The organism is Salinicoccus sp. ID82-1, from assembly GCF_021991715.1.
Classification (GTDB): domain Bacteria; phylum Bacillota; class Bacilli; order Staphylococcales; family Salinicoccaceae; genus Salinicoccus; species Salinicoccus cyprini.
Window position 1 is genome coordinate 1 of the sequence record NZ_JAGFLY010000001.1, and the last position, 230,686, is coordinate 230,686.

Here is a 230,686-nt window from a genome sequence, read left to right on the forward strand (position 1 = left end):
ATACATGATCCGTTTGATGGTCTTCAGCCGATTGACGTTCCCCTCGACGAAACCATTGCTTTCATTATACATCAGGGCATGCACCGTGGGCTTGAAATCAGTGAGCAGCCGCCGTATGAAGTGTTTCGTCAGAGGGTCACGGCGTTGTTGTTCAAATAGGATGAGTTCAGTAAATCCGACATGATCCTTCTCGGCAATGCATTCGCGAAAACCAGCCACAAACGCATAGACGGGCTGGAGTTTCGGGTACTGTTGGAGGATACGGTTGATGATGTCGCGCTCGGCGTCCCCTTCAAGGTGGTTCTGCCACAGTATGCGTCGAATGTCACGACGGCTGTGATACTCAATGTCCAATGGGGCCGCCACCCGTTTCCGTTTTCGAAGATCGGCGACAAAATTTTTCACTGAACCGTAGGACCCTTTATATCCAATCTTCAGTAGTTTTTCATAGATTGCCCGGACGGAATCGCCGTCCGCCTCCCAGTGGATGACCGATTTGTGAAAGGCATCCAGCAGTTTGGGCCGTTTCTGACGGGTCGTGTCCGGCACCCCTGTCATCCCAAGATATCGCTCGACCGTCTTCCAGTGCAGATTGAATTGCCGGGAAAGCCGGGAGATTGAATACCCTTGTGCGTGGTACTTCTGGAGTGTCCGGGCTTGTGCCCATTTCCTCTGAGCATTTTCCAAGCGGCGATGCTCAGCTTTGGTCTGAGGCGGAGGATCTGGCGGCGGTGATCGCATGCCGAGGTCAATGCGTACCGGCAACACTTTCCTTATAATCCGATCATGTAGGGTCCAGAGGTTCTGAATCAGATGGAACCGGTCATGGATCTGAATGACTGCCGGGGCATGGGTCGTGATGATGTCCTGAAAACGCACATATCTATCCCGGGTGATGTGGGTCAGCTCCGGATGCCCCTGAATCCATTGGGCCAGTGTGGCCGTTTCCCGGTCGGGCAGGAGATCAATCGGATGATGCGTGACGGCATCGCAGATCAGAATGCCATACCGATACCCTTTTCGCCAGGCGAAATCATCGATGCCCACAAAAGGGGCTTTGCGGAACAGGCATCTCTGTTTTATGAATCAGGCGCAGCAGTGTGTCATGGCTGACCGGCATCCCAAGCTGCCGGGTGACAGTTTCTCCTTGGACACAGCTGCTGGAGAAGGCAATGGTCCGCAGTGCTTCATCCAGACGAATCGTCCGCTGGCCATAAGGGACCAGCCAGTCAAAGCGTTCCGTAAATACCTTTGTGGCGCATAATGCATTCGAACAGAACCATTTCCGGGCTTTCAGATACAGTTGAACGCGTCGCCCCTGGATGGGCAGGTCATCTATGACCCGCATGTAGGCACTGTGTCGCTGAGAGGTGGTGGAATGGCAGTGGGGACAACGGCCTGTGTGTGTATCCAATGTAATGACATATGACCCAACATCCTCTGTTTTCACATAGGAGAGTATAGTCAGGTGAGGATCCAAATCAGTGAAATGATCATACATGGTCACCATTCCTTTTTACTGATACATACCCGGTTTCTCCCCAACTTAGCGTAAGAGCCATTTTAATACTGCCATTTACAATGTTTAATGATATAATTATAAGTGATTATAAGGGGGAGTTTTGGTGAAGTATTTTGCAGTATTTCTATCGATGTTGGATGAGGAGAAAAGCATCCAGTTCAGACCGGACCATCTCGAGTTTCTGGAAGATCTAAGAAACAAAGGAACCGTTTTGATGAACGGGAAGTTTTCCGATGGCAGCGGTGGGCTTGTGATCTATAAAGGTGATAGTATCGAATCAGTCAAAGAAATTGTAGAAAGAGACCCGTATATCAAAACAGGTGCCAGAAGCTACACACTGAGGGAATGGGAAATGGTGTCTAATTACGATTTCTAAAAGATGTAATATCAGTTGATGTTAAGAGCAGATGATTCTGCTCTTTTTTAGTTTAGCCTCCATTTGGTATTTCAAAAACATGAGATACTCTATCATAGTGAAACAATCAAACTGCATAAAAAGCTCGCTCTTTCGGGTACTTCGTCCACTACAATATGTTCATTCTCAGCATGGATGCCTGCACCGACTGCCCCAAGACCGTCCAGTGTGGGGACGCCCAGGTTTGCAGTGAAGTTGGCGTCACTGCCGCCGCCGACAAACGCGTCTTTTATTTCGCCCATCCCAATATTGTCAGCGGCTTCCTGTGCAACTTCGAGCAATTCGACAGTGTCCTGGTTTTTAGTCATGGGTGGTCTGTTTATGCCGCCAAATACTTCCAACGCGATGCCTTCCGTGTAGGCGGACAGGCTGTTCATATAGTCATCTATCCTCGTTTGCTCTTCCTCCATCTCCACGCGTACGTTGACACCGAATCTGGCATGGTCCGGGATGACGTTCAGCTTCCCACCACCTTCGATGCTGCCGACGTTGATCGTCGTTCCCTTGTCATAGTCGGTCAATGACTCGAGTTTCACGATATGCTGTGCCGCTTCCTTGATGGCATTAATGCCATCTTCATGGTTGTTGCCCGAGTGGGCTGCTTTGCCGTAGATGTCGACATAGTATCTGGAAGAACCTTTCCTGCCGGACTTCAGTGCTTTGCTCCCGGCTACAGGGGGTTCCGTAACAAGCGTGGCAGTACTGTTCAATGCTTCATCAGTAATCAGTTCTTCAGAAGAAGGACTACCCACCTCCTCATCGCTTGTACAAAGAAAGACAATCTTTTTGTTTAAGGACAGTTCCAGATTTTTAATGGCTTTCAGCGCCCATATTGTCTGCACCAGTCCGCCTTTCATATCCAGTATGCCTGGACCGTATATCTTGTTTTGTTTTTCCACCAGTTCCAGATCGTCTTTATCCCATACAGTGTCATAGTGGGAGAGGATCAGAATCGTCTCATCTCCTGTACCATACTCGAATCTGAGATGGTCGCCGTACTCCTCCTGTATTATTTCCTCCGCCTCGTATCCGAAATAGTCCTTCAGCAACGACTGGATTCTCTTTTTGCATTCATCCGCAAGTATCTTGTTGTCGGTGGGCGAGTCTGCTTCCACCAGGTATTTGATATCTTTTATGATCTGTTCCTTATTCTCTTCCATGAACGTTTTTATTTCATCCATATGTACTGCTCCTTTGTTTTGGCATGCGCCATTCATACGCTTTGAATATGCTCGTGTGCAACATCTATAAAAGCATTCAGTGCGGGCGATATCCATTTATTCTTATGCCAGAACATCTGGATTACTATGTCCAGGTCGTTTCCTTCCCAATCCAGCTTCTTTATACGTCCGTCCTCGATTTCCTTCCTTACCGCAACCTCCGGAATCAGTGCCACACCAAGATCCGCCATGACACATTGCTTGATGGCTTCTATATCTCCGAGTTCAAGCCTGCGCTTCGTTTCTACCCCATTCTTTTGCAGCATTTCTTCGAATGCAGTGCGGTAGTCGCACGCTTCTGTCAGCAGCAGTTGCTGGCCGAACAGGTCATCACTGCTGATGCTTTTCTGATTGCCTAGCCGATTGGCTGTGCTGCAGACGAGTGCCATCTTTTCCTCTGTCAGTTCTTTCACAATGAGGGAATCGCTTTCGAGCGTCTTCATCGACAGGAGAGCGACGTCGATCTGTCCTTCAGAGATGAGGGAGAGGATTTCCTTTTCATAAACAGCAGGCCTGAATATCAGTTCCACTTTTGGATATTTTTCCTGGAAATCTTTGAGAATTGCAGGCAGACGGTATGTACAGTGGGTCTCCGAAGCACATATTGTCAGAATACCGCTCGGCTCGCTATTATTGCCGATGATGTCGGAAGCTTCCATGGTCAGATCGAGAATCCTGTCTGCGTAGTTCTGCAGATTTCTACCTGCTTCCGTCAGAATCACTCTTTTTCCGAGCCTTTCAAATAGCTGTACCCCAAGGTCTGTTTCGAGTGCTGTAATGTTTGCCGTGACGCTTGACTGTGCATAGCCGAGTATCTGGGCTGTCCGGGTGAAGTTCAGTTCCTTGGCGGCAGTCTGGAATATGAGAAGCTGTTTGATTTCCATAGTATGATCTCCTTTCATAATCGGTGTAGCCGATTGATTTGATCGAAAAGTTTCTATATATCTATTTAAATTATTTGAATATAATGACTATATCACTTTTACGCATCCATTACATTGAAAGTTTTGAGGACTAAAGGCAAACCCCCAAATGGATAATCTGTTTAAGAAGGAGGAATGCAGTTTGCATTTCGAGTATTTCTGCAACACAAGAATCAGGATGGGGTCAGGAGAATCGGGAAACCTGGCATCCATCATGGATAGTCTTGCCTCACAGAATACGACGGTGATGATTGTCAGTGACCCGGGTGTCAGAAAGATAGGACTGGTGGGTCCGATAGAGGCGCATCTTGAAGAAGCGGGCTACAGAGTGGTTCATTTTGATGAGGTATCACCGAATCCGAGAGATTACGAATGTCTGCTTGGGGCGGATATGTTCAGGCAGGAAGGGGTGACTGCACTTGTTGCCATCGGTGGAGGCAGCCCGATGGATGTCGCAAAGGCCATTTCGCTCCTGGGTCCGAATGGCGGCACCTTTGAAGACTATATTGAAGGCAAGGCCGCATATGAGAATGTCGCACCGCTCGTATGCATTCCAACAACGGCGGGTACGGGCTCTGAAGTGACCCGGTCTTCTGTCATCACTTTAGCTGAAACGCATACGAAAATCACATTGAAGCATGAACTGCTGAGACCAGACGTGGCTATACTCGATCCTGAACTGACGATGTCGGTGCCGGCTTCCATCACCGCAGCAACCGGTCTCGATGCACTGGTCCATGCGATTGAAGGCTATACGTGCAGACTGACCAACCCGGTATCGAAAGCCATGGGCGCAGCGGCAATGAAGGAAATTGTGGAATATCTGCCGAAAGCCTACAGGAATGGTGCAGATTTTGAAGCCAGATCGAAGATGCAGGAAGGCAGCCTGCTCGCTGGACTTTGCTTCGGTTCTGCCGATGTCGCTGCGGTCCACTGCCTGGCCGAGGCACTGGGAAGCCTCTATGATACGCCGCATGGTATTGCCAATGCCATATTCCTGCCATACGTCGTCCAGTACAATGCCGAAGAAGACAGGGCGCTGCACGCTGAACTTTCAAGAATCATGCGCTTTGCAGATGAATTGGATTCCGAGACGGTGGCGATCGATAAGATGGTACGGGGACTCTATGTATTCACAGAACAACTCGATATACCAACGCTTGGAGAATTATCGTATGTCAAAGCGTCGGATCTTGAACACATGGCGGAAATTGCAGAACGGAATGGATCGACACCAAGCAATGTACGTCCCATAGCGAAAGCGGACTATCTGAACATACTGGAACAAACATTTCTCTAGGGTATCAGGTGATTGATAGAACTTTTTTCATTCTAAAATATCAGAAAATATTTACTAATCAATTTTTTTGTGGTATGCTACCTAACAAATATTAGGTAGGTGATAAAGTGTGACCAAGGACAGGATTCTCGCTTCTGCGCTCAAGCACCTTTCAATCCATGGATATGAAGGGACAACAATGAAAAATATCGCCAAAGACTGCGATATCAAGGCCGCTTCCATCTATTACTTCTTCAAGAACAAGGATGAGCTTGTCAATGATGTACTGCTGAAAGTGCTATCCAACCACTTCAAGGCGATGACGGACGAATATTTCAAGCACGAGGAGGCGAGCCTCGAACTCCGTCTGGAAGCCATGCTTGCAAAGATAGCAGCTCACCATCGTGAAAACCGCGCGGAGACATCGGTCTATCTCAGACTGATGGAGAGTACAAACGACGATTTCAAGATGGAAGTGGAGCAGTACCTGGAACAATATAACCACTGGCTTTACGACAAACTGTATGCCGATATCAAAGCCGAGTACAGGGGGATGGATGATACATCTGCTGGTGACCTGCTTGAAACGTTCCTGCTGATCGGGAATGGCATCTTCTGGGGTAGCATCATCTATTCCGATGCACGGATGGAAAAGGAAATCGCTCATGCAAAAAAACTGATGAATCTGGCTCTTCGAGCCATGCTGAAGGAGGCATAATATGAAAACACAAGCAGTTGATAGCACCATTAAAAATAGTGTAGGAAGTAGAGAAGGCGATCGCCTGATCGAGGATTATGAAGTACGCCCGGTACCGGAATCGGAAAGGCAGGGCTGGTTAAAGCTGACACTGGTGTGGATTGCAGGCATCATCGCTCTGTCGGCCACTGCACTTGGCGGCGCACTTGGCAGTGGCATGAGCCTGTCGCAGGCGATTGTCGTATCGCTTGTCGGAACATTTCTGCTCGCCATTCTGAACATTCTATGCGGCATTCCGGGAAACAAGACCGGCTTATCGACATCGATGATCTCGTCATTCGCAATGGGACGTTACGGCGCCTATCTCGTGTCCGTCGTCATCGCCATCTCCTTGTTCGGATGGTTCGGCGTTCAGCTTGATCTTTTCGGGTCCAGTCTGCTGAACGTCATCGAGTCGGTATTCGGGGTTGAAGTGAACCGTACGTTACTCATGATCATCGGCGGCATACTGATGACGGTGACCTCGATGATCGGATACAAGGCGATTGAGAAACTGAGTCTCGTGGCAGTGCCGCTTCTCGGCATCCTACTTGTCGGTTCCACCATCATCGTGTTGAACAACTACTCATTGTCTGAACTGAACAGCGCGGCGTTGGCTGCAGAACCGATCACACTCGGTGCAGGCATTTCGCTCGTCATCGGTTCACTGGCTGTCGGTGCCATCATCGCACCGGACTTTTCCAGGTATGCAAGAGGGACGAAGGACACAGTCATCTCTTCACTGCTCGGCTATTTCATCGGCTATTCGATTGTCCTGCTGATTGCGATCCTCCTGGCCAAAGCAACAACAGAAGTCGACGTAGTGGCCATCATGATCGGCATCGGCTGGGGTACAGGCGGCATGCTTGTACTGATACTGGCCCAGTGGACGACAAATAATACGAACCTCTATTCATCAGCACTCGGCTTCTCGGTTGTATTCAGATCGGTACCGAAATACATCATCACCATCTTTGCCGGCATTGTCGGTACGGTCTTTGCCATCACCGGCATCTATACGAACTTCATCACATTTCTGAATGTACTGAGCATCATGATTCCGCCGGTCGGCGGCATCTATGCAGCGGACTTCATCATGCGCAGACATGCCTATGACTTTGCCAAGATCGACCTGATCAAGAAGGTGAACTATTATAGTATCGGCATATGGGCAATCGCCATATTCGTCGCTTTCGCAACTTCTGCGCCACCACTTGGCTTTGCATGGTTCACATTGACCAATGCACCGGCAATCGATGCCTTCATCGTCGCCTTCATTCTTCAGATTGGTGCGAGCAAATGGCTGATGGATGACGAGAAAGAGGTCGGCAATGAAGTATCTTGATAAGCAGGATATGGATAAGCTTGCCATTGGTGCAGCGCTTCTTGGCACCGGCGGGGGCGGTGATCCGTACGTCGGTAAACTGATGGCGCAGCAGTCCATCGATAAATACGGACCGGTACAGATGATCACAATCGATGAACTGGCAGCAGATGCCACTGTTGCGACATTTGCGATGGTAGGTGCACCGACTGTGCTCGTTGAAAAGATACCGAACTTCGAGTCATTTGATATCCTCTATGAAGAATTCGTCAAATACAATGGTGACAAGATTGATGCTGTCATGCCGATCGAAGCGGGCGGGGTCAACTCCATGATTCCGATCATATTCGCAGCCATCAAAGAGGTGCCGATTGTCGATGCCGATGGCATGGGACGTGCATTCCCGGAAATGCAGATGGATACATTCAACGTCAATGGCATCCACAATACACCGGCTGTCTTCGCTGATGAAAAAGGAAATACGGCCATTCTGAACACGAGTGACGGACTATGGACGGAGAAGATTGCACGCAGTCTGACGACTGTCATGGGCGGGTCCATACTGAATGGTGTCTACCTGCTCAGCAGGCAGGAACTCCACGACCATGCCATCCATCATACTGTATCAACGTCCATTGCGATTGGTGAGACGCTGACGACTTCCAAGCAGCCGATTGAAGATCTGCAAGTATTGCTTGACGGCACGATTCTATTCCGAGGCAAGATACAGGACGTGGTGCGCAGGACGGATGGCGGATTTGTAAAAGGTACTGCCACGCTGACGGGTCTCGATGCAGATAAGGATGCGACATGCAAAATTGAATTCCAGAACGAAAATCTGGTATGTCTGGTGGATGATGTGCCGCGCTGTACAACACCGGATCTGATTACAGTGCTTGATCTCGAAACGGGCATGCCGATCACGACCGAAGGCTTGAAATTCGGCGCACGCTGCGTTGTGTTTGCACAGCCGGCAGACGACAAATGGAAGACGGAAGCGGGCATCCGGACAGTGGGTCCCGGATACTTCGGCTATGATTATGACTATATCCCACTGGAAAAAAACAGTTAAAGGGTGACATGATGCGTTATATCGGTAAAGAAGAAATAGAAAAGATGGCAATTGGCGCCGCACTTCTTGGGACTGGGGGTGGCGGTGACCCGTTCATCGGCAAGCTGATGGCACTGCAGGCCATTGAAAAGTATGGCCCTGTCAAACTGCTCAGTGCAGATGAACTGGATGATGAAGCACTCGTAGTTCCATCAGCAATGATGGGTGCACCGACGGTCATGGTGGAAAAGGTGCCAAGCGGCAATGAATCGATTGCTGCGTTCAATGCACTTGAAGAATACCTTGGCAGGAAAATTACAGCAACCATGCCGATTGAAGCAGGTGGCGTCAACTCCCTGCTGCCTTTTGCACTGGCAGCGAGAGTCGGTCTGCCGGTAGTGGATGCAGACGGCATGGGCCGTGCATTCCCTGAACTGCAGATGGTGACATACTATCTCGATGGCATCAATGCCTCACCAATGGTGCTGGCGGATGAGAAGGACAACTCGATTGTGCTGAACGCTGTTGACGGTGTATGGACGGAAAAGATTGCACGTGCCGCGACAATGACAATGGGCGGTTCCCTGATGAATGCCATCTATCCGATGAGTGGAAAGCAGGCAAGGGAATCATCCATCATCGGTTCACTATCGTTTGAAGAGAAACTGGGTGACATCATCATGACCTCCAAGCAGCCGATCGATGACCTGGTCGAGGCAACGAATGGCTACATCCTGTTCGAAGGGAAAATCCGTGATGTGGAACGCGCCACGGATGGCGGCTTTGTCCGAGGGAAGGCGGTGTTTGAAGGGCTGAATCAGAACAAGTCATCCGAGTGTACACTTGAGTTCCAGAATGAAAACCTGATCTGTCTTGTGGACGGACAGCCGAAATGCCTCACACCGGACCTCATCACTGTACTCGATGCGGAAACCGGGATGCCTATTACAACGGAAGGTCTTAAATTCGGCATGCGTGTTGTCATACTCGGCATGCCCTGCGATCCGAAATGGCGTACGGACAAAGGCATAGAAACGGTGGGTCCCGGCTACTTCGGCTATGACATCGAATATCAGACGATTGAAGCATTAAATCAGTGAAAAGGAGAATTTTAAATGAGATATAAACTGGGCATCGATGTGGGCGGTACAAATACGGATGGTGTGATTCTTGATTCCGATATGAACGTGCTGACTGCATTCAAGCATCCAACAACAGATGATATTGAAACAGGTATTGCAGGCGCAGTGGAAGCACTGCTCAAAAACTCGAGGCTCGACAAATCACTGATCGACCATGGCATGCTCGGTACAACGCAGTGTACCAATGCGATTGTCACAAGAAAGAGTCTGAACGACGTCGGTGTCATACGCATCGGGGCACCTGCCGGTACAGCTATCGAACCGATCTACAGCATGCCGGATGACCTGAAGGCCATCATAGGACAGCATGTATACCAGGTCAGGGGCGGACATGAATTCAACGGTGAACTTATTGCCGAGCTTGATGAGGCACATCTTGAAGACATCGCCAGAGAACTGAAAGGGAAAGTCAACTCCATTGCCATCTCCTCCATTTTCTCCCCGGTCAACAAGGCGCATGAAACACGTGCCAAGGAGATCATTGAAGCAGTTGTCGGGGAAGATGTCGCTTTCTCACTCTCTTCCGAAATCGGCAGCATCAGCCTGCTCGAACGTGAAAATGCAACTGTCCTGAATGCAGCCATCATCAATGTGGCTAAAAAGACGACGGAAGGCTTTGAAAAGGCGCTCAAACAGCATGGCGTCGACTGTGAAGTATACTTCTGTCAGAACGATGGCACACTGATGTCGAAGGAATACACACTGAAATATCCGATCCTCACTGTGGCGTGTGGACCGACCAACAGTCTGAGAGGGGCAAGCTTCCTTTCAAATCATGACAATGCCATCATTGCAGATATCGGTGGCACCACGACGGATATCGGTGTACTGAACAACGGCTTCCCGAGAGAGTCCTCACTCTCTGTCGAGCTCGGTGGTGTACAGACGAACTTCAGAATGCCGGATATCTACTCACTGGCACTCGGAGGCGGCACAATCATTACATTGGATGGTGAAGACTTCAAGATTGGGCCGGACAGCGTCGGCTACAGACTGCCGGAAAAGGCAAAAGTTTTCGGTGGAGACACATTGACCGTGACGGATATCGCAGTCGCAAAAGGCATCCTATCACTTGGAGATGCGGAAAAAGTCAAAGACTTGGATACAGCACTTGTTGACCGCATCTATGACGAAATCATCAATATGATCGAAGTGGCAATAGAACGTATGAAAACCAGTGATAAGGAAGTGCCGGTTGTACTGGTTGGTGGCGGCAGTACCCTAATAGAAGGAGACATCGAGGGTGCAAGTGAAGTCATCAACCCGGAAAACAGCGGCGTCGCCAATGCCATTGGATCTGCCATTTCCGATATCAGTGGTGAAGTGGAGAAGATCTACAAAATCGATCCTTCGAGAAGAAATGAGATCCTTGATGAAATTAAGCAGTTCGCAATTGACGAAGCGGTCAATGCAGGTGCTGACAAGGACAGGACAGAAATCATCAGCTTCGAGGATATCCCGCTTGCATACCTGCCTGGAAATGCAACAAGGATTAAGGTGAAGGCAGCAGGTCCTCTGAAGGAAGACTAACAGGAAAAATTACCAGAACGTATAGATCCCCTCTGCACTATGTCGTGCAGAGGGGATTGGTCTATTTTTCCGAAACAAATTTAAATGTATACCTTTTAGGGTGGAAGTAGACTTTAGAGTATTCAAAAATCGTTCCGTCATCGAATGTCGAGTATGCTTCAAGTAGCAGCATCGGGTCCTTATTTTCCAAGTGAAGGTGTTCGACCAGCTCATCTGTAGGTAGGATTGGGACGAGCTCTGCATGTCTCTTGTTTATGCTGAATCCCTTGCCGGCAATATATTTATATTTTGATACTTTCATCACGTCCACTGAAAGATCTGGGAACAGTTCATAAGGCATATAGGATTCCTCAAGCACAAGCGGTTTTTCATCTGCGAGTCTCAACCGCTTTATATAATATACCTTCTGGTTATTTGTCAGTTTAAGATAGTTTTTCACTTCCTCGGAAGGCAGCATCAGTTGGAATTCCAATATTTCATTCGATGGATTGTTATGAAGGCTGATCATTTCCTCAGTAAATCCTTGCAGCTTATGAATATCATGCTCGATCTTCTTCTCACTGATGTACGTACCGCTTCCCTGAACACTATATACCAGTCCTTCTTCCACCAGCAGTTTGACTGCCTGTCTGATGGTTACCCGGCTTACACCATACATTTCTGCGAGTTTGGTTTCAGTCGGTATGGCTTCTCCTCGATTGATATCATTCGAAACAATATCGTCTTTTATCTTCTTTGCTACTTGCTTATACAAAGGTAGCGTCGATTTCCACATTCATAATCAGCCTCTCTATTTCAGTACTACTATTCTACCACTTGTATCCCTTTTCTAATACATATTATTTAATTTGTATTATATTTGTATTGTTATAATCTATTATTTGTGTTAGATTGGTTTTAATAAATATGAAAGGGGTTTCACTATGAATAAGAAAAACCTGGTCATCGTCGGAGGTGGCAGTACTTATACGCTTGGCATTGTCATGAGTCTGATTGCTGAGAAAGAAGCCTTACCTTTGAATAAGCTTGTATTCTACGATACAGACGACGAACGTCAGGAGAAGATTGCCAAGGCGACGGAAGTGATATTGAAAGAACGCTATCCGGAACTCGGTACTTTCGAATATACGACGGACAAGTCAAAAGCATTTACGGATATGGACGTCGCATTTCTTCAGATTAGAACCGGTGGTCTCAAGATGCGTGAGAAAGACGAACAGATTCCTTTGAAGTATGGCGTGGTCGGTCAGGAAACATGTGGGCCCGGAGGAATGGCATACGGCATGCGATCCATCCGGGATATGATAGAACTGATCCATGATATCAGGTCCTACACGGATGACGCATGGATAATGAATTACACAAATCCTGCGGCCATTGTAGCAGAAGCGTTGCAGAGGGAGTTTCCCGATGATGATAGACTGTTGAATATTTGCGATATGCCAATTGCAATCATGAAAAGTTACGCGGATATGCTCGGTAAGGATGTATGGGATCTTGTACCTGGCTATTTCGGACTGAACCACTTTGGATGGTTTACAAAAATTGAAGATAAAGAAGGCACAGACTATACAGAAGTGATCAAAGAGAAGATCATCAATGAAGGTTTCGTTCCTACAGACGAGGAAATAGCGAATGATGAATCCTGGAAGAAAACATTTGCCCAAGCCCGGAAGATGCTGATGGACTTCCCGGAATTTCTGCCGAACACCTATCTTCAGTACTATCTGTATCCGGAAACACTCGCTGCAAAAGAAGTACCGGACAACACACGCGCAAGGCAAGTCATCAATGGTAGACAGAAGCGTGTGCATGATCAGTGCCGCCATATCATCTCGACGCAGTCGACTGAAGGTGTCGAACTGACGGATGATGTTCATGGTGTCTATATGGTCAAGGCGGCAGCTTCGCTGATGTATCAAATGAACGAAATCTATATTGTCATGGTGAGGAACAACGGCATCATCTCGAACATTCCTCATGATGCAATGGTGGAAGTCCCCGCAATGCTGACAAGAAGTGGCCCCCGACCATTTTCGGTTGGTGACGTACCTACTTTCTATAAAGGCATGATGGAAAATCAGCTGGCATACGAAAAACTGGTCGTGGATGCCTATTTCGAAGAGAGCTACAGCAAGGCGCTTCAGGCACTCACACTGAACAGGACGGTCACAGATGTGGAGAAGGCGAAGCAAATACTGGATGATCTGATTGAAGAGAACAAGGGGTACTGGCCAGAGTTACACTAGAAACCAACTGGGGTGGGATATATATGACAAAAATAGTTATCAATGCAGATGATTTTGGATATTCTCGTGCTGTAAACTATGGCATCATCGACGCACATACAGAAGGTATACTGACATCCACGACATTAATGACAAATATGCCAGGCGCGAAACATGCATTCGAACTTGCGAAATCACATCAGTCACTGGGGGTCGGTGTCCATCTGACACTGACATGTGGAAGACCACTACTGGATACCCATCATACGCTGGTGGATTCAAATGGTGACTTCAAGAAGCTCCACCACTACCAGGCGAAGTTCCATGTGGATTCGGATGAGCTGTATGACGAATGGAAGGCACAGATAGAAAAGTTTTTGGATGCCGGTCTCAAACCGACACATCTGGATAGTCATCATCATATCAATAACCTCGAAGCCATGCAGCCTGTATTCATCAGACTGGCACAGGAGTATCAACTGCCAGTCAGAAACAACTTTGAGGGAATCAGGGAACACGGACTGATGACTACGGATTATTTCGAATATCATCCTGACGTCGTGTTGCTTGAAAGGCAGCGGATCATTGAAAAGTATAGTAACTATGACACTGTTGAAATCATGTGCCATCCGGCATATATTGACAAGTTCCTGATGAACAGTTCAAGCTATGCAACACCAAGACTTGAAGAACTGGATGCGTTGACGGCGACTGAAGTAGTAAAGAAATTCAATGATCGCAGTCAGTTTGAACTGATTACTTTCAGTGGAATTGAAGGGGAGGCTGCTGCCAGATGAAAAAGTTCATGCAGAATCTTGGCAAGTCCATGCTCATTCCCATCGTTGCCATGCCGATTGCCGGCATACTGTTCCGTCTAAGTGCTGAAGATCTGCTCAATATCACATTATTCCAGGCAGCTGGTGTCATCTTCGAAAATATGGATGCACTGATTGCAATTGGTATTGCCATGGGATTGGCGAAGACGAAAGATAGAGGCATTCCGGCACTTACCGGATATCTCGCCATTACCATTCTGAACAAAGGATTGGAAACCATGAACCCTGAACTCGATATGAGTGTATTCGGGGGTGTACTTTCCGGCTTGATTGCAGCGGCAGTCTATAATCGTTTTAAAAATACACAACTGCCCGCAATGTTCTCATTCTTTGGAGGTGAGAAATGGCCGATTACATTGATTATACTCATCATGATTCCTGTTGCGGGCCTTTCGGCACTCGTGTGGCCATACGCACAGGCAGGGATCGACGCGTTTGCCCAGTCATTAGTCGGTATGGGCGCATTCGGAATATTCCTTTTCGGGTTCCTCAATAGGTTCCTGCTGCCATTCGGTCTGCACCATGTGTTGAACACCTATATCTACTTCGGACTTGGAAGCTATGAGACGGCGGATGGCGAAGTGGTTACAGGCGAAATTACAAGATTTCTTAACGGCGATCCAACAGCCGGTTATTTCCTCGGTGGCTTCTTCATCGTCATGATTTTCGGTGTGCCTGCCATTGCGCTTGCAATTACACGGGCAGCATATAAGAAGAAAAAGGAAAAGACCAAGGCGCTGATGAGTTCTGGTGGTATGACTTCTGTTATTGCCGGTCTTACTGAACCAATAGAGTTTACATTCATCTTCACTTCACCGCTGCTCTATTTCATCCATGCTGTGTATACCGGTCTGGCTGGTGCAACACTCTATCTGCTCAGCATACGGCATGGGTTCTCATGGGGGGGCAGTGCAATCGATTATGCTCTGAACCTCGGTATTGCCGAGAATGGTATATTCATTATCCCGATTGGACTTGTGTTTGGTGTACTCTACTACTTCACTTTCTATACATTGATTGTGAGGAGAGACATTAAAGTGATCGGCAGGGAAGAAGATATGGAGTTCAACCAGGAATCAGATGAATCCGAGCAGGAACTGGAACTGAGCCACTCGAAATTCGAGTATATGGCGAAGAAAATTCTCGAAAACGTTGGTGGCAGGGAAAATATCACAGACTATGAAAATTGCATGACACGCCTGCGACTCGTTGTGAAGGATGCTGATATTGTGGATGAAGACAAGATAAAACAGACCGGCGCCCACGGTGTAGTCAGAGTCGATGATCAGCATGTACAGGTCATCATAGGACCACAGGCAAATGTTGTTACAGAAGAGTTTGGAAAACAAGTTGGAAAGTAAAAGCAACGGTTAAACCTTATTTACATTGATTAGGGGATTTGTATCTCGCTTTTCGATGCTGGTCCCTTCAAAACATTTTTGGAGGGGCTTTTAATTTGCATATTTTAAATTGAATATTCCAAAAATATTATCCACATGCTATATTTGTAAAAAGAAGTAGAATTACAACTATGGTAACGTGTCGCCAATCGGATTGACGAACGGATTTAAATTAAAGACACATGAGGCATCACTAAAGGGGGTGGTGGAATAGAGAGATACTGTTCAAGCATTAATGCTTTATAAGGGTGCAATTCAGAAAGCGGTCGGGTAGGAAAGCATGAATTTATTAGAACGGAACATGATTTCACTCCGAGGGGTCAGAGTGGAATCACACTGGAAGTTGAGTACAATTCAATACGACACAATAGGGGTGTTCAATGAAGAATGGTACGTTTATTATCTCAGTGGATTTTGAACTGTATTGGGGCTATTTGGGTTTCACGGATTACGACAAATGTGTCGATAGATTCTATCTGACGCGGGATGTTGCGTCGAAGATGATCGAAACGTTCGAGAAGAACGAGATGAAAGTGACGTGGGCGACGGTCGGGCTGCTGATGCTTGAAGGGGATAAGGAACTGAGCAGGATGAAACCGCGTATATTAAAGCCCAGTTACAAAAGGCGGGAAATAGACAACTACTATAACTATGAAAATCTTCTTAAAGAAAAGAACTTCTGTGAAGGTGTCTTTTTTGCGAGTGACATTGTTGATGAATTGAAGAACAGTGACTACCAGACGATTGGTACACATACTTTTTCCCACTATCTCTGTCTGGAGGAGGGACAGACGGAAAAGGAATTTTTCAATGATCTTCAAATGGCCAAGGAAGTTTCGGATGATAGGAATATAGAGATGAAGAGCATTGTGTTCCCAAGAAACCAGTTCAACTCAGAGCATCTTGAGATCATCAAGGCATACGATATAAGTATTTTCAGGGGCACACCTGAGCATTTCATCTACAAACCCAGAAGCACTCACAACTACTTCATCAGAGGGCTTCGGCTGGTGGATCTGTACTTCAATATTACGGGCAATCATACACATCCGCATCCGGATTCCTCCGAAGAGCTATTCGACATCAAGGCGAGCCGCTTCCTCAGGCCTTTGAAGCGGACCAATGGCATCGTCAGGAATCTGCAGCTGAGAAGAATCAAGAATGAAATGACGGCAGCTGCCAAGAAGAACCACTACTATCATCTATGGTGGCATCCGCATAATTTTTCGGTCTCCCCGGAGGAGAACTTCAAGTTCCTCGAGGAAATCATCACTCATTACAAAGTATTGGAGGAAAAGTATGGATTCAGTTCTGAAAGTATGGAGTCCTATGTAGAGAAGGTGAAAGCTTGATGGAGAGAATAATGATGATCTGCACTTTGGGTCCAAGCACCAGCTATGTCTACAATCATGTCAGCAGAGACTTCAATATCGAAGATGTGATTGTCGTCCGAAAAGAAAGCAGAAAGGTATTCTTGAAGAAGAGGATAAAACGGCTCGGCCTGTGGAAGGTGATTGGGCAGATCATGTTTGTTCTCTATTCGAAAATCTTTCTGTCAAAAAATGTGCATTCAAGAATACAGATGATACAGAGGCAGTTCAATCTGAATTCTGATGATATTCCCGAAGAAAAAATTACACATATCGACTCGATCAATTCGGAGGAGATGAAGCGCAGGATCAAAGAAGTGGATCCCGACTTGATCATCATCAACGGGACACCAATCATAAAGGAGGATATTCTGAGTGCGACCGAAGCAAGGTTCATCAATATCCACGTCGGCATCACGCCGAAATACAGAGGGGTGCATGGCGCATACTGGGCGCTCTATAATAATGACGATGACCTGGTCGGCGTTACGACGCATTTTGTGGATAAAGGGATAGACTCCGGAGAGGTGCTTGACCAGAAAGTGGTCAGAGTGGGACAGAATGATAACTTTCTGACCTACTCGCACCTCCAGCTCGGGCATGCGCTGCGGGACTACAATAAAATCATCCAATCCGTATTGAGCAATCGATACACGATAAAAGAACCACTTACAGTGGAAAGTGCCATATGGTCCCATCCGACTCTCTTGAGCTACTTGTATGGCAGGGTTGTCAAGAAGGTCAGATGAGGGAATGGAGATCATGACGAAAGAGGGGGGTAAATTTGTCAAGTATCAAAAGGTTTGTGGATATCATCATCAGTTCATTTTCCCTGATTATACTCTCGCCGCTTCTGCTTATTACGGGCATCATCATCAAAGTGACCATGCCGGGGCCACTTTTCTTCAGGCAGCAGCGGGTCGGTATGCACCAGAAGCTGTTTGACATCTTGAAGTTCAGAAGCATGAAGGTCGACCGGTCGGCAGAGGAAAGTTTTGATTTTGATAAGGATGAACAGCGGATTACGACTTTTGGCAGGCTCATCAGGCGTCTCAAAATAGATGAGCTGCCCCAGCTGCTGAATGTGCTCAAAGGGGATATGAGTGTAGTGGGGCCGCGTCCGACCATCGAGCAGCAGGTAGCTGAATATGATGATCATCAGCGGAGGAGACTGGATGTAAAGCCCGGCATGACGGGCCTTGCTCAAGTGAATGGCAATGCCCATCTGACATGGGAGGAGCGGATTGAATATGACATCGAGTATGTGGACAACCATTCCCTGAAACTCGATGTGCTGATCCTATTGAAGACGGTTCTGATCGTCTTGTTTGGAGAGGGCAATTTCAAAAAGACAGAGAGAAAGGTCTCTAAGGGGTGAGGGTATGGGTAAAGTAAAAACAATTCTGATCGGATCTGTGGAATCGAGCAAGATTGTGCTGGATGCGATGATCAGTAATGAGTATCCGCCTGAAATGGTATTCGGGCTCGACAAGCAGTATTCGACCAATGTATCAGGATATGTGGATCTATCCGTCATAGCGGAGAAGCATGATATTCCGTATATGACGTTCAAGAACATCAACGATGAAGCGTGCGTGGAACAGATCAGGGCAATTTCACCGGATTATATATTTGTTGTGGGCATTTCCCAGCTGATCAGGGAGGATATCATCGGTTCCGCGACACGCGGTGTCATCGGCTACCATCCGACGGCATTGCCGAAGTATCGGGGCAGGGCGGCTCTGCCATGGCTTGTCATACTGGGTGAGCAGGAATCGAAGTCATCCCTCTTCTTCATCGATGAAGGCATGGATTCCGGAGACATCATCGATCAGGAGACGTATCTGATTGGAGAGCATGACTATGCATATGATGTGTATAATGCCTCGAATGAAGCGCTCGAGCGGATGCTCCGACGGGTGCTTGAAAAATTGGACGATGATGCGGTGGAAGCCATGCCGCAGAATCATGATGAAGCCACATATCTGCTGAAGCGGACACCGGAGGATGGCAGGATCGATTGGAGTGCATCGGCTCGTGATATATATCGGCTGGTGCGTGCCACTTCAAGGCCGTACCCGGGTGCGTTCTCATTCTACAAGGATCATAAGGTCATCATCTGGGAAGCAAGTGTGCATGAAAATACAAAATATATCGGCATTCCCGGTCAGATCATCTGTTCGGATTCCGGTGTGGTCGATGTTCTGTGCACCGATGGCATACTGCGTATAGAAGACTACGAAACGGTAGCGGATTTCAGATTCATAGACGGAAACAAATTCAAATAGATGGAGATGGGGATATGAACATTCTTGTTTTTGCACCACACGATGATGATGAGGTACTGGGGGCAGGCGGTGCCATCGCCAAGTATGCAGACGAAGGGCATGATGTGTACATATGCGGCGTCACCAGCGGACCGGATCCCGAGGAGATTGAGACGATCCGGAGCGAGGCGAAGACAGCCCATGAAGTGCTCGGTGTGAAGGAAGCGTTCTTTCTCCACCTGCCCATGATCGGACTGCGCCATATGGAAACAAGCGAGATCAATGCGAAAATCCATGACGTTGTCATGCGGATCAATCCTGAAGTCGTCTTCCTGCCGCATAAAGGGGACATGAACTTTGACCACGCGGAGACGACATATGCAGCCATGGTAGCACTGCGGCCGTTCAACGTCCCTGCTCTGCGGGAAATACTGGTGTATGAAACACTGTCGGAAACGGAATGGAATACGCCGACAGTGGACAACCTGTTCATTCCGAACGTCTATATCGACATCTCCAGTACGATAGACAAGAAACTCGAAGCGATGGAATGCTATCAGTCCCAGCTCAGAATCTATCCGCATCCGAGATCTCTGGAAGCGATGCGCGCACTGTCCATGGTCCGGGGATCGACGATCTGCGTGGAGCATGCAGAGAGTTTCATGCTGATCCGATCAATCAGGAAATAGGCGAATCGGTATGTGGAAGATGCAGCTGCTCGTATCATAGAAAATTTAAATGCAAACTCTATATATTTTTTTCAAGCGCTTCGTCTTCGGTTTTTATTCCGAAAACGAGGCGTTTTTGCCTTTATTATCAAGGTGTTTGGTTATTTTAAACAATTCAGAATATTTGACTATACAGGTGAAAAAATACATAAAATTTGTAAAAATTGAAAATTGAATATTCCAAAAATTAAGGAAGCATGGTATATTGGGTGAAACTTATAGAGATAGATAAAGTTTATTTTATTTTGGGAGGGAAAATATGGAAGACTCTGTAAATGTTGAAAGGGTGCTGGACATTATCAAGAGGAATGTATGGTCGATTATTTCTTCGATGATTCTGGTGGGCGTTCTCGCTGCACTCATCACCTACTTTGTAATGACGCCGAAATACGAAGCAGAGACACAGATGCTTGTCAGTTCGCCGGGAGACAGTGTAATCGTCGACTTTGAGAATATCGAAACCAATCTTCAGCTGATTCACACCTACAGGGATATCATGCTGAGCAAGACGATCCTTGAAGATGTAATCACCAATCTGGAGCTCAGCCAGACTGTGGAGGAGCTTTCAAAACAGATTACAGTCACCAACCAGGATCAATCGCAAGTGCTGTCCATTGTTGCCACTGATCCATCCGCACAGGAAGCTGAACGGATCTCAAACGAAGTTGCGGTCGTCTTCAAAGAACGCATTGTTGAAATCATGTACGTTGACAACCTTTCCATCTACGCACCAGCAGATGTTCCAGCGGATGCTGAACCAGTCACACCCAAGCCTCTGATCAATATCGCAATTGGTCTGGTGGCCGGATTGATACTCGGGTTGATATGGGCCTTCTCGAAAGCCTACTTCGACAAGTCGGTCAAGAATGAAGTCGACGTGTACAATGTTCTCGGTTTACCAGTGGTCGGGTCAATCGCGAAATTTGAGGATTAAGGGGAGATATTCATGTTCAAGAGGAAAAAGAAGAAGATTGAAGTTGAACAGCCAAGGAATGTAATCGTTGCCAACAAGCCGCACGCCACTGCAAGCGAACAGTTCCGGACCATCCGGACGAACATCATGTACTCGGGTGTCGATAACCCGATCCGGTCGGTACTATTCACTTCCGCAATATCAGGAGCAGGCAAGTCGACCATTGCAGCGAACATGGCCATCGCCTATGCACAGGCCGGCATCAAGACACTACTGCTCGATGGAGATCTCAGACGGCCGACGAGCCATTACACGTTCGAAGTATCAAACAGAGTCGGGCTCTCCTCAGCGATGGTGAACGACATACCACTTGAAAACCTGATCAGAAAAACGGAGTTCGATACACTCGATCTGATCACTTCAGGACCGATTCCACCGAATCCGTCGGAACTCCTGTCCTCGAAGAAGATGGCACAGTTCATGAATTCACTGAACGAAAGCTACGAAATGGTCATCATGGACTCGCCACCGATACTGTCCGTAACGGATCCTCAGCTTCTATGCAAGCAGGCGGACGGTGTAGTGCTTGTGACGGATGTCGAGAACAACAACCGTGATCAGCTGGTGGAAGCGAAGGATCTGCTGGATAAGGCGGGGGCCAACATCATCGGGGTCGTGCTGAACCATCGTGAACTGAAGCACGGCGCAGAGGAGCAGTACTACTATACGGAAGCAGTTGCTGAAAGCTGATTCATACAGAAGGTGCCGGAATCATCCTTACCAGATGAGACGGGTACAGACAAGAATGCACGACCTTTACAACAATACTTTCGATTGGCAACAGGGGTGCTGCCAGCGGAATATTAAAGGGGGTGGTCGAAAACGTGGAAGCACTGTTTCAGACATGACCATCGTTAAATTAAGGCGTAATTGGGTAGGAAAGCATGAATTTATTAGGTTGAGGGAACGCATCTCCCTAATAAGCACTACTGGACATTGATTCAGACAGTCGATACCGGATCATCCTTACCAGGTGATACGGGATATCGGCAGCAGACGATCATGCCATTGCGATACATCCGGTTGGCAACAGGGGTGCTGCCGACGGGATGGCAGATGGATGATCGGAAGCAGATCAGTATTAAAGCATATTGAAAATGAACCGGAGTGGGAAAATTTTCAGATGGACTGATGATTTCACCTTGGGAGGTCATGGTGGAGTCGGAGTTTGAAGTCCAGACAGTACAAGGGGTGCAGTACAAGGACAATTTAATAAAGGGTAATCCAAAAAGGAAAGAAGAGGATACTATGGATGCTAGAAGGCGTTACTTTCTCTTTCTGCTTATCGACTCGCTGATCGTCACTTTCTCAGTGTTCATCGGCTACTATATTCTCATACCATTTTTCCCGGACAATTCACTGACAATGCTCGGCATCACATCCGTCATACTGCTCGTGAACCATCACCTTTTTGCCTACATTTTCAACCTATACCACAGGGCATGGGTATACGCGAGTGTCAGAGAACTGATTTCGGTGACGCAGGCCGTCAGCGGATCTCTTATGGCTACAATCATTCTGACGTACCTACTGTTCGATACAGTATTCATGCGACTGATGCTTGTGACATGGATGATGCACCTGATATTCATCGGTGGATCCAGGTTGTTCTGGAAGATCATTACTTACGAGATGAATGGCCGCAGATCACATGGTATCAAGATGACACGAACACTTGTGTTCGGCAGTGGCAAAGGGGGATCCATCCTTATCAAGCAGATGCTGGATAATCCGGAGATGGGAATGAACCCGGTCGTTGTTGCAGATGACGATCCTGCCAAAAGGAACATGGAACTTGCCGGCGGTGTCAAAGTGGAGGGCGATCGCCATGATATTGGACGGCTGATCAAGACATACGATATCAAGAAAGTGGTCATTGCCATTCCTTCCCTCAGCAAGGCTGAGCTGAAAGAGATTCATGAACTCGCCAAAACGGAAGATGTCGATGTGCTGACAATGCCGAATATTGAAGACGTGCTTTCAGGAAAACTCGAAGTCAATGCGCTGAGGCAAGTCCAGGTCGAGGACCTGCTCGGACGTGAACCGGTGGAACTTGACATCAAAGGCATTGAAGACCAGGTGACGGACAAGACGATTCTTGTGACAGGGGCCGGCGGCAGTATCGGTTCCGAGATCGTCAGGCAGATCGGCAAGTTCAAACCGAAGCAGATACTGCTGCTCGGTCACGGCGAAAACAGTATCTATACGATACTCGAAGAAGTGCTGCAGAATAAGAACGATGACATCAGCTACGTGCCGATCATTGCAGATGTCCAGAACCGTCAGCGGATGTTCGAAGTGTTCGAGAAATATAAGCCGGACATCGTCTATCATGCAGCCGCGCACAAGCACGTACCGATGATGGAGTACAATTCGCGCGAAGCGGTGAAGAATAACGTCATCGGAACGAAGAACACAGCGGAAGCGGCCTGCCATTTCAAGGCGAAGAAGTTCGTCATGATTTCGACCGATAAGGCGGTCAACCCACCGAACGTCATGGGAGCGACGAAGCGGATGGCTGAAATGATTGTGCAGGCCCTGGACCGCGGATGCAAGGATACGACACTTGTTGCGGTACGATTCGGCAATGTGCTCGGCAGCCGTGGATCGGTAGTTCCGAAGTTCAGGAAGCAGATCCAGGCGGGTGGTCCGGTTACAGTGACGGATCCGAGAATGACACGATACTTCATGACCATTCCGGAAGCGTCGAGGCTCGTCATCCAGGCGGGAACCATCGCAGAAGGCGGCGAAGTATTCGTACTCGATATGGGAGAGCCGGTCAAGATTGTCGACCTGGCCAAAAATATGATTCGACTGTGCGGGTTTGCAGAAGATGACATCGGTGTTGAATTCGTCGGTATTCGTCCAGGAGAGAAGTTGTATGAAGAGCTGCTGAAGGAAGAGGAGATCCATCCGGAACAGGTCTATGAAAAGATCTACCGTGGCAGGGTTTCCGAATCATCGCTCAGTCTGATTGAAACACAGATCAAAGCATTCCTCTCCATCGACGAGCAGGAAATGAAGGAGCGTATCATCCAGTTCGTCAAACAGGAGAATATGAATCCGGAAGAAATCGGTCAGGAACATGCAAGCTAAAATCATGAACATCGTAGGGACCTTGCTGTTTGCCATCAACCAGTGGGTACAGGTCATTTTGATTACGCGTCTGCTCGGTCTCTACGAAGTGGGCCTGTTCTCATATTTTCTGGCTCTGACAGGCCCGCTTGTATTGTTCAGCCGCTTCATGCTGTCGGTACTGGTACCGACGCAGAGGAAGCTGTCCTATGACTACGTGATATTTCACGAGTTCAGGAAAATCACCAACTATGCTTTTATTCTAGGTTCAGTCGTCGTCATGCTGTTTGTCGACCTGAACATATATGAAAGTCTATGTCTCATGATCTTTGTGCTCTTCAAGTTTTATGAGAACAAGGAAGAGTTCATCTATACGGAGAATATTGCAGAGGCGAGAATCGGCTTCATGGCAAAATCGAAGATCTATAAAAGCATCGTCACCATCGTTCTGTTTACAGCAGCCTCATTCATGTTCAGATCGCTTCTGCTGACGGTATTGAGCCTGCTTGTGTCGCAGATGCTCATCTACTACTTCTATGATCGCAGATTTTCATTTTCGGCGACCCGGGTCAAAATCGGCATCAGATGGATGGAGTTCAGGAACATTTTCATACTTGGTATCGGCCTATCCACGGTCGAACTGCTCAACTCGCTTGTTTCCAACATACCAAGGTATATTCTTGAACACTACCATACTGTTGAAACACTCGGTATTTTCGCGACAATCATGTACTTCGTGATCATCACGAACAATGTCGTCGTCGCCATCAACCAGAGTGTGGTGGCAGGACTTGCGAAGGAAGCACAGAATAGTGCTGGAAATTTCTACCATTCATTCTTCAGGCTATGCGGCATGTTTCTCCTCATCATCATCGCAGGGGAAGTGATACTTCTCCTTTTCGGCAACGATATACTCGTGCTCGTCTATGGGGAACAGTTCATGGGATTCGAGAAGGAGATGCTGCTCCTTGGCGTCCTGCTGATCTTCACCGTCTATACGAAACTGTTCGAGATGGCCTTGAGCATATTCAATATTTATAATCTTCAGCTGCTGCTGCAAGGAACCACCTTCATCGCAGCAATCATATTTTCATTCATCATCATTATTCCATACGGCTTATCCGGCGCATTTATCGTGGTGATCATCAACTATTTGATTCTGGCTTTAGGCCAGGTCGGCGTGCTGGTCTACCATTGGAAATACAAAGTAAGTTCCTAGGAGGTGGAGCATATGCTGATCATCTGGTTGATCGCACTGGTATACGTGGTAATGGGCTATCTGTTCAGATTCTATATCGCAGATACAAATCTACTGACTGTTTCATTCATCGTCATCACAGCACTGATGCTGTTCTTCATACTGTATCTGAAATATACGAAGTTTCTCATGATCATTTATGCGGGATTCCTTGTAAGGCTCGGGACGGTACTCTACGACCTGCAGCCGAAGGTGCCGAAACTGCCGCATAGTGGCATCGATTCTGAAAACTACTATAAGACAGCGCAGTATATCAGCGAGAAGATGGACTTGATGAATGCGGAAATGTATGGCGGCATATATACGAAATTTCTGGCAGTCATCTTCAATATGTATGGCGACGACCGGCTGTTCGCACAGTTTCTGAACGTACTGATGACACTGTCCGCCATACTGCTCGTCATACACATATTCAGAATGCTGGATGTTCCGCCAAAAGTGCAGATCATACTGGTCGGGGTCATGTCGTTCTTCCCGCATTCGATACTATTCTCGAGCATACTGGTCAGGGAAGCCGTCATTACGCTGATGATGGCCCTGTCACTCTACTTTTTTGTCAGATGGTATAAGAAACGGGAGTGGAGCAGTGCGATTTTCAGTGTAATCATCGTTCTGATCGGCGCATCATTCCATACGGCAGTCATCGGCGTCATCGTCGGCTATATGTTCGGTTTCATATTCTACCAGCATAAGCAGAATGCGTTCAGGTTTACACTGAAATCGACGATTCCTTTCAGCCTTTTTGCACTGGCCACGACATATGTTCTGGTCTTTCCGGAAAGTATAGAAGCACTACCGATCTATGACAAGATCGACCAGGTCCAAAGGGGCAATGACAGCCTTTTCGATGCATTTACGGATGATATCGGCGGCAGTGCCTATCTGAGCAGTCTTGTGGTCAGCAACATCTACCAGGCGATTGCCTTTTCACCGATCAAGATGCTCTATTTCATCGGTTCACCGATGCCGTGGACGATCAGGAATATGAATGATGTGATCGCTTTCCTGCTCGATGGTACTTTTTATCTTTTGGCACTTGCTGTATTCATCAAAAATTTCGGGCTCATCAAAAGACGTCCGATACTTGGTGTTATCCTGCTGAGTATTGTTGTGACCTGGATCATTTTTGGCATCGGTATTTCAAACGCCGGGACGGCACTCAGACACCGCTTCAAAATATTCTATATCATCATCGTAGCACTCGGTGTCATATGGTCGAAAAAAGAAAAAGAGAAGAAAAGTCCGGGGTTGCCGATAAAGGGGAAGCAAGTATAAGCATCAGCATTAATTGACGTCTTGCCAGTAGCCACAGGGGTGCGGCTGCAAAAAACAAGGGTTTGGGAGATGTAGCTTATGCAGAAAAAAATTATTCATGGGGTGACCTCTTCCATGAGTGCACTGTTCATCCATGAGCAGATACACTTCATTGAGAAGAATGGCTACCAGGTGGAAGTGGTATGCAACAATATACCAAAAAGACATTATGAAGGTCTAAAGCTCGCGCATATTCCTTTCGAGCGCGAAATCAGCATCCATAAGGATGTGACCACACTTTATGCGCTGTATCGATATCTGAAACGAAAAAAACCGGATATCATTGTTTTCAGCACACCAAAAGCAGGACTGCTCGGCATGATCGCCGGCTACCTGAATGGTACTGAAACACGGATCTTCGCCCAGTGGGGGCTGCGTCTGGAGACAGTGACAGGGGTAAAAAAACTGATCCTGCAGACGACAGAGAAGCTGACGTGCCTGCTGAGTACGCATGTCATCATACTGTCCGACAGTCTGGAAGCGGAGATGGTCGGCAGAAAGCTCGTAGACCCGAAAAAAGTGGTCCGAATCGGCAAGGGGAGTGTCAATGGTCTGGATATGGAGCGGTTCAGCCCGCATGTGATAGACCAGGAGCGGCTGACACGGATGAAGGAAGATCTGGATATCAAGCCGACGGACTTCGTCATCGGTTATATGGGAAGAATCACAAGAGACAAGGGGACCAATGAACTTGTGGAAGCTTTCATGAGACTCAGCACGAGACATGACAATGTCAAACTGCTCCTCGTGGGAGATATCGAATCGGGTGATCCGATCAGACCGGAAAACAAGAAGATCATAGAGACACATGAGCGGATTCTTCTTTGTGCATATACAAAAGAACCGGAATACTACTACAGCATGATGGACGTATTTGCATTTCCTACGTATCGCGAGGGGTTCGGTACTGTAAGTATCGAGGCGCAGGCGATGCATGTACCGGTCATCGGCTTTGATTCCACAGGTGTCAAAGACACGATTGTAGATAACGAAACAGGCCTGATCGTAAGAACAAACGATGCCAAAGGCCTGGAAGAAGCCATCGAAGACATGGTCATCCACCCTGAAAAAAGAGAGCAGATGGGACGGAATGCCCGCATATTCGTCAAAGAGAACTTTGACAGGGAACTCATCCAGCAGAAGGTACTCGACTTCTATAATACACTGGGTAGAGCAGACGACAAAGAAGTGGCGTATCTCAAAGCATAGGGCATGGGGCTCTGATCGGTGGAAGGCGTGCTTGAATAGAGAGATGAAACCAGGTCACGCGGACGCCCCATATATTTATAAGGTGCGTATCATCGGCTTTGTCGGGAAGCTGATGGCATGCGGAATTGAACGGGTAAGACAATTCAATTAAGGGAGAGGTGACCAGATTATGTCGAAGCGCAGAATCCTCTTGTCATCACCTCATATGGGTGGCACTGAAACGAAATATGTCCAGGAAGCGTTCAGTACAAACTGGATTGCACCATTGGGAGAAAATGTTGATATATTCGAGGAACAGATCAAGGAATATACAGGAGCAAATGCAGCATGTGCGCTGAGCAGTGGGACGGGGGGCATCCACATCGCCCTTGATCTGCTGAAGGTTGAACAGGATGATATCGTACTCTGTTCATCCCTGACGTTTGTCGCCAGCGCGAATCCGATTCTCTATCATGGCGGGAAGCCGGTGTTCATCGATTCGGAGCTGGACAGCTGGAACATGTGTCCGAAGTCTCTGGAGAAGGCGCTCAAGTACTATAAGATGCTCGGCAAAAAGCCTAAAGCGGTCATTGTCGTCAATCTATACGGCCAGTCGGCCCGCATGGATGAAATCGGTGAAATATGCAGCAGGTATGGCGTCCCCATCATCGAGGACGCAGCGGAATCACTGGGTGCAGTATACAAGGGAAGGATGAGCGGAACCTTCGGAAGGTTCGGCATCTTCTCTTTCAACGGCAACAAGATCATCACGACATCAGGGGGCGGGATGATCATCTCGAATGATGAGATGCTCATAGAAAGAGCGTTGAAAAAGGCGACCCAGTGCAAGGAGAATGCGACCTACTACCAGCATGAATCGGTAGGATACAACTATCGCCTGAGCAATGTCTGTGCAGGTATCGGACGCGGTCAGATGGAAGTATTGGAGGAGCGCATCCAGCAGAAACGTAATATTTTTGATAAGTATGTGGAAGGGCTCGGGGATGTCGATGGCATCGAATTCATGCCGGAGATTGAAGGGTCATACCATACAAGATGGCTGTCCACAATGCTCATCGACCCGAAGAAATTGGGCGTCCGCACAAGCGAACTGATCGAACATCTTGAAGAGAGCAACATCGAAGCAAGGCGGGTCTGGAAGCCGCTTCATATGCAGCCGCTGTTTGATGGCTCCGAGTATTTCCATGGTGAAGCGGACAATGCGAAATACTTGTTCGATCATGGCGTGTGCCTGCCATCGGATACGAAGATGACCGAGGCGGAGATCAATGAAGTCATCAGCCTATGCAGGGAACGCATCCTTGCCCAGGAACTTTTCGCCTGAGGACGGAACTTATGGAAATGATAAACGGCAAATCTACTTATTTGGAGGGCGGACAGTGAATAGAGATATCTATTTTACAAAAGAATATGCACAGGTCAATGAACTGATAGAGCATGGAGAAGCAATTTCCATTGACATCGAGTGCCAGTATGGACATATCACCCATACGGCCATCAAAAGAGAAATCGATACTGAAATAGATGGGGAAAAGTGCTATGATCTGGTCACTCCATATGGGTATGGAGGACCAGTCGTGCATGAATATGTGAATCTGGAAAAACTGATTGAAGTTTTCGAAGAAACACTTATGGACTACTGCAGCACACACAATATCGTATCCGAGTTTGTGAGGTTCCATCCTGTATTCAAGAACCAGGAGCCATTCAGAAGTGTCTATGATGTGAAGTATATGAGAAAGACGGTCGGTACAGACCTGCTCAGCTCGGAGGACATATTCCAGACGGAGTTCTGTGCAACGGCACGCAGACGTGTAAGGAAACTGGTTAAAGATGAGAAATTCTCCTGCATAGTCGCCCGGGGCTTCAATGATATCGAAGATTTCATCGCAATCTATAACGATACGATGAATCGCCTTGATGCGACCGATTTCTACTATTTCGACCGTGCCTATTTCGAAGGTCTGAAAAGGAAATTCGGAAACAAGCTGGTGACAACGAGCGTCTATTATGAAGGTCAGATCATTGCGATGGGACTGTACTTTATTTCAGAAGATATCATCCACGATCATCTGAATGGTACGCTGGCCACGCATCTGCATCATTCTCCCGCCTACCTTCTGAAATATACAATGATGAACTGGGCGAAAGTGAATGGTTATTCCCTCATCCACTATGGTGGGGGTGTCACGAATGCGGAAGACGATTCCGTACTGAAGTTCAAGAAGCGCTTCTCCAACCATACCGCTTTCGATTTCCATATCGGCAGGAAAATATGGAATCCGGCAGTATACGAGGCATTGTGCCGGAAGAAGGGGATTGATAGTGAGATAGACTACTTCCCTGCCTATCGTGCACCGCGAATCGCCGTAAAAAAGAATTGATATTAAAGACTGCATTCCAGAACGTTTTTTGGAATGCAGTTCTGATTGTCATTAAAGTGATTGGGCTGATAGTGGCACAGGATGCATCTGCACCATTCTGCTCGACCTGGGAGGACTTATGAAAATAAGAATCATCATTATTGTGGTCTGCATTGTACTGATGCTGTTTGTCATATCATTGATTGAAAGTTTCAATCACAACTATTCAGATGATCCTGTAGAGAGTGATCTGATCGTCATGCTGGGCGGGGGCGATGAAGCACGGATGCAGAAAGCTGCCGAACTGTATCAGGAAGGCTATGCAGACCATGTCCTGATCACTCCGGTCGTCGAGTCCGATCTGCTCTCTCAGAGTTCCGAACTCGCCATGGAATATGGTATCCCGGAAGAAGCACTGATACTGGAGGATGAGGCCGTTAGCACGTACACCAATGCCACCATTACAATCGATATCATGGAAGACCGGGATATGACATCTGCACTCATCGTCACAAGCGACTACCATGTCAAACGGTCGAAATACATCTACGATAAGCTGAATGATGGCAGCTTCGACTTCCGGTATATCTCTTCACTATCGGAGCAGGATAGGAGATGGCATGAGGATGACAGTGCATTCTATATCTGGGCCAACGAGTATATCAAGCTATGGGTCTACCGGATGAGCATATACTGGTTCAGTGAGTAGTACATTTGAATACGGGACATCCTGAAGTTGGCATACAATTTCAGGATGTCTTTTATTGTGCATGTAAATATTTTACTGGAATCATGTTTTCCAAAATATTTCTCTGAGCGTATCCGTTGACATTGCTGGGTTTATGAATTTTATGACTAGATCAGAGGGTGAAATAAAAATGCCGATGTGTTAGGTTGTTATAGGGAGCATCAAAACAAAGGGGGAACTATAAATGGAATTTACGAATCAACCTGTACTCATCTGGTTTGTCGTTGGTTACGGTGTGTTCATGCTGCTGCTCGGCATGTACTACTCGAAGAAGATCAGTTCAAGCGAGGACTTCATACTCGCCGGAAAGTCGCTCGGCCCTGTCGTTCTGATGGGAACGCTGCTTGCCACATGGGTGGGAAGCGGATCTGTCACGGGTGGACAGAACTCACTGGCCTATTCATACGGCATATGGCCGGCGCTCATGTCGACGCTGCCTTCACTCATCGGTATCGGGACCATTTTCCTGATTTCATCGAAGATCAAAAACTACGGTAAATACACTGTCGCAGAAATACTCGAAGTCAAATACGGCAAGGCGGCAAGCCTGCTCGCTGCCTTCATCATCATCCTGGCCTTTGTCGGCATCGTTTCATACCAGTACCAGGGGCTGGCATACATCCTGAATATATCAATCGGCATCCCTGTCGGCACAGCAACAATCATTGCTGCAGTCATCATCATATTTCTGGCCGGCATCGGCGGTCTGATGTCGGTTGCGCCGACGGATGCATTCAGTGCATTCCTCGTCATCTTCGGGCTCATCATTGCACTGCCGATCGCACTATCCGTCGGTGGTGGATGGGGAGAGATTACATCCAATGTACCGGAAAGCCATCTGAGCGCAACCGGATCATTGAGCTTCATCCAGCTGCTCGGCTACTATATCCCGACGCTGTTCCTGCTGCTCGGTGACCAGAACATCTATCAGCGGATGTCCTCTTCAATGAATGACAAATCGACCAAGCTCGGTACCGCCGGCTGGATCATCGGTCTGATCATCGTGACACCGCTGATCTCCATTCTGGCATTCATTTCGCGCTCCATGTTTCCCGATATTGAACCGGGCATGGCACTGATCGCCATCACGAGCGTCCTGCCGGTCGTCATCGGCGGCATACTGATTGCGGCACTGACTGCATTCATCGTCACAACAGGAAACTCCTATCTATTGTCCGCCGCAACAAGTGTCGTCTATGACCTTGTCGGAAAGTACATGAAGAAGGACATCGATGATCATCAGAAGCTCATCTATACGAGAATTCTGATTCCGGTTCTCGGCATCATCTCATTCCTGCTGACGATGTATTTCCCGACGGTACTGTCCGTGCAGATGTATGCGTATACCGTATATGGAGCCGGCATTACGCCAGCACTGCTCGCAGTCTTCCTGTTCCCTAAAGTCACCAAGGCTGCAGGACTTGCGTCCATGGCATCGGGTCTCGTCTCCACACTGTTCTGGGAATTCTTCTACGTCCAGTCGACAGGCATCAACTCCGCAATCATTTCCGTACCGGTCGCCTTCATCGTACTGTTCGTCGTCGCAATGTTTACGAAAGGCCAGCATAACGAAATGAAGGAGGTACCTGAAAATGGATAGGGCGAAGAGAATTGAGCATTTGAGAGCCATCATGCAAGAGAAGCAGCTCGATGCTGCAGTCATCTTCAACTTCGAGAACCAGTTCTATTTCAGTGGCCTCCGGGCGATCACCTACTCGAGGCCCATCATCATGGTCGTCGAGGCGGATCAGCACAGCCTGATCATTCCGAAGCTTGAAGAAAAGCATGCGAGAGAGAAGACGACAGCGGACCATATCCATGTCTATCATGAAGTCGAAGGCAATGACGGTGGCAGCACGGATTATCACGAACTGTTCGACGAAGTGCTTTCAGGGTTAAAGACAGGCAGCAGGATCGGTGTCGAATCCGGTTCACTGCCACTCGAACTCGGAACCAGCATGGAAAGACGAGAACTTGAATGTGTCGATATCCAGAAGGATCTCGCCCGGATGCGTGCTATCAAGAGTGACGCGGAGGTCGAACTGATCAGAAAGTCCGGGGAACTGGTAAGTGGCGCACTCAAGCATACGATTGAAAACTCCAGCGCCGGCAAGTCGGAACTTGAAATCGACTATCACGGCAACCAGTACCTTTTCGATACGGTATCGGAACACTACACTGATTCCACACTGGACTTTTTCGTCATGTCCCCTTCAGGGGTGGAGCGGACCAATATGCCGCATATCTTCTCCAACACACGGAAGCTGGAAACGGGGGATGTCATCATTCACAGCCGGCAGGTCGGTCTTAATGGCTACCGGGCAGAATGCGAACGGACATACTTCGTCGGCCAGCCGACAGCAGAACAGGAAAAAGCCTTCAAAGTCATGCTGGATGCCCATCTTGCCGCACTCGATTTCATCAAGCCCGGCGTGACGGCACAAGAAGTGAATGAAGCGGCCCTCGCCGTCATCCGTTCAGCAGGGTATGAATCATCCGTCTCCCACAGGACCGGTCACGGCATCGGTATCGGCCAGCATGAAGAACCATCACTCAGATTCGATAACGATCTTGTGCTCGAACCGGGCATGGTATTCTGTGTCGAACCCGGCATCTATATCCCGGACATCGGCGGATTCAGACACTCCGATACCGTCGTACTGACAGAAGACGGCGCAGATATCATTACGGAATATCCGAGAGATTTGGAGAGTTTGATTATTGGAGAGTAAAACCATAGTACCAGTCGGATTAAAATATTCGGCTGGTTTTATTATGTTTTTATATAATTCTAACCTGATTGTAAAAGTGCTTGTTCAAGCACAGAATATGTATAATATACATATATTTATCTTCGTGATATTATTATATCTATAGACATATGTAGAGTGAAGGGGACATCATGGAAGTAGATATCACTTTAATAGAAAAAGAATTGAACAAGTTAAAGAAGAAAAAGCCGGAAGTAGCCAAAGTGATCATTAACTATCTGGTTTTTTGAGGCAGCAAGGTCATGATGTATCAAGACCGAAAGCCGACCAGGTAGAAAAGGGTATATATGAATTAAGGCCTTTGTATTATAGGGTGCTATACACATATGTAGAAGACATGGTGGTTGTGCTTGTACTATGTGAAAAGAAGCAATCCGAAATCCCACGCAGATGCATAGACTTGGCAATTGAGCGTTCGAAAAAGATTTCAAACAAATAAGCTTTAACTATACAGGGGAGATTGAAACTCCACAATATATTTCCCCCTGTAGGGTTATACAAATAAAATAACTTAAAGAGGAGGATGAACATGGAGCTAGGAAAAGTATTCAATCCTGAAGAATGGGGTGTAAGCGATGAAGATCAGAAAATCATCGAACTCATTACTCAGCTTGAAAGTGAACGCAAACGTTTGAAAATGACTCAAAAAGAAGTCGCGGATCTCTCGGGTATTACTCAAGGTCAATTATCAAGAATTGAAAACCTGGAAAGCCTCCCTTCATTTGGAACGATAAATAAAATAGCTAGAGCATTAAATAAAGAACTTATACTTTCATAAACGAATTTAAAACAAAAGCTAGACGAAAAATAGTATGTATAAATTAAAACAACTGATATCTATACACCATCTGGACAAGAAAGCACAGTATCTGCTGAATCACGCGGATACTGTGCTATTTTTTAAGAGCAGATATCCTGGTGATACATGGTATATCTCGAGTAAATAAATTCGTAATTGGATTCTTCAAGGTTCTCTTCAATGAGACTATGGTAAAATTCTTATTGTCGAAGTTTTACATAATAAAGAGGGGAGGGTATGAACAAATTGTGTTTTGTTCATACATAATAATATGTTTAAAAAAGAAGAGACGATTTCATTTCTGACAGAACTACTGTCGATCAACAGCCCGTCAGGATATACGAAAAACGCGGTGGACTTCGTGCGTGAGACGCTTGAAGCGGTGGGCTATGAGACCGAAACAACACCGAAGGGCAACCTGGTTGTCAGTGTTGAAGGGCAGGATACGACACGTACCCGCGGGCTCAGTGGTCATATCGATACACTCGGTCTGATGGTGCGTTCCATCAATGACGATGGCACGCTATCACTGACCAAGCTCGGTGGACCGCTTACACCGACGCTTGATGGAGAGTACTGCGATATCATTACACGTGATGATAAAGTATTCACCGGAACGATTCTGTCGAAGTCACCATCCATCCACGTCTATAAGGATGCAGCGACGAAGGAGCGGGACATCGATAATCTGGTTGTAAGGTTGGATGAGCGTGTCACGAGCAAAGAGGATGTGAAAGAGCTGGGCATCCAGAACGGGGATATCATCGCCTATGATCCGAAAGTTGTCGTTACGGAATCAGGATTTGTGAAATCCAGGTTCCTGGATGATAAAGCATCCGTTGCCATCCTGGTCAGTGTGCTGAAGACACTGAAGACGGAGAACATTGTGCCTGCGACCAACCTGAAGTTCATTTTCTCCACTTATGAGGAAGTCGGTCATGGCGCAGCCTGGATTCCGGAAGACATTACTGAACTGCTCGCAGTCGATATGGGATGCATCGGGCTCGACCTGGAGTGTACAGAGTTCGACGTCTCCATCTGTGCCAAAGATTCGTCCGGACCTTATGACTACGGTATGACAACTAATCTCATCAATCATGCGAAGAATAAGAAACTCAATTACGCCGTCGATATCTATCCGATGTACGGTAGTGACGCTTCCGCAGCACTCGGTGCCGGCGCCAACATCAAAGCCGCACTGATCGGCCCGGGTGTCGCAAGCAGCCATGGTATGGAACGGACACATACGGATGCGATAAGAAATACGTTTGAGCTGATTATGGCGTATATAGAAGATTAGTAAATTAAAGAGACCTCCAGAAATCCGAAGGTGAATCCGGGTTGCTGGAGGTCTTGTTTTTTATGTGTAAAATAAAAGTTGTATTATTAAAACTAACTGAATATCTTTTCCAGTATCAGCAGTGCCGCGCCTTGAGAGGATGCGGATTTTTTTATTTCTCCGATTTTTATCTTGGCCTGGCCGAAATTGGCGGAGGTATTGCCGTTCTCAAGCACCTGATTCAGGCTGTCTTTGAAGTAGGGATAGAGGTTGCTGACGCCGCCGCCGAGTATGATGAGGTCCGGATCGATGACATTGATGTGGTTGATGAGTGCTGTACCAAGGTACGTACCGACGTTGGCGATCTCTTCCCTGGCTGATTCGTTGCCCTGATCGGCAAGCTGCAGCAGGTCTTTTGCTGTCTGGCCGTTATTGATGGTGTGCTTCTCCTGTGCCTTGTTGGCAATGCTGAGTCCTGAAACGTAGGCCTGCAGGCAACCTCTTCTGCCGCATTCACACTGCTTGCCATCGACCTGGATGATGGAGTGGCCGATCTCGCCGGCAAGGTTGTGGCTGCCGTTATAGAGCTGGTTGTCGATCATGATTGCGCCACCGACGCCGTGGCCGAGGTTGACATACAGTATGTTGCGATGATCGGAATGCACTTTCGACACTTCCGCCCATAGTTTGCAGCGCACATCATTCTCGACATGGATCGGCAGACCGAATTCTTCCGTGATGAATTCGAAATTGAAATTCTTGATCTGAAGCAGAAGCGGGGCATAGAGTGATGTATTGGTATCAACATCAACAAAACCGTGCATGGCGACACCGACACCCAGATAGTTGTTGGAAGGTTTCATGACCGCTTCTATGCTCTTGATAACAAGTGATTCCAAGTCATCCATCGAGATCGAACTGTCGATGTCGTGGATCTTCGTACTTTCGATTTCGCCCCGGATGTTCGCCACAACTGTTTCCACGGACTTCGGTCCGATATAGACGCCGATGACCTTGTTGTCATCATCGTTCAGCTTCAGCAGTCTCGGCTTCCTTCCGCCTTTCGACTCTCCGATGCTCGATTCGAAAATGATATTGTCGTCGAGCAGGGACTTCACAAGTGAACTTACGGTCGGAGGAGTCAAACCGGACTGCTGGGCGATGGCTGCCCTGCTGATACCATCATTGCTGCGTATATAGCTCAGCACCAGGTTCTTATTTTTATTTTTCATGCTTTCAAATGTCGCTCTTTCCAATTTGACTCCATCCTCACTATTGAATGTTGAATTGATATACGGTTCGTTTCGTGAATGTTCCGCCAGCTGGCAGTATTGTCTCGGATTTTCTGTCCGTGTTAATATCATCCGGTGGCATCTGTGCTTCCAGTGTCAGTCCGCAGTACGGATAGAAGTGTTTGCCCGAGACATCGCAGAAACTAAAGTCGTTTGATGTGAATACTACAACAACCGGGTCGTCCGATTCCAGTGTGACGCTTCTGCCATTCGGCGCGCGCAAAACAAGTGGCCCGTCCGGCATATTGAACGGATGATCCAGTCCATTGAACTGGGAGAACTGCGGATCCTCGGATTCGATCAGTTCACGAAATGTGATATTTTTTTCATTACTTTCGATTATACCACTTTCTCCGAGCGGGAGGACCAGTCCGTCCACTTTTCCATATTCAGCATTGCCGAGATTGACTGTATGATTTTTAATATCATCCTTCAGATTGCCATTCAGGTTGAAATACATATGGTTCGTCGGGTTGATCAGCGTCTCCTTGTCTGTTGTGATCCGGTAGTCGATGGTCAGCCGGTCATCTTTGGAGTAGGTATAGCGGATGTCGATATCGAGATTGCCGGGATAACCATCGGCCATGTCCTTGAGTGTGCTGGTAAATATGATGGTGATTTCATTTTCGTGTGCTTCAATCTCATGGTCAAAATAGAGCGTATCGAACCCATGACTGCCGCCATGAAGGTGATGCGGACCATCATTTATTGTCAGCTTGACGGGAGTGTCGCCGATGACCGCTTCCCCATTCCGTATTCTGCCGGCAGTTCTTCCGATGGATGCGCCGAAGTAGTAGGGGTGGACGAGGTAGTCGGCTGGATCTTCATGGCCCAGAAGGATGTCTTCATATACTCCATTTTTGTCCGGCACGATCCACTCGCACACTCTGGCCCCATAATTGAGGAAGCTGATCCGCGTGTCGCCATTGGTGATGCTGATCTTTGTGAAATCCGCAGCACCGTCTCCATCGTATCTTCTCTCCACTACCTTCATAGTGCTTCCTCGGTATCGATATCAAAGAAGGACATCTTGTTCTGATCCACGGCAAGTTCGATGACATCGCCTGATTCGTATTCGAATCTCGAGTCGAGCTTCACTTTGATTTCCTGGCCATCGATATCGCCGAAGATGATGGTCTCTGAACCGAGCAGCTCGACAGCGTCGACCTTCAGCTTGATCTTGTTGTTGGTGGTATTTTCGCTGAACACCGGTTCATCATGCATATCCTCGGGACGGATGCCGAGAAGAATTTCATCCTTATTGTAGTCTTCGATCCTGCCGAGTCTGCCTGCCGGAATCTCGATGCGGAAGTCTCCCCAGACGATGAACTTGCCATCAAGTCTGGCTCTGGCAATGTTCATGGCTGGACTGCCGATGAATTCAGCGACGAATCTGTTCTTCGGGTTTTCATAGATGTCCCGTGGTGTGCCAACCTGCTGGATTTCGCCTGCATTCAGCACGACGATGCGACTCGCCATGGTCATCGCCTCTGTCTGGTCATGGGTGACGTAGACAACGGTGGCATTCAGGTTCTTGTGCAGTTTGGTCAGTTCGGAACGCATCTGTACGCGCAGTTTGGCATCGAGATTCGATAGCGGTTCATCCATCAGGAAGACCGCCGGATCCCGGACAATGCTGCGGCCGAGCGCAATCCGCTGCCGCTGGCCACCGGACATGGCTTTCGGCTTCTTTTTCAGAAGATCGGTAATGCCGAGAATATTGGCAGCCTTCATTACTTTCTCATCGATTTCCTTCTTGTTCGTCTTTCTGAGCTTGAGAGAGAAGGCCATATTGTCGTAGGCATTCATATGCGGGTAGAGCGCATAGTTCTGGAATACCATCGAGATATCCCTGTTCTTCGGTTCGACGTTATTGACTTTGCGATCCTCAATCCATATTTCCCCTTCGGTCACTTCCTCAAGACCGGCAAGCATTCTGAGTGTCGTCGACTTGCCGCAGCCGGAAGGTCCGACAAATACGACAAACTCCCCATCTGCAACTTCCAGGTTGAAATCCTTTACTGCGTGAAACTTGTCTTCGTATTTCTTATTGACTGATTTAAAGCTGATTGATCCCATCATGCATCCCTCGCTTGAATAGTAGTTGTAATTATTATATACTTAATTAAATTAATTTATTAAGTTTATAGTACCACTTTAAAATAGAATAATAAAGAGAGGAGTCACGATATGGAGCATAAAATGCTTTTTGAAGTACATAATGAGATCCATCAGCGCATGCCGAACGAAAATCTCTACTTTTCACCCGGCCGGATCAATCTCATTGGTGAACATCTCGACTACAATGGCGGCACCGTGTTTCCGGGTGCCATCAATCTTGGCACCTATGCAGTCATCAGCGAAAGGGAGGATCGCATGGTCCGGGTCTATTCCCATAACTTCCCGGATGAAGGGACAGTATCGATCGACCTTGACCACATTGGCGCAAGTGAGGAATACGGCTGGGCAAGCTATGTTGCCGGCGCATTCAAAGTAGTCGGGGAGCGGGCACATCTTACCTACGGTCTCGATATCACAATCTACGGCACATTGCCGAACCGCAGCGGGCTCTCCTCGTCCGCTTCGATTGAACTGCTCATGCTCTACATCATCAGTGATGTGTATGGTGTGCCGCTCGATCGGATGGAGATGGCGGCGCTCGGTCGGACGATTGAAAATGACTATCTTGGCCTGCCGAGCGGCATCATGGATCAGTTTGCGATTGCGTTCGGGGAATCTCAGTCCGCCATTGCACTCGACTGCCGCACGATGGAGTATGACATGTGCCGCTATCAGGATACATCATGCGAATTCGTCGTCATCAATACGAACAAGCCACGCGAGCTGATCAGTTCCGAATACAAGCACCGCAAGACCGAATGCGAGCAGGCACTGGCAGAACTGAATGTATTCAATGGAAGAAACGAGACATATCTGTGCGACTACGATCTTGAGACGCTCGAAGCGTCGAAAGGTGGTTTCAGCAGCAGTGTACTCTATAGGCGGGCCCATCACGTCATCGACGAGAATGCGCGCACACTGAGTGCCATCAGTGCATTCAGTAAAAATGCACTGCGGACTTTCGGGGCCTACATGTTCGATTCCCACGACTCCTTGAAGAAGATGTACGAGGTGACCGGGGCAGAGCTTGACCGGATTGTCGATACTGCCAGGACACTCGACTATGTCCTTGGGGCAAGGATGACCGGTGCAGGGTTCGGGGGCAGCGCGATTGCACTGATCGAAAAGGGACACTTCGAGCAGTTCAAGACGGTCATGGAGCGTGAGTATGAAGCGGCTATCGGCTACAAGCCGAGTTTGTACCAGGTGGGGCTTTCGACGGGACCGACAATCATTTCAAAAGGGGATGCATAAGGATGGCAATTCTTGTACTTGGCGGGGCCGGATACATCGGATCCCATGCAGTGAAAAAGCTGTTGGATCAAGGGGACGCAGTCGTCGTAGTGGATAATCTTTCGACGGGGTTCAGACAGGCTGTCGATTCAAGGGCAGCGTTCTATGAATGCGATATTGCGGATGGTGCATGTATGGATCGTGTCTTCGATGAGAATGATATTGAAGCGGTACTTCATTTTGCCGCCTTCTCACTGGTCGGAGAGTCGATGGAAGCACCACTGAAATATTTCCAGAACAACACGGGGACAATGATGACGCTGCTTGAAAAGCTGAAAAAGTATAACGTCAGGAGCCTGGTCTTCAGTTCGACAGCTGCCGTCTATGGTGAACCGGAAACAGTACCGATCCATGAAGAGACAAAGAAGCAGCCTTCAAGTCCGTATGGCGAATCGAAGCTGATGATGGAACGCATCATCCGGTGGGTGGGTGAGACGACCGATCTGAACTTTGTCTCTCTTAGATATTTCAATGTCGCCGGCGCAAGCAAGGATGCAAGCATCGGGGAGTCGCATCAGCCTGAGACCCATTTGATTCCGATTGTCCTCGAGTATGCATCCGGAAAAAGGGATGCACTCTACGTCTTCGGCAATGATTATGATACAGCCGATGGCACGTGCATCCGGGACTACATCCATGTGGAGGACCTGATTGATGCCCATATTCTTGCGCTCAAGTATTTGATGGATGGCGGCGAGTCGGATATTTTCAATCTTGGCTACAACCGCGGCTATTCCATCCTCGATATCATCAGGACGGCGGAAGCGGTGACGGGCAGGACGCTTGATTTCGAATATCGGGAGAGACGGCCGGGTGATCCGTCCGTACTGGTTGCCAATGCGGATAAGGCGATGGAGATGCTCGGCTGGCAGCCGCAGCATGATGATATCGAAGAGATCATTACGGACGCATGGCAGTGGCATCAGAAAAATCCGGATGGGTGGGTGACGCATGAAGACACTGATTGACCATATCGTTGATGATGCGATAGCACTGGCGCTGGTGGAAGAGCGGGACCGCATATACATCCACAATCAGATGATGGCCTATATCCCTGAAGAGATGTTCTTTAAAGAGGCGGATGATATCGGCAAGGCCGACTCCAATACGCTGATCGAGTACATTGCAGAACAGCTGGCTCATTCCGGTGTCATAGAAGATCAGGTGTATGCCAAAGACCTTGCAGCTGCCAATATGATGAATATCCTCATGCCGAAACCGTCGGATATCGAAGAACGGTTCTATGCAAATCGGGTATCGGGCATCCGTAAGGCGACGGATGACTTTTATAATATATCTGTATTCTCGAACTACATCCAGAAAAACAGGATCAGCCAGAACATTTCATTTTCCTCGGAATCCAAGTATGGTGAGCTGGAACTGACCATCAACCTGTCAAAACCTGAAAAGTCGACGGAAGAGATCAGAGCGGCACAGAGTGCTGCGACGGACAGTGATTATCCGCAGTGCCTGCTGTGCAAGGAGAATGAGGGCTACATCGGCCATATCAATCACCCGCCCCGCGCCAACCACCGGATCATCCGGCTCGAGCTCGGCGGCGGAGAATGGTACTTCCAGTTCTCGCCGTACTCGTACTACAGTGAGCACAGCATCGTCCTGTCGAAGGACCATGTACCGATGCAGATCAGCACACAGACTTTCCATAATCTGATCGATTTTGTCGACCAGTTCCCACACTACTTCATCGGTTCCAACGCCGATCTGCCGATTGTCGGCGGAAGCATGCTGGCGCATGAGCACTATCAGGCGGGGCGTCATGTATTTCCAGTGGAGAGGGCGGAATCGTTCCATGTGACAGTAAAGGGGGATGTAAAGCTTGAACTGCTCAAGTGGCCGTTGTCGACCATCAGGGTAACTGGAGAAGATCGTGAGGCGGTCATCCGCCAGGCGACCGTCATCATGGATGCATGGAATACTTATGACAACCCGGAACTCGACATCCTGTCCCATACAGATGCACAGCACAGCACAGTGACACCGATTGCCAGAAAAACGGAGGCAGGCTATGTTCTCTATCTGATCCTGCGGAACAACCGTACAACAGAGGAACGACCGAATGGCATTTTCCATGTCGATCCGGAGGACTTCCATGTGAAAAGAGAAAATATCGGGCTGATCGAAGCCATGGGTCTGGCTGTACTGCCGGCCCGGCTGAAGCAGGATGCAGAGCATCTGCAGGGCTTCTTTACGACCGGCGAAATGGGTGAGAGTGCGCATGCTGGATGGATCGAATCGTGGCGCAGCAAGTATGGTGACGACCATATCGGGGAACACTTCGAAGCGGTCTTCCACAAGGAACTTGGCTTGAAGTTTGAAAGCATTCTCGAAGCGTGCAGCGTGTTTAAAAATGAAGCGGACTTTGTCCAATTCTTCGAAGGCATTGATCATGATCAGGAGGGAATATCATGAAAAGAAGGCTGATTGTGATCATTGCTGGGATCATTGTCATCGCCGGCATTGGGGTAGCGGCGCTGCTGATGAACCGGGATGAAGTGTATACTAATCCTGTTTTCGAACCGACACTGGCCGACCCGTCGGTCATCGAGGCGGATGACGGCTACTTCTATGCCTATGGAACGGAAGACTATCTGGATGAGGAGAAGGGGCAGCCGCATATACCAATCATCCGGTCGAAGGATCTGATCGAATGGGAATATGTCGGGCAGGCACTGGAGGAGAAGCCGGACTGGAAGTCGGATGGTTTCCTCTGGGCACCGGAGATTGTGAAGTTCGGTGATATGTATCATCTCTACTATTCCTACTCCATCTGGGGAGACCCGAATCCTGGCATCGGGCTTGCCGTTTCGGAAAATCCCGAAGGGCCGTTTGAGGATCGAGGCGCAATTTTCCAGAGTGAGGAGATCGGTGTTGAAAATTCCATCGATCCTTTCATCGTCAAAGGGGAGCCGAACTATCTGTTCTGGGGCAGCTTCCATGGGATATATGGTATTGAACTTGAGGATGACGGCTTTACAACGAAAGATGAAAAGTTCCAGATTGCCGGGGAGGCATTCGAGGCGACATACATCTTTGAGAAAGAGAATGAATTCTATTTCATCGGTTCCACCGGCAGCTGCTGTGACGGCATTGCGAGCCAGTACCAGCTTGAGATGGCAAAGGCTGATGATATTAAAGGTCCTTATCTGAATCAGGATGGCGAAGACATCATGAACGCCCGCGGCACGGTACTGCTTTCCCGTAATGAAGAAGGGGAAGACAAGACATTCGTCGGTCCGGGCCACTCGACGATGATTGTCGATGATAGTGAAGAATACTGGCTGCTGTATCATGCCATCGACACGGCAACGCCTTACTTGCCTATGGGCGCAACAAGACGGCCGCTGATGATGAGTCCGATGACATTCGAGGACGGCTGGCCGCAAGTGGAGACGGGACAGCCACAGGTCGAAATCGACCACAGTCCAGACGTCAATTGACATAAAAATAGCCCTTCGACTTCGGTCGAAGGGTTATTTGCTGTCTAGAATGAGCGGACGCTGTCATTGATCGCTTTGATTGCCGACAGGTCGCATTTCGGTTTTCTGTCGTAAGTCAAAAGACCATTGATCTCCTGTTCGACATCCGTCAGTTGGGTGTAGCAGTAGCCATGAAGCGCAGGACTGTCGCCGATTGCCGTGGTCAGATCCCTGTACCCTTCAATCAGTGCATCCGGGGAATCCACGCTCGAATAGCCCCAGCCCGTATCATCGACCACATAGGCGATGCCGCCATACTCTGTAATCATGATCGGTACATTGTTGTATTCATACCCGCGGGCATAGATCAGGCGGTTGGCCGGTGTATGAGAGATGGCACTTTCCGCATCCTGGTAGTTCTGCCTGATATCTAAGGCACTGTGATAGTTGTGTATGCCGCATATATCGGAAACCGTATGTTCCCAGCCTTCGTTCGACAGGACAGGGCGCGTCTGGTCGATGGATTTTGTAAGGTGGTACATCGACAGTGAATGGTGCTGCTGCCTGCTGTCGTGTGCGACTCTTGAGATGCCCCAGCTTTCATTCAGCGGTATCCATGTCACGATGGCGGGATGGTTGTAGTCACGGTCGATGACTTCGATCCATTCCTTATTGATCTTCTCCACATAGCGTGCATCATATTCCGCCGCATTGGCCATCTCTCCCCAGACGAGGAAGCCGAGCCGGTCAGCCCAGTACAGGAAAATAGGATCCTCGACCTTCTGGTGCTTGCGTGCGCCGTTGAAGCCCATCTCCTTGGCGAGTTCGATGTCTCGCTTCAGATCGTCATCATCAGGCGCTGTCATCAGACCTTTCGGGAAGTAGCCCTGATCGAGGACGAGCTTCTGGTAGTATGCTTTATTGTTCAGCATGAACTTGCCGTCCCTCACTTCGACCTTCCGCATGCCGAAGTAGGTTTCGACCGTATCGAGCACATTGTAGTCCGCATCCAGCAGCTCGCACTTCACATCGAACAGGTTCGGACTCTCAGGGGACCAGTACCAGCCATCGCCATGAATATTGCTTCTTTCCGTATGGAGGTTTCTGATGTTGATATCCCTTGATAGATAACGGTTCGTAATCGTATAGATATCGTCGCTTATGACCTGGTCATTGAAGGTGATGGTCATCTTCAGTCTTCTCGTTGTGGCGAGTTCGACATGATCGAAATAGGTCTCGATATTGACCGATCCTCTGTCGATGTCCGGCGTGAATTTGAACGCATCAAGATGTTCCTTGTTCAGAATATCAATCCATACCGACTGCCAGATGCCCGTTGTTCTTGTGTAGAAGATGGATTCGGGCTGATGTTTCCAGTACTGCTTGCCGCGTGGCAGTGTCTCGTCCTGCATCGGATCATATACACGCAGGATGAGCTTATTTTCTCCTTCCATTATAAAAGGCGTGATATCGTACTTGAATGATATATGGCCGCCCGTATGTGTGCCGACATGTGCGCCATTAACGTATACCGACGCTTCATAGTCCACTGCACCGAAATTCAGGATGTGGGATCTACCGGTTTCATTGACTGTAAATGAAGTCTGGTACCAGAGGATGTCGTGATTGTCCTTATCTTCCACAGTGCTGAGTTCGGCCTGATAGGCAAACGGGACCGTGATGTCATGTGCTTTCGTAAACCCTCTGAACCATTTCTCTCTGAGGCCCTGATCTTCGTCATCGAATTTCAGATCCCATGAACCATTGAGACTCAGCCAATCTTCTCTTTTGAAGTCGGGTCTTGGATACATTTCTCTCATTTGATGATTCTCCTTCATATTATTTGATGCCGGACTGCGTGATGCCTCGGATGAAGTGCTTCTGTCCGATGATGAATACGATGATGATCGGTACTGTGGCGATCGTGGTCAGTGCCATCAGCTTGCCGTAGGAGGAAACAAAGCTGCCCTGGGACATGATGGCGATACCGGTCGTGATGGTTCTCATTTCCGGTGTGTTCGTTGCGACAAGCGGCCATAGGAAGTCATTATAGATGGTCATGAACGAGAATATGGCCAGTGTTGCCATCAGCGGACGTGCAGAAGGCAGGACCACCCGGATGAATATCTGCCATTTGTTTGCCCCATCGATTCTTGCCGCCTCCTCGAGCTCTTTCGGGAAGGTGGAGAAGAACTGGTAGAGCAGGAATACACCGAATGCATTGGCTGAATACGGCAGGATGAGTGCACCATACGTATTCAGCATGTTGAACTGGCTGAACTGCATGTACATCGGCAGGAATGTGATGACCCATGGCACCATCAATGTACTGATGATGATGGCGAAAAGGGCCTTCTTCATCGGTATGTTCAGGCGTGCCAATGCATAGGCGGCCATTGCGTCGATGGCGACAATGATCAGTGTGCCCATCGTGGCGGAGAAGAGCGAGTTGAACATCCACCGGAAGACCGGAGAGTCGCTGTTTGCCCCTTCAAAGAAGTACCTGAAGTTCTCCAGAGTGAACGTTTCCGGTATGATATTGACGCCACCGAGCATCGCTTCCATATCGGTCTTGAATGCGGTGGAGATCATCCATATGAGCGGCACGGCAAAGAAGATCGCAAAGAAGACCGCCAGAATGATCAGTCCGATATTCCTGAGCAAGTTGACTCTTTTCATCTAGACGCCCTCCCTGTTTCTAAGAAATCTGAACTGCAGTGCAGAAATGCATATGATGATCAGTGTCATGATGACGGCCATGGCTGAAGCCACACCGACATCCCGAAGTTCGAATGCCTGTCTGACGATGCCCATCAGAAGCACCTCAGTCGATGTGCCGGGTCCTCCGCGTGTCATCAGATACGGCTGGCCGTAGACGTTGAATGATGCGATTGTGGTCGTGACCACGACAAAAAGCATGATTGGACGGATGCTCGGCATCGTAATATGGACGAACTTCTGCCAGGGTGAGGCACCGTCGATGCTGCCTGCTTCATACAGTTCTTCCGACACTTCGTTCAGTGCGTTGATCAAAATGATCATATTGAAGCCGACCGTCCACCACAGGGTGGCAAGGACGAGCGAGAACCATGCATAGTTTGTATCCGTCAGCCAGGGAATCGGGCCGATGCCGAAGTTCCCGAGAAACTGGTTGACGAGGCCCGAGTTCGTATCGAGCATCCATAGCCAGATGACGGCGATGATGGAGACCGAAATGGAGTAGGGGATGAAATAGACTGTTCTGAAGAATGGCTGGATCCGCTTCGGCAGCGAGTTGAGCAGCAGTGCAAGTATCAGTGCCAGTATGACAAGCGCCGGTACACTGAGGACAACAAATATCAATGTATTGATCAGCCCATTCATGAAGATGTTGCTTGATGTCCCATCCGAGAAGAGTATTTCCATGTAGTTTGCGAGTCCGACAAACTCCCCTTTGCCGCCGATCAGGCTCCATTCATGCAGACTGATGTAGGCACCATAGGCCAGCGGGAAGATGAGGAAAACGACAAACATGATCAGATAGGGGATGATGAATAAACTTGATGTCACTTTGTTTTCGTCTTTTTTCATATTATCACCTTAAATTTAAGGGAGCTTATCATGTGATAAACTCCCTTGATTTCATTCTATTCGAGGCTGCTCTGTGAAGCTTCCTGGGCTTCTTCCATGGCCGGTTCGACTTCCTGCTCATCGAGCAGTATTTCATTCAGGTTCTGGAAGAGCGGATCGGAGACTGGTCCCCAGTCGGCCACTTCAGGTGCGAACTGGACGTAGTCGAACTGTTCAGCTACATTGGACTGGAACTCCATGCTCTGGAATTCTTCACTTTCATAGACTGCCTTGGCTGCCGGTGCCTGACCAGATTCAGCCCATTCCATGGAGTTTTCTGCTACATATCCAAGGAAATCCTTGATGGCTGTCATCTTCGCTTCATCCTCAACTGTTGCCGGAAGTACGAAGTTGTGAGAGTTTGCGAATACCGCTTCCTGTTCCGTACCGAGCATCGGTACCGGTGCCACGCCATAGTTCAGGCCGGACTCTTCAAGCTGGTTCATCATCCAAGGCCCATTCAGCATGACCGCGTTGTTGCCTTGTAGGAACAATGTCAGTTCCCCATCCTGCTGGACGTTTGTCGGAGACACCTGGTGCTCATAGATCAAATCGTGCAGGAACTGTGCTGCCTCCGTCACTTCAGGTGACGTATACATGACTTCCCCATCCGCTATCAGCTGGCCACCGTTCTGGTAGACGATGGTCGGGAAAATGAACTGCTGAGGCCAGAGTGTCGGTACGACGAAACCATGTTTGTCGTCCCCAAGTGCTGATACTGCTGTTGTCATTTCAATGAACTCATCTCTGTCTGCCGGTACAAAATCCGGTTCATATCCAGCCTGTTCAACGAGATCCTTGTTCCAGAAGTACATGAGCGGGTGGATGTCGAAAGGAATGCCGTAAAGCGTGCCTTCATGTTCAGCACCTGTAAGCGCCTTTTCATGATAGTCATCTTCGTTCAAGTCTCCATCGAGAAGGGGTGCCACTTCCTGAAGGCTGCCATTTTCAACATATGTCTGGATCTGGTCGCCGTGCATGACCATGAGATCCGGCTGATCCCCTTCACCGCCACCACTCAGTGTAAGGTCGAGTGTCGTGTAGTAGTCCGTCTGTGGTACAATCTGCAGGTCCACCTGTGTTTCTTCCTGGGAACCGTTGTAGTCTTCAACAATCTGCTTCATATTCTCTCCATCAGGACCGGAGAATGGAGCGTAGAGCTTGATCGTACTGGCATCGCCACCTGTAGAGGCGCTGCCTTCACTGCCGTCAGCCCCTTCCTCCGGTGTACCAGAGTTGCCGCAAGCACTTAGAACGAGCGCGAGAACGAGTGTAAACAACAAGTATAGTTTCTTCATACCTAACCTCCTAAGTTTATTAATTAATTTAATTAAGTATACTATTAATCTATACTTGTCAGAGAGTTTTGTCAATAATAATTGTAAGCGTTTTTATATTTTTTGTCATAAGCCTAATATTTGCTGAGAAACTTTTTATTCTGCTGTTCTGAGGAAAACATCCATTTAAAAGATACAGAAAGATGAATTTAGTGATGAGGTCAATACAATGATTACAAGAAGGGTAGGAACTCTTGACTGAAAATCAAATAAGAGATCCTTCCACTATAATGGGAGGATCTCTTAAACTATAATGTATTATCATGATTTAAAATGGACCTAAGTTAATATAGACAGCGATGGTTAAGAATAATATGCCTACTACGATCCAAACACCGAGCAAGGGAAGCATGAACTTCAGCCATTTGACCCATGAGACACCAGCTACAGCTATGCTTGCCATGAGGATACCTGATGTTGGGGCAATGGTATTTGTAAACCCATCACCCATATTGTAAGCCAATACAGCAGTTTGTCTTGTTATTCCAATGATGTCAGCAAGAGGCGCCATTATAGGCATTACAATAGCGGCCTGTCCGCTGCCCGATGTAATAATCAAATTGAACAGCAGATTGAAGAGATACATACATAATGCACCCACCACAGTAGGAAGGGGCTGTATGATTGCAGAAAGTGCATTGACGATCGTATCCAATATGGTCCCATTTTCCAGGATGACCACGATTGATCGGGCAAGGCCGACAATCAACGCAGCATACACCATGCCTTGCGCACCTTTGACAAATTCCTGTACGAACTTATTACCGGACATGCGGGATATCAGCGCAGCACCTATTCCTATAATAAGAAAAAGGGCAGTCATTTCATTGAGTCCCCAACCCGCTCGAAAGACACCTATAGTATAAATGATCATACAAATTACAAAGAATATTAAGATGATTTTTCTCAGAGAATTGAACTCCAAACTTTCTTTCTCTTCACTTTTATCTCTATGAACATCATCATTGAACTTTTCATCACCCATGATACTTTTAGAAGGATCTTTCTCTATCTTCTTGATGTAATAGATGATGTATAAAATACTTGATGTCAGTATTACGAGATAGATGATGAACCGGTACCATAAGGCACTGAACACTGGAAGACCGGCGATTTCCTGACCGAACCCGGTTGTGATTGGATCAAGTCCAGCTACCGTATATCCTGAGTACGCACCCAAATAGACGATTGCAACGCCGACAATTGCATCAAGTTTGAATGCTCTTGCTACAACAACACCAACGGGGATGAAAGCAATGACCGCAGTGTGTAGAATACCTAGAAACCCAGCGATGGAAAATACAGTGGCCATTGATATAACGAGTATTATTTTTCTGTTTCTTGTTTTGTTAATGAGGCTCATGATACCTGCGTCAATCGCTCCAGTAGAGTTTATAACTGCAAAAGCCCCTCCTATGATCAGTACTAGGAATATGATGCTGGCTGCTGCCATCATACCTTCTTGTATTGATAGGAAAAAACCCACGAATCCAACCGGGTCTGATTCAATAGCACTATAACTGCCAGGGATGACGGTAGGTACCAATCCACCTTCTTCTCTTTCAAATGTACCTGCCGGTATAATATATGTTGCAAGAGCTGCCAGTATGAGCATGATAAACAAAATAATGTAGGAATCGGGCATTTTAAACTTTGATTGACTATGTGTCCCCTTTGATATTTTTGTCATTTTCATTCCCCTTTGTTATGACTTTATATGATTAGTGAATCAAAATCCCTTGGGTAGTACGTGATCATTTCCATTCCTGATTCAGTTACAGCAATTGTATCTGAGTGTCTGAACGCACCTAGCCCATCCACATAAATTCCTGGTTCGACAGAGAATACCATTCCTGGTTCAAGAATCGTATGATCTCCCAGATCGAAGAAAGGTGCCTCATGATTGAGTAATCCCATATTATGTCCCGTATGATGTCTGACGAGATGTTGCAGACCATTATCTTTGAAGTACTTCTGTACTTCTTTTTCTACTTCAGAAGCACTTATTCCAGGCTTTATTGTTCTGAATGCTACTTCCTGGGCTTCATACATATGGTTGAAGTACATTTCCTGCTCATTACTTGCTTCTTCGATGAACATCGTTCTTTCAAGCTCGCTTTTGTATCCCCATACATCACAGGCGGCTTGTGAAACGACATTGAATCCTCTTTCGAGTTGTGCATTCTGATTTTGAGAATGGGGAAAAGTAGAATGGGGCCCAATTTGACCTCTATAGAATGCGTGTGCTGGATTTCCATATGGCTTATATCCATGTCCTAATGTTTTGAACATGATTCGGGTAGCTTCGTGGGTTGCTCTTCCTTCAATTTCCATCTCTCTGGAACCCGCTTTCGAGTATTCTACTAATAGATTATGAGCAAGGTTTCCCCATCTTGCAGATTCTTTGATCAATTGAATTTCATTATCAGATTTGATATACCTTTGTTTTTCAACCCATCCTTTTATACTGAGTGTTTTTTTAAAAGATAATAGATCTGAAATGAGTGGCCCGCTATAACCTTTAGGGGAGCTATAGCCATCTGCATCGAAACCGACTGCTGCATTATTCAGCTTATTCGCTTTAAGCAGTTCTTTAAGGATATTCATAGGATGTACTTCCCCGGGATATTCTGGATAGCTATGCACATAATCTATGACAGCATAGTTTTCGGCGTGTAGATGTTCCAATGAAGGGACAAAGAGATGAGATTCATTATTAGTATCTATGAAAAAGGCAATGGGACGTTCTGAAGGTCTGAACATGAAATTCGTTAAATAGAAAATGTCGGTCGTGCTGAATAGAATACAGGCATCAAGACCGTTTTCATCCAGCGTATTCATAAACTTCTTTTGTCTTTCTTTGATTTCTGATTTGGGTATCTCAAGTATCATAAAATCCACCTTTCAAAATATTCTATAAATAATCTTAACGTGAGTTCATTATTCTGTATAATATATTATTGAAAGGTATTGGTACTTAAAAAATATTAAAGGAGATATTATGGAGCTGAGACATATAAGGTATTTTCAAGCTGTTGCTAAACATTTGCATTTCAGTAAAGCGGCCAAGGAACTTAATATTTCCCAGCCCCCTTTAAGTAAACAGATCAGGCTGTTGGAAGAGGAACTGGGCGTCAAACTGTTTAAAAGGAATAATCGCAATGTTGAGTTGACAGAAGCTGGGATCTATTTTGCAAATAGCTGCAAGTTTATATTGAACCTGCTTGATAAGGAGATCGAAACGACGAGGGAAATGCATAAGGGCGAACTCGGGACAATCACGTTAGGTTTCAGTGGATCAGTGGTGTATAACATTCTGCCTACTGTCATAAAAGAATTGAAGAGAAGATATCCGAACTTAAACCTGATAGTAGAACAGCACACCAGCAGTGAGCAGGAAAAACATATACTGAATGGAAATATTAATTTGGGAATGCTGGTACCTCCTACAAGGAGTGAAAAGATAGAAACCTTGCTAATTAAAAAAGAAGGTTTTTTAGTTGTTCTCCCAAAGACTCATGAGATAGCTCAGAATCAGGAGCCTATAGATTTATCACTTTTAAAAGAAGAAAAATTCATCATGACCCGAGAAACATCAGGAAAGGGATATTATGATTCCATTATTGCGTTATGCAAAAGCGCAGGTTTTTACCCGAACATCGTCCAGAATGCTCAAGAACAGCAAACTATCATATCTCTTGTAGCCTCAGAACTGGGCATTGCTGTAGTTCCTGAATCATCAGCTAGTATCCTGAATGAAGAAGTAGTCTTTAAAAAGATCAATCAAAGCCATAAGAAATCTACGGCTTTGGCTTGGCATAAAGATAGTCAGTCGCCAGCCGTCAAAATTTTCAAGGAACTGGTTGAAGATCTGATTAATAGCGGGAGATTAAAATGATTTTTTACTCGAATAAATAAAGGGTGCATAGATTTTTATGTAGTATAGATTGAAGTGCAAGTACGAGGTAAGAATTATTTGGATTCTTCCGCAGGTACTCCAGATTATAAATTAAATAGGTAACGTTATAAGATTTGATATTGGAAAGGTATAGACCGACACTGACGCATATGCTATAATCAATGAGTAGATTTTCCTAATACATATCTTTGAACCGTGCCGACATAGTTTAATGGTAGAACACAGCCATGGTAAGGCTGCAATACGAGTTCGATTCTCGTTGTCGGCTTAGGTAGTTATACGATGGTCATCGTTTAAACCACTGCATCAGCAGGGGTCGAAACGGTGGCTTTTTTATTGGATGAATGTATGTATTAGAGTGTGTGAATGCTACAATAGTGGAATACGAATTTATTCTGGAGGTTCAGAAATGTCAAACGTAGCAGGATTTTGGGTCAGACTTGGGGCGAGAGTGCTTGATGCGCTCTTAATCGGCATGGTCATCGGAACGCTTGTTTTCGTGTTTCAGATGGATACAGAGAGTCGGTTGACACAGGCAATCGAGAGCGTGGTCAGCATACTTTATTTCGTACTGTTTCCAACATTTGTGTACGGCTATACAGTTGCCAAGCGTCTGCTCAATATCAGAATCGTAAAAAAGGACGGAACGGATGTAAATCTCAGTACGATGGTTTTGCGTGAAGTTCTCGGCGGTATCATATACGCGGTGACTTTCGGTCTTGCGCTGATCGTCTCAGCATTCATGGTGGGGTTGAGAAAGGACAAGCGCGCCATTCATGATCTTATTGCCGGCACATATGTCACGCATGACAGGGCAGACCACTGGGAGTAGAATAGCAAGATGGAAATCTTTATGAACAATATATGATTAATTAATTTAGAGAAAGATGCGGCAAAGGTCTATGACAGGACCTTCGCCGCATTTTTATATTCCTGAAGCTATTTTATCCACTCTTCGAAAGCCGCAAGTGCCTGCCCATCGTAATCACCAGCTTTTATTAAATTAAATACTGTGTTAAAAAAGTCTACAGCTCGAGGAGCCGATGAGTTTGGGACAGACAGTATTTTTGAGAGCTCAGCAACAGTGTTTGGAATATTCAGTTTATAATTACCCGATTGGTGTAATAGTATCTGTAGAGGATGTTTACAGCAGAACGGTAAAACACTACAAGGGGGACGGGAACATGCCATTGAATGTGACTCAGAAATTGATCCAGGAACATCTGGTTTCGGGAGAGATGACGCCCGGGGAAGAGATTGGTCTGAAGATCGACCAGACGTTGACGCAGGATGCTACAGGGACGATGGTGATGCTGGAACTGGAAGCGATGGAGATAGACAAGGTGAAGACGGAAGTTTCTGCGCAGTATGTCGACCATAACCTGATACAGAATGATCATCGTAATCCGGATGATCATCTATTCCTAAGGAGTGCAGCACAGAAATTCGGCGTCCACTACAGCAGACCGGGGAACGGGGTCAGCCACCCTGTGCATATGCAGGAGCTGGCGATACCCGGCAAGACGCTGCTCGGCTCGGATAGCCATACATGTGCGAATGGATGCATGGGCATGCTTGCGATGGGGGCCGGCGGCATCGATGTGACGATGGCCATGGCGGGAGAGCCGTACTACGTGGAGATGCCCCGCATCATGGGAGTGAAATTGACTGGTAGACTGCCGAACTGGTGCCGCTGATTGCGAAGCCGACCAGTCCGGATAACGTCGTGCCGGTCGAGGAGATCGCCGGGGAGGAGATCTACCAGTCATACATCGGCTCTTCTGCAAACCCGGGATACCGGGACTTCGCGATTGCTGCAGAGATCGTCAAAGGCAGGCAGATTGCGAACGGCATTTCTTTCGACATCAATCCGACATCACGCCTGCTGCTCCAGCAGCTGGTGGAGAACGGACATATCGGCAGCCTGCTGACATCGGGTGCCAGACTGCACCAGGCAGGCTGCAACGGCTGTATCGGCATGGGCCAGGCACCGGCGACAGGGCGGAACAGTCTCAGGACGACGCCGCGGAACTTCCCGGGACGCTCCGGCACGAGGGAGGACAGTGTCTTCCTGTGCAGTCCCGAAACCGCAGCCGCCTCTGCACTGAGCGGTGTCATTACAGATCCGCGCACACTTGATATGGAGCATCCCGAAATAGCGGAGGCGGCAGCCATCAAAATGGAAGAAATGCTCGAAGCTCCTCCGGAAGATACGAACAGTGTAGAAATCACGAAGGGGCCGAACGTCACATCCATTCCTGATTTCGATCCGATCGAGGACAACTTCGATATGCCGGTGCTGCTCAAGATGGCGGACAATATCTCGACGGATGAAATACTCGCCGGTGGATCGAGGGTACTGCCATTCCGCAGCAACATTCCAAAAATCAGCACGTTCGTATTTGAAGGCATCGATGAGACATATACGGAAAGGGCGGAGGAGAAGCTCGAAGAAGGCGGGCACATGATTGTAGCCGGCAACAACTATGGGCAGGGATCCAGTCGTGAGCATGCGGCACTCGCCCCCCGGTATCTCGGATTGAAAGTGGTGCTGGTCAAGAATTTTGCCAGAATCCATCTGCAGAACCTCATCAACTTCGGTATTCTGCCGCTGACTTTTGTGGACGCAGAAGACCATGGGAGGATTGAACAGGAAGATGTCATCGAGTTCAGAAATGTCCATCAGGCCATCCGGGATGGAAACACATTCACCATCCGGCTGAAGAACTCCGGCGAAGAGATCACCGTCAGGCACAGCATGACCAGCCGCCATCTCGATATACTGCTGGCCGGAGGCATCATCAACTGGGCGAAACAGCGCCAGTAGCACCAAATGAAAAGCGTTCATGCACTATGAGGGATATCTCACCTTGCATGAACGCTATTTTTTTACTAAAGGATGCTTCAAATATCCTTCCCGCCTGTCCTTGTACATGGTGAGCAGTACACTTTGACTTGGCTTCTCGATGTACTGGTGGATGCCGTAGGCGATCAGGACACTCGCCAGGAATGGGACAAGGATATAAGAGATGTTCAGGAATCCGGCGGATTCCATCCTGTAGATGATGACATAGCCGATGTTCTGGTGGACCAGATACAAGGGATAGGATATGGCACCGAAGAATAGCAGTATCCGGGAGTTCAGCCACTGCATCCTGTTCATCAGTATCAGCTGGAAGAGGATGACGAACAGTATGGAGAACAGCCCATTTGTGACCCCTTCAAAGATGAAGTCGTATCCGATGGCCAGGCCGATCATGTAAAAATACTTTTTGTGATTTCCATTTTGCCATATGCCGTAGAACATCATGCCGATGATGAACATCTGACTGTAGTTGGACATTGAATATTTTTCAATGAAAGCCGTCATATCCGTTGCAAGAACGGTGTTTGCCAGTTGGATCACAGCAGATGCAGCAAGCCAAATAATCGCAATCGGCATCGTTTTCCTTGCCAGTCCCATGGGCAGGAGAATGGCCATGATGACATAGAAGGTCATCTCGACTCTGAGTGTCCAGTAGACACCGTCGACATTTTTCACAGCCGGTATGAAGTCCTGCAGCATCGTCAGGTTGACCATTGCTTCCGGGAATGTCGTTCGAAGGGATTCCGCTGCAGCCAGCGAAACGACGAGAAATGTCAACGCAACAGAAAACATGTATGCCGGGTACAGTCTGATTGACCGTTTTATGGCAAAATCGGACACGGATTTCACTTTCATCAAAGACATATATATGACGAAACCGCTAATGATGAAAAAGAGCTGGACGCCATAATGGCCGAAAGTGAACAAGTCGATCCGGCCCCATTGCGCGTGACCGAATTTTTCATCGTAGTAGACGGTATAATGATAGAAAACAACAATCAGAGCAGCTAGACCGCGCATTGAATCCAGCTCAGTAAATCTTTTACGCTGTGACATGGAATGACCTCTCATCATTTCGTGATTTAGAGTTTATACCCGCAAACAAGATAACTATACATTTCATTATTATTACAATCTGATGGCAGGTCCTTCGATTTAAATGTATGCCTTCATCCAGTTTGGGTAGAGTAGAAATGGATACTCAAATGACGAAAGGATGATTGCCATGAATATAGGAATCATTGGGGCAGGTGCGATAGCGAACGTAATGCTTGAACGGGTCAATCATGACGCGCATGAAAATCTGAAGATTACGAATGTGCTTGTCAGAGATAGGGAGAAGTACCAGCATCTTGAGAAGGACTTTGATGTACAGATCCATACCGATCTGGATGCATTTCTGGCCTCGGACATGGATATTGTTGTTGAAGCGGCGAATGTTGAAGTGGCAAAATCGGTGCTGCCGCAAGTGCTGGGCGAGAAAGATGCGATGCTGATCAGCGTCGGTGCACTGGCCGAAGGGGAATTTGTCGCTCAGCTGATGCAGATTGCGAAGAAACATGATACGACACTGCATCTGCCGTCGGGTGCCATCGGAGGTCTCGATCTCCTGCAGAATGCCCAGGCTTACGGAGAACTGGAGAGTGTCAAACTGACCTCTCGGAAACCGGCAGCTTCGCTGACCTATGAGACGACGGAGGCGGAAAAAGCGGTCTTTGAAGGGAAGGCGATCGATGCCATCAAGCATTTCCCGAAGAACATGAACGTTGCAGTCATCCTGGCCATGGCCGGCATCGGTATGGAGCGGACCCAGGTGCTGCTGATTGCCGATCCGCGTACCGATAGAAATACTCACCATATCGAGGTGAAAGGCGCATTCGGCAAGGCTTCATTTACAATAGAAAACAATCCGCTTCCTGAAAACCCGAAAACGAGTTATCTTGCTGCCATCAGTATACTTGGCACACTGGAAAGAATAAACCGCAATTTTGTTATCGGTGGATAGCACAGTTGTTCAGACAAGCTCCAGCAGGGGCTGGTCTCTTTTAGAATGAAACTGGATGGAGGTTCATATATGGAAAATGAAAAGCGTCGGGTCGTGCTTGATCTGGCTGTAACGCTCGATGGGTTTATTGAAGGGGAGAATGGAGAGATCGACTGGTGCATCATGGATCCGGATATGGATTTCACACATTTTCTGGACTCGATCGATACAATCCTTTATGGCAGAAAGAGCTATGAACTGGCTGAAGCACTCAGGCCTGGAGCGGATGCTGAGGAAGAGGAAGTCGAAATGTGGCGGATGATGGACAGCATGGAGAAGTACGTGTTTTCGAGAACACAGGACCATTCACACGATAATGTAGAATACATTAATGACAGCATTCCTGAAATGATCGATGAATTGAAGCAGCAGTCTGGAAAAGACCTCTGGCTGTATGGGGGTGCTGAACTGATTACAGCATTCATCAATCAAGGCCTTGTCGACGAGTACCGGCTGTCCGTCCATCCGGTGGTGCTCGGTACAGGCAAGCCGCTATTCAGTAATCTTGATGGGCGTCTGAACCTGGAACTGAAGGATACACGTGTATTCAAATCCGGTGTGGTCCAGCTGATCTATGGCAGGGGGTAGCGCACGCTCGATGGGGAAAAGTTTGAACGCCGTCCCATCAGGTTAGAAGAAAATATACTATATTGATGAAGCGGAGGCAGTGTTATGAAATGTACAGTCGTCGGCATGTGGGGCGGTTTCCCTAAAAAGAACGAACCGACTTCAGGCTATCTGGTCGAGAAGGACGGATTTTCGATACTGCTTGATGCAGGGAGCGGGGTGGCAGCACATGTACAGAATTATATCGACCTGAATGATCTGCACCATATATTCCTTACCCACTACCATTACGACCATTCTGTCGACATCGGATCATTCCTGTTCGGACGCATGATCAGTACGCAGCTCGGCAAAGTGGATAAGACGCTCAACTTTTATGGTCCCGATGACAAAGATGTGAAGGATCAGGTGAACAAAGTGAAGAACAGTACGTTTCATCCATACGGTAGGGACAGCACCTTCAAAATCGGCCCGTTCTCTATCACGTTCCATAAGAATGCCCATTCGGTCGAAACCTACGCCATGCGGGTTACGGATGATGAAGGGCATGTATTGGTCTACACCGCAGATACGAGCTACCGGAAGAGTCTTGTCCGTTTTGCTGAAGATGCGGATGTGCTCATATCCGAATGCAGTCTGTACGCCGGTGAAGACGGGGAGAAGATGGGGCATATGAATGCCGAGGAAGTCGGCGGACTGGCGGCCAAAGCAGGCGTGAAAAGACTGATTCTATCCCATCTGCCGCACTACGGCAACCTCGGTGACCTTGTCGCATCAGCAAAAGCAGCCGGCGGGGAGAACGTTTCTCTTGCGAAAGCGGGCATGGGAATAGAGGTGTGAAGCGAAACAATATTATGATAACCATGGATAATAGAGATAGCCGACCGGTTGAGAATTCAACCGATCGGCTGTTCTTATTTTCGAGAGCAGTATGATTATGATGACTGACTGTCCACTGAAGCGGATTGACGACGGTTTTCCACGTACCTGAGAGCCATTTCGACGGCGCTTTCTGCATTGATATATCCCCATTGATTGCCGAATACCGGCTCGCCGGTCATCTGCAGTATGCTCTTTACATCATTCGGGCTGAGACTGGGATTGGCTTCAAGCATCAGGGCGATGACACCGGCGCATACGGGTGTTGCCATTGAGGTGCCGGACATCTGGATATAATTTTCCTCAATGACCTGGTCGGCGTATTGTGTTTCGGCAGCAGATCCTGGTGCAAGCAGGGAGATGATATTCGTGCCGGGTGCATAAATATCAGGCTTGATCAGCTGATCGATGGTCGGTCCACGGCTGGAAAAATCGGCGATTGTATCATCAGCGCGTTCAACCGTATCCCGGTCGTCTGCTGCACCGACTGTAATGATGAATGGATTGATGGCCGGTGTGCCGATGGTCGATGGTGCCGGTCCATCATTTCCGGCAGCAGCACAGACGATCATGCCGGCATGCCATGCCTCCTGGGCTGCAAGTGAAAGCGGATCATTCCGGTAGGACTCAAGTGCCTTGGAACCAAGGGAAAGGGAGAGGATCCGGATATCATAGGTAGATTTATTATGCATGCACCATTCTATGCCAGCAATGATGTGGGACAGGTTGCCATTGCCGGAACCATCCAGCACTTTCACACCAACGATGGCAGATTCAGGTGCCGGTCCTTTGTATTCCCCGTCAGACAGGGCACCGTTGCCGGCGGCATCGCCGGCACAATGGGTTCCATGTCCATTGTCGTCATAAGGTTCAGCCTGTCCGTTGATTACATCATGGAACGCAATAATGCGGTTTTCAGGAGTCGTCAGGTCGGCATGGGGATGGATGCCTGTGTCAAGCACCGCAATGGTGACACCTTTCCCGCTGAGATTGTGTTCTTCCCTGACTTTACCGCTTCCGATCTGGGAATCCGTAATATCAAGATACGCCGAAACAGGCCGGTCATAATAGATTCTTTCGATGGCCTGATGGTCCTTGATCTCTTTGATCTTCTCGGGCGTCAGCCGGCCTTTTGTGCTGTTGATGATGCGGATCTCCTGCTCCAGATGATTATGGGAATCGATATTGCACTGCTTGAGCAGATCATCTTTTTCATCTTCGCCGCAGCGACTTCTGTACCTTATGATGACGGGTATTTCGTTGCTGCTTGCTGTCTGGATGGTGCTTCTTCGGCTGATGCGCAATTGTTCGATCAGACCGGGATCCAGTCTGCTGCCACTCTCTTCGAACCAGATTCTTTGTCTTCTGTTCATTCCCTATTCCTCCCTGCCTCTGATGAATCCGTTAACATACCATCGAATCTGTAGTGTAGATATCTGTTACTCATTCATTTCCATAATACTGTTATTCAAACATTCTGAAAACTGATGAAACTTAAATAGATGATTAAGTGCCCCAAAAATGTGGTAGATATACAATATGCAAGATGAATGCAGATCAGAAGAAGGCATTATTGATGAAAGTCAGTGAGATTATGACGACTGAAGTCGAAACATGCGGACCTGAAACGACAATCCAGGAAGTCGCGTCCAAAATGATGGAACTGGATGTAGGCTCCATCCCTGTTACAGAAGGTGGCAACCTGAGAGGCATCATCACAGACCGGGATCTGGTCATACGCGGTATTGCCGCCCAGTTTTCACTCGACACACCGGTAAACCGCATCATATCATCCGACAATATAACCGGCACGCCCGATATGGACGTGGAAGAAGCGGCAAACCTCATGGCACAGCAGCGGATTCGCCGTCTACCGATCATTGAAGATAACAAAGTCGTAGGCATCGTGTCCCTTGGTGACGTAGCAGTGGACGAAGAAGACCCTGAGGACTCTGAAATCGCCCTCGAGGAAATTTCCAAACCGGCAGAACCAGATAAATAGAATCGTATGTATGAGTGTTCCGGGGTAAGCACCCCGGAATTTTTTGTGATTGCGTATCTTTAAAATAATATGATGTGCCTACACTGATAATGTTTTAAAATGAAGAAATACCGCTTGGTAGACCAGTCTTTTATACTATATGGAAAGGGGCCTCGACATGGACATCAAACATATGAAGTATTTTTCCGCCATTGTAAAGTATGGCAGCATGACGGAAGCCTCGAACCGGCTGTATATTTCACAGCCCACCATCAGCAAGGCGATCAATGATGTGGAGGTGGAGCTTGGCATGCAGCTGTTCGACCGCAACCGCAGACGGTTTGTACTGACGGATGCGGGCAGGGTGTTCCACGGACAGTGTGAGGAAATACTGCGCCGCCATGCCGAACTGCACAGTGATCTTAAAAACATGGTCGGCATGCGCCAAGGCCAGATCAAGATGGGCCTGCCACCCATTATGGATGTGAGCCGGCTGATGAAGATCATCAAGGACTTTCATACGCTCTATCCGGAAATCACGTTCCAGCTGATCGAGAGTGGCAGCGGCACGATCGAAACGCGGCTCAGGCAGGATGATATCAATATCGGCATTGCTGTCCTGCCGACGGAAGGGGATGATTTCGATTCATTCAATTTTCTGACCGAATCACTCAGCCTCATCGTACATAAGCATCACAAGTTTGCCGGTGAACAGTCGGTTGAACTGGCTGCACTTGAAAATGAACATTTCATCATGTTCAACGAAGATTTCTATCTGAATGAAATCATAACTTCGGCATGCAAGAACGCAGGATTCACACCGAAAGTGATATCCGAGACCGCGCAGTGGCACTTCATCGAGGAGATGGTCAGTGCAGAACTTGGCATATGCATCCTGCCGAAGAGTGTCGCCTCCCTGCTCAATGGGGATTCGGTCACACTGGAGATTACGGACCCTGTGCTCAAGTGGCGGCTCGGTGTCATATGGAACCGCGACAGGTACATGAGTTTCATCGTCAAGGAGTGGCTCAAGTTCTTCCAGCAGTACTATGAGTAGGGCGCTGATACCGCTATCATAGTTTTTATCTATGGACATCATGAATAACCGCTATTTTTCACCCGGATGTCGACGTCGTATGATGGAACCATCAAGTGATTGAGAGGTATGAGAATAATGGTGGAAGCGAAAAATCCGAAAGACAGCAAGGTAATCAGTATCGACCAGGTATTTGCCAATGACCTGAACAACTATGACACGCTATTTGGTGGTGTATTGATGAAGCGCATCGACAATGTCGCCTCCCTTGCGGCAAGACGGCATGCAAGGGTGCGGGAGTGTGTGACAGCCTCCATCGATTCGATCGACTTTCTGCACCCGATCACCCAGTCGGAATCCGTATGCATCGAAGCATTCGTTTCTTCAACAGGGAAGCGGAGCATGGAAATATTCTGCAAGGTGATTACGGAAGACCTCGTAACCGAAGCACGCAAAGTCGCCGCCACCGCTTTTCTGACATTCGTTGCACTGGACGAAGAGACGAAGCGGCCGATTGCAGTACCCGGCATCATTCCGGAGACGGACGAGGAAAAGTATCTGTTCGAATCCAACGCCCAGCGCACAACGATGCGCCGGGAGCGCCGCGAACACAGCAAGGAGCTTACGACGAAGATCAGCATCGAAAAACCGTGGAATCAATAGGAGGTCGATCATATGTACGTCAATCAGAAAACCATCACCGAAGTCCAGCAGGAACTTGAAACGATCAGCATCAAAAACCCGGCACTCTACGAAGAAATCGTCCACGTCACGAGCCTGTCCCGGCAGCTGCAGGTGAAGTACCGCTATCTGGCTGACCTCATTACAGGCGGAAATCGCGAACCCGATCCGAAGTTCATCAAGGGATCTGTATTGGACATTCTTATCCAGGAAGTTCAGAAACTGCAGACCATGGAAGGGTTTGAGACATTCCTCGATCTGCTCAATCGGCACGACCATGCTGATGCACCAGAAATCTTCCTGCTCATCTTGGGTGCAAAGCCTGAATCCGTTGTGAATAATGCGATTATAAGCTGAAATAAATAAATGACAGGCCAGCGTCTCCCTGGTCTGTCATTTGTTTTGTATCCGGCTATTTATTTTCACGATACCAGCTTGGTACCACTGTATTCATATCATCATACCAGGACAGTATCTCTTTGGCCTGATTCATGAAGACTTCGATCTGCTTCTCGCCGAATGGCACGCCCCACGGCAGTGACGAGAGTGTGTTTGTGCTGATATACAGTAGCAGCAGCTTCCAGAAATCATCCGGGACATGTCCGTCGAAGTAGCCATCCACACGTCCCGCTGCAAATCGAGAACTCCTGCCCGCACACCAGACAATCCGATTGAACTCCTCCCACGGCTCCCCGACATCATGGCGATTGAAGTCGATGATATGCAGATCGAGCTCATCGTCTATGATCATGTTGCCGCAATGGTAATCCCCGTGGTGGGGCACCTGCTCTCTGTCATCAAGGAGATGCCGGTGATTTTCTATGTATTCGATGAAGAGGTGCCCTTTGTCATACTTGTATGCACATTGTTCATACATCCGGATTTTACTGTCGATCTTCCGATTGAACTTCTCCTCCCACTGAGACTCCGGCTGCCCATTCGGTAGCGCGTGGATTCTTCTCAAATACTCCCCGGCTTCAACTCCCAGATCATACTGCTGCTGACTCGTAAGTGCCGGCAGCAGTTCAGAAGCCTCCGCACCATCAATCCATTCCACCAGTATGTAGTATTTGTCATCCAATGCACCATGCTCCAGTGGTTTCTGAACCGGGACGCCGGCAGAGTCACATCTTTCAATCAGCTCATATTCTTTTATTTTCCGTTCCTTCTTCTTGATGTCAACCAGTCGCAGCAGGTACCTTTTCCCCTTATCATCCGTCAAAATGAATTTTTCATCACCCGACCAGCCCTTGTTCAGTTTCTCAATGGAAACTATGCCGAGATGGGTGAAATGGTTCTTTATGTTCAATATTTTCGCCCCCATGCCAATTTGAAAATAGTACAGAAAATTATAGCATAGTCCAAAATCATATAGTCAGTATGTGATTCCCCGAAGTTGAGTCCATCTCAATTTTGGGGGTGCTTTTATATTTAAATTCATAATGGATACTGGTATTACTGATCAATAATCAATAAATTACATAATAAAGCATACTTATTTTCTATATTTTGTAATATGTAACACGGTTTAATGTATAATGAAAATAAATAGAATAGTCAGAAAAATTAAGGGGTAGCGGGAAGCTATCAGAGGGATTAATGAACTTGCTTTTATTGAAAGGGGCAGTGGAATGAAACGATATACCGTATCGCAGATTATGGTGATTGGGATTTTACTGCTCATGATGGTCGGGTGCACTACTCAGAATGAGAGCGAAAAGCCGGTGACAAAGAGTAAGCCGGATGTTGAAGTAGTAAAGAGCATTGAGCAGACAGCGACATTGGAGAACAGAAAAGTAGAGATGGAGGGGACTGGGAGCATCACCAAGGAGATATTGCTGCAGAACGCATCGGAGGTGGGGCAGCTATTGGAGAACTATTATATTGAATCGAGAGTGACTATGTATGCGGGGGATGAAACAGATGAAACGGTGTCCAGGGAATGGTTCTACTGGAGAAACGGAGAGCAGCATCTTCGCAAGGAAATAGAGCGGGAAGATGCACCCACCCATTATATAGTAGGGAATGACCGGAATTCGATCATCTACACGGAAGGGGATGAGATGGCGATACGGAGTGAGACCTTGGTGCAGAGCATCGACCTGCCATCTCAGGCGGACGTTGTACAACAGAGGATTGCGAGCTATAAAGAATCCCATAATGTCAGTGTAGTGGGGAAAGATGAAGTGAACGGAAGAAATGCTCATCATATGAGGTTCACTCCGAAAAAAGAGGCGATTGAAAGCGGGACTACAATGGATCTATGGATAGATTCCGAGCATTGGCTGGTCTTGAAGGAAGTGCTGAATCAGGGGGAGCGATCGATGGAGTACGAGGTGCTTGCACTGGTGGAGGGCATTGAACCACCGATGGACCTGTTCCAGATGGATCTGCCTGAAGGCGTGGAGGTTATCGACCAATAGGATGGTCTGATCGGTTTTTGCATCGTATTATCATCATTATGGGAAACAGTTGGAGTGTGCCTATGAATGTTATATGATCACTTATGACTAGTGTACAGAGGGAGGCACATTATGACCCAGCCTGATTTCAGCGTATCCAACGAAAGCATCGTAAGGAACGCCATCCAGGAGATGATCATGAACCACGAACTGGAGCCGGGTGACAAGCTGCCGAGTGAAGCGGATGAGCAGTTTGTACACGTTGACGATGCATGGTTCGATCCAATCAGAGAGCTTGGACAATAATAAAAATTTTGAAGGGGGGCACGCCTCTCTTCTTTATTTTGGAGGGTAACAGATGAACGTAGAAACGCTGACCAGACCGGAGCAGACGACCGGGAAGAAGACGCAGGAAGTCGTCTTTCCATTTCCCGAGGAAAAGGCGGATGACACCAGACAGGCCGACAGAAACAAACCGGTCATCATGGAGATCAGCAACATCGACAAGTCGTATTCAGCAAATAAGAAAGTACTTAAAGATATCTCTTTCGATATCCGAAAAGGTGAAGTGCTATCCATCATCGGTCCTTCAGGTGCCGGCAAGTCTACACTCCTTAGAATCATCAACCGCATGATCGAGCCGAATAGTGGCGCCATCCGTTTCCAGGATAAAGATACGCTCAACATGAAGGGCAGATCGCTTCGCAATATGCGTACGGACATCGCATGATCTTCCAGCACTACAACCTTGTCGATCGCCTGAGTGTATTTGAAAATGTACTGCACGGCCGCCTCGGCTATAAGAGCAGCCTGCAGGGCATCTTCTCCATGTACTCGGAAGCGGAGAAGGAGAAGGCTGTCGAAATCATTTCCGAACTTGGCATCGAGGAGCAGATCTACAAGCGCTGTGATGAACTGAGTGGGGGACAGAAGCAGCGTGTCGGCATCGCCCGTGCTCTGATACAGGACCCGAAGATCATCCTATGTGATGAACCGATCGCCTCACTCGACCCGAACTCCTCCAAGATCATCATGGAGTATTTGAGACGCATCTCACGCGAGCGGGACATCACGATCATCGTCAATCTGCACCAGCTGGATGTGGCAAAGCAGTATTCGGACCGGATCATCGGACTGAACGATGGCAGCATTGTCTTCAATGATACGCCAGAGGCAATTACCGCTGAATCAATCAATCGCATATACGGCTCGAAACTTGATGAGCTGATTGTGGAATAGGTGAGATACGGATGGAAAAAACAAGTTCAATTCACGTAAGTGATATCAATATTATAAGAAAAAAGCATATGCGGCTCTTCATTGCGGGTCTCATTCTGCTTGCTCTGATCGTCGTGACCGGCAGCATCACGAACTACAACCATATCGACGGTCTCGTATCGGTACCGGCGGCACTGCAGTGGCTGTTTGCCAACATGTATTTCAGCGGCAGTACATTGAGTCGTCTGCCGACTGTTCTGCGTCTGCTCTGGGAAACGGTCCTCATTTCGATCGTATCGACGACAACCGCAGCATTCTTTGCGATGCTCTTTGCGATTGTCGGATCGAAACGTACGAGCGTCAATGGGTTTCTGATGTACTTCGCAAAGCTCTTTGCATCCATCAGCCGTAACATCCCGGTTGTCGCCTGGGCGCTCATCCTGGTACTCAGCTTCGGTACGAATGCAGCGACCGGATTTCTTGCGCTGTTCTTCGGAACATTCGGATTCCTCGTCCGGGCGTTCATCGAAACCATCGACGAAACTTCCGGAGATACGGTCGAAGCATTGAAGGCGACCGGCGCGACATATCCGCAAGTCATCTCGAAAGCTGTCATCCCGGAAAGCATGCCGCAGATGTTCAGCTGGGTCCTCTTCATGATCGAGACGAACATCAGAAGTGCCACGCTCGTCGGACTCCTGACCGGTACGGGTATCGGCTATCTGTTCGACCTCTACTACAAGCAGCTGAACTATGAGATGGTATCGCTCATCACGCTTGCGATTGTCGTTGCGGTGCTTGCCATTGAAGTCGTCTCCAACTGGATAAGGAGGGAAATTCTATAATGAGCACATACGTCGAGCGCAACAGTAAAGGCAACATCAAGATCAGCCGCTCGAACAAGGGTCAGATGCGATTCCGCATTCTACTCATCGCAACCGTGCTTTTCACTATCGCCGGATTTTTCATGATGGACTATAAGGGGCTCGAACTCTGGCCGGCGATTACAGGAACCATCGAGAACATCAAGGATATGTTCCTCTCGCCGCAGTTCAACCAGACCACTTTCGGCAATGCAGTATGGCAGGTCATCGTGACACTGTCGCTGGCATTCCTGTCCACAGTGCTTGGTGCCGTCCTGTCTCTATTCTTGGCGTTCGGTACTGCGATGAACCTGTCGAAGCCGTGGCTCAGCAATACCATCAAGGCGTTCATCACCGTTGTCAGAGCCGTACCGACAGTGCTGTGGGTGCTCATATTTGCGATTGCGGCCGGACTCGGTTCCGTCGCAGCCGTCATCGGCATGGTCTTCCACTCCATCGCCTACCTGGTCAAGGCCTACTCGGAAGCATTCGAGGAGATAGATGAAGGCAAGATCGAGGCGCTTAGAGCGACGGGATCCAGCTATACCCACATCCTGTTCCATGTGGTGATTCCGCAGACGAAGTCCTTCCTCATCGCCTGGACATTCCTGAGGTTTGAAATCAACTTCGGCGTTGCCGTCGCAATGGGCGCAGCAGCAGGCGCCGGCGGCATTGGATATGAGCTGTTCATGTCGAGCGGATTCTACTACGATATGAATGAAGTCGGAGCCATCACCTACATGATTCTGATTGTTGCCATCATCCTCGAAGTCATAGCCAACAAGCTGAAGGCAGCAGCCTGATACTATAACGGAACCTTCCATATCCCCCTGGTCACGTCCTGTGGCCGGGGGTTTATTCGTAAGGATTCAGGGTATTTCTAAACCAAAGCAGCTATAACGAGGGGGGAGTACGATGTCCAGAAAAATGAAGTTCATGATGGTACCGCTGTTTGCGATTGCACTCGCAGCATGCAACGGAGAAACTGTCGAAGTGGACGAGACGGAAGTGGAAGAAGAAGAAGCAGAGGAAGAGATGGAAGAGACCAATGCAGGCAGTGAAGAAGACTAGCATGTCCTTCATTAAAGCCGAAAGAGAGTCTTGGATACCCGGATCAGCTGATTCGGGTGTTTATATGGATAAGGGATGGGTACATATCATATCAGAGTATTTTTACGACGAGAGGTGAATGTAATGTCCAAAATACTGAGATTCATGATGATACCTGTATTCATTTTCGCACTCTCTGCATGCTCCGAGGAGGATGTCGAACTCAATCCGGATTCCGGCGGTGCTGCAGTGGAAGAGGGCGAAGATGATGCACAGGATACGGAAGATAACGATAATGAAGACGAAATGGAAAATGATGAAGATGAGAACGAAGAGGACGACTAGTATCAGCATCCGGACCGTAATGGTTCGGATGTTTTACTTTATCCTGGTTCAATGGTTAACACTTATAAAGGAGTGGTAAAAATACATATGCACTACTTACTACTTATAAAAGGGTGCATCAAGTATGAAGGCAAGTGACATCATGACAACTGAAATCGTGACATGTTCACCTAAAACCACAATCAAGGAAGTTGCAAAAAAGCTGAGGGAACTGAGCATCGGTTCCTTGCCCATAGTGGAGGATAACAAACTTAAAGGGATTGTTACCGATCGGGATATTGTCGTCAGGGGCGTTGCGGGAGAAGTATCGATGGACAGTCCGGTCCACCAGGTCATGTCCAGTGACGTGAAAACAGGAACAAAAGATCTTAGTATTGAAGAAGTGGCAGATCTTATGGCTGTGCACCAGATCAGACGCCTGCCAATTGTTGAAAAGGACCGTATGGTTGGCATCATCTCACTTGGAAACGTTGCAGTGGACGAAACGGATCTGTTCGGCTCGGACATTGCGCTTGGAGAGATTTCCAGATATCCAGATTCAAAAGTCTAGATTGCTTTCATCATAAAAGGGCAGTGCCAGTTCATTTGGCACTGCCCTTTAATATTCAGAATCTATCTTCTCCGGTCATCGTAGTGCACGGAGCTGTCATCCGTCTCTGTAATATCCACTTCTTCACGGCGGACTTCTTCTGTAATGTGCTCTTTACCGGTAACAATCTTCTTGCGGACGACGATCTCTTCCGTGACGACCCGCTCTTTGATGATGCGTACCCGTTCCTCAGTAAGCGGAATGCGCATGACACCATCTTCGTCATCTGAATCATCCCTGCTGTATGCTTCCAGTGTCGGTGCGCCTTCAACCGGCAGTCTGTCAACAGTCACCTCTTCACGATCGACCGGCACGTCGAATTCCTGAAGTTCAGTCACCACATGCTTATCGATGCCGACTTCGCCGACTTTAACATTCCGCTTATCGATATTCAATCTCTCTTCATGAAGCGGCATTGTCTCTTCCGCAGATGATGAAGACCTGTCGGCAGTGAGATCCGCTGTTGTGTGATCTGCTGTATGGGTGTCCTCATCCCTGTAGGTATAGCTGCTGCCTGTGGTTCTTGGATTCTCATCTACAGCACCTGTCCGCTCATCGATGTGCAGCAGCAGTTTGCCATCCATCAGTGCAGACTTGTACTCCTCCTGCTCCTTTGGCGACAGCTGCATGCTGTTCATCACCTGCTGTTCAGGGTCCTCATCAGCAAACCAGGCAACAATCCTGTCCCAGGTGTCCGCTTCAGTACTTTTCTTGTTCACTTCCAGATACTCGAGCTTCGTACCCTCGAGGCTCTCCCGGGAGATTACAGTCATCTGATCTTCCCGCGTGCCATTAAGTTTCAGGTGCTCTATTCTGCCAAGCAGATCCGTCTCACTTGCGAATGATTCTATTCTTCCCATATATTACGCCTCCAATGTCTACTAGTGCTTATCTGATTTAATAGTTAAATACCCCTGAAGCTATTTGTTAAACGATTGGATGCAAGGGAGTGAGACTGCTTGGTGTCGATCAGTACATCTGCTTGATGCGGATTGTGTTCATGCTACTTGATGACCAATGAATCAAGATCTCTTGGATAGTCCGTAATGACTTCTGTGCCTGATTCTGTGAGCACCACTGTATCCGAATGTCTGAAGCCTCCGACACCAGGGATGTAGATGCCGGGTTCAATACAGAATACCATGCCGGGTTCAAGGACAAGGTCGTTATCGAACCGGAGTGATGGTTCTTCGTGGAAGCCGACGCCGATGCCATGACCGGTCCTATGGACAACATACTCCTCAAGCCCCGCCTTTTTGATGACATCCAGTGCCTGCTGGTTCACTTCTCTTGCCGTGACACCCACTTTGATGAAATTGAGCGCCGCCTGCTGGGCCTGTACCATGACTTCAAATGTTTCCCGCTGTCTTGGCGTGGGCTCCCCGACGAAGTATGTACGTTCGCATTCTGCGCGATAGCCGTTCAGACCTACTTGCCGGCTATGGATGATGATATCCTTGTTTTCGAGCTGTCTGGTATTGGAGAAGACGTGTGGCATATTCGTCCGTTCCACACCGGAAGGGGACATGACGAAATAGTCGAGTGTGGAGTTCGGAAAATGCTTCGGCACTTCCTTGAACAGGTATTCATTACCGTAGTAGTCGATTTCAAGTTCAGACATGCCAATCTTTGTATTTGTAATCGTCTTTTCAAGTGCATTGCTGACCAGTCTTCCGGAATGGCGCATCGCTTCGATCTCCTCGTCACTTTTCACTGCACGCATTGTCGCAACTTCATCCTGGATGTTGCGGATATCGAATCCACTTTCCATCAGTTTCAGTGTGATATCCGTCGGTAGGGCGTTATATTCAATGCCGACCGTACTGCCTTTTTCAAGCTTCGACAGGACAGTATCGACCTGCTCAAGATAGGAACGGCCACCTGTTCTGTTTTCCACTTCGTTATAAATATACAGATGATCTGCATTTGTCTTTTCCTTGGCATGTTCCTCTTCAAGTGCCGGGATGATCAGGCTTTCCTGATCTTTCTCGATAACCAGAAGGATGGGTCTTGAGTAGAGGATGGCTTTCAATCCGCTGAAGTAGAACTGGTTTTCGAAATTTGAAATGAGAGCGACGTCAATGGCATTGTCTTTCATAAACGATTTCAGACGTTGTGTCCGTTGTTTGATATTCAATGTAATCATCTCCTTTTCTGAATTGTAACAATAAACGGAAATATTATCATATGTTTATCGCATGTTATCGAATACAGGAAAGGTGCAACCGCCGAAATCGGCAATTGCACCTGTAGGTATTAATCTTATTCTGCTGTATTCTCTTCAATGATGACATTGGCATTCAGCACCTGGACGCGCTTGCCATTCAGATTGATGATCAGCTGTCCGCCGTCATTGACTTCGGTCCGTACATTCTTACCTTCGTACTCCGCAATGACTTCACCGGTCTGGCTGTAGACGGTAATCTTGCGATCGAGGCCTTCCGTATTGGACTTGAAGTTGGTGACAGTGTCGTCCCACATTGTACAACCGCTAAGCAGCATACTGCCTGCCAGAACTGTAGATACTATTAGTTTCTTCATTATTTCCTCCATTTTATGTATGCGATATGATTGAATATTACATTTTTATTCTATCATAGGAAGTGTCAATTCATGAATGCGTTCTTCATATATTTCCCAATTGGAAGTGAAATGTATCATTCTATGATTTTGGGGAATAGTAGCAGTGAGGTGATTATAAATGGCAAGGCAACTACGTAATATGAATAAGCAGCTCGACGGTATCATGAAAGCGTTCGGCAAGGATGCGAACCGCATCTGGAAAAAGGGGATCGAATCCAAACAGATTTCCCCTTCCATTCTTAAAACCAATGATGGCAGAAGGGCAGTCGACCACAAGGACCTGGACGAGAAGGTCCAGAAGGCTTTCAATCTGTCGGAAGAGGAGGCACTGACCGGTGTCTATCTGATCTTCAAAGGATCGGATCTTTTCTATGTCGGACATAGTACCAATATTGCGAGACGTCTGAAGCGGCATTTCAGCAAACCGTTCGAAAAGAAGGTGAGCCGTGAGGAGAAGCGGAATAAACCATTCACTACAGTGTTGGAGAAAAGAAATATGAGCATTGCCATCTACAGAATTACGGATGAGCAGAACTATATGTTCAGAAAGACGCTGGATCGGATCATTACGTATACCCAGGTGCCTGAATACTTGAAACAGACGCTTGGCAACCCGGAGGATGAGCGGACCACTACACGGAGAACCCGCACGAGCCACAAGCGTACAACCGCTTAACTGCTATAAATGAAGGAGCCGAATCCGGCTCCTTTTTCTAATCGATCAGGCCGGCAGCATAGAAAGGGCCTTTGACGGTCAGTGTTTCAAGTACATCAGCAAGTACTTCACTAGATTCCCTTCTGCCATTTTCCAGCCATGTCCGGATGAGACCAACGTGGGCGTTCGTAATGTAGGCAATCAGATACTCCCTGTCGACACGGAGTCTGCTTTCATCAATGAGCTGGTGGCTGTGGGTCTGGTAGTAGTCGAACATGTACGTCCGCACCTTGTATTCGAACTGGTTGCCGCCATGGTTGTTGAACAGGGTGATGATCTTATCGGCATTGTCATCGACATAGCGGAATGTTTCAGTGGCAATCTTCTTTGGCATGCCGATGCCGAGCGGCTGTTCGTCTTCAATATTGCGTGTCAGAATTTCAGCAAGTCCCTGGAGCAGGGTGTTTTCATATGACTCGAGCAGATCATATTTATCCAGGTAGTGCTTGTAGAAAGTGCCCCGGTTGATTAGTGCCTCCTCTGCGATATCCTTGATGGTCATCGCTTCAAATCCCTTTTCACGGATCAGTTTCGTAAAAGCGGCATCGATGGCACGCTTCGTCTTTATAGTTCTCAGGTCTTTTTTATCATTCATCATAACTTTTCTCTTCTTTCCATATAAGCGACAGTTGGGTATCATGTGTTGAATAAGCAACTATCTGCTAATTATTGATGATTGAATTATAAGCTGTACCGAGTAGAATAATGAACACGGTGTTTGTTAACATATTAAACTTTGGAAAGAGGAAAAGCAATGTTCGAAGATTTCAGGCATCTGATGAAAAGACCCATACTGATTATTTCACTACTGGCAATAGCGACAATTCCTGCCATCTATACCTCGATATTTCTTGGATCGATGTGGGATCCGTATTCCAATACGGATGAATTGACGATACAGGTGGTCAACCATGATGAAGGGGCCACTGTGAACGGAGAAGATATCAATCTTGGTGCAGATATTGAAGCAGCACTGGAAGAAAACGATGACTTCGACTGGCAGATGGCAGACCGGGAAGCCGCCGACCAGTCACTGGAGCAGGGCGAATCGTACGCGGTTGTTGTCATTCCGGAAACTGCCTCGAGCGACGCTGCAACACTTCTGGATGCATCACCGAAGAAGGTGGGCATCGAAATAGAGACCAATCCAGGGTACAACTATCTCGGATCTGTCATGGGCGGCCAGGCAGGGACGGCAATAAAGGATGAGATCGGCCAGTCGATTACACGTCTCTATACTGAAAATCTGCTTGAGACCCTCGATGATATCAGAACAAGCAATAATGAACTGATTGATGCACTGACAGAAATGCAGTCGGGTGTCGATGAGCTTATAGCGGGTACTGAAGAAGTCCAAACCGGCATTGAAGATATCGGCTCGACAGTCGATACGTCCACATCAGACCTTGCAGCAGGCAACCAGCAGGTGACGGATGGATTGAACACACTGGATGAAAACCTGACCGGGTACGAAAATCAGGTGCCACCACAGCTGGCCCAGCCGGTTGCCGCCATGCAGGCAGGCGTATCTGAACTGATTTCAGGCAACCAGTCCGTCCAGACGGGGATAGAAGACCTCGGCAATGGTGTGACTTCCGGCACAGATGAACTGGCTCAGGGCAACACTTCTGTCACAAACGGTCTGAATGAGCTTGATGATTCCCTGACACAGATGATCGAAGAAGTGGCAGACGGCAATGCGCAGCTCGAAGCGCTGTCACTGAATGAGGAAAATGCATCCTCCATCACAGATCCAGTGGAAGTGGTGGAATCCGAACTGACGCACATCGGCAACTACGGACAGACATTTGCACCATTCATCATTTCTGTCAGCCTGTTTCTCGGCAGTGTCGCTTTCAGTGTCCTGTATCCAATCAACCGTGCTGCTGAACACTACAGAAGCTTCATGCATATGACAGTCAGCAAACTGCTGCTGATACTGACCCAGACACTGGTCACGTCACTGCTGCTCAGTGCTGTACTGATATTCGGTTTTCACCTCGAAATCGAAAACCTCTCGATGTTTCTGTGGATTCTTGTACTCTGGAACCTGGCTGCCATGATGTTTATCAGTGTACTGGTGGCACTGCTCGGCAACGTGGGTAAATTCATCGCCATCGTATTTCTGATACTGCAGATATCTTCCAGTGCGAGCACATTTCCGATCCAGACGACCGGGCCGCTCTACCAGTACTTGCACTCGCTACTTCCGATGAGCTACGTTGTGACCGCCATGCGCGAAGCCGTCTTCGATTTCGAAGCCGCACTGGCAACAAGTGATGCACTCATCTACCTGATTGTGGTCATCGCTCTCGGACTGGTACTATTTGCAGTCATCACAGCATTGAAATGGAGATACACGAAGTTCGAGAACATTACACGTACGATGAGTCGTGTGGAATATTAGAAATTAGAACCGTTCTTTTCTGATGGGGTTTCATAGTAATAATGAATGATGGTAAAATAAAAACCATTATATGGTTTAGTTCATTATATTACTATACATCAGGAGAGGACGTTTTATTTTGCAAAAATCGACCAGAATCATCATGTGGGGGCTATCATCCATATTTGTCATCGGCCTGATTGCGGCGGGTGTCATCGTGCTGATGTTCTCAGACAACGCACAGAATCTGTTTTCATCAGAAGCCGCTGGAAATGATTCTGATGAAACTTCACAAGGCGATACAGACTCCAAAGAACTGGATTCATTAAAAGCATCCGAGGAGGAGTTTGAAGTATCAGACGAGGCAACCAGCACAGGCATACCGAGTGAGAAGATGTTTGCAGACAGCATCCACCATATGACCCATCAGAAAGTCGAGGCAGCACAAAAGTGGGGCCATCTGGAGATCACCGACGAACGGCTGAAGCAGAAATACGAAACAGCGAAGACATCCGATTATGAGTATAGGGCATTCTACATGGAGACATTGAAAGCATGGATGAATGGGGATTTCTCCAATGCCGTCGAAGTACATAATGTCATCTGGAACGAACGCAACGGCAGTGTCGGCCAAGCGACCGGATTGATGTCACCGAAAGAAGAAATGGAATACAAGAACGCGCATTTTGAATAGGGCAGGCCGAAAGGCCTGTTTTTTATTACATTAAAGCTTCAGAATCGGTATAATGCTCTTAACAAACTGAAGGAGAGATGCTCATGAAACACCTTGGTACAAAAACCATGAAGACCGACCGCCTGCTACTCCGACCACTTCTGATTGAAGATGCGGAAGCAATGTACGGCAACTGGGCATCGGATCCCGCGGTGACGAAGTATCTGACATGGCCGGCACACCAGTCGATGGATGTCACAAGACTGAGCCTGAAGTACTGGATCTCCCAGTATGACAGGAAGGATTTCTACCAATGGGGCATTGTGCCGGAAGGCATGGAAACCCCCATCGGAACCATCAGCGTGGTGGATCATGATGATTCGGTCGGCATGGTCCATATCGGCTACTGCATCGGCCGGCCTTGGTGGGGCAAAGGATATACGACGGAGGCGTTCCGTCATCTCATCGGCTTCTTCTTCGATGAAGTGGGTGTAAACCGCATCGAGTCGAAGTATGATGTCAGAAACACCGGTTCCGGCAAAGTGATGGAGAAGTGCGGTCTGCTGTATGAAGGAACGACGCGTGGGTCTGATGTGAACAATCAGGGGATATGCGATTCGGCACTTTACGGCATGATCCGGAGCGACTATCTGGAGTAGCAAAATAAGAGCGGATATCCTAGCCTTGGATGTCCGCTCTTATAATATATGGTATGAAAATTTTCTACACTATCACGGCACTTCTCGTATGGTGTCTGCCGACTGGAACGACGGATGGTGTGCTTGAGATCGGGTCTTCGACGACGACGGATTCGAGTTCGAAGACCTGCTTGATGAGGTGGGATGTAATGACATCATCCGGTGCACCTTCCGCAACCAGTCTGCCTTTTTGCATCGCAAAGATGTGATCGGCGTAGCGTGCCGACAGGTTGATGTCGTGCAGCACCATGACGATGGTTGTACCGTGGATCTTGTTGAAGTCCATCAACAGGTCGAGAATCTCGATCTGGTAGGTGATATCGAGAAACGTCGTCGGTTCATCGAGGAACAGGATATCAGTCTGCTGGGCGAGTGCCATGGCAATCCAGACGCGCTGCCTTTGTCCGCCTGAGAGTTCGTCGATGCTGCGGTCTGCGAGTCCAGTGATGTTCATCGCCTCCATCGCATCTGCGACGGCCTCGTAGTCTGCCTTCGACCAGCCGCCGAACATGGACTGGTGGGGGAAGCGGCCGCGACTTACAAGATCCGATACTTTGATGCCTTCAGGCACGATTGGTGACTGGGGCAGCATGCCGAGTACTTGCGCGAACTTCTTCGGTGGTATCTTCGATACCGGCCTGCCATCGAGTTCAAGTGCCCCCTGTGACGGCTTGATCAGCCTGGCCATCGTTTTCAGCAGTGTCGATTTGCCGGAGGCATTGGCGCCGATGATGACGCTGATCTTATTGCTCGGAATCTCAAGACTGATATCGTGAAGAATCGGTTTATTTTCATAGCCGGCGACAAGGCCATTGGCTCTATATATATGTTCTGACATTATAATTCTCCTTTTTGATTCATTCTTATAAGCAGATAGATCAGATAGGGGGCACCGATGATGCCGGTGATGACGCCTACCGGGTATCTTGTCGCAAAGGCGAACTGGCCAACAAGATCGCTTGCCAGTACGAGCACGATACCGACGAGCCCCGCCGGTAGAAGGCTTGAAAATCCTGGTCCTGCGAGCCGTTTTGCGATTGGTCCTGCGAGGAACGATATGAAAGCGATCGGACCTGTAATGGATGTGGCGATGGAAATCATGGCCACTGAACCGAGTATCAGGATGACTCTTGTAAAGTCGGCTCTGACACCGAGTGTCGTCGCCATCTGTTCACCAAGCTCAAGCATGCTGAGACTTCTGCTGAAGAGCAGGATGAGCGGGACCAGTATGGCAACCGCAATCGCAATCGGTGGTATGGAAGACATGGTCACGCCGTTCAGGCTGCCGTTCAGCCATCTGAGTACCGATGGAATATCCTGTTCTGCGCTGATCAGCATCATGTAGGAGATCGCTGCATTCAGCATGGCCTGGATGCCGATGCCGATCAGGATCAGCTTGCCGATCGAGAATGACTTTCCTCTTGATAATACATACATGACGATGACTGTGGCAAGTCCGCCGATGATGGATGCCGTCGAGATTACGGAGTTGTTCGCCCCCAGTATGACAATGCAGAATACTGCCGCCATGCTGGCACCGGTAGTGATGCCGAGTACGTTCGGATTAGCGAGCGGGTTGCGCAGCATCGTCTGGAATACATCACCCGCGATGCCGAATGCAAATCCGACGAGTATGGCGGCAAGCATTCTAGGGAGTCGCAGCGTTGTTACTGTAAAAGACACACCCTCGATGGATTCACCAAACAATGCCCGGATAACTTCGCCGACCGGATGGATGGTATTGCCAAGCATCAGCATCATTATCGAGAGTGCCAGTGTCATGATCGTCAGCAGTCCGGTGACAATCAAACAGCGGCGCTGTCGCTTTCGTCTGCCTGCTTTGATCAGTGTAATGGTGTCGTGTGTCATAATGTACCTACTTTCGACCGGATGGCGAGCGCAATAAGCAATGGCGCACCGACAAATGCAGTGACCACGCCGACTTCAAGCTCGCCCGGACTGCCGAGTATTCTGCCGAGCACATCGGAGGTGGTCAATATGACACCGCCGAGCAGCGCAGATCCGGGAATGACCATTCTGAGGTCCGGTCCCAAAATCAGCCTGACAAGGTGTGTCGACAGCAGCCCGATGAATCCGATCGGTCCGGCCAGTGCGGTTGCCGCACCACACAGTATCACGGCCCCGAGTGACGAAACGAGCCGGATCAGGCCGGTGCGCACACCGAGTCCTCTTGCCGCTTCATCCCCGAGCGCCATCGCATTCAGTGCAGGCGAACAGATGACTGCGATGATGATGCCGAACAAGAGGAACGGGGAGAACAATACGATGTTATCCCAGCTGCCCGATCCGACACTGCCGACTTGCCAGAAGCGGAACTGGTCCATGACGTGTGAGCGGGGAATCATGACTGCCGTCACCAGGGAAGACAGCGCGGCACTTGTCGCCGCACCTGCCAGCACAAGTTTCAGAGGCGTTGCGCCATTTTTCCCGAGTGATCCGATACCGAATACGAAAACAGCAGTGATGATTGCTCCTGCCAAAGCAAACCACATGTAGCTCGCTGCACTGCTGATGTTGAAATATGCAATGCCAGAGACGATGAAAAGTGAGGCGCCCGTATTGACGCCGAGTATGCTCGGGTCGGCAATCGGATTGCGGGTCACTGACTGCATCAACGCCCCGGAAACGCCAAGTGCCGCCCCACATAGCAGGGCGAACACTGTTCTTGCGATTCTTTTTCTGACGAGATTTGCTTCATATGTTTCCACCGATGGATTGAACAGGCCATCCACCAATCCGTCCATGCCTACCATGCGCGAGCCGAATGCCAGCGAAGCGGCGGAGGAGAGGACAAGCAGGATGGAAAATATCAATGACCATCTGATCAGGAGTGCGGGAACATGTGTCTTCTGTTTTCGTATCAGTGGGAGGGCGCTACTCGGCCGCCTTGTCAACTGCGTCACCAATCATCTGCAGATACTCATCGATGGTGTATGAGATTGAAAGGGGTGTTGGTGTGCCGGCAGCTACAATTGGAGAATCACTTTCGATGAAGACGACAGAACCACGTTCGATCGCTGGAATCTCACCGAGCAGCGGGTCCGCCTGCAATGTTTCAAGCAGTTCCTGGTTGCCGTATCCGACGAGGATGTCTGCATCGTATAGCGCCTGTGCATTTTCACTGCTCAAGTTGAGTGAGTAGCTTTCCGGATCTTCAATCATGTCAGTGACACTTTCAGGGACTGTCATGCCGAGTTCCTCGAGGAATTTCACTCTTGAATCAGCAGGTGTGTAGATGTGCATCTGGGACAGATCATCTGCAGAGAAGTTCGTCCAGACGACCTGCTTGCCTTCAATCTGCGGATATTCTGCAACTTTTTCCTGAACCATAGCCTCAGTATCTTCAATCAACTGCTGGCCTTCTGCCTCCATGCCCATGCCTTTGGCATTCATCGTCACCTGTTCACGCCATGATGTTGCCCATGCCGCTTCAGGGTATGCAACAACCGATGCAATTTCACTCAGCAGGTCGTAGTCTTCCTGTGTAATGCCGGAGTAGGCTGCAAGGATGACATCCGGATTGGAATCGGAGATGGCTTCAAAATCAAGACCGTCCGTATCCTGGAAGACATTCGGGTCTTCCACACCGAGTTCATCGAGCTTCTCCTTCGTCCAAGGGAGGAGACCGCTGTCATCCTGCACGCCGAAGTTCGCTGCCGAGAAACCGACAGGCTCGACACCCAGAGCAAGCGCAACATCCTGGTTGCCCCATTGGATGGTCGCAACACGCTCAGGCTTTTCTTCGATCACTGTTTCGCCGAATGCATGTTCAACCGTGATTGGATAGATCGCACTTTCCTCAGATGATGCCTCTGTGCTTTCTTCAGTACTTTCTTCATTTGATGCGCTGCCACTGCCTGCTTCCTCAGTGGAGGCTGCCTCTTCCTGGTTGGAGCAACCGACAATGAATACGAAAATCAACGCAGCGATAAGTAGGGGGAGAAATGGTCGTTTACCAAATGTGTGCATTCTATTCTTCCTTTCCGTTCTATAATGGGGCGAAAAGTGCCCTCTGACTGTTGTCCGCCTTGTGATATGTAGCATCTGAAACTTAATTGAAAATGATTCTCATTCCCAATTAACTTTAATCTATAACTTTCCCAATCGTCTGTCAAGGATGAGGAGAAGATCTTAAGGCGAAAGTTTGAATATTTCAGAATAGAAGGCAAATATAGATGTAAAGTGTATTTATATAGAAGGAAAAATAAAAGCCACCATGGAAATGGTGGCGAGTCGTCCAGTACATATTTTGCTATACTACTTGAAATTATGTTTCTTCGGCATGTCCGGGATGAAAGGCAGAAGCTGTTCTTTTGCCACTTCATACACACGCGTCAGTTCCGCTACCGGATCCTCATGCTCATCCACACGGAGATCCACAAGCGGGTAGTCCTCCGTATCGTAGACTTTGAGTGCCGCAGACTGCTTGCCGCGTTTGTCTCCGCCTGCTTTCTGACCTGCCTGCAGTGCACGAAGCAGTCTTTCCGATAATTCCAGGTCGGAATGGATGACAAACGTCCGCTGCATGTCGGTGAGCGTCTTTTCATTTACGAGCATATTGCCGGCAACAACAAAGCCGTCCCCTTCGAAGTGGTTGTAATAGCCTTCACATTCATCACCCGAGAAAGCAGCAGTATTACCATCGGCATCCACAATCGCAAACTGCCTGTACTCCAGGTCCTGTTCTTCAGAAATGATTTTGTTCTTCGCTTCCGCAGCAGTCATCCCGGAGCCGAGGTACCGAAGCCCCCTGATACCGATATACGGATTGACAAATGACTGTGTCGCAATCGCACCCGTTCCAGCCTTTACAAATGGGACCAGCATACCGACAGCCGGCAGTTTTGTTGAGACAGCCACACCCAGTTGCCCCGTTTTCGGACATCTGGCTGTAATGGAGAAAGTATTTAGTTCCAGCATGGATCATCCACCTCTATGTGTTTATTTGATATTCTTCTTATTACCAATCTACACTAGATTGTAACAAGTGCCAATCAGTTTACTTTTTGTAACTTTTGTCCTAACGTAGTAGTTGAAACCGTTTGAATACGGTTACACAACTATAGGAGGTCATACAATGGGAAGATTGCAGGACAAGGTTATTCTGATTACTGGCGGAGCAAGTGGACTTGGACAGGCGGCTGCCATCCAGGCAGCCAAAGAAGGCGCAAAACTGTCACTTGTCGATCTGAATGCAGAAACACTGGAAGAGACACAGAAAATCATCAAGGATAGTGTATCCGATGCAGAAGTGCTGATGATCACCGCTGATGTTTCCGATGAAGCGGCAGTGAGAACTTATGTCGACCAGACGGTATCCGAGTTCGGACGCATTGATGGATTTTTCAACAATGCCGGTATCGAAGGTAAACAGAATCTGACAGAGAACTATGGCAGTGACGAATTCGGCAAAGTCGTCGGCATCAACCTGAACGGCGTATTCTATGGTATGAAGTACGTACTTGAAGTGATGAAGAAGCAGGGCTCAGGATCCATCGTCAACACTGCATCCGTCGGGGGCATCCGCGGTGTCGGCAACCAGTCCGGCTATGCAGCAAGCAAGCACGGTGTCGTCGGTCTGACACGCAACTCCGCAGTGGAGTATGGTGAATTCGGTGTCAGCATCAATGCCATCGCACCGGGTGCCATCATGACAGCCATGGTCGAAGGATCACTGCGTCAGATAGGCGGCGACAACTGGGAGGAAGCCGGCAAGGAATTCGTCAGCGTCAATCCGATGAAACGCTTCGGCAGACCAGAAGAAGTCGCTGCCCTCGTATCCTTCCTGCTCAGTCAGGAATCCCAGTTCATCAATGGTGCAACAATTCCGATCGATGGTGGTCAATCCTATAAATATTAAGCAGTAAACGATGATGCAGATGAAACCCGATTCCAGTTAAGGAGTCGGGTTTCTTATTTTGCTGAGTACTACTCTTTCTCAAGCCTCTTGATATATTCCTCGAGCTTTTCCTTGTCTTCACCGGTCGTTTCTGGATATTTCGGATCAAGCCGCTCCAGCAGATCGAGCATGATCTCGTTCACCAGGCGGCGGCTGTGCCATTCGTCATCTGCTGGCAAGACGAACCATGGCGCGTAATCGGTTGATGTTTCGTTCAGCATATCCTCGAATACTTTCTGATACTCATCCCAGTGCTCCCGCTCTTCAACATCCGAGAAGGAGAATTCCCATTGTTTATCCGGATTTTTCATCCGCTCCAGCAGACGTCTTTTCTGTTCATCCTTAGACATATGAAAGAAGAATTTGACGATATGGAAATTGTTCTGGTAAAGGTATTTCTCAAAATTTCTGATCTGCTCAAAACGGAGGGACCAGATTGTAGTCTCATCTGCACCCTCAGGATAATCTCCTTCGAGCAGAACATCATGGATGCGGGGCGCAATGACTTCCTCATAATGGGAACGGTTCAAAATGCCGACTTCACCGCGCGCCGGCAGGGCGTTATGCAGGCGCCACAAATAATCATGCTTCATTTCCTCTTCAGTCGGCTTGCTCAAAGTCGTCGTCTTCAGACCCTGGGGGTTGAGGTTTACGAATATATGGCTGATCGATTCATCTTTCCCGGCAGCATCCAGCGCCTGCAGCACAACGAGGATTCCGTGCTTCTCCTCGGCATTCATTTTCATATGCAGGTCCTTGAGCTTTTTTACCAATGGGGGGATGATTTCATCTCTGATCTTCTCATTGTCATTCGTCTTATTCTCAGTCGTCGGGTAGTCACTGAGCTTTATTTTTTCATCACCTGTTACTTTGTAATAATTAAGATTCATACCTATCCGCTCCTTTTTAGAGTAGTACCCATAAGGGTTCCAATTAAACGCAGAATACATATGAATCATCTGTCACTAAACGTTCAATAGTTGACATGATCGTTGTGACTAAAAATCAGAATAGTGTGATACATTAAACATGTATAAAAAATATATGTTTAAGTGGGAGTGTTATTATGACAGCAGTCAGTGAAAAGATGTGGGTCAGTGATATCGTCAAGGAAATTCCCAAGAGCGCAGATATATTCAGGAAAAACAGGATCGACTACTGCTGTGGTGGCAGGATGCCGCTGGCAGAAGCGGTGGAAGCACGGGGTCTTGATCTCGAGAGCATGATGGAGAAGATCGATAATATCGATCAGCATGAAGGCGGTGGCATCGATGTGAAATATCTGGATGCGGCAGCCATCATCACCTTTATCCAGAACAGATACCATGAGGAGCTGATGAATGAACTTTCAGCACTGGCACCTTATGTGACGAAACTTGCCAGAAAGCATGGACCGGACGAGCCGCACCTCGTGAGACTTGAGGAAATGTACCGGACGTTGAAAAATGAAATGTTGGCACATACGGAAGATGAGGATAGAAATGTATTTCCGCTGATCATGGAATTCATGAAGGATACGACTTCTGATCTTGTGGAAACAGTGAAACCGCATGTTGAAGGGCTTGAAGCGGACCATGAAGCGGTCGGCGATATTTTGAAGGAGATGCGGGACATCACGGATGATTTCACACCACATGAATCGGCATGTGGCACGTATAGACTTGTATATGCCAGACTGGAAAAGCTTGAGAAGGACACATTGGAGCATGTGCATCTTGAAAATAATGTACTGTTTGAAAGAGTAAGAAAGGCAATCTAGCTTCCATATGATTTGTTGGAATATTCAGGTAATGTTATGATGGTCGAAAGGGGTGTGATGAATGAATAGACACTACACTGGGCGAGAGGACTATTTGATGGAGTATCGCAAAAACGACTACGAACCTTTGCAGCTGAATGTTCAAAGAAAACCCGACACGATCATGGAGTTTGCATTCTGGGGAATGTGGACGCTCATTAAACACCTGATCATCCGTTAGAGAACAAGAAAGGGAAGGCATTCAGCCTTCCCTTTTACTGTGCAGCGGTTTTCTGGTTTCTGCGATACGTAAAAAACGTGCTTGTTATTGCGGTGCCCATCGCAATCCAGAACATGCCTGAACCCGGATGAAAGTCGATATGGGACGTGCCGCCGAACTGATCCAGTACTACGACCAGGGACAGAATGTACATCTCGAAGAGAAGAACAAACTGCCATGACTCCTGTCTTTTTATACCGGTCTCTTTGTATTGGATGTGGTTGGCGATGATATCTGCGATTGCCAATATGATGAGCAGCGCGAAGACGGCTTTCTGGCTTTGCCGGGTGGAGATGGAGAGTCCAGAGAACTGATCCATGATAACCATGAGCGACAAGAAAACGATACTCAACAATGTAAGTATACTGTGAATCCTGATGACATCATCCCCTTATTCCTCTTCCATTTTTCGAAAGCGTCTGACGCGAATTTCTCCTGATATAATATTAACAAAAATCAGAATAATTGTGAATGACAGGATGCTGCTTATGAACATCAGCAGGCTGAATTCAAAACTGCGGGAAACAAGGCTTCTGACGAGCAACTCAGCCAGTGTCATGAAAATGGCGCCGGCAATGGATTCCATAAGGTAGATGCCGAATCGTCCGGCGAAGCGCCCTTTCTTATAAGGCAGTTCCTTTCTTGCGATGGGTGAGTAGATCAGATCATCGGTTTCATTTCTGAATGCGATTACGGAGAAGACAATGAATGACACCATAACAAAATAAAGATCATTCTGAACCATGTTGGTGTCCCAGATTTCCATTGCGACAAGCAGCATGCGGACGATCATATAGCTCCATATGAGCAGCAGGGTGATGAGTGCGGCGTTACCTGCGGATTTCCTTTTACGTTCATCCCCTATGAAACGGTCAAAAAGCTTTTCCATGAAACCCCATCCTTTGTCATTTATTATGAATCCCAAAACAGATCGTCAAGTGTGCAGTCGAGTGTCTTGCATATCCTTATGCACAGGGCGAGCGAAGGATTGTATTCTCCCTTTTCTATCAGGTTGATGGTCTGCCTGCTGACACCTGTTTTCTGTGCCAGGTCCTTCTGGGTGAGATCCAGGGCGGCACGTGCGCTTTTCATTTTCAAATTCTTTGCCAAGAAATCACCTCTTCTTTATAAGTATATTATACCATTCTAAAAGTAAAATATATATTACTTTAATTTATATATAGACGTTATTCGAATATGTAAATATAAAACAGCCGGCCCCTGGAGGTAGGGCCGGCTGATGGTTCAATCTATTGGTATGGGTTGGAACGCTTGATTACTGGTTTCTTGCTCTGAGTCTGAACAGTACGGCTGAGAGCAGTGCGATACCAGCAATGATGCTGATCAATAGTGCGTTGTTCTGCTCTGGAGCCATTGCGGTATTCGGCATTTCTTCAGGCATTTCGGACATGAACATGTCTGGCATTTGTGTCACGATTGCACTGGCGAGCCCTTTACTTGGATTGAACATGTGATGATATGCTTCGCGAGTCTGGTCATATGCGACTTCATAATCACCGCTGGAGTAGGCATCGAATGCACCGATCAGCTGGTTGACGTGCATTTCGAGTCCTTCTGCAAGCGTGCCACTTGCCAGATTGCCTTCTGTTGCTGTTTCCATGAATTTCGAGAATTCTTCTTTATACATATTGAGATTATTCAGTGCTTCTTCCTGTGCCGCTGTGTCTTCTGCAGCTGTGGCATTAACATAGTCGACGAAGTAGCCGATATGCTCAGCCCACATTGCTTTAAACTGCTGTCCGGCTTCTTCACCGTAGACACCTGTAACTGCTTCTGTCAGACCTTGTGTGTTGTTGCTCAAAGCTTGGGCGGATGCTTCGAAGTCCTCAGCGCCGTCAATACCGTTCTGCATGGCCATGGCTGCAAGGCCAGCGTGTTCACTGAACAGGTAGTTCAGATCGGAACGGAGGTCAGCTGCTTTTGTTGCTGGATCCGTGTTATTGAACTGATCCGGGAACTGGTCGGCAATGGCTGTAGAAAGTCCTTTACTCACCATGTACATGTGGTGGATTGCTTCTCTTTCATACTGGTAGGCTGTTTCATAGTCGCCCATGACGTATGCATCAAATGCACCGATCAGCTGGTTGACGTGCATCTGCAGACCGTCTGCCAATGCACCTGCTTCAAGGCGTTCATCGGTTGCTGTTTCAAGGAACTGGGAGAAGTCCTGGCGATACTGAGCAAGTTCATTCAGTGCAGTTTCCTTGGCACCTTCATCACCTGCAGCTGTCGCGTTTACATAATCGACGAAGTAGCCGATATGTTCGCTCCACATTGTCTTGAACTGCTGTCCGGCTTCTTCACCGTATACAGAGCCGATTGTGCTGGAAAGTTCGTCAGTATTCTCACTCAATGCAGCGGCACTTTCTTCGAAATCTTCTGCACCGTCAGCACCTTTTCTCATTGTTTCGACTGCGAGGAAGGCGTGCTCACTAAGTAGATGATCCAGTGTCGATCTGAGTTCTGCGGCTTCAGTGTCTACAGTCACCATCATCTCTTCCTGGTGAGTATCGGCCTGTGCAAGACCCGCATTTGTTGCGAGTAGAGCTGCAGCTGTCGGTACGACAAGCAATTTCTTGAAATCCATTCAAAATCACACTCCTTTGTTTTGTTTACACCCTGTATACGCGGGCAGTTTTTATTTGGATCACTATTTTTATAAAAAAATAAAAAACCGTTCCGAAAAATTTTCGGAACGGTTCTGTCTATAGTTCTGCCGACATGACGATATCGCCTTCAGGCAGCTGGTTGTGTGGGGAAGGTTCGACTGTAATAGCGACCGTATCCCAGTCGATTTCAGTATTTTCATCCATATTGAAGACGACATAACCCTGTCCCTCTTCATTTGGAACAAGTGTACCTGCACGGTAAGGATTGCCTTCTTTCATCAGCCAGACCTGATAGACTTCATCCTCGTTGAGATTGGTGAAGTTACTGGCTTCAAGGACAAGCGTCTGTCCATCTTCACCTTCATGCAGTGCGACTTTCGCATCCATATCGAGTGTTTCTGAAGTGGGGGACAGTGAAATTGCACTTTCTTCTTGAAGCAGCACTTCTGCAAGGTCCGCAGTCTCTTCACGACCGGCCAGCATGTAGACATTGCCGAGAACTGAAAGGAGCAGGGCAGCCGCAGCAGCGATGAATGGTATTTTGAATGATCGGTGTCCCTTCTTGATCGGTTGCACTTTCTGTTTTTGTTCCGTTGCTTCTTCGAAGAATACGTTGCCGAGTACACGGTCCTTCATGCCTTCCGGGGGATCGACAAGTGGAATCGTATCTATCAGTTCAGCATTCAGCGCCTCCCATTCAGCCAGTTCTTCCTGGCATGCTTCACATGTCTTCAGGTGCTGTTCGAATGCTGCTTTTTCTTCTGGTGCCAGCTGGTCATTATAGTAGTCGATCAGCAGATCGTATGCTTCATTATGATTCATCTGTTGTCCCCCCTTTCTTAACGGTTTCAATATTTTTCTTCAAATGCTGCAGTGCAAGACGGATGCGGCTCTTTACGGTACCGATCGGCAGGTCGAGCGACTCTGCTATCTGCGAGTGGGAACATGCTCTGAAATAGAATAGAGTAATGATGCGCTGCTGCTCCCGGCTCAATCCTTCCATTGCGCGCCTTATCATTGCCTTGTCTTCTCCCGCTTCAACCGCGGCCTCGACAGGTGAGTTCTGTTCACTTTGCGTGGAATCGATGTCATCCCGTTCATCGTATTCATAGGTTTCCATTTTCTGTCGTCTTAGAACATCGATGGTGGAGTTTCTCGTCAATGTAATCAGCCAGGTGGACAGCTTGCCCTTACTTGGGTCATAGGCCCCTTTCTTACGCCATACTTTGATGAACACATCCTGCACGATCTCCTCCGACATCTCCCGGTTCGATGTCATTTTGTATGCATAGGAAAACAGCAGTTTTTCATATCTAATGTAGAGCGATTCAAGTGCATTGCGATCCCCCGACTGAATCCGCTCGTACAGTTCCGCTTCGATCCGTGTCATAGTATTCTCCTTTGTTTGAAGTCTTCCCACTATTATATACATACAATGGAGCGCGCGTGAATAAGGAATAAAAAAGAAAGCCAAGACACATGAAGTCTAGCTTTCCTGAGAAGGTTCCAGTTCAGTATAGACTACCCAGCGGTTTGGTGTACCCCCAACATCGTAGTTGTACGGCCCTTCGCAAGTGATCAGATTGAGGAGGCTGCGATGCGAGTAGCCGAATATCTCCTGCACCGGTGCCTCATCGGCATCGAACAGCTGCTTGTCATATACTTTGAATGTCAGTTTTTTGCCGGATTTACCATGGACAATGATCTCATCCCCAGGTTCCAGTGTATGGAGCTGCTTGAAGACACCCGGATTGACCGTGTCGTCCACATGACCGGCAATGACTGAGTTGCCTGGGGCGCCGACCTTATAGCCCGGCTCGAACCAGGATGTGTCATGCAGTGATTCCGGTACGGCCATCTCGCCATTATCCAACAGGCCCAGGTGCTTGACCGATGCATCCACATCTATGGCCGGAATTTCGATTCTTTCAGGGACGATGCCTGAACGCTCATCCTTGATGATTTCAACCTTTTCTGAAGGTGGAATCGGTTCACTCGATTTATTTTCAGAAGGCTCTGTAACCGGTTCTGCCGTCTGTTCCGATGACTCGGTCGGGGCCGCTTCCTCGCTTGATGGTTCAGAGACAGCTCCATCTGAAGCGACAGTGTCCTCTGTGCTGGTTTCATTGTTGTCTGCCTGACTGCCGCAGGCGGCAAGCAGGAATATCATCAGAAAAATCAAATAGCGCATTGTGATCCGCTCCTTTTTGTAGATTCGATTAGTATTTGCCCAGTATACGCAGTTTGTGCGGGATCGGATCACATTTTGAGATGCATTCAGCATACATCCGTGAACATTCTGTGTCCAACGTGCACTGAGTGATTGGTTGAGTGCAAATTGGACGTCTAATTGTCATTCGTCGGCGTCAAGAGTGTCAGTTGGAGGTCTAATTGTCATTCGTCGGCATCACGAGCGTCAGTTGGACGCCTAATTGTCATTCGTCGGCATCACGAGCGTCAGTTGGACGCCTAATTGTCATTCGTCGGCATCACGAGTGTCAGTTGGACGCCTAATTGTCATTCGTCGGCATCACGAGCGTCAGTTGGACGCCTAATTGTCATTCGTTGACATCACGAGCGTCAGTTGGACGTCTAATTGTCATTCGTTGACATCACGAGCGTCAGTTGGACGTCTAATTGTCATTCGTTGACATCACGAGCGTCAAATAACCTGCCAAAAATCATTTCATTGGCACATCGCCATAAATCATCTATATTAAAAGTAACAGTTTCTACATATAAGGGGGAGAACGTATGAAATTTGAACAGGAATATCTCACTGTCATCAAATCAAGGTTCCGAGAAATAAAGCGGCTGGGCGATCGTACTCTTGATCAGCTATCAAATGAAGATCTGCATTGGCAGTATAATGAAGATTCTAATTCGCTTGCGGTGCTGGTCAAGCATCTGAGAGGAAACATGTATTCCCGATGGACGGATGTTTTCACCACGGATGGCGAGAAGCCGGGCCGGCAGCGGGATGATGAATTTGAGGATGATCTGCAGACAATGGAAGATGTTGAAGCAGCGTGGGAGGATGGCTGGCAGTTATTTTTCGATACACTGGATGGATTCAATGTGGAAGATCTGCTCAGAACCCAGAAAATCCGCGGAGAAGATCATACAATCCTGGATGCACTCGAACGCCAGCATTCTCATTACGCAATGCATATCGGCCAGATGATGTTCATCGGCAAGCAGATCAAGGGGTCGGACTGGCAGTCGCTGAGCATTCCGAAAGGACAGTCTGAACAGTATCTGAACCCTGGAAAATAAAGAAGCAGCATGCATGTAAGAAAAATAAGTCGAACAGCCCAATTAAACGTTTCCTTTCACCGTCTGGGCGGGTAAGTGTACAGAAATCGATTGATGGAGGTTTCTCAAATGGAAGAGACATGGCGGGCAGTGGATGTTTATTTCGAGGAAAAGCTGGCGACGACGGATGAAACGATGGAGCATATTCTGAAGAAGAATGAGGAAGCGGAGATGCCGTCGATCGAAGTATCGCGTGCGCATGGAAAGATGCTTCATCTCATGGCCAAGATGGCGAAGGCCAAAACGATTCTTGAAATCGGTACGCACGGTGGATTCAGTACTGTCTGGCTGGCGCGTGCATTGCCAGAAGAGGGTCGCATGGCAACATTTGAAGTGAATCCGAAGCATGCCGAAATGGCAAGGGAAAATATCGAATCCGCTGGTATTTCAGCGGAAGTCGAAGTCATTGAAGGCGAGGCGCTGTCGACGCTGCCCTCAATCCTTGAAAAAGGCTACCCACGCTTTGACTTCATTTTCATTGATGCGGACAAGGAGAACAATTCCGAATATCTCAACTGGGCGCTGAAGCTGTCAAAAAAGGGCGCAACCATCATCGTGGATAATGTAGTGCGCCGCGGAAAAATCATCGAAGACACAGACGAAAAAGCAGTGCCGCAGATCCGCGACATGTTCGACCAGCTCTCGAAGGACGACCGTATCGAGACGACTGCCATCCAGACTGTCGGTCAGAAAGGCTACGATGGATTTCTGATGGGCGTCGTAAAATAAAGGAACCCTGGGTGACCATTCACCCAGGGTTTTCATCGTGCATCTATTTCTTGCTTGAGGGGCTGTTCGCCGAGATGGTGAATGTCGTCGTCGTATGACTGACCACTTCCTGCACCTTGGTGAAAGCCTCTTCGATTGCATTGAATATATCATTCACTTCTCCATCCAATCGAGTGGAATAGTGGCTGGGACTGACTTCTACGCCGCGCGCCTTCGACAGGTCGATCTGCTCATAGATGACATCCATGTAGCTGGTTGTGTTCATCGGGTAGAGCGCAAATTTGCAGCCGGCCTTCTGCTGGATATCTGCAACAGCCGGTTCATTCATGCGTTCTGCCGAAGCATCCATATACGTATCACCGGAGGAATCGCCTGGACATCCGATTGAGAATGTGCCACTCATCTCCACGTGCTTCCCGGTCTTTGCAGCATGCAGATAGACTGCCTTGACCACATCGAATACATGCTCGACACGTCCACGCACACATGTTGTGACATCATCCGTATCCCGCCAGACTTTCGACATGTCCACCGCATCCAGCGAACCCAGGATGACATCCACAAAATCATCGCTCATTACACTCAAGTTGAACTGGCAGCCTGCTATTCTTTCCGTGCCGCATTCTGTTGCCATACATCATACCTCCAAAGTCTGATTGAAAATAAAAAACTGCACTCCCCGAGGAAATGCAGCAGAGGTATGGTGCTCATACCCGCCGCACTTTCCCACGCTGGTGTTATCCAGATCGGGTGTTGAGGGTCCGGAAATCCCGTCTCAGCCTTTGACAGCTCCCCTAGTGCACATCGGTATGCAGTTTTCATTTCACCTTCAATGATAGGGAAACCGGCGAAAAATGTAAAGCGCAACGCAATGATTTACTGAATGCGGTTCCACCGATATATTTTACAATTTTTACTTATTATGCATATAATGGGGCGTGTTCAAAAAAAAAAAAGATTCTGACTATATTTCACAGGAGAGAGGTAGAAGCAGTGAATATCGAAATGATAGAGGATTTACGCAATAGAAAAGACCTTTTGACTTCTGAATGGATTATCATATCGCTCGGATTCAAGAACAGAAGGGCGCATGTTTTCAAGGTGAAGAACAATAATTTTTTCCAGAAGAAAATTAAGGATGAGATGAAGAAACTATCAGACCTTGGACATTCTACTGAGTGGCTTAAAGCCGACTTCATCATTTCGGAAGAAGAGGTGCCTTTCTCGCAAGTGCTTAGCAGTATGCAGCAGACACGCCGCAATTATATCGACTATGGCATTGCCTATGACAAGCACTATAGCCTGGCTTTCCTGCCCGAGGAAATCAACGCGAATGCTTTTGTCAGACCGGTCCCGGGAGATAGGAAAAAGAACCTGTTTGTATGTGAAAGGAATATCAATACATATCTTAAGAAGTACAAGGCCTATAAAGGCATTTATTTTCACAAAAAATACATGAATAAATCGGTGATCCGTTTTCAGACCAGAGGCTATCTCGTTGAAGGAGACAAGATGTTCGAACTGAATGCCGGAGGCAGTATGCATGGCATCAGAAAGATCGGCGGCCATCAGAAAAAGTCCGAGTACCGCAGACTGATACAGACCGCAACTCAGTATTTGAAAGATCAGATAGACACCGACGACAGATATGAATACGGCAAATTTCCCCATTTCGATAAACGGATTGGGTTCTATAACGTGCTCAGACATACTTCCACAACATACTCCCTTCTTGAAGGGTTGGAGTTTTTGAACGATAAAAAAGGGATAGAGTGGGCAAAACTCACAATCGACCATCTGCTTGAGAACTTCCTCTACACGGATCCGGAAGACCCGGAATCCGCTTATATTTTTGATGACACCAAGATGAAGATCAGATGCTCGAAGATCGAGAGGTGGTTGATTCGGAATACATCAATGAAACAATGGATCGTCTGAAAATATATGGTTCTGTCGTCAAAGGATGCAATTTTTCAGGCAGTACGTTCACGGATGCAGATTTGCTGGATGTTCATTTTATGGATTGTGATCTGTCGAACGTCAATTTTTCCAAAGCTTCCATCCATCGGGTGGAATTCACCAACTGCAAGCTCGTCGGCAGCGGTTTTGATAAATGCTCCATTAAAAACCTGATGTTCAAAGATTCCATATTGAATCTGGCAGTATTATCAGAAGACAAGCTCGAGAATACGCTCTTTGAAAACTGCAGAATGGGGAGTATCGACTTCTTCGACTGCAAAATGAAAAAGGTGGTATACGATGGTTGCGACTTGAATGAAGCGCGGTTTGTAGACACCTCGCTGAAAAGCATCGATATCAGTACTTCATACTTCACCACTTTTGATATCAAGCGGGAGGATCTCGAAGGGGGCATCGTTTCGAGCGCGCAGCTGCTGCAGTTTGCATCAATGCTTGGACTGGTTGTCAAAGACTGATTTTTTCCAATCAAAGCGGTCTGGATGAACAGAATTAATGGTAGAATGTAATATATGGTTAACGAATTGTGAAAGGAGGGAATCATGGCTTACATCTCTCTTATTTTCGTGGACGTCATTGTGCCGCTATTGATTCTGCTCGGCATCGGTGTGCTGCTTCAGAAGAAGTTCGAATTCCGGCTGAGGCCGATTGCGAACCTGCTGACATACTGTTTTCTGCCTTCTGCAGTGTTTCTGAATCTATATGAGGCGGAGATTGACGCAGGACTGCTTGGGCAGCTTGTGGTTTATCTGGCGCTGTTTGTGCTGGTGATTGCCCTGTTCGGTGAATGGCTGTCCCGGTTTCTTGGTCTTGCGGGTGGGGAGCAGACTGCACTCAAAAACAGCATCTCGCTGATGAATTCGGGAAATTATGGGCTGCCGGTCAGTCAGCTCGCCTTCAGTGCCAATCCGGTCGGTGTGTCGGTCCAGATCATTGTGCTCGTCGTCCAGAATCTGCTGACATTTACATATGGACTTTACAACTTGAGATCAAGCTCGAAATCACTGGTGGAAGTGATGAGGGAGCTGCTGCGCCTTCCTGTCATATACGCACTGGCCGCTGCATTCATTTTAAAAATGTTCCAAGCAGAGGTTCCAAGGTTCATCATGGTGCCGATCGAACAGCTGGCTGGCGGCTTTGCGGCACTGGCTCTGCTTCTGCTCGGCATGCAGCTGGCCCAGATCGAAATCCGTTCCTTCCATAGGGTCATCGCGTGGAGTGCGCTCGGACGGCTGATTGTGGGTCCCGCAGTCGCGCTGCTGCTGATCATGCTGCTCGGCATCGACGGTGTCATCGCGCAGTCGCTGTTTATTGCCAGTGCGTTTCCAACATCAAGGAACACTGCGACTCTGGCGCTTGAATATGACGTGGAACCGGAACTGCACGCGCAGGTGGTACTATATTCCACAATACTCAGTAGCATTACAGTGACGTTCGTCATCTATCTGTCCATGCAGCTTTTCTAGGGGGTTCTGCCTCAATTTGGACATACTTGCATCGTTTCATCTTCCTGTTTCCGAGGTATATATATTATGAAACATTCATGGTCATCAAAGGAGGAAATGGATTTGGATCTTAAAGACAAAGTTGCAATTGTTACAGGTGGCGGTTCAGGAATTGGTCTGGCAACAGCGCAGGCATTCCTTGAAAAAGGTGCGAAAGTTGTCATCGCGGACTATAACGAAGAGTCGGGCAGCAAGGCAGCAGAGGATCTTTCCCAATACGGCGATGTACTATTTGAAAAAGTGGACGTATCCGACGAGGAGCAGGTCAAGAACGTCATCGCGACAGCAGTCGATAAGTTCGGCCGACTGGATGTCATGTTCAACAATGCCGGTATCGGTGTGCAGGGCGAGACGCACAAATTGTCCTATGAAGATTACCATAAGGTGATCAAAGTCAATCAGGACAGCGTATTCTTCGGTTCGAAGCATGCGATTCCTGAAATGCAGAAAGTCGGGGGCGGTGCCATCATCAATACGGCTTCCATTCTCGGCAGTGTCGGTGAGCCGACAGCATTTGCGTACAACGCATCCAAAGGTGCAGTCAATCTGATGACGAAATCCGTAGCACTGCAGTATGCGAAAGATAATATCCGTGTCAGCGCAGTCGCACCAGGCTACGTTGAATCTGGCATGGTCAACAGGGATGCACTCGGCGACTATTATGACAAGCTGGTCGACAAGCACCCGATTGGCAGACTCGGCGAACCGCATGAGATTGCGCACGCGGTTATATTCCTGGCTGAAAATGAATTTACTACAGGTACAACACTTCTCGTTGATGGCGGTTATACTACCCAGTAATGAGATGGAATAAATTGAAAGATGCACTGGATCTGCTTTGATCCGGTGCTTTTTTTAGTATGTATATCTACTCTATTGATAATATTGATAAAAACTTTACGATACCTATTGCAAAACGGAACGATTACGACTATAATTTTAAAGCGTAACTATTACGAATTGAACCAAGGAGGATATTAAATATGAAAAAGCTATATTTTGGCCTTTTCGGATTTATGCTGCTTTTTCTGACTGCCTGTGGCGGCGGAGAAACAGGATCTGCAGATACTGAAACGGAAAGTGCTTCTGCTGAAGGCGAAGCGACCATCTATACAACTGTCTTTGCACTGAAGAGTCTGACAGAACAGATTACAGGCGATTTTGCACAAGTTGAGTCCATCTACCCGAATGGTACGGATATACATACATTCGAACCAACACAGCAGGACATGATCAAGTTTGCAGAAAGCGATCTTTTCGTAACGACAAATAGTGAGCTGGACACAGTATCTCAAAGCATCCTCGATACAGTCAGCGACCAGACTGAAAGCCTTGAAGCAATCCAAAATACAGATCAGCTGCTTGAATTCGCACATGACCATAGTCATGGAGAAGGTGAAGACCATGACCACAGCCATGACCACGGCAGCATGGATCCGCACATCTGGCTCGATCCGGTCATTGCCAGTGAAATGGTCGATAATATTGAAGCGAAGCTGAGCGAAATGTACCCGGATAACGCGGAAAACTTCCAGAGCAATGCAGATGCACTGAAAGAAGACCTTGCAGCACTCGATAGTTTACTGCAGGATGCCACTGCAGATACACCGGTTGAAAATGTATATATTTCACACGAATCCATCGGTTATCTTTCCGACCGCTACGGTTTCCAGCAGGTCGGTGTTTCAGGCATCAATAATGAAGAGCCATCCCAGCAGGAACTGATTGATATTCTTGAAGGGGTAAAATCAGACGGTGCCAAGTATCTGTTGCTTGAACAGAATATTTCCTCCAACCTGACAGATACAATCCAGAATGAAGCAGACATCGAACCGCTGCAGTTCCATAACCTCGCTGTACTGATTGATGAAGATAATACCGATGCGACCTACCAGTCGCTGATGGAAGGCAACATCGAAGTATTGGATCAGGCACTGAATGACTATAATGAAACAGAAGCTGAAAAGATGGCTGAAAATGCAGAAGCACATGACCATTCGCATGACCATGGACACGATCATTCCCATGACGGCCATGGACACGCGCATATCGATGAAGATGTCTATAATGGATATTTCGAAGACGCGCAAGTTGAAGACCGTGAACTGTCCGACTGGTCAGGGGACTGGCAGTCCGTATACCCTTACCTTGAAGACGGCACTCTGGATGAAGTTTTCGAGCACAAGGCTGAAGAAGGCGACATGACAGCTGAAGAGTACAAGGAATACTATACGACTGGCTACCAGACAGATGTCGAGCGCATCGAAATTACGGATTCTGAAATGACATTCCATCAGAACGGTGAATCCCATACTGGTACTTACGTCAGTGATGGCTATGAAATACTGGAGTACGAAGCAGGCAATAGAGGTGTAAGATATATCTTCAAACTGGAAAACCCTGAAGAAGCAGACGAAGCATTGCCTCGCGTCATCCAGTTCAGTGACCACGCGATTTCCCCTATGGACAGCTACCACTTCCATATCTATATGGGAGACGACCGTGCAGCACTGCTTGAAGAAATGGATCATTGGCCGACATACTACCCGTCAGATCTTTCAGGAGAAGAAGTTGCGGAAGAAATGATGGCACACTAGAATAGAAAAATAATACACCTTGAACGCTGGTTTTGAATCAGCCTTCAGGGTGTATTTTTGTGGTGCTAGAAATCATACATCGACTCTTTTTCGCTACGGATCCGCTGGTACGTGTCCGTCAGCATGACTGTGTCCTCGACCAGTGCATCAAGCCGGAACAGCACATCTTCATTGACAATCTCTTTATTCAGAAAATCTTTTTCTTCAATAAAGACGTAGGTGCTTACAGTCTGTGCCTTCATATAGCTGAGGATGGGCTTGAGCTGGGTTTCAGGAATAAGGAAGTGCTTTGATGTGCCGGCGGTGACGAAAAAGCTGACAATCTTACCCGAGAGCGCATTGATCGGCAGGAGGTCGAAGACATTCTTCAATGTCGCCGGAATGGATGCCTGGAAGATGGGTGTGCCGATGATGATGGCATCCGCCTCCATGATTGTTTTGGCAATATAGCCAGTGTCCCCTTCGTAGTCCAGATAGTTTCGACCATCGCTGAATTCGAGCGTGTGATCTGCAAGGTCGATGAATTTCCAGTCGACATGTGAGTACTGACTGGTCAGTTTTTCCGATACATATTTCATGGTCGTGCGTGTCTTTGATCCGATATTGGAGCCTGAGAGTCCTACAATTTTCATTTATCTGTCTCCTTCTTTGTATATTTTCTGATGGCGGGGAGCACTTCGTTGCCGATCCATTCTATATTACGCATCAGCTGGTCGAATGGCACACCGCCGAAGTCCATCTGTGCAATATAGCGTTGGTGATCAAACTGCTCATGCTGGTAGAGGATCTTTTCGATGACTTCCTGTGGACTGCCGACATTCAGCACATTGCGCCTGTCGGCGCCCATCGCGAAGCCGCGCTTCGGGAAGCCGGCCCCGTTTGTCAGCTTCATGCCTTCATTGATATGCGGATAGACTTCACGCTGCGCCTGCTGGGTCGTTTCAGCGATATGAAAGAATCCAGCCGTGGCCACGGGCAGCTCGGCGGGATCGTGCCCGTAGCTTCTCGCCGCTTCGCGGTACATGTCGATCGTCTCCTTGAAATTCTGGGTCGGACCGGCCAGCATCGCAATCTGCATCGGTACGCCCGCAGCACCAGCCTTGATCGCACTCGCTGAATGACCACCGACAGCACGCCAGATCGGCAGGCTACCGTTGAGCGGGCGGGGGAGGACTTTGGCATTTTTAAGCGGTGGCCGGAATTCCCCTTCCCAGTTGATGATTTCATTTTCATTTATTTTAAGCAGTAGATCGAATTTCTCTTCATAGAGTGCCTCATAATCATTGAGGCTGTAGCCGAGCAGATCGAACAGCCCGACTCTCGACGCCCGGCCGGCGATGATTTCCGCGCGTCCATTCGATATCAGGTCGATTGTGGCAAAATCTTCATAGACACGCACAGGGTCGAGCGTACTGATGATCGTCGAGGAGCTGGATATTTTTATTTTCTCAGTTGCCTGGGCGATGGCCGCAAGTACTACCGAGTGCGCCTGGGTGGTGAAATATTCCTGGTGGCTTTCCCCGACACTGAAGAAGTCGATGCCAGCTGATTCCGCCAGCTTTGCCAATTCGATGATTTCATTCAGGCGCTGCTGGGCGGATATCCGTTGCCCGGTATTCGGGTCTGCGAGATGGTCGCCGAGCGTATACAGACCAAACTCGAGGCCTTTGTCTTTCTGGATGCGATATTGTTCCATGGAAGCCGTCCTTTCCTGTAGTAAGTATGGTGTTGCTTCCATTATGTATTGTAATTGATGAAATGAGAAATAATCCGTTTGGTATTGAGTGTGTACGGCTTAAAATACTGCCCAGGACTGATTTTGGGCGGGGTGTGGCCAGAGTTATGCGCGTTTAACGTGCACTGAGTGATTGGGTGAGTGCAAATTGGAGGGGTTACTGTCACTCGTGGCCTGGACGAATGACAATTAGGCGTCCAACTGACACTCGTGGACCCGACGAATGACAATTAGGCGTCCAACTGACACTCGTGGACCCGACGAACGACAATTAGAGGTCCAACTGACACTCGTGGCCTGGACGAACGACAATAAAAGCTCCAACTCACCCTCGTATTAATAACGAACGCAAGTTGGAGCGATGAATCCAATCATATATATTTTATTTTCCTACCAGTTTCAGCATGGTCCGGTAGAGGAGCTCGGTGCCTGCCGCGATATCTTCATCCGATGCGTACTCGGCTGGATTATGGCTGATGCCGTCTTTGCAGCGGACGAAGATCATGCCCATATCACAAATATCAGCCATGTTGCTGGCGTCATGGAAGGCGCCGCTCATCAGCACGGGCGGCTCGAGTCCAAGTGATCTACTTTCATCCTTCATGATGCTGATGATATTTTCACTCGCATCCTTCGGGGTGGTGCCGCCATCATCGTAGATTGTGTATTCGAGACTGTATTCGAACGCCGTCTTGTCGATGATATTTTCCAAAGCGGCTTCGTAAGTATCGCGGCGGTTGAGATCGCTATCTCTCAAATCAATGGTGAATGTGACACGCTCAGGGATGATGGATCGGCCGCCAGGAAAGACATCGAGGCTGCCGACCGTACCGACGGATGGTGCACCGGCTTCCGACTGGACGAGGCCATTGAAAGCGGCAATGATATATGATGCACCGACGAGCGGGTCCTGCCGTTTTTCCATGGGGACGGTACCGGCATGGCCGGATATGCCGGTGAGTTCGACTGTCATCCACCGTGGGCCGGCGATGCCACTGACGATGCCGACCGGCTGGTCCAGGGCTTCGAGATTCGGTCCCTGCTCGATATGCATTTCCAAATAGGCAGAGATGGCTGAAGGGTCGTACACCGATGCTTCCAACTGGTCGGGATCGGCGCCGAATTCAATCAGTGCTTCCCGCCTTGTGATGCCGTCTTTATCCGTACGCTCCAGTTCACCGGGATCAAGCTGTCCGGTAATGCCGCGTGAACCGAATAGGCCGACTCCGAAACGGTGGCCTTCTTCATCACAGAATGACATGACTTCGATGGGGACATCGGGTTCGATGCCATTCTCGATCATCGTCTGTACAGCTTCGAGTCCACCCAGTACACCGATGGTGCCGTCGAAGCGGCCGCCATAGGGCTGGGAATCGATATGCGAACCGAGCATGACCGCAGGCGCGTCCTTTTTCTTTCCTTCGATGCGGCCGATGAGGTTGCCGAAGTTGTCATAGCGTGTAGCGAGCCCGGCATCATCCATCCAGCTTCGGACGAGATCCATGCCTTCCTTATAAGTCGCGGACAGAGCGAGGCGGTTGACGCCGGTCTCTTCTATTTTTCCTATCCTACTCAGAGCATGCAGGCGTTCAGATAGCCGTGATGCATTGATTGCTCTATCCATTCAGATTGCCCTTCTGCTTCTCCATGAACAGCACAACTGCGATGGTCAGCGCAACGCAGATTGGTATTTTGATCAGGCTGAAGATCGGTGCAAACAGTACAGCCATGCCGATGATCAGTGCGATGATGCCATACTTCGGTGTACGGTAGGCGAACTGGCCGAGTACTGCGCCGAAAATGGAAGGCAGGATGAAGCTGAACATGCTCTCAACGAATGGCGGCAGTACGGAAATGATATAGGTGCCGCCGAGAATCATGATGACGAGGATGATGATATTGGTCAGTGAAGCGACAGCAATGCCGAAGACGCCGGCCACTTCCGCCTTTTCTGAACCGGGTTCTGCACCGACTGCCTTCTGTGCTGCTGAGGAGCAGGGCAGGCACATATTTGCGATGTTGCCTGTCAGAAATGCAAGATACGTTCCGGCAACGCCGAGTGTCGGGTAGTAGGTGATCGGTTCGAGTATCCACATGATGCCGATGAATGATGCGTAACCGACAAGCCCTGTTCCAATGACACCCCAGCCTGGGTGGGCGTCCATGACGAAAGAAATATACAGTGGGGGTACGAGTGACATGAGGATAATGACGAAGAGCGTCAGCCTGCCCCAGAAGTGGGAACGTCTATAAAAGAGTTCCATTGACGATGATCCGGCAATTCCGGGCGTTTCGGGCATCGGGTTATTAAGCACAACTTGCGTCTGTTCTGCTGCATTACTCATAAGAAAAACCCCTTTTCATTTATTTTATAGAATGAATGTCGTCAGATAGCCGGTCGTCATGCCGATGAGCAGTGCGAAACCTAGGGCCCATTCCTTCAGCCAGCTGATATTTCTGTGATCGGCGTATTTCATCATGAGGATCATGGCGGCGACTGAAATGACACCGGCGACGGCATGATTCATACTGGTGATCATCTGCTGGCTTGCGAGATAGGCGAAGGCGCCGAGCATGGCAGCGAGAGAGACACCGGCCATGATCTTAGGGTTATGCTTCTGGATCTTCTGTTGTGTCCTGCCCAATGATTTGGTGAACAGCATCGTAACGATCAGCCAGCCTGTACCGCCGAGAAACATGGTCCACATGACAGCGGCCAATGCTTCAATCGGGAAGTTGTCTGCACCGAGTTCCGCACCGAAGGCGGAGGCACCGATGGATGCTGCGCTGGATTCCGTGGCAGCCGATCCGATGATGCCGATTCGCATGAGGGTGATCGGAGAACCGATCAGGGCAATCAGGGATATGAGTATGATTGCGATGCCGAATGACGGACCGATCGAGCTGATGAACCCTGAACGGATGGCTGTTCTGACTTCGCTCGGGTTCATATCCGCCTGTCCAGCAGAACGGCTTGCGATCCATAGGAATATGATGGCCTGGAAAGCGACGATGGCGACGACGATGAATGCGAAAATCCAGAATACGGTACTGTTTGCAATCTGTAGAATATCTCCCATGATTGAATCCTCCTATAATGTGCTTGCCGGTCAGGAAGCACTATCATTCATATAGTCGAGCACTGTGGCAATGAAAAGTTTACCGATATCGAGCATGGCTGCTTCCTGGACGTCGAACTTCGGGTGGTGGTGCGGGTAGATATCGCTTTCGTCCGGCATGGCACCGCCTACCCATGCAAATGAACCTGGGGCTTCCTTCAAGTAGTAGGCGAAGTCTTCCATGCCCATCATCGGTGTCATTTCATTTACATTGTCTGCACCGAAGAGTGTCTCGGCCACCCGGCGGTAGCGGGCGGTTTCAGCAGGGTCATTGACAACGGCCGGATAGCCTCTGACGTAGTCCACGATGGCTGTGGCACCGAAGCCTTCGCACGTCGACTTGGCGATGGATTCAATCCTTGCCTGGACATGATCCCGGACTTCCGGCTCGAACGTACGCACGGTGCCTTTCAATGTTGCGGAATCGGGAATGACGTTGAAGCTGTCTCCACTATTGAAGGAGGCGACAGTGACGACTGCAGACTTCAGCGGATCGGTCTGCCGGCTGACAATCTGCTGCAGCGACCCCATCAGCTGGCCGCCGATGGCGAGCGGATCGATGGTCAGGTGTGGTGAGGCGGCATGCCCGCCACGCCCCTGGATGGTGATTTCGAACGTATCTCCATTGGCCATGACCGGACCTTCCCGGTAGCCGACAGTGCCGAGCGGCTCATTCGAACTGACATGAGCGCCGAATACTGCATCGACACCATCCATGCAGCCATCCTCGATCATGAATTTGGCACCACCTGGAATGACCTCTTCGGCAAACTGGTGGATGAATACAACGGTGCCGGGAAGCTCTTCTTTATTTTCGCTCAGTACTCTAGCGACGTGCAGCAGACCGGATGTATGGATATCGTGGCCGCAGGCATGCATGACACCATCGATCCGTGATCTATACGGCACGTCCTTCTCGTCGTGTATCGGCAGGGCATCGAAGTCGGCACGCAATGCCACCGTTTTTCCGGGCTTGCCGCCTTTCAGGGTACCGACAACACCTCTCGAACCGACCTCGGTTCTGACGTCGAGTCCAAGGTCTGTGAGAAAGTCGGCAACTTTCTTCGGTGTATCGACTTCGTGGTGGGATAGTTCAGGGTACATATGTAGATCTCTGCGGAACTGGACCATATCTGAATAGAGTGCTTCAAGACGTTCAAAAAGTTGTGCTTGCAAAACATCATCCTCATTTCTGAAATAAGATAGTATTCAGAATAATCAATAACTATGAGGGTGTCAAATCCATGTAAGGTGTTAATATATACCAGTTGGTCTTCATCGGATTGGGAATTGCATCTTGATTTTGGTAAAATAGAGGTACAAAACATGTATTTCAAAGGGAAGGGATCATATGAAAGAAAGCGGATGGCAATTGGAACACAGTTATGCCGATCTTCCGGATGTGTTCTATAAAGAGACAAAGCCGGAGACTGCAGAGTTTCCGGAAATTGTGCTGTTCAACTGGAATCTGGCAAAATCGCTTGGGCTGGACCCGAGAAATCTGCAGCTGGAATCGAGTGAGGTGTTTTCAGGCAATAGAATTCCCGATGGCGGACTGCCGATTGCACAAGCCTATGCCGGCCACCAGTTCGGCAACTTCACCATGCTTGGTGATGGACGTGCAATCCTGCTCGGAGAGCAGGTGGCACCGGATGGCAGACGCGTGGACATCCAGCTGAAAGGGGCAGGGCGGACAGTATTTTCCCGTATGGGGGATGGCCGCTCACCGCTTGGTCCGATGCTGCGTGAATACATCATCAGCGAGGCGATGCATGCGCTCGATATTCCATCGACCCGTGCACTGGCACTGGTGACGACCGGTGAAGCGGTCAGCCGTGAACGCATGCTGCCGGGTGCAGTGCTCACCCGGGTGGCAGCGAGCCATCTGAGAGTCGGGACTTTTGAATATGCAGCACGTCTGGAAGACAAGTCGCATATCAGAACTTTGGCCGACTATGCCATTGAGCGCCACTATCCGGAAATCGAAGGGGAAAATAAATACCTGCAATTTTTCAATGCGGTCATCGATCGCCAGGCCGCACTCATCAGCAGATGGCAGCTCGTCGGATTCATTCATGGGGTGATGAACACCGACAATATGACGATCAGCGGAGAGACGATCGACTATGGACCATGTGCTTTCATGGACGCGTATGACCCGGAAACCGCGTTCAGCTCGATTGATGTGAATAAACGGTACAGATATCGCAATCAGCCGGGCATCGCACAGTGGAATCTTGCGCGCCTTGCCGAGACACTGCTGCCGCTGATCCACGATGACAAGGAGGAAGCGGTGGAAATTGCACAGGCTTCTCTCGGGGACTTTGGCAAGCAGTATAATATGTACTGGCAGTCAGGCATGAGAGAAAAGATCGGACTGGTGGACGCAGAAGAAGCTGATGACAGTCTGGCGGACGAACTGCTTGATCTGATGCATCAGTATAAGGCCGACTTTACGAAGACATTCAGAATGCTGTCGCTCGACGCATTGGAGGATATGCCCCTTTACGCAGTTGAAGCATTCAAAGACTGGTACGAGAGATGGCAGAAACGTCTGGAGTCTCAGAGCATCTCAGTTGAAGTGGCATACGAACGGATGCGCAGTGTTAATCCTGCTGTCATCCCACGGAATCATCTTGTGGAAGAAGCACTGGATTCGGCAGTCGAGAAAGGCGACTTCAGCAAGGCGTCCAAACTGATCGAAGTACTGAGCAATCCGTATGATGATGGCCACGACAAAATGTTCAAGGAGCCGCCGGAGGATGAAGAAAGAGTGCATATGACATTCTGCGGTACATGAAGTATATAATATGAAGGAAAGCGCATTCATCAGGTCGATGAATACGCTTTTTGTGTGGCCGTTCATTTTATTGATCGGGGCAAGGCTCGGGACGCCGTTGGCCTGGCTCACGAGTGACAGTTGGCCGCCTAATTGCCGTTGGCCTGGCTCACGAGTGACAATTGGACGCCTAATTGCCGTTCGTCGGTTCCACGAGTGACAGTTGGATACCTAATTGCCGTTCGTCGGGTTCACGAGTGACAGTTGGATACCTAATTGCCGTTCGTCGGTTCCACGAGTGACAGTTGGATACCTAATTGCCGTTCGTCGGGTTCACGAGTGACAGTTGGATACCTAATTGCCGTTCGTCTGGCTCACGAGTGACAGTTGGATACCTAATTGCCGTTCGTCGGGTTCACGAGTGACAGTTGGAGACCTAATTGTCGTTCGTCGGGTTCACGAGTGACAGTTGGAGACCTAATTGTCGTTCGTCGGGTTCACGAGTGACAGTTGGACGCCTAATTGCCGTTCGTCAGTTCCACGAGTGACAGTTGGATACCTAATTGCCGTTCGTCTGGTTCCACGAGTGACAGTTAAAGCATCGATATCCCATCCTCATTTCCTCCGCTTGACATTGAAGAAGTCGCCGCCTTTTTTCTTTTCGTCGTCTGTGCCCCAGTCGACGGTTTCGGATTTCTTTACGAGATGGGGGATATGCTTGGAGCAGTGGATGTAGGCTTCATCCACCCGGATGACCACCCAGCGTTCGGCGCGGCCATTCTCTTCCTGATGCATCCTCAGGAGGGTGTCGTCATCAATCCCGAGTGAGGACAAGGCTTCATTTTCTACAATTTCTGCGGTGCCATTGACGTGGAGGCCGATATGATGGGTATAGAAATCAATGAACATCAGCCCGATATGGGGATTTTCTCTAATATTGCCAAGGCTTGCCATGACGCCATTGCCACGGTATTCGGGGTAGAGAAGTGTATATGCATCAAGTACTCTGACGAACCCCGGATCGCCTGCACGAAATGTATTGTCGCAGTTGCCGCCGCTGTCTGATGTGGCGACGAAAACCATTTCCTGCTCGGAAATGAAGTCTGCCATATCCGTATTCACATGATCGAGCATCTGATTTCTATAGAATGCTGCGGCACGCCGTTCTGTACCGAACTGTGACTGGAGCTTGCGTTCACCTTGAGACATGCTATGTTCCTTTCTTCATCGCGCCATAAAAAAGGTGGGCACAAATCTTGGAAGATTGTGTGCTCACCTGCATGACTACAGTAGTTTTTCGATATCTTTTTTCATTTTCAGAGGGGAGGTTGTCGGTGCTGTACGTGTAACGACGTTACCATTCCTATCGACGAGGAACTTGGTGAAATTCCATTTTATTCTGTCTCCCATCATGCCTTTTGACTCGCTTCTGAGATGCTTGAAAAGAGGGTGGGCACCATCCCCATTGACGTCGATGATTTCATGGATGTCGAATGTGACACCGTGGTTGATGCGGCAGGCTTCCTCGGCATCCGAGTCGGACCCGGGCTCCTGGTTGTTGAACTGGTTGGAAGGGAATCCGAGTACGACGAGATCCTGATCCTTGTATTCTTTATGAAGTGATTCCAGTTCATCGTACTGCCCGCGCAGACCGCACTGGCTGGCAGTATTGGCAATCAGCATCGGCTTGCCTTTGTACTTGTCTAGAGAGTAGGCTTCGCCGTTCGCTTTTCTGACATTTATATCATAGATACTCATACGAATGCTCCTTTTAGGATGATAACTATATTATATGTAATCCACGGCATAAGCTCCATCATTTCGGCTTATGCCGGAATCATCTCGTCATCCCATCTGTCTATCGGATTCAGGATAGGAGAAGAAGGCTGCACGGCTTTTATTAGTATAGCCGCACTCCATGCATACATAACTGTGTGCCTTACCATTAAGGAAGGATTTCACAATATCTTTATGAGTACAATTTTTCCGGCTCTTCAATTTGCCATCTTCTCTTTTCTGTTCAAGCAGCTTGTCAATCTGCTCACTTGAATACTTTTCCATTGTTCTTTCCTCCATTCGTATGAGCAGGTGTTTTATAGTATCTATTCATAATGATGATATAAATATATAACCGGTTTTAAGGTTGCCTAATCATTTTATGTGGATTTTTACAACATTAAAAATTAAGAATTTAGCGAAAATAAATTTCACCACTCAAATCTTGTACTTATCCGAAATCCAGCGTTTATGCTATGATATATTCTAAATACTCGGAAAATTATAGAGGAGGGCTGACGATGACGGTTGAGATGATTTTTGTCGCTCTGATGATTGTACTGATGCTTCTTGGTCTGCTTTTTGAAATCGTACGTGCGGATCTGATTGTCTTCTTCTTTCTGGTCGTCTTTCTGCTGACAGGCATCATTTCCACCGAACAGGCATTGAGCGGCTTCTCGAATGAAGGCATGCTGACTGTGCTGCTGCTGTTCATCGTTGCTGGTGCCATACAGAAGCATGGCATCATTGAAAACTATATCGACCGCCTGCTGAAAAGGCACAGAGGACCGAAACGCTCGATGATCAAGCTGCTTGCACCGGTGGCGCTTTTCTCCGGTTTTCTGAACAATACACCGATTGTTGTCACACTCACACCGATCATCAAAAAATGGTGTCAGAAAAATGGCATTGCACCGTCCAAATTTCTCATTCCGTTGTCCTACGTCACCATACTTGGGGGCACGATGACGCTGATTGGCACGTCGACGAATCTGGTGGTGCATGGCCTTCTGATCCAGTCGGGGCGGGAAGGATTCGATTTCTTCCAGTTGACCATCGTCGGTGTGCCGATCGCGATCGCAGGCATGATCTATATTTTCACACTTGGCTATAGACTGCTGCCGGATACACTCGGTGCAAAAGAGCAGATCCGTGAGGAAGTGAAGGAATTCCTGGCTGAAGCTGTGATTGAAAAGGAATACGAGCATACGGGCCGGCATGTGGTCGAAGCGGTCGATGCATCGCTGAAGGGCATATACATCATCGAAATTCTAAGAGGGGATACACGCATATTCCCGGTAACACCGTCTACTGTAATCGAGGAGGGGGATCATCTTTTATTTTCAGGCACTCTGAATACCATTGCTTCGGTCCAGAAACAGAAGGGCATCACGCTGATCACCGGAACCGACCAGACATTGGACAGTATGATGGATGACGAATTCGAGCTGATTGAAGCGGTCATTTCCCACCAGTCGGGTCTGTTGGGAAAGTCCGTAAAATCCACGCGTTTCCGCACACGGTACAATGCAGGTGTCATTGCAGTCCATCGGAACAATGAAAGAATCAAGAGCCGTGTCGGCGACATCATCTTCAAACCCGGGGATACGATACTGCTGCTTGCCGGCAAAAGATTCCTCGAGCAGCATATGCATGAGAACGACTTCTATGTCGTCACATCCTTGGCGCCGCCGGAAGCTCTGCATCAGAGCAGCGCAAAAGGGTGGGGTGGCCTCGCGCTGCTGCTTGTCATGATTGCTTCCGTCACCATCGGCATACTGTCGATGTTCGAAGCCATGCTGATCACTGTCGTACTGCTGATGCTGTTCAAGTTCATCGATGCGGATGAGATGCTCAGCTATATCCAGTTCAATGTCATCCTGCTCATTGCGAGTGCCTTCGGTGTCGGCGCCGCCATGATGGAATCCGGACTTGCCCAGTTTCTCGCTGAGAATATGCTGGCCATCGCAAGGCCGCTCGGTGCCATCGGTATCATCGCGATCCTCTATATCATGACGAATATTTTTACAGAGCTGATCACCAATACCGGTGCAGCCGTCCTGATGTTTCCGATTGCGATGGAAATGGCCACACAGATGGACATGGACTACATGGGACTCATCGTCACCATCGCGATTGCGGCCTCAGCAAGCTTCATTACACCGATCGGCTATCAGACAAACTTGATTGTCTATGGTCCTGGAGGATACAAATTTACCGATTATGTCAAAGTTGGTGTACCATTGTCAGTGATGACCATGGTCATCTCGACGCTGATCATCCACGCAGTATGGTTCTGAGATGCATATTATGAAGAAGGAAAGGATCGAAGGCAATGAAACTGGGTATATTGGATCAGATGCCGAAGCCGAAAGGCAGGACGGCTGAGGAAACGGCAGCACATACGATTGAAATGGCACAGCTGGCTGAGGCACTGGGCTACGGGAGGTACTGGTTCGCAGAACATCATGCCACACGCGGCATGGTATCCAGCGCACCGGAAATCATGATGGCTGCTGCAGCCAGTCGGACGAAGAAGATTAAAGTAGGCAGCGGCGGCATCCTGCTGCCGCAGTACAGTGCATTCAAAGTCGCCTCCCAGATTGCCCAGCTCGAATCACTGTTCCCCGGCCGCATTGAAGCGGGAGTGGGACGGTCACCCGGCGGTGGTGAGTTCATCCGCAGACTGCTGGCGGATGACAAGCCGAATCAGATGGAGGCATACCCGGATAAACTTAAAAATCTGATCCAGTACCTGGACGGCAGTGCACATGTACGTGCAGCGCCCCGTACAACGGATAGGCCGGAGCTCTACTCTCTCGGGCTCGGCGAAAACAGCGCCCTGCTGGCAGGACTGCTCGGCATCGGATATGTATTCGGTCATTTCATCAGACCGGACCGCGGCGCTGCCGCCTTCCAGACATACCGCGATGCTTTCAGTCCGGGTTTCATGGATGAACCGGCTGCCCGGGCGTGCGTCTTCATCATCTGTGGTAGAAATGACCGGCATGCAGAACAGCTGGCCGAGAGCCAGGATGTCTGGCTGTTGAATGTCGAAAAAGGTCTCGACAGCCAAGTGCCGACACCACAAGCGGCAAAGGAAAAGATCGATGCATTGACTGAAGACGAAGTGCAGAAAATAAAAAACAACCGCCGGCGCATGATCATCGGTGGACCTGGGACAGTCAAGGCTGAACTAGATCATTTCAGCAATCTGTACCAGTGCGAAGACTGGCTCGTATTGTGCAACATCCACGACTGGGAAGAGAGGAAGCGTTCTTTCGAACGGCTTGCCGGCATTTATTTATAGGTGAAATACTATTTACAGGGCAGCTGAGGCAGGACAGCATCTGGAATTTTATAGTACACTGGAAGAAATAAGAATAAATGGAGGGTATTTATGGAAGCGCAGAATATGCTTGTGTGGACACTGCAGTTTGAAACGGATATTCCGAATGATATTGATGATATTCTTATTGGCAATGAACGACCGATTGCTGCCTATAAGACCTTGAGGGATTCAGCAGTATTTACAGACAAACGGATGATCATACGCGATTCGCAGGGGATGACAGGCAAGAAGGTGGAGATGTATTCTCTGCCGTACAGTTCCATACATATGTGGTCGACTGAAAATGCAGCCGGCATGTTCGATGTGAATGCTGAATTGGAGCTGTGGACAAGAGTGGGCCGCATAAAGATCAATCTCGGCAAAAAGATCGATATCAGACGTCTGGACCAGCTGATTGCCGAAGCTGTACTATAGCCGGAATCCGTCTTTCATTATGGAAGACGGATTTTTAATGAATTCATGGTTGAAATTTTCCACTTAAATAATTTACATAATTATTACCAGCTTTTCAATAGTAAGTGAAAGTATCAGAAGCGGCCAAGGACAAGGGGATGTACATTATGAATAGAATGAATAAACGAGATAATCGAACACCGTGTCTGCGCTATCATATATGGAAATGACATGGAGGTCTTTCTGGGTACATTCAATATTATACATATAAAATGCATATTAGAATTATTTTCAATATATCCGATAGCAAGTTCTGGTAGAGGGATGAGGATTAATTTCATATTTTTAGAATGTAATTCTGTATATTAATGTAATAATTTCAAGCTTTCAGAATATTTTATAAATTATTGTTGTATATCCATTGCCATCGTACTATAATGATATCAAGCTACTGCAGAAGCATGTTGAACAGACATCTGATTAAGGGAAATATTGAAAGTATTCTACACCTTTATGATTATTAATTGAAGTTCCAGACCAATCGGGAGGAGGCAGGTTCAAGGGTGCAGGGAGCTTCATTCTAATAATAAATGCTGCGAGATAGATAGATGTGCAGTGTCCCACACGAAATCTTATGGAAGTTGCGCGACAATACGGTACTCATGATTTTTTATGTATTGGAAATTGGACACATATGGAGCCAGCTGCACCTTGGTCGGGACCATTTCTGGTTAGGCGGCTGGTTCTGAGCCACTTAAGGGTTTGTTTTTCGTTGAGAAAAATAGGTAATTGGAAGATATGAATGAAATATATCAGCGCAGGTATTTAGATTATCTCCGCCCTCATGATGGAACTGTGGTCTCATCCACACTGCGGTTCCTGCTGTGAAATAGGAGAAGTGCACCTCGAATGTGAGAGAGAGATAACATTCGAGGTGTTTTTTCGTGTTTCAATTACTCGGATTTCCACGTATTCAGTGATGGGAAGTAAGATCTTCCCTTTTTATTTATGTATTTTTATGTAATAATGTGCATATGATAAAAATTGAAGGATGATGACTTTGCAGAAGGTACTATTTGAACAGCTCGAGAATCTACTGCCCGAAATGATCAAGATGCGCAGGCATCTGCATATGTACCCAGAACTTTCTTTCAAGGAGCAGTTTACACCGGAGTACGTGTGCCAGCACCTTGAATCTCTCGGAATCGAATACAGGATGAACGTTGGTGGCAATGGTGTCGTCGGTACTTTGAAAGGGGGCCGCCCGGGTCCGACGGTGGCACTGCGCGCAGACTTCGACGCCCTGCCGATACAGGATGAAAAGGACGTCCCCTACAGATCGACCATTGATGGTGTCAGCCATGCATGTGGACATGATATACATACGGCTGCCCTGATGGCAGTGGAAACGGTACTTTCCGGTGTAAAAGAGGAACTGGCAGGAACAGTCGTTTTTATTCATCAGTTTGCTGAGGAACTGCCGCCGGGCGGAGCCCAGCTGATGATTGCAGATGGTTGTCTTAAAGGAGTGGATCATGTGTATGGCGCCCATGTATGGGCGGATGATGACTATGGCACCATTGGTTTCAAGCCGGGCAGCATGATGGCAGGCGGGGACAACTTTGAAATTACCATACAGGGGAAGGGTGGCCATGGGGCTATGCCGCATACGACGGTGGATCCGCTTGTGACCATGAGCCAGCTGGTCGTCAATCTGCAGCAGGTTGTCAGCCGCAAGATGGATCCGGGCGGAGCGAATGTCCTTACAATCGGCAAGTTCCACAGCGGAGAGGCGATGAATGTCATTCCGGATACTGCATACATTTCCGGTACAACAAGAAGTTTCGAAGTGGACACAATGAAGGAGATGGAGAGGTGGATCCGCCAGATCAGCGGAATGACGGCCGCTCAGAACGGAGCGACAGCAGAAATCGAGTTTACATACGGCTGTGACCCACTGATCAATAGTGAAGCGGAGACGGTTCAGCTGAAATCTCTTGCCGAAGACTATATGCCCGATGTGACTGTCATGGACAAGCAGGCCATGATGACGTCTGAGGACTTTGCATACTATTTGCAGCAAGTACGGGGGTGCTTTTTCTTCGTCGGCGGGCGCAATCCGGAGATTGATGCCATCTACCCGCACCATCATCCGAAATTCGATGTGGACGAGCGTTCGATGGTCCATATCGGCAAAGTCTTTGTGCTTGCCGTACTGCATCATATGAAATGTCTGGAGGAAGAGAATAATGAATGATGATCATACACGTAAGAAGCGTTTTGAAATGCCGGATACATATGTCATATTGTTCCTCGTACTGGTCGCGACGGCAATTGCGACATATTTCGTGCCGGCGGGCGCCTATGAAAGGGAGACGGTGGACGGTGTGGAGCGCGTCGTCTCCGGTACATTCGCAAGTGCACCACAGAACCCGGTCGGCTTCATGGATGTATTCCTTGCGCTGCAGACCGGCATGATCGATTCAGCCGGACTTATTTTCCTTGTACTTTTCGCCGGCGGCATGTTCGAAGTCGTCGAACGATCCGGTGCCATCACAGGTGGCATCATGAGCGCAGTGGACAGAATGCGTGGCCGGGAATTCATGCTCATCGCCGTCATTTCCGTGCTGTTTGCACTTGGTGGTGCCACAGGTGCCGTTGCCAACTCTGTCATTCCGTTTGTCGCCATCGGTGTCATGCTGGCCCGTGCATTGAAACTGGATGCCATTGTTGCCGTGGCCATTACATTCGGGGCAACGTTCATCGGCTTTGGTGCAGGCTTCCTGAATCCTTATACGGTGGGCATCGCCCATGCGATTGCCGAGCTGCCGCTGTTCTCGGGCATGCTGTTCCGCATCATCACATTCATTGTGCTGGTCGGTGTGACAATCTGGTATACATGGATGTACGCCAGACGCATCATGAAAGACCCTTCCCGCAGCCTGATGGGCATCCTCCAGGATGAAGCGGATGGCACAGAAATCGAGAAAGCACCGTTCACCTTGAGGCACAAGCTCATCCTGGGCTGGGTGGCGCTGGCACTTGCATTCTTCGTCTTTGCGGTCATCCGGTTCCAATGGACGACCAATCACATGGCTGCCTTCTTCATCATCATCGGCCTTGTTTCAGGCATCATTGCCGGAATGAACTACAATACGCTGACACTTACATTTCTTGAAGGGTGCAAGAACCTGGTCTATGGTGCACTGATCATCGGAGTCGCCCGTGCGGTACTTGTCGTCATGGAGCAGGCGAGCATACTCGATACCATCGTCCAGGCGCTGTCCGTACCGTTAAGCACCTTGTCACCTGTGCTTGCAGCAATCGGCATGTTCATTGCGAACACCATCTTCAACTTCTTTGTCCCGTCAGGCAGTGGCCAGGCGGCGATCATCATGCCGATCCAGACACCGCTTGCCGACATGGTTGGTGTGACGCGGCAGGTCGCAGTACAGGCATACCAGTTCGGGGATGGCTTCTCCAACAGCATCTTCCCGACGTCCGGACCTCTGATGGCAAGCCTTGCAGTTGCTGGTGTGCCATGGATCAAATGGGCGAAATGGCTGCTCCCGCTGTTCCTCATCTGGTCGGTCATTGCCATGATCATCCTCGGAATCGGTGTCATGATCAATTGGGGACCTTTATAGCATATCGAACGGCGTCTGAATGACGTCGTTTTTATTTTTTCTAAAAATACAGAAAGATATGGCACACTTGCCATAAATATGGTATCTTCTAATCTAGTAAACAGAAAGCGTTTTCCAGGAGGGGAAGTCATGAGTGGTTCAAAATTAAAACAGTCTTACAGGAATTTATGGCGTGAGTCCAGACGGACGAAGTCGATGCTGAAATTTTTCAGCGCAGAAGCGGCAAAAGAGCAGGCCATGAAAGGGAAGGACGATGAACCACCGGCAACACCATACAACCGTAGACAATTCATCGGACTGATTCTCGGTCCATTGCTGTTTGTTCTGACATTGCTGTTTTTGAATGCGGATGGTCTGGATCAGGCGGGCGTATTTGTTGTTGCTTCGACATTATGGATTGCAACGTGGTGGATTACGGAAGCCATTCCGATTCCTGCCACATCTCTGCTGCCATTGTTCCTCTTTCCGCTCGGTGGTGTCATGGACAGTGATACGACAACCAGTGCATACGGGAATGATATCATCTTCCTGTTTCTTGGCGGATTCCTGATTGCACTGGCGATGGAGAGATGGAACCTGCACACGCGTATTGCGCTGACCATCATCAGTGCCATCGGAACGACAACAGCGACGATTCTTCTTGGTTTCATGATTGCGACAGGGTTCCTGTCGATGTTCGTCAGCAACACGGCAGCCGTCATGATCATGATACCGATTGGTATGGCGATCATCAACGAAGCGCATGCCATGACGAAAAATGATCTTGAAAACGACTTGATGAAGTTTGAAAAGTCACTGGTCCTTGGTATCGGCTACGCGGGTACCATCGGTGGTCTCGGTACACTGATCGGGACGCCGCCTTTGATCATCATGGCAGGCCAGATGCAGGAGCTCTTCAATATCGAGATGAGCTTTGCCCAATGGATGCTGTTCGGTGTGCCGATTGTCATCCTGTTCCTCGCAATTGCCTGGGCATACATGAACTTCTTCGGTTTCAAGCACGGCATGAAGGAACTGCCGGGTGGCCGCAAGATCATCAACAGTGAACTTGAAAAGCTCGGCAGGATTACAAGGGAAGAAATTCTCGTCCTGCTTGTCTTCATATTTGCTGCATTCATGTGGGTGACACGTGGATTCATCTGGAGCAACATTGAACTGACAAGCATGCTGACAGATGGCTCGATTGCGATGATCGCTTCAGTGATCCTGTTCCTGCTGCCGACACGGAGAAAACCTGGGCGCATCCTCGACTGGTCTGTCGCCCGTGATCTTCCGTGGGGTGTCCTGCTCCTGTTCGGAGGCGGTCTTGCACTTGCAGCGGCCATTGTTGAGACGGGTGTTGACCAGTGGATCGGTGATCTGCTGACGACTGTTGAAGGCATACACATCATCCTCATCATTTCAATCGTCGCACTGGCCATCCTGTTCCTGACAGAAATCACTTCCAATACAGCGACAGCAACGATGATCCTGCCAGTACTTGCAGGACTGACGATTGCACTTGAAGTGCATCCGCTGACATTGATGGTGCCGGCTGCCATGGCTGCCAACTGTGCATTCATGCTGCCTGTAGGTACACCGCCGAACGCAATTGTCTTCGGTACCGGCAAGATCAGCATCCAGGAGATGGCGAAGGCCGGCTTTGCATTGAATATCATTGCCGTCGTACTGATCGTCTCGTTTGTGTATCTTCTGATGCCGTTCATTTTTGGTATCGAACTGATGAACTTCAGCCAATAGAACGTTAATAATGCCCCCGCCTAATTGAAGACGGGGGCATTATTCGTGCTGTGTTATTCTGCTGCATCTTCAAAATGGCCCAGAGGGACGACATGGACATTTGTGTCCTGGGTGCCGATAAAACCTTTGCCATCCACAACTACAGGGGGCGCACGGACTTCATTTCCCGTTTCAAATGCTGTATATACGAGTGGCTCATGGTCGGAATCGGTGACTGCATTCTTATTCGGGCCGTGGCGGTACTGCGTCCATTATTTTGCACCGAACGCTTCTGATCGACTTTTTTCAACCGCAGCATCCTGTGCGTCCGAGCAGGCACCGAGGAAGATGATGCCGGTCAATATGCAAGTTTTCATCATTTCTGGAAATTCCATGATATCCTTCTGCAGTATTATGGATTAAAAACTGTATTTTACGTTTGAAGCCTGGTCTGTTAGGCTATATTTTAGAAAAGAAAAAAGAGGAGCGTCAATTCCTAATGGAAAACCAAATATCTAATGTAGAACGTACGGAGCTTGACAATACCATGTCCAAGCGGTTCATCTGGGCCATCGCATACGGCTCAAGCATCGGTTGGGGGGCTTTTATTCTTCCTGGTGACTGGCTGCTTTCTTCCGGCACGCTTGGATCGACACTCGGTATTACGATCGGTGGTATTCTGATGCTGATCATCGCAGTTGCCTACGGGGGACTGACAACACAGTTTCCTGTATCAGGTGGGGAATTTGCTTTCAGTTATGTCGGTTTTGGAAAATATGTCAGCTTCATCGCTTCTTGGTTCCTTGCGCTGGGTTACATATGTGTTGTTGCACTTAATGCGAGTGCATTCAGTCTGCTTTTCAAATTCGTTCTGCCGGACTTCCTTGAAGTCGGCTATCTCTATACAATTGCGGGCTGGGATGTCTATATTATGGAAGTCGTTCTGTCATCACTCGTTCTGATCCTCTTCGCTTTCATATCAATACGTGGCAGCGGGCTGTCTGGCAATCTGCAGTTCCTGTTCTGCCTGTTCATGGCCATTGTAGTCACCATCCTGTTCGTGTGGTCATTCCTCACAGGAGAATTCACACTGGCGAATGCGGAACCGCTGTTCAACAGTGAAAATGGCATCTGGACATCCATCATTCTGATTGTTGCAGTTGCACCGTGGATGTATGTCGGTTTCGACAATATTCCACAGGCGGCAGAAGAATTCAATTTCAGCCCGGATAAGACTTTCAAGCTGATTGTATTCGGCATCATTGCCTCCATCATCACCTATGTTCTGATGATTCTTGTCACTTCATGGGTTTACCCGGATGAGCAGTCGATAGATGGTGCATTATGGGTAACGGGCTCCGTCGTACAATCGTCAATGGGGGCACTTGGCATGACCATTCTTGCAATGGCAATCTCATTCGGTGTATTTACAGGGCTGAACGGATTCTATATGTCATCCTCAAGACTGTTGTTCGCATTGGGACGTGCCCGCTTCATTCCTTCAATATTTATGAAGCTCGGCAAGAATAAAACACCTTATGTATCAGTACTCTTCATCATGGCAGTTTGCCTTGTCGCACCATGGCTCGGCCGTACCGCACTCAGCTGGATTGTCGACATGTCATCAACTGGCGTATCCGTTGCATTCCTGATCACCAGCCTGGTTGCCGTCAAGTTCTTCAGACAGAAGGAACACTATAACATGGTCTATGTCGTGTTCGGTGTCATGGGCGCGCTGATCTCGGTTGTATTCCTGGTACTGCTTCTCTATCCAGGATCGCCAGCATCCCTCAGTGTGCCATCGTACATTGCGCTTGGTGCATGGATCATACTCGGAGCAATCTTCTTCATGACACAGTTCAGAAAAATCAATTCAATGTCAAAAGAAGAGCTGGACTACCTGATTCTCAATAAAGATAAATAGATGGTGAGACAGAGCTTCCATGCATATTGCATGGAAGCTCTCTTCTGATCCTCGCATTATAAAACGCTTTCTTCTTTTCTGAATATTACAGTTATGTTACAATAAGTTCGTTATATTACGAGTGCATAACTTGAGTATAGGGAGACAACAAAGTGAAACCGATAATCTTAATATTCGCTGTGGCGCTGCTTGCAGCATGTGGCACTGAAACAGAACAATATGCCGGTTTTGAGGACCTGACTTCCGAAAGGCCATATATAGACACGATGAAACATCAGAATATACAACTGAGCTCTGCAATCAATCAGCCGGGGAAAAGAACTTATGCAAATAGCGACAGTGTGGCATCTGCAGTCCCCGATTCCGATATGGATACTGTCAGCATGGATTATACAGAACAGGAGGCTGTGCAGCTTGAAGATATGACACAGCAGGTGGAACATATCAAACAGGATGTGACAAGCATCTGGAAGAACCAGTTTACACCCATGTATAACCAGTTTCTATGGAATGGACTGGAAAAGGAAAAGGCGGCAGAAAACCTTGAGTTGCTGCACGAGTCATACGGCCAGCTCGAGGCGGAGCTGGACAGCTTGAAGACACCAGATTTCATGGACGAAGAACATGGGAAGGTGCTTGAGCAGCTGAAAGATGATCTTTATCTGGCGATATCAAACCGGACGCTTGCATTGATTGAATTCAAACTGATGAACGAGGATGAAGAGTATACAATGAACGAAGCAATGCTTGATATCCATCTTCAGAACAGCAGCAAGTATTTAAGCAGTGCAGATGAGTCACTGGATAGGCTTGAAGTCATTGAATCCGGAGCGGAGAGGCCGGATGATAAATTTGTAGTCGTCGAGAAATAGAAAAAAGGTGGATTCATATGAATCCACCTTTTCTTTATCTATTCGGGTGACTGCCGTCATTACCTTTATCGTTATGGTCGTCACCTGCACGCGTTGTGGTGTCTTCCTGAGTCACTTCACGGTCCGGCGTGCTTTTTTCAGTGCTATCATCATTGTTTCCGAAACGGTCGACTACCTGGTCACCTTTTTCCTTGACGCTGTCCCAAGTGTCTTTGACGCTCTTATTATTGCTGCCGTCACCGCTCTTGAAATTGTTCACTGCATCTTTTGCTTTATCAAATAGTCCTTTATTATTCTCTGCCATTGTTGACATCTCCTTTCTAATGTTGCCTATACCATATGGCTACCTTTCACTTGGAAAGGTTAAACATGAAATGAGTAGTTCATGCTTGTCACTTTCCAATCAGGTCCACTACTTTCTGTTGTTGAAAGCATCGTCGGCTTTATTTTTCACATCATTGGCTGCATCTTTGATCTTGCCTTCTGTTTCCTGGCGCTTGCCTTCTTCTTTCGTCTTATCATCATTCATCATGTTGCCGGCGGCCTTTTTCGCCTTGCCCATGAACTGATCCTTCTTGCTGGTATCTTTACTCATAGTGCTCACCTCATTTAATTTATTTTTCTCTATAATTGGTTTTTCCCGTCCGGCTTCCTGTTTAAACGTCTAGCGGTTTCCGCTGTCGTGCCGGTTATCGTGGAAGACACTCTTATCGGTCTCCTCGTCCGTATAGAAGTCTTTCCGCTTCTTATTGATGTCGGAAAGGACATCTTCCATGGAGTCGTCTTTCGAATCGCGCTGCCCCAGTTTATCTTCGGATGATTCTTCGAACATTCTATCCGTCTTATCCTTTTTTACCATCAGACAATCGCTCCTTCCTTTTTTAAAACTGTACCCGTCGTGAAACAGTGTGAAACACCGCTGCACCGGGTAGAAGCCATTAAGGAGGCATCGATATATGTATGCAATCAATGGTAGGTTCAATCGTACATTCAGGGATTTTGAACTGTATAGGCAGCTCGGCATAGTGAGTGTCACGACAACGCGCTTCAAGGAGAATCTGATGAAAATGAAGCCCGGGGAGCAGTTTGCACTCTACAGCAGTGGCAATGGCTGGCTCGGGGTCGGTCGTGTGGTGGAGTCTGCAGTTCCTTTCGGGGAGTTTGAAATGCGCCAGGGCGGTCGCCTGATCGACTATGACCAGTATCCGTTCAAGGAGATAGGGCGGATCAATCCTCATTTCGCCAAGGAGGAATACGTCATGCGGGTCGAATGGCTGGGGCTGGTCTCTTCGCTTGAAGAAGCGGTCGACTTTGGCACTTTCGATTCGAAAGATCCGGTCATGCTGCTTGATGAGACGCAGAAGGATGCAGTCATGGACGTGTTCAACGTTAGAAAATGAAAAAATCCCCTGCAGCCGGAGGTTCGTCCGGTGGCAGGGGATGCGTTTGTTCTATATTATGAAGCTTTCTGTGCGAGCAGAGTTTCTCCCGCGTCAGTCAGTTCGATATTGCTGTAGTAGAAGTCGTAGTCGAAAGGTGTCAATGTAATCAGGCCTTTTTGCTCCATCAGTTTCATATGGAAATCGACCGTACGGATATCGTATTCTGCCATGCTCGTATTCGGGTAGGGGAAGAGCTGATGCTTGACGTTGTATAGAATTTTATATTCCAGATTCTTATCGTATGAATAATGCATATGATCACTCCTGATAATATAGTATAGGAACGTTTGTTCTGTTTGTCAATGGCATTTATTCATAATAAATTTGTTGATGATGTTTGAAATGAAGTCATATGTGGAACACTATCTATGTAACGATATTCAAGAAGGAGTGATTGATTTTGACTAAGAAAGTCGCTGTAATCATGACCAACATGGTAGAAGACATCGAATATACAAGCCCGGTAGAGGCACTTCGGAATGAAGGCCACGAAATAGAAGTCATCGCACCTGAAGCAGGTGAAATAGAAGGCAAGCAAGGTGGCAAATTCACAGCAGATAAAAGTATTTCAGACGTAAGCCCAGAAGACTACGATGCAGTATTCGTGCCTGGCGGATTCTCCCCAGACCTCTTGCGTTCCGACGAGGAAGGCCGTTTCGGTAAATTCGCAAAACACTTCCTCGAACAGGACAAGCCGACATTCGCAATTTGTCACGGACCGCAAGTTCTGATCGATACGGATCTACTGAAAGACCGTAACATCACTGGTTTCACATCAGTAAGAAAAGACTTGGAAAATGCAGGTGCCAAAGTGCATGATAAATCTGTTGTTGTATGCAGCAATCTTGTATCCAGCCGTAATCCGGACGATCTTGAAGACTTCAACCGTGAAATCACAGCACAACTTGCCTAGCAGATGAGTTTGTAAGCCAAAACCTCTTGGGGTTTTGGCTTTTTTTGTGTGGGGCGGAGTCGGTGATGATATGGCATAGACTGTCTTTCACGCGTCCGACGAGTGACAATTGGGCGTCCAACTGACGTTCGTGCGTCCGGCGAGTGACAATTAGGCGTCCAACTGACGTTCGCGCGCCTGGCGAGTGACAACTAGACGTCCAACTGACGTTCGTGCATCCGGCGAGTGACAATTAGGCGTCCAACTGACGTTCGTGCATTCGGCGAGTGATAATTAATTCTTCCAACTCCAGATTCAGACATATAAAAAAGCCGCAATTCCAATAAGGAGGCGGCTTTGCATCTTTATTCTACTGTAATGGTGCGGGCCTTGGCGTGTGGATCTCCGAAATGATCGAAAACTGCGTAGGCAATTGTGTATTCGCCAGGTGTACTGGTATCGACTTCGCCTGAAATGTAGGCGCGGTGTGTAATATCACTGCCGTCGACATCGATGATTTCGACGTCTTCCTTCGGATTGAATTCTTCACCTTGCTGGATGGTGATGTCTTCAAGGCCGATGAACGTGATGGCTGAACTCGCAGATTCTTCATCGGAATCTTCCGAGCCACCTTCAAGTTCTGCTTCTGTCGGTGGAATCATCGGTACGGGATCACTCGGTGCATTGGTCACCTCGATGGCGCGTCTATATTCGTACCATCTGTTGCTGGAGTCTTCGACGCGGTACTCGACTGTATAGGATCCGGGCTCGCTTGTATCCACGTTGTCTGAAATGACTTCAATGTTTTCCGTCAGATCTCCATCCTGACTATCGATGGCGTAGACACCTTCCAACGGATTGAAGGTATCGCCGACCTGGACGTTGAAGGCGCCGGTATCTTTGATGATCGGATTGCTGCCGCCATGAGCAGCAATCTCTTCCTCCATCGTCGGACCTTCGTAATCGGCATATTTGGAATCGCCCTCAGTGCTGGATTCGGAATCGGATATGTTCACCTGGCTGATCTGCGTGTCGAGCAGTTCGCCGGTGATCGGAGCGGCAGGCAGCAGAGCTGCCATGATTTTTATTACTGTGCTTGAGTTCATCATGGTCACCTCAACATTGCTTTAGGAATAATGTCTTTCAATGTATATTTATCGAGCACTTCAAAGTATGCGTCAAGTGCGTCGTTCAGTACGAATCTCAGGCCGCACACAGGTGTAAGTACACACTGGTTGCCTTCAGAGAAGCATTCGGCCATATGAAAGTTGTCTTCCGTATGCCGGACGACTTCGCCGATATTGATTGCTTCTGCCTTATAGTTTAGCATAATCCCGCCCCCACGACCACGGACGGTTGTAATATATCCGAGTTTGGAAAGGTTATGGACAACTTTTGTCAGATGATTTTTAGATATGTTATAGAAATTTGCAATCTCATCAATCTGAATCTTTTCTTCCTCCCGCATTCCGAGATACATCAGAACCCTCAAGGAATAGTCCGTATATAATGTAAGTTTCAATGGAATCAACTCCTTCATATGATTATACACGCATTTCATTTTTATATAAATAAAGTGCTCTCCTTAAAATTGTTATGTGAACATATTGTGAATTTAAACACAAAAGGTTGTAATTTATATTTCAAAAGATTAAGATAAAGATGTATTAAATATATATTTTTTAATTGAAGGGGTTATTCAAATGATTACGGAAGCTAAAAAAGATGTTATCAAAGCCACAATCCCAGTACTCGAAGCACATGGAACTGAAATCACAACAACATTCTATCAGAACATGTTCGTAGCACACCCTGAACTTCTCAACATCTTCAACCAGACAAACCAGAAAGTCGGCAATCAGCCGAAGGCGCTGGCGATGACAGTACTTGCAGCCGCCAAGCACATCGACAATCTGGAAGCCATTGTGCCGCATGTGGTCGGCATCGCCCATAAGCACCGTGCCCTTGAAATCAAACCGGAACACTATCCGATCGTCGGCAAGCATCTTCTCGAAGGCATACAGGAAGTGCTCGGTGATCAGGCAACACCTGAAATCATCGATGCCTGGGGCGACTACTACAATCAGATCGCCCAAGTATTCATCGATGTGGAGCAGGATATGTACCAGAGTGCAGCCTGGGATGGCTTCAGACCATTCACTGTCAAAAAGAAAGAATTCATGACGCCAGACATCGTCAGATTTACAGTGGATTCCGATGAAGTGGACAAGTCGTTTACAGCTGGACAGTACATTACTGTAAAAGTGAAACCGGCTGACTATCCATATGAAGCGCTGCGCCACTATTCCATCTGTTCAAATAAAACAGTGGATGGCATCACGTTCGCTGTGAAGCGTGAAGGTACCGACGATACGAAAGGTGTCGTATCCAACTACATGCACGACGAAATTGAAGTGGGAGATGCACTATTCCTATCTGCACCTGCAGGCGACTTCAAAGTCGATGAGGATCACAGCAGCCTGCTGTTCATCGCGGGAGGTGTCGGCGCTACACCTGTCATGGCCATGGCAGAAGAAGCCATCGCAAAAGGCAATGATGTGAAGTTCCTCTACAGCGCCATCAACGAAACGCACCTGCCATTCAAGGATCAGTTTGAGACTCTTGAAGCGGAAGGTGCAGATATCAGAATCAAATTCAGCGAATCTGAGGGCTATCTGAACCGTGAGGATTTCGTGGGCAACGAAGATCGTGAAATCTACATCTGTGGCTCCATGGTGTTCATGAATGCAATGATTACTGAACTCAATGAGATGGGCGTTGACGATTCCCGCATCCACTTCGAGCCATTCGGTCCGAAGATGAGCCTGCAGAAAGTCTAGAAATACATCCTCCGCAATTTCATATGCAATCCATGTACACATCTGTCCGGGCCAGGTGTGTGCATTTTTTATGGGACAATGGAATGAAAATATTTTCATACAAGCAATGGATGGCGTAATATAATGATTGCAAAGAGGTAATTTTAAAATCTGATCGTTTCATTTCAGGAGAACCGGAGGCATTTTAATGGAGAGAAAATGGGGAATCAATTTTATCAGAGTGGCGTCCTTGTTCGGTCTGCTCGGCGTTTTCATCGGGTCGCAGATGGCAGGTGAAGTCGACTACAGCATCCGTCCGATCCATACCCATGTATTGCTGGTCGGCTGGCTGTCCATGTTTGCATGGGGCATCTTCTACAGCATATACCGTGTGAAGAGCAGAATACTTGTACATATTCATGGCGTAATGGGCATGGTCGGCGCCATCATGCTGACGAGCGGCATGTACTTCTACATGCTCAACCCATTCAATTTCAATGAGACATTCACAACAGTCTACTTCATTGTCGGCGGCAGCGTACTGCTCATCGCCTTCCTACTTTTCATCATTGTGACATTTTTTGTCGAAAAGGACGGGCGTAGCGACCAGAATTGGTAATTCCGCTCAGCTAAAGAATTTTTTGTGTTTGAGTTGATTTTTAAGGGAATGTACTGTCTATAACAACTATATGGAAAGTGAGTTGAAACCTTTGGAATATATTCTTCTGATCGTCGGCTTCGTACTGCTGATCAAGGGTGCTGATTATTTTGTTGAAGGAGCATCCAACATTGCGGTGAAACTCAATGTGTCGCCACTCCTCGTCGGCTTGACGATTGTGGCGATAGGCACCAGCTCGCCGGAAGCGACAGTTGCCATTCTGGCAGCAATCGATGGGAGTTCCGGCGTTGTCCTCGGTAATGTCATCGGAAGTAACATTGTGAACATAACTGTCGTTGTCGGTCTTACTGCGCTGATCGCACCACTGACCGTACAGAGTGAAACCGTGCGCAAGGAAATTCCTTTTGCACTGCTTGCGGCAATTGTAATGATGATACTGATGGTGGATATTGCACTTCAGAGCGGTGGAGAAAATATCATCACCCGTGGCGATGGTCTGATCATCCTGCTGTTCTTCGCAGTATTTCTATACTATGTATTCGAGATGGCACGTAAAAACCGTTCGAACAATGTAGAAGAAGTGAACACGGATGTCGGTGAATCGTGGCTGAAAAACATTCTTTTCACAATTGGCGGGCTGGTCGCAATCATCATCGGCGGAGAAATGGTCGTCAGCAGCGCCACTGAAATCGCACTGGCGCTCGGCATGAGTGAAGCACTGGTCGGGCTGACAATTGTCGCTGTGGGCACATCCCTGCCTGAAATCATGACTTCTGTAACAGCAGCCATGAAAGGGAAGGGCGACATGGCAATCGGTAACGTCGTCGGCAGTAACATTTTCAACATCCTGTTTGTAACAGGTACTGCAGCGACCGTCGCACCGATCGCTGCCGAATCCAAGCTGTTCTTCGATGGCTGGGTGATGGTTGCATTGACTGTACTGCTGCTGATCTTCTCACGAACGCATTTCAAGATCGGACGAAAAGAAGGGGCTGTACTGCTTGTAGCATATGTCGCTTATCTGATCTATATCATCATAAGAAACTAGTATAAAATTGCGATAGTTAATTTATTGATTCGAATTATATTAATTATCTACATCTAAAAAAAATCAAAATGCCTCTTTTCCACCATATATAGGAAAGGAGGTTTTTTATTATGCATAAAAGAAGAAAAACGATTGAACACCAGTGGCTGGAACTCATGGATATCAGAGGGGGGCTGTCTACAGAAGACCAGCGCAGGCTGGAGGCGCTTGAAATCGGATATGAAGGGGAATGCACATTCGATTTCTGGATGGAACGGTATGGTGATGAACAATGGCGTGTGTACCGGGATATATGGATTGATGCCGGCGGGCCGACGCAGGTGGATACGATGGTGGTGACAGAAACGGGGGTCTTCATTTTCGATGTGAAGAACTACTCCGGGGACTACGCCTATCTCAATGGCAGGTGGTCCGTCAATGGACGCCCCATCATCAAGGATATCTTTGTACAGCTGAAGCGGTCGATGGAGAAGGTGCATCTCATGCTGCGGCAGATCGATTTATCCCTGCAGGCGGAAGGATTGATTGTTTTCATCAATGAGCACTTTACTTTTGAATCGGAAGCGGGTATCGATGAAAGATTCGTGATGCGTCATACTTTGAAGAAGCACCTGCAGACGATGGATGAGGGGAGTGTAGTGATGCGGATGCCGATCGATATGCTGTGTCGCCGGATTGAGTCTTATTTTATAGACAATCCATATCCGGCACCCGCATGCGACGATGATGCATATTCAAGACTGAAGAAAGGCGTCCGGTGTGCTGGCTGCGGCGGTTTCCGGCACATGGTGATGAGATATCATCTGAAGTGTTTGGGGTGTGGAAATAAAGAAGCCAAAGAACATGCAGTTCTAAGGTCCATCTGTGAATATGGCGTGCTGCGTAATGATAGGAACCTCCGAGTTAGAAATATTATTCATTTTGTGGATAATATTGTGTCTGAAAGGTACGTTCGTTTTTTACTGGCTAAACATTTTGAGGCAATATCAAGAGGCAAGCACGCCGCTTACAAAAATATGAGGCAAGTATGGGAATACTGTGATATTAATGTCACGAGCAAGTACAAAGATAGGAAAATTTGATAAATTTTAAGTCCAACTGACGTTCGTGCATCCGACGAGTGACAATTAGGCGTCCAATTGACGTTCGTGCGCCCGACGAGTGACAATTAGGTGTCTCATCGCTCAACATCCCCGCATAAACTCAAAAACCCCGGATTCCAACCGACTGCAATTACGCAATCAGATGAAATCCGGGGTTTCTCCTATTCAAGCCCGTTATGCCATTTGGCAGCGAGCAGTGTATTGTTGAGGACCATCGTAATGGTCATGGGGCCGACGCCGCCGGGCACCGGGGTGATGTAGCTGGCGACTGCCTTGGCGGATTCGAAGTCGACGTCTCCGACGAGTTTTTCGTCGACGACGCTATTGCCGACATCGACGACGATGGCGCCTTCCTTCAGATGCATCCCGGTAACGAGTCCGGGTGCCCCGACGGCACTGATGACGACGTCAAAGTGTTTCAGTTTATCAATCATGCCCTGTGTCCGGGAGTGCATCAACGTAACAGTTGCATGGGCATCAGTGAGCAACTTGGCGACGGGCTGGCCGACGATGTGGGAGCGTCCGATGACTGCGACGTCCTTTCCTTCCAGTGGTCCGGTGTGCTTGAGCAGTTCCATGATGCCGAGTGGTGTACACGGTACAAAAGTGCGTTGGCCGGTGTAGAGTCGACCGATGTTCGTCGGGTGGAAACCGTCAACATCTTTATGTGGGGCAATCGCTTCGAGCACTTTCTCTTCGCTGATCTGCTCAGGCAGCGGCACCTGGACGAGAATGCCATTGACGGTGTCATCGTTGTTCAGTCGTTCGATCGTATCGAGCAGTTCCGTTTCCGCAACATCTGCATCCAGATGGATGATGCCGGAAGACATGCCGATCTTCTCGGCCGCCTTGTTTTTTGAGCGGACGTAGCTCAACGAAGCGCCATCGTTTCCAACGATGACCACTGTCAGATTCGGGGTGATGCCCTGAGCTTTCAACTTCTCGACTTCTTCCGCGAGACCTGCGCGATAGGCCTTCGCAATTTCCCTGCCGTTCAAAAGTTCTGCTGTCATTTAAAAACGCCTCCTGAATGATATTCCATTTCCATTATCCATGACTTTGCTTCAAATCTCCATTTTCAAGCAGAATAAACACCATACGTATTCGACTTCGTAAAGCCGTTTAACCCACATAATACCGTATGTTTATTTAAAAAAGCAACCTGAATGATAACAAAATACAAACTATATAATATAAATAAATAAAAACGTTCGCTTTTAGGTTGATTATCCATATCCAAATTGTTAAGCTATACATGAGGAAAAAACATCTGAATGCAGAGAGGGTATTTATTCATGACAGTTGGAATTATTATGGGCAGTTCTTCGGACTGGCTGACGATGAAGCATGCATGCGATATGCTGGATACTTTTTCGGTCCCCTATGAGAAAAAAGTGGTGAGTGCCCATCGTACACCGGAGATGATGATGGATTATGCAAAAACGGCACATGAACGCGGTATCAAGGTGATCATCGCAGGTGCAGGGGGCGCTGCACACCTGCCTGGAATGGTGGCATCGATGACAAACGTACCGGTCATCGGCGTACCGATTGAATCGAAGGCGCTGCAAGGTCTTGATTCACTCCTGTCAATCGTCCAGATGCCTGGCGGCATACCGGTTGCTACGACGGCGATCGGCAAGGCAGGCAGCACGAATGCCGGCATACTGGCGGCAAGGATGCTGGCCGTGGGCGATTCCGGGCTGTACGAAAAACTTGAAGCATACACGACATCATTGGAAGAGAAAGTGGAGGCGATGCAGAATGACCTCAATTAGACTGGGTGGCACAATCGGTATCATCGGCGGCGGACAGCTCGGTAAGATGCTGGCGCAGAGCGCGCTCAGGATGGGCTATAGAGTTGCCATTCTGGATCCTTCTGAAGATGCACCGGCACGCAGCACATGCCATACATTCATCCATGCAGCCTTCAGCGATTTTGATGCACTGAAGCAGCTATGCGAACAATCCGACGTCGTCACCTACGAATTTGAAAATATAGACGCACACATTCTGCGCACACTCGTCAACGACTATCATGTGCCGCAAGGTGCCGAAACGGTCCTGACACTTCAGAACCGTGATCTTGAAAAGACGGCGATCCGGAATTCCGGAGCCGATGTCGTTCCTTACGAAAAGCTTGCAGGCAAAGCTCAACTCGAACAGTTCATCGAAAGCCATCAGCTCCCCGTCATCGTCAAGACGTCGACAGGCGGATACGACGGCAAGGGCCAGGTGCTGATCGAGACAGAAGCCGAACTCGACACACTCGACATTCCATTTGATGAAGCGGAATGGGTGGTGGAGAAATATCTGCAGCTCGAACGGGAAGTGTCACTGACCGTTGCACGCAGCGTCAGCGGCCAGGTCGTCTATTTTCCACTGCAGGAGAATCTGCATAAGGATCAGATACTCTACCGTACGATTGCACCGGCGCGTGTCGACTATATGGAAGAGGCGAAAACAGCAGTCGACAAGATCATGGCTGCGATGCACTTTGTTGGTGTATTCACGGTCGAGTGCTTCATCGACCAGGACGGCAAGCTCTACGTCAATGAGATTGCACCGAGACCACACAACTCGGCACACCATACGATCGAGTCATGCAGCATCAGCCAGTTCGACGCACACATTCTGGCGATTCTCGACCATCCGATGCCCGAAGTCCATCAGCATCAGCCTGCGGTCATGATGAACCTGCTTGGTGATGACCTCGATCGCCTTGAAGAGAAGCTTTTCACCGAACCCGACTGGCATGTCCACGTCTACGGCAAGACAGGGCGCAAGCCTGCCCGCAAGATGGGACATGTTACTGTACTGACTGATGATCTGGACACTACGCTTGACCAGCTCGAGCAAAAATTTATCAAGGGAGTCGAAGTATGATGCTGTTATATGAAGGCAAGGCAAAAAGGGTCTACCGTACAGAGGCGGAGGATGTCTACCGCATCGAATATAAGGATGAAGTGACGGCAGGCAATGGGGAGAAGCATGATTTCCTTACAGGCAAGGGCAGGCTCAACAACCTGATCTCCTCCGATATCTTCCAGTATATGGCCGATCATGGTGTCGCTTCCCATTTCATCGAGCGCATCAGCGAAACGGAACAGCTCGTCCGTTCGGTCGAAATCATTCCGCTTGAAGTGGTCGTCCGCAACTATGCATCCGGCAGCATCGTCAAACGTCTCGGACTCGAGCCCTATCAGCTGATGACACCCCCACTCGTCGAATTCTACTATAAGAAGGACGAATTGAACGATCCGATTCTGACGGACGCGCATGTGGAGATGCTCGGACTCGCAACACCTGATGAAATCGAAGCACTGAAATCAGCTGCTTTGAAAATAAATGGTGTCCTCAGCCGGATGATGGAAGAGATGCAGCTGTCGCTCATCGACTTCAAAGTAGAGTTCGGCAAGGACAAGGCCGGCAGCATCGTTCTCGCAGATGAGATTTCCCCGGATACGTGCCGCATCGTCGACATGGAGACGAAAGAGAACTTCGATAAGGATGTATACCGCAACAGCACCGGCTCGCTGCTCGATACGTACAGTGAATTCTATAACAAGATGGAGGCCCTTAAATAATGAAAAAAGTAGAACTGATCGTTACATTGAAACCGCAGGTACTGGATACGCAGGGTGAAGCACTGAATCGCGCGGTGCACGAACTGGATCATGACGAAATCAATAACATCCGCGTCGGCAAGGTGCTTTATTTCGACATCGACGAGACGGATGACGCGAAGATCGATGAGAGTGTGCGCCTGCTGTCGGAGAAACTGTTCACCAATACAGTCATCGAGACGTACTCATACAAGGTGCTCGAAGAGGTGTCCCAGTAATGAAGTTTGCAGTCATCAGATTTCCAGGGTCCAACTGTGACAGAGATATGCTGAACGCAATCGTCAAGGCGGGCGGCGAAGCGGAATACGTCGACTACCGTGAAACAACGCTCTCCGGCTTCGACGGCGTACTTATTCCGGGCGGCTTTTCATTCGGCGACTACTTGAGGAGCGGCGCGATGGCAAGTGTGGCACCGATCACAGCGGCCATCAAAGAAGTGGCGGCAGATAATAAGCCGGTGCTCGGCGTATGCAATGGATTCCAGATTCTTACCGAAATCGGCCTCCTGCCGGGTGCGCTCATCTTCAACGATACACATACTTTCATTTCACGCAATGAGACGCTGACGATTACAAATAACGACACACCATTTACAAGCGAGTACGAAGAAGGGGAAACGGTCGTCTACCCGGTGGCGCATGGAGAAGGGCACTACTACTGTGACGACGAAACGTACCAGCAGCTCGTAGCCAACAACCAGATTGTACTGACGTACAACGATAACCCGAACGGATCAAGAAATGACATCGCCGGCATCATCAATGAAAACGGCAATGTCCTCGGTATGATGCCGCATCCGGAGCGCGCACTGGAAGCACTGCTCGGCAGCGACAACGGCATGAGACTTTTCGCAAGAATGACGGAATGGGAGGCAGAACATGATTACATTCACTGAGCCGAACGAACAGGTGATAAAAGAAGAAAAACTGTATGCCGATATGGGGCTCTCCGACAAGGAGTATGACAAGGTCGTCGAAATTCTCGGCAGACAGCCGAACTATACGGAAACCGGCATCTTTTCGGTCATGTGGAGTGAGCACTGCTCCTATAAGCACTCGAAGCCTTTCCTGACACAGTTCCCGACAACCGGCGAACATGTACTGATGGGACCGGGCGAGGGTGCAGGCGTTGTGGATATCGGCGATAATCAGGCAGTCGTGTTCAAAGTGGAATCCCACAACCACCCATCTGCTGTCGAACCCTACCAGGGTGCAGCAACGGGCGTTGGCGGCATCATCCGCGACATCGTCTCGATTGGTGCACGTCCGATCGGTCTCTTGAACTCACTGCGTTTCGGTGAACTTTCAGAAGCGAACAATCGCCGTCTGCTCAGAGGTGTCGTTGCCGGCATCGGCGGCTACGGCAACTGCATCGGCATCCCGACCGTCTCCGGTGAAGTCGAGTTCGACCGCTCCTATGACGGTAACCCGCTCGTCAACGCAATGTGTGTCGGCATCATCGATCATGACAAGATCCAGAAGGGGACGGCGAAAGGCATCGGCAATAAAGTCATCTACGTCGGTCTGAAAACAGGGCGCGACGGCATTCACGGTGCGACTTTCGCATCAGAGGAACTGACGGAGGAATCCGAGTCCAAGCGTCCATCCGTACAGATCGGTGATCCATTCACAGGCAAGAAGCTGATGGAGGCGACACTCGAAGCAATCCAGCAGCCGGAACTCGTCGGCATCCAGGATATGGGCGCAGCCGGTCTGACATCTTCAAGTGCTGAAATGGCAGCTAAAGGCGAGTCCGGTATTGCGCTGCATCTCGATCAGGTACCGGTCAGGGAAGCCGGCATCACACCTTACGAAATGATGCTGTCGGAAACACAGGAACGCATGCTGCTCGTCGTCAAGGACGGTACAGAAGATAAGTTCCTGTCGATGTTCGAAGACTTCGAGCTCGATGCAGCAGTCATCGGAGAAGTGACCGATACCGACCGTCTTGAGCTTTTCTTCCACGGCGAAAAATATGCGGACATTCCGGTTCAGCCGCTATCCGACGAAGCACCGGTCTACATTCTGGAAGGCGCGGCACCGGCAATAGACGACACAGCGCATCATTATGGAGATCAGGATCTGAACATCGTCTTCGATGCATTGATCGGCCACCCGACACACGGTTCGAAACGCTATATATATGAACAGTATGACAATCAGGTCGGCGCGAACACGGTACAGAAATCCGGTTTCGGTTCCGGCATCGTGCGTGTCGAAGGGACGGACAAGGCGATTGCGATGGCCATCGACGGCAAGAGCCGCTACGTCTATGCCGACCCGTTGAATGGCGGCAAGGAAGCAGTGGCCCAGACTTTCCGCAGCATCATTTCCACCGGTGCGGTTCCACTGGCGATGACGGACTGCCTGAACTACGGCAGCCCGGAAAAACCGGAAATCTATCATCAGCTGGGCGAATCGACACGCGGTATGGCTGAAGCATGTGCCGCGCTGTCGACACCGGTCGTATCCGGAAACGTCAGTCTGTACAATGAATCGAAAGGCACCATCCTGCCGACCCCGGTCATCGGCATGGTCGGCCTGATCGAGGATGTCAACTTCATGGCCGATCTCAAAGTCGAATCAGGCGACGCCGTCTACCTCGTCGGCGAGACGGAAAAGGCATTCGCCGGCAGCCAGATCGAGAAGCTGATCGACAATGATATCAGAAAGCAGACACGCCATATCGACCTTGAACTGGAATATGCGCGCGGCATGGACCTGCGCGAGCGTCTCATCAATAAAGAAGTGAAGAAGATTGCACCGGTCGGTCGTGGCGGCATCGCCATCAAACTGGCACAGCTCTCAGCGTTCCACCAGCTCGGCATCGACGCGACACTTGACCTCGACGGTGAAGATCTTTTTGCAGAGAATGCGTCCCGCTATATCGTGATTGCACCTTCCGGCCAGAATATCACGGACGGAAAAGAAATCGGCAGACTGACGGATGAAGAGTTCCATATCGCAGCACGTGATCTTACAATCGACAGAAGCATTGAAACGATTTCAAGTATTTGGGAAGGGGCAATTCCACAATGTATGACATCCGTGGACTAAATGAAGAATGTGGCGTGTTCGGAATCTTCAACCATCCACAAGCCAGTGAACTGACCTATATTGCACTGCACAGCCTGCAGCACCGCGGGCAGGAAGGTGCAGGCATCGTCTGCTCCAATGGTGAATACCTGTTCGGCGCACGCGGCATGGGTCTTCTGACGGAAGCACTGTCGAAGGAGCAGCTCATGTCACTTGATACGTTTCCGCATGCCATCGGACACGTCCGCTATGCGACAACAGGCGGCAGTGAACTGTCGAACGTCCAGCCGTTCCTGTTCAAAAGCCACAAGGGCGACCTTGGCCTTGCCCACAACGGCAACCTCGTCAATGCACTGAGCGTACGCGAAGCACTTGAGGATGACGGTGCCATTTTCCAGACATCCTCGGACTCCGAAGTACTGGCTCACCTGATCCGTAAAAATAAAAGCCCGGACAAAAAGCAGCGCATCAAGACGGCCTTGCGCCAATTGAAGGGTGCCTTTGCATTCGTCATCCTGGACGAGGATTCACTGACAATCGCACTCGATGACCATGGTGTCCGTCCGCTCATGCTCGGCATGGTGGATGATGCGTATTGCGTCGCCAGCGAAACGTGTGCGTTTACGGCAATTGGTGCCGAGTACATTCGCGATATCGAACCCGGTGAACTGATCACGCTGAATGAGCAGGGCATCGAATTCGACCACTACACGGATGTGTCGAAACCGAATCTGTGCTCGATGGAATACATCTATTTCGCCCGTGCGGATTCCGAATTTCGCGGCACATCGACGTACACGATCCGCAAATCGCTCGGCCAGCAGCTGGCACGCGAGATGGATATCGAGGCCGATATCGTCATCGGTGTACCGGACTCGAGCCTTGCAGCGGCGAAAGGGTTCTCGGAAGCATCCGGCATACCGCAGGAGCAGGGTCTGATCAAGAACCGCTACGTCGGCCGGACATTCATATCGAAAGGTCAGGAGGCGCGGGAGCGTGCGGTACGCATGAAGCTGTCGCCTGTACGGGATGTTGTGGAAGGCAAGCGGGTCATCGTCATCGATGACTCCATCGTGCGGGGCACGACGAGCCGCTTCATCGTCAAGGCACTGAAAAAAGCAGGGGCGAAGGAAGTGCATATGGGCGTCTCCTCACCACCGCTCAAAAACCCGTGCTTCTATGGCATCGATGTATCGACCCATGCAGAAATCATTGCTTCGACAAAGTCGACAGAGGAGATTCGTGACGAAATTGGTGCGGACTCACTGAACTACCTTTCCGTCGATGCGATGCACGATGTGTACTATTCCTATGGCTCGAAAGGCCAGTGCGATGCCTGCTTCACAGGCAATTATCCAATTGAAATCATCGATCGTCTCCTCCCGCAGGAGAAGGATCTGAAAACGAAAGGGGTCTGACATGTCAGAACAATATAGAGATGCCGGTGTCGATATAGAAGCAGGATACCAGGCAGTCAACCAGATCAGGACGCATGTCAAGCGCACGATGCGCAAGGAAGTCATCGGTGGACTCGGCGGCTTTGGTGCCGCATTCGATCTGTCGAAGCTGAACATGAAATCCCCTGTGCTCGTCTCCGGGACGGATGGTGTCGGTACGAAGCTGAAACTCGCCATCGATCATGACCGTCATACGACGATCGGCATTGATGCTGTCGCAATGTGCGTCAACGATATTCTGACGACAGGCGCAGAACCGCTCTATTTTCTGGATTATATTGCCGTCAACAGAGTCGTTCCGAAGCACATTGCCGATATCGTCGAAGGGGTAGCGACCGGCTGTGAAGCTGCAGGCTGTGCACTGATCGGCGGTGAGACGGCCGAAATGGGTGATATGTACGGCCATGGTGAATATGATATTGCCGGCTTCAGTGTCGGTGCTGTGGAGAAGACGAAGTACATCGATGGCTCACATGCCAAACCGGGCGACCGTATCATCGGCCTGCCTTCAAGCGGCATCCATTCCAATGGCTACAGTCTGGTCAGGAAATGGCTGGATAACTATTCTGTTGATGTTGAAGATGATCTTGATGGTACACCAATCATCGATCTGCTGATGGCACCGACACGCATCTATGTAAAAAGCGTGCTTAAAGTCATCGACCGTATCGACGTCAAAGCGATGAGCCATATTACAGGGGGCGGCTTCATTGAAAATATACCGCGTGCATTCCCGGCGGATGTCGGCATCGATATCGATGTTTCCGGCGTCAAAGTGCCGAAAGTCATCGAATGGCTGATATCACTCGGTGAAATGGACCGGAATGAAGCCTATAACGTATTCAACATGGGTATCGGCTTCATACTGTGTGTCGATCCGGAAGATGTTGATGAGACATTGGAGATTCTGCAGTCGGCTGGAGAATCCCCTGAACTGATCGGCCAGGTGACCGAAGGAAGCGGTCTTAAGATCCATGGCTATTAGAGTGGCTGTACTCGCTTCAGGTGGCGGTACCAACTTTGAAAATCTGGCACGTCATGCGTCTGGGATCGGTATGGAGATTGCCGTACTGATCTCGGATAAGCATGATGCCTTCGCCATTACGCGGGCACAGAATCTCGGCATTCCGCATCACGTACATAGCCGCAAGGACTTCGACCAGAAAGCGGCGCATGAAGCGGCGATACTCGAAACACTGGCGGCACACGATGTTTCCTACGTACTGCTGGCAGGGTTCATGCGCATCCTGTCACCGCAGTTCATCGAGACCTATGATCGCCGCATCATCAATCTGCATCCCTCGCTCCTGCCAAGCTTCAAAGGACGCGACGGCATCCGGGATGCCTATGAATACGGGGTGAAGGTGACGGGTGTGACCATCCATTATGTCGATGCCGGCATCGATACAGGAGAGATCATTGCACAAGTGCCGGTTCTGATCGAAGCAGGGGATACATTGGAAGATGTTGAAAAAAAGATCCATGCGGTGGAGTATGCACTCTATCCCGCAGCAATAAAAAAAGTTTTGAAGGAGAGAGACGATGAAGAAGGCACTCATTAGCGTTTCCGATAAGAGAGGACTGGAGCCGTTTGTACGTGGACTGGCGCGCAACGACTTTGAAATCTATTCCACAGGCGGTACATTGAAAGTCATCGAATCATTTGGTGTGAAGGTGCAGAATGTCAGTGATCTGACAGGATTTGAGGAAATACTCGACGGACGCGTGAAGACGCTCCATCCTGCAGTCCATGGGGGCATTCTGGCAGACCGTGACAACAAGGACCATATGGCGGCACTGGATACACAGGGCATTTCAACCATCGACCTTGTCGCTGTCAACCTCTACCCGTTCAAGGAGACGGTGGCAAAAGAAGATGTTTCGGAATCTGAAGCGGTCGAGAATATCGATATCGGCGGACCGACGATGCTCCGTGCGGCTGCGAAAAACTTCAAGCATGTCACGACCATCGTCTCTCCTGAAGACTACGGCGAGATCATTCAGCGCATCGAATCGAATACGCTTGATGAGGCCTATCGCCGTTCATTGATGGTCAAGGTTTTCCGTCATACGAACGACTACGACCAGGCGATTGTCAACCACTTCAGCCAGGCTGAAGAGACGCTGCGCTATGGTGAGAATCCGCATCAGGCGGCACGTCTCGTCCGGACGACCGAAGATCGCAATACGATACTGAACGCGGATGTCCTTCACGGCAAGGCACTGTCCTACAACAACATCCGCGACGCGGATGCTGCGTTCCAGCTGGCCAAGAAGTTCACGATGCCGGTTGCGGTTGCAGTGAAGCATATGAATCCGTGTGGTGTCGGCACAGGCGAAACCATCTCGGAAGCATTCAAGAATGCACACGAAGCGGACAGCCAGTCCATCTTCGGCGGCATCGTTGCACTGAACAAGCCGGTCAATCGTGAGACGGCCGAACAGCTGCATTCCATCTTCCTTGAAGTCATCATTGCGCCTTCCTATGACGAGGCGGCGCTCGAGATCCTGACGCAGAAGAAGAATATCCGTCTGCTTGAAGCGGACTATCATGAAGACGCGCATGCCGAGGAGTTTGTCAGCGTATCCGGTGGCTATCTCGTCCAGACGCAGGATACCGGCGCACTCGATGAATCCGATATTAAAGTCGTTACCGAAAACAAGCCGTCACGCGATCAGATGGCTGCCATGGCGCTTGCATGGGAAGTATCGAAGCATGTAAAAAGCAATGCGATCGTGCTGGCGAATGAAAAGCAGACCGTCGGTATCGGTGCCGGCCAGATGAACCGGGTCGGTGCACTCGAGATTGCCATCAACCGTGCACTCGAACTCGGAGAAAACGTCGTCATGGCGAGTGATGGCTTCTTCCCGATGCCGGACAGTGTTGAACTGGCGCACGAGAATGGCATCCGGGCAGTCATCCAGCCGGGCGGATCGAAACGCGATCAGGAATCCATCGATTTCTGCAACGAAAATGGCATGTCGATGGTGTTTACAGGCATGAGGCATTTCAAGCACTAGAGATATGAGCCGGAGAGATCCGGCTATTTTATTTTTGAAAATGAAGGGAGCAGTCAAGATGAATGTTGCAGTAATCGGCGGCGGGGGCAGGGAGCATGCCCTGGCGAGAAAACTCGCGCAGTCCGATCGTATTGAAACGGTCTATGCAATTCCTGGAAATGATGGCATGCGCGATGTCGCGGAAGTCGTCCCTGAAATCGGGGAGACCGACTTCGAGAAGATAGCAGCACTATGCACCAGCAAGCAGGTGGCGTGGGTGGTCGTCGGACCGGAAGCGCCGCTCAGCGAGGGCATTGCAGACTACCTTGAAGGACGGGGCATCAAAGTTTTCGGTCCGAGAAAAGAGGAGGCGAAGATCGAATCCTCGAAAGCCTTCACTAAAGATATCATGGAGAAGTATGATATACCGACTGCACGATATAAGGCATTTACAGATTATGACGCTGCGTACAGCTACATAGAATCCGTCGGCGCACCGATCGTTCTGAAAAAGGATGGACTGGCTGCCGGCAAGGGTGTCATCGTGGCGACCGATATGGACGAGGCGCTTGCAGGGCTTGACGCCCTGATGGCGGATTCCGATGCACCGATCGTCATCGAGGAGTTTCTGGAAGGGGAGGAGTTTTCCCTGATGGTACTCGTCAATGGCGACTACACGCATTCATTCGAAATCATCGCGCAGGACCATAAGCGTGCATTCGATAATGATGAAGGGCCGAATACCGGCGGCATGGGGGCATATGCGCCGGTCAGGCATATTCCTGAAAGTGTGAGACAGGAAGCAGTGGACCAGATCGTGGGGCCGATGGCTCGAGCCATGGTCTCTGAAGGGCTGGACTACTTCGGGGTACTGTATCTCGGCGCCATCGTCACGGACAAAGGGGTCAAGACCATCGAGTTCAATGCGCGCTTCGGCGATCCGGAAGCACAGATCCTCCTATCCCTGATGGAGGATGATCTTGTTGACGTACTTGAGAAGGTGGACAGGAAAGAGGCGTTCACGCTGACGTTTTCGCCCCGCTACCAGGTCGGCGTCATGCTGGCGAGCGCCGGCTATCCGGGTTCCTATGACAAGGGGCATACCATCGATTTTGAAGCAGTACGCGAGAAAAGCTTCGTCAGCGGGCTCAAGCAGGAGAATGAGGGTTGGGTGACGGCTGGCGGCAGGGTACTGCTTGTGACAGGCGAGGGCGAAACGATAGAATCAGCAATCGATTCGGCCTACCACAACGTCGATCAGGTGAAATTCAACGAAGGCGAAGTTTTCATCCGCCGGGATATCGGCCGTCACGCTCTGAAATAATTGAACGGATCAACAAAAAATGCGTTGCCAGAAAAACTGGCAACGCATTTTCCATTATTCGAATGAATCCTGAATTTCCTCTTCGGTCTTTTCAGAACCGGACGCATCGCTTTCCTTATCCTTGCCCTTGTCGACTTTTCTGTCTGCTTCAGTATCGATATCTTCTGCTGGATTTTCTTTAGTACGTGCTTCCTTTGCTGCATCCTTCATGTCGGACTGCTTGTCTTTGCTGTTGTTGTCACCATCTCGATCCGCTTCGGTATCCATGCCTTCCTGCGGATTTTCCTTCGTTGGTGCGTTCTGTTCCTGTGTCTTTTCTTCTTGTTCTTTATCGTTGAAATTCACTTCAAATCACTCCTGTTATAACTGTTTTGATATCACATATTATTATTTCTTATCTGCTGTTAGTTGAGAAATACCCCGCACTTTGGACCATTAAACAAAATAAAGGATATTTATTTTTGATGAAAAGGGGATTCGGTGCATTCAACCACTAAATCCTCTATAATGGGAAGGGATATTGAGGTGAAATGAAAATGAAATGGTTGAAACAGCAAAGTGAAGTGATCATAAGCATTCTTCTCGGAGTGTTTTTTGTCATATCAGGATTGTTCATCCTGTTCAACACAGGCAGGATCAGAGGAGAGGCATTGGAAATTTCCAGGATCGAAACGTTCTTCGATCTGTTCAATGCGTTCTTTGTGGAAGTCATCAATATACTCGGCATCGTCATCGGCGGTTTTCCGATCATCGCCGGCATTCTGCTCATCCTGTTTGGAGCCGGCATGTTCAAGGTGGCGCAGCTCATCCGGCGGACGACGGAATTCGATACAGGTCTTTCTCTTTTCTTTCTTGGTCTTTCGTTCGTCCTGTTCCTGGTGACGACATTACTGATGTTCCAGGTGTACGGCTGGTTTGCACTGTTCTTCATGCTTGCCTTCATTGTCCATATGCTCTACAGCATCTTCAACGAGCATCTGGATCCGAGGCACCGCAAGGAGCACTATATGGTCATCCTGTTCTTCTATGGACTGGCCTACTTCTTTACGCAGAATGCAGTGTACTCGAATATAGAAACGACACTGTCACCGACTGATGTCCTGTCGATCGACATGTTCTTTGCGATCATCTGGGTGCTGTCACTGATGGCGCTATGGGTGGGTGTATTCCTGTCGAAATCGAAAAACCTGCTTAAGAAACCGAAGAAGGGGGATGCGGCGACGCTTTCCAGACAACACAAGCGGCGCAGGCTGCATCCGGATGAATATCTCAAATTTTCAAAACATCTCTACGATATGCGCAGTGGACTGCTGCACAAAGTGAAGACGTTCATGGAAGTCGAGTTTCCATCATGGCTCAGGCCGAACTATATCGAGCTGCTGCTCGGTGCACTCGTTCTGATCTTCATCCTGATCGAGTTCAATAACAGGCAGGGTGTCTTTACGGAAGGGTATTTCAATCTGTCGGACATGCAGTATATATACGAATGGGTGAACTTGTTCCTATCCTTGGCACTTGCGGTCGCCTATCTATTTACAACATTCTTCAACATGACCCAGAACAGGTTCTACAACAGGCAGATGATCTTCATCACCGCCCTATGGCTCAAAGTGACGGTCAGCCTGTATATTACGGTATTCAAGGATGTGGAGCTGTCGCTCTTCATACTGCCGTTCAATATTCTTCTCGTCCTGCTGACAACACCGCTTCTGATCATCAGCATATTCAAGGAATTCGATAAGGGGAGATAGGTTATGAAGAAAATTGAACATCACGACTACTCGGGCAGGGTGGATGACCCCGCCGTCAAGGAGCGGCTCCACCAGGTCATAGAAAAGTGGGATGCCAGTACGCCTGCAGGTGCACCGGTATTCATCGGCTTTCGTTCGGAAGAAGGGGTGAAGCGGAATAAAGGCCGCCCTGGTGCCTACGATGGCCCGGTCGCTGTACGGCAGAAAATCGCATCGATGCCCTACGAAAAACCGGTATTCGACTACGGCAGCATTATCGGGGATGAAGAACTGGAAGCATCACAGGCGGCCCTTGGACAAAGCGTGGCCGAAGTGCTGTCGAATGATCAGTTTCCGCTCATCATCGGTGGCGGACATGAAACGCTGTATGGGCACTACCTTGGAGTACGGCAGGCATTTCCGGATAGTAGGCTCGCTGTCGTCAACTTCGATGCACACTTTGACCTCAGGGATGAGCGGCCGTCATCGGGAACGATGTTCCATCAGATCCTCTCCGGTGACCCGAATGTCGACTACTACGTTTTCGGAATCCAGGCTTCCGGGAACACACGGACACTGTTTGAGACGGCAGACCGTTTCGGCGTCAAGTATGCATCGATGAATGAAGTGCGGCAGACGGATGTCTATACCCGGGCACTTCGGTCGCTCAGGGAATATGATGCAGTATTTGCGACGCTGTGCATGGACTCCGTCCAGCAGAGTGTGGCGCCGGGCACGAGTGCACCTGCGCAGAACGGCTATACGTCCCAGGAAATCCATGATATGGTTGCACAGCTTGCCAAACTCCGGAATCTGACAAGCTTCGACATCAGCGAGGTGGCACCTGCACTTGATATCGATGACCGGACGAGCAGTCTGGCAGCAAGCCTATTCCATAGTTTCATGACAGAAAGGGAGACATTCCAATGAATACGATACAATTGAAAAAAGGCCATGAACGGCCATACATGAATGGTCAGCTGAATATCGACAGAGATGACCTGAGTGATGATACTTTTCTGAAGGACGGTGAGATCGTCAGGGTCGAAGATCCATTCGGCAAGCTGATCGGCATCGCCATGCTGAGCTTCGAGCAGAAGACAAGAGGCTGGATACTGACCCATGATGAGCAGGAGACGATTGATGATACATTCATCGTAAAGCGCATCAGGGAGGCGGTGGAGAAGCGGACACCGCTGTACAACCAGGCAGATACGACCGCCTTCCGTCTATTCAATGAAATCGGTGATGGCATCGGCGGACTCACTGTCGACAATTATGATGACCATCTGCTCATCACTTTCTACTCCCGCGGCATCTACAAGATCCGTGATCTCATCATCAAGACACTGATGGTCGAACTCAACCCGGATTCCATCACGGAGCAGACGCGATTCAGCGATCAGGGCAAAATGGAAGTGAAGAATCGCCAAGTGACAGGCAATGTCGAGTTTCCGATCACTGTGCTCGAGTCAGGCGTGACCTACAGCGTGCATCTCGACGAAGGTCCGATGACCCGGCTGTTCCTGGATCAGCGGGAGACACGTAAAGCACTGGAGCAGAATCCATATCATGCAAAGTCCTTCCTTAATATGTTTGCCTACAGCGGGACATTTTCCATTGCGGCGCGTAAGGGCGGCATGATGACGACAAGTGTCGATCTGGCAAAGCGGAGCCGCGAGCTGATTACAGAAAACTTCAATGCAAACAACCTGTCCACCGATGGACAGAACATCTATATAATGGAAGCATTCGAATATCTGGGCTATGCGGCAAGAAACAGGCATCACTTCGACGTAATACTGATGGATCCGCCAAGCTTTGCCCGTTCCGGAAAGAAAGTATTCAAAGTCGAACGCGACTTTCCAAAGCTGATCAGGGCAGCGCTCGAAATACTGAAACCGGATGGGCATCTGATACTTAGCCAGAACCTCGAAAGCGCTACGCTGAACCAGTTCAAAAAGCAGATCGACAGGACGCTTGCAGAAGCGGGACGGTCGTATACGCTTACTGATGTCAAAGGACTGCCGAAAGACTTTCCGACAGTGAAGGGCTATAGGAACGGCAAGTACCTCAAAGTGGTCACTGTACAGATCCACGGCTAGAAATCTGATTATCATCAGGTGACAATGGGTATACTTAAACGACAACACTCAAATTCTAATACAAAGGAGTTTTGGCAATGGGTGCCCAACCGCTCACTGAAAATGAAATACAGATGAAGGAACAGGAAGCGCGCGAAATGGTCAACAAGAAAGCATTGTATTCCTCGATTGCCGCTGTGCTGCCGATTCCACTGCTTGATATTGGTACGGACATGAAGCTGATGAAAGACATCAGACAAGAGGCGGAAAAGATTTTCGAACTCGACCACAGCCAGGTGAATGAACTTTCCGATGACCTGATGAACCGGGCGCTTGTCATGGCGACAAGCATGGGCAGCGAATTCATCGGCCGCAACGCATCCAAGGTTCTATTCAAAGGTGCAGCGAAAAATTCCAAGGTGGCCAAGTTCGGAATTGCCCCGCTCGCAACGAATGCACTTGGTGCAGGAGTCAGCTATATGCTGATGAAGAAGCTCGGACATGACTATGTGGACAGATGTGCAGAAGCAGCCAGAAACCAGACAGTTTCATAAATGATGCCCTTTCGGACAGCTGTTCCGAAAGGGTCTTTTATTTCTCGCTGATGTACATGCATGTGTCCGAAATGTGTCCCGGATGGGCCGGATGGTGAAAAAGTTTACGCCATGATTGATGGTGGTATATTAGAATATCGTTGGCATACATGGTATAATATTGCTAAACATGTGTGCTTATCATGTAATATTATAACGCATTCAAAAGGAGACTAACGCAATGGAACAAAAATCTTATCTCATTACAGACGAAACAGGAATTCACGCAAGACCAGCAACAATTCTCGTACAGACAGCATCCAAATATGATGCTGACATCCAGCTCGAATACAACAGTAAAAAGGTGAATCTGAAATCCATCATGGGCGTTATGTCACTTGGTGTAGGCAAGGACTCTGAAGTGACGGTCTATGCTGAAGGCAAAGATGAAACTGAGGCTATTGAAGCGATTACTGAAACACTGTCCAAAGAAGGATTGACCGACTGATGTCTGAAATTCTTAAAGGGATTGGTGCGAGTGACGGTGTAGCCATTGCACCGGTATACTCTCTGGAAGAGCCGGATCTGTCTTTTGACAGCAAATCCATCGATGCCGGTCAGGAAGACGCTGAAGTGGAACGCTTCAAAGCCGCTTTCAACCAGTCCAAAGTCGAAATTACACGAATCAGAAACCATGCGGAGGAATCGGTAGGTCCTGAACATGCGGCCATTTTCGATGCACACCTGCTTGTGCTCGACGATCCGGAGTTCCTTGGACCGATTGAATCCCATATCCGCGATGACCAGAAGAGTGCGCCTCAGGCACTTCTGGAAACGAGGGACCAGTTCGTTGCCATTTTTGAGAACATGGACAACGATTATATGAAAGAGCGCGCGGCAGACATCAAGGACGTTTCGAAGCGTGTGCTCGCGCACATGCTCGGGAAGGAACTTCCGGATCCAAGCAAGATCGATACACCGGTCGTCATTGTAGCCGAAGACCTGACGCCTTCCGATACGGCACAGCTTGATAAGAATTTTGTCAAGGGCTTTGTGACGAATATCGGCGGAAGGACTTCACACTCTGCGATCATGTCCCGTTCCCTTGAAATTCCGGCTGTTGTCGGTACAAAGGATATTACGTCACATGCGAATGCTGGTGACCACATCATCGTTGATGGCAGTGCGGGTGAAGTCATCGTCAACCCGACGGAAGAGGAAGTACTTGTCTATAAGGATAAGGAAGCGAAAGTCCAGGAAGAGAGGGCAGAGCTTCAGAAGCTTGTGGATGAACCGAGCAAGACGATGGATGGCATCTCAGTCGAGCTTGCTGCCAATATCGGCACACCGGATGATCTTGACGGTGTCAAATCCAATGGTGCCGAAGGCATCGGCCTCTACCGTACTGAATTCCTCTATATGGGCAGAAACGAGCTACCTACAGAAGATGAACAGTATGAAGCCTACAAGAAAGTACTGAAGGATATGGGCGACAAGCCGGTTGTTGTACGTACAATCGATATCGGTGGAGATAAGGAACTGCCTTACATGGATCTCCCTAAAGAAATGAATCCATTCCTCGGATACCGTGCGATACGCATGGCACTGGATAATCAGGAGCTGTTCAGAACCCAGTTGCGTGCACTGCTGCGTGCATCCCAGCACGGCAATCTGAAAATCATGTTCCCGATGATCGCAACAATCGATGAATTCAACCGTGCGAAAGCAATGCTGATAGAAGAGAAGGATAAGCTGACTGATGAAGGAGAGAAGGTCAAGGAAGATATCGAAGTCGGTATCATGATCGAGATTCCTTCAGCTGCAATCATTGCAGACCAGTTTGCAAAAGTGGTCGATTTCTTCTCGATCGGTACAAACGATCTGATCCAGTATACAATGGCTGCGGACCGTATGAACGAATCTGTCAGCTATCTCTACCAGCCGTACCACCCGGCGCTCCTCAGACTGATCAAGATGGTCATCGATGCAGCGCATAAAGAAGGCAAATGGGCCGGCATGTGCGGAGAGATGGCAGGAGATGCGCATGCAGTGCCGTTGCTCGTCGGTCTCGGTCTGGATGAATTCTCCATGAGCGCTTCTTCCGTTCTGAAAGCGCGCAAGCAGATTTCGGAACTCAAGAAGACCGACATGGAACGTCTGGCACAGGCGGCAGTCGAATGCAGCAGCACTGAAGAAGTGCTTGCACTTGTAGAAGAATATACGCAGAGAGCATAGTCTGGAACACGCATGGTACACCACCATGCGTGTTTTTCTTGTTATAATGACAGAAAAAGAGCAGAGGAGAACTACCGATGAATCAGACTGCACGTCGACCGCTTGAGCTTTATCTCACCTTGCCGATCCTTGCTTTTGCATTCTACGACTTTGCAAACACCATCTTCAGTGCCAATATCGTCACGCTGTTTTTCCCGCAGTATATTACAGAAACAGTAGGTACAAACCCCAGGCTTGAACAGATTGCTTCCACCATCATCGCCTATGCCAATGCACTGGCTGCCGTACTGCTTGTTGCATTTGCGCCACTCTACGGGGTAACGATGGACCGTACCGGCAGACGCAAGAAGTATGTTGTCATCTTTACACTGCTATGTGTATCGGCTGCCATCGGCATGGGGATATTCGGAGGGATGGATACTGCCCGGTGGTTCGGCCTGCCGAACGGCTTTGTGCTTGCAGTGCTGCTATTCGTCTTTGCAAAATTTGCATTCAACTCCGGCAATGTCTTCTATGATGCGATGCTTTCCGGGCTCGGCAACAAGAAGGAGATCCCGCTCATTTCGGGCTACGGTGTCGCACTCGGATACATGGGGACATTGTTCGGCATATTCTCCGTTCTGCTTCTGATCGGGGACCGGGCTGTCCATCATACATTCTGGCTGTCCGGCGTCCTGTTTCTTATATTCTCACTGCCGCTTTTCTTCATCAATAAGGATCAGCCGCAACAGACAAAGCCAAGACAGCAATTTCTGAAAGGATATAAGGATATCTACCAGACTTTCAGGGAGGCACGCTCTTATCCCTCCATATTCTATTTCATGATTGCCTACTTCTTTATAAACGATGCGCTGGCGACAGCAATCGCCATGATGCAGCCCTATGCAACGACGGTCGTCGGTTTTGAAGCAGGCACTTTCCTCATCATCTTCATGGTTGCAACACTGTTCAGCATCGTCGGCGCCATAATATTCAGCTTCATCAATAGGAATATCGGCTCCAAGAAGACATTCACCATTGTTGCGCTGCTGCTTGCCCTTGCTGTGGCGATTGCAGCCCTGCCCCTGCCGATGTGGACGTTCTGGATTGCAGCTGCACTTTTCGGAATCGCAATGGGATCCACCTGGGTGGTCAGCAGGACAATGATCATCGAACTCGCGCCGGAAGGGAAGGAAGGGCAGTTTTTCGGACTGTTTGCCTTCAGTGCGAAGATGAGTGCCATCGTGGGGCCGTTCATCTATGGATCGATTACACTTGCCATGGCGGACTATGGCACGCTTGCCTCACGCATGGCCATTACAAGCCTGATCATCATGGTCATAATCGGTCTCATATTCCATCTTAGAGTAAGAGATCAAAAATACACGGTTTAATTCTTTGTAATTGAGGGCAAAATAGGGTAGAATAAGGAAACAGTATGATAATTATTTCACAAATTATCCAAAATAAAGATGGTTCCGATATCCATGGATCAGAAATGGTCCTGGGGCGGAATCCATTGTCGGAGAGGTGATTGAATGGATGATGTGATCATTGGTCGGGTGCTCACTGCGTCGACTCTTGGATTCCATATTATCTTTGCAACAATAGGTGTAGGTATGCCGCTTGTCTTCATGGTATTGGAATTCCTGGGCTTGCGTAAGAAGGACGACAAGTACTTGACGATGGCACGCAGAATAGCGAAAGGGTATACGGTGACCGTAGCCGTCGGTGTTGTAACCGGCACGATCATAGGGCTGCAGCTGTCTCTCATCTGGCCGGAATTCATGCAGTTTGGTGGACAGATCATCGCGCTTCCGCTGTTCATGGAAACTTTTGCATTTTTCTTTGAAGCAATATTCCTCGGGATATTTCTTTATACATGGGACCGCTTCAGAAATCCTTGGCACCACTGGCTTCTGAATATCCCGATCGTGGTCGGTTCCACTCTGTCTGCTGTATTCATCACTACAGTCAATTCCTTCATGAATACACCAGCAGGGTTCGATCTTGTAGATGATGTATTTGTAAATGTCGATCCACTGGCAGCAATGTTCAATCCGTCGAGCTACGTCAGAATATTCCACGTTGTTGTAACAGCCTATACGACTGCTGCTTTCATCATTGCATCAATTGCTGCTTTCAAACTCCTTCGTTCGAAACACAAGGAGGATCGAGAGTACCACAAGAAAGCGCTCAGGGTCATGATGGTGATCGGACTTATTGCAGCTGCAATGAGTGCACTTGCAGGCGACCTTTCCGCCAAGTTCCTTCATGAGAACCAGCCGGAAAAACTGGCTGCAATGGAATGGCACTTTGAGACCGAAGATAATGCCGACCTGGTGCTTTTCGGCATGTTGGATGAGGAGACCCAGGAAGTAAGCTATGAAATCAGGGTGCCAAGCGCGCTCAGCTTCCTTGCAGGCAGCTCATTCGATACGGAAGTTACAGGACTGAATGATATACCGGAAGATGAAAGACCACCGCTGATCATCCACTACTTCTTTGATACTATGGTATTCTTCGGCATGTTCGGACTGAGTGTAGCAGTCATTTACCATATAGCGAGATTTACGAAGTTCAATGCGCACCATCCTGCATTGCTCTATCTGTATGTGCTGACCGGTCCTCTGTCTGTGGCAGCCATCGAATCCGGGTGGTTCCTGGCAGAACTCGGCCGTCAGCCATGGATTCTACGAGGCTACATGCGCGTCTCCGAGGCTGTGACGAACGCAGAGGGACTCGGCATAACGCTGATTGCATTCGTACTGCTGTACATTGTTCTCGGCGCAACATGTGTATACGTGCTGCTCAAAATGTTCCAGAACAAGAGCGTGCATGCGGATCACCTTGAGATGTACGGAGATAAAGACAAAGGGGGTCTGCTGCCATGAACTATGAACTGATTGGTGTAACGGTTCTGTGGACGTTCCTGTATGGCTATATCATTGTGGCATCGATTGATTTCGGTGCCGGTTTCTTCAATTTCTACTCGAAACTGACCGGTGATGATAATGTCATCAGTCCAATCATCCAGCGCTATCTGAACCCGGTGTGGGAAGTGACCAATGTATTTTTCGTCTTCTTCTTCGTCGGAATCATTGGCTTCTATCCGGATACAGCCTACTATTATGGTACGGCGCTTCTCATTCCTGCGAGCATTGCGCTGATACTGCTTGCGATCAGGGGGGCATACTATGCCTTCAACTCGTATAATAAGGAGCCGAAGCTTTCATGGACGTTCCTGTATGGTGTAACAGGCCTCCTTATACCTGCTTCACTGTCGATGGCACTCGTCATATCGGAAGGCGGCTATATCGTGGATGGGGGGGATGGCATCCAGCTGCAGCTCGAAGAACTGCTCTTCAGTACGTATGGCTGGTCGGTAGTATTCCTGGCCATCATTACAGTACTCTATGTATCGAGCGGCTTCCTGACGTTCTATGCCGCACGTGCCGAGGATAATCAGGCACTGGAGCTGGTACGCAGATGGTTCCTCATCTGGGCGTTGCCGATGCTGTTCATTTCCCAGTTTGTATTCCTTGGTCTCAGGGAACACAACCTCGAGCACTTCCAGCGCGCACAGGACTACTGGTATCTGTTCGGCCTGAGCCTCGTGTCGATGGGCATTGCAGTATTCCTGATGTGGCGCAGGCGGTTCTTTGGACTGGCCTTCATCATGATCATGCTGCAGTTTGCATTCGCCTTCTACGGCTATGGCATCAGCAAGCTGCCGTATATACTCTATCCATATATCGATATCAATACTTCAGTTGTGAATGACGCTATGGCATTCAGTTTGACAATTGTGTTCATTTTAGGTTTACTATTATTGATTCCTAGTCTTGTTCTGGTGATGAGGCTGTTCCTGTTCGATAAGGAATATGTAAGAGGGAAGAGCAGTAATAAGTACTGACAATTGAGATGGACTGGTGATTATATGAATAAGGATTATGCAGTAATCGGGCTCGGACGGTTCGGGGGCAGTATTGTCCGCGAGCTGATCGAACTTGAAATGGATGTGCTGGCAGTCGACCTGGATGAAAACCGGGTCAACGAGTATGTCGATATCGCAACACAGGCAGTCATTGGTGATACGACTGAAGAAACAGTCCTCAAAGATCTTGGGCTTGGCAATTTTGATAATGTCATCGTGGCAATCGGCGACAATATCCAGTCGAGCATACTGACAACACTGCTGCTCAAGGATCTTGGCGTCAAGAAGGTCAGCGTCAAGGCGCAGAATGACTATCATGCAAGAGTACTCGAGAAGATCGGTGCCGACTATGTCATCCATCCCGAACGGGATATGGGTCGTCGAATTGCCCACAAGTTGGCGTCTAGTTCAGTACTCGACTACCTTGAGCTCTCCGATGAACACTCGATCGTCGAGCTCGTGGCCCAAGAAAAGCTTGCGGATAATTCATTATTGGACCTTGATATCCGGGCGGAATATGGCGTCAGCGTCATTGCCATCAAGCGTGGCGATGACATCATCGTCAGCCCCGACCCTACAGTCAATATCAAGGAAGATGACATACTGATCGTCATCGGCAATGATGCCGATTTGACTCGCTTTGAAAAATCATTGATATGAAAATAAAAATGACATCAGACCATATGGTCTGATGTCATTTTTTTATTCCTGCTCCTGCTTGTCTTCCACTCTCATGATGGTCGGCAGTATCATCGGTTTTCTATGTGTCTTGCGGTACAGATGGTTGCTCAGCTCTTCGATGATGAGCTGCTTCACATGGTACCATTCGACATTCTCCTTCGAGTTCAGAAGATTGATGACATCGCCTTTGATTTTCTTCTCGGCGCTGCGGATGAGCCCGTATGACTCACGCATGTAGACGAAACCGCGTGAGATGATGTCGGGACCACTGAGCAGTGTTTTTGTGTTGAAGTCGATGGAGACGACAACAATCGCAAGTCCCTCCTCTGAAAGGTCTTTTCTGTCACGCAGAACGATATTGCCGATATCCCCGATGCCGATGCCGTCTACAAATACCGTACCGGCAGGTACACGGTGGCTATGTCTGGCACTGTTTTTCTTCAGTGCCAGGACATCACCGATCTCCATCAGGAAGATATTGTCGGGATCCATGCCTGTATTCACTGCAAGTTCCTTATGCAGGTGCAGCATGCGGTATTCACCGTGGATCGGCATGAAATACTTCGGACGCATCAGTCTGAGCATCAGTTTCTGCTCTTCCTGGGAACCGTGGCCGGAAGTGTGGATGTTGGACAATTTGCCATGAATGACATCCGCTCCAGCCTTGTAGAGTGCATTGATTGTACGGTTGATGCTGAGCGTGTTGCCAGGAATCGGTGAAGAACTGAAAACGACTGTGTCGTCAGGTATGATGCTGATCTGGCGGTGTGTACCGTTGGCAATTCTTGAGAGGGCTGCCATCGGCTCACCCTGTGAACCTGTACACAGCATCATGACCTTGTGCTTTTCGATGCTGTTGATCATTCTTGGTTCGATGAATGTTTCAGGCGGCGCTTTGATATAGCCGAGTTCGAGACCGATCTTGATGTTGTTTTCCATGCTGCGGCCGAAGATGCATATTTTGCGGTCGAATTTGATGGCGGCATCGATGGCCTGCTGAACACGGTAGATGTTGGAAGCGAATGTCGCAAAGATGATTCTCCCGGTACATTTCCTGAAGATATCCTCCACATTCTGACCGACTTCCTTTTCGCTGATTGTAAAGTTCGGTACTGTCGCATTGGTGGAATCGGAGAGCAGGCAGAGTACGCCTTCTTCACCGAGCTGTGCCATTTTCGCAATATTTGCGGGTTCGCCAACAGGGGTGAAGTCGAATTTGAAGTCGCCGGTATGGACGATGGTCCCTTCCGGTGTGCGGACAACGACACCGTACGCTTCCGGAATGGAGTGTGTCGTCAGATAGAACTCGACGGACATGTGCTTGAAATTGAGCACTGTGTCCTCCTTGACCGGATTGAGCTCCGTCGTGCGCAGAAGGTGGTGCTCCTCAAGCTTGTTGCGGATCAGTCCGAGCGCAAGTGGACCGGAATAGATCGGTACATTGATTTCCTTTAGAAGAAACGGAATGCCGCCGATGTGGTCTTCGTGTCCATGTGTGACGATGAGTGCACTGATGCGCTCCTTGTTCTCCTTCAGGTATGTGTAGTCCGGAATGACATAGTCTATACCCAGCTGCTCATCATCCGGGAACTTGATGCCTGCGTCGATCATGATGATCTCATCTTTATATTCGATACAATAGGTGTTTTTACCGATTTCCCCGAGTCCCCCGAGGGCAAATACGCCTACTTCTCCTTTTTCAAGCGTCATCAGGTATTCTCGACCTTGAAATCTTCGTTGTTTGCTTTTTCGTACTCGAGGTGTGAGGGACTCAGTTTCTGTACGAATTCAATGTTATACGGGTCGTCATCGAGCATCTTGCGGACTTCGGATTCCGAACCCGCTTCATAGTAGCGTGTGAGTGTATCCTCACGGATGATACGGTTATCCAGGGTTTCCTGGAAGAAAACTTTAAAAACTGCCATTTATATATTCTCCTTTTGCTGGTTGTGTCCAATGATATTGTTGTTCTTGGAATTGTGTGCTGTAAGAAGCAACACAGAAAAGAAGGGGGGTCAGTCCTTCTTCATGTATTCGTTGTTGAGCAACCCTTTCCTACCGAGAATGCGTCCGAGCCTCTGTTTCAGCTTCTTCCTCAAACGTTTAAGCATTCAAGACCACATCCCTTTATCAGCTTAAGTTCATTTTACATTATAGACGAAGGACATGCAAAGACTTTATAATTGCCTTGAATGGAGGGATACAGATGAAAGACAGGCGTATATTCGAAGCAGTGCTGCTTGAGCGCGAGCGCCAGGATCGCAACATGATCATGATCGAGTTCAACATCCATCCTGACATGGTTGTGATGAACTATGTGTACGACGATCATGATGATGGTGGTGATGTACATAGGAAGCGTCATGACCGTGATCCGGAAATACTCGACCGCAACACTTTTGAAGCCGTAAAGGAAAAGCTCATTGAACATAACGTGCCATACAGGGAAAGACGCGATGCGTTCATCTGAATCCGGCTATTGATTACAAATAGAGAAAAGCGGCCCGAAGAGGCCGCTTTTCTCTATTCCACCGGTCTGGCACCGATTTTCGGTTCCATCGGCATGTCCTGATCAATCCGGTCGTAGAACATGATGCCATCAAGATGGTCGAGCTCGTGCTGGAGTACGACGGCAAGCATGCCTTTCGCCTTCACTTCCACCGGTTCACCGTGTATGTCGGTGGCAGTGACTTTCACTCTCTGATAGCGATGGACGAGACCTGGCATCTCCTCATCCACACTCAGGCAGCCCTCACCGTTCGGCAGGTACGTTTCCGTGACGGAATGGCTCTTCACCTTAGGGTTGATGAGCATATAGTCATGCAGCACTTCGCCTTCCTCACCTTCGATGTAGACGGCGAGCATGCGCTTGTCGAGACCGATCTGGGGTGCAGCAAGGCCTACCCCGGGACGCAGGCCGTATCTCTCGGCTGTCTCTTCATTCTGCGAGTTGACAAGGTATTCCCGCATCTCTTTGAGCTGGCTGATCGTCTCCTCATCTATTTCTTCCACTTCCGCTGTCCTGATCCTGAGGAACGGATCCGGATCACGGATGATATCTTTCATTGTAAGCAAAATAAACCCTCCAGTTTCATCTAAGTCGTTTTTATTATACTATAATACCCAGGAGAACGTGGAAAGTACAAACATTTTTCCACTGGAAAGCCAATAATCGGAGGTAGGATAATGAAGAAACTGTTAGGCGGCCTGCTGATTTTTTCAGTAGTGATTGCAGGATGTTCCTCGGACGAGGATGAACTCATGGATTTTTATAATGCGTTTCAAGAGACTGTCGAGGTGGAAAAGGAGATAGGGGACGTGACAGCAAGATTTGACGAACTGGAAGCTGAAAAGGCGGAACTGCAGGAATCCCTCGAAACTGCCTCGATAGAAGAGCTGCCGGAGATCAGCGCCGACCTTGTCGAGAATACGGAGGCAAGAGTGGCGCAGCTTGATGAGGAAGTGGCCATCATGGCGGAAAGCAGAAGCCGCATGGAGACGTCCGAGCAGTACATCAGTGAGATTTCGAATGAATCCAATCAGGAGCAGGCGCAGTCCCTGGTCGATGCGATGAAGGAAAGATACAGCGCACACGGGGAGATGATCGGCAGCTACAAGACAGTCCTTGAAAGTGAAAGGAGCATATTCGAATATCTTGGAGAGGAGGACATCTCCCAGGACGAAGTGGATGAGCGTCTGAACAACCTCAATGAAGAATACCAGCAGGTACAGGAAGATGCACAGACTTTCAGCGAACAGACCGAAAACGTCAATGAAATAAAGAGGGAAATCGAATCACGTATTGAGGGATAGACAATGGAAGCGCTCTATTATATAACAGATATTACTGTTTTAGTACAGAGAACGTTGATTTAAAGCCTTTTTCAATGTACTGTTACAGTTGTGTTTGATTTACTATTATAACAGCATGTGATAAAATTATTTATATTAAATGAAAAACTGAAAGGTATGGTGAACTGTTTATGGCACCGAGGAAAAAGAGCTTCGATCCCGTCAAAACACTTGAAGAGATTGAAAGCAAATTTGAAATGTTTCAGATTCTGGACCAGGATGGCAAAGTAGTCAATGAAGACTATCTGCCGGAACTATCCGATGATGAACTGGTAGAACTGATGAGACGCATGGTATGGACACGTGTACTTGATCAGCGTTCCATCTCACTCAACCGTCAGGGCCGTCTCGGCTTCTACGCACCGACAGCTGGACAGGAAGCTTCCCAGCTTGCAAGCCAATACGCACTTGAAGGAGGAGACTACATCCTGCCGGGCTACCGCGATGTACCGCAGCTGATCTGGCATGGTCTGCCTCTGACTCAGGCGTTTCTATTTTCCAGAGGCCACTATAAAGGGAACCAGTTCCCTGAAGGCGTCAATGCACTGAGCCCGCAGATCATCATCGGTGCACAGTACGTGCAGACTGCCGGTGTTGCGCTCGGTATCAAAAAGCGTGGCAAGGATGCTGTCGCAATCACATATACTGGTGATGGCGGTACGTCACAGGGTGACTTCTATGAAGGCATCAACTTTGCAAGTGCCTATAAGGCGCCGGCAATCTTTGTCATCCAGAACAACAACTATGCCATCTCCACACCACGTGAACTGCAGACGGCAGCGAAGACACTGGCGCAGAAAGGTGTTGCTTCAGGTGTACCAAGTGTACTCGTCGATGGCATGGATCCACTTGCGGTCTATAAAGTGACAAAAGACGCACGTGACCGCGCAGTTGCCGGTGAAGGACCGACAGTCATCGAAATGCTGTGCTACCGCTATGGGCCGCATACGATGGCAGGGGACGACCCGACACGCTACAGAACTTCCGATGAAGATTCCGACTGGGAGAAGAAAGATCCGCTTGTCCGCTTCCGCCAGTACCTCGAAGAGAAGGGTCTCTGGAGTGAAGATAAGGAAAATGAAGTGATGGAACAGGCGAAGGAAGATGTCAAGAAAGCCATCAAAGAAGCAGATAATACAGAAAAACAATCCGTAACAGAGCTTATGGAGATCATGTATGACGAAATGCCGAGCAATCTCAAAGAGCAGTATGAAGTCTACAAAGAAAAGGAGTCGAAATAATCAATGGCACAGATGACAATGATTCAGGCAATCACTGATGCGATGGCCACTGAACTTAGAAATGACGAGAATGTTCTCGTCTTCGGTGAAGATGTCGGCGTAAACGGCGGTGTGTTCCGTGCGACTGAAGGCCTGCAGAAAGAATTTGGCGATGAGCGTGTATTCGATACACCCCTCGCCGAGAGTGGACTTGCTTCCATGGGTCTTGGACTCGCAGTTGAAGGATTCCGCCCTGTTGTCGAGATCCAGTTCTTCGGCTTCGTTTTCGAAGCAATGGACGGCATCGCAGGTCAGATTGCACGTCACAGATACCGTTCCGGCGGCTCCAAAGAGATGCCGGTTGTAATCCGTGCGCCATTCGGCGGCGGTGTCCACACACCTGAGCTTCACGCAGATTCACTGGAAGGACTGATGGCGCAGACGCCAGGTCTCAAAGTTGTCATCCCTTCCAACCCGGTGGATGCGAAAGGACTGCTCATCGAAGCGATCCGTTCGAATGACCCTGTCGTGTTCCTCGAGCACATGAAGCTCTACCGTTCATTCCGTGAGGATGTGCCGGAAGAAGAGTACACTGTCGAAATCGGCAAGGCCAACGTCAAGCGTGAAGGGGACGACATCACACTGATCGCCTATGGTGCAATGGTGCAGGAAGCGATCAAGGCAGCAGATGCACTTGCAGAGGAAAACGTATCTGCAGAAGTCATCGACTTGAGGACTGTTTCTCCAATCGACTACGACACACTTGTGAAATCCGTTGAAAAGACGAACCGTGCAGTTGTCATCCAGGAAGCGCAGCGTCAGGCAGGCGTATCTGCAAATGTTGCAGCTGAACTGTCGGAACGTGCAATCCTCAGTCTCGAGGCACCAATCATGCGTGTCGCAGCACCGGATACAGTCTATTCGTTTACACAGGCAGAAGGCGTGTGGCTCCCGAACAAAGATGATATCATCGAGCGTGCAAAGCAAGTATTGGACTTTTAATTAGCAAAAGGAGGAAATACTGTGGCATTTGAATTTAAACTGCCGGATATCGGTGAAGGTATCCATGAAGGTGAAATCGTCAAGTGGTTCATAGCTGAAGGCGACGAGATTAAAGAAGACGACGTACTCGCAGAAGTGCAGAATGATAAGGCAGTAGTCGAAATACCATCTCCAGTGGATGGCACGATCAAGAAACTTCACGTTGAAGAAGGTACTGTAACAACTGTTGGTGAAACAATCGTTACAATCGACGACGGTTCAGAAGATACAGGCAGCTCTGAGCCTGCGAAAGAAGAAAAGAAAGAGGCGGAACCAGAAGCAGCTTCCACTGCGCAGAAGGAACAGCGCGATGTTGGAGAAGAGGCACCTGGATCAGAAGAAGAATCGAAGGATTCCAAAACTGGTGAACGTGTCATTGCGATGCCATCCGTTCGCAAATTTGCGCGCGATAATGACATCGATATCCATGAAGTCAGCGGCAGCGGCAAGAATGGCCGTGTCGTCAAGGAAGATGTCGAAGCATTCATGAATGGCGACCAGACTTCCGGCGAATCTGCCGAGGAGACGGAAGCGGAAACAGCTGGAACAGAATCCAAAGAAAGTGCATCAGCACAAAAAGCGCCTGAAGGCGACTTCCCTGAAACACGCGAGAAGATGAGCGGTATGAGAAAAGCGATTGCGAAAGCGATGGTCAACTCCAAGCAGACATCTCCTCACGTTACACACCTCGACGAAGTCGAAGTACAGGCACTATGGGATCACAGAAAGAAATTCAAGAGCATCGCAGAAGAGCAGGGCGTCAAGCTGACATTCCTTCCATATGTCGTCAAAGCGCTCGTATCCATGCTCAAGAAATATCCTCAGTTCAACACTTCAATCGATAATGAATCATTTGAAGTTATCCAGAAACATTATTATAATGTGGGTATTGCTGCGGATACGGAACGTGGACTTGTTGTACCTGTCGTCAAAAATGCAGACAAGAAATCCATGTTCGAAATTTCCGATGAAATCAACAATCTCGCTGTCAAAGCAAGAGACGGCAAGCTTTCCGGTGATGAAATGAAAGGCGGATCCATGACGATCTCAAACCTTGGTTCTGCAGGTGGACAATGGTTCACACCTGTCATCAACCAGCCTGAAGTTGCAATCATCGGTATCGGCCGCATTGAACAGAAAGCAATTGTAAGAGATGGAGAAGTTATTGCAGCACCTGTACTGGCACTGTCACTCAGCTATGACCATAGACAGATTGACGGCGCAACAGCACAGAATGCTCTGAACCACGTCAAGCGTCTGCTTAACAATCCGGAATTACTATTAATGGAGGGATAATTACACATGGTAGTTGGAGATTTTCCTATTGAAACTGATACAGTTGTAGTTGGCGCCGGCCCAGGAGGCTATGTTGCAGCAATCCGTGCAGCCCAGCTCGGCCAGAAAGTAACAATCGTCGAAAAAGGAGACCTTGGTGGTGTATGTCTGAACGTCGGATGTATCCCTTCCAAAGCAATGATCTCCTCATCCCACCGTTTCCATCAGGCACAGCACTCCGAAGATATGGGTATCGTGACTGAAGGCGTCAAACTTGATTTTTCCAAAGTGCAATCTTTCAAGGACAGTGTAGTCAAAAAGCTTACTGGCGGCGTTGAAAGCCTGCTCAAAGGAAACAAAGTTGAAATCGTCAGAGGCGAAGCATACTTCGTCGAGGCAAACAAAATGAAAGTCATGGACGACAAGCAGTCCCAGACTTACGAGTTCAAAAATGCGATCATCGCTACAGGCTCCCGTCCAATCGAGATTCCTGGATTCAAGTTCGGCAAGCGTGTGCTGGATTCCACTGGCGCACTGGCACTTGAAGAAAAGCCTGAAAAGCTCGTCGTTATCGGCGGCGGCTACATCGGTACCGAACTCGGTACAGCGTATGCCAACTTCGGTACTGAAGTGACTGTACTTGAAGGTGCAAAAGACATTCTGGGTGGTTTTGAGAAACAGATGACCCAGGTTGTCAAAAAGAACCTCAAGAACAAAGGCGTTGAAATCGAAACGGAAGCAATGGCTAAATCTGCTGAAGAAACAGATGACGGCGTCAAAGTGACTTATGAAGTTAAAGGCGAGACAAAGGAAATCGAAGCGGACTACGTTCTGGTTACTGTAGGACGGAAGCCGAACACGGAAGAAATCGGACTTGAAGAACTCGGCGTCAAAATGACCGACCGTGGTTTGATCGAGGTCGACAAGCAGTCCAGAACTTCCATCGATAACATCTTCGCTATCGGAGATATCGTTCCTGGTCTTCCGCTTGCCCACAAAGCAAGCTACGAAGGCAAGGTGGCAGCTGAAGCGATTGCTGGAGAGAAATCCGAAGTGGATTACCTCGCAATGCCGGCTGTCTGCTTCTCCGAGCCAGAGCTGGCGACAGTCGGCTTCAGTGAAGCAGATGCCAAAGATGCAGGATTCGAAGTGAAAACAGGTAAATTCCCATTCGCAGCGAACGGTCGCGCGCTTGGTCTGAATGAGACTGACGGCTTCGTCAAACTGGTTTCACGCAAGGAAGATGGCCTTCTGATCGGCGCTCAGGTTGCAGGCACAGGCGCATCCGATATCATCGCTGAACTCGGTCTTGCAATCGAGACTGGCATGACAGCTGAAGATATCTCACTCACTATCCATGCACACCCGACATTGGGAGAAATTCCGATGGAAGCTGCAGAAGTGGTACTCGGCAAACCGATCCACACGATGTAGTCATAACTCTAAACGGCGTCCTAATTGGGGCGCCTTTATTTATTTTACAAAGTAAGGAGTCTTTAAGATGGAAGAATACAGCTATCCAATCGATGTAGATTGGACAACGGAAGAAATCATTGATGTCGTGGATTTCTTTGAAGCCATTGAAAAGGCTGATGAAAAAGGCATCATAGCATCTGAACTGAAGGATAAATACCGGAAGTTCAAAGTAGTCGTTCCAGGCAAAGCCCAGGAGAAGGCGCTTTTCAAAGAATTCAAGGAGAACAGCGACCTTGAAGCCTACTCCGCAGTCAAGATGCTGAAAGATGCAGACGACAGTGATGTCATCAAGATATAGAAATAGAATTAGAAGACCTGTTCCAGAGCGGAGCAGGTTTTTTTATGCGATCTGGTGCGATGTTCGGCTTGACGTGCACTGGGTCCAGTAGTCTATGCAAATCAGAATCCTCGTCAATCTAAAAGTGTAAAAAATATTTCTATTGTCTTTGACAGTCACTGCGAATATAATGAATAAGGCTGTTTTTACACCCAGAATGTCTGGTAAAAGGAGATGGCAATGACTAATATCAATCTACAGAATATCAACTATCAATACGGTGACACGGTAATACTTAAAAATATAGAGCATACATTCGAGGCGGGGCGCTTCTATACCATTCTCGGCCCGTCAGGATGCGGCAAGACGACCATACTAAAAATGATCGGCGGGTTCATCCATCCGACGGATGGTAAGGTTTCTTTTGATGGCAGAACGATGAACGGCATCGATGCGAACCGGCGGAAAGTCAACACGGTGTTTCAGGACTACGCACTGTTCCCCCACCTTAACGTATATGAAAATATCGCCTTCGGTCTGAAGGTGCGCAGAATATCCAAAAATGAAATCAGAACCAAGGTGGAGGAAGCGCTTCGCTTCGTCAACCTCGCCGACTTCAGGGACCGTCCGATTGATGCGCTATCCGGCGGTCAGCGCCAGAGGGTGGCAATTGCACGGGCGATTGTCAATGAACCGGATGTCCTGCTGCTGGATGAACCGCTCAGTGCACTCGATCAGAACTTGCGTGTCGATATGCAGTATGAATTGAAGGAGATACAAAAGCGTCTTGGCATCACCTTCATATTCGTGACACATGACCAGGAGGAGGCGCTTGCGCTCTCGGATGAGATTCTTGTCATGAATAATGGAGAAATCGTCCAGGCGGGACCGCCGAAAGATATTTATGATGAGCCGCTCAACCGCTATGTGGCTGAATTCATCGGAGACTCGAATATTGTCCGTGGTGTCATGGTTGAGGATAATCTGGTCAGCATCTATGGACGGAACTATTCCTGCGTGGATGGTGGTCTTAAGCCGAATACATCGGTTGATGTCATGATACGTCCTGAGGACCTGCTCATCACTGGACACGACAAGGGGAAAATGAACGTCACCATCGATTCCTCACTCTTCCGGGGTGTGCATTACGAAATCGGATGCATCGACCAGGATGGCTACGAATGGATTGTCCATTCGACGAAAGATGCGGAAATCGGCCAAAAGGCTGCGCTCGACTTTGAAAGAGTCAATATCCATGTCATGGTGCCAGGTGAGGATGAGGATGCCTTCAAAGAACGTCTGGAATCATATCAGGAGGACGAGGTATAATGCGGAAGCTTCTTTTCATTCCCTATCTCATCTGGATTGTGCTGTTCGTGGTGGCACCACTCGGCCTCATGGTCGGCTATTCATTCTTCGATATATCCGGCAACCCGACGCTTGAGAACTATGGCGCATTCTTCAGCAGCGAATATTTCGAAATGACGCTGTCATCTTTCTGGTATGCTTTTCTGATCACGCTGTTCTCACTGCTGGTCAGCTACCCGCTGGCACTCGCAATACGTCAGACAAAGCACAAGATGTTCTGGCTGCTGCTGATCATACTGCCGACGTGGATCAACCTGCTTTTAAAAACGTATGCCTTCATCGGCATGTTCGGGAAAGAGGGGCTGGTCAACGCAGTTGCGGCTGCATTTGGGCTCGGAGAGCTGCAACTGCTGTTCAGTGACGTCGCCTTCATCATTGTCAGTGTCTACATTTTCATTCCATTCATGCTGCTGCCGATTTTCAATGCGGTGGACGGCATCGACAGCAATCTGCTGTCCGCTGCAAGGGATCTTGGCGCTTCAAAATGGGATACATTGCGGCGTGTGCTGCTGCCCCTCTCGCTGCCAGGAATAAAGACCGGCATACAGGTCGTCTTCATTCCGAGTCTGAGCCTGTTCATGATCACCCGCCTGATTACAGGAAATAAGGTGATCACACTGGGAACAGCAATCGAGCAGCAGTTTCTGACCACGGAAAACTGGGGCATGGGTGCCACAATCGGTGTGTTCCTGATTATCGCCATGATGCTTGTCATGACGGTGACATCAGGCCGCAGCAATAAAGAAACAGGAAGGGTGGGACGTCTATGAAAACACTGGGCCGATCCTATATGGTCGTCATATTCATCTGTCTGTATCTCCCGATTGCCTATCTGATTTTCTATTCCTTCAATAGCGGGGGAACAATGACCAGTTTCGACGGCTTTACACTTGAACATTATCAAAGCGTATTTACAGACAGCAGGCTGATCGTCATCCTGCTCAATACGGTGGCGGTGGCGCTGATTTCAGCCGGTCTTGCTACACTGATCGGCATTGGAGGCGCCATCGGCCTGTACAATATCAGGATGAAGCGGCTGAAGCAGTCGCTGCTCAGCCTGAACAATGTCATGATCGTATCTCCGGATGTCATCATCGGCGCGTCACTGCTCATCCTGTTTACTGTGCTCGGCATCAGCCTGGGTGCATTTTCCGTCATCATGGCGCATATTGCTTTCTCGGTTCCGATCGTCGTCCTGATGATCCTGCCGAAACTGCAGGATATGAAGTCGTCCTACCTGGATGCCGCGCGTGACCTCGGGGCGAGTTCCTTTGATGTGCTATGGCGCGTCATCATCCCGCATATCAAACCGGGTATTCTTGCCGGCTTCTTCATGGCGCTGACATACTCGCTGGATGACTTTGCTGTGACATTCTTTGTGACCGGAAGCGGCTTCTCGGTACTCTCTGTAGAAATATATGCCATGGCGAGGCGTGGCATATCGCTTGAAATCAATGCGATATCAACACTCGTCTTCCTGGTTGTTCTGGTGATTGCGCTGGGCTACTACTTCATCACTTCACGCGCATCGGTCAAACGAGGAGGAATAACATGAAAAGTATTGTTTCAATGATTCTCGCTGCCATCGGCATCGGGGCACTGATCCTTTTCGGCACAAGATTCATCAATCCGGTCCCGAATGAGGAAGGCAATGTCCTTCACGTCTATAACTGGGGCGAGTATATCGACCCGGAACTGCTGGCGCAGTTCGAGGAGGAGACGGGTATACGCGTCATCTATGAAACTTTCGATTCCAATGAAGCCATGAAGGTCAAGGTCGACCAGGGCGGGACGAACTATGATGTGGTCTTCCCAAGTGAATATATGGTCGAGAAGATGGTGGCTGAGGATATGCTGCTGCCGCTCGATCATGAGCAGATACCAAACATGAAAAACATCGGCGATAATTTCCTCGATCAGCCATTTGATCCGGGCAATACGTACTCCCTGCCTTATTTCTGGGGGACTGTCGGCGTACTCTTCCATCCAGAGACGACGGAAGGTCTTGATTTTTCGGATTGGGATACACTGTGGGATGCGCGCCTTGAGAATGACATACTGATGGTCGACGGCGCCCGGGAAGTCATGGGTGTCGGACTGGCTTCACTCGGATACTCACAGAATGAAACTGATATGGATGCACTGCGTCAGGCTGAAGAAAAGCTTGAGGCACTGGGTCCGAACATCCGTGGCATCGTCGGTGATGAAATCGCTGCGATGATGGAAGTGAACGAAGCAAAGGCTGCAGTCGTCTGGAGCGGCATGGCACAGGATATCATGTGGGAAAATGAAGCACTGGATTTCACTGTGCCGGAAGGCGGCTCCAATCTGTGGTTCGACACGATGGTGATTCCGAAGACGGCACAGAATGTCGAAGGGGCGCACCAGTTCATGAACTTCCTGCTCGATGCGGAAAATGGGGCGCAGAATACGGAATGGGTCGGATATGCGACGCCGAACGAAGCGGCCTACCAGCTCCTTGATGAAGAGGTCCGGCAGGATGAAAGATTCTATCCGGGACCAGAGCAGCAGGAGGAACTGGAGGTGTACAGGAACCTTGGTCCTGAGATGATCTCCAAGTACAACGAACTGTTCCTGAAGTTCAAGATGACACTGGAGTAGCTGCATGATCAAAACAACTTCCCGATACCGCTCATGGTTGATTAAAATCTTGACTGTAGGGTATTATTCAAAGTGAAGACATAATATTACGGGAGGTTAACATGGCTAGAAAAAATTACACACAAACAGTAGAACCTGTCAGCCGGATTGCTGAAAAGATCTTCGGGTGGCTGGCCTGGATTGTTCTGCTCGCGATTACTGCTCTACTACTATTCTTCTCACTGGTCACAATGAATGATGCAGCATTTGTCGAGAATTTCCGTCAGGATATGATGGCACAGTTCCAGCAGATGGCCCAGCAGGGGCAGGATCTCGGTGCAGCACCTGAAGAGATTACCGACCTTGTGGTCAGCTGGATGAACAATGTCTGGCTGATTGCGCTCTACCTGATGATCCCTCTGATCCTGGGACTATTCGGACTATTGACGATGCGTCGTAGAATACTTGCAGGTTTCCTGCTGCTGCTGGCAGCGATCTTCACTGCACCACTTGTTCTGGGTGTCATTGCAGGACTGATTCCTCTATTCTTCGTCATTGCGGCAATTCTTCTTTTCGTCAGAAAAGACCGTGTCGTCAAGAATGATGATATGGAACCGCTGGATAACAGAAGAAATGATTACGACCGCAACCGCAGCAATGCATACGACGACAGAAGAGGCGTGGCAACAGATGATGCGGCCTACAACCGTCGTCGCGACATGGAAAACGACCTCGAAGACAATCAGATGAATCGTCATGGTGACGACCCTGTAGGAAGATACGAACAGGATCGCGAAAATCAGCGTCGTGCAGATGAAATCGATGAAAGAAGACGTGGAGAAAGGTCGAATGACCTTGAAGAGACAAGAACCTTCCGCAGTCTTGATGATCATGATGCCAATTCACGTTCCAGCAGCGTCACTTATGACGACCAGACGGGACGCAATCGTGGCTCCGATGACAATGATCGCTTCATCGACCGTAACATCGACTCTTCAGAAGCAACTGGTCCTGTGACCGAACAGGAGTATACACGTCGGGGCGGTACGGCTGGCGGCAACGAGAAGGATAATGATACGACATTGAACGACACTGCCGACAAGCGTCGTGGTGCAGACTACGATTATGACGCAACCAAGGAACGCAGGGATAATGTCAATCGACGCAACAATGATGATCTATAATTGAATGATTCTGTCAAAGTCCGGCTTATGAAGCCGGACTTTTTTGTTTGATCACGTCTATTGCAGCAATCGCTCTCAAGAAAGTTGAAGAGATGTTTTTCTACACAAAAAAAGTTATAGTTCCAATTATTCAAAAAATTAAATAAAATACCTAGGCTATTTCGTTTTTATCTGTTAAGATACTCTCTATAGTTTTAAGCTAAAAAACCTGGGGAGTGATATCGATGAATGCGTTAGCAAGACTGAGTCAAATTGTAGGAAACACGTTTGGCATATGGGTGATCATTTTCGCCATCCTGTCATTTATCGCTCCAGACGGCTTTACATGGATTGCACCATACATAAGCCTGCTGCTCGGCATCATCATGTTCGGCATGGGTCTTACATTGAAGCCGGCAGATTTCATACGGGTACTGAAGGCCCCGAAGCTCGTTCTGATCGTCGTGCTGGCACAGTATACGATCATGCCGCTTCTGGCACTCGGACTGGCTGTGCTTTTCCAGCTGCCGCCTGAACTTGCGGTCGGCGTCATTCTTGTAGGATGTACGCCTGGCGGCACGTCATCCAATGTCATGACGTTCCTGGCCAAAGGGAATACGGCACTGTCCGTGACGGCGACTGCCGTCTCGACGGTGCTTGCGCCTATACTGACGCCTGCACTCACACTGCTTCTGGCAAGTACATGGCTGCCTGTATCATTCATGGATCTGTTTGTTTCGATCATCCAGATTGTACTGGTACCGATAGCACTCGGACTCATTGCGAGGACGCTGCTTGGTGATCAGGTTGAAAAGGGCATTGCCGTACTGCCGCTCGTTTCAGTGGTCGGCATTGTCGGTGTCGTGGCAGCTGTCGTATCGAATAATACCGAAGCCATCATGCAGTCGGGTCTTCTTATTTTCGGTGTGGTGATGCTGCATAATGTGCTTGGATACGTAATCGGCTTCGTCCTTGGCAAAGTTCTGCGCTTTGATCTCGCCGATCAGAAGGCGGTCTCGATCGAAGTCGGCATGCAGAATTCAGGGCTTGCCGCAGCATTGTCCGCCGCTCACTTTTCGCCACTATCAGCTGTACCGGCTGCACTGTTCAGCGTCTGGCACAACATATCCGGATCAGTCGTGGCGACATGGATGAGCAAGCAGCGTGAAGACAAAGAGAATGAAAAAGCAGTCAGCAGCAGTAAAGTCCATATTTAAGTTTTCATAATCAGAAAGGATGTCATAGAATGTCTACAGGAGAAAATAATAAAAAAGATCTGCGCATCAAAAGTAAAGTCTATACGGAGAGTAATATCAAGGCGCCGAACAGGGCGATGCTTCGTGCTGTCGGTTTTACGGATGAAAGCTTTACAAAGCCTCAGATCGGTATCGCAAGTACGTGGGCGGAAGTCACACCATGCAACATCCATCTGAACGACCTTGCCAAGGAAGCGAAGGCCGGAGCCCGGGAAGCGGGCGGAGTCCCGCTCCAGTTCAATACCATCACCGTCTCCGATGGCATCTCCATGGGTACACAAGGTATGCGCTATTCCCTGCCGTCACGTGATCTGATCGCCGATTCCATCGAGACGGTTGTCGGCGCTGAAAATCTGGATGCACTGGTCGCAATCGGGGCATGCGATAAGAATATTCCTGGCTGCGCGATTGCGATTGCCAACGCTGAAGTGCCGGCAGTATTCGTCTACGGTGGCACAATTGCACCAGGGCAGCACCGCGGGGGAGACATCGATCTTGTCAGCGTATTCGAAGGGGTCGGCAAGCTGAATGCCGGTGAAATAGATGACGAGGAACTCAATAAGATTGAATGCAGCGCCTGTCCAGGTGCAGGGGCATGCGGTGGCATGTATACTGCCAATACGATGGCTTCAGCGATGGAGGCACTTGGACTCAGCCTGCCGGGCAGTGCATCGAATCCGGCTGTATCCGAAGCGAAAGCCAAGGATGTCAAAGCAGCGGGCGAAGCGGTCTACAAGCTGCTTGAAGCGGGCATCTATCCGAAGGATATCATGACGAAGAAAGCATTTGAGAATGCCATCACTGTCGTCATGGCGCTCGGTGGATCGACCAATGCCATCCTTCATATCCTGGCGATTGCACATGCCGCGGAAGTGGATCTGACAATCGACGATTTCAACCGTCTCCAGGAGAAGGTGCCGCATCTTGCCGACCTGAAGCCGAGCGGTCGCTATGTGATGCAGGATCTATACAAGGTGGGCGGCGTCCAGGGTGTCATGAAGATGCTGCTTAAGGAAGGCTATCTCCATGGCGACTGCCTCACGGTGACAGGGAAGACGATTGCAGAAAATCTTGAAGCAGTCGATGATCTGGCTGAAGGTCAGGACGTCATCATGCCATTCGATAATCCAAAGCGTGCAGACGGACCACTCATCGTCCTGAAAGGCAACCTGTCTCCTGTCGGTTCCGTCGCCAAAGTATCCGGCGTCAAAGTATCCCGTCATGTCGGACCAGCGCGTGTCTTCGACAATGAGAAGGATGCGTCGGATGCAGTACTGAACAACAAGATCAATGAAGGCGACGTCCTGGTCATCCGCTACGTCGGACCTAAAGGTGGACCGGGCATGCCGGAGATGCTCTCCATTTCTAGTCTGCTCGTCGGCAAAGGACTGGGCGAAAAGGTCGCACTGCTGACAGATGGACGCTTCTCAGGCGGGACGCATGGTCTTGTTGTCGGCCATATCGCACCGGAAGCACAGAGTGGCGGTCCGATTGCCTTGCTCAAGGAAGGGGACACGGTCACCATCGATTCCACGAAGAAGGAGATATCCTGTGATGTTTCGGAAGAGGAATTCGAAAGACGCCGCAGCCAGTGGCAGGCGCCACCATTGTATAAAAAAGGTGTGCTTGGAAAATATGCACACAATGTTACATGTGCTTCCGAGGGCGCTGTAACAGACTATCTGAATAAGTAGCAGCAGCTGCACGGCACTCATGTGCCGTGCATTTTCATGCTCTGATGCCTTATTTCTGCAGAAATCAATAAAAAACTTAATTTTTTCTAAACGTTGACATGACAACATTGTAAACGGTTACATTATCAGAAATATTAGATAATTTAAATAAATTCATAAATCAACGGTTGATTTATCGTTTCATTCGTTATAAGATTACTGTCAATATCACGTATCAGAAATATCTGATAACTAAAACGACGATGGGAACGTAGAGGAAAGACAGAGCGATTACCAGAGACCCGGGACATGCTGGAAACCGGGATCGACACTTTCTTCTATCTCGACCCAGAGTGCCGGATTGAAAGTTCCTTGAGTAGGTTCGGCCGGGTGTACACCACCCGTTACCAAAACGGACTTTATACAAAGTCCATAAGGCATGCTTCGCAAGAAGGATGTAAAACTGGGTGGTACCGTGAAACAGCTCTTTTCGCCCCATGATATGCCTGCAGTATGATCTGCGGGTGGCTTGTGGGAGAGAAGGGCTGTTTTTTATTTCAGTGGCCGAACCGATGAATTATTTGAAGATCTATTAAGGAGGTAAGTGGTAATGAAAACACAAACTGAAACGCACACACAACCGGTTGAACAGAAGCTCCGAACTGGCGCCGATCTTTTTGTCCAGTCACTTGTTGAGGAGAAAGTGGATACCGTATTCGGTTATCCGGGTGGTGCAGTGCTGCCGATCTACGATGCCCTCTACCGGGCGGAGGCACCGTTTCAGCATATTCTATGCAGACATGAACAGGGCCTCATCCATGCTGCAGAAGGATACGCCAGGGTGACAGGAAAACCTGGTGTGGTCATTGCCACTTCAGGACCAGGCGCGACAAACCTGATCACAGGCATCACTGATGCCATGATGGATTCGCTCCCAGTCGTCGTATTCACCGGCCAGGTATCCACAGCAGTCATCGGCTCCGACGCTTTCCAGGAAGCGGATGTCATTGGTCTGACAACACCGATCACAAAGCATAACTATCAGGTGACGGATATCAAGGACCTGCCGCGCATCATCAAGGCGGCGTTCCACATCGCAACTACAGGCCGGCCAGGCCCGGTCGTCGTGGATATCCCTAAAAATATCGCCCAGGAGATCACAGATCGAACTTTTGATACGTCATTCAGCCTTCCGGGCTACCAGCCGACAATCAAACCGAATCCACTGCAGATCAGAAGGCTGGCTGAAGCGCTGGCCAAAGCGGAAAGGCCGGTACTGCTTGCAGGTGCAGGTGTCCATTTCGCGGATGCCTCAGAAGAACTGGTTGCCTTCGCTGAAAAATACGAATTGCCGGTCACAACGACACTGCTTGGCCTTGGCAGCTTCCCTGGTGGCCATGACCAGGCGCTCGGCATGGCAGGCATGCACGGCTCCTACAGTGCCAACATGGCAATCTATGAAGCGGACCTGCTCATCAATATCGGTGCACGATTCGATGACCGCCTGACAGGTGCCATCCAGCATTTCGCACCGGATGCAACTGTTGCCCATATCGATATCGACCCGGCTGAAATCGGCAAGAACATCGAAACGAAGATTCCGGTTGTTGCAGATGCCAAGGAGGCACTGAACGGACTGCTCGAGATAGACATCGAATGCATCGACCATTCCGGCTGGACCGAACAGGCGATGTACAACAAGGAGCACTATCCGTTCTGGTTCGAGCGTTCCGATGATCTCATCTCGCCGCAATGGTTGATCGAAGCGATATACCGTGAAACGGACGGACATGCGATTGTAACGACCGATGTCGGCCAGCACCAGATGTGGGCCGCACAGTTCTACCAGTTCGACAAGCCGCACAAATGGGTCACATCCGGCGGACTCGGCACAATGGGATTCGGATTGCCGTCAGCCATCGGTGCACAGCTTGGACGGCCGCAGGAGACGGTGGTCGCCATCGTCGGTGACGGCGGCTTCCAGATGACGATGCAGGAAATGGCGGTGCTGAAGCAGTACAACCTTCCGGTCAAGGTCATCATCGTCAACAATGAGGCACTCGGCATGGTACGCCAGTGGCAGGAGAAATTCTACGAGGAGCGCTACTCCTCCTCACTGATGACCGAGAACCCGGACTTCATCAAACTCGCTGAAGGATTCGGCGTCAAAGGGATACAGGTTTCAAAGGAAATGGATGTCCCACGGGCCATCAAGGAAGTCTTTTCTCATGACGGACCGGTACTGCTCGACGCCAGAGTCCAGAAGCTCGATAAGGTGTTCCCGATGGTCGCGCCGGGCAAAGGGAACCACGAAATGATAGGAGTGAAACGATGCGAAGAATAATCACTGCCACCGTACAGAACTCGAGCGGTGTACTGAACCGGATTACCGGGATGCTGTCAAAGCGGGCGTTCAATATCGAGAGCATTACAGTCGGTACCACCGAAGTGGAGGGCGTATCCAAAATGACTTTCGTCGTCGAAATATCCGATACGAATAAGATCGAACAGCTGACAAAGCAGCTGAACAAGCAGATCGATGTGCTGAAGGTCAATGACATTACCGACAAGTCCATCGTGCAGAGGGAACTGGCACTGATCAAGGTGGCCAGCACCAGTGCCTCGAGGGCTGAAATACAGGGTGTCATCGAACCATTCAGAGCGCGTGTACTGGATGTTTCAAGAGACAGCCTCGTCATCGAAGTGACAGGCAAGCCGGATAAGATCGAGGCACTCATCGACCTGCTCCAGCCATATGGCATCAAAGACATGACGCGTACAGGGGTGACCGCTTTCCCAAGAGGAAAGCAGCCCAGGCAGATCCAGGAATTCACAATGAGCATCTAGTAATAAAAATATAAAAATAAATCATACACATGAGAGGAAGATCATAATGACTAAAGTATTCTATGACAAGGACATCAACAAAGAGGTACTCCAAGGAAAGAAGATCGCAATCGTCGGCTATGGCTCACAAGGACATGCACACGCACAGAACTTGAGAGACAGCGGACATGATGTTGTTGTCGGACTCAGACCAGGCAAATCCCACGACAAGGCCAAGGAAGACGGCTTCGATACAAAACCTGTTGCAGAAGCAGTCGCAGAAGCGGATGTCACTATGGTCCTCCTGCCGGATGAAAACCAGCCGAAAGTATATGAGGAGAGCATCAGGGATAATATGAAGCCGGGCAGTGCACTCGCTTTCGCCCACGGTTTCAATATCCACTTCAACCAGGTTGTACCAAGAGAAGATGTCGATGTCTTCCTTGTAGCACCTAAAGGACCTGGTCACCTGGTCAGAAGAACTTTCGAAGAAGAAGCGGGCGTCCCGGCGCTCTACGGTGTGTTCCAGGATGTATCGGGCAATGCGGCAGACGTGGCGATGGCATATGCTGCAGGCATCGGTTCAGCGAGAGCAGGTGTACTTGAAACATCATTCCAGGAAGAGACCGAAACGGATCTGTTTGGTGAACAGGCAGTCCTTTGCGGCGGACTGACAAGCCTCGTCAAAGCAGGATTCGAAACATTGACTGAAGCAGGGTACCAGCCTGAAGTGGCATACTTCGAATGTCTCCATGAAATGAAACTCATCGTCGACCTCATGTATGAAGGCGGCATGGAGAACATGAGGTATTCCATCTCCGATACTGCACAATGGGGTGACTTCGTATCCGGACCACGCGTCGTCAATGAAGAAACAAAAGCACGCATGAAGGATGTGCTGACGGAAATCCAGAATGGCCAGTTCGCCAAAGGCTGGATCCTTGAGAACCAGGCTGGCCGTCCACAGTTCAATGCAATCAACAATAACGAGTACAACCATCCGATCACTAAAGTCGGACAGGACCTGCGCGATCTGATGCCATTCGTCAAACAGCCTGTCAATGACAAAAAGAAAGAAGGGAAGGCCCATGTCACGAATTAGAATTTTCGATACGACACTGCGGGACGGTGAACAGTCCCCGGGTGTGAACCTGAACAAGATGGAGAAGCTTGAAATTGCAAAACAGCTTGAACGGCTCGGTGTAGATGTCATGGAAGCCGGTTTTCCCGCAGCATCGGAAGGTGATTTCCAGGCAGTCAAGCTGATTGCGGATACCGTCAGAAATGTATCCGTCACAGCACTTGCCCGGACACGCAAGGAAGATATCGACCGGGCTTATGAGGCACTTAAAAATACGCCGCATCCAAGAATCCATGTGTTTCTCGCAACGTCACCCATCCATATGACATACAAGCTCAAGATGACACCTGAACAGGTGACGGCACAGTCGGTGGAGATGGTGAAATACGCCAAGCAGCGCTTCCCGGAAGTCGAGTGGTCTGCTGAAGATGCGACCCGTTCCGAATGGCCTTTCCTCGCCGAACTGATCGAGCAGGTCATTGACGCAGGCGCGACGGTCATCAATCTGCCGGATACGGTCGGCTACACGACACCAAAAGAGTACGGAAACATGTTCAGGTATATGAAGGAGAATGTACCGAACATCGATCGTGTCGATCTTTCATGCCATTGTCATAACGATCTCGGTATGGCGGCAGCCAACACGATGGCGGCCATAGAAAATGGGGCCACCCAGGTCGAGGGCACAATCAATGGCATCGGTGAGCGTGCAGGCAACGTGGCATTAGAAGAAGTGGCAGTGGCACTGAAGATCCGTGGCGACCGCTACGGTTACGAAACAGGACTGAAGCTGAATGAAATCAAACGCTCCAGCGATCTGGTCGCGAAACTGACCGGAATGTATGTCCAGGCCAACAAGGCCATTGTCGGCCGCAATGCCTATGCACATGAATCCGGCATCCACCAGGATGGTGTGCTGAAGAATGCAGAGACGTATGAAATCATCACACCTGAACTGGTCGGTGTCTCATCCAATACACTATTCATGGGCAAGCACTCGGGACGTCACGCCTTCAAGGACAAGATCAACGCCTTTGGTGTCGAGATGACTGAGGAAGAGATCAGGACAGCTTTCAAAAACTTCAAGACGCTGACGGATCATAAGCGTGAAGTGACGGATGATGACATCTATACACTGATCATGGAAGTCAAGACGGAACAGTCGTCAATCGAGAAGTATACGCTTGAAACTTTCCAGGTCAACTATGGTACACAGAACATCACGACAGCAACCGTGTCGCTGAATACGCCATCCGGTGAAACCATCCAGACGGCAGCAACGGGAAACGGCAGCGTCGAGGCGCTCTACCGGACCATCTCGGAACTGATCGACTACGATCAGAAGCTGCTCGACTACCAGATCAATTCGGTCGGAGGCGGCAAGGATGCGCTGGCCGAGTCGCACGTCCAGCTGTCGGTTGAAGGTGAAGCGGTCAACGGACGGGGCACAGCGCAGGATGTCATCGAAGCATCCGCCAACGCCTACATCAACGCGGTCAATCGTTATATTTTGAAAACACAGGCGAACAAGGAAGAAGTCGTCAACGGATAAAAAAAGAAGTGGAGGCGTTCGAGATGAGGAAAGAAGTAGTTCTACTACCTGGTGACGGAGTCGGTCAGGAGATCATGAAAGGTGCCAGGACAGTACTGGAAACTGTGGCGAGTGAATACGACCATGAATTTGTATTTCATGAGCATGCCATCGGCGGCGATGCCATCGACCGCTATGGCGTACCGCTGCCGGATGACACAGTGAAGGCATGCGAAGCGGCAGATGCGGTGCTGCTCGGTGCAGTCGGTGGTCCGAAGTGGGATGATATGCCCGCTGACAAGCGCCCGGAAAAAGGGCTGCTCGGCATCCGCAAAAGACTCGGACTTTTTGCCAACCTGCGGCCTGTCCAGGGATTTGGTCCACTTGTCCATGCGTCTCCACTCAAGACCGAACTGGTTGATGGATGCGATATCCTCATCGTCCGTGAACTGACCGGCGGCCTTTATTTCGGTGAACCGAGCGGCCGCAGTGAAGATGGGCAGTCGGTAGTGGATACACTGTCCTACACGCGTGAAGAGATTGAACGCATTGTGGAGAAAGGCTTCGAGGCTGCGCAGATGAGAAGCGGGCATCTGACATCCGTCGATAAGGCGAATGTACTCGAATCCAGTCGCATGTGGCGGGAAGTCGTCAATGAAAAGGCGGCGGACTACCCGGATGTGACAGTGGAACACCAGCTGGTCGATTCTGCAGCGATGAAGCTCATCACCAACCCGAAGCATTTCGATGTCATTGTTACCGAGAACCTTTTCGGTGATATTCTGAGTGATGAAGCATCGGTGCTCACCGGCTCGCTCGGCATGCTGCCTTCAGCAAGTGTCCGGACAGATGGGGTCGGACTCTATGAACCGGTCCACGGGTCTGCCCCGGATATTGCAGGTCACGGCATCGTCAATCCGCTCGGTATGATCCTCTCGACTGCCATGATGCTGAAGTATTCATTCGGTATGGAGAAGGAAGCCGAAGATATTGAGCGCGCGGTCAGCCAGACTCTCGTTGACGGGTATCATACCCGCGATCTCGATGTAGAAGGTGGCAAAGTCGTCGATACAGAAAGCATGATCGGCAAAGTCATTGATCATCTCTCCACAGAAAGCATTTCAAATTCAATCTGCAGTTCTTATATGTAAGGAAAAGGTGTGTAGAATATGGGAAAAGGAAAAACGGTAATTGAAAAGATATGGGAAACCCACGTTGTTCATAGTGAACCGGAAAAACCGGATCTGATCTACATAGATCAGCATCTCGTTCATGAAGTGACATCTCCACAGGCATTCGAAGGCCTCAGGCTCAATAACCGCAAGGTGCGGCGCCCGGACTTGACATATGCCACGATGGACCACAACGTGCCGACGGCCAACCGGGAAGTGATCAAGGATCAAATTTCCAGAACGCAGATGGAGACTCTGAGAAGGAACTGTGAGGAATTCGGTATCGAGCTCGCTGATATGCATCATCCGGATCAGGGCATCGTCCACGTCATCGGTCCCCAGCTCGGGCTGACCCAGCCGGGCAGGACAATCGTATGCGGCGACAGCCATACATCTACACATGGTGCTTTCGGGGCGCTGGCATTCGGCATCGGCACAAGCGAAGTGGAGCATGTGCTTGCGACGCAGACGCTGATGCAGAGCCGTCCAAAGACGATGAATGTAAAAGTGAACGGCGACCTGCCTGCCGGTGTCACCGCAAAGGATCTGATTCTTGCGATCATCGCCAAATTCGGCGTCAAGTTCGGAACAGGGCATGTCATCGAGTATACGGGCGAAGCGATTCGCAGCCTGTCGATGGAAGGCCGCATGACAGTGTGCAACATGTCCATCGAGGGCGGTGCCCGTGCGGGTCTGATCAGTCCGGATGAAACGACTGTCGAATTCCTGCGGGGCAGGGAATACGTGCCTGAAGGTGAAGCATTTGAACAAAAGGCCAAGGAGTGGCTGTCACTCGCTTCCGATCGGGATGCATCCTATGATATGACACTGGAAATCGATGCCCAGGAAGTCGAGCCTCAGGTCTCCTGGGGAACGAATCCGAGCATGGTTGTGCCGGTCAGTGGACACACACCTTCCATTGATGATGTTGAAAATAAGGATGAAGTCCGGCGTGCCCTCGAGTACATGGGACTTCAGGAGAATCAGCCGATCACTTCGATCGAAGTCGATCACGTATTCATCGGTTCCTGTACAAACTCAAGACTGCCAGACCTGGTCAATGCAGCCAATATCGTCAAAGGCCATAAGGTGAAGCAGGGCGTCCGTGCCATCGTTGTACCGGGTTCATTCAGTGTCAAGCTACAGGCTGAAGAACTCGGTATAGACCAGGTATTCAAAGATGCCGGATTCGAATGGCGCGAGTCGGGATGCAGCATGTGCCTCGCGATGAATGACGATGTCGTACCGGCTGGCGGACGCTGCGCTTCCACTTCCAACCGCAATTTTGAAGGCCGCCAGGGCAGCGGGGCACGCACACACCTTGTCAGCCCTGAAATGGCAGCCGTTGCAGCGATTGAAGGCAACTTCATGGACGTCAGAAAATTTCAGACCGGTGTGCTGAGCTAGGAGGAATTCATATGGAAGCAATCAAAGAACATACAGGTAAAGTTTTCCCACTCGACCGCAGTAATGTGGACACGGACCAGATCATCCCGAAGCAGTTCCTGAAACGTGTAGAACGGACAGGCTTCGGCCAATTCGTCTTCTATAACTGGCGTTTTGATGATGATGGCAATGCAAAATCCAACTTCGAGCTGGACAGTGACAAGTACAAGGATGCATCCATTCTGGTTGCCGGTGAGAACTTCGGCTGCGGTTCCTCCAGGGAACACGCGCCATGGGCATTGCTTGATTTCGGCTTCAAGGTCATCATCGCTCCAAGTTTTGCCGACATATTCTACAACAATGCCTTCAAGAACGGCATCATCCTGATCAAGGCGGATGAGACGCAGATGGAGGAATGGATGGCACAGGCTAAGGATGGCACATTCCATCCGCATGTCGACCTTGTGAACCAGACAATTTCCGATGGAGAAAAGCAGGTGCCGTTCGACATCCCTTCGTATCATAAGGAAAAGCTTCTGAATGGCTGGGATGATATTGCACTGACACTGCTGCTTGACGACAAGATCAAGGCATACGAAGAGAAGCAGGCTGCCAGAGTCTGACTGCTTCATTAATAATGGGATTAATCATAAAAATAGATGATGTCCAACTAAAATTATCGAGGAGTGTGACCGCATGGGGATTTCCTGACTGGTGGATTAGTCCACGACGCCTGGGGGCGTCTGGATCATATTGTCCATCACACAACGTTACGTACGTCAGCTACAACAAATAAGCGCACACAGAAAAATGTCTACTTTAAAATGGAGAACCAGCAGAAGACAGGTGCTTTCAAATTCAGAGGTGCCAGCTATAAGCTGATGCGTCTGACGGACGAGCAGCTCGCCTGTGGTGTGATCACGGCTTCCGCCGGCAATCATGCCCAGGGGCTCGCGCTGGCTGCCTACAAGCTTGGTGTGAAAGCAACAATCTACATGGCAGAGCCCACGCCGGACGCCAAGGTGGAGGCGACGAGAGGATATGGTGCCGAGGTCGTTCTGATAGGAGAAAGTTTCCAGGAGGCCTATGAAGCATCAGTGGAGTATCAGAAGAAATGCGGTGCGACCTACGTCCATCCTTTCGATGACTACGACATCATGGCAGGACAGGGAACGATTGCACTCGAGCTTCTGGAACAGGAAAGCAGAATCGATACCATCATGGTACCAATCGGTGGTGGCGGACTTATCAGTGGTATTGCAGTCGCTGCCAAATCCGTAAATCCGAATATCAGAGTAATCGGTGTGCAGGCAGCATCTGCTGCAGCAACACATACCGCCTATCATGAAGGTGCCGTGAAAAAGCTGGACAAGGTCTCCACGATTGCGGAAGGCATTGCTGTAAAGCAGCCGGGGGAAAAGACGCTCCCGATCATCAGACATTATGTTGATGATATCATCACAGTGAGTGAAGCGGAAATTGCCCATGCCATCATCTATATGCTCGAGCGCGGCAAGACACTGGTCGAAGGTGCTGGTGCAGCAGGGCTGGCAGGGCTGTTGTCGCATAATGACAAGATCGATTCCAGACATTGTGGCGTAATCGTCAGTGGCGGGAATCTGGATATCAGCAAGCTCTCTCATATCCAGGCGCTGGCCAGGCAGCTGAAGCCCGAAGTTTCACACAAGGCCCTCGTATTGTAGATCGGATCTGAAGTGATTTCTGAATACAACCAAACAACCCGTCATCCTGAGATGACGGGTTGTTTTTTCTGGATGATGGGGTCTGTGTGGTTCATACATTGAAAAGTATACGAAATACTGATTCTAGTACAGACGAGCCAGTTCCTGCAGAACTGCTTCCAGTTCATAGATGAATACATTATCATTATCCAGTATGCTGTTTGATGGCAGGTAGCTTTTCCCGATGAGGAGCTCTGCATTTTTCTGGTTCTTCAGTTTGACAAGTGCTGCTTTAAGATCGTCATCACTCAGATCTTTGAGCGGCGCCTTCTCAGGCTTCATATGGTTCACGGAAAAGACATAGTTATCCGGCATCGACTGTATCTGGTCGATCCGATCGAGCCACTTGTCTGCAACTGCAGTCTTGTCGGCTGTCTCGTATATGACGCCATACATGCAGAAGGCGTGGTCGCCAAACAGTCCGATCTGGAAATGGGGCAGCATCTTATAGCCCCTCGGATTGGTACTGAAGCTCACCCAAGTGTCATCGGGCGGGTTGACCGTGCGTCTTGCGTGCTGAGCCACATGGGCATAATGCTGATCACCGGTTATTTCAGTCAGGTAATCGCTGAAGTGTTCACCGATCTTGACCAGCTTTGGGCGTATGTTCTTTTTCAGTTCGGTCATTCGCGGTTCAAGACCCTCAATATCAAATACTTTAAAATCATCATTGGTAAAACGGTAATCAGGCATTTTACTACTCCTTTCAGGTCATTACTTATATGATAGAATAAGTAGTGTTGTCAATCAATTATTTGGAGTGGATGGAATGGAAATATACGAATTTGGACAACGTCTGATCAAAGAAGCAGGAGAATTTGTCCGACAGCGCATGCTGGAGGATTTCCGTGTGGATTCCAAATTGAATCCGAACGACCTTGTAACGGACGTAGACCGCGAAACAGAAACCTTCATATACGACCGTATAAATGAAATGTACCCGGACCATCACATCATTGGAGAAGAAGGGCATGGTACAGAAATTGATGATGCCTCGGGCGTCCTATGGATAGTGGACCCAATCGACGGTACGTTGAATTTCGTGCATCAGCTCCAGAACTTCGCCATTTCCATTGGTGTCTATATCGATGGGGAAAAGCATTGTGGCCTGATTCTCGATGTGATGAACGATACGCTCTATCATGCCCAGTCGGGCAAAGGTGCATACATGGATGATAGGCGCCTTGAACCAATCGGCAGCACTGAACTTGCCACGTCTCTCGTCAGTCTCAATCCGAACTGGGTGATCAAGGAAAGAATCGGTTCCGCATTCGCGGGAGTGGTGAAGGATGCCCGCAGCACCCGTTCATATGGCTCCGCGGCACTCGATCTGGCGTATACTGCAACAGGCATCGTCAGCGCAACGCTTTTCTTCCGTCTCCATCCATGGGACTATGCCGCTGGCATGATCATCATCGATGAAGTCGGGGGCAGAACGACGAATCTGCTCGGCGAAGAAATAGATATACTTCATAAGGATAGTATTCTGGCTGGAAATCGGGCATTGCATGGAGAACTTGTACAGTACTTTGCAGATGATGAAGCATTCATCGAGGCCCATAGGCACGTTCACGGTGAGAAGAAGTAGATTCTCTTACGATGTTCAAGTCTTCTGAAGTTGGCGTGTATGATCTTCTGCAGTGTGTATTCGGAGACGGCCAGCTTCAGATGATCCATAATATCGCGTCTTTTATAAATATCACCCGGATAGAGGAGATCAAGCCTTGTAAAGTAGTCGGCGGCAATCCGCTGGACCGACTCCACCTGACCGCATCGGCCGCACTTCCCGATGCTGCCGCCGATGGCCTGCCAGTCGAAAGCATGGCATCGCCTGCATTTGATGCCGCGGCGGATATTGCGCGTAACGATGGGCAGGGGCACCCGCGCCTTCAGCATCATGTCGAGGCGGGGTGATGGTTCTTTTTTCTGATCACCGCAGAGTGTTCAATGGCTTTCAGGTAGTAGGGAAGATTCTGTTCTTCAAGAAACAGGTCGGAACGTTTTCCCTTCATCCTGAAGGCTTTGTTCATCATGACGTACTTGAGTATGATGGGGCGCTGATACTTGCCTTCGTCGATGAGCTGCTCTCTGAACATATCGAAAAGCTGTCTGCTGCGATTGAGGTCAAGCACAGCTTCGTGCGACATATTGCACAGGATGTTGAAGGGGTTGATGTAGTATTCTCCTTCCAGGTCATGGAGCACGAACAGGTAGTAGCAGTAGTCGGTGACGATGAGTACATTGACGATCTCCATCCTCTTATCAACAAGGATTTCGGCATGCCAGTGGATGAACATGTTGCTCGTCTTTATTTTCATCAAGTACTGTTCGAACCGGGCTTCAAGCTTCTCCATCCGCTGCATCGCTTCGTATTCAATCACTTCACTTTCTGAAAATGGCAGTCTATTATACAGGAATTCATATACTTTCAGTCGGTCCGGCTTATCTCTCATGGCATTGCCCCCTCTGTTATGATGGCTTAATTGTTCAGCATGGGGCGATTCTGGTCAAAGTACGGATTCAAGAAAATTGCCATGAAAAAACAGGACAAATGGGGAAACTGAACCAGGTTCAGTCATTTGTCCTGCAGGGTAAAGACGAAATATCAAAAAATGCAGTGCCTACAGCCATCCATTTTCGCGGTATTTCTTTTTCAGGGTGAAACCGACACCGAAAATGGCTATGAAGACGACTACGGTCAGTATGGCCGCAAGCGGCATCGCCTCTGCAATGAAAACGGAGAAGGCAATCATCATCAGTACAGCCATTACAGCGAGTAGAGCAAAGATGGCTTTGGATTTCGTTTGTTCCATAAGCGATCGTCCTTTCGATGTATATTGCCGCCATTATACCATATATCACGCGTCATTACAGCTGTACGGAATATTACATAGTGGAAAAACACACGGGTTCCATGTTATAATAATTAGGTTGTGAAGTAACGAATCTAAACATGAAGGGAAAGACCTATGAATTTAAGAGATGATATACGGAATATTGCAATCATAGCGCACGTTGACCATGGGAAGACGACACTGGTGGACGAACTGCTTAAGCAATCTGGTATTTTTAGAGAAAATGAGCATGTCGAAGAACGTGCAATGGATTCGAATGATATCGAACGTGAGCGGGGCATCACGATTCTTGCGAAAAATACTGCGATCGACTACAAAGATAAAAGAATCAACATCCTCGATACACCTGGACACGCCGACTTCGGTGGTGAAGTTGAACGTATCATGAAACTTGTTGACGGCGTCATCCTCGTTGTGGATGCGTACGAAGGTACGATGCCGCAGACACGTTTCGTCTTGAAGAAGGCACTTGAACAAAATCTCAAACCACTTGTTGTCGTCAACAAGATCGACAAGGATACTGCACGTCCGGAACAGGTCATCGACGAAGTGCTTGAACTCTTCATCGAACTTGATGCCAATGATGAGCAGCTGGAATTCCCGGTGGCATATGCTTCTGCAATCAATGGTACAGCAAGTCTTGAAATGGACCAGCAGGATGAGAACATGCAGTCCATCTTCGATATGATTGTTGAACATGTACCGGCACCTGTAGACAACAGCGACGAGCCGCTCCAGTTCCAGGTCGCACTGCTCGACTACAATGACTACGTCGGCAGAATCGGTATTGGACGTGTCTTCAGAGGGGAAATGAAAGTCGGCCAGCAGGTGTCACTGATCAAAATAGATGGCACAGTGAAAAACTTCAGAGTGACCAAGATTTTCGGTTTCTTCGGACTGAAGCGTCTTGAAATCGAATCCGCCAAAGCAGGTGACCTGATTGCAGTAAGTGGCATGGAGGACATCAACGTCGGCGAAACGGTCACACCGATAGATACACCGGAAGCACTGCCGGTACTGCGCATCGATGAACCGACACTGCAGATGACATTCTCCGTCAACAACTCTCCATTTGCAGGCAAGGAAGGCAAATTTGTCACAGCACGCAAGATTGAAGAAAGACTCGATCAGCAGCTTGAGACCGACGTTTCATTGAAAGTCGAGCCGACGGATCAGCCGGATGCCTGGAAAGTATCGGGCAGAGGTGAACTCCATCTGTCCATTCTGATCGAGAATATGAGACGTGAAGGCTTTGAGCTGCAGGTCTCCAAACCTGAAGTCATCGTCAAGGAAGTCGACGGTGTCAAATGTGAACCATATGAGCGCGTTCAGATCGATGTACCTGAAGAAAATACAGGCAGTGTCATCGAATCTCTCGGGCAGCGCAAGGGTGAAATGGTCGATATGGCCAACACCGGCAATGGTCAGACACGCCTCATCTTCTATGTACCTGCAAGAGGGCTGATCGGCTACCGTACCGAGTTCATGTCCATGACACGCGGCTATGGTATACTGAATCACACATTCGAAGACTATAGACCACTGTTCAAAGGCCGTATCGGCGGCAGACGCAATGGTGTACTCGTCTCAATCGATAAAGGTGCAGCATCCACCTATTCCATTCTTCAGCTTGAAGACCGTGGTGTGAACTTCATGGAACCGGGAACTGAAGTATATGAAGGCATGGTTGTTGGGGAAAACTCGAGAGATAATGACCTTACCGTCAATATCACTAAAGTGAAAGCTGCCAACAACATCCGTTCCGCAACGAAGGAACAGACGACAACAATGAAGAAACCAAGAGCAATGACACTCGAGGAAGCACTTGAGTTCATCAACGAAGACGAACTGGTGGAAGTGACACCGGAATCTGTTCGCATCAGGAAGAAGATTCTTGATAAGAGCGAAAGAGAAAGATCACAGAAGAAAGAAAAGTTTAAACTTGAAGCGGAGTGAATCTAATTGTTTCTCCCTGAACTGATGAATGTAAATGTAACGGAACGCCTGACGTTTTTCGGCAGAATCTTCGGCCTGGATACGAATCCAGGGGCGGGCATGTGGTACCTGTTCATTACCATCTTCGTGCTGTCGATTCTTGTCTATAACCTTGGATTTGCGCGCAAAATCAAGATATGGCAGAACGTGATCATCTACATCGTCATGTTTTTCGGTTGTATAATGCTGACGTTCTTCGGCGCTTTCCTGCCGGTTGCAGAAAGTCTGGTTGTTGCTGCCATCATCCTGGCACTCTATCGTTTCAGACTGCATCAGGAACGCAAGGCCGGTAATATCAAGACTTCCGGAAAATAGAAAAAAGCTGTTCATCCATAGGATGAACAGCTTTTTTTGCTGAATGGTACTAGTCGAACCTGATGCCGCTGACGTGTTCGAGGCGTGTCTCGATCTCTCCCTCTTTGATGACGAGCACATCGATGAGGCCATCTTCATACAGCTGCTTCCCATCCCGGCTGAAATGGGCATAGAAAGTGTGGCGCGCGTCGTATGGGAGTATTGTCGTATCAGCTTCATGAGTGAAGGTGATCATGGCATCTTCGCCACGGACCGGCTCTGCGTATTCAAGAAAAGGCTTCAGGCAGATGGCGAAAGTCCCATCCAGCAGCTGCTGCTTCTTGAACTTCTTTTCGGATTTAAGTGTCGGCGGCTTCGTTGTGCCTTCTATAATCTGACGGTTCCATTCTTTCGAATCGGAGAAGTCGATCTGTTCTTCATCCGCATCATTTCGGAGTATTTTATCAAGCTCTTCTTTACGGTCATCGAAGATCCATGTGGAAGGATCCAGTGTGATCTGAAAACGTACATTACCCATAATCTGTATTATCATATTCATTCGCTCCTTATGATGTAATTATAACAGACTTGAACAGCATATATAAATGTCCGCAACTGCTTTCATATGCTCGTCTTCGCTTGCTTTTTTACGTATGGTGATATAAAATTTTATAGAGAGTTTATAGAAAGGGGTTATTTCGTGTCCACATTAAATGAACTGAGTAAACAAGCTTATGACCAGCTGGAGAAAGACGCAGAGAAGATTGTTCAGCTGATCGAAGTGCAGATGGACAATTTGACAATGCCCCAATGCCCTGTCTATGAAGAAGTACTGGACACCCAGATGTTCGGGCTATCCAAAGAAGTTCATTTTGCTGCCAGGCTTGGCCTGATCGATCCTCAAGATGGCCGTGCACTGCTGGAGAAACTCGAGAAGGAAGTCTCCAAAGTCCACGATGCATATATGAAAGATGAAAAATTCGAGTCTAAAGGAATGTAATCTTTAGACTTTTTTTAAATGAGGCGATACATTGTCATTCATAAAAGATTTCTTCAATTACGTAAGAGTTTATTCAAAATATGTCGATTTCACCATAGTCATTACATACGTACTGCTGAGCCTGATCGGCCTTGTCATGATCTATAGTGCGAGCATGGTGACAGCCTGGAAAGACGGGGGCAGCCCGGAGAGCTTCTACATAAAACAGCTGGTTGCCATTGTTCTCGGATTTACAATCGTCTTCATCATGGCATACTTCATGTCTGGAGAGTTTCTGAAGAACAAGTATTTCCAGATGATTGCCACAGGCAGCATCTTCATTCTACTGGTATATACAGCACTCTTCGGTATGGAGGTCAATGGTGAGAAAAACTGGATCCCGATTCCTGGAGTAGGCTTCAACTTTCAGACTTCCGAGTTCTTCAAGATTGTCACCATTCTTTACCTGGCCTATATTTATGATCGGAAGAGAGACCGGCTGAAGCATCTGGAGGGCGGCCACCTTGTTCCTCTTCTTTTTATCGGCTTCTGTACGATGATCGTCATCACCAATGATTTCGGAACGGGTCTTGTCATCATGGGGATCATAGCGGGCATCTTCCTCTATTCCGGCATCCCGATCGGCTTTCTTGCGAAAGCAGGGGGTGTACTTGCTGTTGCTGCCGGTGTTGTCGGCATATTTACGTACCTCATCAAAGGCAGCATTCTTTCCCCTTATCAGCAGGCAAGGATCGATACGTTCCTGCACCCGTTCAATGATCCGACAGGTACCGGGTACCAGCTGACCAATGCACTTGTCTCCATATCACATGGCGGCATTACCGGTACCGGCATCGGCGACAGCGTAATGAAGCTCGGCTACCTGCCTGAGCCGCATACCGATTTCATCTTCGCAATCATTGCAGAAGAACTCGGGTTGATCGGTGTCGTGTTCATACTCTGCCTCTATCTGATCATCGTCATCAAAGCACTCAGGTACGCTGCCATATCGAAAGACATGTTCTACCGCCTGGTGTGCATCGGTGTTGCAATCTATGTTGCTTTCCAGCTGTTCATCAATCTTGGAGGCATCTCCAAGCTGATTCCACTGACAGGTGTACCATTGCCGCTTCTAAGCTATGGTGGATCTTCGTTCCTGAGCATTTCGATTGCCATCGGTCTTTTGATCATAGCGGCCAAGCACGTAAAAAAATCAAAAGAGATGGGACGTATCTGAACCGGACATCATTGATGTCCGGTTTTTTTCATATACCATGTGAGCGGTTCCGTAAATGTTTCAAAAATAGTATGAAAATTTCGTAATGAATTTCATTGTTTATTTTTTGAATATTTAATATAATTGATTGGTATAGTAAAGGAGGAAGATTATGAATAGAATCAACAAGCTGCTTGTCGCCAACAGAGGAGAAATCGCAATTCGTATTTTCCGGGCATGTACAGAACTGGATATTACTACTGTGGCAATCTATAGCAATGAAGACAAAGGTGCGCTACATAGATATAAGGCGGATGAAGCTTATCTGGTCGGTGAAAATCTATCTCCGACTGAGAGCTACCTCAATATAGAAGCAATCATCAGAGTAGCAAAGAATGCTGGAGTGGACGCAATCCACCCGGGCTACGGCTTCCTGAGTGAAAACATGGAATTTGCAAGACGCTGTGAGGAGGAGGGCATCATATTCGTCGGTCCCGAGCTCCGTCACCTCGACATGTTCGGGGACAAGGTCAAGGCTCGCGAGACTGCAGTCGCCACAGGCCTGCCTGTCATTCCAGGCACGGATGGTGCGGTACAGTCCTTCGACGAAGTGGAGGCGTTCATCGAGACGCACGGCTATCCGATCATCATCAAGGCCATTTCAGGCGGCGGCGGCAAAGGCATGCGCATCGTCGAAAGTGATGACGATCTTAAAGACAGCTACGAGCGTGCAAAAAGTGAGGCGTCGAAGTCATTCGGCAACAGTGAGGTCTATCTTGAGAAATACATCGATAGGCCGAAGCACATCGAAGTCCAGATCATCGGTGATACGGACGGCAACATGCTTCATCTGTATGAGCGGGACTGTTCCGTCCAGAGGCGTCACCAGAAAGTGGTGGAGGTTGCCCCTTCAGTCGGTCTGACTGATGAACTGCGCCTTGAAATATGTGAGGCTGCAAAGAATATGGGCGAACAGGTCGGCTATGTCAATGCTGGTACAGTGGAGTTTCTTGTAGCGGATGATGAATTCTATTTCATCGAAGTCAACCCGCGTGTCCAGGTCGAGCATACAATCACCGAAATGGTCACAGGCATCGATATCGTCAAGACACAGATCCAGATCGCCGATGGCAATACACTGTTCGGTGAAGTCATCAACCTCCCGAAGCAGGAGGACATCCCGCTCATGGGCTACGCGGTACAGTGCCGTATTACAACAGAGGATCCTTTGAACGGCTTCATGCCGGATACCGGTGAAATCATGGCGTACCGTTCCAGTGGTGGTTTTGGTGTCCGTCTGGACGCCGGAGACGGTTTCCAGGGTGCAGTCATCTCCCCGTACTACGATTCCCTGCTTGTAAAGCTGTCGACGCATGGACTGACGTATAAGGATGCCAATGAGAAGATGACACGCAGCCTGAAGGAGATGCGGATCCGCGGCATCAAGACGAACCTCCAATTCCTGATCAATGTCATCGGCAACAAGGACTTCCAGAAAGGCGACTACTCGACGAAGTTCATCGATACGACGCCATCCCTTTTCGAGTTCGAAAAGCCGAAGGACCGGGGAACAAAGACGTTGGAATACATCTCGACAATTACCGTAAATGGTTTCCCGGGTGTAGAGAAGCGCCAGAAGCCGCACTTTGATCCTCCTGTGCTGCCGGACTATGAGCCGGATATCAAAGAGGGGACAAAGCAGATTCTGGATCGTGAAGGGCCGGAGGGGCTCGCAAAATGGCTGAAGGCCCAGAATGATGTGCTCATCACCGATACGACGATGCGGGACGCCCACCAGTCGCTTCTGACGACACGTGTCCGGACCTACGATATGAAGAAGATTGCACCTTATACAGCGCATGATCTGAAGGATGCATTCTCCCTTGAAATGTGGGGTGGGGCAACGTTCGATGTCGCCTACAACTTCCTGAAGGAGGACCCTTGGAGACGTCTTGAGGTACTCCGCAGGGAAATACCGAACGTACTCTTCCAGATGCTGCTGCGTGCATCCAATGCGGTGGGCTACAAGAACTATCCGGATAATGTCGTGGAGAAGTTCGTGCAGGAAAGCGCGGATGCCGGTATCGATGTGTTCAGAATATTCGACTCTCTGAACTGGATGGAGGCGATGAAGCAGCCGATCGAAGCGGTGCTCAGGACAGGCAAGGTGGCGGAAGGTGCCATCTGCTACACAGGAGATATTCTGAACCCGGAGCGTTCCAATGTCTATACACTCGACTATTATAAAAATATGGCCAAAGCCCTCGAAGCGGAAGGTGTCCATATTCTCGCAATCAAGGATATGGCGGGTCTTCTGAAGCCGCAGGCAGCCTATGAGCTGATCGGCGAACTGAAGGCCACCGTGGATATTCCGATCCATCTGCATACGCATGATACGAGCGGCAATGGCGTACTGATGTATCACAAGGCGATCGAAGCCGGTGTGGATGTTGTCGATACCGCCCTCGGGGCGATGAGTGGATTGACTTCGCAGCCGAGTGCCAACACCCTCTATTATGCACAGAGCAGCCAGGACAGGCAGATCCGTGCGGATATAGATGGTCTTGAGCGGCTCAGCCAGTACTGGGAGGGTGTCAGAAGATACTACACTGATTTTGAAAGTGACATCAAGAGTCCGAACACAGAAATCTACAAGCACGAAATGCCGGGTGGACAGTATTCCAACCTGTTCAGCCAGGCCAAGTCCCTCGGACTCGGCGAGCGTTATGGTGAAGTGAAGAAAATGTTCCAGAAGGTGAACTTGCTGTTCGGTGACATTGTCAAAGTGACCCCATCATCCAAAGTGGTCGGCGATATGGCACTGTTCATGGTTCAGAATGATCTGGATGAGGAAAGCGTCATCGATCGCGGTCAGCATCTCGACTTCCCGGATTCCGTCGTCAGCTTCTTCAAAGGTGAAATCGGCAGACCGGCAACAGGCTTCAATACCGAACTCCAGAAAGTTGTTCTGAAGGGCAGCGAACCGCTGACGGAGCGTGCAGGAAAAGTGATGGAGCCTGTGGATTTCGATGCGCTGAAAGAGGAGATGTCACAATTCTGCGAGCGGCGGATCACCGATAAGGATGTTCTGTCGTATGCGCTCTATCCGAAAGTATTCAAGGAATTCATCAGCACAAATGACCGGTTCGGCAATGTTGAAGTGCTGGATACGCCGACGTTCCTTTTCGGCATGCGGAAAAATGAAGTGCTCGAAATCGAAATTGACAAGGGCAAAACACTGATTGTCAATCTGCTTTCGATCGGGCACGTTCATGAAGACGGCTGCCGCTGGATGTACTTCGAACTGAACGGATTCCCGAGGAAAGTCTACATCAACGATGAAAATGTGGAATCCACTTCAGCCCGTCTGAAGAAGGCGGATCCAACCGCACTTGGAGATATCGGCGCCCAGATGCCGGGCACAGTAAGTACAGTGAAGTACAAGGCAGGCGACACATTCAAAAAAGGGGAAGTCATCATCATTACAGAAGCCATGAAGATGGAGAACTCTGTAAAGGCACCATTTGATGGCAAAGTATCCGAAGTGTTTGTGGCTGCTGGAGATAAAGTCGAGTCCATGGATCTGATGATGACAGTGGAAAAGGCATAAAATAAGACCCACACAACTGTGTGGGTCTATTTATTTGGCTCTCGACAGCAGAAGAATGAAGTAGCATAGCAGTCCGAACAGCAGAGTTATGAACAGTGCATGCAGCAGGGCGATGAATATGTTGACGAGTGTCAGTACGCTAAGCATGCCCGTCAGTGCCTGCAGCAGTACGAGAATGAATGCAATCGTCCAGCCATACTTCAATATTCTATACTGGCTGTAGTGTCTGAGTACATGGATCAGTATGATGAATATCCAGATGACGATGATGCCGGCAAGTACACGGTGGCTCATCTGTACCCATTGGTAGAAGTCAGCTGCCCATAGCTGGCCCTGTCCACAGTGCGGCCAGCCCAGACAGGCAAGTGATGAATCCGTATGCCTTACCAGTGCGCCGCTATAGACAACGAGATAGATATAGATTGTCAGGAATATTGTATGATATCTGAGGTAGGAACCAATGGCAAGGGACTGTGCCTCAAATTTCTGATCGACTTCGAATACGAGTAGTGTAAGCAGAAAAACTGCAGCAAAGCTGATCAGTGAAATACCGAAATGCGCTGCAAGAATGAAGTCGTTCTGCCCCCATATGACTGCGCCTGCTCCAATCAGTGCCTGAACAAGAATGAAACTGATGCTCAGAATGACAAGAAAGCGCGTTTCCCTCTTGTGCGGCAGCAGCTTGAGTGCCAGCCAGCCCAGCAGACCGACCATTATGATGGCCATGCCGGAGACGCCCCGGTGGGCAAGTTCGATGATTGTTTCAATAGGCCATGAGCTCGGGATGATCTGTCCGTGGCATAATGGCCATGACCGTCCACATCCGTCGGCAGAACCGGTTTTTGTTACCAATGCACCACCGATCTGCACGAAGACCATCATGAGTGTCGTGACGACGGCCAATACTTTTAAGTTTTTATACAATGGTAACACCTCAATAGTTCTTTTGCTGTAAGTGGTCACAGATAACTAATATATATGAAAGAACTTGTCCGTGCAATCACGAATATATTCGATTGCCCTTAACAATTCCAGAATATATGGTAAAATCGAAATGTACAACAAACAACTATTCCCAGTATAAAACACAAAAGGAATGAGATTGTGGCACATTGATGAACAATTTTTGAACAATATAAAATGTAACGAATTTATTTCAGAAATGTATAGTAAATGTGTCATTTTTAATTTATTATTATCTGTAAATGTGTCTGTGGTGAAAGGAGGCGTATGGATGCAAAGTGATGTATATGGTAATGATGTGCATCATGATAGTAAGGGAATCACCTTCAAGGCAGTGAAGACACTGGTCAAGGATGGTATTATCAAGGCAAACCTGATTCCGGCCTTTGCCGCAGGATTTCTGGCTGTAATGTATTATAATCAGTCTTTCTTCTCCAATGTGCCACTTCTGCTGCTGATGGTTGCAGCAACCGGACTTGTCATAGGCGGCGTAGCCGCACTGAACAACTACTACGATCGTGACATCGATGCTGTAATGGCATCGAAGCAGTCGAGACCAAGTGTAGACGGTACTTTCTCCGGTCGGGATATTCTGATGATCGGATACGGCAGCCTGGCTGTCGGGGAGATCCTTCTGTACTCGATCAATTCGACTGCCGGAACACTCGGTCTGATTGCCGCTTTCGGGTACGCAGTCGTCTACTCGATATTTGCAAAGCGTCACCTTCTATCGAATACGGTCATCGGTGCAATTCCCGGAGCTATGCCACCGCTTATCGGCTGGGCCGTAATTGAACCGGATCTTCATATACTTGCCTGGGCGATGTTCATCGTGATGTTCTTGTGGCAACCCCCACACTTCTACGCATTAGCAATAAAACGGAGCGATGAGTACAGCATGGCAGGAGTGCCTATGCTTCCTTCCGTAAAGGGGAATCATCGCACGAGGATATCAATTGTCTTCTGGGTGGCACTGCTTCTTTTTACTCCCATCATGATGACTGAACTTGGCTTGTGGTTCGTCGTTCTGGCAACCGCATTGAACATCATATGGCTGGTCATCTCGTTCAACAAGTTCCGTCCAGTCGAAGATGATAACCGGCATGCCGGCAAGGTATTCATCTTCTCATTGAACTACATTATGATTTTCTTCGTAATGATCATTGTCGCCGGTCTATTAGGAAATTTCTAAAGCTTAAGAATGAAAGAGAGGGCTATTTACATGAAAAATCGTTGGATGAATGCCAAGTGGCTTGGACTTATCACGATCTTGGCTGCATTCGCATCCGGGTGTGGTAAGAATCATCTCAGCACTTTAAGACCAGCTGGTGAAGTTGGACAGGAACAGTTCGATCTGATGCTGCTATCCATCATTATTATGCTGTTTGTTGTTATTGCAGTTTCAATCGTCTTTACTATCGCTGTAGTAAAGAGCCGCAGGAAAAACATGGGCGAGGATTTCGAGCCCAAGGATATTGCCGGAAACCATACACTTGAAGTGATCTGGACCGCAATCCCGATCATATTACTTATTATCCTTGCTGTTCCGACCGTCTACCTGACATTCAAACAGGCGGATACAGAGGCAAGTGAAAATGATGCTGGCGAAGTGAACAGCGAAGAAGTAGTCATCAACGTTACTGCAAACCAGTACTGGTGGGAATTCGAGTATCCGAATGTAGGCGTCGTTACTGGCCAGGAACTTGTCGTTCCAACGGATACGAAAGTATACTTCAACCTTCAGGCTTCCGATGTAAAACACTCATTCTGGGTGCCGGCCGCTGGTGGTAAGATGGATACGAACGTTGAAGGTATCAACAGTTTCTACCTTACATTTGATGACGAAAAAGCACAGGATTCAAACCGTCTGTTCTATGGTAAATGTGCTGAGCTTTGTGGTCCATCCCACGCACTGATGGACTTCAAAGTGAAAACCCTCCCTGAAGACGAATACAATCAATGGCTCGCAGACATGAAGAGTATCGAAGAACCTGTACAGGCATCTGCATCCGATGCAGCTGAAGGCCAGGAAATCTTCAATAACTCCTGCATCGGCTGCCACGCTGTTACACCAACTGGAGCAGGGGCACAAGGGCCTAACCTGACAAACTTTGGAGACCGTGAACTGATTGCAGGCTACCTGGCTCACAGTGAAGAGAACCTCATCAACTGGATCAAGGATCCGGAAGCATTCAAGCCGGACAACAAGATGACAGGCGCTTATGATCTGACAGATGAGGAAATCGCATCTGTTGCCGCGTACTTGATGGAACTCAAAGTTGAAGAGGGTTCAGGTGATGTTGAAACGCTAAGACAAAACGCAGAAGAATCCTCGGAAGAGGGATCCACTGAATCCAGTGGAGAAAGCGAAGGTTCTGCAGAAGAAGCTTCCTCGGAAGAGCCTGCTGCAGAGGGCGAAGAATCCACGGAAGAAGCGTCTCCCGAGTCTGGTGAAGAAGCTTCAGAAGAAGCCTCCTCGGAACCTAGCGAAGAAAGTGCATCAGATTCTGAAGAATCCACTTCGGAATCCGATGAAGAAGGAGGTAACTAGTAATGGCATCCACAGCTAAAAAGCAAGGTGTCGGCTCTGTAGTCTGGGAATACCTGACTACAGTAGACCATAAGAAAATAGCAATACTCTACTTGATTGCTGGTGGTTTCTTCTTCGTAGTTGGTGGTATTGAAGCAATGATGATAAGACTTCAGCTTGCAGTACCAAATAATGACTTCCTCTCAGCAGGACTGTTCAACGAAATGATCACCATGCACGGTACGACAATGATCTTCCTGGCAGCAATGCCGTTATTGTTCGCATTCATGAATGCGACAGTGCCACTTCAGATCGGGGCGCGTGACGTTGCGTTTCCGTTCCTGAACGCACTCGGTGTCTGGCTGTTCGTTTTCGGTGGTATCTTCCTGAACCTATCATGGTTCCTTGGAGGCGCGCCGGATGCAGGCTGGACAAGCTATGCTTCACTTTCAATCGCGTCAGCTGGACATGGTATCGACTTCTATGCACTCGGTCTTCAGATCAGTGGTGCAGGTACATTGATATCAGGTATCAACTTTGTAACTACAATCATCAACATGAGAGCACCCGGTATGACATACATGAGAATGCCGCTTATGACATGGACGACACTGGTCGCTTCCGTACTTATCGTATTCGCATTCCCGCCGCTCACAATCGGATTGTTCCTCCTTATTTTCGACCGCATGTTCGGATCCAGTTTCTTCCTGGTCGAAACAGGGGGCAACACGATCATCTGGGAGCATCTGTTCTGGATATTCGGACACCCGGAAGTATATATCCTGATTCTGCCGGCATTCGGTATATTCTCGGAGATATTCGCAACATTTGCACGTAAACGTCTATTCGGCTACTCGGCAATGGTATTCGCCACAATCATCATCGGATTCTTCGGATTCATGGTCTGGGCGCACCACATGTTCACAGTAGGTCTTGGACCGACAGCGAACGCGATCTTCGCCTTGGCTACGATGGCCATTGCGGTGCCGACCGGTATCAAAATATTCAACTGGATCGCAACCGTCTGGGGCGGAAGCATAGAATTCACGACACCGATGCTCTACGCTCTTGCATTCATTCCATCATTTACGATGGGTGGAGTCACAGGTGTCATGCAGGCAGCGGCACCAGCCGACTACCAGTACCACGACTCCTACTTCATCGTTGCACACTTCCACTACGTCATCGTCGGTGGTGTCGTGTTCGGACTGCTTGCAGGACTGCACTACTACTGGCCGCTGATGTTCGGTACAATGCTCAGTGAAAAGCTCGGCAAGATCACTTTCGTCATCTTCGTCATCGGCTTCCACGTGACATTCCTGATCCAGCACTTCCTCGGACTATGGGGTATGCCTAGACGTGTGTTCACCTACCTGGATGGGCAGGGGTACAATACAGCCAACCTCATATCCTCGATCGGGGCATTGATGATGGCAATTGCTGTAATCATACTCGTCATCAACATCATTATGACAATCGCCAAGAATCAGAAAGTTGGACGTGATCCATGGGGAGATGGCCGTACACTCGAATGGTCACTGCCGCTTCCTGTACCATACTATAACTTTGCACAGATTCCACTCGTCCGTGGACTGGATGCATACTGGATCGAGAAAAAAGCGAACAACGGTAGAATGATGCCTTCCGAATCATTGGAAGACTTCCACATGCCGAATAACTCATTCATTCCGTTCGTCATGTCATTCGGACTGTTCGTTGCTGGTTTCGGCGCACTGTACTTTGCATCAGGCAAGGACTGGGCGATTGATGCAGTAAGTGGTCTTCCTGTACATCCATGGGCGCCATGGGTACTGGGTCTTGGACTGGCTATTACAATCGGTGCAATGATTACACGTTCTGTAAAAGATGACCTCGGCTACTATGTAACCAAGGAAGAAGTACTCAGAGATCTTGAAGAAGAAGAAAGGAGGGCGAAATAATGGCTCACATGGAATATAATGTGCCAAGCGAAAGATGGCCGGCCCATCCTGAAACTGCGACAATGGAAGGTAAGAACAAGTTCATCGGCTTCTGGATTTTCCTTGCAGGTGAGACTACACTTTTCGCATCTCTCTTTGCGACGTATCTTGCTCTGAAAGATTCAGTACCAGGGGAAGATCATCCCCTGGCTGCTGATCTCTTCGCGCTACCGCTTGCATTTGTCATGACAATGTTTCTACTGACATCATCACTGACAAGTGTCTATGCAATCTATCACATGAGAAACAACAACTTTGCCAAGATGCAGCTATGGCTCGGTATTACCGTACTCCTTGGACTCGGATTCCTTTCATTGGAAATCTACGAGTTCATCGAATATGTGCACCATGGTCATACATTCAGGTCCAGTGCCTTCGGTAGTGCGTTCTACTTCCTGCTCGGTACACACGGTTTCCACGTCGTCATCGGTCTTGGATGGATCACACTGCTCATCCTGCGTAATGCGAGACGAGGTATTTCCGTCTACACGGCGGCTAAAGTGAATACAGCGTCCCTTTACTGGCACTTCATCGATGTTGTGTGGGTGTTCATCTTCACAATAGTCTACTTGCTGGGAGTGATGTAGCATGGCAGAAATCAAACAGGAACCAATGTCTAAAAAGAAGCTCGATTACGTCCGTCGTGAACGCACCAGGGAAATGCGTCAGCAGATCATCTCATTCTCACTGATGATTTTCCTCACGTTCGTCGCTTTCGGACTGGTGGCGATGGATGTGAGTCCGCAGTTCGTCATTCCTATTGTGATAGGCATGGCTTTCATTCAGGTCATCCTCCAGTTCTACTACTTCATGCATATGAAGGACAAAGGGCATGAATTCGCCAAGCTGTTCATCATGACGGGGATATTCTTTGCATTATCTTTTGTAGTTACGTTCATCTATATCGTATGGATTGGCAAACCAATCTAAGTCAGCATAAAGACCGGCACACTGTGCCGGTCTTTATTTGTCATCATATTGTCATGGTATTACCTTGCCCAATAAACGCCTGGAAACTATACTGGGATTAAGTGATTTTATAAAGGGATGATTCTAAATGGAAAACTTGTCATCTATATCAATATTCGGTTTTATCGCAAACTGGAGTCCGTATTTCCTGGCTTTTGTCGTTTTTATTACCGTCGTCTATTTCCTGACCACCAAAAAGTGGTATCGGAAGTTTGAAGGCGGCCGGCCTCTTAAACTCAAGGAAGGTTCGCTTTTTGCCACTTGCATGCTGCTGCTCTATGCCATGTATGGTGCGCCGGTGGACATACTGAGCCATATTCTGTTCAGCTTCCATATGCTGCAGATGGCCGTGGTATTTCTGTTGATTGCTCCGCTGATGTACTTCGCCATACCCGAGTACCTATGGAAATACATCGTGGAACTGCCCGTTCTGAAGCAGTTCTTTGCAATCGCCCGGAAGCCTTTGATACCGCTGATACTGTTCAATGGAATCTTTTCCATCTATCATATTCCGGTCGTGCTCGACTACCTTAAACAGAATGCGCCATTGCACTCCGGATTCAACATTCTGCTCTTCATGCTGGCAATTCTACTTTTCTATCCGATCTTCAACAGGGTAGAGCCGCAGGAGAATCATATGGGTGGGCTGTTCAAGCTTCTGTATGTCTTTGCGATCGGAGCGCTGTTGACACCTGCCTGTGCATTGATCATCTTTGCAGGTGAACCGCTCTACAACACCTATACAGATGGAGATGCGTGGCTTTCCGCAATGGCACTGTGTGTACCTTCCGGTGTTCTTGATGGATTGAGAGGGCAGGGCCTCATTTCAGGTCCCGAGTACTTCACCAATACAACGCCGATCATGGACCAGCAGACAGGCGGCATCATCATGAAAGTGCTGCAGGAGATCTTCTTCGCCTTCATGCTCGGACATCTCTTCTATAATTGGTACAGAAATGAGCGCAGGGATGAAGATGAAGTGACACGCCGCTCCATGGAAGAGGCACGCCTACAGAAAGAACTTTTCAACCAATACAGATAATGGAATAAGGAGAATCACACCGTGCACATTTTACCGACCATCAGTACATTATTCATCGTAATCAGTGCAGTCTTCATGGCCATCGGCATCGCCAAAGTCAGAAATGGACAGATTGACGGACATCAGAAGATGATGACCTATGCAGCAGTCAGCGCACTGATCTTTTTCATCATCTATGCCTCAAGGACAGTATTCATAGGAAACACGGCATTTGGAGGACCGGAAGGTCTCGTTCCTTTCTATACGGTGTTTCTGATATTCCATATCATACTGGCTACATCAGGGGGCATCCTCGGGGGCGTCCAGGTCTACCTGGGCTACAAGAGGAAACTGGCGCGACACAGGAAGATTGCGCCATGGGCATCTACCATCTGGTTCGGTACAGCGATTACTGGTGTCATGGTCTATGTACTGCTGTACGTACTCTACCCGGGTGGCGAGACGACTTCACTGATCAAAGCCATCCTTCAGGGATAGAAAAAGGGCTGCTCGAATGAGCAGCCCTTTTTCTATGAAGATTTATGCGATTGCTTTCAGGTCCTGTGCGACAGCTCTGATTTTCTGTACGGCGTGGTTCACGATACGTTCAGGGAAATGTTCATCGCTTCCGTACTCGAGACCAGTCGGGTAGTAGTGTTTGCCCATGTATGGGTCCATCAGCTGGAGGATGGCATTTTTGGCACCAACATCCCCCTCTATTGCATATCCAGGGATACGCAGGTAATAGATGCCTTCAGGCAGTTCATATTTATAGTCGAAGGTCATCCGTTCATAATCCCATGAGCCGCCAAGTACCAGTCCGTTCTTATTCATAACATCTTGCAGTATATCCTGAGAAACGACCATCGTCTCAAGAGTAGAGTTTTCGAAAACCATGAATTTTCCTCCCTAAGCATTTTTCCATTACTTTAATTTTAATCTATTGTCCCGACAGTTGCAAATGGTATTTGAAAACTGAAAATGCTGGTGGTGGAAAACCATGGATATGTGATATTATGTGGGGGAGGTGTTGTAAATGGTTACAGAAACAGAAATGGAAATTCTAGATCAGCTCGATGCCTTAAATGAAAAAATAAGGCAGACCGAAGCCTATCAGCAGTATTGCAGATACCGTGCACTTCTTGATGAAGATCAGGAAGTATCACAGCTCATAGATCAGTTCACACGTCTGAAGATGGATTTCGAGGAAGTCCAGAGGTTTGGCAGATACCATCCCGACTTCAGTACAAAACGTCGGGAGATCAACCAGTTCAAAAAGAAACTGGATATGCACCCCGTCATCATGGAATACAGAAGGACCGAATATCAGCTGCAGGCTCTGCTTGATGAAGTGCTCTATCACGTGAGCACGAGTGTCAGCAGCAATGTCAATGTAGTCAGCAGCAACCCGTTCTTCTCCGTATCCGGAGAGTCCGGATGCGCAACAGGTGGCAGCTGCGGATGCCAGAGTGCAAGCTAGGATATGCGAAAGGCTCCCCATCGGGGAGCCTTTTCTAGTATCTTTCCTTCATCAGGTGGTGGCTGATGTCCGGATAATCGGTGACAATCGTGTGCGCACCTTTTTGGATGAGTTCATCCATCTCGTCCATTTCATTGATGACCCAGTATCCGACCGCAATGTTCAGGCTCTGCAGATAGTCTATGAAGCCTTCCTTGTCGAGCGGAATGTTGTTGTAGCGTGGTGGAATCTGGAAAGTATCCGCTTTAGGATTGAATAGATGCTTGAATCCTGAAGCATATGCCAAGTAGGCATTTCTGACCTGTTCTTCTCCGGCCCCAAGAGCGATGTCATCGCCCGAGTAGAGCTGGAACCGCTCAATCTGTGCATCGTAGAAGCTTGTGATGAGGACACGATCGCGGACGTCAAGCTCATCGATCAGACGGTAGAGCAGGCTTGGCATCAGACTGCCTTCATATGAATTCGGATCGTCCTTGATATCGATGTTGATGAGCTTGTCGGGATACTTCTCGATCAGCTCTCTGAGTGTTACAATGCGTGCATCTTCAGATTCCCTGTAAGGGTGGTTTCCTTCAGCATTCCGGAAATGGTAGCCGAAATCGAGTTTTCTGAGTTCGTCGAGTGTCAGGTTGCTTATGCGTCCGGCACCATTGGAAGTACGGTCCACATAGGCATCGTGGAAGACGACAATCTCTTCATCCTTTGTCATGCGGATATCGACTTCAAATCCGTCGACTTCGAATCTGCCCGCCTTGTCGAAGGCCGCAATGGTATGCTCCGGTGCAAGTCCCATGCCGCCGCGATGTGCAAAGATATAGGGGGAGCGGTGTCTGAAGTACGGTTTGATGTCTCTGATCTTCGGTTCACTCGCCACTCTGGTTCCCACCCAGAGTCCACCGACGAGTCCGCCTGTGACCCCGATTGCTGCAAGTAGGCTCTTCGTACACTTTTTCATAGTAATTATGCCTCCAATTATAGTTTCGTTTAAAACTTCCTATTTCCATGGTATCATAACTGTATAAAAATATATAAGGTGGGGTAGTATGCTTGAGAAACGCATCGGCATATACATTTATTTTAAACAAAATAAATTCATACGACAATTGAAACGGTACGGCCACCTCATATACGTCAATAAGGAAAAAAAGTACTTATTACTATATATATACGAAACCGACCTCTCTCAAACAATGGAGGCTTTGAACCGGCTGAAGTATGTCAGCGATGTGGTGGCGAGCGAATATCCGAATATCAAAAGGGAATACGGTACCGAGAACTTTGAACCGAAGGACTACCGGGTCATCTGATTTTCAGGTCAGGGGCGGAATCAGATGGTTCAGCCGCAGTACCCCGGTAATGTACTGGTAGAACTGCTCTCTTTCGTGGAAATCTTTTGGATCCCGCGTGGAGAATTCAATGACCGGAATATTCTGCCCCCGGCACCATTCACTGATCATCGCATATTTCTTTCCTGTGCCCTCCTTATGAAGGATGCCTCTGTAGATGGCATATATGGCCTGGAAATTTCCGCGGAGCGGTGACATGACGAGAAGAAATGTCGACATGCCTTCTGCGGTATGGAGGAAGATTCCTTTATCGATTCTTCCATGGTCATTCTCTATCAGTGCTTCAAGCTCGAAAAGGTCGCCATGACCTTCTCCAAGTGTGATGAATTTCTGCATATTATCAACTCCCATTCATCATTCTAAACCAACCATGTAAGGAAAGAAAGCAGGTTTCTCATGAGAATAATCAGTGGAAAATATAAATCAAAAAAACTTGCGGTACTGAAGTCGAATGATACGAGGCCGACGACCGACAAGGTACGGGAAAATATATTCAACATACTCGGTCCGATCGACGGCAGTGTCCTGGACCTGTTTGCCGGAAGCGGCGCACTCGGCATCGAGGCGCTGAGCCGCGGCGGCACGGATGCCATGTTCATAGACGGGGCGAAGGACGCGGTCGGCATCATAAGGCGAAATACGACGGACATCGAGGAACCGATCGAGATCTTCCGCAACGACTACCGGCGTGCGCTTCGGGCCATGAGCCGAAGAGGCAGGCAGTTCGACCTGATCTTCCTGGATCCGCCATACCATAAGGGGATGGTCGAAGTAGCACTTGAACTGATCGATTCACTGGGCATACTCGCCCGAGACGGCCGTATTGTGGTTGAGACGCATAAGGACGAAGCCTACGGAACACCCGGCTACGCCAGCCTGAAAGAAGCGGTATATGGCACGATCCGCATCAATGTACTGACAAAGGAAGGGGAACTATAATGAGTAGAATCGCAGTATGCCCGGGAAGTTTCGACCCGATCACCTACGGTCATCTTGATATCATAGAGCGGACGAGCAAGATTTTTGATACAGTCTATGTGTCCGTGCTGAAAAATTCATCAAAGAAGGGGCTCTTCTCGACAGAGGAGCGGGTGGCGATGATAGAAGCGGTGACCGCCCATCTGCCGAATGTCGAAGTGAGGAGTTTCAATGGCCTGCTGATCGACTTCTGTGAGGAAGTGGGGGCCAGGTCGATTGTCAGAGGTCTGCGTGCAGTCAGCGATTTCGAGTACGAGATGCAGCTGACCTCCATGAACCGCAAGCTCAACAGCTCCATAGAGACGATATACATGATGACCAACAACAACTATTCGTTCATCTCCTCCTCGATTGTCAAAGAGGTGGCCAAATATGGTGGCAGAATAGAGGACCTGGTCCCGCCGCTTGTGGAGGATGCCCTGAAACAGAAATTCAGTCTGCGATGATGACCGGCGTATTGAAGTCGTTCCTGTCCGAGCCGCTGTAGATATTATGGATATCGGTGGCGATGATATCGTTTCGGATATATCCGCTGTTCCTGCTGTTGACGTTGGTGATGACTTCAAGCGCTTCAGGCAGGGTTTTCAGGAAGGTCTGCCCTGTTCGGTTCATGGCCAGCACTCTGATGGCCTCAGGCATCTGCAATCCAGCCATCTGCGTCTGCGTAATATTGAGCAGTATATAGATCATGAGCCGGTTGAGACGCGTCATCGTATAGCGCTTCGTCTTGACATCGGAAAGGAAAGCATCATAGGAACGATGTTTTCTTATTTTGGCGAGCAATCTATGCTCTATGCCTTCGGTCATCATATAGATTTCACGCAAGTCGCGTGGCGTACTGCGCTGGATGAGGAGCTTCAGAGTATCGAACAGCACTTCGTTGGACAGTGGACCTTTGGCATGGATGCTACGCACCAGGTCTTCCGGCATATATTGCGCTGCTTCCTCGGTCCTGCCTTCCTGGATGGCCTGCCTCAGACTGGTGGCACTGGAGAAGCGGGATTCGGACAGGGCGGTCTCATTGTACTGGTTGCCGAGCCTTGGTATGGTCAGCGGTGTGATCTCGGCGCCGAGTGAATCGATTGCGCGCAGATAGGACAGGCCAAGAGTGTTATTGGCACCATTGAAGATGTCGGAGCCGATGGCTGCGTTGATGGCGCGGGGGTAGCTGTAGCCCTGCTTCGTCAATACCTCCATCTTCTCCCTTATATCATGATCCTTCAGCTTATGGTACGTATCATGAAGCGCATCGATATCGCCGGACTCACTGCCGAAGACGATATGGTCGCTGCCGAGCAGTTTAGCAATATGCACACCGCCGAGTGCAAAGTCATCGGCAAAGCTCACTGCCCAGGGCATGGGCAGCTCGACCACGAGATCGACGTGTGCAATGGCCGCCTGAGCACGCGTGAACTTGTCGGTGACGGCAATTTCGCCACGCTGTGTAAAACTGCCTGACATGATTGCGATGACGACGTCTGCCCCGGTCAGCCGCCTGGAGGCTTCGATATGATGGATATGTCCATTATGAAAGGGATTGTATTCAGTAATTAAAGATGTAATAATCATGGTTAGACACTCCTTTCTCTTCAATGATATTGTAACAGAAAATGCCATTGGAATAATGTGTAGTGTTAAGAAAAAAACTTGACAGAAAACCTTGTTGAAGGTACAATGTTTTTTGTGCTCATAAGAGGTGAAACTATATGAGATGGTCATTAACACAGCTTAATAAGTTCAAACAGAAATCAATCGCTGTAAATGAAAAGGTCCAGTTCGGAGAGATAACAGATCGCAAGGATGTCACCGGCACTGAAGAGACTTCAGTGGAAGGTGAGATCCATATACGGAATCGTGAGATTCTAGTCGATCTCACGATAGATACAGTGGTCAATATGCTCGATAGCCGTACTTCCGAAGATATAGAGGTACCTCTTCACATCGAATCACAGGAAGTATTCGTTGAAGAGCCGGGTGAGACCGACGAACTGGCTGAAAATGTTCATCCAGTGACCCACACTTTGGATCTCGAACCGATTGTCCGTGAACTGATTGTCGTCAATATTCCCTACGTCATCACCAAAAGTGATGAAACGCTGACAGGTGGCAATAACTGGTCGGTCATGAAAGAAGAGGAACTGGCGGAAGATGCGGAAAAAGTGGATCCGAGAATGGCAAAGTTGAAATCGCTGCTAGACGACAGTGAAAATAAGGAGGAATAGAAATGGCAGTACCAAAAAGAAGAACCTCAATCACACGCAAAAGAAAACGCCGTACGCACCTGAAACTTTCAGTGCCTGGTATGGTCGAATGCCCGAACTGTGGTGAAATGAAGCTTTCCCACCGTGTATGTAAAGAATGTGGCAGCTATAAAGGTGAAGACGTCGTAGCAAACTAATTGATGCGATATGAAAAGTCGCTGGCGGAATGAATCCGCCAGCGACTTTTTGTGTTTTCCCATCTAGTTCAGTACATAGCCTTCCGGATACCAGATCAACGGATCATCCGCCATGTCCCGGTCAATGTCATATTTCATCGGTTCAAAGCCATGCTTTTCGAAGAATCCGCGCGCATTCTGGCGGCTGATCGCCTTGATGGGAAGTGCGTAATCCTTGGCGAATTCAATCATTTTACCGCCGAATCCCCGGCCCTGGTACTTCTCGAGTACTTCAAGCTTCCAGATGACCATGTAGTCATGTGGCGGATCGAATATCGGCTGCTGCTCGTCCTCTTTGCGGTACAGGCACATGCGGGCGGCCAGTGTGTCGCCGACGTAGATGCCATAGAATGGGGAGTCGATATCAGCGTCAATCATATTGCCTTCGAGTTCTTTCATCATATGCAGTTCCTGCGCACCATACTCACGGAATTTCTTGAAATCTTCTGCGGTCTTATAATTGATTGCTAAATGTTTCACTTCTGACATTTTTATTCTCTCCTTTGGTTTCATTATAGTATATTTCTTCAAAACCGTTCAATTGTTTTATATGTTTATAATATTTATAATCTAATTACTACCCCGAAGAAGGAGACGGATTATGGAAATCGAATGTTTGAATTTCGGACAGGATGAATTTACAAAAAACTTCAATAATAAAGATCAAGGGACACTGCAGTTCTATGATCATCTTTCCTATGATAGGGAAAGCGTGGAAAAGGTGCTGGATCGCCCTGTGCATCCGCATACGGAAAAGCTTGCGGGCATCATACGGAGCGATATGGAGCAGTATGGGCTGAGTGATGCGCAGCGTGAAAATATAGAAAAGCTCAAGGCCGGACATCGGGTCATCATCGGCGGCCAGCAGGCTGGCCTGTTCATGAGTCCGAGCTATATCATGCATAAGATCATCACACTGCTTGTGCTCACAGAGGAAGTCAAAGCAGCGCATGACTATGATGCGGTTCCTGTATTCTGGGTTGCCGGGGAGGATCATGATTTTGCCGAGGTGAATCATACCTACATCTATGACAAGCATCATAGAAGACGCCGTAAAATCTCCTATAAACCGAACTTGACGGTACCGATGAGTCTCGGGTTCTACCGGTATGATGCTGCCGAAATGGAGAGGACACTGCTCGCAATCATCGAAGCATGCGGCGATTCGGGTCTGCTTTACCATAAGAAGAGCCATATCATTGAAATGATCCATCGCCATGAGTACTGGACTGAACTCTTTCATGCGCTCGTCCATGATGTGTTCAAGGAGGAAGGACTGCTCATCTTCAACGCGCACAGTGAGGCAGTACGTGCCTTTGAAGTGCCGATGTTTGAACAAATGATCAATCATCATGAAGACATCGACCGGTCCTTCAGGAGCGGACAGAAGAAATTCAATGAAACACTCGGACTGTCCCCGATGATAGAGACGGAGACCAATGTCCATCTGTTCACAGGTTCCGAAGGAAGCAGGACACTGCTGATGCAGCAGGATGGCCGGTTCGAGACAGATAAAGGCACAATCGACAAGGAGGCGCTGATCGAAAGACTTGGGGATGCACCTGAAACGTTCAGCAATAATGTCGTTACGAGACCCCTCATGCAGGAAATGCTGTTCAATACGCTCATATTCGCGGGCGGCGGTGCCGAAGTCAAGTACTGGGGCGAACTCCACGAAGTGTTTCAATCAATGGGGATGCCGATGCCGATTGTTCTGAAGCGCATGGAGATCATCCACGAAGATATGCGGCTTGGCAAGCTGCTTGATAAATATGATCTGCAAGTATCTAATACACTGCATGCAGATGTGGAAAACAGAAAGAACAGGCTGGTGGAGGAGGCGACCGACCAGGCATTCCTTGACGAGGTGGATGCGATGAAGACCAGACTCGAAGATGACTACCGAGCCCTGTCGGGTGGTGATGGCCGGGAGCGGTACGGGCATCTGATTGAAGCGAACATGAAAGTCCACCAGAAGCAGCTTGCCTATCTGAAACGGAGGTACAGGCTCGAAGTGAAAAAGGCATTGAGAAGCAGGCTGAATGACCTTGAGGAAGTGGCGGAGCGCGTCATGCCTGGCGGTGCGCTGCAGGAGCGTGTCTACCACCCTTGGATGTTCCCTGGAATCGACCATCGCAATCTAAGCTATACGACGAAGCTCACAATTATAAAAGGCGTCTAGCATAAAGGCAGTTTCCTTCTCGTGGAAACTGTCTTTTTTCATGTTAAGTAATTAAATTCACACAAATGCACATAATTTGTGGTACAGAGTGGGGAGATGTGGTAAATTATTTGTATAGGCGAGGTGATTGGATGTTCATGGGAGAATTCAGGCATCAGCTGGATGCTAAAGGACGCTTGATTGTTCCCAGCAAATTCAGGGATGCCCTTGATAAGCAGTTCATCATCACCCGCGGCCTCGATCACTGTCTGTTCGGCTATACAATGGAAGAATGGGCACAGATCGAAAAGAAAATGAGCACCCTGCCACTGACGAAAAGGGATGCCAGAAAGTTCATGAGAATGTTCTTTTCAGGCGCAACCGAAGTTGAAGTGGATAAGCAGGGCAGAATCAACATTCCACAGAATTTAAGAGATTATGCTGACTTGAAAAAAGAATGTACGGTTATTGGCGTTTCGCAGAGGATTGAAATATGGAGCACAGAAAAATGGGAGTCCTTCTACGACGATTCGGAATCCCATTTTGAAGATATAGCAGAAGAACTGATTGATTTTGATTTATAGGATGTGAGGATATGTTCAGGCACGATACCGTTCTATTGGAAGAGACAGTGGACGGGCTGAATATACGCCCGGACGGCATTTATGTCGATGCCACATTGGGTGGCGGCGGGCACAGTGCCTATCTTCTCGAACAACTGACGACAGGACACCTGTTCGCTTTTGATCAGGATAGCCTGGCAATTCAGAACGCAGAGGAAAAATTCAAAGATAGTAATAACCTCACACTCATACATTCCAACTTTGAACATTTGACAGAAGCGCTTTCCGAGCAGGGCGTTACGGGAATCGATGGTATATTGTACGATCTTGGGGTTTCAAGCCCCCAATTGGATATTACGGAAAGAGGGTTCAGCCACTCCAAAGAGGCAAGACTTGATATGCGGATGGACCAGAGCCAGTCTCTGGATGCATACGAGATTGTCAATACATATTCCTATGAACAGCTGACCAGTATCTTCTTCAGATATGGGGAAGAGAAGTTTTCCAAGAAGATTGCACGGGAGATTGAACGTCTGCGTGCTGTGAAACCCATTGAAACAACTGTTGAACTTACAGAGATCATCAAATCGCAGATACCGCACAAGTTCAGAAGAACAGGCGGCCACCCGGCCAAGCGTGTCTTCCAGGCACTAAGAATTGCAGTGAATGATGAACTTGGCGTCTTCGAACGTTCTCTTGAGCAGGCAATCGGCCTTCTGAATAAGGGGGGCCGTGTATCAGTGATTACATTCCACTCCCTCGAGGACAGAATCTGCAAGCAGATGTTCATGGAGTATGAGTCCGGACCTGAACTGCCTCGTAATATGCCGATCATTCCCGAAGCCTATGAACCGATTTTGAAGCGTGTCAACAAGAAACCGATTGTTGCAGATGACATGGCGGTGGAGGACAATCCACGTGCACGCAGTGCAAAACTAAGAATTGCAGAGAAGCAGAAATAGGGAGTGTTATTATGGCAGTAGAACGCTATCACCAGACCTTGCCGCGTCCGCATACAGAGCAGGAACAGATCCATGAGACCAGGAAAGCCAGACGCGTCATCGGTATCAAGAAATTTGAAGCACTTGCATACCTTATACTGATGACATTGATTGCAGCAGCTGCAATATACGTACTTTCGCTCAAGATGGAAGCCTATTCGCTTCAGACACAAAATACCCAGGTCGAAAGTGAAATTGCCGTCAGGGAAGGCGAGATCAGTGAACTGAAGACGGAAGTGACAGATCTTGGCTCCTATGAAAGAATCTACGAAAAAGCGAATGAACTCGGACTTGAACTGGACAATGGAAATGTAAAGGTTGCTGAGAAGTATGGCAAGGATTAGAATCAGGCTTGGTGAGAAAACTAAAACGCTATCAGTTGGTGCGCTCCTAATCTACCTTGGTATAGGAGTGCTTTTTATTTGCATATTTTGGCAATTCTCCTATCTGATGATATACAAGACGCTCGATGATGAAGACCTGGTGGCGCATGGACACGACAAGTTTACACGCTCAGCCGTCAGGGAAGCGGAACGCGGGGACATCGTGGACCGCCACGGTAACGTTCTGGCAAGCGATATGGAAGCATACCGTCTGGCATTGATTACGGATGCGGACTACCCGAACCACGTGACAGATCCTAAGGAGACAGCCGAAGCGGTCTCGGAGATAATAGATATGCCGGCTCAGGATATACAGGCACGTATAGAAGAAGGGATCGAGAATGAAAGGTTCCAGGTGGAGCTCGGCAAGGAGGGGCGCGACCTTTCCTACAACCAGAAAAATGCACTGGAGGATGGCAGCATTCCGGGCATCGTGCTGACACCGGAAACGAAACGCTTCTATCCGAATGGGGACTTCGCGTCCCATCTGATCGGCTATGCCGAACAGCAGGGAGACACGGATGAGCTGCAGGGTCAGCTCGGTCTGGAACGGGCATATGATGATATACTCCAGGGGCAGGACGGCACCATAGACTATACGCAGGATCTATGGGGATATATTGTACCGAATTCGGATACGGTAAAACCGCCCGAAGATGGCGCGGAAATGAAATTGACGATCGACTCGAATATCCAGCTGTATCTTGAAGACTCACTCGATATAATGGAGGAGCACTTTGAGCCTGAGGAGCTGTTCGCCGTCGTGGCGGATGCAGAAACGGGCGAAATTCTAGCCAGTGGCCAGCGCCCTTCATTCAACCCGAGAACCCGTGAAGGGTTCGGCAACAGCTGGCTGAACATGCTCTACCAGTACTCCTTCGAGCCGGGCTCGACGTTCAAGGTGTTCGGCCTTGCTGCGGCAATCGATGCCGGTGTCTATGATCCGAATGCACTGTACGAATCCGGGTCCTACGATGTCAATGGATATACGATCCATGACTGGGAAACTGAAGGATGGGGAGAAATCACCTATAATGAAGGCATGCAGTATTCCTCCAATGCACTGATGATGCTGCTGCAGGACAAGGTCGGGGAGGACAAGATGCTCGACTACTACAAGCAGTTCGGCTTCGGCGAAACGACCGGCTCCGAGTTCCCGAATGAGCAGACCGGTACACTTTCCTGGGAAAGCGAACTGCAGAGGAAAACGACATCTTTCGGACAGGGTTCGACAGTCACACCGATACAGATGATCCAGGGCATGACTGCAATTCTGAACGGTGGCAAGATGAAGAAGCCGTATGTCATAGAATCGATCACCGATCCGGATACAGACGAAGTGCTGCATCAGGGCAAGGAGACAGTCGTTCGCCAGGTCATCTCGGAAGAAGCAGCGGATAAGACGCATGAAGAGCTCAATACGCTGGTCGGCGGTTCCATGGAAAGAAACCCGCAGTATCTGCTCGATGACTACGAAGTCGCCGGCAAGTCCGGAACGGCACAGGTGATCGACCCCGAAAACGGCGGCTACATGGATGGACCCTACGAATTTCTGACATCATTCATCGGCTACGCGCCGGAGGATGACCCGGAAGTCATCATCTACTACGGGGTGAAGCTTGCATCGAAAAACAAATCCGATACATGGGACATCGGTGTCATGCCAGGATTCAACCCACTGATGGAACGCACACTCAAATATCTGACAGTCGAGGAATCGGAAGATGAGCAGGAGGCGGAAGTGATCGAAGTCGGTGACTATGCCGGCGAACCTTTGAGTGGGATACCGTTTGCTTCCGACTCCACGATTCAGACCATCGTAGTCGGCAATGGGCAAGAGGTGGTGGACCACTATCCTAAAAATGATAAGCTTCTGCCGTACGATTCGTTCTTCGTCAAAACGGACGGGGACGCGTCAATGCCTGATCTTACCGGCCTGTCAAAGCGTGAAGCTGTGCTATTTGGTGACTTTGTGGGTATTGAGGTCACTGTGGAAGGGGAAGGTTATGTAAACTCCCAGTCCATTGCACCAGGTACTGTTCTTAGTAATGAAGAAGCACTCGAAGTCACACTATCATCGAATGACCCCGAAGATTAGAGGAGGACAAAATGAACTATCTATTTCCAATCATCGCATTCATCAGCACAGTCATACTGGTGCCGGTGACCATACCACTTCTGAAGCGGATGAAGTTCGGCCAGTCCATCCGCGAGGAGGGCCCGAAGAGCCACCAGGTAAAGACAGGAACACCGACGATGGGCGGGTTGACCTATCTGATTCCGGTCATCATCCTGTCCATCATTGCGCTACTGATGGTGGATGATGCATACAAGATGCTTGTTCTCGTCATTGTGACCGTCGGCTTCGGTCTGATCGGCTTCATCGATGACTACATCATCGTCGTCAAAAAGGACAACAGGGGGCTGTCCTCCAAACAGAAGTTTCTTGCACAGATCATTGTTTCAATCATCGTCTATTTCATCATGACCCAGGCCATTACGGATATAGAGACAAGCATCCATATACCGGGCACGGACATCAACATCCCGCTCGGCATACTGTTCATGCTGTGGATCGTCTTCTGGCAAGTGGGATTCTCGAATGCCGTCAATCTGACGGATGGACTCGATGGTCTGGCTACAGGGCTGTCCATCATCGCCTTTTCAAGTTTCCTGGTCATCGCAATCATGCAGGAAGAGATGGCAATCGCCCTTTTCCTCCTCATAATGATCGGCGCACTGCTCGGATTTCTCGTCTACAACAAATATCCAGCAAAGCTGTTCATGGGTGACACGGGTTCGCTCGCACTCGGCGGCATCATCGCCACAGTTTCGATCATGCTCAACGAGAGCCTGCTGCTTCTCCTCATCGGCATCGTCTTCGTCGTAGAGACGGCTTCAGTGATGATGCAGGTGGCTTCCTACAAGCTGACGGGCAGGAGAATATTCAGAATGACACCGATCCACCATCACTTCGAGCTTGGCGGCTGGAGCGAGTGGAAGATTGTCATCGTGTTCTGGACCGCCGGCATCATTGCCGGTGCCATCGGTGTCCTATTGGGGGTGTTGTAGATGACTGCCAGTTTTGAAAATAAAAACGTCGTTGTCCTCGGATACGGCCGGAGTGGCCGGAGTGCCGTTTCGGCACTTGTGTCTCTCGGGGCGGTCGTCACTCTGACAACAAATGAAATCATCGCAGACGAAAAAGTCAGGCAGACGATGAAAGGATGGGGCGTTGAAATCGTCGATGGCCACCATCCGACAAGTCTTCTGAATGATGCCGAGCTGATCGTCAAGAATCCCGGCATCCCGTATTCCATACCGTTTCTTGAGTCGGCTGCCGACAGGGATGTTCCAATCATTACGGAAGTCGAACTGGCATATCACATGTCCGACGCCCCGATCATCGGCATCACTGGTACAAATGGAAAGACGACAGTCACGCACCTGATCGGTGAAATGCTTGAACGTTCAGGCCTTTCGCCAATATTGTGCGGAAACATCGGATACCCGGCGTCGGAAGCAGTACGTGAGGCCGCGAAGGAAGATATTCTGGTCATGGAACTGTCCTCGTTCCAGCTTATGGGCATAAAGGAATTTCGTCCCGACACAGCGGTATTCACCAATATCTACGAAGCCCATATCGACTACCATGGCACCCGGGAAGCCTATGTACAGGCGAAGATGAATCTGCTGTCCAATATGGATCAGCAGCAGACGGTGATATTCAATGGGGCGCAGCGGGAAATGCTTCATGATCCTGCCAGCCTGCATGTCGAATACTTCTCCACTACCGACGGCGGGGAGGCTTCAATAGAAGATGGCATGGTCACATACAAAGGGATGCCATTGATCCACATCGACCAGGTGAAACTGAAAGGTGATCACAACCTCGAGAATATTCTTGCAGCGCTGCTTGCAGCCAAACGGCATGGAGCAACCGACGAAGCGGTCAGGGAAACACTGCTTCATTTCGGCAGTATACCGCATCGCATGGAGCATCTTGGCGAGTATGCGGGTGCATCCTACTATAACGATTCCAAGGCGACCAATAACCTGGCCACTACCTTTGCACTGAAAAGTTTCAAAGATCCGATCATCTGGATCGCCGGAGGGCTTGATCGGGGGCAGTCGCTCGAGTCACTTGCTCCGCATATGGACAATGTGCGCATGGTCATCACTTTCGGCGAGACGAAAGATAAGTTCAAAGCGCTTGCCGAAAGCACCGGGAAGACCGTCCTGATTACAGAGCATCCCCATGATGCAGTACAGGTGGCCGCAAAGCATGCAGAGGTGGGGGATGTGGTTCTGTTTTCACCGGCATGTGCAAGCTGGGACCAGTACAAGGACTATGAAGCCAGAGGCGACCACTTCAAGGAAGGGTTCAGTACGCTTGATAGATGAAGGAAGGGGGTGAGCCGATGAGTGACAGACCGGACATAGAAGAAATGAAGAAAAAGTTGAAGCGCGCGAAGGAATCGGACAGTCATATGCTGGATGAGCGTCTCGACAGCGGCTCTCCTCCCGAGACGCAGCAGAACGAACCGGACGGTGGTGTGCCTGAAGGTGCATCCGATCCTATTGATGATGAGGCCGAAGAGGAGGAGGCGGTTGCCACCTTCCACAGCAGGCTGATGAATGAAAACAGGCAGACCGCGGGCCATTATTTTGTGGACGAAGATGAAATTGAGACTTTTCCCCGGGAAGACAGGCAGCCGGAAAGAAAACGCAGGCTGCCCCGTCCGAAGTTCACCCGTGCACATTTCTATATACTGCTGCTGCTTGTACTGCTGCTGTCCGTCGGTACATTGATATGGTATGTCTTCAGCAGTGCAAGTGACATCAAGACCATCAATATTTCCGGGAATGAACTGATCAGCGATGAAGAGGTACAGGATCGACTGCATTTTGATGAAGGGACGAAAATGTTCAGTGCCGACCTGTCGCAGGCCAGGGAGAACATTGCACTCCTGCCTGCTGTCCAAAGTGTCGAACTGGAACGCAAATGGTGGAGCCAGATCAATGTCACTGTGACTGAATACAGGGCACTCGGGTATGTTGCCAACAATGCCGACTACTATCCGGTTCTCGAAAATGCCCAGATATTGCGAGGCTATCCCTCTGCACCGAAAAAGGCACCCATCCTCCACTACTTCGAAGGCAGGGAATTCAACCAGCTGGTGGAGAATCTGGATAAGGTGGACGCTGAAATACTGGAAGGCATTTCCGAGATATACTACCGGCCTTCCGAGAACTCATCGACACGCATCCATATGTTCATGAACGACGGCCAGGAAATTGTTGCAGACTACCGGACAATTGATGAAAAGATGAACTATTATCCAAGTGTCCGCAAAGAAATCGGGGACCCGAATTCCGGTGTCATCGACTTTGAAATCGGCAGCAGTTTCCTGCCCTACGGAAGCCAGGAGGCAGAGGAAGTCAAAGCAGGCATATATGAAACGCCGGTACAGGCTAAATACATCGAAGATGTAAATCAGGCACTGGCGGATGTAAGAGATCAGCTTACGGATATCGGCGGCGGGGAGTAATGATTCCCCGCCTGTTTTTATACTGGACTATTATGCATAAATAGTTCACAATATAAAAAGTATAATGTAAACTATATGATAGAAAGCTGAAACAGGCTTGCTAGGAGGCAAATGAGTTGAAGGAACATTATTATGTTGCCCTGGATATCGGTTCCGCAAGTGTAAAGGCGGTCGTCGGTGAGAAATTCCATGATGGTGTCAACATCATTGGCACTGGCCAGACCTTTACGGATGGAATATCCAAAGGGAAGATAAAAGATTTTGATCTGGCACGAAATGCCATTATAGATACGGTTAAAAAGGCAAAGATCTCATCTGGAGTCGACATAGATGAAGTCTTTTTAAAAATGCCGATTACTGAAACGGAACTCAAGTTCAGTGAGGAGGAATTGCGTTTTGGCGGCAATTCCACCGAAATCAACGGTACACACATCGAAGACCTTCTGGAAACGCTGCGGGAAAGGGAAATCCACAAGGACCGCGAAGTGGTGACAGTCTATCCTGTCCATTTCAAGGTCGACGACCTGCATGAAGTGATGGACCCGAAAGAAATGATGGCGACCCAATCGCTGTTTGTACGGGCAGGTATTGTTCTTGTCAACAGGACACTGCTCATGAATGCAGTCAAATGTGTCGAGGATGCAGGTCTTGAAGTCCTCGATGTCTACTCCGATGCGGTCAACTATCAGCATATATTGAGCGAATCCGAGGTGGAACTTGGTGGTGTGGCGATCGATATCGGCGCAGATCTCACACAGTTCGGCTACTATGAACGCGGCACATTGAAATATGCAGGCAGTATCGCTGTCGGTGGCAATCACATTACAAGAGATCTCTCGGAAGCGTTCAACACGCCGATGGAGGCTGCCGAAAAGGCCAAGCATCAGTATGGCCATGCTTTCTATGATCTTGCTTCCGAAGCAGACATCGTCAGGCTGCCACAGCGGGATGGCGAGCCGGATATTGAAGTGACGCCAAAGGATCTTTCAGACATCATCGAGATGCGTCTGGAAGAAATGCTCATGAGCGTATTTGAAGCACTGCAGCAGCAGCGGATCACCAAGGTCAATGGCGGTTTCGTCGTAACAGGTGGGACAGCGAACCTGCTTGGAGTCAAAGAGCTCATGCAGGATCTCGTATCCGAGAAGATCAGGGTGCACGTCCCGAACCAGATGGGTGCACGCAAGCCGGAATTCTCAAGTGTTATTTCCACAGTATCAAGCGGAATTATGTTTGATGAACTTCTTGAATATGTTACAATTGATAATTATGACACGGAGTCGGAAGATGCTCGATATGATGCATCTGAAGAGACATCGGGCAGCTTTTTCAATGGTCTTTTCAACAAGCGGAAAGAGCATAATACCCGTCAGCTGGAATCAGGAGAAACCTACAAGTATCCACCTGGCAAAACCAGCGGTTCTGCTCCGGATGAAGCGGAGTATTCCGATTACGCATATGATGAAGCGCGTTCGGATGAAACAGTCACAAAACGCTCTGAAGACACGCCTCAAGGTGAACAGAAGGACTACCGTGGATACATGAAAAAGCTCTTTAAAAATTTGTTTGAGTAAGATGAATGACTGGGAGGAAATGGAAATGTTAGAATTCGAGCAAGGTTTTAACCATATGGCAACATTAAAAGTTGTAGGCGTCGGCGGCGGCGGTAACAACGCAGTCAATCGCATGATCGATGATGGCATGCAGAATGTGGAATTCATTGCCATCAACACAGACGGACAGGCACTGAACCTGTCAAAAGCGGAATCCAAGATCCAGATCGGTGAAAAGCTGACGCGCGGCCTTGGCGCCGGTGCAAATCCTGAAATCGGCAAGAAAGCTGCCGAGGAGTCCAGGGAGCAGATCGAGGATGCCATCCAGGGTGCCGACATGGTATTCGTTACAGCCGGCATGGGCGGCGGTACGGGCACAGGTGCCGCACCAGTCGTTGCCAAGATCGCAAAAGAGATGGGCGCACTGACAGTCGGTGTCGTTACACGTCCATTCTCCTTCGAAGGCAGAAAGCGTCAGACACAGGCCTCTGCTGGTGTCGACGCAATGAAAGCGGCAGTCGATACGCTCATCGTCATTCCGAACGACCGTCTCCTTGATATCGTGGACAAATCCACGCCAATGATGGAAGCATTCAAGGAAGCGGATAACGTTCTCAGACAGGGTGTCCAGGGCATCTCAGACCTGATCGCCGTCAGTGGTGAAGTCAATCTCGACTTTGCCGACGTCAAGACGATCATGTACAATCAGGGGTCCGCTCTTATGGGTATCGGTGTATCAAGCGGCGAGAATCGTGCAATCGAAGCATCCAAAAAGGCGATTTCAAGCCCTCTTCTTGAAACATCCATCGTCGGCGCGCAAGGCGTACTGATGAATATTACAGGCGGTGAATCTCTGTCCCTGTTCGAAGCGCAGGAAGCAGCCGATGTTGTCCAGGATGCAGCTGACGAAGATGTCAATATGATCTTCGGTACTGTCATCAATCCTGAGCTTGAAGACGAGATCATTGTTACCGTCATCGCGACAGGATTCAATGAAAAATCCGTAAACCGTACACCTGAACGGGAAGAGAAACGTGAATCATTCACCTACCCGACTTCCTCCAGGGAAAGCACGCCGGAACGCGAGCCGGAACCAAGGGAAACAAGGGAAGCAAGCAATGATTCACAAGATGATGATTATGAAGTACCTACGTTCCTGCGCAACCGTTCAAGACGCAGACGATAGAAATAAAGTATAAGTCAGAAGGGCACGCCTTTCTGACTTATTTTTTGAGGTGTGGACATGAAGTTTGATAACCATAGGCACTACGTGGGCACACGGGTCGATGATATACTGCTCGGCTATACGAAGCGGATGGATGGATATAGCGACTATCCATCCAAAAGTTTCAACATGGCCCTATACATCGATGATGATGCCAAAAATGTGCATCAGCATCAGAATATGCTGGCTGCCGAAATCGGTTTTACCCCGGACAGGTGGGTGCTGCCGATCCAGAAGCATGGCGGCAATATTAGAGAAGTGACATTGGACGATGCCGGTACGAATGTCCGGGAACTGTCAGATGCTCTTTATGATGTTGATGCTCTATATACATATGACCGAGGACTGCTGCTCACCATGAACTATGCAGATTGTGTACCCGTTCATGTGTGGAGCAGAAAAAATGACTTTACAGCCCTGCTGCATGCCGGTTGGAGAGGGACTTCACATGATATCGTCGGAACCATCGTCAGGGAATATGGGCACAGTCCGGAGGATCTCTCGATCATGATCGGTGTGGCTATCAACGGCACGTGCTATACTGTAGATTCGAGGGTCATCCACGAACTGGAAAAATTGGGGCTGCCGGACGAGGCAGTGGTGGCCCACAAAGCGGGATATGATCTTGATCTGAAAGCCGTCAACCGGCATCAGGCGATGCAGGCTGGCGTGCCTCCCGAGAACATCCATGTTTCAGCACTTGGAACAGAGGACCTGGAACAGTTCTTTTCCTATCGACTTGAAAAGGGGCAGACCGGCCGCGCACTTGCATTCATCGGGAGGTATGAAGATGATCAGAGATAATTATGAGCAGCTGAGTCGGGAGATCGGGGACCAGGCTGTGCTGATTGCGGTTACCAAGTATCATTCGGTAGAGGATGCGCTTACGGCCTATGATGCGGGTATCCGGCATTTCGGTGAAAGCCGTATCGAGGGTTTTCTTGAAAAACGTGAGGCACTGCCCGAGGATGCAGAAGTCCATTTCATCGGTACACTGCAGTCGCGCAAAGTGAAGGACGTCATCGATCATCTCAATTACGTGCATTCACTCGATCGTGCGAGTGTAGCTAAAAAAATTGAACAATACAGCAGTCATACTGTAAAATGCTTTATACAGGTAAATATTTCAGGCGAGACCACCAAGCATGGACTGCCACCGGAAGAAGTGCCCGGTTTTCTTGAAGACATGCGGGCATACAGCAGGGTGAGGATCATCGGACTGATGACAATGGCGCCGCATACTGAAGATGCAGCGGAAATTTCCGAGGTGTTCGAGCAGCTCGGAATATTGAGGGATTCCCTGAGAGAAAGGAATTCCGGAAATATACAGGTGGAGGAACTGAGCATGGGGATGAGTAATGACTACCATATTGCCCTCCGGCACGGCGCCACCTATATCCGTATCGGCAGCAAATTAATGGGGAGCAGGTGAAAACCATGGCCATCAAGAAGTTTTTTAAAGATATATTCATTGTGGAATACGAAGAAGACGACAGAGCGAAAGAAAATAAAGAGCAGAAAGCAATAAGCAGCAACGCGAAAGTGACAAGTCTGGAAGAATCCAAAAAAGGACGGACCCAGAGTTCATCTGCAGAAGCATCACCGTCAAAGCCGGAGGAAAAGGAGACGACGCCTTTGAACTACAGGAAGACGGAACGGAAGAAACCTGTCAGAAAGCGCCAGGACAAAGATAGAAAAGCCATTCAGAAGGAAAAGGAGACCACTTTGATGAGTGCAGAAGCAAGCAATACAAAAGTATGCCTGTTCGAACCGAGAGTATTTTCCGAAACCCAGGATATTGCCGATGAACTGAAGAATGACCGCGCCACGCTGGTCAATCTGTCCAAAGTGGACCAGGGTCCGAAAAAGCGGATCGTCGACTTTCTGAGCGGTACGGTGTATGCAATGGATGGTGACATCCAGAAGGTGGGCGCGGATATTTTCCTGTGCACACCGAATAGTGTCAGCGTCGAAGGCGAAATCAGCGAGGATAAAAGTCAAATCGAAGAAATGTAAGGAGAATGATATTGGACAATCAACTGATCATAGAAGTACTGTACTTTATACAGCGTTTTATAAATACTGTATTTCCAATCTTCACATGGGGGCTGATCATCTATATTTTCAGTTCCTGGGTGCCTGGACTCAGGGAATCGGCATTCGGCCAGATTCTCGGGAAGGTCTATGAACCGATACTTGAACCTTTCAGAAAGCTCATTCCACCGATCGGCGGCATGCTCGACCTGTCTCCGATCATCGCCATCATTGTATTGAGACTTTTTCTGAGTGGTCTGAACGCAATTTTCAACGCCATCATCACCGCGATGTACTGAATACCGAAGAAAGGGGGCGCTCCTGCTGGACAATTGGTCATTGACGATTGCCCGTAAGGGCGCCCTTATTGATCTGCACTGGAGGATGGAGATTGAAAGAGATCTATCAGCATTTTAGAAAAGAAGAGCATGAAAAGATCACCATGTATAATGGCAAGTTTGAAATTGCAGAACGGGACTACTACCCGATCCTGCTCGATTTCCTCGATCCGAGGGAGCAGATGATCGTGACCAGCCTTGCCGGCAGCTACCCGGAGCTCAAGATCGAGTTCTATGGCGGGGCCGGCGACCGTGAGCGCAGACGTGCCATGATTATTCCGGAGATGCTCGAAGTATCCCACGATGAATATGATATTACCGTTTTTGAAATGAAGTATCCTGAAAAGTTTGTAACCCTGACACACCGCAGCATACTCGGTGCCATAATGAATGTCGGTGTGGACCGCTCCCTGATTGGAGATATTGTGGTCGGAGACAGTATACAGTTCGCAGTTGCGGCACCGTACGCGGCCATGTTCCGCGAATCTCTCGACCGGATAAGAAATGCGCCCATCACACTTGAAGAGGTGCCCCATGAGTCTTTCATCGACGCGGTGGATGATGGAAAGCCCGCATCGATCCTCGTCTCCTCGTTCCGGGTGGATGCGATCATCTCCGAAGTAATCAATGAAGGACGTGCGAAATCGAAGGCACGCGTCGAGAAGGGCAAGGTGAAAGTCAATCATTCGATTGTTACGAGCCCTTCATTTATAATGGAAACCGGTGATACAGTATCCATCCGCCACTTCGGACGGTTCAAAGTGACGGCACTGACTGCAGAGACCAGAAAAGGAAAGTACCGGCTCGAGGTTAGAGTCTATCGGGATGGGTAATACACAACTGAGGTGAATTTTATGGATAGAGAAGAAGCTGTCAATCGCAGATTCCCCACGGTGTACCGCGGCCTGGATGAGCAGGAGGTGCGGACTCACCTTAGGGCATTGCAGGCGGAGATTGACCAGAGAGATGAAAAGATCAGACAGCTTGAAGGCATGCTGGATGAGAAGGAAGAGAACCTGAACAGCTTCAGAAATGTGGAGACAAGCATCAATGAAGCCATTCTCACTGCCCAGCGTGCTGGGGACGAAGCGAAGCGCACAGCACAGGCAAGAGCTGAAGAGATTCTGAAGTCGGCTGAAGCGGAGCGTGAGCGGATCGTCAGCGAGAGCCTGGCCCGTGCACGTCACATCGCCAGTCAGACGGAGGATATGAAGCGGCAGTCGAAGATCTTCCGTGCACGGTTCAAGATGCTGGTTGAAGCCCAGCTTGATCTGCTGAAATCGGATGACTGGGACTATCTGCTTGATTTTGAAACCAACCAGGAGCATCGGGTGGACGATCTTGAAGCAGCGGAGCAGGACCAGAACGAATGACGTGTTGACGGATCAGCGGATATTTAGCATAATGATAGTATTGTTAGACATGCAGACGCCATTGGCAGCAGAAGCGACCGGGGGAGGGTGGAAGCCCCGGCAGACGATGACGATCTTGATATCACTAATGATCCATAATTCATATTGGAATCGAGTGGACTCCGGACGGAGTCAATCAGGGTGGTACCGCGGATTTTTTCGCCCCTATTGACACTGTTCCGGAGTTTTTTATGCATTTATCAATTTAAAAGAGGGAGCTAGGAAAATGGACTATAAAGATACTTTGCTCATGCCGAAAACAAAATTCAAAATGCGTGGAGGGCTCGTCAACAAGGAGCCTGAAATGCAGAAGAGATGGCAGGAAGAGAAGCTGTACGAAAAGAAACTGAAGCTGAATGAAGGCAATACGCCTTATGTGCTGCATGACGGACCACCGTATGCCAACGGTGCCCTGCACATGGGTCACGCACTGAACAAGATCATCAAGGATATCATCATCCGCAACAAGCAGATGCGCGGCTACTATGCACCATACGTACCAGGTTGGGATACTCATGGGCTGCCGATCGAACAGGCACTGACCAACAAGGGTGTCGACCGCAAAAGCATGACCATCGAGGAATTCAGAAATAAATGCATCGAATTTGCCAACTCGCAGATCGATCTGCAGCGCGAGGGATTCAAGCGCATGGGCATCGATGGTGAATGGGATAATCCATACCTGACATACAAGCCCGAGTTTGAAGCGGCACAAGTGCGCGTATTGCGCGATATGGTTGAAAAGGGACTGATCTATAAGGGCAAGAAGCCGATCTACTGGTCTCCGGTCAGCGAATCATCCCTTGCGGAAGCGGAACTTGAATACAAGGACAAGCGTTCCCCATCCATCTATGTCGGCTTCGAGGTGGCAGATGGCAAAGGTGTCGTCGATGCCGGTGTCAAAATTGTCATCTGGACGACAACACCGTGGACGATTCCTGCCAATCAGGGGATTGCCGTGCATCCTGAGCTGAACTACGTGCAGTTCAATTATGAAGGCCAGGAATATATTGTGGCCGAAGACCTGCTCGACCACTTCTGTGAAGAAGTCGATTTCGACAAGGACAAGGTGGCGCGCACGAAGGAATTCAAAGGCGAGTCGCTCGAATACATCGCCGCAAAACACCCGCTGTTCGATCGTACGAGCCTCGTCATACTCGGCGACCACGTGACAACAGACGCGGGTACAGGCTGTGTGCATACAGCACCCGGCCATGGTGATGACGACTTCATCGTCGGCCAGAAGTATGGTCTCGAAGTACTCAGCCCTGTGGATGACAAAGGTGTATTTACTGAAGAAGCAGGCAAATACGAAGGGCTCTTCTATGACGAAGCGAACAAGGTCATCTCGGACGATCTGAAAGCATCAGGCGCCCTTGTCAAACTGAACTTCTACACGCACTCCTATCCGCATGACTGGCGTTCAAAGACTCCTGTCATCTTCCGTGCCACACCGCAATGGTTCGCTTCAATCAGAAATGTCCGAGAAGACATCCTTGAAGCCGTCATGGATACGAAATTCCAGGTCGAGTGGAGTCAGAAGCGGATGTACAATATGATCAGGAACCGTGGTGACTGGGTTATCTCCCGTCAGCGTGTATGGGGTGTACCACTGCCATTCTTCTATGCTGAAAATGGCCAGGAGATCGTCGATACGGACGTCATCGAGCATGTCGCGTCACTGTTCGAGAACCATGGTTCAAACATCTGGTTCGAATGGGATGCCAAGGATCTGCTGCCTGAAGGATATACGCATGAAGGGTCTCCGAACGGGGAGTTCACGAAGGAGACGGACATCATGGATGTCTGGTTCGATTCCGGCTCCTCCCACCGTGGTGTGCTGGATACAAGGGACTACCTGACATACCCGGCGGATCTTTATTTTGAAGGTTCCGACCAGTATCGTGGATGGTTCAACTCATCCATCATCACGAGTGTGGCGACAAAGGGTGTCGCACCATACAAGGAGCTTTTGAGCCACGGTTTTGTAATGGACGGGGAAGGCAAGAAGATGTCGAAATCCCTTGGCAATACCATTCTGCCTGAGAAAGTCATGAAGCAGATGGGCGCAGATATCATCCGTCTATGGGTCATGTCCTCGGACTTCGAGGAGGATGTCAGAATCTCCGATGATATTCTGAAGCAGGTATCCGAAGTCTACCGCAAGATCAGAAACACATTCCGCTTCCTGCTCGGCAACGTGGCCGATTTCAATCCGGCTGAAGATGCAGTGGCGTATGAAGACATGAAGGAAGTCGACCAGTTCATGATGCAGCGCTTCAATGAGATCGTCAACATGATGCTTGATGGCTATGACCGCTATGACTATGTCACTATGTACCAGGCACTCCAGAACTTCATCAATGTCGAACTGTCCAACTTCTATCTGGACTACGGCAAGGACATCCTCTACATCGAGAAGCAGGATGCACATATCAGACGCAGCATGCAGACGGTGCTCTACCGCATCCTCACAGATCTGAACCGTCTGATGGCGCCGATCCTCGTGCACACGGCCGAAGAGATCCACGACCATACGCCATTCGTCGAAAAGGAAAGCGTCCATCTCGAGTATATGCCTGAATCGGCGGAAGTGGACACTGCCCTTGTTGAAAAATGGAAGCAGTTCATGGCTGTCCGTGATGATGTACTGAAGGCGCTGGAAGTGGCAAGAAATGAGAAGGTCATCGGTAAATCACTAGAAGCAAAAGTCTATGTGACCGAGCCGGAAGGCATGAGCTACGATGACATCAACGGTGCGCTCACGCAGCTCTTCATCGTTTCGCAGGTGGAAGTTGTGGATTCACTGCCGGATGGCAAAGCGTACGACCATATCAGCGTCAAAGTCGAACATGCAGAAGGTAGACGCTGTGAGCGCTGCTGGAACTATTCAACTGCCGAATCCATCATGAATGGCGATGATGACATCTGTCCAAGATGTCGTGAAGTTGTCGACCAGCTGTAGGAGGCTAGGATGAAATCTTATAGAATTGTGCCCATGGCTGTTCTCGGTCTGTTCATACTGGCGCTCGATCAGTATACAAAGTATCTGGTTGTCCGTTTCATGGAGGAGGGGGAGTCGATTCCGGTATTGGGCGAGTTCCTCTCACTGACTTCCCACCGAAACAGCGGCGCTGCCTGGGGGCTGTTCCAGGGACAGATGATCTTCTTCTACCTTGTGACAGTTCTTGTACTGGGTATACTGGTATATGTGTATATCAAGGAAGCAAAAGATAACTTCCTGCTGCAGACAGCCATCGTGCTTCTGATGGCAGGGGCCTTCGGCAATTTCATCGATCGTGTGCTGTTCCAGGAAGTAGTGGATTTTATTGATGTTCTGATCATCTCCTACGATTTCCCGATTTTCAACGTGGCGGATAGTGCGCTCTCAATCGGTGTCGTGCTGATGCTGATCGAATTCTTCTTCATAGGAAAAGGTGACAAGAATGCATGAAATAATAGTGAATGAAAATGATGGCGGCCAGAGAATCGACCGGCTGCTCGCAGAACAGATCGAAGATGCATCCCGCAGTGATATGCAGGGACGCATCAAGGAAGAACTTGTTAAAGTGAATGGCAATGTAGTGAAAGCCAACTACAAGGTCAAAACAGGAGATATTGTCATCGTCGAGGACCGCGAGCTGGTCGAAGCGGATATCATTCCCGAGAACCTCAATCTCGATATAATATACGAAGATGATGAAGTGGCTGTCGTCAACAAGCCGAAAGGCATGGTCGTGCACCCGGCAGCCGGACACCCGTCCGGAACACTGGTCAATGGACTGATGTACCAGCTCGACAACCTGTCCGGCATCAATGGTGAACTGAGACCGGGCATCGTCCATAGAATCGATATGGACACAAGTGGCCTCCTTATGGTCGCCAAGGATGACGTGACCCACAGACACCTCGTAGAGCAGCTGGTGGAGAAGAGCGTGACCAGAAAATATACCGCCCTTGTCCACGGTACCATCCCGCATGACAAAGGTACCATCGAAGCGCCGATCGGACGCAATCCGAAGGAGCGCCAGGAGATGGCGGTGGTCGATGATGGCAAGGAGGCCGTCACCCACTTCAATGTTCTGGAACGCTACAAGGACTTTACACTCGTCGAGTGCATCCTTGATACCGGCCGGACACACCAGATCCGCGTGCATATGAAGTATATCGGCTATCCACTTGCCGGTGACCCGAAGTATGGTCCGAGGAAGACGATCGAATCGGCAGGCCAGATGCTGCATGCAGGTACCCTCGGATTCGTTCATCCGAAGACGGGAGAGTACCTCGAGTTCACTGTGCCGCTGCCGGATGTATTCGAGGACGTACTGGAAAGTTTGACACTCCTCTCCGATTAGTTCTTGACATTGAAAATGAATAGGAATAGACTGTTAAGGAAAAGTAAATAGCCATTGTCTTTAAACGAAGTCCCGTGAGGCTTCAAAGACATGATATAAACGGGTGCACCTGCCATAGGCGGAATGCATAATTATTAGGATACGTGTATACTCATGTCTTTGGACATGAGTATTTTTTTATACAATTTTTGAAAAGAGGTCATTGATATGGAACGGAGAACCATTCTGGACGAGTCGCAGATCAGCCGGTCGCTGACCCGGATGTCCCACGAAATACTGGAACGGAATAAAGGGTCTGAGGGCATTGTATTCCTCGGCATCAAGACGCGGGGAGAATTCCTCGCCACCCGGCTACAGGAACGGATAGAGAGCATCGACGGTGTCAGAATACCGACAGGCACCATCGATATTACGGCATTCAGGGATGACAGGCAGCCGGAAGGCAGGGGGGCAGAGGAGACCATTTCGGTCGATGTTCCGCTCGATGGCCGGCATGTCATCGTCGTGGATGACGTCCTCTACACCGGAAGGACGATCCGGGCGGCCATGGATGCGATACTGAGCCAGGTCCGGCCGGCTAAAATATCCCTGGCTGTACTGATCGACCGGGGACACAGGGAACTGCCGATACGTGCGGATTACGTCGGCAAGAACATTCCGACAGCACGGGATGAGAAAATTCATGTGAACCTTGCAGAGTACGATGAGACCAACGAAGTGACATTAAGCAGATAATAGGAGGAACGAAGTCATGCAGGACAGAGAATCAACAGAAGAAATCTATAGCAAAAGTGTAGAGCCGGTACTGGATGTACACGAGAAACCAAAACCCGCCCAATGGCTGCTGCTGAGTTCACAGCACCTGTTCGCCATGTTCGGCGCCACTGTACTTGTACCATTTCTGACGGGGCTGCCGATATCAGCCGCCCTGATCGCAAGCGGGATCGGCACGCTGCTCTACCTGCTCATCACAAAAGGGCAGATTCCTGCATATCTGGGTTCGAGTTTTGCATTCATTCTGCCCATTACCATCGCACTTGGAGCCAACAGCCTCGGTGAAGTGCTGACTGCCCTGTTCTTCAGCGGTGTGCTGTACGTCATCATCGGTCTTATCATCCGGCTGTTCGGAATCGACTGGCTGATGAGCCTGCTGCCGCCTGTTGTCGTCGGACCGGTCATCATGGTCATCGGGCTCGGGCTTGCACCGGTTGCTGTCGACATGGCCATGTATACGGATTCCGGCAACCAGGAAGGCTACAGCATGCTCTACATATTCGTTGCAGCCGTGACGCTCATCATCACCATCTGTGCCTCCATTTTCCTAAGAGGTGTGCTGTCGCTCATCCCGATCCTGATCGGCATCGTTGGCGGCTACATCACAGCAGTGATTGTCGGCATCGTCGACTTCACCGCAATCAGGGAGACGGGCTGGTTCGTCCTCCCGGATGTGCATGTGCCTTTCGTATCCTATGATCCGACTGTGAATGTCGGTCTGATGATCGTCATGCTGCCCATCGTCTTTGTAACAGTCAGTGAACATATCGGCCACCAGATGGTCATCAACAAGATCGTCGGCCGCAACTTCTTCAAGAAGCCCGGGCTGCACCGGTCGCTCATCGGTGACGGCGTCTCCACAATGTTCTCGAGCATCATCGGCGGCCCGCCGACGACAACATATGGTGAGAACATCGGGGTGCTGGCCATTACACGGATCTTCAGCGTGTGGGTCATCGGCGGCGCAGGTGTCCTTGCCGTCATACTCGGCTTCATCGGCAAGTTCACAGCAGTTGTGCAGAGCATCCCTTCACCCGTCATGGGCGGTGTCTCCATACTGCTGTTCGGCATCATCGCATCAAGTGGTCTCAGAATGCTGATCGATGAGCAGGTGAACCTCGATTCGAAAAGAAACCTCGTCATCGCATCGGTCATTCTGGTCGTCGGCATCGGCAAGGCCCACCTCGACTTCACCATCGGGGACATCCCGTTCAACCTTGAAGGCATGGCACTCGCAGCCGTTGCAGGTATTGTCCTGAATGCCATTCTTCCAAAGGAGGCGCCTTTACGAGATGAATAATCTGCTATCGATGCACCAGCTTACTGACACGGACATCATGCGCCTGATCGAAAGGGCACTTGAGATGAAGTCAGGCAACTACACACCGGTAAAAGAAGAAAAATATATCGCAAACCTATTCTTCGAACCTTCGACCCGTACAAAGGCAAGCTTCGAAATGGCCGAACGGCGGCTCGGCATCACATCGATTCCGTTCGATGCCGACCACAGTTCGGTCACAAAGGGTGAATCGCTCTATGATACCTGCCGTACAATGCAGGCCATCGGCTGCGACGCGCTCGTCATCCGCCATGGCATCACGGAGTACTACGATGAAATGGAGGATCTCGGCATACCGATCATCAACGGCGGCGACGGCAGCGGTTCACATCCGACCCAGTCGCTGCTCGACCTGATGACCATCTATGAACGCTTCGGCACCTTCAGCGGCCTGAGAGTGGTCATCGCTGGAGACATAACTCACAGCCGGGTGGCCAAAAGCAACCAGCAGGCACTATCAAAACTGGGTGCTGAAGTCAGCTTCTGCGCACCTGAAGCATGGCAGGATGACAGCATGGCAGTGCACTATGTCGACCTGGACGATGCAGTGGAGGAAGCGGACGTCATCATGCTGCTGCGTGTCCAGCATGAGCGGCATGACGATGCAGTCGACTTCACCAAGAAAGGGTATCATATGCAATACGGCATGACACTGGCACGGCACCAGCGTATGAAAGAAAGTGCCATCATCATGCATCCCGCACCGGTCAACCGGGATGTCGAGATTGATGGCCGTCTGATAGAAGGTCCGCGTTCAGTCATTTTTGAACAGATGAAGAATGGTGTTTTCATGCGCATGAGCGTACTACAAGAAATTCTCGGGAGTGAAAATTAATGGGACTGCTTTTGAAAAATGGAATGGTACTGGAGAACAGCAATGAGGTCAGAAAAGATATATTCATCGAAGATGGTGTCATCGCAGAAATTGCAGACAGCATCGAGCGGGAAGGCGAAGAGATGATCGACTGCACAGGCATGCTCATTACGCCCGGGTTCGTGGACGTCCACGTTCATCTGAGAGAGCCGGGCGGCGAACATAAGGAGACGATCGAGACGGGCACGCTCGCTGCAGCCCGCGGCGGATTCACCGCCATCTGCCCGATGCCGAATACACGACCGGTACCGGATAATGTGGAGACACTCGCAAATATCCAGGATCGCATCAAAGAGACGGCGCACGTCAAAGTGCTTCCATATGCTTCAATAACAGAGCGTCAGCTTGGACGCGACCTGGTCGATTTCCGAGGATTGAAGCAGGGGGGCGCATTCGCCTTCACCGATGATGGTGTCGGTGTACAGAGTGCCGACATGATGCTGCAGGCAATGCTTGAAGCGAAGAAGGTGGATATGCCTGTGGTTGCACATACGGAAGAGAACACACTGATTCATGGCGGCGCCATCCATGAAGGCGAAACGAGCCGCAGGCTCAAAATCCCGGGTATTCCATCCGTTGCGGAATCCGTACATATCGCACGCGATATACTGCTCGCAGAAGCGGCCGGATGCCATTATCATGTGTGCCATGTGAGCACCAAGGAAAGTGTGCGTATCATCCGCGACGCAAAGCGTGCCGGTGTGCATGTAACAGCAGAAGTGACACCGCACCACCTTGTACTCGATGAAAATGATATTACAGGTGATGACCCGAACTTCAAGATGAATCCGCCGCTCAGAGGCAGTGATGACCGGGAAGCACTGATTGCGGGGCTGCTTGACGGTACAATCGATCTGATTGCGACAGACCATGCACCGCATGCAGAAGAAGAGAAGGCGGTCGGCATCGAGACGGCACCATTCGGCATCACAGGCAGTGAAAATGCCTTCCAGCTGCTCTATACGAAACTGGTCAAAAACGGTACGTTCACCCTGCAGCAGCTCGTCGACTGGTTGACAGTCAGACCGTCGGAGACATTCAACATGGGCATGGGTGTTCTGGCGGAAGGCAGGGCCGCGGATATCACAGTCATCGATCTCGGCAAAACATACACGCTCGACAAAGAGAAGTTCTATTCAAAGGCACGCAATACACCATTCCACGGCATGGAACTGGAATCGGATATCCACATGACCATCGTTGATGGCAAAGTGGCATATAAGGAGGAAGCATGATGCTGAAAGAAAAAAGATACCTGGTACTGGAAGACGGCACAGTCTACGAAGGCTATCCCTTTGGTGCAAACAAACCATCGGAAGGGGAGCTTGTCTTCAATACAACGATGACCGGCGCGCAGGAAGTGATTACCGATCTGTCCTATACGGATCAGATCATCACGTTCACCTACCCGCTCATCGGCAACACCGGAATGAACACGGAAGATAACGAATCACTGATCGCCCAGGCACGCGGTGTGGTCGTCAGGGAAGCAAGCACAGGCCCTTCCAACTTCCGTACATCTGAAACGCTGGACGAATTTCTGAAGCGCCATGATATCCCTGGAATCAGCGGCATCGATACGAGGAGCATCACCAGAAAACTCAGAAGCGGTGGTGTGATGAAGGCGATCATTACAGATGAGACATACCATGAAGATCTGATCGAACTGCTGCAGAATTCCGAGTTCCGTACAGACCAGGTCAAACGCGTTGCGACAAAAACCCCTTATATCTCAACAGGACCAGGGCCGCGCGTCGTACTGATCGACTACGGCAAGAAGGAGAATATCGTCCGCCACCTGAATGGTTTCGGCTGTGATGTTACGGTTGTCCCTTACGACACGACCGCCGAACAGATCAGACAGATGCGCCCGGACGGTGTCATGCTGTCGAACGGTCCCGGGGATCCGGCCAACATTCCGGACCAGATCCAAACTGTGAAGGAGCTGCTCGGTATACCGCTATTCGGCATATGCATGGGCCACCAGGTATTCGGCATGGCATGTGGTGCAAAGACGTTCAAAATGAAGTTCGGACACCGTGGCAGTAACCATCCCGTAAAAAATCTCGCAACAGGCAAGATTGAAATTTCATCACAGAACCATGGCTATTCCATTGATCCCGATTCTCTGGAAGGCACAGGCCTCGAAGTGACGCACATCGCCCTGAACGACAATACGGTCGAAGGACTGAGACATACGGAATATCCGGCATTTTCAGTGCAGTACCATCCGGAAGCCAGTTCCGGCCCGCACGATCCGGAATATCTTTTCAAGGAATTCATAGATCTGATGAAACAGAAGGAGGGCAACCATGCCTAAACGTAAAGACATCGAAACCATTCTCGTCATAGGAAGCGGTCCGATCATCATCGGCCAGGCAGCAGAGTTCGACTATGCAGGTACACAGGCCTGTGTCGCATTGAGGGAGGAAGGCTACCGTGTCATCCTTGTAAACTCAAATCCGGCAACCATCATGACCGACAAGGAGATTGCGGATGTCGTCTATATCGAGCCGCTCACTCCGGACTTCATCGCAAGGATCATCCGCAAGGAGCAGCCGGATGCGCTGCTGCCGACACTCGGCGGACAGGTTGGTCTCAACATGGCAGTGGAGCTGGATCGTCTTGGCATTCTTGAAGAGAATGGCGTGGAGCTTCTTGGAACGAAACTGTCCTCCATCAAACAGGCAGAGGACCGCGACCTTTTCAGACAGCTGATGAATGAAATGGAAGTTCCGGTTCCAGATTCCGACATCATCACGACGATGAACGAAGCAGTCACTTTCAAAAATCGTGTCGGCTACCCGTTCATCGTACGTCCTGCCTTCACCATGGGAGGTACAGGCGGCGGCATCTGCTACAACGATGAAGACTTGAGGGAGATTGTAGCTAACGGCCTGAAATACTCGCCGGTCAGCCAGTGCCTGGTCGAAAAATCGATTGCCGGTTTCAAGGAAGTCGAATACGAAGTGATGCGTGATTCCAACGACAATGCGATTGTTGTCTGTAATATGGAAAATATCGATCCGGTCGGCATCCATACAGGTGACTCGATAGTTGTTGCACCGACACAGACGCTGACAGACAAGGAGCACCAGATGCTGCGCAATGTCTCGCTCGATGTCATACGCAGACTGGAAATCGAAGGTGGCTGTAATGTCCAGCTGGCACTCGACCCGCACTCCTTCGACTACTACATCATCGAAGTCAACCCGAGGGTGTCACGCTCTTCTGCATTGGCATCAAAAGCGACAGGCTATCCGATTGCCAAGCTTGCTGCGAAGATTGCCATCGGCATGACACTGGATGAAATGATCAATCCGATCACCGGTACAAGCTATGCAGCATTCGAACCGGCACTGGACTATGTCGTATCGAAAATTCCACGCTTCCCATTCGATAAATTCGAAAAAGGGGAACGCAAACTCGGTACGCAGATGAAGGCGACAGGGGAAGTCATGGCCATCGGCCGTACGTATGAAGAGTCCCTTCTGAAAGCCATCCGTTCACTTGAATACGGTGTCCATCACCTCGGTCTTCCGAACGGCGATGCATTCGAACTTGACTACATCAATGAAATGATCCAGAAGCAGAGTGATGAAAGACTGTTCTACATTGGAGAAGCATTGAGGCGCGGTGTGTCCATGGAGACCATCCATGAATGGACGAAAATCGACATGTTCTTCCTGAGGAAGTTCCAGCACATCATCGATATCGAGCATGAACTGAAGGAGAATCCGAAGTCCATGGACCATCTGAAATGGGCCAAGACATACGGCTTCAGTGACAGAGTGATCGGCCATCGATGGAACATGAGTGAAGAAGAAGTATTTGAACTGCGTAAATCTCAAGGTCTGATGCCGGTCTACAAAATGGTGGATACATGTGCGGCAGAGTTCGAGTCTGAGACACCATATTTCTATGGAACGTACGAGCAGGAAAATGAATCCATCGTCAGTGATCGCGAGAAGATCATCGTTCTCGGCAGTGGTCCGATCCGTATCGGCCAGGGCGTGGAGTTCGACTATGCCACTGTCCACGCAGTATGGGCCATCCAGGAAGCGGGCTATGAAGCCATCATCATCAACAACAATCCCGAAACGGTTTCGACGGACTTCTCGATTTCCGATAAGCTTTATTTTGAACCCCTTACACATGAAGACGTCATGAACATCATCGAACTGGAGCAGCCGAAAGGTGTCGTCGTCCAGTTCGGCGGACAGACGGCCATCAACCTGGCAGATCGTCTGGAACGGAGCGGCGTAAAGATTCTTGGAACATCTCTCGATGATCTGGACCGTGCCGAAGACAGAAAACGCTTCGAGGCACTGCTCCGTGAAATCGATGTGCCACAGCCGCTCGGCAAAACGGCGACGAATGAGCAGGAGGCGCTCGATAATGCAACATATATCGGCTATCCGGTACTTGTACGCCCAAGCTATGTTCTTGGTGGCCGTGCCATGGAGATCGTCTATAATGAAGATGAACTCAAAAACTACATGAGGGACGCAGTGAAGGCATCACCGGAACATCCGGTACTGATCGACCGCTACCTGACAGGCAAGGAGATTGAAGTGGATGCCATCAGCGATGGTGAGAATGTCATCATTCCGGGCATCATGGAGCATATCGAACGTGCCGGTGTACACTCCGGAGACTCCATTGCAGTATATCCGCCGGTGACACTGACCAACAACGAGATTGCGACACTCAAGGACTATACGGAGAAGCTGGCACTTGGCCTCAATACAATCGGACTGATCAACATCCAGTTCGTCCTGTCCGATGGCGAAGTCTACGTACTTGAAGTCAATCCGCGTGCGAGCCGCACCGTGCCTTTCATGAGCAAGATCACGGAAATACCGATGGCCAACCTTGCGATGAAGGCGATTCTCGGTGCCGACCTGAGAGACATGGACCATCCGCTCGGACTCGCGCCATTCAAGAAGGGCTACCATGTCAAAGCACCGGTATTCAGCTTCAGCAAGCTGAAGAACGTGGATATCACACTTGGACCTGAAATGAAATCAACAGGTGAGGTCATGGGCAAGGACTTGAGCCTCCATAAGGCACTCTATAAAGGACTGGTGGCAAGCGGTCTTGAGGTGAAGGATCACGGCACAGTACTCATGACGGTTGCCGATAAGGATAAGGAAGAGGCTGTAAAGCTTGCCCACCGTCTCTCCCAGTGCGGATACCGCATCATGGCGACAAAAGGAACAGCCAAGGTACTCGGAGAGCATAGGATTCCATATATTACTGTGGACAAGGTCAGCGAAGGCGAAAACAGTCTGCTGAAAAATATCCAGAATGGCAGTGTGCAGATTGTCATAAATACGATGACGAAAGGAAAACAGGTGGAGCGCGACGGTTTCAGAATCAGAAGGGAATCGGTCGAGAACGGCATTCCATGCCTGACATCCTTGGACACGGCGCGCACGCTTGTGGAAGTCATTGAAAGCATGACGTTCAATATGGAAAAGATGTAGGTGAAGAAATGAAAAATCTGATGACAGTGGTAGATCAGAAATGCATTGCGGACAAGATTCATGAGATGGTGCTTGAAGGGGATATTACAAGCACCATGGAGACACCCGGACAGTTCGTCCATGTCCGCATCAATGATACGACAGAG

General features: G+C 48.9%; 233 protein-coding genes, 1 tRNA gene, 5 pseudogenes and 1 riboswitch (1 of these 240 cut by a window edge). Of the genes and pseudogenes, 172 read left to right on the forward strand and 67 right to left on the reverse strand.

Features of this window, described 5'->3' with window-relative positions; all coding sequences use genetic code 11:
- On the reverse strand, positions 1–1,047 hold a 1,047-nt coding region (locus J4760_RS00005; RefSeq protein ID WP_237604361.1), incomplete at its 3' end, for a transposase.
- A 34-nt stretch (positions 1,048–1,081) separates the two neighbouring features.
- On the opposite strand from J4760_RS00005, the gene J4760_RS00010 reads away from it, so the two are divergent.
- A complete protein-coding gene (locus J4760_RS00010; protein ID WP_237604362.1) occupies positions 1,082–1,264 on the forward strand; it encodes a hypothetical protein in 183 nt (60 codons plus the stop codon).
- Between the two features lie 15 nt (positions 1,265–1,279).
- Here J4760_RS00010 and J4760_RS13285 read toward each other — a convergent pair.
- Positions 1,280–1,510: pseudogene (locus tag J4760_RS13285) on the reverse strand (transposase family protein); the annotation flags it as partial.
- Positions 1,511–1,625: 115 nt separating this feature from the next.
- Between J4760_RS13285 and J4760_RS00015 the strand changes: the two are divergent.
- Positions 1,626–1,898, forward strand: a complete 273-nt coding sequence (locus tag J4760_RS00015) for a YciI family protein (protein WP_237604363.1) — start codon at positions 1,626–1,628, stop codon at positions 1,896–1,898.
- A 92-nt stretch (positions 1,899–1,990) separates the two neighbouring features.
- Here the strand turns inward: J4760_RS00015 and J4760_RS00020 are convergent, their stop codons facing one another.
- Both J4760_RS00020 and J4760_RS00025 read right to left on the reverse strand, forming a co-directional pair.
- Positions 1,991–3,118, reverse strand: a complete 1,128-nt coding sequence (locus tag J4760_RS00020; RefSeq protein WP_237604364.1) for a M20 family metallopeptidase — start codon at positions 3,116–3,118, stop codon at positions 1,991–1,993.
- A 32-nt stretch (positions 3,119–3,150) separates the two neighbouring features.
- Entirely contained in the window at positions 3,151–4,041 is an 891-nt protein-coding gene (locus J4760_RS00025; protein WP_237604365.1) for a LysR family transcriptional regulator, read from the reverse strand.
- Between the two features lie 217 nt (positions 4,042–4,258).
- On the opposite strand from J4760_RS00025, the gene J4760_RS00030 reads away from it, so the two are divergent.
- From J4760_RS00030 to J4760_RS00055, 6 genes are all read left to right on the forward strand, one after another.
- Positions 4,259–5,380 carry an iron-containing alcohol dehydrogenase gene (locus J4760_RS00030; protein WP_237605019.1) on the forward strand — a complete coding sequence of 374 codons (1,122 nt, stop codon included), beginning with the start codon at positions 4,259–4,261 and terminating at the stop codon, positions 5,378–5,380.
- A gap of 109 nt (positions 5,381–5,489) precedes the next feature.
- Positions 5,490–6,077, forward strand: coding sequence for a TetR/AcrR family transcriptional regulator (locus tag J4760_RS00035; RefSeq protein ID WP_237604366.1), 588 nt, complete (start codon positions 5,490–5,492; stop codon positions 6,075–6,077).
- Between the two features lies 1 nt (position 6,078).
- On the forward strand, positions 6,079–7,440 hold the full coding sequence (locus J4760_RS00040) for a purine-cytosine permease family protein (protein ID WP_237604367.1): 1,362 nt from the start codon (positions 6,079–6,081) through the stop codon (positions 7,438–7,440).
- Positions 7,427–8,491 carry an S-methyl thiohydantoin desulfurase family protein gene (locus J4760_RS00045; RefSeq protein WP_237604368.1) on the forward strand — a complete coding sequence of 355 codons (1,065 nt, stop codon included), beginning with the start codon at positions 7,427–7,429 and terminating at the stop codon, positions 8,489–8,491. The genes J4760_RS00040 and J4760_RS00045 overlap by 14 nt, the downstream gene beginning before the upstream one ends.
- A gap of 11 nt (positions 8,492–8,502) precedes the next feature.
- A complete protein-coding gene (locus tag J4760_RS00050; RefSeq protein ID WP_237604369.1) occupies positions 8,503–9,570 on the forward strand; it encodes an S-methyl thiohydantoin desulfurase family protein in 1,068 nt (355 codons plus the stop codon).
- Between the two features lie 15 nt (positions 9,571–9,585).
- Positions 9,586–11,142 carry a hydantoinase/oxoprolinase family protein gene (locus J4760_RS00055; protein WP_237604370.1) on the forward strand — a complete coding sequence of 519 codons (1,557 nt, stop codon included), beginning with the start codon at positions 9,586–9,588 and terminating at the stop codon, positions 11,140–11,142.
- Positions 11,143–11,203: 61 nt separating this feature from the next.
- Here J4760_RS00055 and J4760_RS00060 read toward each other — a convergent pair whose 3' ends face one another.
- Positions 11,204–11,917, reverse strand: coding sequence for a GntR family transcriptional regulator (locus J4760_RS00060; RefSeq protein ID WP_237604371.1), 714 nt, complete (start codon positions 11,915–11,917; stop codon positions 11,204–11,206).
- A gap of 148 nt (positions 11,918–12,065) precedes the next feature.
- On the opposite strand from J4760_RS00060, the gene J4760_RS00065 reads away from it, so the two are divergent.
- From J4760_RS00065 to J4760_RS00175, 24 genes are all read left to right on the forward strand, one after another.
- On the forward strand, positions 12,066–13,391 hold the full coding sequence (locus tag J4760_RS00065) for a 6-phospho-alpha-glucosidase (protein ID WP_237604372.1): 1,326 nt from the start codon (positions 12,066–12,068) through the stop codon (positions 13,389–13,391).
- Positions 13,392–13,414: 23 nt separating this feature from the next.
- Positions 13,415–14,167 carry a chitin disaccharide deacetylase gene (chbG, locus tag J4760_RS00070; protein ID WP_237604373.1) on the forward strand — a complete coding sequence of 251 codons (753 nt, stop codon included), beginning with the start codon at positions 13,415–13,417 and terminating at the stop codon, positions 14,165–14,167.
- Positions 14,164–15,567, forward strand: a complete 1,404-nt coding sequence (locus J4760_RS00075; protein WP_237604374.1) for a PTS transporter subunit EIIC — start codon at positions 14,164–14,166, stop codon at positions 15,565–15,567. Before chbG ends, J4760_RS00075 begins: the two co-directional genes overlap by 4 nt.
- Positions 15,568–15,986: 419 nt before the next feature.
- Positions 15,987–16,958: a polysaccharide deacetylase family protein gene (locus J4760_RS00080; RefSeq protein ID WP_237604375.1), complete on the forward strand. Its 972-nt coding sequence runs from the start codon at positions 15,987–15,989 to the stop codon at positions 16,956–16,958.
- Positions 16,958–17,725, forward strand: a complete 768-nt coding sequence (locus J4760_RS00085) for a formyl transferase (RefSeq protein WP_237604376.1) — start codon at positions 16,958–16,960, stop codon at positions 17,723–17,725. Before J4760_RS00080 ends, J4760_RS00085 begins: the two co-directional genes overlap by 1 nt.
- A gap of 35 nt (positions 17,726–17,760) precedes the next feature.
- Positions 17,761–18,354, forward strand: a complete 594-nt coding sequence (locus J4760_RS00090; protein WP_237604377.1) for a sugar transferase — start codon at positions 17,761–17,763, stop codon at positions 18,352–18,354.
- 4 nt (positions 18,355–18,358) lie between these two features.
- Complete coding sequence (locus J4760_RS00095) at positions 18,359–19,264, forward strand: methionyl-tRNA formyltransferase (RefSeq protein WP_237604378.1); 906 nt, start codon at positions 18,359–18,361, stop codon at positions 19,262–19,264.
- 14 nt (positions 19,265–19,278) lie between these two features.
- Positions 19,279–19,932, forward strand: coding sequence for a PIG-L deacetylase family protein (locus tag J4760_RS00100; RefSeq protein ID WP_237604379.1), 654 nt, complete (start codon positions 19,279–19,281; stop codon positions 19,930–19,932).
- 12 nt (positions 19,933–19,944) lie between these two features.
- On the forward strand, positions 19,945–20,139 hold the full coding sequence (locus J4760_RS00105) for a hypothetical protein (protein WP_237604380.1): 195 nt from the start codon (positions 19,945–19,947) through the stop codon (positions 20,137–20,139).
- 91 nt (positions 20,140–20,230) lie between these two features.
- Positions 20,231–20,905 carry a YveK family protein gene (locus J4760_RS00110; protein WP_237604381.1) on the forward strand — a complete coding sequence of 225 codons (675 nt, stop codon included), beginning with the start codon at positions 20,231–20,233 and terminating at the stop codon, positions 20,903–20,905.
- A gap of 12 nt (positions 20,906–20,917) precedes the next feature.
- Positions 20,918–21,634 carry a CpsD/CapB family tyrosine-protein kinase gene (locus J4760_RS00115; protein WP_237604382.1) on the forward strand — a complete coding sequence of 239 codons (717 nt, stop codon included), beginning with the start codon at positions 20,918–20,920 and terminating at the stop codon, positions 21,632–21,634.
- A 246-nt stretch (positions 21,635–21,880) separates the two neighbouring features.
- A complete protein-coding gene (locus tag J4760_RS00120; RefSeq protein ID WP_237604383.1) occupies positions 21,881–22,039 on the forward strand; it encodes a hypothetical protein in 159 nt (52 codons plus the stop codon).
- Between the two features lie 153 nt (positions 22,040–22,192).
- Positions 22,193–24,040, forward strand: coding sequence for a polysaccharide biosynthesis protein (locus J4760_RS00125; RefSeq protein ID WP_237605020.1), 1,848 nt, complete (start codon positions 22,193–22,195; stop codon positions 24,038–24,040).
- 4 nt (positions 24,041–24,044) lie between these two features.
- Positions 24,045–25,238, forward strand: a complete 1,194-nt coding sequence (locus tag J4760_RS00130) for a lipopolysaccharide biosynthesis protein (protein WP_237604384.1) — start codon at positions 24,045–24,047, stop codon at positions 25,236–25,238.
- A 12-nt stretch (positions 25,239–25,250) separates the two neighbouring features.
- Positions 25,251–26,552 (forward strand): hypothetical protein, encoded by a 1,302-nt coding sequence (locus J4760_RS00135; protein WP_145284660.1) that lies wholly within the window; start codon positions 25,251–25,253, stop codon positions 26,550–26,552.
- Between the two features lie 78 nt (positions 26,553–26,630).
- Positions 26,631–27,800, forward strand: coding sequence for a glycosyltransferase family 4 protein (locus J4760_RS00140; protein WP_237604385.1), 1,170 nt, complete (start codon positions 26,631–26,633; stop codon positions 27,798–27,800).
- 169 nt (positions 27,801–27,969) lie between these two features.
- Positions 27,970–29,124 carry an aminotransferase class I/II-fold pyridoxal phosphate-dependent enzyme gene (locus J4760_RS00145; RefSeq protein ID WP_237604386.1) on the forward strand — a complete coding sequence of 385 codons (1,155 nt, stop codon included), beginning with the start codon at positions 27,970–27,972 and terminating at the stop codon, positions 29,122–29,124.
- A gap of 55 nt (positions 29,125–29,179) precedes the next feature.
- Positions 29,180–30,184, forward strand: coding sequence for a GNAT family N-acetyltransferase (locus tag J4760_RS00150; protein WP_237604387.1), 1,005 nt, complete (start codon positions 29,180–29,182; stop codon positions 30,182–30,184).
- Between the two features lie 118 nt (positions 30,185–30,302).
- Positions 30,303–30,872 (forward strand): YdcF family protein, encoded by a 570-nt coding sequence (locus J4760_RS00155; RefSeq protein ID WP_237604388.1) that lies wholly within the window; start codon positions 30,303–30,305, stop codon positions 30,870–30,872.
- Between the two features lie 223 nt (positions 30,873–31,095).
- Positions 31,096–32,511: a sodium:solute symporter family protein gene (locus J4760_RS00160; RefSeq protein ID WP_237604389.1), complete on the forward strand. Its 1,416-nt coding sequence runs from the start codon at positions 31,096–31,098 to the stop codon at positions 32,509–32,511.
- Positions 32,504–33,643 (forward strand): M24 family metallopeptidase, encoded by a 1,140-nt coding sequence (locus J4760_RS00165; RefSeq protein ID WP_237604390.1) that lies wholly within the window; start codon positions 32,504–32,506, stop codon positions 33,641–33,643. The genes J4760_RS00160 and J4760_RS00165 overlap by 8 nt, the downstream gene beginning before the upstream one ends.
- 265 nt (positions 33,644–33,908) lie before the next feature.
- Positions 33,909–34,121 (forward strand): type II toxin-antitoxin system RelE/ParE family toxin, encoded by a 213-nt coding sequence (locus tag J4760_RS13290; RefSeq protein WP_370637507.1) that lies wholly within the window; start codon positions 33,909–33,911, stop codon positions 34,119–34,121.
- A gap of 90 nt (positions 34,122–34,211) precedes the next feature.
- Positions 34,212–34,460, forward strand: coding sequence for a helix-turn-helix domain-containing protein (locus J4760_RS00170; protein WP_237604391.1), 249 nt, complete (start codon positions 34,212–34,214; stop codon positions 34,458–34,460).
- A gap of 292 nt (positions 34,461–34,752) precedes the next feature.
- Positions 34,753–35,781: a M42 family metallopeptidase gene (locus J4760_RS00175; protein WP_237604392.1), complete on the forward strand. Its 1,029-nt coding sequence runs from the start codon at positions 34,753–34,755 to the stop codon at positions 35,779–35,781.
- Between the two features lie 92 nt (positions 35,782–35,873).
- Here J4760_RS00175 and J4760_RS00180 read toward each other — a convergent pair whose 3' ends face one another.
- From J4760_RS00180 to J4760_RS00190, 3 genes are read right to left on the reverse strand one after another with little or no spacing between them, the layout of a single operon-like run.
- A complete protein-coding gene (locus J4760_RS00180) occupies positions 35,874–37,016 on the reverse strand; it encodes an ROK family transcriptional regulator (protein ID WP_237604393.1) in 1,143 nt (380 codons plus the stop codon).
- 16 nt (positions 37,017–37,032) lie between these two features.
- Entirely contained in the window at positions 37,033–38,046 is a 1,014-nt protein-coding gene (locus tag J4760_RS00185) for an aldose epimerase family protein (protein WP_237604394.1), read from the reverse strand.
- On the reverse strand, positions 38,043–39,131 hold the full coding sequence (locus tag J4760_RS00190; protein WP_237605021.1) for an ABC transporter ATP-binding protein: 1,089 nt from the start codon (positions 39,129–39,131) through the stop codon (positions 38,043–38,045). Before J4760_RS00190 ends, J4760_RS00185 begins: the two co-directional genes overlap by 4 nt.
- A 111-nt stretch (positions 39,132–39,242) precedes the next feature.
- On the opposite strand from J4760_RS00190, the gene J4760_RS00195 reads away from it, so the two are divergent.
- The 4 genes from J4760_RS00195 to J4760_RS00210 are packed head-to-tail and all read left to right on the forward strand — an operon-like array spanning position 39,243 to position 43,924.
- Entirely contained in the window at positions 39,243–40,427 is a 1,185-nt protein-coding gene (locus J4760_RS00195) for a galactokinase (protein WP_237604395.1), read from the forward strand.
- 2 nt (positions 40,428–40,429) lie between these two features.
- The gene (gene galE / locus J4760_RS00200; RefSeq protein ID WP_237604396.1) at positions 40,430–41,434 is read left to right on the forward strand and encodes a UDP-glucose 4-epimerase GalE; all 1,005 of its coding nucleotides are present in this window, start codon (positions 40,430–40,432) and stop codon (positions 41,432–41,434) included.
- Positions 41,418–42,896, forward strand: a complete 1,479-nt coding sequence (locus tag J4760_RS00205; protein ID WP_237604397.1) for a UDP-glucose--hexose-1-phosphate uridylyltransferase — start codon at positions 41,418–41,420, stop codon at positions 42,894–42,896. The genes galE and J4760_RS00205 overlap by 17 nt, the downstream gene beginning before the upstream one ends.
- Positions 42,893–43,924, forward strand: a complete 1,032-nt coding sequence (locus tag J4760_RS00210; RefSeq protein ID WP_237604398.1) for a family 43 glycosylhydrolase — start codon at positions 42,893–42,895, stop codon at positions 43,922–43,924. Before J4760_RS00205 ends, J4760_RS00210 begins: the two co-directional genes overlap by 4 nt.
- A gap of 44 nt (positions 43,925–43,968) precedes the next feature.
- On the opposite strand, the gene J4760_RS00215 is transcribed toward J4760_RS00210, so the two are convergent.
- The 6 genes from J4760_RS00215 to J4760_RS00240 form a co-directional block, all read right to left on the reverse strand.
- Positions 43,969–45,723 (reverse strand): glycoside hydrolase family 2 protein, encoded by a 1,755-nt coding sequence (locus tag J4760_RS00215; RefSeq protein WP_237604399.1) that lies wholly within the window; start codon positions 45,721–45,723, stop codon positions 43,969–43,971.
- 19 nt (positions 45,724–45,742) lie between these two features.
- A complete protein-coding gene (locus tag J4760_RS00220; RefSeq protein WP_237604400.1) occupies positions 45,743–46,582 on the reverse strand; it encodes a carbohydrate ABC transporter permease in 840 nt (279 codons plus the stop codon).
- Positions 46,583–47,473: a carbohydrate ABC transporter permease gene (locus tag J4760_RS00225; protein WP_237604401.1), complete on the reverse strand. Its 891-nt coding sequence runs from the start codon at positions 47,471–47,473 to the stop codon at positions 46,583–46,585.
- Between the two features lie 56 nt (positions 47,474–47,529).
- The gene (locus tag J4760_RS00230; protein ID WP_237604402.1) at positions 47,530–48,810 is read right to left on the reverse strand and encodes an ABC transporter substrate-binding protein; all 1,281 of its coding nucleotides are present in this window, start codon (positions 48,808–48,810) and stop codon (positions 47,530–47,532) included.
- 307 nt (positions 48,811–49,117) lie between these two features.
- On the reverse strand, positions 49,118–50,539 hold the full coding sequence (locus J4760_RS00235; RefSeq protein WP_237604403.1) for a YfcC family protein: 1,422 nt from the start codon (positions 50,537–50,539) through the stop codon (positions 49,118–49,120).
- Positions 50,540–50,562: 23 nt separating this feature from the next.
- Entirely contained in the window at positions 50,563–51,741 is a 1,179-nt protein-coding gene (locus tag J4760_RS00240) for a M24 family metallopeptidase (RefSeq protein WP_237604404.1), read from the reverse strand.
- Between the two features lie 109 nt (positions 51,742–51,850).
- Here J4760_RS00240 and J4760_RS00245 point away from each other — a divergent pair, with 109 nt between their 5' ends.
- From J4760_RS00245 to J4760_RS00260, 4 genes and pseudogenes are all read left to right on the forward strand, one after another.
- Positions 51,851–52,747 carry a LysR family transcriptional regulator gene (locus J4760_RS00245; protein ID WP_237604405.1) on the forward strand — a complete coding sequence of 299 codons (897 nt, stop codon included), beginning with the start codon at positions 51,851–51,853 and terminating at the stop codon, positions 52,745–52,747.
- A 218-nt stretch (positions 52,748–52,965) separates the two neighbouring features.
- Positions 52,966–53,036 (forward strand) — tRNA-Thr (locus J4760_RS00250).
- Positions 53,037–53,177: 141 nt separating this feature from the next.
- The gene (locus tag J4760_RS00255; RefSeq protein WP_237604406.1) at positions 53,178–53,600 is read left to right on the forward strand and encodes an RDD family protein; all 423 of its coding nucleotides are present in this window, start codon (positions 53,178–53,180) and stop codon (positions 53,598–53,600) included.
- A gap of 352 nt (positions 53,601–53,952) precedes the next feature.
- Positions 53,953–55,595 (forward strand): annotated as a pseudogene (locus J4760_RS00260) (aconitase family protein).
- A gap of 54 nt (positions 55,596–55,649) precedes the next feature.
- Here the strand turns inward: J4760_RS00260 and J4760_RS00265 are convergent.
- Positions 55,650–56,690 (reverse strand): acyltransferase family protein, encoded by a 1,041-nt coding sequence (locus J4760_RS00265; protein WP_237604407.1) that lies wholly within the window; start codon positions 56,688–56,690, stop codon positions 55,650–55,652.
- Positions 56,691–56,859: 169 nt separating this feature from the next.
- Between J4760_RS00265 and nadX the strand changes: the two genes are divergently transcribed.
- From nadX to J4760_RS00280, 3 genes are all read left to right on the forward strand, one after another.
- A complete protein-coding gene (gene nadX / locus J4760_RS00270) occupies positions 56,860–57,639 on the forward strand; it encodes an aspartate dehydrogenase (protein WP_237604408.1) in 780 nt (259 codons plus the stop codon).
- Positions 57,640–57,708: 69 nt separating this feature from the next.
- Complete coding sequence (locus J4760_RS00275; RefSeq protein WP_237604409.1) at positions 57,709–58,266, forward strand: dihydrofolate reductase family protein; 558 nt, start codon at positions 57,709–57,711, stop codon at positions 58,264–58,266.
- Positions 58,267–58,350: 84 nt separating this feature from the next.
- The gene (locus tag J4760_RS00280; protein WP_237604410.1) at positions 58,351–59,085 is read left to right on the forward strand and encodes an MBL fold metallo-hydrolase; all 735 of its coding nucleotides are present in this window, start codon (positions 58,351–58,353) and stop codon (positions 59,083–59,085) included.
- A 95-nt stretch (positions 59,086–59,180) separates the two neighbouring features.
- On the opposite strand, the gene J4760_RS00285 is transcribed toward J4760_RS00280, so the two are convergent.
- On the reverse strand, positions 59,181–60,497 hold the full coding sequence (locus J4760_RS00285) for a S8 family peptidase (protein WP_237604411.1): 1,317 nt from the start codon (positions 60,495–60,497) through the stop codon (positions 59,181–59,183).
- Positions 60,498–60,700: 203 nt separating this feature from the next.
- Between J4760_RS00285 and J4760_RS00290 the strand changes: the two genes are divergently transcribed.
- The 4 genes from J4760_RS00290 to J4760_RS00305 all read left to right on the forward strand — a co-directional run bounded on the left by J4760_RS00290 (position 60,701) and on the right by J4760_RS00305 (position 63,179).
- Positions 60,701–61,126, forward strand: a complete 426-nt coding sequence (locus tag J4760_RS00290) for a CBS domain-containing protein (protein WP_237604412.1) — start codon at positions 60,701–60,703, stop codon at positions 61,124–61,126.
- Positions 61,127–61,283: 157 nt separating this feature from the next.
- The gene (locus tag J4760_RS00295; RefSeq protein ID WP_237604413.1) at positions 61,284–62,162 is read left to right on the forward strand and encodes a LysR family transcriptional regulator; all 879 of its coding nucleotides are present in this window, start codon (positions 61,284–61,286) and stop codon (positions 62,160–62,162) included.
- A 117-nt stretch (positions 62,163–62,279) separates the two neighbouring features.
- Positions 62,280–62,804 (forward strand): acyl-CoA thioesterase, encoded by a 525-nt coding sequence (locus J4760_RS00300; RefSeq protein ID WP_145284720.1) that lies wholly within the window; start codon positions 62,280–62,282, stop codon positions 62,802–62,804.
- A 12-nt stretch (positions 62,805–62,816) separates the two neighbouring features.
- The gene (locus J4760_RS00305) at positions 62,817–63,179 is read left to right on the forward strand and encodes a hypothetical protein (RefSeq protein ID WP_145284723.1); all 363 of its coding nucleotides are present in this window, start codon (positions 62,817–62,819) and stop codon (positions 63,177–63,179) included.
- A 55-nt stretch (positions 63,180–63,234) separates the two neighbouring features.
- Here the strand turns inward: J4760_RS00305 and J4760_RS00310 are convergent, their stop codons facing one another.
- Positions 63,235–64,131 (reverse strand): phosphotransferase family protein, encoded by an 897-nt coding sequence (locus J4760_RS00310; RefSeq protein WP_237604414.1) that lies wholly within the window; start codon positions 64,129–64,131, stop codon positions 63,235–63,237.
- Between the two features lie 322 nt (positions 64,132–64,453).
- Between J4760_RS00310 and J4760_RS00315 the strand changes: the two genes are divergently transcribed.
- The 8 genes and pseudogenes from J4760_RS00315 (at position 64,454) to J4760_RS00350 (ending at position 69,250) form a co-directional block, all read left to right on the forward strand.
- Positions 64,454–65,245: a LolA family protein gene (locus tag J4760_RS00315; RefSeq protein WP_237604415.1), complete on the forward strand. Its 792-nt coding sequence runs from the start codon at positions 64,454–64,456 to the stop codon at positions 65,243–65,245.
- 111 nt (positions 65,246–65,356) lie between these two features.
- Entirely contained in the window at positions 65,357–65,530 is a 174-nt protein-coding gene (locus J4760_RS00320) for a helix-turn-helix domain-containing protein (protein ID WP_237604416.1), read from the forward strand.
- A 178-nt stretch (positions 65,531–65,708) separates the two neighbouring features.
- Positions 65,709–66,463: pseudogene (gene phnC, locus J4760_RS00325) on the forward strand (phosphonate ABC transporter ATP-binding protein).
- 11 nt (positions 66,464–66,474) lie between these two features.
- Complete coding sequence (locus tag J4760_RS00330; RefSeq protein ID WP_237604417.1) at positions 66,475–67,287, forward strand: PhnE/PtxC family ABC transporter permease; 813 nt, start codon at positions 66,475–66,477, stop codon at positions 67,285–67,287.
- Positions 67,287–68,108 (forward strand): PhnE/PtxC family ABC transporter permease, encoded by an 822-nt coding sequence (locus J4760_RS00335; protein WP_237604418.1) that lies wholly within the window; start codon positions 67,287–67,289, stop codon positions 68,106–68,108. The genes J4760_RS00330 and J4760_RS00335 overlap by 1 nt, the downstream gene beginning before the upstream one ends.
- 112 nt (positions 68,109–68,220) lie before the next feature.
- Complete coding sequence (locus tag J4760_RS00340) at positions 68,221–68,376, forward strand: hypothetical protein (protein ID WP_237604419.1); 156 nt, start codon at positions 68,221–68,223, stop codon at positions 68,374–68,376.
- 123 nt (positions 68,377–68,499) lie between these two features.
- A complete protein-coding gene (locus J4760_RS00345; RefSeq protein ID WP_237604420.1) occupies positions 68,500–68,700 on the forward strand; it encodes a hypothetical protein in 201 nt (66 codons plus the stop codon).
- A 124-nt stretch (positions 68,701–68,824) separates the two neighbouring features.
- The gene (locus tag J4760_RS00350; protein WP_237604421.1) at positions 68,825–69,250 is read left to right on the forward strand and encodes a CBS domain-containing protein; all 426 of its coding nucleotides are present in this window, start codon (positions 68,825–68,827) and stop codon (positions 69,248–69,250) included.
- Positions 69,251–69,312: 62 nt separating this feature from the next.
- Here the strand turns inward: J4760_RS00350 and J4760_RS00355 are convergent, their stop codons facing one another.
- The 3 genes from J4760_RS00355 to J4760_RS00365 form a co-directional block, all read right to left on the reverse strand.
- Entirely contained in the window at positions 69,313–70,149 is an 837-nt protein-coding gene (locus J4760_RS00355) for a YsnF/AvaK domain-containing protein (RefSeq protein ID WP_237604422.1), read from the reverse strand.
- Positions 70,150–70,292: 143 nt separating this feature from the next.
- On the reverse strand, positions 70,293–71,426 hold the full coding sequence (locus tag J4760_RS00360; RefSeq protein ID WP_145284781.1) for a M24 family metallopeptidase: 1,134 nt from the start codon (positions 71,424–71,426) through the stop codon (positions 70,293–70,295).
- Between the two features lie 125 nt (positions 71,427–71,551).
- Entirely contained in the window at positions 71,552–71,830 is a 279-nt protein-coding gene (locus J4760_RS00365) for a DUF5052 family protein (RefSeq protein ID WP_145284785.1), read from the reverse strand.
- 160 nt (positions 71,831–71,990) lie between these two features.
- Here J4760_RS00365 and J4760_RS00370 point away from each other — a divergent pair, with 160 nt between their 5' ends.
- On the forward strand, positions 71,991–72,548 hold the full coding sequence (locus J4760_RS00370) for a GIY-YIG nuclease family protein (protein WP_145284787.1): 558 nt from the start codon (positions 71,991–71,993) through the stop codon (positions 72,546–72,548).
- A gap of 37 nt (positions 72,549–72,585) precedes the next feature.
- On the opposite strand, the gene J4760_RS00375 is transcribed toward J4760_RS00370, so the two are convergent.
- On the reverse strand, positions 72,586–73,185 hold the full coding sequence (locus tag J4760_RS00375) for a TetR/AcrR family transcriptional regulator (RefSeq protein WP_237604423.1): 600 nt from the start codon (positions 73,183–73,185) through the stop codon (positions 72,586–72,588).
- Positions 73,186–73,341: 156 nt separating this feature from the next.
- Between J4760_RS00375 and J4760_RS00380 the strand changes: the two genes are divergently transcribed.
- From J4760_RS00380 to J4760_RS00390, 3 genes are all read left to right on the forward strand, one after another.
- A complete protein-coding gene (locus J4760_RS00380; protein WP_145284793.1) occupies positions 73,342–74,994 on the forward strand; it encodes a YhgE/Pip family protein in 1,653 nt (550 codons plus the stop codon).
- Positions 74,995–75,112: 118 nt separating this feature from the next.
- Positions 75,113–75,667 carry a DUF6241 domain-containing protein gene (locus tag J4760_RS00385; RefSeq protein WP_145284796.1) on the forward strand — a complete coding sequence of 185 codons (555 nt, stop codon included), beginning with the start codon at positions 75,113–75,115 and terminating at the stop codon, positions 75,665–75,667.
- A gap of 83 nt (positions 75,668–75,750) precedes the next feature.
- Positions 75,751–76,305 carry a GNAT family N-acetyltransferase gene (locus J4760_RS00390; protein ID WP_237604424.1) on the forward strand — a complete coding sequence of 185 codons (555 nt, stop codon included), beginning with the start codon at positions 75,751–75,753 and terminating at the stop codon, positions 76,303–76,305.
- Between the two features lie 64 nt (positions 76,306–76,369).
- On the opposite strand, the gene J4760_RS00395 is transcribed toward J4760_RS00390, so the two are convergent.
- The 5 genes from J4760_RS00395 to J4760_RS00415 all read right to left on the reverse strand — a co-directional run bounded on the left by J4760_RS00395 (position 76,370) and on the right by J4760_RS00415 (position 81,285).
- A complete protein-coding gene (locus J4760_RS00395; RefSeq protein WP_255695202.1) occupies positions 76,370–77,182 on the reverse strand; it encodes an ABC transporter ATP-binding protein in 813 nt (270 codons plus the stop codon).
- Entirely contained in the window at positions 77,182–78,213 is a 1,032-nt protein-coding gene (locus J4760_RS00400; RefSeq protein ID WP_237604425.1) for a FecCD family ABC transporter permease, read from the reverse strand. The genes J4760_RS00395 and J4760_RS00400 overlap by 1 nt, the downstream gene beginning before the upstream one ends.
- The gene (locus J4760_RS00405; protein WP_237605023.1) at positions 78,210–79,193 is read right to left on the reverse strand and encodes a FecCD family ABC transporter permease; all 984 of its coding nucleotides are present in this window, start codon (positions 79,191–79,193) and stop codon (positions 78,210–78,212) included. Before J4760_RS00405 ends, J4760_RS00400 begins: the two co-directional genes overlap by 4 nt.
- 46 nt (positions 79,194–79,239) lie before the next feature.
- A complete protein-coding gene (locus J4760_RS00410) occupies positions 79,240–80,334 on the reverse strand; it encodes an iron-siderophore ABC transporter substrate-binding protein (RefSeq protein WP_237604426.1) in 1,095 nt (364 codons plus the stop codon).
- A 288-nt stretch (positions 80,335–80,622) separates the two neighbouring features.
- Positions 80,623–81,285, reverse strand: coding sequence for a DUF1028 domain-containing protein (locus J4760_RS00415; RefSeq protein WP_237604427.1), 663 nt, complete (start codon positions 81,283–81,285; stop codon positions 80,623–80,625).
- A 157-nt stretch (positions 81,286–81,442) separates the two neighbouring features.
- Between J4760_RS00415 and J4760_RS00420 the strand changes: the two genes are divergently transcribed.
- Positions 81,443–82,225 carry a glucose 1-dehydrogenase gene (locus J4760_RS00420; RefSeq protein WP_237604428.1) on the forward strand — a complete coding sequence of 261 codons (783 nt, stop codon included), beginning with the start codon at positions 81,443–81,445 and terminating at the stop codon, positions 82,223–82,225.
- Between the two features lie 68 nt (positions 82,226–82,293).
- Here the strand turns inward: J4760_RS00420 and J4760_RS00425 are convergent, their stop codons facing one another.
- Positions 82,294–83,154, reverse strand: a complete 861-nt coding sequence (locus J4760_RS00425; RefSeq protein ID WP_237604429.1) for a PPK2 family polyphosphate kinase — start codon at positions 83,152–83,154, stop codon at positions 82,294–82,296.
- 176 nt (positions 83,155–83,330) lie between these two features.
- Here J4760_RS00425 and ric point away from each other — a divergent pair, with 176 nt between their 5' ends.
- Both ric and J4760_RS00435 read left to right on the forward strand, forming a co-directional pair.
- Entirely contained in the window at positions 83,331–84,023 is a 693-nt protein-coding gene (ric, locus tag J4760_RS00430) for an iron-sulfur cluster repair di-iron protein (RefSeq protein ID WP_237604430.1), read from the forward strand.
- Between the two features lie 61 nt (positions 84,024–84,084).
- On the forward strand, positions 84,085–84,243 hold the full coding sequence (locus J4760_RS00435; RefSeq protein ID WP_186365442.1) for a hypothetical protein: 159 nt from the start codon (positions 84,085–84,087) through the stop codon (positions 84,241–84,243).
- 34 nt (positions 84,244–84,277) lie between these two features.
- On the opposite strand, the gene J4760_RS00440 is transcribed toward J4760_RS00435, so the two are convergent.
- The 7 genes from J4760_RS00440 to J4760_RS00470 all read right to left on the reverse strand — a co-directional run bounded on the left by J4760_RS00440 (position 84,278) and on the right by J4760_RS00470 (position 89,103).
- Entirely contained in the window at positions 84,278–84,619 is a 342-nt protein-coding gene (locus J4760_RS00440; RefSeq protein WP_237604431.1) for a hypothetical protein, read from the reverse strand.
- A 54-nt stretch (positions 84,620–84,673) separates the two neighbouring features.
- Positions 84,674–85,171 (reverse strand): hypothetical protein, encoded by a 498-nt coding sequence (locus J4760_RS00445; protein WP_237604432.1) that lies wholly within the window; start codon positions 85,169–85,171, stop codon positions 84,674–84,676.
- 23 nt (positions 85,172–85,194) lie between these two features.
- Positions 85,195–85,374 (reverse strand): helix-turn-helix transcriptional regulator, encoded by a 180-nt coding sequence (locus tag J4760_RS00450; protein ID WP_370637536.1) that lies wholly within the window; start codon positions 85,372–85,374, stop codon positions 85,195–85,197.
- Between the two features lie 184 nt (positions 85,375–85,558).
- The gene (locus tag J4760_RS00455; RefSeq protein WP_237604434.1) at positions 85,559–86,890 is read right to left on the reverse strand and encodes a copper amine oxidase; all 1,332 of its coding nucleotides are present in this window, start codon (positions 86,888–86,890) and stop codon (positions 85,559–85,561) included.
- 118 nt (positions 86,891–87,008) lie between these two features.
- Positions 87,009–87,734 (reverse strand): anti-sigma factor, encoded by a 726-nt coding sequence (locus tag J4760_RS00460; RefSeq protein WP_237604435.1) that lies wholly within the window; start codon positions 87,732–87,734, stop codon positions 87,009–87,011.
- Positions 87,724–88,302, reverse strand: coding sequence for an RNA polymerase sigma factor (locus tag J4760_RS00465; protein ID WP_237604436.1), 579 nt, complete (start codon positions 88,300–88,302; stop codon positions 87,724–87,726). Before J4760_RS00465 ends, J4760_RS00460 begins: the two co-directional genes overlap by 11 nt.
- Before the next feature lie 96 nt (positions 88,303–88,398).
- Positions 88,399–89,103 carry a class F sortase gene (locus J4760_RS00470; RefSeq protein WP_237604437.1) on the reverse strand — a complete coding sequence of 235 codons (705 nt, stop codon included), beginning with the start codon at positions 89,101–89,103 and terminating at the stop codon, positions 88,399–88,401.
- 563 nt (positions 89,104–89,666) lie between these two features.
- Here J4760_RS00470 and J4760_RS00475 point away from each other — a divergent pair.
- Both J4760_RS00475 and J4760_RS00480 read left to right on the forward strand, forming a co-directional pair.
- Positions 89,667–90,188 carry a DUF1572 family protein gene (locus J4760_RS00475; protein ID WP_237604438.1) on the forward strand — a complete coding sequence of 174 codons (522 nt, stop codon included), beginning with the start codon at positions 89,667–89,669 and terminating at the stop codon, positions 90,186–90,188.
- A gap of 108 nt (positions 90,189–90,296) precedes the next feature.
- Entirely contained in the window at positions 90,297–90,956 is a 660-nt protein-coding gene (locus tag J4760_RS00480) for an O-methyltransferase (RefSeq protein ID WP_237604439.1), read from the forward strand.
- 43 nt (positions 90,957–90,999) lie between these two features.
- On the opposite strand, the gene J4760_RS00485 is transcribed toward J4760_RS00480, so the two are convergent.
- The gene (locus J4760_RS00485) at positions 91,000–91,590 is read right to left on the reverse strand and encodes a Ykof family thiamine-binding protein (RefSeq protein WP_237604440.1); all 591 of its coding nucleotides are present in this window, start codon (positions 91,588–91,590) and stop codon (positions 91,000–91,002) included.
- A gap of 72 nt (positions 91,591–91,662) precedes the next feature.
- A riboswitch (TPP riboswitch) is annotated at positions 91,663–91,762 on the reverse strand.
- A 187-nt stretch (positions 91,763–91,949) separates the two neighbouring features.
- Between J4760_RS00485 and J4760_RS00490 the strand changes: the two are divergent.
- The 5 genes and pseudogenes from J4760_RS00490 to J4760_RS00510 all read left to right on the forward strand — a co-directional run.
- Positions 91,950–92,709 (forward strand): annotated as a pseudogene (locus J4760_RS00490) (poly(glycerol-phosphate) alpha-glucosyltransferase); the annotation flags it as partial.
- Between the two features lie 124 nt (positions 92,710–92,833).
- The gene (locus J4760_RS00495; protein WP_237604442.1) at positions 92,834–93,391 is read left to right on the forward strand and encodes a pentapeptide repeat-containing protein; all 558 of its coding nucleotides are present in this window, start codon (positions 92,834–92,836) and stop codon (positions 93,389–93,391) included.
- 84 nt (positions 93,392–93,475) lie between these two features.
- Positions 93,476–94,399 carry an AEC family transporter gene (locus J4760_RS00500; RefSeq protein ID WP_237604443.1) on the forward strand — a complete coding sequence of 308 codons (924 nt, stop codon included), beginning with the start codon at positions 93,476–93,478 and terminating at the stop codon, positions 94,397–94,399.
- Positions 94,400–94,501: 102 nt separating this feature from the next.
- The gene (locus tag J4760_RS00505; RefSeq protein WP_237604444.1) at positions 94,502–95,239 is read left to right on the forward strand and encodes an SDR family NAD(P)-dependent oxidoreductase; all 738 of its coding nucleotides are present in this window, start codon (positions 94,502–94,504) and stop codon (positions 95,237–95,239) included.
- A gap of 182 nt (positions 95,240–95,421) precedes the next feature.
- Positions 95,422–97,035, forward strand: coding sequence for a metal ABC transporter solute-binding protein, Zn/Mn family (locus tag J4760_RS00510; protein WP_237604445.1), 1,614 nt, complete (start codon positions 95,422–95,424; stop codon positions 97,033–97,035).
- Between the two features lie 65 nt (positions 97,036–97,100).
- On the opposite strand, the gene J4760_RS00515 is transcribed toward J4760_RS00510, so the two are convergent.
- From J4760_RS00515 to J4760_RS00540, 6 genes are all read right to left on the reverse strand, one after another.
- On the reverse strand, positions 97,101–97,667 hold the full coding sequence (locus J4760_RS00515; RefSeq protein ID WP_145284859.1) for an NADPH-dependent FMN reductase: 567 nt from the start codon (positions 97,665–97,667) through the stop codon (positions 97,101–97,103).
- A complete protein-coding gene (locus J4760_RS00520; protein WP_237604446.1) occupies positions 97,664–98,731 on the reverse strand; it encodes an LLM class flavin-dependent oxidoreductase in 1,068 nt (355 codons plus the stop codon). The genes J4760_RS00515 and J4760_RS00520 overlap by 4 nt, the downstream gene beginning before the upstream one ends.
- 421 nt (positions 98,732–99,152) lie before the next feature.
- Positions 99,153–100,394, reverse strand: coding sequence for a M20 family metallo-hydrolase (locus tag J4760_RS00525; RefSeq protein ID WP_237604447.1), 1,242 nt, complete (start codon positions 100,392–100,394; stop codon positions 99,153–99,155).
- On the reverse strand, positions 100,387–101,115 hold the full coding sequence (locus J4760_RS00530) for a small-conductance mechanosensitive channel (RefSeq protein ID WP_237604448.1): 729 nt from the start codon (positions 101,113–101,115) through the stop codon (positions 100,387–100,389). The genes J4760_RS00525 and J4760_RS00530 overlap by 8 nt, the downstream gene beginning before the upstream one ends.
- Positions 101,116–101,139: 24 nt before the next feature.
- A complete protein-coding gene (locus tag J4760_RS00535) occupies positions 101,140–101,850 on the reverse strand; it encodes a DUF5058 family protein (protein ID WP_237604449.1) in 711 nt (236 codons plus the stop codon).
- 30 nt (positions 101,851–101,880) lie between these two features.
- Positions 101,881–103,065 (reverse strand): M20 metallopeptidase family protein, encoded by a 1,185-nt coding sequence (locus J4760_RS00540; protein WP_304620939.1) that lies wholly within the window; start codon positions 103,063–103,065, stop codon positions 101,881–101,883.
- 175 nt (positions 103,066–103,240) lie between these two features.
- On the opposite strand from J4760_RS00540, the gene J4760_RS00545 reads away from it, so the two are divergent.
- Positions 103,241–104,689: a protein adenylyltransferase SelO gene (locus J4760_RS00545; RefSeq protein WP_237604450.1), complete on the forward strand. Its 1,449-nt coding sequence runs from the start codon at positions 103,241–103,243 to the stop codon at positions 104,687–104,689.
- A gap of 594 nt (positions 104,690–105,283) precedes the next feature.
- On the opposite strand, the gene J4760_RS00550 is transcribed toward J4760_RS00545, so the two are convergent.
- From J4760_RS00550 to J4760_RS00560, 3 genes are all read right to left on the reverse strand, one after another.
- A complete protein-coding gene (locus tag J4760_RS00550) occupies positions 105,284–105,877 on the reverse strand; it encodes a pyridoxamine 5'-phosphate oxidase family protein (protein WP_237604451.1) in 594 nt (197 codons plus the stop codon).
- A 75-nt stretch (positions 105,878–105,952) separates the two neighbouring features.
- Positions 105,953–106,426, reverse strand: a complete 474-nt coding sequence (locus tag J4760_RS00555; RefSeq protein WP_237604452.1) for a glutathione peroxidase — start codon at positions 106,424–106,426, stop codon at positions 105,953–105,955.
- Positions 106,427–106,513: 87 nt separating this feature from the next.
- Positions 106,514–106,729, reverse strand: a complete 216-nt coding sequence (locus J4760_RS00560; protein ID WP_237604453.1) for a hypothetical protein — start codon at positions 106,727–106,729, stop codon at positions 106,514–106,516.
- A gap of 236 nt (positions 106,730–106,965) precedes the next feature.
- On the opposite strand from J4760_RS00560, the gene J4760_RS00565 reads away from it, so the two are divergent.
- The 6 genes from J4760_RS00565 to J4760_RS00590 all read left to right on the forward strand — a co-directional run bounded on the left by J4760_RS00565 (position 106,966) and on the right by J4760_RS00590 (position 115,576).
- Complete coding sequence (locus J4760_RS00565) at positions 106,966–108,744, forward strand: SLC13 family permease (RefSeq protein ID WP_237604454.1); 1,779 nt, start codon at positions 106,966–106,968, stop codon at positions 108,742–108,744.
- A 35-nt stretch (positions 108,745–108,779) separates the two neighbouring features.
- On the forward strand, positions 108,780–109,754 hold the full coding sequence (locus J4760_RS00570) for an LLM class flavin-dependent oxidoreductase (RefSeq protein ID WP_237604455.1): 975 nt from the start codon (positions 108,780–108,782) through the stop codon (positions 109,752–109,754).
- Positions 109,755–109,844: 90 nt separating this feature from the next.
- Positions 109,845–110,210 carry a PH domain-containing protein gene (locus J4760_RS00575; RefSeq protein WP_145284890.1) on the forward strand — a complete coding sequence of 122 codons (366 nt, stop codon included), beginning with the start codon at positions 109,845–109,847 and terminating at the stop codon, positions 110,208–110,210.
- Positions 110,211–111,243: 1,033 nt separating this feature from the next.
- Complete coding sequence (locus J4760_RS00580; protein ID WP_370637512.1) at positions 111,244–112,446, forward strand: M20 metallopeptidase family protein; 1,203 nt, start codon at positions 111,244–111,246, stop codon at positions 112,444–112,446.
- Positions 112,439–113,836 carry a YfcC family protein gene (locus J4760_RS00585; RefSeq protein WP_237604457.1) on the forward strand — a complete coding sequence of 466 codons (1,398 nt, stop codon included), beginning with the start codon at positions 112,439–112,441 and terminating at the stop codon, positions 113,834–113,836. The genes J4760_RS00580 and J4760_RS00585 overlap by 8 nt, the downstream gene beginning before the upstream one ends.
- A gap of 129 nt (positions 113,837–113,965) precedes the next feature.
- Positions 113,966–115,576 carry an SLC13 family permease gene (locus J4760_RS00590; RefSeq protein WP_145284898.1) on the forward strand — a complete coding sequence of 537 codons (1,611 nt, stop codon included), beginning with the start codon at positions 113,966–113,968 and terminating at the stop codon, positions 115,574–115,576.
- A gap of 251 nt (positions 115,577–115,827) precedes the next feature.
- Here J4760_RS00590 and J4760_RS13235 read toward each other — a convergent pair whose 3' ends face one another.
- Positions 115,828–115,950 (reverse strand): hypothetical protein, encoded by a 123-nt coding sequence (locus J4760_RS13235; protein WP_255695205.1) that lies wholly within the window; start codon positions 115,948–115,950, stop codon positions 115,828–115,830.
- Between the two features lie 104 nt (positions 115,951–116,054).
- Here J4760_RS13235 and J4760_RS00595 point away from each other — a divergent pair, with 104 nt between their 5' ends.
- Both J4760_RS00595 and J4760_RS00600 read left to right on the forward strand, forming a co-directional pair.
- Positions 116,055–117,479 carry an APC family permease gene (locus J4760_RS00595; protein WP_237604458.1) on the forward strand — a complete coding sequence of 475 codons (1,425 nt, stop codon included), beginning with the start codon at positions 116,055–116,057 and terminating at the stop codon, positions 117,477–117,479.
- A 152-nt stretch (positions 117,480–117,631) separates the two neighbouring features.
- Positions 117,632–118,351 carry a hypothetical protein gene (locus J4760_RS00600; RefSeq protein ID WP_237604459.1) on the forward strand — a complete coding sequence of 240 codons (720 nt, stop codon included), beginning with the start codon at positions 117,632–117,634 and terminating at the stop codon, positions 118,349–118,351.
- Between the two features lie 34 nt (positions 118,352–118,385).
- On the opposite strand, the gene J4760_RS00605 is transcribed toward J4760_RS00600, so the two are convergent.
- The 3 genes from J4760_RS00605 to J4760_RS00615 all read right to left on the reverse strand — a co-directional run bounded on the left by J4760_RS00605 (position 118,386) and on the right by J4760_RS00615 (position 119,210).
- The gene (locus J4760_RS00605; protein ID WP_145284907.1) at positions 118,386–118,655 is read right to left on the reverse strand and encodes a hypothetical protein; all 270 of its coding nucleotides are present in this window, start codon (positions 118,653–118,655) and stop codon (positions 118,386–118,388) included.
- Between the two features lie 108 nt (positions 118,656–118,763).
- Positions 118,764–118,946, reverse strand: coding sequence for a CsbD family protein (locus tag J4760_RS00610; protein WP_145284910.1), 183 nt, complete (start codon positions 118,944–118,946; stop codon positions 118,764–118,766).
- Positions 118,947–119,015: 69 nt separating this feature from the next.
- A complete protein-coding gene (locus J4760_RS00615; protein WP_237604460.1) occupies positions 119,016–119,210 on the reverse strand; it encodes a hypothetical protein in 195 nt (64 codons plus the stop codon).
- 97 nt (positions 119,211–119,307) lie between these two features.
- Between J4760_RS00615 and J4760_RS00620 the strand changes: the two genes are divergently transcribed.
- The gene (locus tag J4760_RS00620; protein WP_237604461.1) at positions 119,308–119,751 is read left to right on the forward strand and encodes a hypothetical protein; all 444 of its coding nucleotides are present in this window, start codon (positions 119,308–119,310) and stop codon (positions 119,749–119,751) included.
- Positions 119,752–119,807: 56 nt separating this feature from the next.
- Here J4760_RS00620 and J4760_RS00625 read toward each other — a convergent pair whose 3' ends face one another.
- Positions 119,808–120,047 (reverse strand): hypothetical protein, encoded by a 240-nt coding sequence (locus J4760_RS00625; RefSeq protein WP_237604462.1) that lies wholly within the window; start codon positions 120,045–120,047, stop codon positions 119,808–119,810.
- A gap of 146 nt (positions 120,048–120,193) precedes the next feature.
- On the opposite strand from J4760_RS00625, the gene J4760_RS00630 reads away from it, so the two are divergent.
- Positions 120,194–120,706 carry a type 1 glutamine amidotransferase domain-containing protein gene (locus tag J4760_RS00630; RefSeq protein WP_145284920.1) on the forward strand — a complete coding sequence of 171 codons (513 nt, stop codon included), beginning with the start codon at positions 120,194–120,196 and terminating at the stop codon, positions 120,704–120,706.
- Between the two features lie 344 nt (positions 120,707–121,050).
- Here J4760_RS00630 and J4760_RS00635 read toward each other — a convergent pair whose 3' ends face one another.
- Both J4760_RS00635 and J4760_RS00640 read right to left on the reverse strand, forming a co-directional pair.
- The gene (locus J4760_RS00635) at positions 121,051–121,794 is read right to left on the reverse strand and encodes an immunoglobulin-like domain-containing protein (protein ID WP_237604463.1); all 744 of its coding nucleotides are present in this window, start codon (positions 121,792–121,794) and stop codon (positions 121,051–121,053) included.
- A gap of 2 nt (positions 121,795–121,796) precedes the next feature.
- Positions 121,797–122,207: an RrF2 family transcriptional regulator gene (locus J4760_RS00640; protein ID WP_237604464.1), complete on the reverse strand. Its 411-nt coding sequence runs from the start codon at positions 122,205–122,207 to the stop codon at positions 121,797–121,799.
- Positions 122,208–122,388: 181 nt separating this feature from the next.
- On the opposite strand from J4760_RS00640, the gene J4760_RS00645 reads away from it, so the two are divergent.
- The 4 genes from J4760_RS00645 to J4760_RS00660 all read left to right on the forward strand — a co-directional run bounded on the left by J4760_RS00645 (position 122,389) and on the right by J4760_RS00660 (position 126,253).
- Positions 122,389–123,525: a globin domain-containing protein gene (locus J4760_RS00645; protein ID WP_237604465.1), complete on the forward strand. Its 1,137-nt coding sequence runs from the start codon at positions 122,389–122,391 to the stop codon at positions 123,523–123,525.
- A gap of 187 nt (positions 123,526–123,712) precedes the next feature.
- On the forward strand, positions 123,713–124,123 hold the full coding sequence (locus J4760_RS00650; protein WP_237604466.1) for a hypothetical protein: 411 nt from the start codon (positions 123,713–123,715) through the stop codon (positions 124,121–124,123).
- Between the two features lie 91 nt (positions 124,124–124,214).
- Positions 124,215–125,171, forward strand: coding sequence for a calcium/sodium antiporter (locus J4760_RS00655; protein ID WP_237604467.1), 957 nt, complete (start codon positions 124,215–124,217; stop codon positions 125,169–125,171).
- Positions 125,172–125,281: 110 nt separating this feature from the next.
- The gene (locus J4760_RS00660; RefSeq protein ID WP_237604468.1) at positions 125,282–126,253 is read left to right on the forward strand and encodes a nuclease-related domain-containing protein; all 972 of its coding nucleotides are present in this window, start codon (positions 125,282–125,284) and stop codon (positions 126,251–126,253) included.
- A 182-nt stretch (positions 126,254–126,435) separates the two neighbouring features.
- On the opposite strand, the gene J4760_RS00665 is transcribed toward J4760_RS00660, so the two are convergent.
- Positions 126,436–127,287 carry a bifunctional 5,10-methylenetetrahydrofolate dehydrogenase/5,10-methenyltetrahydrofolate cyclohydrolase gene (locus J4760_RS00665; RefSeq protein ID WP_145284936.1) on the reverse strand — a complete coding sequence of 284 codons (852 nt, stop codon included), beginning with the start codon at positions 127,285–127,287 and terminating at the stop codon, positions 126,436–126,438.
- A gap of 282 nt (positions 127,288–127,569) precedes the next feature.
- On the opposite strand from J4760_RS00665, the gene purE reads away from it, so the two are divergent.
- The 11 genes from purE to purD are packed head-to-tail and all read left to right on the forward strand — an operon-like array spanning position 127,570 to position 138,716.
- Positions 127,570–128,052 (forward strand): 5-(carboxyamino)imidazole ribonucleotide mutase, encoded by a 483-nt coding sequence (purE, locus tag J4760_RS00670; RefSeq protein WP_237604469.1) that lies wholly within the window; start codon positions 127,570–127,572, stop codon positions 128,050–128,052.
- Positions 128,039–129,160 (forward strand): 5-(carboxyamino)imidazole ribonucleotide synthase, encoded by a 1,122-nt coding sequence (purK, locus tag J4760_RS00675; protein WP_237604470.1) that lies wholly within the window; start codon positions 128,039–128,041, stop codon positions 129,158–129,160. The genes purE and purK overlap by 14 nt, the downstream gene beginning before the upstream one ends.
- Entirely contained in the window at positions 129,157–129,861 is a 705-nt protein-coding gene (gene purC / locus J4760_RS00680) for a phosphoribosylaminoimidazolesuccinocarboxamide synthase (protein ID WP_237604471.1), read from the forward strand. The genes purK and purC overlap by 4 nt, the downstream gene beginning before the upstream one ends.
- Positions 129,861–130,118 (forward strand): phosphoribosylformylglycinamidine synthase subunit PurS, encoded by a 258-nt coding sequence (gene purS, locus J4760_RS00685; RefSeq protein WP_237604472.1) that lies wholly within the window; start codon positions 129,861–129,863, stop codon positions 130,116–130,118. Before purC ends, purS begins: the two co-directional genes overlap by 1 nt.
- Entirely contained in the window at positions 130,118–130,795 is a 678-nt protein-coding gene (purQ, locus tag J4760_RS00690; protein ID WP_237604473.1) for a phosphoribosylformylglycinamidine synthase subunit PurQ, read from the forward strand. The genes purS and purQ overlap by 1 nt, the downstream gene beginning before the upstream one ends.
- Positions 130,779–132,956: a phosphoribosylformylglycinamidine synthase subunit PurL gene (purL, locus tag J4760_RS00695; RefSeq protein WP_237604474.1), complete on the forward strand. Its 2,178-nt coding sequence runs from the start codon at positions 130,779–130,781 to the stop codon at positions 132,954–132,956. Before purQ ends, purL begins: the two co-directional genes overlap by 17 nt.
- Entirely contained in the window at positions 132,935–134,353 is a 1,419-nt protein-coding gene (gene purF, locus J4760_RS00700; protein WP_237604475.1) for an amidophosphoribosyltransferase, read from the forward strand. Before purL ends, purF begins: the two co-directional genes overlap by 22 nt.
- Before the next feature lies 1 nt (position 134,354).
- Complete coding sequence (gene purM / locus J4760_RS00705; protein WP_145284955.1) at positions 134,355–135,377, forward strand: phosphoribosylformylglycinamidine cyclo-ligase; 1,023 nt, start codon at positions 134,355–134,357, stop codon at positions 135,375–135,377.
- Positions 135,367–135,954 carry a phosphoribosylglycinamide formyltransferase gene (gene purN / locus J4760_RS00710; protein WP_186365446.1) on the forward strand — a complete coding sequence of 196 codons (588 nt, stop codon included), beginning with the start codon at positions 135,367–135,369 and terminating at the stop codon, positions 135,952–135,954. The genes purM and purN overlap by 11 nt, the downstream gene beginning before the upstream one ends.
- Positions 135,935–137,413, forward strand: coding sequence for a bifunctional phosphoribosylaminoimidazolecarboxamide formyltransferase/IMP cyclohydrolase (gene purH, locus J4760_RS00715; protein ID WP_237604476.1), 1,479 nt, complete (start codon positions 135,935–135,937; stop codon positions 137,411–137,413). Before purN ends, purH begins: the two co-directional genes overlap by 20 nt.
- A 58-nt stretch (positions 137,414–137,471) precedes the next feature.
- Positions 137,472–138,716 carry a phosphoribosylamine--glycine ligase gene (purD, locus tag J4760_RS00720; protein WP_145284960.1) on the forward strand — a complete coding sequence of 415 codons (1,245 nt, stop codon included), beginning with the start codon at positions 137,472–137,474 and terminating at the stop codon, positions 138,714–138,716.
- Positions 138,717–138,770: 54 nt separating this feature from the next.
- On the opposite strand, the gene J4760_RS00725 is transcribed toward purD, so the two are convergent.
- Complete coding sequence (locus J4760_RS00725; RefSeq protein WP_145284963.1) at positions 138,771–139,061, reverse strand: hypothetical protein; 291 nt, start codon at positions 139,059–139,061, stop codon at positions 138,771–138,773.
- A 191-nt stretch (positions 139,062–139,252) separates the two neighbouring features.
- Here J4760_RS00725 and auxA point away from each other — a divergent pair, with 191 nt between their 5' ends.
- The 10 genes from auxA (at position 139,253) to J4760_RS00775 (ending at position 149,874) form a co-directional block, all read left to right on the forward strand.
- Positions 139,253–140,467, forward strand: coding sequence for a lipoteichoic acid stability factor AuxA (gene auxA, locus J4760_RS00730; protein ID WP_237604477.1), 1,215 nt, complete (start codon positions 139,253–139,255; stop codon positions 140,465–140,467).
- A gap of 3 nt (positions 140,468–140,470) precedes the next feature.
- Complete coding sequence (gene hutG / locus J4760_RS00735) at positions 140,471–141,376, forward strand: formimidoylglutamase (protein WP_237604478.1); 906 nt, start codon at positions 140,471–140,473, stop codon at positions 141,374–141,376.
- On the forward strand, positions 141,373–142,551 hold the full coding sequence (locus tag J4760_RS00740) for a class I SAM-dependent rRNA methyltransferase (protein WP_237604479.1): 1,179 nt from the start codon (positions 141,373–141,375) through the stop codon (positions 142,549–142,551). Before hutG ends, J4760_RS00740 begins: the two co-directional genes overlap by 4 nt.
- 77 nt (positions 142,552–142,628) lie before the next feature.
- Positions 142,629–143,084 carry a hypothetical protein gene (locus J4760_RS00745; protein WP_145284975.1) on the forward strand — a complete coding sequence of 152 codons (456 nt, stop codon included), beginning with the start codon at positions 142,629–142,631 and terminating at the stop codon, positions 143,082–143,084.
- A gap of 220 nt (positions 143,085–143,304) precedes the next feature.
- Complete coding sequence (locus J4760_RS00750; RefSeq protein WP_145284977.1) at positions 143,305–143,571, forward strand: phosphocarrier protein HPr; 267 nt, start codon at positions 143,305–143,307, stop codon at positions 143,569–143,571.
- On the forward strand, positions 143,571–145,298 hold the full coding sequence (gene ptsP / locus J4760_RS00755; RefSeq protein WP_237604480.1) for a phosphoenolpyruvate--protein phosphotransferase: 1,728 nt from the start codon (positions 143,571–143,573) through the stop codon (positions 145,296–145,298). The genes J4760_RS00750 and ptsP overlap by 1 nt, the downstream gene beginning before the upstream one ends.
- 77 nt (positions 145,299–145,375) lie before the next feature.
- Positions 145,376–146,671, forward strand: a complete 1,296-nt coding sequence (locus J4760_RS00760; protein ID WP_237604481.1) for an MFS transporter — start codon at positions 145,376–145,378, stop codon at positions 146,669–146,671.
- A gap of 144 nt (positions 146,672–146,815) precedes the next feature.
- Positions 146,816–148,171, forward strand: coding sequence for a cytochrome ubiquinol oxidase subunit I (locus J4760_RS00765; RefSeq protein ID WP_237604482.1), 1,356 nt, complete (start codon positions 146,816–146,818; stop codon positions 148,169–148,171).
- The gene (locus tag J4760_RS00770) at positions 148,168–149,193 is read left to right on the forward strand and encodes a cytochrome d ubiquinol oxidase subunit II (protein ID WP_145284986.1); all 1,026 of its coding nucleotides are present in this window, start codon (positions 148,168–148,170) and stop codon (positions 149,191–149,193) included. The genes J4760_RS00765 and J4760_RS00770 overlap by 4 nt, the downstream gene beginning before the upstream one ends.
- Positions 149,194–149,217: 24 nt before the next feature.
- Entirely contained in the window at positions 149,218–149,874 is a 657-nt protein-coding gene (locus tag J4760_RS00775) for a potassium channel family protein (RefSeq protein ID WP_145284990.1), read from the forward strand.
- Positions 149,875–149,916: 42 nt separating this feature from the next.
- Here J4760_RS00775 and rnjA read toward each other — a convergent pair whose 3' ends face one another.
- Positions 149,917–151,605, reverse strand: coding sequence for a ribonuclease J1 (rnjA, locus tag J4760_RS00780; protein WP_237604483.1), 1,689 nt, complete (start codon positions 151,603–151,605; stop codon positions 149,917–149,919).
- Positions 151,605–151,820, reverse strand: a complete 216-nt coding sequence (locus J4760_RS00785) for a DNA-dependent RNA polymerase subunit epsilon (protein WP_237604484.1) — start codon at positions 151,818–151,820, stop codon at positions 151,605–151,607. Before J4760_RS00785 ends, rnjA begins: the two co-directional genes overlap by 1 nt.
- A gap of 281 nt (positions 151,821–152,101) precedes the next feature.
- Between J4760_RS00785 and J4760_RS00790 the strand changes: the two genes are divergently transcribed.
- Positions 152,102–152,365, forward strand: coding sequence for a hypothetical protein (locus J4760_RS00790; RefSeq protein WP_145284999.1), 264 nt, complete (start codon positions 152,102–152,104; stop codon positions 152,363–152,365).
- Positions 152,366–152,418: 53 nt separating this feature from the next.
- Here J4760_RS00790 and def read toward each other — a convergent pair whose 3' ends face one another.
- Positions 152,419–152,970 carry a peptide deformylase gene (gene def / locus J4760_RS00795; protein ID WP_145285001.1) on the reverse strand — a complete coding sequence of 184 codons (552 nt, stop codon included), beginning with the start codon at positions 152,968–152,970 and terminating at the stop codon, positions 152,419–152,421.
- A gap of 111 nt (positions 152,971–153,081) precedes the next feature.
- Between def and J4760_RS00800 the strand changes: the two genes are divergently transcribed.
- From J4760_RS00800 to ilvA, 21 genes are all read left to right on the forward strand, one after another.
- Complete coding sequence (locus J4760_RS00800; protein ID WP_237604485.1) at positions 153,082–153,708, forward strand: YkyA family protein; 627 nt, start codon at positions 153,082–153,084, stop codon at positions 153,706–153,708.
- A gap of 170 nt (positions 153,709–153,878) precedes the next feature.
- Positions 153,879–154,988, forward strand: a complete 1,110-nt coding sequence (gene pdhA, locus J4760_RS00805; RefSeq protein WP_145285007.1) for a pyruvate dehydrogenase (acetyl-transferring) E1 component subunit alpha — start codon at positions 153,879–153,881, stop codon at positions 154,986–154,988.
- A 3-nt stretch (positions 154,989–154,991) separates the two neighbouring features.
- Positions 154,992–155,969, forward strand: coding sequence for an alpha-ketoacid dehydrogenase subunit beta (locus J4760_RS00810; protein ID WP_145285010.1), 978 nt, complete (start codon positions 154,992–154,994; stop codon positions 155,967–155,969).
- A 21-nt stretch (positions 155,970–155,990) separates the two neighbouring features.
- Positions 155,991–157,304 carry a dihydrolipoamide acetyltransferase family protein gene (locus J4760_RS00815; protein ID WP_145285013.1) on the forward strand — a complete coding sequence of 438 codons (1,314 nt, stop codon included), beginning with the start codon at positions 155,991–155,993 and terminating at the stop codon, positions 157,302–157,304.
- Between the two features lie 6 nt (positions 157,305–157,310).
- The gene (gene lpdA / locus J4760_RS00820) at positions 157,311–158,717 is read left to right on the forward strand and encodes a dihydrolipoyl dehydrogenase (protein WP_145285016.1); all 1,407 of its coding nucleotides are present in this window, start codon (positions 157,311–157,313) and stop codon (positions 158,715–158,717) included.
- A gap of 67 nt (positions 158,718–158,784) precedes the next feature.
- A complete protein-coding gene (locus tag J4760_RS00825; RefSeq protein WP_237604486.1) occupies positions 158,785–159,057 on the forward strand; it encodes a UPF0223 family protein in 273 nt (90 codons plus the stop codon).
- A 219-nt stretch (positions 159,058–159,276) separates the two neighbouring features.
- Entirely contained in the window at positions 159,277–160,365 is a 1,089-nt protein-coding gene (locus J4760_RS00830) for an ABC transporter ATP-binding protein (RefSeq protein WP_237604487.1), read from the forward strand.
- Positions 160,365–161,174 (forward strand): ABC transporter permease, encoded by an 810-nt coding sequence (locus J4760_RS00835; protein WP_237604488.1) that lies wholly within the window; start codon positions 160,365–160,367, stop codon positions 161,172–161,174. Before J4760_RS00830 ends, J4760_RS00835 begins: the two co-directional genes overlap by 1 nt.
- Positions 161,171–161,959 carry an ABC transporter permease gene (locus J4760_RS00840; RefSeq protein ID WP_237604489.1) on the forward strand — a complete coding sequence of 263 codons (789 nt, stop codon included), beginning with the start codon at positions 161,171–161,173 and terminating at the stop codon, positions 161,957–161,959. The genes J4760_RS00835 and J4760_RS00840 overlap by 4 nt, the downstream gene beginning before the upstream one ends.
- Positions 161,956–163,026, forward strand: a complete 1,071-nt coding sequence (locus J4760_RS00845) for an ABC transporter substrate-binding protein (RefSeq protein ID WP_237604490.1) — start codon at positions 161,956–161,958, stop codon at positions 163,024–163,026. The genes J4760_RS00840 and J4760_RS00845 overlap by 4 nt, the downstream gene beginning before the upstream one ends.
- Positions 163,027–163,127: 101 nt before the next feature.
- Positions 163,128–164,189, forward strand: a complete 1,062-nt coding sequence (locus J4760_RS00850; protein WP_237604491.1) for a DUF4064 domain-containing protein — start codon at positions 163,128–163,130, stop codon at positions 164,187–164,189.
- A 224-nt stretch (positions 164,190–164,413) separates the two neighbouring features.
- Complete coding sequence (locus J4760_RS00855; RefSeq protein ID WP_237604492.1) at positions 164,414–165,385, forward strand: bile acid:sodium symporter family protein; 972 nt, start codon at positions 164,414–164,416, stop codon at positions 165,383–165,385.
- Positions 165,386–165,414: 29 nt separating this feature from the next.
- The gene (ilvD, locus tag J4760_RS00860; protein ID WP_237604493.1) at positions 165,415–167,118 is read left to right on the forward strand and encodes a dihydroxy-acid dehydratase; all 1,704 of its coding nucleotides are present in this window, start codon (positions 165,415–165,417) and stop codon (positions 167,116–167,118) included.
- A 589-nt stretch (positions 167,119–167,707) separates the two neighbouring features.
- Positions 167,708–169,441, forward strand: a complete 1,734-nt coding sequence (ilvB, locus tag J4760_RS00865) for a biosynthetic-type acetolactate synthase large subunit (RefSeq protein ID WP_237604494.1) — start codon at positions 167,708–167,710, stop codon at positions 169,439–169,441.
- Positions 169,429–169,944 carry an acetolactate synthase small subunit gene (ilvN, locus tag J4760_RS00870; protein ID WP_237604495.1) on the forward strand — a complete coding sequence of 172 codons (516 nt, stop codon included), beginning with the start codon at positions 169,429–169,431 and terminating at the stop codon, positions 169,942–169,944. Before ilvB ends, ilvN begins: the two co-directional genes overlap by 13 nt.
- Before the next feature lie 46 nt (positions 169,945–169,990).
- On the forward strand, positions 169,991–171,025 hold the full coding sequence (ilvC, locus tag J4760_RS00875; protein ID WP_237604496.1) for a ketol-acid reductoisomerase: 1,035 nt from the start codon (positions 169,991–169,993) through the stop codon (positions 171,023–171,025).
- Positions 171,012–172,556 carry a 2-isopropylmalate synthase gene (locus J4760_RS00880; protein ID WP_237604497.1) on the forward strand — a complete coding sequence of 515 codons (1,545 nt, stop codon included), beginning with the start codon at positions 171,012–171,014 and terminating at the stop codon, positions 172,554–172,556. Before ilvC ends, J4760_RS00880 begins: the two co-directional genes overlap by 14 nt.
- A gap of 23 nt (positions 172,557–172,579) precedes the next feature.
- The gene (gene leuB, locus J4760_RS00885; RefSeq protein ID WP_237604498.1) at positions 172,580–173,686 is read left to right on the forward strand and encodes a 3-isopropylmalate dehydrogenase; all 1,107 of its coding nucleotides are present in this window, start codon (positions 172,580–172,582) and stop codon (positions 173,684–173,686) included.
- A gap of 18 nt (positions 173,687–173,704) precedes the next feature.
- Positions 173,705–175,114 carry a 3-isopropylmalate dehydratase large subunit gene (gene leuC / locus J4760_RS00890; protein WP_237604499.1) on the forward strand — a complete coding sequence of 470 codons (1,410 nt, stop codon included), beginning with the start codon at positions 173,705–173,707 and terminating at the stop codon, positions 175,112–175,114.
- An 11-nt stretch (positions 175,115–175,125) separates the two neighbouring features.
- Positions 175,126–175,716 carry a 3-isopropylmalate dehydratase small subunit gene (gene leuD, locus J4760_RS00895; RefSeq protein WP_237604500.1) on the forward strand — a complete coding sequence of 197 codons (591 nt, stop codon included), beginning with the start codon at positions 175,126–175,128 and terminating at the stop codon, positions 175,714–175,716.
- 120 nt (positions 175,717–175,836) lie between these two features.
- Complete coding sequence (ilvA, locus tag J4760_RS00900; RefSeq protein ID WP_237605025.1) at positions 175,837–176,796, forward strand: threonine ammonia-lyase; 960 nt, start codon at positions 175,837–175,839, stop codon at positions 176,794–176,796.
- A gap of 123 nt (positions 176,797–176,919) precedes the next feature.
- Here ilvA and J4760_RS00905 read toward each other — a convergent pair whose 3' ends face one another.
- Positions 176,920–177,528 carry a YktB family protein gene (locus J4760_RS00905; RefSeq protein ID WP_237604501.1) on the reverse strand — a complete coding sequence of 203 codons (609 nt, stop codon included), beginning with the start codon at positions 177,526–177,528 and terminating at the stop codon, positions 176,920–176,922.
- A 76-nt stretch (positions 177,529–177,604) separates the two neighbouring features.
- Here J4760_RS00905 and J4760_RS00910 point away from each other — a divergent pair, with 76 nt between their 5' ends.
- Positions 177,605–178,423 carry an inositol monophosphatase family protein gene (locus J4760_RS00910; protein WP_145285067.1) on the forward strand — a complete coding sequence of 273 codons (819 nt, stop codon included), beginning with the start codon at positions 177,605–177,607 and terminating at the stop codon, positions 178,421–178,423.
- Here the strand turns inward: J4760_RS00910 and J4760_RS00915 are convergent.
- The 3 genes from J4760_RS00915 to J4760_RS00925 all read right to left on the reverse strand — a co-directional run bounded on the left by J4760_RS00915 (position 178,405) and on the right by J4760_RS00925 (position 179,648).
- On the reverse strand, positions 178,405–178,716 hold the full coding sequence (locus J4760_RS00915; protein ID WP_186365447.1) for a hypothetical protein: 312 nt from the start codon (positions 178,714–178,716) through the stop codon (positions 178,405–178,407). The genes J4760_RS00910 and J4760_RS00915 overlap by 19 nt on opposite strands.
- Before the next feature lie 14 nt (positions 178,717–178,730).
- Positions 178,731–179,288: a hypothetical protein gene (locus J4760_RS00920; protein ID WP_145285072.1), complete on the reverse strand. Its 558-nt coding sequence runs from the start codon at positions 179,286–179,288 to the stop codon at positions 178,731–178,733.
- A gap of 168 nt (positions 179,289–179,456) precedes the next feature.
- The gene (locus tag J4760_RS00925) at positions 179,457–179,648 is read right to left on the reverse strand and encodes a DUF5325 family protein (RefSeq protein WP_145285075.1); all 192 of its coding nucleotides are present in this window, start codon (positions 179,646–179,648) and stop codon (positions 179,457–179,459) included.
- A gap of 156 nt (positions 179,649–179,804) precedes the next feature.
- On the opposite strand from J4760_RS00925, the gene typA reads away from it, so the two are divergent.
- Complete coding sequence (typA, locus tag J4760_RS00930) at positions 179,805–181,646, forward strand: translational GTPase TypA (protein WP_145285078.1); 1,842 nt, start codon at positions 179,805–179,807, stop codon at positions 181,644–181,646.
- A gap of 24 nt (positions 181,647–181,670) precedes the next feature.
- Positions 181,671–182,000, forward strand: a complete 330-nt coding sequence (locus J4760_RS00935) for a YlaH-like family protein (RefSeq protein ID WP_145285081.1) — start codon at positions 181,671–181,673, stop codon at positions 181,998–182,000.
- 49 nt (positions 182,001–182,049) lie between these two features.
- On the opposite strand, the gene J4760_RS00940 is transcribed toward J4760_RS00935, so the two are convergent.
- Entirely contained in the window at positions 182,050–182,532 is a 483-nt protein-coding gene (locus J4760_RS00940; protein ID WP_237604502.1) for a hypothetical protein, read from the reverse strand.
- Between the two features lie 147 nt (positions 182,533–182,679).
- Here J4760_RS00940 and J4760_RS00945 point away from each other — a divergent pair, with 147 nt between their 5' ends.
- The 3 genes from J4760_RS00945 to J4760_RS00955 all read left to right on the forward strand — a co-directional run bounded on the left by J4760_RS00945 (position 182,680) and on the right by J4760_RS00955 (position 187,784).
- The gene (locus J4760_RS00945) at positions 182,680–182,979 is read left to right on the forward strand and encodes an Fpa/YlaN family protein (protein WP_145285086.1); all 300 of its coding nucleotides are present in this window, start codon (positions 182,680–182,682) and stop codon (positions 182,977–182,979) included.
- Positions 182,980–183,010: 31 nt separating this feature from the next.
- On the forward strand, positions 183,011–184,195 hold the full coding sequence (locus tag J4760_RS00950; protein WP_145285089.1) for an FtsW/RodA/SpoVE family cell cycle protein: 1,185 nt from the start codon (positions 183,011–183,013) through the stop codon (positions 184,193–184,195).
- 151 nt (positions 184,196–184,346) lie between these two features.
- A complete protein-coding gene (locus J4760_RS00955) occupies positions 184,347–187,784 on the forward strand; it encodes a pyruvate carboxylase (RefSeq protein ID WP_237604503.1) in 3,438 nt (1,145 codons plus the stop codon).
- A 30-nt stretch (positions 187,785–187,814) separates the two neighbouring features.
- Here the strand turns inward: J4760_RS00955 and J4760_RS00960 are convergent, their stop codons facing one another.
- Positions 187,815–188,708: a COX15/CtaA family protein gene (locus J4760_RS00960; RefSeq protein WP_237604504.1), complete on the reverse strand. Its 894-nt coding sequence runs from the start codon at positions 188,706–188,708 to the stop codon at positions 187,815–187,817.
- A gap of 310 nt (positions 188,709–189,018) precedes the next feature.
- Between J4760_RS00960 and cyoE the strand changes: the two genes are divergently transcribed.
- From cyoE to J4760_RS00995, 7 genes and pseudogenes are all read left to right on the forward strand, one after another.
- A complete protein-coding gene (gene cyoE / locus J4760_RS00965) occupies positions 189,019–189,939 on the forward strand; it encodes a heme o synthase (RefSeq protein WP_145285097.1) in 921 nt (306 codons plus the stop codon).
- Positions 189,940–189,969: 30 nt separating this feature from the next.
- A pseudogene (coxB, locus tag J4760_RS00970) lies at positions 189,970–191,034 on the forward strand (cytochrome c oxidase subunit II); the annotation flags it as partial.
- A gap of 266 nt (positions 191,035–191,300) precedes the next feature.
- Positions 191,301–193,217, forward strand: a complete 1,917-nt coding sequence (locus J4760_RS00975; protein WP_237604505.1) for a cytochrome c oxidase subunit I — start codon at positions 191,301–191,303, stop codon at positions 193,215–193,217.
- Positions 193,217–193,843, forward strand: a complete 627-nt coding sequence (locus J4760_RS00980) for a cytochrome c oxidase subunit 3 (protein ID WP_145285105.1) — start codon at positions 193,217–193,219, stop codon at positions 193,841–193,843. The genes J4760_RS00975 and J4760_RS00980 overlap by 1 nt, the downstream gene beginning before the upstream one ends.
- A gap of 1 nt (position 193,844) precedes the next feature.
- Positions 193,845–194,186 carry a cytochrome C oxidase subunit IV family protein gene (locus J4760_RS00985; RefSeq protein ID WP_145285108.1) on the forward strand — a complete coding sequence of 114 codons (342 nt, stop codon included), beginning with the start codon at positions 193,845–193,847 and terminating at the stop codon, positions 194,184–194,186.
- A gap of 127 nt (positions 194,187–194,313) precedes the next feature.
- On the forward strand, positions 194,314–195,267 hold the full coding sequence (ctaG, locus tag J4760_RS00990; RefSeq protein WP_145285111.1) for a cytochrome c oxidase assembly factor CtaG: 954 nt from the start codon (positions 194,314–194,316) through the stop codon (positions 195,265–195,267).
- A gap of 21 nt (positions 195,268–195,288) precedes the next feature.
- Positions 195,289–195,744, forward strand: a complete 456-nt coding sequence (locus tag J4760_RS00995) for a DUF420 domain-containing protein (RefSeq protein WP_145285113.1) — start codon at positions 195,289–195,291, stop codon at positions 195,742–195,744.
- A gap of 42 nt (positions 195,745–195,786) precedes the next feature.
- Here the strand turns inward: J4760_RS00995 and J4760_RS01000 are convergent, their stop codons facing one another.
- Positions 195,787–196,143: a YugN family protein gene (locus J4760_RS01000; protein WP_145285115.1), complete on the reverse strand. Its 357-nt coding sequence runs from the start codon at positions 196,141–196,143 to the stop codon at positions 195,787–195,789.
- Positions 196,144–196,282: 139 nt separating this feature from the next.
- Here J4760_RS01000 and J4760_RS01005 point away from each other — a divergent pair, with 139 nt between their 5' ends.
- Positions 196,283–196,726 carry a YlbF/YmcA family competence regulator gene (locus J4760_RS01005; protein ID WP_145285118.1) on the forward strand — a complete coding sequence of 148 codons (444 nt, stop codon included), beginning with the start codon at positions 196,283–196,285 and terminating at the stop codon, positions 196,724–196,726.
- 34 nt (positions 196,727–196,760) lie between these two features.
- Here J4760_RS01005 and J4760_RS01010 read toward each other — a convergent pair whose 3' ends face one another.
- Positions 196,761–197,681 carry a glycerophosphodiester phosphodiesterase family protein gene (locus J4760_RS01010; RefSeq protein WP_237604506.1) on the reverse strand — a complete coding sequence of 307 codons (921 nt, stop codon included), beginning with the start codon at positions 197,679–197,681 and terminating at the stop codon, positions 196,761–196,763.
- Positions 197,682–197,769: 88 nt separating this feature from the next.
- Here J4760_RS01010 and J4760_RS01015 point away from each other — a divergent pair, with 88 nt between their 5' ends.
- On the forward strand, positions 197,770–198,033 hold the full coding sequence (locus J4760_RS01015) for a DUF2129 domain-containing protein (RefSeq protein ID WP_145285124.1): 264 nt from the start codon (positions 197,770–197,772) through the stop codon (positions 198,031–198,033).
- A gap of 3 nt (positions 198,034–198,036) precedes the next feature.
- Here J4760_RS01015 and J4760_RS01020 read toward each other — a convergent pair whose 3' ends face one another.
- Positions 198,037–198,408, reverse strand: coding sequence for a DUF7147 family protein (locus J4760_RS01020; protein ID WP_145285127.1), 372 nt, complete (start codon positions 198,406–198,408; stop codon positions 198,037–198,039).
- A gap of 60 nt (positions 198,409–198,468) precedes the next feature.
- Between J4760_RS01020 and rsmD the strand changes: the two genes are divergently transcribed.
- Complete coding sequence (gene rsmD / locus J4760_RS01025) at positions 198,469–199,011, forward strand: 16S rRNA (guanine(966)-N(2))-methyltransferase RsmD (protein ID WP_237604507.1); 543 nt, start codon at positions 198,469–198,471, stop codon at positions 199,009–199,011.
- Positions 199,011–199,496 carry a pantetheine-phosphate adenylyltransferase gene (coaD, locus tag J4760_RS01030; protein ID WP_145285132.1) on the forward strand — a complete coding sequence of 162 codons (486 nt, stop codon included), beginning with the start codon at positions 199,011–199,013 and terminating at the stop codon, positions 199,494–199,496. The genes rsmD and coaD overlap by 1 nt, the downstream gene beginning before the upstream one ends.
- Here coaD and J4760_RS01035 read toward each other — a convergent pair.
- Positions 199,483–200,619, reverse strand: a complete 1,137-nt coding sequence (locus J4760_RS01035) for a nucleotidyltransferase (protein WP_237604508.1) — start codon at positions 200,617–200,619, stop codon at positions 199,483–199,485. The two genes, coaD and J4760_RS01035, sit on opposite strands and share 14 nt — an antisense overlap.
- Positions 200,620–200,756: 137 nt before the next feature.
- On the opposite strand from J4760_RS01035, the gene J4760_RS01040 reads away from it, so the two are divergent.
- Both J4760_RS01040 and rpmF read left to right on the forward strand, forming a co-directional pair.
- The gene (locus J4760_RS01040; RefSeq protein ID WP_237604509.1) at positions 200,757–201,272 is read left to right on the forward strand and encodes a YceD family protein; all 516 of its coding nucleotides are present in this window, start codon (positions 200,757–200,759) and stop codon (positions 201,270–201,272) included.
- A gap of 2 nt (positions 201,273–201,274) precedes the next feature.
- Positions 201,275–201,448, forward strand: a complete 174-nt coding sequence (rpmF, locus tag J4760_RS01045) for a 50S ribosomal protein L32 (RefSeq protein WP_145285141.1) — start codon at positions 201,275–201,277, stop codon at positions 201,446–201,448.
- Between the two features lie 63 nt (positions 201,449–201,511).
- Here rpmF and J4760_RS01050 read toward each other — a convergent pair whose 3' ends face one another.
- Positions 201,512–201,976, reverse strand: coding sequence for an N-acetyltransferase (locus J4760_RS01050; RefSeq protein ID WP_237604510.1), 465 nt, complete (start codon positions 201,974–201,976; stop codon positions 201,512–201,514).
- A gap of 112 nt (positions 201,977–202,088) precedes the next feature.
- On the opposite strand from J4760_RS01050, the gene bshC reads away from it, so the two are divergent.
- The 26 genes from bshC to J4760_RS01180 all read left to right on the forward strand — a co-directional run.
- Complete coding sequence (gene bshC / locus J4760_RS01055; protein ID WP_145285146.1) at positions 202,089–203,669, forward strand: bacillithiol biosynthesis cysteine-adding enzyme BshC; 1,581 nt, start codon at positions 202,089–202,091, stop codon at positions 203,667–203,669.
- A 131-nt stretch (positions 203,670–203,800) separates the two neighbouring features.
- Complete coding sequence (gene mraZ / locus J4760_RS01060; RefSeq protein WP_145285149.1) at positions 203,801–204,232, forward strand: division/cell wall cluster transcriptional repressor MraZ; 432 nt, start codon at positions 203,801–203,803, stop codon at positions 204,230–204,232.
- 11 nt (positions 204,233–204,243) lie between these two features.
- Positions 204,244–205,173, forward strand: coding sequence for a 16S rRNA (cytosine(1402)-N(4))-methyltransferase RsmH (gene rsmH, locus J4760_RS01065; RefSeq protein ID WP_145285152.1), 930 nt, complete (start codon positions 204,244–204,246; stop codon positions 205,171–205,173).
- Between the two features lie 11 nt (positions 205,174–205,184).
- Positions 205,185–205,556: a cell division protein FtsL gene (ftsL, locus tag J4760_RS01070; RefSeq protein ID WP_145285154.1), complete on the forward strand. Its 372-nt coding sequence runs from the start codon at positions 205,185–205,187 to the stop codon at positions 205,554–205,556.
- Entirely contained in the window at positions 205,543–207,693 is a 2,151-nt protein-coding gene (locus J4760_RS01075; RefSeq protein WP_237604511.1) for a penicillin-binding protein, read from the forward strand. The genes ftsL and J4760_RS01075 overlap by 14 nt, the downstream gene beginning before the upstream one ends.
- 11 nt (positions 207,694–207,704) lie before the next feature.
- The gene (gene mraY / locus J4760_RS01080) at positions 207,705–208,667 is read left to right on the forward strand and encodes a phospho-N-acetylmuramoyl-pentapeptide-transferase (RefSeq protein WP_145285160.1); all 963 of its coding nucleotides are present in this window, start codon (positions 207,705–207,707) and stop codon (positions 208,665–208,667) included.
- Positions 208,668–209,999, forward strand: a complete 1,332-nt coding sequence (gene murD / locus J4760_RS01085; RefSeq protein WP_145285163.1) for a UDP-N-acetylmuramoyl-L-alanine--D-glutamate ligase — start codon at positions 208,668–208,670, stop codon at positions 209,997–209,999. It begins immediately after the preceding gene.
- A 17-nt stretch (positions 210,000–210,016) separates the two neighbouring features.
- Entirely contained in the window at positions 210,017–211,147 is a 1,131-nt protein-coding gene (locus tag J4760_RS01090; protein ID WP_145285165.1) for a cell division protein FtsQ/DivIB, read from the forward strand.
- A gap of 116 nt (positions 211,148–211,263) precedes the next feature.
- Positions 211,264–212,721 carry a cell division protein FtsA gene (gene ftsA, locus J4760_RS01095; RefSeq protein ID WP_145285167.1) on the forward strand — a complete coding sequence of 486 codons (1,458 nt, stop codon included), beginning with the start codon at positions 211,264–211,266 and terminating at the stop codon, positions 212,719–212,721.
- 25 nt (positions 212,722–212,746) lie between these two features.
- A complete protein-coding gene (ftsZ, locus tag J4760_RS01100) occupies positions 212,747–213,886 on the forward strand; it encodes a cell division protein FtsZ (protein WP_145285170.1) in 1,140 nt (379 codons plus the stop codon).
- Positions 213,887–213,943: 57 nt separating this feature from the next.
- Positions 213,944–214,729 (forward strand): purine nucleoside phosphorylase YfiH/LACC1 family protein, encoded by a 786-nt coding sequence (locus J4760_RS01105; RefSeq protein WP_237604512.1) that lies wholly within the window; start codon positions 213,944–213,946, stop codon positions 214,727–214,729.
- Positions 214,716–215,357: a YggS family pyridoxal phosphate-dependent enzyme gene (locus J4760_RS01110; RefSeq protein WP_237604513.1), complete on the forward strand. Its 642-nt coding sequence runs from the start codon at positions 214,716–214,718 to the stop codon at positions 215,355–215,357. Before J4760_RS01105 ends, J4760_RS01110 begins: the two co-directional genes overlap by 14 nt.
- A gap of 5 nt (positions 215,358–215,362) precedes the next feature.
- The gene (locus J4760_RS01115; RefSeq protein WP_145285177.1) at positions 215,363–215,941 is read left to right on the forward strand and encodes a cell division protein SepF; all 579 of its coding nucleotides are present in this window, start codon (positions 215,363–215,365) and stop codon (positions 215,939–215,941) included.
- 11 nt (positions 215,942–215,952) lie between these two features.
- Entirely contained in the window at positions 215,953–216,258 is a 306-nt protein-coding gene (locus J4760_RS01120; RefSeq protein ID WP_370637520.1) for a YggT family protein, read from the forward strand.
- Between the two features lie 92 nt (positions 216,259–216,350).
- Positions 216,351–217,130 carry a YlmH family RNA-binding protein gene (locus tag J4760_RS01125; protein ID WP_145285183.1) on the forward strand — a complete coding sequence of 260 codons (780 nt, stop codon included), beginning with the start codon at positions 216,351–216,353 and terminating at the stop codon, positions 217,128–217,130.
- 21 nt (positions 217,131–217,151) lie between these two features.
- A complete protein-coding gene (locus J4760_RS01130; RefSeq protein WP_145285186.1) occupies positions 217,152–217,670 on the forward strand; it encodes a DivIVA domain-containing protein in 519 nt (172 codons plus the stop codon).
- A gap of 265 nt (positions 217,671–217,935) precedes the next feature.
- Positions 217,936–220,674, forward strand: a complete 2,739-nt coding sequence (gene ileS, locus J4760_RS01135) for an isoleucine--tRNA ligase (protein WP_237604514.1) — start codon at positions 217,936–217,938, stop codon at positions 220,672–220,674.
- A 9-nt stretch (positions 220,675–220,683) separates the two neighbouring features.
- Positions 220,684–221,163 (forward strand): signal peptidase II, encoded by a 480-nt coding sequence (lspA, locus tag J4760_RS01140; RefSeq protein ID WP_255695212.1) that lies wholly within the window; start codon positions 220,684–220,686, stop codon positions 221,161–221,163.
- A complete protein-coding gene (locus J4760_RS01145) occupies positions 221,156–222,064 on the forward strand; it encodes an RluA family pseudouridine synthase (protein ID WP_237604515.1) in 909 nt (302 codons plus the stop codon). Before lspA ends, J4760_RS01145 begins: the two co-directional genes overlap by 8 nt.
- A 207-nt stretch (positions 222,065–222,271) precedes the next feature.
- Positions 222,272–222,799 (forward strand): bifunctional pyr operon transcriptional regulator/uracil phosphoribosyltransferase PyrR, encoded by a 528-nt coding sequence (gene pyrR / locus J4760_RS01150; protein WP_237604516.1) that lies wholly within the window; start codon positions 222,272–222,274, stop codon positions 222,797–222,799.
- A 16-nt stretch (positions 222,800–222,815) separates the two neighbouring features.
- Positions 222,816–224,138, forward strand: a complete 1,323-nt coding sequence (locus J4760_RS01155) for a uracil-xanthine permease family protein (protein ID WP_237604517.1) — start codon at positions 222,816–222,818, stop codon at positions 224,136–224,138.
- On the forward strand, positions 224,131–225,012 hold the full coding sequence (locus J4760_RS01160; RefSeq protein WP_237604518.1) for an aspartate carbamoyltransferase catalytic subunit: 882 nt from the start codon (positions 224,131–224,133) through the stop codon (positions 225,010–225,012). Before J4760_RS01155 ends, J4760_RS01160 begins: the two co-directional genes overlap by 8 nt.
- The gene (locus tag J4760_RS01165; RefSeq protein WP_237604519.1) at positions 225,012–226,286 is read left to right on the forward strand and encodes a dihydroorotase; all 1,275 of its coding nucleotides are present in this window, start codon (positions 225,012–225,014) and stop codon (positions 226,284–226,286) included. The genes J4760_RS01160 and J4760_RS01165 overlap by 1 nt, the downstream gene beginning before the upstream one ends.
- A gap of 2 nt (positions 226,287–226,288) precedes the next feature.
- Complete coding sequence (gene carA, locus J4760_RS01170; protein ID WP_186365484.1) at positions 226,289–227,371, forward strand: glutamine-hydrolyzing carbamoyl-phosphate synthase small subunit; 1,083 nt, start codon at positions 226,289–226,291, stop codon at positions 227,369–227,371.
- Positions 227,364–230,540 (forward strand): carbamoyl-phosphate synthase large subunit, encoded by a 3,177-nt coding sequence (gene carB, locus J4760_RS01175; RefSeq protein WP_237604520.1) that lies wholly within the window; start codon positions 227,364–227,366, stop codon positions 230,538–230,540. Before carA ends, carB begins: the two co-directional genes overlap by 8 nt.
- Positions 230,541–230,548: 8 nt before the next feature.
- Positions 230,549–230,686: the 5' end (the start) of a dihydroorotate dehydrogenase electron transfer subunit gene (locus J4760_RS01180; protein ID WP_237604521.1), read on the forward strand. 612 nt of this gene lie beyond the right edge of the window; 138 of the gene's 750 nt are visible here — the first part of the coding sequence; it begins with the start codon at positions 230,549–230,551; its stop codon lies off the right edge, out of view.

Bases quoted from the DNA above. Each gene is read 5' to 3' on its own strand.
- J4760_RS00830 (WP_237604487.1), top strand. From the start codon at position 159,277: ATGACTAATATCAATCTACAGAATATCAACTATCAATACGGTGACACG.
- J4760_RS01110 (WP_237604513.1), top strand. From the start codon at position 214,716: ATGATCAGAGATAATTATGAGCAGCTGAGTCGGGAGATCGGGGACCAG.
- J4760_RS01165 (WP_237604519.1), top strand. From the start codon at position 225,012: ATGGGACTGCTTTTGAAAAATGGAATGGTACTGGAGAACAGCAATGAG.
- J4760_RS01160 (WP_237604518.1), top strand. From the start codon at position 224,131: ATGAATAATCTGCTATCGATGCACCAGCTTACTGACACGGACATCATG.
- nadX (WP_237604408.1), top strand. From the start codon at position 56,860: ATGAATATAGGAATCATTGGGGCAGGTGCGATAGCGAACGTAATGCTT.
- J4760_RS00785 (WP_237604484.1), bottom strand. From the start codon at position 151,820: ATGGCAGTTTTTAAAGTTTTCTTCCAGGAAACCCTGGATAACCGTATC.
- J4760_RS00050 (WP_237604369.1), top strand. From the start codon at position 8,503: ATGCGTTATATCGGTAAAGAAGAAATAGAAAAGATGGCAATTGGCGCC.
- J4760_RS00135 (WP_145284660.1), top strand. From the start codon at position 25,251: ATGCTGATCATCTGGTTGATCGCACTGGTATACGTGGTAATGGGCTAT.
- J4760_RS00650 (WP_237604466.1), top strand. From the start codon at position 123,713: ATGGAGAGAAAATGGGGAATCAATTTTATCAGAGTGGCGTCCTTGTTC.
- J4760_RS00205 (WP_237604397.1), top strand. From the start codon at position 41,418: ATGAAGACACTGATTGACCATATCGTTGATGATGCGATAGCACTGGCG.
- purN (WP_186365446.1), top strand. From the start codon at position 135,367: ATGGCTATTAGAGTGGCTGTACTCGCTTCAGGTGGCGGTACCAACTTT.
- J4760_RS00605 (WP_145284907.1), bottom strand. From the start codon at position 118,655: ATGGCAGAGAATAATAAAGGACTATTTGATAAAGCAAAAGATGCAGTG.
- J4760_RS01005 (WP_145285118.1), top strand. From the start codon at position 196,283: ATGGTTACAGAAACAGAAATGGAAATTCTAGATCAGCTCGATGCCTTA.
- J4760_RS01075 (WP_237604511.1), top strand. From the start codon at position 205,543: ATGGCAAGGATTAGAATCAGGCTTGGTGAGAAAACTAAAACGCTATCA.
- J4760_RS00810 (WP_145285010.1), top strand. From the start codon at position 154,992: ATGGCACAGATGACAATGATTCAGGCAATCACTGATGCGATGGCCACT.
- J4760_RS00100 (WP_237604379.1), top strand. From the start codon at position 19,279: ATGAACATTCTTGTTTTTGCACCACACGATGATGATGAGGTACTGGGG.
- J4760_RS00445 (WP_237604432.1), bottom strand. From the start codon at position 85,171: ATGGAAAAGCTTTTTGACCGTTTCATAGGGGATGAACGTAAAAGGAAA.
- J4760_RS00010 (WP_237604362.1), top strand. From the start codon at position 1,082: ATGAATCAGGCGCAGCAGTGTGTCATGGCTGACCGGCATCCCAAGCTG.
- J4760_RS01020 (WP_145285127.1), bottom strand. From the start codon at position 198,408: ATGCAGAAATTCATCACACTTGGAGAAGGTCATGGCGACCTTTTCGAG.
- J4760_RS00095 (WP_237604378.1), top strand. From the start codon at position 18,359: ATGGGTAAAGTAAAAACAATTCTGATCGGATCTGTGGAATCGAGCAAG.
- auxA (WP_237604477.1), top strand. From the start codon at position 139,253: ATGAAATGGTTGAAACAGCAAAGTGAAGTGATCATAAGCATTCTTCTC.
- J4760_RS00060 (WP_237604371.1), bottom strand. From the start codon at position 11,917: ATGTGGAAATCGACGCTACCTTTGTATAAGCAAGTAGCAAAGAAGATA.
- J4760_RS00170 (WP_237604391.1), top strand. From the start codon at position 34,212: ATGGAGCTAGGAAAAGTATTCAATCCTGAAGAATGGGGTGTAAGCGAT.
- J4760_RS00020 (WP_237604364.1), bottom strand. From the start codon at position 3,118: ATGGATGAAATAAAAACGTTCATGGAAGAGAATAAGGAACAGATCATA.
- J4760_RS00510 (WP_237604445.1), top strand. From the start codon at position 95,422: ATGAAAAAGCTATATTTTGGCCTTTTCGGATTTATGCTGCTTTTTCTG.
- J4760_RS00230 (WP_237604402.1), bottom strand. From the start codon at position 48,810: ATGAAGAAACTATACTTGTTGTTTACACTCGTTCTCGCGCTCGTTCTA.
- mraY (WP_145285160.1), top strand. From the start codon at position 207,705: ATGAACTATCTATTTCCAATCATCGCATTCATCAGCACAGTCATACTG.
- J4760_RS01040 (WP_237604509.1), top strand. From the start codon at position 200,757: ATGAGATGGTCATTAACACAGCTTAATAAGTTCAAACAGAAATCAATC.
- carB (WP_237604520.1), top strand. From the start codon at position 227,364: ATGCCTAAACGTAAAGACATCGAAACCATTCTCGTCATAGGAAGCGGT.
- J4760_RS00370 (WP_145284787.1), top strand. From the start codon at position 71,991: ATGGCAAGGCAACTACGTAATATGAATAAGCAGCTCGACGGTATCATG.
- J4760_RS00590 (WP_145284898.1), top strand. From the start codon at position 113,966: ATGAGTGGTTCAAAATTAAAACAGTCTTACAGGAATTTATGGCGTGAG.
- J4760_RS00460 (WP_237604435.1), bottom strand. From the start codon at position 87,734: ATGAATCATAATGAAGCATACGATCTGCTGATCGACTACTATAATGAC.
- J4760_RS00835 (WP_237604488.1), top strand. From the start codon at position 160,365: ATGCGGAAGCTTCTTTTCATTCCCTATCTCATCTGGATTGTGCTGTTC.
- chbG (WP_237604373.1), top strand. From the start codon at position 13,415: ATGACAAAAATAGTTATCAATGCAGATGATTTTGGATATTCTCGTGCT.
- J4760_RS00585 (WP_237604457.1), top strand. From the start codon at position 112,439: ATGAATGATGATCATACACGTAAGAAGCGTTTTGAAATGCCGGATACA.
- J4760_RS00550 (WP_237604451.1), bottom strand. From the start codon at position 105,877: ATGTCTCAAGGTGAACGCAAGCTCCAGTCACAGTTCGGTACAGAACGG.
- J4760_RS00160 (WP_237604389.1), top strand. From the start codon at position 31,096: ATGGAATTTACGAATCAACCTGTACTCATCTGGTTTGTCGTTGGTTAC.
- J4760_RS00265 (WP_237604407.1), bottom strand. From the start codon at position 56,690: ATGTCACAGCGTAAAAGATTTACTGAGCTGGATTCAATGCGCGGTCTA.
- J4760_RS00615 (WP_237604460.1), bottom strand. From the start codon at position 119,210: ATGGTAAAAAAGGATAAGACGGATAGAATGTTCGAAGAATCATCCGAA.
- J4760_RS00055 (WP_237604370.1), top strand. From the start codon at position 9,586: ATGAGATATAAACTGGGCATCGATGTGGGCGGTACAAATACGGATGGT.
- J4760_RS00390 (WP_237604424.1), top strand. From the start codon at position 75,751: ATGAAACACCTTGGTACAAAAACCATGAAGACCGACCGCCTGCTACTC.
- cyoE (WP_145285097.1), top strand. From the start codon at position 189,019: ATGCAAAGTGATGTATATGGTAATGATGTGCATCATGATAGTAAGGGA.
- purK (WP_237604470.1), top strand. From the start codon at position 128,039: ATGACCTCAATTAGACTGGGTGGCACAATCGGTATCATCGGCGGCGGA.
- J4760_RS00745 (WP_145284975.1), top strand. From the start codon at position 142,629: ATGGGTGCCCAACCGCTCACTGAAAATGAAATACAGATGAAGGAACAG.
- J4760_RS00145 (WP_237604386.1), top strand. From the start codon at position 27,970: ATGTCGAAGCGCAGAATCCTCTTGTCATCACCTCATATGGGTGGCACT.
- J4760_RS00850 (WP_237604491.1), top strand. From the start codon at position 163,128: ATGGCTAGAAAAAATTACACACAAACAGTAGAACCTGTCAGCCGGATT.
- J4760_RS00255 (WP_237604406.1), top strand. From the start codon at position 53,178: ATGTCAAACGTAGCAGGATTTTGGGTCAGACTTGGGGCGAGAGTGCTT.
- rsmD (WP_237604507.1), top strand. From the start codon at position 198,469: ATGAGAATAATCAGTGGAAAATATAAATCAAAAAAACTTGCGGTACTG.
- J4760_RS00800 (WP_237604485.1), top strand. From the start codon at position 153,082: ATGAAGAAACTGTTAGGCGGCCTGCTGATTTTTTCAGTAGTGATTGCA.
- J4760_RS00240 (WP_237604404.1), bottom strand. From the start codon at position 51,741: ATGATACTTGAGATACCCAAATCAGAAATCAAAGAAAGACAAAAGAAG.
- J4760_RS00435 (WP_186365442.1), top strand. From the start codon at position 84,085: ATGAATAGACACTACACTGGGCGAGAGGACTATTTGATGGAGTATCGC.
- J4760_RS01035 (WP_237604508.1), bottom strand. From the start codon at position 200,619: ATGATTATTACATCTTTAATTACTGAATACAATCCCTTTCATAATGGA.
- J4760_RS00980 (WP_145285105.1), top strand. From the start codon at position 193,217: ATGGCTCACATGGAATATAATGTGCCAAGCGAAAGATGGCCGGCCCAT.
- J4760_RS00045 (WP_237604368.1), top strand. From the start codon at position 7,427: ATGAAGTATCTTGATAAGCAGGATATGGATAAGCTTGCCATTGGTGCA.
- J4760_RS01145 (WP_237604515.1), top strand. From the start codon at position 221,156: ATGCATGAAATAATAGTGAATGAAAATGATGGCGGCCAGAGAATCGAC.
- ileS (WP_237604514.1), top strand. From the start codon at position 217,936: ATGGACTATAAAGATACTTTGCTCATGCCGAAAACAAAATTCAAAATG.
- J4760_RS00210 (WP_237604398.1), top strand. From the start codon at position 42,893: ATGAAAAGAAGGCTGATTGTGATCATTGCTGGGATCATTGTCATCGCC.
- J4760_RS00475 (WP_237604438.1), top strand. From the start codon at position 89,667: ATGAAATTTGAACAGGAATATCTCACTGTCATCAAATCAAGGTTCCGA.
- J4760_RS00525 (WP_237604447.1), bottom strand. From the start codon at position 100,394: ATGGATAGAGCAATCAATGCATCACGGCTATCTGAACGCCTGCATGCT.
- J4760_RS01090 (WP_145285165.1), top strand. From the start codon at position 210,017: ATGAGTGACAGACCGGACATAGAAGAAATGAAGAAAAAGTTGAAGCGC.
- J4760_RS00620 (WP_237604461.1), top strand. From the start codon at position 119,308: ATGTATGCAATCAATGGTAGGTTCAATCGTACATTCAGGGATTTTGAA.
- pdhA (WP_145285007.1), top strand. From the start codon at position 153,879: ATGGCACCGAGGAAAAAGAGCTTCGATCCCGTCAAAACACTTGAAGAG.
- purH (WP_237604476.1), top strand. From the start codon at position 135,935: ATGAAGAAGGCACTCATTAGCGTTTCCGATAAGAGAGGACTGGAGCCG.
- J4760_RS00855 (WP_237604492.1), top strand. From the start codon at position 164,414: ATGAATGCGTTAGCAAGACTGAGTCAAATTGTAGGAAACACGTTTGGC.
- purS (WP_237604472.1), top strand. From the start codon at position 129,861: ATGAAAAAAGTAGAACTGATCGTTACATTGAAACCGCAGGTACTGGAT.
- J4760_RS00770 (WP_145284986.1), top strand. From the start codon at position 148,168: ATGAACTATGAACTGATTGGTGTAACGGTTCTGTGGACGTTCCTGTAT.
- J4760_RS01050 (WP_237604510.1), bottom strand. From the start codon at position 201,976: ATGTCAGAAGTGAAACATTTAGCAATCAATTATAAGACCGCAGAAGAT.
- J4760_RS00025 (WP_237604365.1), bottom strand. From the start codon at position 4,041: ATGGAAATCAAACAGCTTCTCATATTCCAGACTGCCGCCAAGGAACTG.
- ptsP (WP_237604480.1), top strand. From the start codon at position 143,571: ATGTCTGAAATTCTTAAAGGGATTGGTGCGAGTGACGGTGTAGCCATT.
- J4760_RS00040 (WP_237604367.1), top strand. From the start codon at position 6,079: ATGAAAACACAAGCAGTTGATAGCACCATTAAAAATAGTGTAGGAAGT.
- J4760_RS00295 (WP_237604413.1), top strand. From the start codon at position 61,284: ATGGACATCAAACATATGAAGTATTTTTCCGCCATTGTAAAGTATGGC.
- J4760_RS00840 (WP_237604489.1), top strand. From the start codon at position 161,171: ATGAAAACACTGGGCCGATCCTATATGGTCGTCATATTCATCTGTCTG.
- J4760_RS00515 (WP_145284859.1), bottom strand. From the start codon at position 97,667: ATGAAAATTGTAGGACTCTCAGGCTCCAATATCGGATCAAAGACACGC.
- J4760_RS00635 (WP_237604463.1), bottom strand. From the start codon at position 121,794: ATGATGAACTCAAGCACAGTAATAAAAATCATGGCAGCTCTGCTGCCT.
- J4760_RS00225 (WP_237604401.1), bottom strand. From the start codon at position 47,473: ATGAAAAAAGACGAAAACAAAGTGACATCAAGTTTATTCATCATCCCC.
- J4760_RS00290 (WP_237604412.1), top strand. From the start codon at position 60,701: ATGAAAGTCAGTGAGATTATGACGACTGAAGTCGAAACATGCGGACCT.
- J4760_RS00305 (WP_145284723.1), top strand. From the start codon at position 62,817: ATGTACGTCAATCAGAAAACCATCACCGAAGTCCAGCAGGAACTTGAA.
- murD (WP_145285163.1), top strand. From the start codon at position 208,668: ATGACTGCCAGTTTTGAAAATAAAAACGTCGTTGTCCTCGGATACGGC.
- J4760_RS00825 (WP_237604486.1), top strand. From the start codon at position 158,785: ATGGAAGAATACAGCTATCCAATCGATGTAGATTGGACAACGGAAGAA.
- J4760_RS00450 (WP_370637536.1), bottom strand. From the start codon at position 85,374: ATGAAAAGCGCACGTGCCGCCCTGGATCTCACCCAGAAGGACCTGGCA.
- J4760_RS00935 (WP_145285081.1), top strand. From the start codon at position 181,671: ATGAATGTAAATGTAACGGAACGCCTGACGTTTTTCGGCAGAATCTTC.
- J4760_RS00740 (WP_237604479.1), top strand. From the start codon at position 141,373: ATGAATACGATACAATTGAAAAAAGGCCATGAACGGCCATACATGAAT.
- J4760_RS00185 (WP_237604394.1), bottom strand. From the start codon at position 38,046: ATGAAGGTAGTGGAGAGAAGATACGATGGAGACGGTGCTGCGGATTTC.
- J4760_RS00350 (WP_237604421.1), top strand. From the start codon at position 68,825: ATGAAGGCAAGTGACATCATGACAACTGAAATCGTGACATGTTCACCT.
- J4760_RS00425 (WP_237604429.1), bottom strand. From the start codon at position 83,154: ATGAATCTTAATTATTACAAAGTAACAGGTGATGAAAAAATAAAGCTC.
- purD (WP_145284960.1), top strand. From the start codon at position 137,472: ATGAATGTTGCAGTAATCGGCGGCGGGGGCAGGGAGCATGCCCTGGCG.
- ilvD (WP_237604493.1), top strand. From the start codon at position 165,415: ATGTCTACAGGAGAAAATAATAAAAAAGATCTGCGCATCAAAAGTAAA.
- J4760_RS00320 (WP_237604416.1), top strand. From the start codon at position 65,357: ATGACCCAGCCTGATTTCAGCGTATCCAACGAAAGCATCGTAAGGAAC.
- J4760_RS00080 (WP_237604375.1), top strand. From the start codon at position 15,987: ATGAAGAATGGTACGTTTATTATCTCAGTGGATTTTGAACTGTATTGG.
- rnjA (WP_237604483.1), bottom strand. From the start codon at position 151,605: ATGACGCTTGAAAAAGGAGAAGTAGGCGTATTTGCCCTCGGGGGACTC.
- J4760_RS00500 (WP_237604443.1), top strand. From the start codon at position 93,476: ATGGCTTACATCTCTCTTATTTTCGTGGACGTCATTGTGCCGCTATTG.
- J4760_RS00560 (WP_237604453.1), bottom strand. From the start codon at position 106,729: ATGGAAAAGTATTCAAGTGAGCAGATTGACAAGCTGCTTGAACAGAAA.
- J4760_RS00065 (WP_237604372.1), top strand. From the start codon at position 12,066: ATGAATAAGAAAAACCTGGTCATCGTCGGAGGTGGCAGTACTTATACG.
- galE (WP_237604396.1), top strand. From the start codon at position 40,430: ATGGCAATTCTTGTACTTGGCGGGGCCGGATACATCGGATCCCATGCA.
- leuB (WP_237604498.1), top strand. From the start codon at position 172,580: ATGAGGAAAGAAGTAGTTCTACTACCTGGTGACGGAGTCGGTCAGGAG.
- J4760_RS00520 (WP_237604446.1), bottom strand. From the start codon at position 98,731: ATGGAACAATATCGCATCCAGAAAGACAAAGGCCTCGAGTTTGGTCTG.
- J4760_RS00420 (WP_237604428.1), top strand. From the start codon at position 81,443: ATGGGAAGATTGCAGGACAAGGTTATTCTGATTACTGGCGGAGCAAGT.
- J4760_RS00330 (WP_237604417.1), top strand. From the start codon at position 66,475: ATGGAAAAAACAAGTTCAATTCACGTAAGTGATATCAATATTATAAGA.
- J4760_RS00555 (WP_237604452.1), bottom strand. From the start codon at position 106,426: ATGAGTATCTATGATATAAATGTCAGAAAAGCGAACGGCGAAGCCTAC.
- J4760_RS00245 (WP_237604405.1), top strand. From the start codon at position 51,851: ATGGAGCTGAGACATATAAGGTATTTTCAAGCTGTTGCTAAACATTTG.
- bshC (WP_145285146.1), top strand. From the start codon at position 202,089: ATGGAAATCGAATGTTTGAATTTCGGACAGGATGAATTTACAAAAAAC.
- purC (WP_237604471.1), top strand. From the start codon at position 129,157: ATGATGCTGTTATATGAAGGCAAGGCAAAAAGGGTCTACCGTACAGAG.
- J4760_RS01015 (WP_145285124.1), top strand. From the start codon at position 197,770: ATGCTTGAGAAACGCATCGGCATATACATTTATTTTAAACAAAATAAA.
- J4760_RS00940 (WP_237604502.1), bottom strand. From the start codon at position 182,532: ATGATAATACAGATTATGGGTAATGTACGTTTTCAGATCACACTGGAT.
- J4760_RS00530 (WP_237604448.1), bottom strand. From the start codon at position 101,115: ATGAGTAATGCAGCAGAACAGACGCAAGTTGTGCTTAATAACCCGATG.
- J4760_RS00905 (WP_237604501.1), bottom strand. From the start codon at position 177,528: ATGCCTGATTACCGTTTTACCAATGATGATTTTAAAGTATTTGATATT.
- lpdA (WP_145285016.1), top strand. From the start codon at position 157,311: ATGGTAGTTGGAGATTTTCCTATTGAAACTGATACAGTTGTAGTTGGC.
- purF (WP_237604475.1), top strand. From the start codon at position 132,935: ATGTATGACATCCGTGGACTAAATGAAGAATGTGGCGTGTTCGGAATC.
- rpmF (WP_145285141.1), top strand. From the start codon at position 201,275: ATGGCAGTACCAAAAAGAAGAACCTCAATCACACGCAAAAGAAAACGC.
- leuD (WP_237604500.1), top strand. From the start codon at position 175,126: ATGGAAGCAATCAAAGAACATACAGGTAAAGTTTTCCCACTCGACCGC.
- J4760_RS00610 (WP_145284910.1), bottom strand. From the start codon at position 118,946: ATGAGTAAAGATACCAGCAAGAAGGATCAGTTCATGGGCAAGGCGAAA.
- J4760_RS00415 (WP_237604427.1), bottom strand. From the start codon at position 81,285: ATGCTGGAACTAAATACTTTCTCCATTACAGCCAGATGTCCGAAAACG.
- J4760_RS00975 (WP_237604505.1), top strand. From the start codon at position 191,301: ATGGCATCCACAGCTAAAAAGCAAGGTGTCGGCTCTGTAGTCTGGGAA.
- J4760_RS00140 (WP_237604385.1), top strand. From the start codon at position 26,631: ATGCAGAAAAAAATTATTCATGGGGTGACCTCTTCCATGAGTGCACTG.
- J4760_RS00195 (WP_237604395.1), top strand. From the start codon at position 39,243: ATGGAGCATAAAATGCTTTTTGAAGTACATAATGAGATCCATCAGCGC.
- J4760_RS01115 (WP_145285177.1), top strand. From the start codon at position 215,363: ATGGCCATCAAGAAGTTTTTTAAAGATATATTCATTGTGGAATACGAA.
- J4760_RS00595 (WP_237604458.1), top strand. From the start codon at position 116,055: ATGGAAAACCAAATATCTAATGTAGAACGTACGGAGCTTGACAATACC.
- J4760_RS00880 (WP_237604497.1), top strand. From the start codon at position 171,012: ATGTCACGAATTAGAATTTTCGATACGACACTGCGGGACGGTGAACAG.
- J4760_RS00665 (WP_145284936.1), bottom strand. From the start codon at position 127,287: ATGACAGCAGAACTTTTGAACGGCAGGGAAATTGCGAAGGCCTATCGC.
- J4760_RS00125 (WP_237605020.1), top strand. From the start codon at position 22,193: ATGGATGCTAGAAGGCGTTACTTTCTCTTTCTGCTTATCGACTCGCTG.
- hutG (WP_237604478.1), top strand. From the start codon at position 140,471: ATGAAGAAAATTGAACATCACGACTACTCGGGCAGGGTGGATGACCCC.
- J4760_RS00575 (WP_145284890.1), top strand. From the start codon at position 109,845: ATGGAAGCGCAGAATATGCTTGTGTGGACACTGCAGTTTGAAACGGAT.
- mraZ (WP_145285149.1), top strand. From the start codon at position 203,801: ATGTTCATGGGAGAATTCAGGCATCAGCTGGATGCTAAAGGACGCTTG.
- J4760_RS00985 (WP_145285108.1), top strand. From the start codon at position 193,845: ATGGCAGAAATCAAACAGGAACCAATGTCTAAAAAGAAGCTCGATTAC.
- J4760_RS00955 (WP_237604503.1), top strand. From the start codon at position 184,347: ATGAATAGAATCAACAAGCTGCTTGTCGCCAACAGAGGAGAAATCGCA.
- purL (WP_237604474.1), top strand. From the start codon at position 130,779: ATGATTACATTCACTGAGCCGAACGAACAGGTGATAAAAGAAGAAAAA.
- J4760_RS01000 (WP_145285115.1), bottom strand. From the start codon at position 196,143: ATGGTTTTCGAAAACTCTACTCTTGAGACGATGGTCGTTTCTCAGGAT.
- J4760_RS00790 (WP_145284999.1), top strand. From the start codon at position 152,102: ATGAAAGACAGGCGTATATTCGAAGCAGTGCTGCTTGAGCGCGAGCGC.
- J4760_RS00365 (WP_145284785.1), bottom strand. From the start codon at position 71,830: ATGAAGAAACTAATAGTATCTACAGTTCTGGCAGGCAGTATGCTGCTT.
- J4760_RS01130 (WP_145285186.1), top strand. From the start codon at position 217,152: ATGGATAGAGAAGAAGCTGTCAATCGCAGATTCCCCACGGTGTACCGC.
- ric (WP_237604430.1), top strand. From the start codon at position 83,331: ATGACAGCAGTCAGTGAAAAGATGTGGGTCAGTGATATCGTCAAGGAA.
- leuC (WP_237604499.1), top strand. From the start codon at position 173,705: ATGGGAAAAGGAAAAACGGTAATTGAAAAGATATGGGAAACCCACGTT.
- J4760_RS13235 (WP_255695205.1), bottom strand. From the start codon at position 115,950: ATGGAATTTCCAGAAATGATGAAAACTTGCATATTGACCGGCATCATC.
- J4760_RS00580 (WP_370637512.1), top strand. From the start codon at position 111,244: ATGACTTTGCAGAAGGTACTATTTGAACAGCTCGAGAATCTACTGCCC.
- J4760_RS00175 (WP_237604392.1), top strand. From the start codon at position 34,753: ATGTTTAAAAAAGAAGAGACGATTTCATTTCTGACAGAACTACTGTCG.
- J4760_RS00220 (WP_237604400.1), bottom strand. From the start codon at position 46,582: ATGAAAAGAGTCAACTTGCTCAGGAATATCGGACTGATCATTCTGGCG.
- J4760_RS00380 (WP_145284793.1), top strand. From the start codon at position 73,342: ATGTTCGAAGATTTCAGGCATCTGATGAAAAGACCCATACTGATTATT.
- J4760_RS00485 (WP_237604440.1), bottom strand. From the start codon at position 91,590: ATGGCAACAGAATGCGGCACGGAAAGAATAGCAGGCTGCCAGTTCAAC.
- J4760_RS00495 (WP_237604442.1), top strand. From the start codon at position 92,834: ATGCTCGAAGATCGAGAGGTGGTTGATTCGGAATACATCAATGAAACA.
- J4760_RS00285 (WP_237604411.1), bottom strand. From the start codon at position 60,497: ATGAACAGAAGACAAAGAATCTGGTTCGAAGAGAGTGGCAGCAGACTG.
- ctaG (WP_145285111.1), top strand. From the start codon at position 194,314: ATGGAAAACTTGTCATCTATATCAATATTCGGTTTTATCGCAAACTGG.
- J4760_RS00400 (WP_237604425.1), bottom strand. From the start codon at position 78,213: ATGACACACGACACCATTACACTGATCAAAGCAGGCAGACGAAAGCGA.
- J4760_RS00845 (WP_237604490.1), top strand. From the start codon at position 161,956: ATGAAAAGTATTGTTTCAATGATTCTCGCTGCCATCGGCATCGGGGCA.
- ftsZ (WP_145285170.1), top strand. From the start codon at position 212,747: ATGTTAGAATTCGAGCAAGGTTTTAACCATATGGCAACATTAAAAGTT.
- J4760_RS00645 (WP_237604465.1), top strand. From the start codon at position 122,389: ATGATTACGGAAGCTAAAAAAGATGTTATCAAAGCCACAATCCCAGTA.
- J4760_RS01155 (WP_237604517.1), top strand. From the start codon at position 222,816: ATGCAGGACAGAGAATCAACAGAAGAAATCTATAGCAAAAGTGTAGAG.
- purQ (WP_237604473.1), top strand. From the start codon at position 130,118: ATGAAGTTTGCAGTCATCAGATTTCCAGGGTCCAACTGTGACAGAGAT.
- J4760_RS00410 (WP_237604426.1), bottom strand. From the start codon at position 80,334: ATGCACACATTTGGTAAACGACCATTTCTCCCCCTACTTATCGCTGCG.
- J4760_RS00280 (WP_237604410.1), top strand. From the start codon at position 58,351: ATGAAATGTACAGTCGTCGGCATGTGGGGCGGTTTCCCTAAAAAGAAC.
- ilvB (WP_237604494.1), top strand. From the start codon at position 167,708: ATGAAAACACAAACTGAAACGCACACACAACCGGTTGAACAGAAGCTC.
- typA (WP_145285078.1), top strand. From the start codon at position 179,805: ATGAATTTAAGAGATGATATACGGAATATTGCAATCATAGCGCACGTT.
- J4760_RS00375 (WP_237604423.1), bottom strand. From the start codon at position 73,185: ATGATGAATGATAAAAAAGACCTGAGAACTATAAAGACGAAGCGTGCC.
- J4760_RS00625 (WP_237604462.1), bottom strand. From the start codon at position 120,047: ATGCATTATTCATACGATAAGAATCTGGAATATAAAATTCTATACAAC.
- J4760_RS00920 (WP_145285072.1), bottom strand. From the start codon at position 179,288: ATGAGAGATAAGCCGGACCGACTGAAAGTATATGAATTCCTGTATAAT.
- J4760_RS00215 (WP_237604399.1), bottom strand. From the start codon at position 45,723: ATGAGAGAAATGTATCCAAGACCCGACTTCAAAAGAGAAGATTGGCTG.
- J4760_RS01010 (WP_237604506.1), bottom strand. From the start codon at position 197,681: ATGAAAAAGTGTACGAAGAGCCTACTTGCAGCAATCGGGGTCACAGGC.
- J4760_RS00480 (WP_237604439.1), top strand. From the start codon at position 90,297: ATGGAAGAGACATGGCGGGCAGTGGATGTTTATTTCGAGGAAAAGCTG.
- J4760_RS00925 (WP_145285075.1), bottom strand. From the start codon at position 179,648: ATGGAACAAACGAAATCCAAAGCCATCTTTGCTCTACTCGCTGTAATG.
- J4760_RS00750 (WP_145284977.1), top strand. From the start codon at position 143,305: ATGGAACAAAAATCTTATCTCATTACAGACGAAACAGGAATTCACGCA.
- J4760_RS00235 (WP_237604403.1), bottom strand. From the start codon at position 50,539: ATGACAAAAATATCAAAGGGGACACATAGTCAATCAAAGTTTAAAATG.
- ilvC (WP_237604496.1), top strand. From the start codon at position 169,991: ATGACTAAAGTATTCTATGACAAGGACATCAACAAAGAGGTACTCCAA.
- J4760_RS00315 (WP_237604415.1), top strand. From the start codon at position 64,454: ATGAAACGATATACCGTATCGCAGATTATGGTGATTGGGATTTTACTG.
- J4760_RS00130 (WP_237604384.1), top strand. From the start codon at position 24,045: ATGAACATCGTAGGGACCTTGCTGTTTGCCATCAACCAGTGGGTACAG.
- J4760_RS00165 (WP_237604390.1), top strand. From the start codon at position 32,504: ATGGATAGGGCGAAGAGAATTGAGCATTTGAGAGCCATCATGCAAGAG.
- coaD (WP_145285132.1), top strand. From the start codon at position 199,011: ATGAGTAGAATCGCAGTATGCCCGGGAAGTTTCGACCCGATCACCTAC.
- J4760_RS00465 (WP_237604436.1), bottom strand. From the start codon at position 88,302: ATGACACGGATCGAAGCGGAACTGTACGAGCGGATTCAGTCGGGGGAT.
- J4760_RS00115 (WP_237604382.1), top strand. From the start codon at position 20,918: ATGTTCAAGAGGAAAAAGAAGAAGATTGAAGTTGAACAGCCAAGGAAT.
- J4760_RS00455 (WP_237604434.1), bottom strand. From the start codon at position 86,890: ATGGATTTCAAGAAATTGCTTGTCGTACCGACAGCTGCAGCTCTACTC.
- J4760_RS00545 (WP_237604450.1), top strand. From the start codon at position 103,241: ATGAAAGAAAGCGGATGGCAATTGGAACACAGTTATGCCGATCTTCCG.
- J4760_RS00355 (WP_237604422.1), bottom strand. From the start codon at position 70,149: ATGGGAAGAATAGAATCATTCGCAAGTGAGACGGATCTGCTTGGCAGA.
- J4760_RS00190 (WP_237605021.1), bottom strand. From the start codon at position 39,131: ATGGGATCAATCAGCTTTAAATCAGTCAATAAGAAATACGAAGACAAG.
- J4760_RS00910 (WP_145285067.1), top strand. From the start codon at position 177,605: ATGGAAATATACGAATTTGGACAACGTCTGATCAAAGAAGCAGGAGAA.
- J4760_RS00760 (WP_237604481.1), top strand. From the start codon at position 145,376: ATGAATCAGACTGCACGTCGACCGCTTGAGCTTTATCTCACCTTGCCG.
- J4760_RS01105 (WP_237604512.1), top strand. From the start codon at position 213,944: ATGAAGTTTGATAACCATAGGCACTACGTGGGCACACGGGTCGATGAT.
- purM (WP_145284955.1), top strand. From the start codon at position 134,355: ATGTCAGAACAATATAGAGATGCCGGTGTCGATATAGAAGCAGGATAC.
- lspA (WP_255695212.1), top strand. From the start codon at position 220,684: ATGAAATCTTATAGAATTGTGCCCATGGCTGTTCTCGGTCTGTTCATA.
- J4760_RS00110 (WP_237604381.1), top strand. From the start codon at position 20,231: ATGGAAGACTCTGTAAATGTTGAAAGGGTGCTGGACATTATCAAGAGG.
- ftsL (WP_145285154.1), top strand. From the start codon at position 205,185: ATGGCAGTAGAACGCTATCACCAGACCTTGCCGCGTCCGCATACAGAG.
- J4760_RS00565 (WP_237604454.1), top strand. From the start codon at position 106,966: ATGACGGTTGAGATGATTTTTGTCGCTCTGATGATTGTACTGATGCTT.
- J4760_RS00765 (WP_237604482.1), top strand. From the start codon at position 146,816: ATGGATGATGTGATCATTGGTCGGGTGCTCACTGCGTCGACTCTTGGA.
- J4760_RS00345 (WP_237604420.1), top strand. From the start codon at position 68,500: ATGTCCAAAATACTGAGATTCATGATGATACCTGTATTCATTTTCGCA.
- ilvN (WP_237604495.1), top strand. From the start codon at position 169,429: ATGCGAAGAATAATCACTGCCACCGTACAGAACTCGAGCGGTGTACTG.
- rsmH (WP_145285152.1), top strand. From the start codon at position 204,244: ATGTTCAGGCACGATACCGTTCTATTGGAAGAGACAGTGGACGGGCTG.
- J4760_RS00155 (WP_237604388.1), top strand. From the start codon at position 30,303: ATGAAAATAAGAATCATCATTATTGTGGTCTGCATTGTACTGATGCTG.
- purE (WP_237604469.1), top strand. From the start codon at position 127,570: ATGACAGTTGGAATTATTATGGGCAGTTCTTCGGACTGGCTGACGATG.
- J4760_RS00030 (WP_237605019.1), top strand. From the start codon at position 4,259: ATGGGGTCAGGAGAATCGGGAAACCTGGCATCCATCATGGATAGTCTT.
- J4760_RS00085 (WP_237604376.1), top strand. From the start codon at position 16,958: ATGGAGAGAATAATGATGATCTGCACTTTGGGTCCAAGCACCAGCTAT.
- J4760_RS00570 (WP_237604455.1), top strand. From the start codon at position 108,780: ATGAAACTGGGTATATTGGATCAGATGCCGAAGCCGAAAGGCAGGACG.
- J4760_RS00340 (WP_237604419.1), top strand. From the start codon at position 68,221: ATGTCCAGAAAAATGAAGTTCATGATGGTACCGCTGTTTGCGATTGCA.
- J4760_RS00535 (WP_237604449.1), bottom strand. From the start codon at position 101,850: ATGGGAGATATTCTACAGATTGCAAACAGTACCGTATTCTGGATTTTC.
- J4760_RS00660 (WP_237604468.1), top strand. From the start codon at position 125,282: ATGCATAAAAGAAGAAAAACGATTGAACACCAGTGGCTGGAACTCATG.
- J4760_RS00470 (WP_237604437.1), bottom strand. From the start codon at position 89,103: ATGCGCTATTTGATTTTTCTGATGATATTCCTGCTTGCCGCCTGCGGC.
- J4760_RS00335 (WP_237604418.1), top strand. From the start codon at position 67,287: ATGAGCACATACGTCGAGCGCAACAGTAAAGGCAACATCAAGATCAGC.
- J4760_RS00395 (WP_255695202.1), bottom strand. From the start codon at position 77,182: ATGTCAGAACATATATATAGAGCCAATGGCCTTGTCGCCGGCTATGAA.
- J4760_RS00775 (WP_145284990.1), top strand. From the start codon at position 149,218: ATGAATAAGGATTATGCAGTAATCGGGCTCGGACGGTTCGGGGGCAGT.
- J4760_RS00300 (WP_145284720.1), top strand. From the start codon at position 62,280: ATGGTGGAAGCGAAAAATCCGAAAGACAGCAAGGTAATCAGTATCGAC.
- J4760_RS00275 (WP_237604409.1), top strand. From the start codon at position 57,709: ATGGAAAATGAAAAGCGTCGGGTCGTGCTTGATCTGGCTGTAACGCTC.
- J4760_RS00075 (WP_237604374.1), top strand. From the start codon at position 14,164: ATGAAAAAGTTCATGCAGAATCTTGGCAAGTCCATGCTCATTCCCATC.
- pyrR (WP_237604516.1), top strand. From the start codon at position 222,272: ATGGAACGGAGAACCATTCTGGACGAGTCGCAGATCAGCCGGTCGCTG.